This is a genomic window from Synechococcus sp. A10-1-5-1 (assembly GCF_023115425.1).
Lineage (GTDB): Bacteria > Cyanobacteriota > Cyanobacteriia > PCC-6307 > Cyanobiaceae > Vulcanococcus.
This window is the reverse complement of record NZ_CP096032.1, coordinates 2,052,628-2,266,850: the sequence shown is the minus strand read 5'-3', so window position 1 is coordinate 2,266,850 and position 214,223 is coordinate 2,052,628. Positions and strand designations below refer to the sequence as shown.

252 protein-coding genes, 5 tRNA genes, 1 pseudogene and 1 riboswitch (2 of these 259 only partly in view) are annotated in these 214,223 nt (G+C 62.8%); of the genes and pseudogenes, 143 read left to right on the top strand and 115 right to left on the bottom strand.

The window, feature by feature from the left end:
- The 3 genes from MY494_RS12250 to MY494_RS12240 form a co-directional block, all read left to right on the top strand.
- Positions 1 to 970 carry the 3' portion of a GTP-binding protein gene (locus MY494_RS12250; RefSeq protein WP_247910522.1) on the top strand. It extends 161 nt beyond the left edge of the window, so 970 of the gene's 1,131 nt are visible here — the last part of the coding sequence; the start codon falls outside the window, past its left edge; its stop codon occupies positions 968 to 970.
- Positions 971 to 1,114, top strand: a riboswitch (cobalamin riboswitch). It begins immediately after the preceding gene.
- A gap of 27 nt (positions 1,115 to 1,141) precedes the next feature.
- The gene (locus MY494_RS12245) at positions 1,142 to 1,717 is read left to right on the top strand and encodes a HupE/UreJ family protein (RefSeq protein WP_247910521.1); all 576 of its coding nucleotides are present in this window, start codon (positions 1,142 to 1,144) and stop codon (positions 1,715 to 1,717) included.
- A gap of 66 nt (positions 1,718 to 1,783) precedes the next feature.
- Positions 1,784 to 1,924, top strand: a complete 141-nt coding sequence (locus MY494_RS12240; protein ID WP_247910520.1) for a hypothetical protein — start codon at positions 1,784 to 1,786, stop codon at positions 1,922 to 1,924.
- On the opposite strand, the gene MY494_RS12235 is transcribed toward MY494_RS12240, so the two are convergent.
- Genes MY494_RS12235 through MY494_RS12215 form a run of 5 tightly spaced genes read right to left on the bottom strand, consistent with a single transcriptional unit; the run spans position 1,925 to position 5,843 of the window.
- Positions 1,925 to 2,398, bottom strand: a complete 474-nt coding sequence (locus tag MY494_RS12235) for a Fur family transcriptional regulator (RefSeq protein WP_247910519.1) — start codon at positions 2,396 to 2,398, stop codon at positions 1,925 to 1,927.
- 21 nt (positions 2,399 to 2,419) lie between these two features.
- Complete coding sequence (locus tag MY494_RS12230; protein ID WP_371820608.1) at positions 2,420 to 3,358, bottom strand: lysylphosphatidylglycerol synthase domain-containing protein; 939 nt, start codon at positions 3,356 to 3,358, stop codon at positions 2,420 to 2,422.
- Positions 3,355 to 4,554: a nickel pincer cofactor biosynthesis protein LarC gene (larC, locus tag MY494_RS12225; RefSeq protein ID WP_247910517.1), complete on the bottom strand. Its 1,200-nt coding sequence runs from the start codon at positions 4,552 to 4,554 to the stop codon at positions 3,355 to 3,357. Before larC ends, MY494_RS12230 begins: the two co-directional genes overlap by 4 nt.
- Positions 4,554 to 5,213: a hypothetical protein gene (locus MY494_RS12220; RefSeq protein WP_247910516.1), complete on the bottom strand. Its 660-nt coding sequence runs from the start codon at positions 5,211 to 5,213 to the stop codon at positions 4,554 to 4,556. Before MY494_RS12220 ends, larC begins: the two co-directional genes overlap by 1 nt.
- A 15-nt stretch (positions 5,214 to 5,228) precedes the next feature.
- Positions 5,229 to 5,843 carry a hypothetical protein gene (locus MY494_RS12215; protein WP_247910515.1) on the bottom strand — a complete coding sequence of 205 codons (615 nt, stop codon included), beginning with the start codon at positions 5,841 to 5,843 and terminating at the stop codon, positions 5,229 to 5,231.
- 103 nt (positions 5,844 to 5,946) lie between these two features.
- On the opposite strand from MY494_RS12215, the gene MY494_RS12210 reads away from it, so the two are divergent.
- Positions 5,947 to 6,792, top strand: coding sequence for a tetratricopeptide repeat protein (locus tag MY494_RS12210; RefSeq protein WP_247910514.1), 846 nt, complete (start codon positions 5,947 to 5,949; stop codon positions 6,790 to 6,792).
- On the opposite strand, the gene MY494_RS12205 is transcribed toward MY494_RS12210, so the two are convergent.
- Positions 6,752 to 7,081: a hypothetical protein gene (locus MY494_RS12205; RefSeq protein ID WP_247910513.1), complete on the bottom strand. Its 330-nt coding sequence runs from the start codon at positions 7,079 to 7,081 to the stop codon at positions 6,752 to 6,754. The two genes, MY494_RS12210 and MY494_RS12205, sit on opposite strands and share 41 nt — an antisense overlap.
- Before the next feature lie 61 nt (positions 7,082 to 7,142).
- Between MY494_RS12205 and xth the strand changes: the two genes are divergently transcribed.
- Positions 7,143 to 7,973, top strand: a complete 831-nt coding sequence (gene xth, locus MY494_RS12200; RefSeq protein WP_247912058.1) for an exodeoxyribonuclease III — start codon at positions 7,143 to 7,145, stop codon at positions 7,971 to 7,973.
- On the opposite strand, the gene MY494_RS12195 is transcribed toward xth, so the two are convergent.
- Positions 7,970 to 9,463 carry an FAD-linked oxidase C-terminal domain-containing protein gene (locus tag MY494_RS12195; RefSeq protein ID WP_247910512.1) on the bottom strand — a complete coding sequence of 498 codons (1,494 nt, stop codon included), beginning with the start codon at positions 9,461 to 9,463 and terminating at the stop codon, positions 7,970 to 7,972. The two genes, xth and MY494_RS12195, sit on opposite strands and share 4 nt — an antisense overlap.
- A gap of 192 nt (positions 9,464 to 9,655) precedes the next feature.
- On the opposite strand from MY494_RS12195, the gene hemL reads away from it, so the two are divergent.
- Genes hemL through MY494_RS12175 form a run of 4 tightly spaced genes read left to right on the top strand, consistent with a single transcriptional unit; the run spans position 9,656 to position 13,888 of the window.
- The gene (gene hemL / locus MY494_RS12190) at positions 9,656 to 10,894 is read left to right on the top strand and encodes a glutamate-1-semialdehyde 2,1-aminomutase (RefSeq protein WP_247912057.1); all 1,239 of its coding nucleotides are present in this window, start codon (positions 9,656 to 9,658) and stop codon (positions 10,892 to 10,894) included.
- A gap of 2 nt (positions 10,895 to 10,896) precedes the next feature.
- On the top strand, positions 10,897 to 12,012 hold the full coding sequence (locus MY494_RS12185; RefSeq protein ID WP_247912056.1) for a TRAP transporter substrate-binding protein: 1,116 nt from the start codon (positions 10,897 to 10,899) through the stop codon (positions 12,010 to 12,012).
- On the top strand, positions 12,012 to 12,518 hold the full coding sequence (locus MY494_RS12180; protein WP_247910511.1) for a TRAP transporter small permease subunit: 507 nt from the start codon (positions 12,012 to 12,014) through the stop codon (positions 12,516 to 12,518). The genes MY494_RS12185 and MY494_RS12180 overlap by 1 nt, the downstream gene beginning before the upstream one ends.
- Positions 12,518 to 13,888, top strand: a complete 1,371-nt coding sequence (locus MY494_RS12175) for a TRAP transporter large permease subunit (RefSeq protein ID WP_247910510.1) — start codon at positions 12,518 to 12,520, stop codon at positions 13,886 to 13,888. Before MY494_RS12180 ends, MY494_RS12175 begins: the two co-directional genes overlap by 1 nt.
- On the opposite strand, the gene ggt is transcribed toward MY494_RS12175, so the two are convergent.
- Both ggt and MY494_RS12165 read right to left on the bottom strand, forming a co-directional pair.
- Positions 13,885 to 15,708 carry a gamma-glutamyltransferase gene (ggt, locus tag MY494_RS12170; protein WP_247910509.1) on the bottom strand — a complete coding sequence of 608 codons (1,824 nt, stop codon included), beginning with the start codon at positions 15,706 to 15,708 and terminating at the stop codon, positions 13,885 to 13,887. The two genes, MY494_RS12175 and ggt, sit on opposite strands and share 4 nt — an antisense overlap.
- Positions 15,705 to 19,307 (bottom strand): hydantoinase B/oxoprolinase family protein, encoded by a 3,603-nt coding sequence (locus MY494_RS12165; RefSeq protein ID WP_247910508.1) that lies wholly within the window; start codon positions 19,305 to 19,307, stop codon positions 15,705 to 15,707. Before MY494_RS12165 ends, ggt begins: the two co-directional genes overlap by 4 nt.
- Positions 19,308 to 19,367: 60 nt before the next feature.
- On the opposite strand from MY494_RS12165, the gene MY494_RS12160 reads away from it, so the two are divergent.
- Complete coding sequence (locus MY494_RS12160) at positions 19,368 to 20,240, top strand: LysR substrate-binding domain-containing protein (RefSeq protein WP_247910507.1); 873 nt, start codon at positions 19,368 to 19,370, stop codon at positions 20,238 to 20,240.
- A 7-nt stretch (positions 20,241 to 20,247) separates the two neighbouring features.
- Here the strand turns inward: MY494_RS12160 and MY494_RS12155 are convergent, their stop codons facing one another.
- Positions 20,248 to 20,739, bottom strand: a complete 492-nt coding sequence (locus MY494_RS12155) for a YajQ family cyclic di-GMP-binding protein (protein WP_247910506.1) — start codon at positions 20,737 to 20,739, stop codon at positions 20,248 to 20,250.
- A 64-nt stretch (positions 20,740 to 20,803) separates the two neighbouring features.
- Between MY494_RS12155 and MY494_RS12150 the strand changes: the two genes are divergently transcribed.
- A complete protein-coding gene (locus MY494_RS12150; protein ID WP_247910505.1) occupies positions 20,804 to 21,220 on the top strand; it encodes an MAPEG family protein in 417 nt (138 codons plus the stop codon).
- A gap of 19 nt (positions 21,221 to 21,239) precedes the next feature.
- On the opposite strand, the gene MY494_RS12145 is transcribed toward MY494_RS12150, so the two are convergent.
- Genes MY494_RS12145 through ebsA form a run of 3 tightly spaced genes read right to left on the bottom strand, consistent with a single transcriptional unit; the run spans position 21,240 to position 23,356 of the window.
- Positions 21,240 to 21,752 carry a DNA-protecting protein DprA gene (locus MY494_RS12145; RefSeq protein WP_247910504.1) on the bottom strand — a complete coding sequence of 171 codons (513 nt, stop codon included), beginning with the start codon at positions 21,750 to 21,752 and terminating at the stop codon, positions 21,240 to 21,242.
- A 38-nt stretch (positions 21,753 to 21,790) separates the two neighbouring features.
- Positions 21,791 to 22,894, bottom strand: coding sequence for a phosphotransacetylase family protein (locus tag MY494_RS12140; protein WP_247910503.1), 1,104 nt, complete (start codon positions 22,892 to 22,894; stop codon positions 21,791 to 21,793).
- Positions 22,895 to 22,918: 24 nt separating this feature from the next.
- Positions 22,919 to 23,356 (bottom strand): type IV pilus biogenesis protein EbsA, encoded by a 438-nt coding sequence (gene ebsA / locus MY494_RS12135; protein ID WP_247910502.1) that lies wholly within the window; start codon positions 23,354 to 23,356, stop codon positions 22,919 to 22,921.
- Between ebsA and MY494_RS12130 the strand changes: the two genes are divergently transcribed.
- Positions 23,337 to 24,083 carry an SDR family NAD(P)-dependent oxidoreductase gene (locus MY494_RS12130; protein ID WP_247910501.1) on the top strand — a complete coding sequence of 249 codons (747 nt, stop codon included), beginning with the start codon at positions 23,337 to 23,339 and terminating at the stop codon, positions 24,081 to 24,083. The two genes, ebsA and MY494_RS12130, sit on opposite strands and share 20 nt — an antisense overlap.
- Here MY494_RS12130 and map read toward each other — a convergent pair.
- On the bottom strand, positions 24,080 to 24,946 hold the full coding sequence (map, locus tag MY494_RS12125; protein ID WP_247910500.1) for a type I methionyl aminopeptidase: 867 nt from the start codon (positions 24,944 to 24,946) through the stop codon (positions 24,080 to 24,082). The two genes, MY494_RS12130 and map, sit on opposite strands and share 4 nt — an antisense overlap.
- Before the next feature lie 82 nt (positions 24,947 to 25,028).
- Here map and MY494_RS12120 point away from each other — a divergent pair, with 82 nt between their 5' ends.
- From MY494_RS12120 to gltX, 6 genes are all read left to right on the top strand, one after another.
- Positions 25,029 to 25,334 (top strand): peptidase, encoded by a 306-nt coding sequence (locus tag MY494_RS12120; protein WP_247910499.1) that lies wholly within the window; start codon positions 25,029 to 25,031, stop codon positions 25,332 to 25,334.
- Positions 25,335 to 25,377: 43 nt separating this feature from the next.
- Complete coding sequence (rplS, locus tag MY494_RS12115) at positions 25,378 to 25,881, top strand: 50S ribosomal protein L19 (protein ID WP_247910498.1); 504 nt, start codon at positions 25,378 to 25,380, stop codon at positions 25,879 to 25,881.
- 92 nt (positions 25,882 to 25,973) lie between these two features.
- Positions 25,974 to 26,046: transfer RNA gene (locus MY494_RS12110), tRNA-Trp, on the top strand.
- Positions 26,047 to 26,083: 37 nt separating this feature from the next.
- A complete protein-coding gene (locus tag MY494_RS12105; RefSeq protein ID WP_006043540.1) occupies positions 26,084 to 26,272 on the top strand; it encodes a hyperconserved protein Hcp in 189 nt (62 codons plus the stop codon).
- 207 nt (positions 26,273 to 26,479) lie between these two features.
- Positions 26,480 to 26,553, top strand: a tRNA-Asp gene (locus MY494_RS12100).
- 23 nt (positions 26,554 to 26,576) lie between these two features.
- Positions 26,577 to 28,013 carry a glutamate--tRNA ligase gene (gene gltX / locus MY494_RS12095; protein WP_247910497.1) on the top strand — a complete coding sequence of 479 codons (1,437 nt, stop codon included), beginning with the start codon at positions 26,577 to 26,579 and terminating at the stop codon, positions 28,011 to 28,013.
- Here the strand turns inward: gltX and MY494_RS12090 are convergent.
- From MY494_RS12090 to MY494_RS12080, 3 genes are read right to left on the bottom strand one after another with little or no spacing between them, the layout of a single operon-like run.
- Positions 27,918 to 29,195 carry a cation:proton antiporter gene (locus tag MY494_RS12090; protein ID WP_247912054.1) on the bottom strand — a complete coding sequence of 426 codons (1,278 nt, stop codon included), beginning with the start codon at positions 29,193 to 29,195 and terminating at the stop codon, positions 27,918 to 27,920. The genes gltX and MY494_RS12090 overlap by 96 nt on opposite strands.
- Complete coding sequence (locus tag MY494_RS12085) at positions 29,185 to 29,436, bottom strand: hypothetical protein (protein WP_247910496.1); 252 nt, start codon at positions 29,434 to 29,436, stop codon at positions 29,185 to 29,187. The genes MY494_RS12090 and MY494_RS12085 overlap by 11 nt, the downstream gene beginning before the upstream one ends.
- Positions 29,433 to 30,047: a DUF1643 domain-containing protein gene (locus tag MY494_RS12080; protein WP_247910495.1), complete on the bottom strand. Its 615-nt coding sequence runs from the start codon at positions 30,045 to 30,047 to the stop codon at positions 29,433 to 29,435. The genes MY494_RS12085 and MY494_RS12080 overlap by 4 nt, the downstream gene beginning before the upstream one ends.
- Between MY494_RS12080 and polA the strand changes: the two genes are divergently transcribed.
- The 3 genes from polA to MY494_RS12065 are packed head-to-tail and all read left to right on the top strand — an operon-like array spanning position 29,997 to position 35,146.
- Positions 29,997 to 32,945, top strand: a complete 2,949-nt coding sequence (polA, locus tag MY494_RS12075) for a DNA polymerase I (protein ID WP_247910494.1) — start codon at positions 29,997 to 29,999, stop codon at positions 32,943 to 32,945. The two genes, MY494_RS12080 and polA, sit on opposite strands and share 51 nt — an antisense overlap.
- Positions 32,942 to 34,384 (top strand): cysteine--tRNA ligase, encoded by a 1,443-nt coding sequence (gene cysS / locus MY494_RS12070; RefSeq protein WP_247910493.1) that lies wholly within the window; start codon positions 32,942 to 32,944, stop codon positions 34,382 to 34,384. Before polA ends, cysS begins: the two co-directional genes overlap by 4 nt.
- Positions 34,385 to 34,423: 39 nt before the next feature.
- On the top strand, positions 34,424 to 35,146 hold the full coding sequence (locus MY494_RS12065) for a hypothetical protein (RefSeq protein ID WP_247910492.1): 723 nt from the start codon (positions 34,424 to 34,426) through the stop codon (positions 35,144 to 35,146).
- A 7-nt stretch (positions 35,147 to 35,153) separates the two neighbouring features.
- Here MY494_RS12065 and MY494_RS12060 read toward each other — a convergent pair whose 3' ends face one another.
- From MY494_RS12060 to MY494_RS12050, 3 genes are read right to left on the bottom strand one after another with little or no spacing between them, the layout of a single operon-like run.
- Positions 35,154 to 35,369, bottom strand: coding sequence for a hypothetical protein (locus MY494_RS12060; RefSeq protein WP_247910491.1), 216 nt, complete (start codon positions 35,367 to 35,369; stop codon positions 35,154 to 35,156).
- A gap of 23 nt (positions 35,370 to 35,392) precedes the next feature.
- Positions 35,393 to 36,751, bottom strand: coding sequence for a sodium-dependent transporter (locus MY494_RS12055; protein WP_247910490.1), 1,359 nt, complete (start codon positions 36,749 to 36,751; stop codon positions 35,393 to 35,395).
- A gap of 52 nt (positions 36,752 to 36,803) precedes the next feature.
- Positions 36,804 to 37,742: a DUF368 domain-containing protein gene (locus MY494_RS12050; protein WP_247910489.1), complete on the bottom strand. Its 939-nt coding sequence runs from the start codon at positions 37,740 to 37,742 to the stop codon at positions 36,804 to 36,806.
- Between the two features lie 75 nt (positions 37,743 to 37,817).
- Between MY494_RS12050 and MY494_RS12045 the strand changes: the two genes are divergently transcribed.
- Both MY494_RS12045 and MY494_RS12040 read left to right on the top strand, forming a co-directional pair.
- Complete coding sequence (locus tag MY494_RS12045; protein WP_247910488.1) at positions 37,818 to 39,041, top strand: 1-deoxy-D-xylulose-5-phosphate reductoisomerase; 1,224 nt, start codon at positions 37,818 to 37,820, stop codon at positions 39,039 to 39,041.
- Between the two features lie 8 nt (positions 39,042 to 39,049).
- Entirely contained in the window at positions 39,050 to 39,391 is a 342-nt protein-coding gene (locus tag MY494_RS12040) for a ferredoxin (protein ID WP_247910487.1), read from the top strand.
- Here the strand turns inward: MY494_RS12040 and MY494_RS12035 are convergent.
- The 6 genes from MY494_RS12035 to MY494_RS12010 are packed head-to-tail and all read right to left on the bottom strand — an operon-like array spanning position 39,373 to position 44,185.
- Entirely contained in the window at positions 39,373 to 40,380 is a 1,008-nt protein-coding gene (locus MY494_RS12035) for a YheT family hydrolase (protein ID WP_247910486.1), read from the bottom strand. The two genes, MY494_RS12040 and MY494_RS12035, sit on opposite strands and share 19 nt — an antisense overlap.
- Before the next feature lie 50 nt (positions 40,381 to 40,430).
- Positions 40,431 to 41,846, bottom strand: coding sequence for an NAD(P)(+) transhydrogenase (Re/Si-specific) subunit beta (locus tag MY494_RS12030; RefSeq protein ID WP_247910485.1), 1,416 nt, complete (start codon positions 41,844 to 41,846; stop codon positions 40,431 to 40,433).
- The gene (locus MY494_RS12025) at positions 41,843 to 42,142 is read right to left on the bottom strand and encodes an NAD(P) transhydrogenase subunit alpha (protein WP_010315729.1); all 300 of its coding nucleotides are present in this window, start codon (positions 42,140 to 42,142) and stop codon (positions 41,843 to 41,845) included. Before MY494_RS12025 ends, MY494_RS12030 begins: the two co-directional genes overlap by 4 nt.
- Complete coding sequence (locus tag MY494_RS12020; RefSeq protein ID WP_247910484.1) at positions 42,139 to 43,287, bottom strand: NAD(P) transhydrogenase subunit alpha; 1,149 nt, start codon at positions 43,285 to 43,287, stop codon at positions 42,139 to 42,141. The genes MY494_RS12025 and MY494_RS12020 overlap by 4 nt, the downstream gene beginning before the upstream one ends.
- Before the next feature lie 48 nt (positions 43,288 to 43,335).
- Complete coding sequence (locus MY494_RS12015; RefSeq protein ID WP_247910483.1) at positions 43,336 to 44,004, bottom strand: SDR family oxidoreductase; 669 nt, start codon at positions 44,002 to 44,004, stop codon at positions 43,336 to 43,338.
- A gap of 4 nt (positions 44,005 to 44,008) precedes the next feature.
- Positions 44,009 to 44,185 (bottom strand): hypothetical protein, encoded by a 177-nt coding sequence (locus MY494_RS12010; RefSeq protein WP_247910482.1) that lies wholly within the window; start codon positions 44,183 to 44,185, stop codon positions 44,009 to 44,011.
- A gap of 116 nt (positions 44,186 to 44,301) precedes the next feature.
- Between MY494_RS12010 and MY494_RS12005 the strand changes: the two genes are divergently transcribed.
- The 3 genes from MY494_RS12005 to trxB all read left to right on the top strand — a co-directional run bounded on the left by MY494_RS12005 (position 44,302) and on the right by trxB (position 47,628).
- Positions 44,302 to 45,786: a DEAD/DEAH box helicase gene (locus MY494_RS12005; RefSeq protein ID WP_247910481.1), complete on the top strand. Its 1,485-nt coding sequence runs from the start codon at positions 44,302 to 44,304 to the stop codon at positions 45,784 to 45,786.
- 97 nt (positions 45,787 to 45,883) lie between these two features.
- A complete protein-coding gene (locus tag MY494_RS12000; protein ID WP_247910480.1) occupies positions 45,884 to 46,129 on the top strand; it encodes a hypothetical protein in 246 nt (81 codons plus the stop codon).
- 128 nt (positions 46,130 to 46,257) lie between these two features.
- A complete protein-coding gene (gene trxB, locus MY494_RS11995) occupies positions 46,258 to 47,628 on the top strand; it encodes a thioredoxin-disulfide reductase (protein ID WP_247910479.1) in 1,371 nt (456 codons plus the stop codon).
- A 56-nt stretch (positions 47,629 to 47,684) separates the two neighbouring features.
- Here trxB and infA read toward each other — a convergent pair whose 3' ends face one another.
- The gene (infA, locus tag MY494_RS11990; RefSeq protein WP_010310444.1) at positions 47,685 to 47,951 is read right to left on the bottom strand and encodes a translation initiation factor IF-1; all 267 of its coding nucleotides are present in this window, start codon (positions 47,949 to 47,951) and stop codon (positions 47,685 to 47,687) included.
- A gap of 176 nt (positions 47,952 to 48,127) precedes the next feature.
- Between infA and MY494_RS11985 the strand changes: the two genes are divergently transcribed.
- The 4 genes from MY494_RS11985 to MY494_RS11970 are packed head-to-tail and all read left to right on the top strand — an operon-like array spanning position 48,128 to position 49,520.
- Complete coding sequence (locus tag MY494_RS11985) at positions 48,128 to 48,829, top strand: pseudouridine synthase (RefSeq protein WP_247912053.1); 702 nt, start codon at positions 48,128 to 48,130, stop codon at positions 48,827 to 48,829.
- A 26-nt stretch (positions 48,830 to 48,855) separates the two neighbouring features.
- The gene (locus MY494_RS11980) at positions 48,856 to 48,993 is read left to right on the top strand and encodes a hypothetical protein (RefSeq protein WP_247910478.1); all 138 of its coding nucleotides are present in this window, start codon (positions 48,856 to 48,858) and stop codon (positions 48,991 to 48,993) included.
- Positions 48,994 to 48,996: 3 nt separating this feature from the next.
- Positions 48,997 to 49,176, top strand: coding sequence for a hypothetical protein (locus MY494_RS11975; protein WP_247910477.1), 180 nt, complete (start codon positions 48,997 to 48,999; stop codon positions 49,174 to 49,176).
- 5 nt (positions 49,177 to 49,181) lie between these two features.
- Entirely contained in the window at positions 49,182 to 49,520 is a 339-nt protein-coding gene (locus tag MY494_RS11970; RefSeq protein ID WP_247910476.1) for a hypothetical protein, read from the top strand.
- Here MY494_RS11970 and MY494_RS11965 read toward each other — a convergent pair.
- Positions 49,517 to 49,765, bottom strand: coding sequence for a hypothetical protein (locus MY494_RS11965; protein ID WP_247910475.1), 249 nt, complete (start codon positions 49,763 to 49,765; stop codon positions 49,517 to 49,519). The genes MY494_RS11970 and MY494_RS11965 overlap by 4 nt on opposite strands.
- 89 nt (positions 49,766 to 49,854) lie before the next feature.
- Between MY494_RS11965 and MY494_RS11960 the strand changes: the two genes are divergently transcribed.
- The gene (locus MY494_RS11960) at positions 49,855 to 50,361 is read left to right on the top strand and encodes a hypothetical protein (protein ID WP_247910474.1); all 507 of its coding nucleotides are present in this window, start codon (positions 49,855 to 49,857) and stop codon (positions 50,359 to 50,361) included.
- On the opposite strand, the gene MY494_RS11955 is transcribed toward MY494_RS11960, so the two are convergent.
- Positions 50,358 to 50,543, bottom strand: coding sequence for a hypothetical protein (locus MY494_RS11955; RefSeq protein ID WP_247910473.1), 186 nt, complete (start codon positions 50,541 to 50,543; stop codon positions 50,358 to 50,360). The two genes, MY494_RS11960 and MY494_RS11955, sit on opposite strands and share 4 nt — an antisense overlap.
- A gap of 160 nt (positions 50,544 to 50,703) precedes the next feature.
- Between MY494_RS11955 and MY494_RS11950 the strand changes: the two genes are divergently transcribed.
- Entirely contained in the window at positions 50,704 to 50,868 is a 165-nt protein-coding gene (locus MY494_RS11950) for a hypothetical protein (protein WP_247910472.1), read from the top strand.
- 21 nt (positions 50,869 to 50,889) lie between these two features.
- On the opposite strand, the gene MY494_RS11945 is transcribed toward MY494_RS11950, so the two are convergent.
- A complete protein-coding gene (locus MY494_RS11945; protein ID WP_247910471.1) occupies positions 50,890 to 51,060 on the bottom strand; it encodes a hypothetical protein in 171 nt (56 codons plus the stop codon).
- Between the two features lie 147 nt (positions 51,061 to 51,207).
- Here MY494_RS11945 and MY494_RS11940 point away from each other — a divergent pair, with 147 nt between their 5' ends.
- Complete coding sequence (locus MY494_RS11940; protein ID WP_247910470.1) at positions 51,208 to 51,384, top strand: hypothetical protein; 177 nt, start codon at positions 51,208 to 51,210, stop codon at positions 51,382 to 51,384.
- Positions 51,385 to 51,682: 298 nt separating this feature from the next.
- Here MY494_RS11940 and MY494_RS11935 read toward each other — a convergent pair whose 3' ends face one another.
- Genes MY494_RS11935 through MY494_RS11925 form a run of 3 tightly spaced genes read right to left on the bottom strand, consistent with a single transcriptional unit; the run spans position 51,683 to position 52,760 of the window.
- Positions 51,683 to 51,940 carry a hypothetical protein gene (locus MY494_RS11935; protein ID WP_247910469.1) on the bottom strand — a complete coding sequence of 86 codons (258 nt, stop codon included), beginning with the start codon at positions 51,938 to 51,940 and terminating at the stop codon, positions 51,683 to 51,685.
- Positions 51,937 to 52,146: a DUF3721 domain-containing protein gene (locus MY494_RS11930; RefSeq protein ID WP_247910468.1), complete on the bottom strand. Its 210-nt coding sequence runs from the start codon at positions 52,144 to 52,146 to the stop codon at positions 51,937 to 51,939. The genes MY494_RS11935 and MY494_RS11930 overlap by 4 nt, the downstream gene beginning before the upstream one ends.
- A complete protein-coding gene (locus MY494_RS11925) occupies positions 52,146 to 52,760 on the bottom strand; it encodes a DUF305 domain-containing protein (RefSeq protein ID WP_371820724.1) in 615 nt (204 codons plus the stop codon). Before MY494_RS11925 ends, MY494_RS11930 begins: the two co-directional genes overlap by 1 nt.
- On the opposite strand from MY494_RS11925, the gene MY494_RS11920 reads away from it, so the two are divergent.
- From MY494_RS11920 to MY494_RS11910, 3 genes are all read left to right on the top strand, one after another.
- Positions 52,719 to 52,943, top strand: coding sequence for a hypothetical protein (locus MY494_RS11920; protein ID WP_247912098.1), 225 nt, complete (start codon positions 52,719 to 52,721; stop codon positions 52,941 to 52,943). The genes MY494_RS11925 and MY494_RS11920 overlap by 42 nt on opposite strands.
- Positions 52,915 to 53,415 (top strand): hypothetical protein, encoded by a 501-nt coding sequence (locus MY494_RS11915; protein ID WP_247910467.1) that lies wholly within the window; start codon positions 52,915 to 52,917, stop codon positions 53,413 to 53,415. Before MY494_RS11920 ends, MY494_RS11915 begins: the two co-directional genes overlap by 29 nt.
- A 702-nt stretch (positions 53,416 to 54,117) precedes the next feature.
- Positions 54,118 to 54,354 (top strand): hypothetical protein, encoded by a 237-nt coding sequence (locus tag MY494_RS11910; RefSeq protein ID WP_247910466.1) that lies wholly within the window; start codon positions 54,118 to 54,120, stop codon positions 54,352 to 54,354.
- 200 nt (positions 54,355 to 54,554) lie between these two features.
- Here the strand turns inward: MY494_RS11910 and MY494_RS11905 are convergent, their stop codons facing one another.
- The 3 genes from MY494_RS11905 to MY494_RS11895 form a co-directional block, all read right to left on the bottom strand.
- Positions 54,555 to 54,827: a DUF3303 domain-containing protein gene (locus tag MY494_RS11905; protein ID WP_247910465.1), complete on the bottom strand. Its 273-nt coding sequence runs from the start codon at positions 54,825 to 54,827 to the stop codon at positions 54,555 to 54,557.
- A gap of 515 nt (positions 54,828 to 55,342) precedes the next feature.
- Entirely contained in the window at positions 55,343 to 55,903 is a 561-nt protein-coding gene (locus MY494_RS11900; RefSeq protein WP_247910464.1) for a hypothetical protein, read from the bottom strand.
- Positions 55,904 to 56,104: 201 nt separating this feature from the next.
- Positions 56,105 to 56,269 (bottom strand): hypothetical protein, encoded by a 165-nt coding sequence (locus tag MY494_RS11895; protein WP_247910463.1) that lies wholly within the window; start codon positions 56,267 to 56,269, stop codon positions 56,105 to 56,107.
- Positions 56,270 to 57,755: 1,486 nt separating this feature from the next.
- Between MY494_RS11895 and MY494_RS11890 the strand changes: the two genes are divergently transcribed.
- A complete protein-coding gene (locus tag MY494_RS11890; protein ID WP_247910462.1) occupies positions 57,756 to 57,971 on the top strand; it encodes a Nif11-like leader peptide family natural product precursor in 216 nt (71 codons plus the stop codon).
- A 53-nt stretch (positions 57,972 to 58,024) separates the two neighbouring features.
- Positions 58,025 to 58,261 (top strand): Nif11 family protein, encoded by a 237-nt coding sequence (locus MY494_RS11885; protein ID WP_247910460.1) that lies wholly within the window; start codon positions 58,025 to 58,027, stop codon positions 58,259 to 58,261.
- Between the two features lie 785 nt (positions 58,262 to 59,046).
- Here MY494_RS11885 and MY494_RS11880 read toward each other — a convergent pair.
- Positions 59,047 to 61,719, bottom strand: a complete 2,673-nt coding sequence (locus tag MY494_RS11880) for an HAD-IC family P-type ATPase (protein ID WP_247910458.1) — start codon at positions 61,717 to 61,719, stop codon at positions 59,047 to 59,049.
- 2,138 nt (positions 61,720 to 63,857) lie between these two features.
- Here MY494_RS11880 and MY494_RS11875 point away from each other — a divergent pair.
- The gene (locus tag MY494_RS11875) at positions 63,858 to 64,052 is read left to right on the top strand and encodes a hypothetical protein (protein ID WP_247910457.1); all 195 of its coding nucleotides are present in this window, start codon (positions 63,858 to 63,860) and stop codon (positions 64,050 to 64,052) included.
- Between the two features lie 409 nt (positions 64,053 to 64,461).
- Here the strand turns inward: MY494_RS11875 and MY494_RS11870 are convergent, their stop codons facing one another.
- From MY494_RS11870 to MY494_RS11860, 3 genes are all read right to left on the bottom strand, one after another.
- Entirely contained in the window at positions 64,462 to 64,716 is a 255-nt protein-coding gene (locus tag MY494_RS11870) for a hypothetical protein (protein ID WP_247910456.1), read from the bottom strand.
- Between the two features lie 50 nt (positions 64,717 to 64,766).
- Positions 64,767 to 64,931: a hypothetical protein gene (locus MY494_RS11865; RefSeq protein ID WP_247910454.1), complete on the bottom strand. Its 165-nt coding sequence runs from the start codon at positions 64,929 to 64,931 to the stop codon at positions 64,767 to 64,769.
- A gap of 568 nt (positions 64,932 to 65,499) precedes the next feature.
- Positions 65,500 to 65,637: a hypothetical protein gene (locus MY494_RS11860; protein WP_247910453.1), complete on the bottom strand. Its 138-nt coding sequence runs from the start codon at positions 65,635 to 65,637 to the stop codon at positions 65,500 to 65,502.
- Positions 65,638 to 66,082: 445 nt separating this feature from the next.
- On the opposite strand from MY494_RS11860, the pseudogene MY494_RS13320 reads away from it, so the two are divergent.
- A pseudogene (locus MY494_RS13320) lies at positions 66,083 to 66,226 on the top strand (Nif11-like leader peptide family natural product precursor); the annotation flags it as partial.
- Between the two features lie 56 nt (positions 66,227 to 66,282).
- Positions 66,283 to 66,519, top strand: coding sequence for a hypothetical protein (locus MY494_RS11855; protein WP_247912097.1), 237 nt, complete (start codon positions 66,283 to 66,285; stop codon positions 66,517 to 66,519).
- A 237-nt stretch (positions 66,520 to 66,756) separates the two neighbouring features.
- Here MY494_RS11855 and MY494_RS11850 read toward each other — a convergent pair whose 3' ends face one another.
- Entirely contained in the window at positions 66,757 to 67,056 is a 300-nt protein-coding gene (locus tag MY494_RS11850; RefSeq protein WP_247910452.1) for a hypothetical protein, read from the bottom strand.
- Positions 67,057 to 67,300: 244 nt separating this feature from the next.
- Positions 67,301 to 67,471, bottom strand: a complete 171-nt coding sequence (locus MY494_RS11845) for a hypothetical protein (protein WP_247910450.1) — start codon at positions 67,469 to 67,471, stop codon at positions 67,301 to 67,303.
- 204 nt (positions 67,472 to 67,675) lie between these two features.
- Here MY494_RS11845 and MY494_RS11840 point away from each other — a divergent pair, with 204 nt between their 5' ends.
- The 3 genes from MY494_RS11840 to MY494_RS11830 all read left to right on the top strand — a co-directional run bounded on the left by MY494_RS11840 (position 67,676) and on the right by MY494_RS11830 (position 69,472).
- Positions 67,676 to 68,032, top strand: coding sequence for a DUF3104 domain-containing protein (locus MY494_RS11840; RefSeq protein ID WP_247910448.1), 357 nt, complete (start codon positions 67,676 to 67,678; stop codon positions 68,030 to 68,032).
- Between the two features lie 836 nt (positions 68,033 to 68,868).
- A complete protein-coding gene (locus MY494_RS11835) occupies positions 68,869 to 69,144 on the top strand; it encodes a hypothetical protein (protein WP_247910446.1) in 276 nt (91 codons plus the stop codon).
- A gap of 136 nt (positions 69,145 to 69,280) precedes the next feature.
- Positions 69,281 to 69,472: a hypothetical protein gene (locus tag MY494_RS11830; RefSeq protein WP_247910445.1), complete on the top strand. Its 192-nt coding sequence runs from the start codon at positions 69,281 to 69,283 to the stop codon at positions 69,470 to 69,472.
- 499 nt (positions 69,473 to 69,971) lie between these two features.
- On the opposite strand, the gene MY494_RS11825 is transcribed toward MY494_RS11830, so the two are convergent.
- On the bottom strand, positions 69,972 to 70,127 hold the full coding sequence (locus MY494_RS11825) for a hypothetical protein (RefSeq protein WP_247910444.1): 156 nt from the start codon (positions 70,125 to 70,127) through the stop codon (positions 69,972 to 69,974).
- Positions 70,128 to 70,405: 278 nt separating this feature from the next.
- Between MY494_RS11825 and MY494_RS11820 the strand changes: the two genes are divergently transcribed.
- A complete protein-coding gene (locus MY494_RS11820) occupies positions 70,406 to 71,284 on the top strand; it encodes a GNAT family N-acetyltransferase (RefSeq protein ID WP_247910442.1) in 879 nt (292 codons plus the stop codon).
- Between the two features lie 105 nt (positions 71,285 to 71,389).
- Here the strand turns inward: MY494_RS11820 and MY494_RS11815 are convergent, their stop codons facing one another.
- The 3 genes from MY494_RS11815 to MY494_RS11805 all read right to left on the bottom strand — a co-directional run bounded on the left by MY494_RS11815 (position 71,390) and on the right by MY494_RS11805 (position 74,188).
- Positions 71,390 to 71,881: a hemagglutinin gene (locus MY494_RS11815; protein ID WP_247910441.1), complete on the bottom strand. Its 492-nt coding sequence runs from the start codon at positions 71,879 to 71,881 to the stop codon at positions 71,390 to 71,392.
- An 860-nt stretch (positions 71,882 to 72,741) separates the two neighbouring features.
- Positions 72,742 to 73,104 (bottom strand): 4a-hydroxytetrahydrobiopterin dehydratase, encoded by a 363-nt coding sequence (locus MY494_RS11810; RefSeq protein ID WP_247910440.1) that lies wholly within the window; start codon positions 73,102 to 73,104, stop codon positions 72,742 to 72,744.
- A 910-nt stretch (positions 73,105 to 74,014) separates the two neighbouring features.
- Complete coding sequence (locus tag MY494_RS11805; protein ID WP_247910439.1) at positions 74,015 to 74,188, bottom strand: metallothionein; 174 nt, start codon at positions 74,186 to 74,188, stop codon at positions 74,015 to 74,017.
- Between the two features lie 238 nt (positions 74,189 to 74,426).
- Between MY494_RS11805 and MY494_RS11800 the strand changes: the two genes are divergently transcribed.
- The 3 genes from MY494_RS11800 to MY494_RS11790 all read left to right on the top strand — a co-directional run bounded on the left by MY494_RS11800 (position 74,427) and on the right by MY494_RS11790 (position 75,843).
- On the top strand, positions 74,427 to 74,621 hold the full coding sequence (locus MY494_RS11800) for a hypothetical protein (protein WP_247910437.1): 195 nt from the start codon (positions 74,427 to 74,429) through the stop codon (positions 74,619 to 74,621).
- 284 nt (positions 74,622 to 74,905) lie between these two features.
- The gene (locus MY494_RS11795) at positions 74,906 to 75,136 is read left to right on the top strand and encodes a hypothetical protein (protein WP_247910436.1); all 231 of its coding nucleotides are present in this window, start codon (positions 74,906 to 74,908) and stop codon (positions 75,134 to 75,136) included.
- A gap of 509 nt (positions 75,137 to 75,645) precedes the next feature.
- Positions 75,646 to 75,843, top strand: a complete 198-nt coding sequence (locus tag MY494_RS11790; RefSeq protein ID WP_247910435.1) for a hypothetical protein — start codon at positions 75,646 to 75,648, stop codon at positions 75,841 to 75,843.
- A 13-nt stretch (positions 75,844 to 75,856) separates the two neighbouring features.
- On the opposite strand, the gene MY494_RS11785 is transcribed toward MY494_RS11790, so the two are convergent.
- On the bottom strand, positions 75,857 to 76,642 hold the full coding sequence (locus tag MY494_RS11785; protein ID WP_247910433.1) for a hypothetical protein: 786 nt from the start codon (positions 76,640 to 76,642) through the stop codon (positions 75,857 to 75,859).
- 676 nt (positions 76,643 to 77,318) lie between these two features.
- Here MY494_RS11785 and MY494_RS11780 point away from each other — a divergent pair.
- The 5 genes from MY494_RS11780 (at position 77,319) to MY494_RS11760 (ending at position 83,128) form a co-directional block, all read left to right on the top strand.
- Complete coding sequence (locus tag MY494_RS11780; protein WP_247910431.1) at positions 77,319 to 78,551, top strand: site-specific integrase; 1,233 nt, start codon at positions 77,319 to 77,321, stop codon at positions 78,549 to 78,551.
- 136 nt (positions 78,552 to 78,687) lie between these two features.
- A complete protein-coding gene (locus MY494_RS11775; RefSeq protein ID WP_247910429.1) occupies positions 78,688 to 79,059 on the top strand; it encodes a hypothetical protein in 372 nt (123 codons plus the stop codon).
- A 235-nt stretch (positions 79,060 to 79,294) separates the two neighbouring features.
- The gene (locus MY494_RS11770) at positions 79,295 to 79,570 is read left to right on the top strand and encodes a hypothetical protein (protein WP_247910428.1); all 276 of its coding nucleotides are present in this window, start codon (positions 79,295 to 79,297) and stop codon (positions 79,568 to 79,570) included.
- A 255-nt stretch (positions 79,571 to 79,825) separates the two neighbouring features.
- On the top strand, positions 79,826 to 81,199 hold the full coding sequence (locus MY494_RS11765) for an AAA family ATPase (protein WP_247910427.1): 1,374 nt from the start codon (positions 79,826 to 79,828) through the stop codon (positions 81,197 to 81,199).
- A gap of 330 nt (positions 81,200 to 81,529) precedes the next feature.
- Positions 81,530 to 83,128 carry a phage major capsid protein gene (locus MY494_RS11760; RefSeq protein ID WP_247910426.1) on the top strand — a complete coding sequence of 533 codons (1,599 nt, stop codon included), beginning with the start codon at positions 81,530 to 81,532 and terminating at the stop codon, positions 83,126 to 83,128.
- Between the two features lie 30 nt (positions 83,129 to 83,158).
- Here MY494_RS11760 and MY494_RS11755 read toward each other — a convergent pair whose 3' ends face one another.
- Complete coding sequence (locus MY494_RS11755; protein ID WP_247910424.1) at positions 83,159 to 83,344, bottom strand: hypothetical protein; 186 nt, start codon at positions 83,342 to 83,344, stop codon at positions 83,159 to 83,161.
- A gap of 43 nt (positions 83,345 to 83,387) precedes the next feature.
- Here MY494_RS11755 and MY494_RS11750 point away from each other — a divergent pair, with 43 nt between their 5' ends.
- Together MY494_RS11750 and MY494_RS11745 are read left to right on the top strand one after the other, a co-directional pair.
- On the top strand, positions 83,388 to 84,437 hold the full coding sequence (locus MY494_RS11750) for a carbamoyl-phosphate synthase L chain (protein ID WP_247910423.1): 1,050 nt from the start codon (positions 83,388 to 83,390) through the stop codon (positions 84,435 to 84,437).
- An 896-nt stretch (positions 84,438 to 85,333) separates the two neighbouring features.
- On the top strand, positions 85,334 to 86,086 hold the full coding sequence (locus tag MY494_RS11745; RefSeq protein ID WP_247910421.1) for a hypothetical protein: 753 nt from the start codon (positions 85,334 to 85,336) through the stop codon (positions 86,084 to 86,086).
- 407 nt (positions 86,087 to 86,493) lie between these two features.
- Here the strand turns inward: MY494_RS11745 and MY494_RS11740 are convergent.
- From MY494_RS11740 to MY494_RS11715, 6 genes are all read right to left on the bottom strand, one after another.
- Positions 86,494 to 86,562: transfer RNA gene (locus MY494_RS11740), tRNA-Pro, on the bottom strand.
- 257 nt (positions 86,563 to 86,819) lie between these two features.
- The gene (locus MY494_RS11735) at positions 86,820 to 87,158 is read right to left on the bottom strand and encodes a thermonuclease family protein (protein WP_247910420.1); all 339 of its coding nucleotides are present in this window, start codon (positions 87,156 to 87,158) and stop codon (positions 86,820 to 86,822) included.
- Positions 87,159 to 87,436: 278 nt separating this feature from the next.
- Positions 87,437 to 87,652: a hypothetical protein gene (locus MY494_RS11730; RefSeq protein ID WP_247910419.1), complete on the bottom strand. Its 216-nt coding sequence runs from the start codon at positions 87,650 to 87,652 to the stop codon at positions 87,437 to 87,439.
- A 64-nt stretch (positions 87,653 to 87,716) separates the two neighbouring features.
- Positions 87,717 to 88,679 (bottom strand): NAD(P)H-binding protein, encoded by a 963-nt coding sequence (locus MY494_RS11725; RefSeq protein ID WP_247910418.1) that lies wholly within the window; start codon positions 88,677 to 88,679, stop codon positions 87,717 to 87,719.
- Positions 88,680 to 88,749: 70 nt separating this feature from the next.
- Entirely contained in the window at positions 88,750 to 88,851 is a 102-nt protein-coding gene (gene petM / locus MY494_RS11720) for a cytochrome b6-f complex subunit PetM (RefSeq protein WP_247910415.1), read from the bottom strand.
- An 18-nt stretch (positions 88,852 to 88,869) separates the two neighbouring features.
- Entirely contained in the window at positions 88,870 to 90,012 is a 1,143-nt protein-coding gene (locus MY494_RS11715) for a N2,N2-dimethylguanosine tRNA methyltransferase (protein WP_247910413.1), read from the bottom strand.
- 19 nt (positions 90,013 to 90,031) lie between these two features.
- Here MY494_RS11715 and MY494_RS11710 point away from each other — a divergent pair, with 19 nt between their 5' ends.
- Together MY494_RS11710 and ilvN are read left to right on the top strand one after the other, a co-directional pair.
- Positions 90,032 to 90,985, top strand: coding sequence for an alpha/beta fold hydrolase (locus MY494_RS11710; RefSeq protein ID WP_247910412.1), 954 nt, complete (start codon positions 90,032 to 90,034; stop codon positions 90,983 to 90,985).
- A complete protein-coding gene (ilvN, locus tag MY494_RS11705) occupies positions 90,982 to 91,512 on the top strand; it encodes an acetolactate synthase small subunit (RefSeq protein WP_247910411.1) in 531 nt (176 codons plus the stop codon). Before MY494_RS11710 ends, ilvN begins: the two co-directional genes overlap by 4 nt.
- Here the strand turns inward: ilvN and MY494_RS11700 are convergent.
- Both MY494_RS11700 and MY494_RS11695 read right to left on the bottom strand, forming a co-directional pair.
- On the bottom strand, positions 91,509 to 92,210 hold the full coding sequence (locus MY494_RS11700; protein ID WP_247910410.1) for a peptidylprolyl isomerase: 702 nt from the start codon (positions 92,208 to 92,210) through the stop codon (positions 91,509 to 91,511). The two genes, ilvN and MY494_RS11700, sit on opposite strands and share 4 nt — an antisense overlap.
- A 3-nt stretch (positions 92,211 to 92,213) precedes the next feature.
- Positions 92,214 to 92,780, bottom strand: coding sequence for a photosystem I assembly protein Ycf4 (locus MY494_RS11695; protein ID WP_247910408.1), 567 nt, complete (start codon positions 92,778 to 92,780; stop codon positions 92,214 to 92,216).
- 183 nt (positions 92,781 to 92,963) lie between these two features.
- Between MY494_RS11695 and psbD the strand changes: the two genes are divergently transcribed.
- The 4 genes from psbD (at position 92,964) to MY494_RS11675 (ending at position 96,995) form a co-directional block, all read left to right on the top strand.
- A complete protein-coding gene (psbD, locus tag MY494_RS11690) occupies positions 92,964 to 94,019 on the top strand; it encodes a photosystem II D2 protein (photosystem q(a) protein) (protein ID WP_185186856.1) in 1,056 nt (351 codons plus the stop codon).
- Positions 94,003 to 95,391, top strand: coding sequence for a photosystem II reaction center protein CP43 (psbC, locus tag MY494_RS11685; RefSeq protein ID WP_247910406.1), 1,389 nt, complete (start codon positions 94,003 to 94,005; stop codon positions 95,389 to 95,391). Before psbD ends, psbC begins: the two co-directional genes overlap by 17 nt.
- Positions 95,392 to 95,520: 129 nt before the next feature.
- Positions 95,521 to 96,180, top strand: coding sequence for a hypothetical protein (locus tag MY494_RS11680; RefSeq protein ID WP_247910405.1), 660 nt, complete (start codon positions 95,521 to 95,523; stop codon positions 96,178 to 96,180).
- A complete protein-coding gene (locus MY494_RS11675; protein WP_247910404.1) occupies positions 96,177 to 96,995 on the top strand; it encodes an MlaD family protein in 819 nt (272 codons plus the stop codon). Before MY494_RS11680 ends, MY494_RS11675 begins: the two co-directional genes overlap by 4 nt.
- On the opposite strand, the gene MY494_RS11670 is transcribed toward MY494_RS11675, so the two are convergent.
- From MY494_RS11670 to MY494_RS11660, 3 genes are all read right to left on the bottom strand, one after another.
- Positions 96,992 to 97,408, bottom strand: coding sequence for a lysozyme inhibitor LprI family protein (locus MY494_RS11670; RefSeq protein WP_247910403.1), 417 nt, complete (start codon positions 97,406 to 97,408; stop codon positions 96,992 to 96,994). The genes MY494_RS11675 and MY494_RS11670 overlap by 4 nt on opposite strands.
- Before the next feature lie 62 nt (positions 97,409 to 97,470).
- Complete coding sequence (locus MY494_RS11665) at positions 97,471 to 97,788, bottom strand: hypothetical protein (RefSeq protein WP_247910402.1); 318 nt, start codon at positions 97,786 to 97,788, stop codon at positions 97,471 to 97,473.
- Positions 97,789 to 97,808: 20 nt separating this feature from the next.
- A complete protein-coding gene (locus tag MY494_RS11660) occupies positions 97,809 to 98,369 on the bottom strand; it encodes a nucleoside triphosphate pyrophosphatase (protein ID WP_247912051.1) in 561 nt (186 codons plus the stop codon).
- Between the two features lie 94 nt (positions 98,370 to 98,463).
- Between MY494_RS11660 and MY494_RS11655 the strand changes: the two genes are divergently transcribed.
- The 9 genes from MY494_RS11655 (at position 98,464) to MY494_RS11615 (ending at position 102,594) form a co-directional block, all read left to right on the top strand.
- Complete coding sequence (locus MY494_RS11655; protein ID WP_247910401.1) at positions 98,464 to 98,841, top strand: Npun_F0494 family protein; 378 nt, start codon at positions 98,464 to 98,466, stop codon at positions 98,839 to 98,841.
- Positions 98,842 to 98,843: 2 nt separating this feature from the next.
- On the top strand, positions 98,844 to 99,056 hold the full coding sequence (locus tag MY494_RS11650; protein ID WP_247910400.1) for a type II toxin-antitoxin system HicB family antitoxin: 213 nt from the start codon (positions 98,844 to 98,846) through the stop codon (positions 99,054 to 99,056).
- Between the two features lie 24 nt (positions 99,057 to 99,080).
- Positions 99,081 to 99,218: a hypothetical protein gene (locus MY494_RS11645; protein ID WP_247910399.1), complete on the top strand. Its 138-nt coding sequence runs from the start codon at positions 99,081 to 99,083 to the stop codon at positions 99,216 to 99,218.
- Positions 99,219 to 99,563: 345 nt separating this feature from the next.
- On the top strand, positions 99,564 to 99,791 hold the full coding sequence (locus MY494_RS11640) for an AbrB/MazE/SpoVT family DNA-binding domain-containing protein (protein WP_247910398.1): 228 nt from the start codon (positions 99,564 to 99,566) through the stop codon (positions 99,789 to 99,791).
- Positions 99,788 to 100,189: a type II toxin-antitoxin system death-on-curing family toxin gene (locus MY494_RS11635; protein WP_247910396.1), complete on the top strand. Its 402-nt coding sequence runs from the start codon at positions 99,788 to 99,790 to the stop codon at positions 100,187 to 100,189. The genes MY494_RS11640 and MY494_RS11635 overlap by 4 nt, the downstream gene beginning before the upstream one ends.
- Before the next feature lie 23 nt (positions 100,190 to 100,212).
- Complete coding sequence (locus MY494_RS11630; protein ID WP_247912050.1) at positions 100,213 to 101,670, top strand: cobyric acid synthase; 1,458 nt, start codon at positions 100,213 to 100,215, stop codon at positions 101,668 to 101,670.
- Complete coding sequence (locus tag MY494_RS11625) at positions 101,667 to 101,906, top strand: 2Fe-2S iron-sulfur cluster binding domain-containing protein (protein WP_185187238.1); 240 nt, start codon at positions 101,667 to 101,669, stop codon at positions 101,904 to 101,906. The genes MY494_RS11630 and MY494_RS11625 overlap by 4 nt, the downstream gene beginning before the upstream one ends.
- Positions 101,907 to 101,965: 59 nt before the next feature.
- Positions 101,966 to 102,256, top strand: coding sequence for a nucleotidyltransferase family protein (locus tag MY494_RS11620; RefSeq protein ID WP_247910395.1), 291 nt, complete (start codon positions 101,966 to 101,968; stop codon positions 102,254 to 102,256).
- A 134-nt stretch (positions 102,257 to 102,390) separates the two neighbouring features.
- Positions 102,391 to 102,594 (top strand): DUF86 domain-containing protein, encoded by a 204-nt coding sequence (locus tag MY494_RS11615; protein ID WP_247910394.1) that lies wholly within the window; start codon positions 102,391 to 102,393, stop codon positions 102,592 to 102,594.
- Between the two features lie 5 nt (positions 102,595 to 102,599).
- On the opposite strand, the gene mnmA is transcribed toward MY494_RS11615, so the two are convergent.
- The gene (mnmA, locus tag MY494_RS11610; protein WP_247912049.1) at positions 102,600 to 103,751 is read right to left on the bottom strand and encodes a tRNA 2-thiouridine(34) synthase MnmA; all 1,152 of its coding nucleotides are present in this window, start codon (positions 103,749 to 103,751) and stop codon (positions 102,600 to 102,602) included.
- Between the two features lie 94 nt (positions 103,752 to 103,845).
- Between mnmA and MY494_RS11605 the strand changes: the two genes are divergently transcribed.
- Entirely contained in the window at positions 103,846 to 105,438 is a 1,593-nt protein-coding gene (locus tag MY494_RS11605) for an NAD(P)H-hydrate dehydratase (protein ID WP_247910393.1), read from the top strand.
- Positions 105,439 to 105,570: 132 nt separating this feature from the next.
- Complete coding sequence (locus tag MY494_RS11600) at positions 105,571 to 106,500, top strand: RNA polymerase sigma factor, RpoD/SigA family (protein ID WP_247910391.1); 930 nt, start codon at positions 105,571 to 105,573, stop codon at positions 106,498 to 106,500.
- Here the strand turns inward: MY494_RS11600 and MY494_RS11595 are convergent.
- Entirely contained in the window at positions 106,497 to 106,727 is a 231-nt protein-coding gene (locus MY494_RS11595) for a hypothetical protein (RefSeq protein WP_247910389.1), read from the bottom strand. The two genes, MY494_RS11600 and MY494_RS11595, sit on opposite strands and share 4 nt — an antisense overlap.
- Before the next feature lie 71 nt (positions 106,728 to 106,798).
- Here MY494_RS11595 and MY494_RS11590 point away from each other — a divergent pair, with 71 nt between their 5' ends.
- On the top strand, positions 106,799 to 106,972 hold the full coding sequence (locus MY494_RS11590) for a hypothetical protein (protein WP_247910387.1): 174 nt from the start codon (positions 106,799 to 106,801) through the stop codon (positions 106,970 to 106,972).
- A 6-nt stretch (positions 106,973 to 106,978) separates the two neighbouring features.
- The gene (locus MY494_RS11585) at positions 106,979 to 107,893 is read left to right on the top strand and encodes a histone deacetylase (protein ID WP_247910385.1); all 915 of its coding nucleotides are present in this window, start codon (positions 106,979 to 106,981) and stop codon (positions 107,891 to 107,893) included.
- Positions 107,894 to 107,904: 11 nt separating this feature from the next.
- On the opposite strand, the gene pdhA is transcribed toward MY494_RS11585, so the two are convergent.
- Positions 107,905 to 109,014 carry a pyruvate dehydrogenase (acetyl-transferring) E1 component subunit alpha gene (gene pdhA, locus MY494_RS11580; RefSeq protein WP_247910384.1) on the bottom strand — a complete coding sequence of 370 codons (1,110 nt, stop codon included), beginning with the start codon at positions 109,012 to 109,014 and terminating at the stop codon, positions 107,905 to 107,907.
- Between the two features lie 141 nt (positions 109,015 to 109,155).
- On the opposite strand from pdhA, the gene MY494_RS11575 reads away from it, so the two are divergent.
- The 5 genes from MY494_RS11575 to MY494_RS11555 all read left to right on the top strand — a co-directional run bounded on the left by MY494_RS11575 (position 109,156) and on the right by MY494_RS11555 (position 114,957).
- A complete protein-coding gene (locus MY494_RS11575; RefSeq protein ID WP_247910383.1) occupies positions 109,156 to 111,153 on the top strand; it encodes an IMS domain-containing protein in 1,998 nt (665 codons plus the stop codon).
- A gap of 60 nt (positions 111,154 to 111,213) precedes the next feature.
- A complete protein-coding gene (ffh, locus tag MY494_RS11570) occupies positions 111,214 to 112,671 on the top strand; it encodes a signal recognition particle protein (RefSeq protein WP_247910382.1) in 1,458 nt (485 codons plus the stop codon).
- 91 nt (positions 112,672 to 112,762) lie between these two features.
- Positions 112,763 to 113,152, top strand: coding sequence for a 30S ribosomal protein S16 (rpsP, locus tag MY494_RS11565; RefSeq protein ID WP_247910381.1), 390 nt, complete (start codon positions 112,763 to 112,765; stop codon positions 113,150 to 113,152).
- Between the two features lie 11 nt (positions 113,153 to 113,163).
- The gene (locus MY494_RS11560) at positions 113,164 to 114,147 is read left to right on the top strand and encodes a PhoH family protein (RefSeq protein WP_247910380.1); all 984 of its coding nucleotides are present in this window, start codon (positions 113,164 to 113,166) and stop codon (positions 114,145 to 114,147) included.
- A gap of 75 nt (positions 114,148 to 114,222) precedes the next feature.
- Positions 114,223 to 114,957, top strand: coding sequence for a Bax inhibitor-1 family protein (locus MY494_RS11555; protein WP_247910379.1), 735 nt, complete (start codon positions 114,223 to 114,225; stop codon positions 114,955 to 114,957).
- A 71-nt stretch (positions 114,958 to 115,028) separates the two neighbouring features.
- Here MY494_RS11555 and MY494_RS11550 read toward each other — a convergent pair whose 3' ends face one another.
- Positions 115,029 to 115,556 (bottom strand): hypothetical protein, encoded by a 528-nt coding sequence (locus MY494_RS11550; RefSeq protein WP_247910378.1) that lies wholly within the window; start codon positions 115,554 to 115,556, stop codon positions 115,029 to 115,031.
- Between the two features lie 29 nt (positions 115,557 to 115,585).
- Between MY494_RS11550 and era the strand changes: the two genes are divergently transcribed.
- From era to trmD, 3 genes are read left to right on the top strand one after another with little or no spacing between them, the layout of a single operon-like run.
- Positions 115,586 to 116,569 (top strand): GTPase Era, encoded by a 984-nt coding sequence (gene era, locus MY494_RS11545; RefSeq protein WP_247910377.1) that lies wholly within the window; start codon positions 115,586 to 115,588, stop codon positions 116,567 to 116,569.
- 12 nt (positions 116,570 to 116,581) lie between these two features.
- Positions 116,582 to 117,046, top strand: a complete 465-nt coding sequence (locus MY494_RS11540; protein ID WP_247910376.1) for a phycobiliprotein lyase — start codon at positions 116,582 to 116,584, stop codon at positions 117,044 to 117,046.
- A gap of 3 nt (positions 117,047 to 117,049) precedes the next feature.
- Positions 117,050 to 117,745, top strand: a complete 696-nt coding sequence (gene trmD, locus MY494_RS11535) for a tRNA (guanosine(37)-N1)-methyltransferase TrmD (RefSeq protein WP_247910375.1) — start codon at positions 117,050 to 117,052, stop codon at positions 117,743 to 117,745.
- Here the strand turns inward: trmD and MY494_RS11530 are convergent.
- Entirely contained in the window at positions 117,742 to 118,653 is a 912-nt protein-coding gene (locus tag MY494_RS11530) for an SPFH domain-containing protein (RefSeq protein WP_247910374.1), read from the bottom strand. The two genes, trmD and MY494_RS11530, sit on opposite strands and share 4 nt — an antisense overlap.
- Positions 118,654 to 118,691: 38 nt before the next feature.
- Here MY494_RS11530 and MY494_RS11525 point away from each other — a divergent pair, with 38 nt between their 5' ends.
- From MY494_RS11525 to larB, 4 genes are read left to right on the top strand one after another with little or no spacing between them, the layout of a single operon-like run.
- Entirely contained in the window at positions 118,692 to 119,135 is a 444-nt protein-coding gene (locus MY494_RS11525) for an NfeD family protein (protein WP_247910373.1), read from the top strand.
- A gap of 28 nt (positions 119,136 to 119,163) precedes the next feature.
- Complete coding sequence (ispF, locus tag MY494_RS11520; protein WP_247910372.1) at positions 119,164 to 119,649, top strand: 2-C-methyl-D-erythritol 2,4-cyclodiphosphate synthase; 486 nt, start codon at positions 119,164 to 119,166, stop codon at positions 119,647 to 119,649.
- Positions 119,646 to 120,077, top strand: a complete 432-nt coding sequence (locus tag MY494_RS11515) for a TIGR03792 family protein (RefSeq protein ID WP_247910371.1) — start codon at positions 119,646 to 119,648, stop codon at positions 120,075 to 120,077. The genes ispF and MY494_RS11515 overlap by 4 nt, the downstream gene beginning before the upstream one ends.
- Positions 120,074 to 120,754, top strand: a complete 681-nt coding sequence (gene larB, locus MY494_RS11510; RefSeq protein ID WP_247910370.1) for a nickel pincer cofactor biosynthesis protein LarB — start codon at positions 120,074 to 120,076, stop codon at positions 120,752 to 120,754. Before MY494_RS11515 ends, larB begins: the two co-directional genes overlap by 4 nt.
- Here the strand turns inward: larB and MY494_RS11505 are convergent.
- The 6 genes from MY494_RS11505 to MY494_RS11480 form a co-directional block, all read right to left on the bottom strand.
- Positions 120,726 to 120,884 carry a hypothetical protein gene (locus MY494_RS11505; RefSeq protein ID WP_247910369.1) on the bottom strand — a complete coding sequence of 53 codons (159 nt, stop codon included), beginning with the start codon at positions 120,882 to 120,884 and terminating at the stop codon, positions 120,726 to 120,728. The genes larB and MY494_RS11505 overlap by 29 nt on opposite strands.
- A 115-nt stretch (positions 120,885 to 120,999) precedes the next feature.
- The gene (locus MY494_RS11500; RefSeq protein WP_247910368.1) at positions 121,000 to 121,164 is read right to left on the bottom strand and encodes a hypothetical protein; all 165 of its coding nucleotides are present in this window, start codon (positions 121,162 to 121,164) and stop codon (positions 121,000 to 121,002) included.
- A gap of 124 nt (positions 121,165 to 121,288) precedes the next feature.
- The gene (locus tag MY494_RS11495) at positions 121,289 to 122,191 is read right to left on the bottom strand and encodes a DUF1517 domain-containing protein (RefSeq protein WP_247912047.1); all 903 of its coding nucleotides are present in this window, start codon (positions 122,189 to 122,191) and stop codon (positions 121,289 to 121,291) included.
- A gap of 75 nt (positions 122,192 to 122,266) precedes the next feature.
- On the bottom strand, positions 122,267 to 122,473 hold the full coding sequence (gene thiS, locus MY494_RS11490) for a sulfur carrier protein ThiS (protein WP_247910367.1): 207 nt from the start codon (positions 122,471 to 122,473) through the stop codon (positions 122,267 to 122,269).
- Positions 122,470 to 123,537 carry a thiamine phosphate synthase gene (locus MY494_RS11485; RefSeq protein WP_247910366.1) on the bottom strand — a complete coding sequence of 356 codons (1,068 nt, stop codon included), beginning with the start codon at positions 123,535 to 123,537 and terminating at the stop codon, positions 122,470 to 122,472. The genes thiS and MY494_RS11485 overlap by 4 nt, the downstream gene beginning before the upstream one ends.
- 150 nt (positions 123,538 to 123,687) lie before the next feature.
- Positions 123,688 to 124,626 carry a bifunctional riboflavin kinase/FAD synthetase gene (locus MY494_RS11480; RefSeq protein WP_247912046.1) on the bottom strand — a complete coding sequence of 313 codons (939 nt, stop codon included), beginning with the start codon at positions 124,624 to 124,626 and terminating at the stop codon, positions 123,688 to 123,690.
- A gap of 116 nt (positions 124,627 to 124,742) precedes the next feature.
- On the opposite strand from MY494_RS11480, the gene MY494_RS11475 reads away from it, so the two are divergent.
- Positions 124,743 to 125,318, top strand: a complete 576-nt coding sequence (locus MY494_RS11475) for a DUF3611 family protein (protein ID WP_247912044.1) — start codon at positions 124,743 to 124,745, stop codon at positions 125,316 to 125,318.
- On the opposite strand, the gene surE is transcribed toward MY494_RS11475, so the two are convergent.
- The gene (surE, locus tag MY494_RS11470) at positions 125,303 to 126,091 is read right to left on the bottom strand and encodes a 5'/3'-nucleotidase SurE (protein ID WP_247910365.1); all 789 of its coding nucleotides are present in this window, start codon (positions 126,089 to 126,091) and stop codon (positions 125,303 to 125,305) included. The two genes, MY494_RS11475 and surE, sit on opposite strands and share 16 nt — an antisense overlap.
- Before the next feature lie 79 nt (positions 126,092 to 126,170).
- Here surE and pheS point away from each other — a divergent pair, with 79 nt between their 5' ends.
- Genes pheS through MY494_RS11445 form a run of 5 tightly spaced genes read left to right on the top strand, consistent with a single transcriptional unit; the run spans position 126,171 to position 130,042 of the window.
- Positions 126,171 to 127,178: a phenylalanine--tRNA ligase subunit alpha gene (gene pheS / locus MY494_RS11465; protein ID WP_247910364.1), complete on the top strand. Its 1,008-nt coding sequence runs from the start codon at positions 126,171 to 126,173 to the stop codon at positions 127,176 to 127,178.
- 37 nt (positions 127,179 to 127,215) lie between these two features.
- Complete coding sequence (locus MY494_RS11460; protein WP_247910363.1) at positions 127,216 to 128,127, top strand: NAD(+) kinase; 912 nt, start codon at positions 127,216 to 127,218, stop codon at positions 128,125 to 128,127.
- Complete coding sequence (locus MY494_RS11455) at positions 128,127 to 128,795, top strand: response regulator transcription factor (protein WP_247910362.1); 669 nt, start codon at positions 128,127 to 128,129, stop codon at positions 128,793 to 128,795. The genes MY494_RS11460 and MY494_RS11455 overlap by 1 nt, the downstream gene beginning before the upstream one ends.
- A gap of 4 nt (positions 128,796 to 128,799) precedes the next feature.
- A complete protein-coding gene (locus MY494_RS11450) occupies positions 128,800 to 129,249 on the top strand; it encodes a DUF192 domain-containing protein (RefSeq protein WP_247910361.1) in 450 nt (149 codons plus the stop codon).
- Positions 129,250 to 129,277: 28 nt separating this feature from the next.
- Positions 129,278 to 130,042 carry an SDR family NAD(P)-dependent oxidoreductase gene (locus MY494_RS11445; RefSeq protein WP_247910360.1) on the top strand — a complete coding sequence of 255 codons (765 nt, stop codon included), beginning with the start codon at positions 129,278 to 129,280 and terminating at the stop codon, positions 130,040 to 130,042.
- Here the strand turns inward: MY494_RS11445 and cbiE are convergent.
- Positions 130,039 to 131,277 (bottom strand): precorrin-6y C5,15-methyltransferase (decarboxylating) subunit CbiE, encoded by a 1,239-nt coding sequence (gene cbiE, locus MY494_RS11440; RefSeq protein WP_247910359.1) that lies wholly within the window; start codon positions 131,275 to 131,277, stop codon positions 130,039 to 130,041. The genes MY494_RS11445 and cbiE overlap by 4 nt on opposite strands.
- 22 nt (positions 131,278 to 131,299) lie before the next feature.
- Between cbiE and MY494_RS11435 the strand changes: the two genes are divergently transcribed.
- From MY494_RS11435 to ribD, 4 genes are read left to right on the top strand one after another with little or no spacing between them, the layout of a single operon-like run.
- The gene (locus MY494_RS11435; RefSeq protein WP_247910358.1) at positions 131,300 to 131,551 is read left to right on the top strand and encodes a hypothetical protein; all 252 of its coding nucleotides are present in this window, start codon (positions 131,300 to 131,302) and stop codon (positions 131,549 to 131,551) included.
- 27 nt (positions 131,552 to 131,578) lie between these two features.
- On the top strand, positions 131,579 to 134,092 hold the full coding sequence (locus tag MY494_RS11430) for a GH116 family glycosyl hydrolase (RefSeq protein ID WP_247910357.1): 2,514 nt from the start codon (positions 131,579 to 131,581) through the stop codon (positions 134,090 to 134,092).
- 48 nt (positions 134,093 to 134,140) lie between these two features.
- A complete protein-coding gene (locus MY494_RS11425; RefSeq protein ID WP_247910356.1) occupies positions 134,141 to 134,647 on the top strand; it encodes a DUF3122 domain-containing protein in 507 nt (168 codons plus the stop codon).
- Positions 134,611 to 135,726 (top strand): bifunctional diaminohydroxyphosphoribosylaminopyrimidine deaminase/5-amino-6-(5-phosphoribosylamino)uracil reductase RibD, encoded by a 1,116-nt coding sequence (gene ribD, locus MY494_RS11420; protein WP_247910355.1) that lies wholly within the window; start codon positions 134,611 to 134,613, stop codon positions 135,724 to 135,726. The genes MY494_RS11425 and ribD overlap by 37 nt, the downstream gene beginning before the upstream one ends.
- On the opposite strand, the gene MY494_RS11415 is transcribed toward ribD, so the two are convergent.
- Positions 135,723 to 136,478: a potassium channel family protein gene (locus MY494_RS11415; RefSeq protein WP_247910354.1), complete on the bottom strand. Its 756-nt coding sequence runs from the start codon at positions 136,476 to 136,478 to the stop codon at positions 135,723 to 135,725. The two genes, ribD and MY494_RS11415, sit on opposite strands and share 4 nt — an antisense overlap.
- Positions 136,479 to 136,493: 15 nt before the next feature.
- Positions 136,494 to 137,141, bottom strand: coding sequence for an SOS response-associated peptidase (locus MY494_RS11410; RefSeq protein WP_247910353.1), 648 nt, complete (start codon positions 137,139 to 137,141; stop codon positions 136,494 to 136,496).
- 83 nt (positions 137,142 to 137,224) lie between these two features.
- Here MY494_RS11410 and ftsH point away from each other — a divergent pair, with 83 nt between their 5' ends.
- From ftsH to MY494_RS11365, 10 genes are all read left to right on the top strand, one after another.
- Positions 137,225 to 139,105 (top strand): ATP-dependent zinc metalloprotease FtsH, encoded by a 1,881-nt coding sequence (gene ftsH, locus MY494_RS11405; protein ID WP_247910352.1) that lies wholly within the window; start codon positions 137,225 to 137,227, stop codon positions 139,103 to 139,105.
- A 61-nt stretch (positions 139,106 to 139,166) separates the two neighbouring features.
- Positions 139,167 to 140,111, top strand: a complete 945-nt coding sequence (gene argF, locus MY494_RS11400; RefSeq protein WP_247910351.1) for an ornithine carbamoyltransferase — start codon at positions 139,167 to 139,169, stop codon at positions 140,109 to 140,111.
- 56 nt (positions 140,112 to 140,167) lie between these two features.
- Positions 140,168 to 140,794: a transcriptional repressor LexA gene (gene lexA, locus MY494_RS11395; protein ID WP_247910350.1), complete on the top strand. Its 627-nt coding sequence runs from the start codon at positions 140,168 to 140,170 to the stop codon at positions 140,792 to 140,794.
- Positions 140,795 to 140,884: 90 nt separating this feature from the next.
- Positions 140,885 to 140,957, top strand: a tRNA-Ala gene (locus MY494_RS11390).
- Positions 140,958 to 141,386: 429 nt separating this feature from the next.
- Positions 141,387 to 142,466 carry a photosystem II q(b) protein gene (gene psbA / locus MY494_RS11385; protein ID WP_247909500.1) on the top strand — a complete coding sequence of 360 codons (1,080 nt, stop codon included), beginning with the start codon at positions 141,387 to 141,389 and terminating at the stop codon, positions 142,464 to 142,466.
- A gap of 351 nt (positions 142,467 to 142,817) precedes the next feature.
- Entirely contained in the window at positions 142,818 to 143,774 is a 957-nt protein-coding gene (locus MY494_RS11380; protein WP_247910349.1) for an orange carotenoid-binding protein, read from the top strand.
- Positions 143,775 to 143,812: 38 nt separating this feature from the next.
- The gene (locus MY494_RS13315) at positions 143,813 to 144,481 is read left to right on the top strand and encodes a fatty acid desaturase (RefSeq protein WP_371820723.1); all 669 of its coding nucleotides are present in this window, start codon (positions 143,813 to 143,815) and stop codon (positions 144,479 to 144,481) included.
- Between the two features lie 55 nt (positions 144,482 to 144,536).
- On the top strand, positions 144,537 to 144,857 hold the full coding sequence (locus tag MY494_RS11375; RefSeq protein WP_247910348.1) for a hypothetical protein: 321 nt from the start codon (positions 144,537 to 144,539) through the stop codon (positions 144,855 to 144,857).
- Between the two features lie 36 nt (positions 144,858 to 144,893).
- Positions 144,894 to 145,076 carry a hypothetical protein gene (locus MY494_RS11370; protein ID WP_247910347.1) on the top strand — a complete coding sequence of 61 codons (183 nt, stop codon included), beginning with the start codon at positions 144,894 to 144,896 and terminating at the stop codon, positions 145,074 to 145,076.
- 221 nt (positions 145,077 to 145,297) lie between these two features.
- The gene (locus MY494_RS11365; protein WP_247910346.1) at positions 145,298 to 146,992 is read left to right on the top strand and encodes a protein adenylyltransferase SelO family protein; all 1,695 of its coding nucleotides are present in this window, start codon (positions 145,298 to 145,300) and stop codon (positions 146,990 to 146,992) included.
- Positions 146,993 to 146,999: 7 nt separating this feature from the next.
- Here MY494_RS11365 and MY494_RS11360 read toward each other — a convergent pair whose 3' ends face one another.
- The 3 genes from MY494_RS11360 to MY494_RS11350 all read right to left on the bottom strand — a co-directional run bounded on the left by MY494_RS11360 (position 147,000) and on the right by MY494_RS11350 (position 150,018).
- Positions 147,000 to 147,437, bottom strand: coding sequence for a hypothetical protein (locus MY494_RS11360; protein ID WP_371820722.1), 438 nt, complete (start codon positions 147,435 to 147,437; stop codon positions 147,000 to 147,002).
- Positions 147,438 to 148,007: 570 nt separating this feature from the next.
- On the bottom strand, positions 148,008 to 148,502 hold the full coding sequence (locus tag MY494_RS11355; protein WP_247910344.1) for a hypothetical protein: 495 nt from the start codon (positions 148,500 to 148,502) through the stop codon (positions 148,008 to 148,010).
- 55 nt (positions 148,503 to 148,557) lie between these two features.
- Positions 148,558 to 150,018: an apolipoprotein N-acyltransferase gene (locus MY494_RS11350; RefSeq protein ID WP_247910343.1), complete on the bottom strand. Its 1,461-nt coding sequence runs from the start codon at positions 150,016 to 150,018 to the stop codon at positions 148,558 to 148,560.
- A gap of 53 nt (positions 150,019 to 150,071) precedes the next feature.
- Between MY494_RS11350 and MY494_RS11345 the strand changes: the two genes are divergently transcribed.
- The 3 genes from MY494_RS11345 (at position 150,072) to MY494_RS11335 (ending at position 151,792) form a co-directional block, all read left to right on the top strand.
- Positions 150,072 to 150,413 (top strand): phasin family protein, encoded by a 342-nt coding sequence (locus MY494_RS11345; protein WP_247910342.1) that lies wholly within the window; start codon positions 150,072 to 150,074, stop codon positions 150,411 to 150,413.
- Between the two features lie 47 nt (positions 150,414 to 150,460).
- Positions 150,461 to 151,069, top strand: coding sequence for an FKBP-type peptidyl-prolyl cis-trans isomerase (locus MY494_RS11340; protein WP_247910341.1), 609 nt, complete (start codon positions 150,461 to 150,463; stop codon positions 151,067 to 151,069).
- 123 nt (positions 151,070 to 151,192) lie between these two features.
- Positions 151,193 to 151,792, top strand: a complete 600-nt coding sequence (locus tag MY494_RS11335; RefSeq protein WP_247910340.1) for a superoxide dismutase — start codon at positions 151,193 to 151,195, stop codon at positions 151,790 to 151,792.
- 44 nt (positions 151,793 to 151,836) lie between these two features.
- Here MY494_RS11335 and queA read toward each other — a convergent pair whose 3' ends face one another.
- The 5 genes from queA to lipB all read right to left on the bottom strand — a co-directional run bounded on the left by queA (position 151,837) and on the right by lipB (position 157,495).
- Positions 151,837 to 152,931 (bottom strand): tRNA preQ1(34) S-adenosylmethionine ribosyltransferase-isomerase QueA, encoded by a 1,095-nt coding sequence (gene queA, locus MY494_RS11330; RefSeq protein ID WP_247912042.1) that lies wholly within the window; start codon positions 152,929 to 152,931, stop codon positions 151,837 to 151,839.
- Positions 152,928 to 154,256, bottom strand: coding sequence for a dihydrolipoamide acetyltransferase family protein (locus MY494_RS11325; RefSeq protein WP_247910339.1), 1,329 nt, complete (start codon positions 154,254 to 154,256; stop codon positions 152,928 to 152,930). The genes queA and MY494_RS11325 overlap by 4 nt, the downstream gene beginning before the upstream one ends.
- A 66-nt stretch (positions 154,257 to 154,322) precedes the next feature.
- A complete protein-coding gene (locus tag MY494_RS11320; protein ID WP_247910338.1) occupies positions 154,323 to 154,766 on the bottom strand; it encodes a YlqD family protein in 444 nt (147 codons plus the stop codon).
- An 88-nt stretch (positions 154,767 to 154,854) separates the two neighbouring features.
- The gene (locus MY494_RS11315) at positions 154,855 to 156,771 is read right to left on the bottom strand and encodes an AMP-binding protein (protein ID WP_247910337.1); all 1,917 of its coding nucleotides are present in this window, start codon (positions 156,769 to 156,771) and stop codon (positions 154,855 to 154,857) included.
- Positions 156,772 to 156,799: 28 nt separating this feature from the next.
- Positions 156,800 to 157,495, bottom strand: a complete 696-nt coding sequence (gene lipB / locus MY494_RS11310; protein WP_371820603.1) for a lipoyl(octanoyl) transferase LipB — start codon at positions 157,493 to 157,495, stop codon at positions 156,800 to 156,802.
- 47 nt (positions 157,496 to 157,542) lie between these two features.
- Here lipB and hpf point away from each other — a divergent pair, with 47 nt between their 5' ends.
- The 5 genes from hpf to MY494_RS11285 are packed head-to-tail and all read left to right on the top strand — an operon-like array spanning position 157,543 to position 162,173.
- Positions 157,543 to 158,130: a ribosome hibernation-promoting factor, HPF/YfiA family gene (hpf, locus tag MY494_RS11305; RefSeq protein ID WP_247910336.1), complete on the top strand. Its 588-nt coding sequence runs from the start codon at positions 157,543 to 157,545 to the stop codon at positions 158,128 to 158,130.
- 39 nt (positions 158,131 to 158,169) lie between these two features.
- Positions 158,170 to 158,841, top strand: coding sequence for a deoxyribose-phosphate aldolase (gene deoC / locus MY494_RS11300; RefSeq protein ID WP_247910335.1), 672 nt, complete (start codon positions 158,170 to 158,172; stop codon positions 158,839 to 158,841).
- Positions 158,838 to 159,647, top strand: a complete 810-nt coding sequence (gene recO / locus MY494_RS11295) for a DNA repair protein RecO (protein ID WP_247910334.1) — start codon at positions 158,838 to 158,840, stop codon at positions 159,645 to 159,647. The genes deoC and recO overlap by 4 nt, the downstream gene beginning before the upstream one ends.
- Before the next feature lie 5 nt (positions 159,648 to 159,652).
- Positions 159,653 to 161,002: an MFS transporter gene (locus MY494_RS11290; protein ID WP_247912040.1), complete on the top strand. Its 1,350-nt coding sequence runs from the start codon at positions 159,653 to 159,655 to the stop codon at positions 161,000 to 161,002.
- 28 nt (positions 161,003 to 161,030) lie between these two features.
- Positions 161,031 to 162,173, top strand: coding sequence for a glycosyltransferase family 4 protein (locus tag MY494_RS11285; protein ID WP_247910333.1), 1,143 nt, complete (start codon positions 161,031 to 161,033; stop codon positions 162,171 to 162,173).
- On the opposite strand, the gene pyrF is transcribed toward MY494_RS11285, so the two are convergent.
- Positions 162,170 to 162,841 carry an orotidine-5'-phosphate decarboxylase gene (gene pyrF, locus MY494_RS11280; RefSeq protein WP_247912039.1) on the bottom strand — a complete coding sequence of 224 codons (672 nt, stop codon included), beginning with the start codon at positions 162,839 to 162,841 and terminating at the stop codon, positions 162,170 to 162,172. The genes MY494_RS11285 and pyrF overlap by 4 nt on opposite strands.
- A gap of 140 nt (positions 162,842 to 162,981) precedes the next feature.
- Here pyrF and MY494_RS11275 point away from each other — a divergent pair, with 140 nt between their 5' ends.
- Complete coding sequence (locus MY494_RS11275; RefSeq protein ID WP_247910332.1) at positions 162,982 to 163,395, top strand: cupin domain-containing protein; 414 nt, start codon at positions 162,982 to 162,984, stop codon at positions 163,393 to 163,395.
- Positions 163,396 to 163,459: 64 nt separating this feature from the next.
- Here MY494_RS11275 and tyrS read toward each other — a convergent pair whose 3' ends face one another.
- A complete protein-coding gene (tyrS, locus tag MY494_RS11270) occupies positions 163,460 to 164,722 on the bottom strand; it encodes a tyrosine--tRNA ligase (protein ID WP_247910331.1) in 1,263 nt (420 codons plus the stop codon).
- Between the two features lie 42 nt (positions 164,723 to 164,764).
- Complete coding sequence (locus MY494_RS11265) at positions 164,765 to 165,088, bottom strand: DUF1825 family protein (RefSeq protein WP_247910330.1); 324 nt, start codon at positions 165,086 to 165,088, stop codon at positions 164,765 to 164,767.
- Positions 165,089 to 165,180: 92 nt separating this feature from the next.
- Here MY494_RS11265 and MY494_RS11260 point away from each other — a divergent pair, with 92 nt between their 5' ends.
- The 5 genes from MY494_RS11260 to MY494_RS11240 are packed head-to-tail and all read left to right on the top strand — an operon-like array spanning position 165,181 to position 169,046.
- Positions 165,181 to 165,924 carry a response regulator transcription factor gene (locus MY494_RS11260; RefSeq protein ID WP_247910329.1) on the top strand — a complete coding sequence of 248 codons (744 nt, stop codon included), beginning with the start codon at positions 165,181 to 165,183 and terminating at the stop codon, positions 165,922 to 165,924.
- A gap of 32 nt (positions 165,925 to 165,956) precedes the next feature.
- Positions 165,957 to 166,631, top strand: a complete 675-nt coding sequence (locus tag MY494_RS11255; protein WP_247912038.1) for a type II secretion system protein GspK — start codon at positions 165,957 to 165,959, stop codon at positions 166,629 to 166,631.
- Between the two features lie 3 nt (positions 166,632 to 166,634).
- On the top strand, positions 166,635 to 167,237 hold the full coding sequence (locus MY494_RS11250; protein WP_247910328.1) for a GIY-YIG nuclease family protein: 603 nt from the start codon (positions 166,635 to 166,637) through the stop codon (positions 167,235 to 167,237).
- Positions 167,238 to 167,274: 37 nt separating this feature from the next.
- Entirely contained in the window at positions 167,275 to 168,771 is a 1,497-nt protein-coding gene (locus MY494_RS11245; protein WP_247912037.1) for a leucyl aminopeptidase, read from the top strand.
- A gap of 32 nt (positions 168,772 to 168,803) precedes the next feature.
- Entirely contained in the window at positions 168,804 to 169,046 is a 243-nt protein-coding gene (locus MY494_RS11240; protein ID WP_247910327.1) for a hypothetical protein, read from the top strand.
- Here MY494_RS11240 and MY494_RS11235 read toward each other — a convergent pair.
- The 9 genes from MY494_RS11235 to MY494_RS11195 form a co-directional block, all read right to left on the bottom strand.
- Positions 169,043 to 169,237, bottom strand: coding sequence for a hypothetical protein (locus MY494_RS11235; protein WP_247910326.1), 195 nt, complete (start codon positions 169,235 to 169,237; stop codon positions 169,043 to 169,045). The genes MY494_RS11240 and MY494_RS11235 overlap by 4 nt on opposite strands.
- Positions 169,238 to 169,379: 142 nt before the next feature.
- Entirely contained in the window at positions 169,380 to 170,015 is a 636-nt protein-coding gene (gene msrA, locus MY494_RS11230) for a peptide-methionine (S)-S-oxide reductase MsrA (RefSeq protein WP_247910325.1), read from the bottom strand.
- Positions 170,012 to 171,202, bottom strand: coding sequence for a lipid-A-disaccharide synthase (gene lpxB, locus MY494_RS11225; protein WP_247910324.1), 1,191 nt, complete (start codon positions 171,200 to 171,202; stop codon positions 170,012 to 170,014). Before lpxB ends, msrA begins: the two co-directional genes overlap by 4 nt.
- Positions 171,199 to 172,032 carry an acyl-ACP--UDP-N-acetylglucosamine O-acyltransferase gene (gene lpxA, locus MY494_RS11220; RefSeq protein ID WP_247910323.1) on the bottom strand — a complete coding sequence of 278 codons (834 nt, stop codon included), beginning with the start codon at positions 172,030 to 172,032 and terminating at the stop codon, positions 171,199 to 171,201. The genes lpxB and lpxA overlap by 4 nt, the downstream gene beginning before the upstream one ends.
- A gap of 9 nt (positions 172,033 to 172,041) precedes the next feature.
- Entirely contained in the window at positions 172,042 to 172,500 is a 459-nt protein-coding gene (gene fabZ / locus MY494_RS11215; protein WP_247910322.1) for a 3-hydroxyacyl-ACP dehydratase FabZ, read from the bottom strand.
- Positions 172,501 to 172,505: 5 nt separating this feature from the next.
- The gene (gene lpxC, locus MY494_RS11210) at positions 172,506 to 173,348 is read right to left on the bottom strand and encodes a UDP-3-O-acyl-N-acetylglucosamine deacetylase (RefSeq protein WP_247910321.1); all 843 of its coding nucleotides are present in this window, start codon (positions 173,346 to 173,348) and stop codon (positions 172,506 to 172,508) included.
- A gap of 10 nt (positions 173,349 to 173,358) precedes the next feature.
- Positions 173,359 to 175,620, bottom strand: coding sequence for a BamA/TamA family outer membrane protein (locus MY494_RS11205; RefSeq protein WP_247910320.1), 2,262 nt, complete (start codon positions 175,618 to 175,620; stop codon positions 173,359 to 173,361).
- A gap of 41 nt (positions 175,621 to 175,661) precedes the next feature.
- On the bottom strand, positions 175,662 to 176,420 hold the full coding sequence (purC, locus tag MY494_RS11200) for a phosphoribosylaminoimidazolesuccinocarboxamide synthase (RefSeq protein ID WP_247910319.1): 759 nt from the start codon (positions 176,418 to 176,420) through the stop codon (positions 175,662 to 175,664).
- Positions 176,417 to 177,466 (bottom strand): hypothetical protein, encoded by a 1,050-nt coding sequence (locus MY494_RS11195; RefSeq protein WP_247910318.1) that lies wholly within the window; start codon positions 177,464 to 177,466, stop codon positions 176,417 to 176,419. The genes purC and MY494_RS11195 overlap by 4 nt, the downstream gene beginning before the upstream one ends.
- A gap of 79 nt (positions 177,467 to 177,545) precedes the next feature.
- On the opposite strand from MY494_RS11195, the gene purD reads away from it, so the two are divergent.
- Both purD and nblS read left to right on the top strand, forming a co-directional pair.
- Positions 177,546 to 178,838, top strand: coding sequence for a phosphoribosylamine--glycine ligase (purD, locus tag MY494_RS11190; protein WP_247910317.1), 1,293 nt, complete (start codon positions 177,546 to 177,548; stop codon positions 178,836 to 178,838).
- Between the two features lie 24 nt (positions 178,839 to 178,862).
- Positions 178,863 to 180,875: a two-component system sensor histidine kinase NblS gene (gene nblS / locus MY494_RS11185; RefSeq protein ID WP_247910316.1), complete on the top strand. Its 2,013-nt coding sequence runs from the start codon at positions 178,863 to 178,865 to the stop codon at positions 180,873 to 180,875.
- Here nblS and kaiC read toward each other — a convergent pair.
- The 3 genes from kaiC to MY494_RS11170 all read right to left on the bottom strand — a co-directional run bounded on the left by kaiC (position 180,872) and on the right by MY494_RS11170 (position 183,724).
- Positions 180,872 to 182,413, bottom strand: a complete 1,542-nt coding sequence (gene kaiC, locus MY494_RS11180) for a circadian clock protein KaiC (protein ID WP_247910315.1) — start codon at positions 182,411 to 182,413, stop codon at positions 180,872 to 180,874. The two genes, nblS and kaiC, sit on opposite strands and share 4 nt — an antisense overlap.
- A gap of 78 nt (positions 182,414 to 182,491) precedes the next feature.
- Positions 182,492 to 182,839 carry a circadian clock protein KaiB gene (kaiB, locus tag MY494_RS11175; protein WP_247910314.1) on the bottom strand — a complete coding sequence of 116 codons (348 nt, stop codon included), beginning with the start codon at positions 182,837 to 182,839 and terminating at the stop codon, positions 182,492 to 182,494.
- 39 nt (positions 182,840 to 182,878) lie between these two features.
- Positions 182,879 to 183,724 carry a circadian clock protein KaiA gene (locus tag MY494_RS11170; protein ID WP_247910313.1) on the bottom strand — a complete coding sequence of 282 codons (846 nt, stop codon included), beginning with the start codon at positions 183,722 to 183,724 and terminating at the stop codon, positions 182,879 to 182,881.
- Between the two features lie 143 nt (positions 183,725 to 183,867).
- Between MY494_RS11170 and rplU the strand changes: the two genes are divergently transcribed.
- Together rplU and rpmA are read left to right on the top strand one after the other, a co-directional pair.
- Positions 183,868 to 184,221 carry a 50S ribosomal protein L21 gene (gene rplU, locus MY494_RS11165; protein ID WP_247910312.1) on the top strand — a complete coding sequence of 118 codons (354 nt, stop codon included), beginning with the start codon at positions 183,868 to 183,870 and terminating at the stop codon, positions 184,219 to 184,221.
- Between the two features lie 41 nt (positions 184,222 to 184,262).
- Positions 184,263 to 184,526 (top strand): 50S ribosomal protein L27, encoded by a 264-nt coding sequence (gene rpmA / locus MY494_RS11160; protein WP_247910311.1) that lies wholly within the window; start codon positions 184,263 to 184,265, stop codon positions 184,524 to 184,526.
- Between the two features lie 60 nt (positions 184,527 to 184,586).
- On the opposite strand, the gene MY494_RS11155 is transcribed toward rpmA, so the two are convergent.
- Together MY494_RS11155 and MY494_RS11150 are read right to left on the bottom strand one after the other, a co-directional pair.
- Entirely contained in the window at positions 184,587 to 185,333 is a 747-nt protein-coding gene (locus MY494_RS11155; protein WP_247910310.1) for a bifunctional 2-polyprenyl-6-hydroxyphenol methylase/3-demethylubiquinol 3-O-methyltransferase UbiG, read from the bottom strand.
- Positions 185,334 to 185,339: 6 nt separating this feature from the next.
- Entirely contained in the window at positions 185,340 to 186,074 is a 735-nt protein-coding gene (locus MY494_RS11150; RefSeq protein WP_247910309.1) for a queuosine precursor transporter, read from the bottom strand.
- A 100-nt stretch (positions 186,075 to 186,174) separates the two neighbouring features.
- Here MY494_RS11150 and truB point away from each other — a divergent pair, with 100 nt between their 5' ends.
- Together truB and MY494_RS11140 are read left to right on the top strand one after the other, a co-directional pair.
- On the top strand, positions 186,175 to 187,011 hold the full coding sequence (gene truB / locus MY494_RS11145; RefSeq protein ID WP_247912036.1) for a tRNA pseudouridine(55) synthase TruB: 837 nt from the start codon (positions 186,175 to 186,177) through the stop codon (positions 187,009 to 187,011).
- Between the two features lie 18 nt (positions 187,012 to 187,029).
- On the top strand, positions 187,030 to 187,791 hold the full coding sequence (locus tag MY494_RS11140; RefSeq protein WP_247910308.1) for a YebC/PmpR family DNA-binding transcriptional regulator: 762 nt from the start codon (positions 187,030 to 187,032) through the stop codon (positions 187,789 to 187,791).
- On the opposite strand, the gene MY494_RS11135 is transcribed toward MY494_RS11140, so the two are convergent.
- Complete coding sequence (locus MY494_RS11135; protein ID WP_247910307.1) at positions 187,784 to 188,563, bottom strand: glucosamine-6-phosphate deaminase; 780 nt, start codon at positions 188,561 to 188,563, stop codon at positions 187,784 to 187,786. The genes MY494_RS11140 and MY494_RS11135 overlap by 8 nt on opposite strands.
- Positions 188,536 to 189,840 (bottom strand): SpoIID/LytB domain-containing protein, encoded by a 1,305-nt coding sequence (locus tag MY494_RS11130; RefSeq protein ID WP_247910306.1) that lies wholly within the window; start codon positions 189,838 to 189,840, stop codon positions 188,536 to 188,538. Before MY494_RS11130 ends, MY494_RS11135 begins: the two co-directional genes overlap by 28 nt.
- A gap of 103 nt (positions 189,841 to 189,943) precedes the next feature.
- Between MY494_RS11130 and rnz the strand changes: the two genes are divergently transcribed.
- A complete protein-coding gene (gene rnz / locus MY494_RS11125) occupies positions 189,944 to 190,894 on the top strand; it encodes a ribonuclease Z (protein ID WP_247910305.1) in 951 nt (316 codons plus the stop codon).
- Positions 190,895 to 191,000: 106 nt separating this feature from the next.
- Positions 191,001 to 191,510, top strand: coding sequence for a photosystem II cytochrome c-550 (gene psbV, locus MY494_RS11120; RefSeq protein WP_247910304.1), 510 nt, complete (start codon positions 191,001 to 191,003; stop codon positions 191,508 to 191,510).
- 66 nt (positions 191,511 to 191,576) lie between these two features.
- Here the strand turns inward: psbV and MY494_RS11115 are convergent, their stop codons facing one another.
- The 4 genes from MY494_RS11115 to serA all read right to left on the bottom strand — a co-directional run bounded on the left by MY494_RS11115 (position 191,577) and on the right by serA (position 195,056).
- On the bottom strand, positions 191,577 to 191,939 hold the full coding sequence (locus MY494_RS11115; RefSeq protein WP_247910303.1) for a hypothetical protein: 363 nt from the start codon (positions 191,937 to 191,939) through the stop codon (positions 191,577 to 191,579).
- Between the two features lie 133 nt (positions 191,940 to 192,072).
- Positions 192,073 to 192,372: a ferredoxin gene (locus MY494_RS11110; protein ID WP_010310832.1), complete on the bottom strand. Its 300-nt coding sequence runs from the start codon at positions 192,370 to 192,372 to the stop codon at positions 192,073 to 192,075.
- A 180-nt stretch (positions 192,373 to 192,552) separates the two neighbouring features.
- Entirely contained in the window at positions 192,553 to 193,464 is a 912-nt protein-coding gene (gene prmA / locus MY494_RS11105; protein WP_247910302.1) for a 50S ribosomal protein L11 methyltransferase, read from the bottom strand.
- 5 nt (positions 193,465 to 193,469) lie between these two features.
- Positions 193,470 to 195,056 (bottom strand): phosphoglycerate dehydrogenase, encoded by a 1,587-nt coding sequence (serA, locus tag MY494_RS11100; protein ID WP_247910301.1) that lies wholly within the window; start codon positions 195,054 to 195,056, stop codon positions 193,470 to 193,472.
- A 107-nt stretch (positions 195,057 to 195,163) separates the two neighbouring features.
- On the opposite strand from serA, the gene MY494_RS11095 reads away from it, so the two are divergent.
- The 6 genes from MY494_RS11095 to MY494_RS11070 all read left to right on the top strand — a co-directional run bounded on the left by MY494_RS11095 (position 195,164) and on the right by MY494_RS11070 (position 199,246).
- A complete protein-coding gene (locus MY494_RS11095) occupies positions 195,164 to 195,667 on the top strand; it encodes a hypothetical protein (RefSeq protein WP_247910300.1) in 504 nt (167 codons plus the stop codon).
- A gap of 11 nt (positions 195,668 to 195,678) precedes the next feature.
- Positions 195,679 to 196,461, top strand: a complete 783-nt coding sequence (locus MY494_RS11090; RefSeq protein ID WP_247910299.1) for a photosystem II S4 domain protein — start codon at positions 195,679 to 195,681, stop codon at positions 196,459 to 196,461.
- Positions 196,462 to 196,501: 40 nt separating this feature from the next.
- Positions 196,502 to 196,573, top strand: a tRNA-Val gene (locus MY494_RS11085).
- A gap of 29 nt (positions 196,574 to 196,602) precedes the next feature.
- Positions 196,603 to 197,982, top strand: coding sequence for a UDP-N-acetylmuramoyl-L-alanine--D-glutamate ligase (murD, locus tag MY494_RS11080; RefSeq protein WP_247910298.1), 1,380 nt, complete (start codon positions 196,603 to 196,605; stop codon positions 197,980 to 197,982).
- A gap of 47 nt (positions 197,983 to 198,029) precedes the next feature.
- Positions 198,030 to 198,488 (top strand): EVE domain-containing protein, encoded by a 459-nt coding sequence (locus MY494_RS11075; protein ID WP_247910297.1) that lies wholly within the window; start codon positions 198,030 to 198,032, stop codon positions 198,486 to 198,488.
- 29 nt (positions 198,489 to 198,517) lie between these two features.
- Entirely contained in the window at positions 198,518 to 199,246 is a 729-nt protein-coding gene (locus MY494_RS11070; RefSeq protein WP_247910296.1) for a hypothetical protein, read from the top strand.
- Here the strand turns inward: MY494_RS11070 and MY494_RS11065 are convergent.
- Positions 199,227 to 199,454: a DUF2811 domain-containing protein gene (locus MY494_RS11065; protein WP_247910295.1), complete on the bottom strand. Its 228-nt coding sequence runs from the start codon at positions 199,452 to 199,454 to the stop codon at positions 199,227 to 199,229. The genes MY494_RS11070 and MY494_RS11065 overlap by 20 nt on opposite strands.
- Positions 199,455 to 199,813: 359 nt before the next feature.
- Between MY494_RS11065 and MY494_RS11060 the strand changes: the two genes are divergently transcribed.
- Entirely contained in the window at positions 199,814 to 200,692 is an 879-nt protein-coding gene (locus MY494_RS11060; protein WP_247910294.1) for an NAD(P)-dependent oxidoreductase, read from the top strand.
- Here the strand turns inward: MY494_RS11060 and MY494_RS11055 are convergent.
- Genes MY494_RS11055 through MY494_RS11045 form a run of 3 tightly spaced genes read right to left on the bottom strand, consistent with a single transcriptional unit; the run spans position 200,655 to position 201,604 of the window.
- Complete coding sequence (locus tag MY494_RS11055) at positions 200,655 to 201,032, bottom strand: DUF1818 family protein (RefSeq protein ID WP_371820601.1); 378 nt, start codon at positions 201,030 to 201,032, stop codon at positions 200,655 to 200,657. The two genes, MY494_RS11060 and MY494_RS11055, sit on opposite strands and share 38 nt — an antisense overlap.
- A 32-nt stretch (positions 201,033 to 201,064) precedes the next feature.
- Positions 201,065 to 201,295, bottom strand: a complete 231-nt coding sequence (locus MY494_RS11050) for a DNA-directed RNA polymerase subunit omega (protein WP_185187021.1) — start codon at positions 201,293 to 201,295, stop codon at positions 201,065 to 201,067.
- 3 nt (positions 201,296 to 201,298) lie between these two features.
- Positions 201,299 to 201,604 carry a hypothetical protein gene (locus MY494_RS11045; protein ID WP_247910293.1) on the bottom strand — a complete coding sequence of 102 codons (306 nt, stop codon included), beginning with the start codon at positions 201,602 to 201,604 and terminating at the stop codon, positions 201,299 to 201,301.
- A gap of 86 nt (positions 201,605 to 201,690) precedes the next feature.
- On the opposite strand from MY494_RS11045, the gene MY494_RS11040 reads away from it, so the two are divergent.
- The 3 genes from MY494_RS11040 (at position 201,691) to MY494_RS11030 (ending at position 204,420) form a co-directional block, all read left to right on the top strand.
- A complete protein-coding gene (locus MY494_RS11040) occupies positions 201,691 to 203,247 on the top strand; it encodes an Hsp70 family protein (RefSeq protein ID WP_247910292.1) in 1,557 nt (518 codons plus the stop codon).
- An 80-nt stretch (positions 203,248 to 203,327) separates the two neighbouring features.
- Positions 203,328 to 204,158: a hypothetical protein gene (locus MY494_RS11035; protein ID WP_247910291.1), complete on the top strand. Its 831-nt coding sequence runs from the start codon at positions 203,328 to 203,330 to the stop codon at positions 204,156 to 204,158.
- Between the two features lie 40 nt (positions 204,159 to 204,198).
- Positions 204,199 to 204,420 carry a ferredoxin-thioredoxin reductase variable chain gene (locus MY494_RS11030; RefSeq protein ID WP_010315371.1) on the top strand — a complete coding sequence of 74 codons (222 nt, stop codon included), beginning with the start codon at positions 204,199 to 204,201 and terminating at the stop codon, positions 204,418 to 204,420.
- 3 nt (positions 204,421 to 204,423) lie between these two features.
- Here MY494_RS11030 and pyrR read toward each other — a convergent pair whose 3' ends face one another.
- A complete protein-coding gene (pyrR, locus tag MY494_RS11025) occupies positions 204,424 to 204,972 on the bottom strand; it encodes a bifunctional pyr operon transcriptional regulator/uracil phosphoribosyltransferase PyrR (RefSeq protein WP_247910290.1) in 549 nt (182 codons plus the stop codon).
- A 242-nt stretch (positions 204,973 to 205,214) separates the two neighbouring features.
- On the opposite strand from pyrR, the gene gpmI reads away from it, so the two are divergent.
- The 3 genes from gpmI to msrB are packed head-to-tail and all read left to right on the top strand — an operon-like array spanning position 205,215 to position 207,518.
- A complete protein-coding gene (gpmI, locus tag MY494_RS11020; RefSeq protein ID WP_247910289.1) occupies positions 205,215 to 206,786 on the top strand; it encodes a 2,3-bisphosphoglycerate-independent phosphoglycerate mutase in 1,572 nt (523 codons plus the stop codon).
- 20 nt (positions 206,787 to 206,806) lie between these two features.
- Entirely contained in the window at positions 206,807 to 207,043 is a 237-nt protein-coding gene (gene secG, locus MY494_RS11015; protein WP_247910288.1) for a preprotein translocase subunit SecG, read from the top strand.
- 4 nt (positions 207,044 to 207,047) lie between these two features.
- Complete coding sequence (gene msrB / locus MY494_RS11010; protein WP_247910287.1) at positions 207,048 to 207,518, top strand: peptide-methionine (R)-S-oxide reductase MsrB; 471 nt, start codon at positions 207,048 to 207,050, stop codon at positions 207,516 to 207,518.
- A gap of 60 nt (positions 207,519 to 207,578) precedes the next feature.
- Here msrB and MY494_RS11005 read toward each other — a convergent pair whose 3' ends face one another.
- The 5 genes from MY494_RS11005 to groES form a co-directional block, all read right to left on the bottom strand.
- Positions 207,579 to 208,904: an ammonium transporter gene (locus MY494_RS11005; RefSeq protein WP_247910286.1), complete on the bottom strand. Its 1,326-nt coding sequence runs from the start codon at positions 208,902 to 208,904 to the stop codon at positions 207,579 to 207,581.
- Positions 208,905 to 209,038: 134 nt separating this feature from the next.
- Complete coding sequence (locus tag MY494_RS11000) at positions 209,039 to 209,404, bottom strand: MscL family protein (RefSeq protein WP_247910285.1); 366 nt, start codon at positions 209,402 to 209,404, stop codon at positions 209,039 to 209,041.
- 59 nt (positions 209,405 to 209,463) lie between these two features.
- Positions 209,464 to 209,823 carry a hypothetical protein gene (locus MY494_RS10995; protein WP_247910284.1) on the bottom strand — a complete coding sequence of 120 codons (360 nt, stop codon included), beginning with the start codon at positions 209,821 to 209,823 and terminating at the stop codon, positions 209,464 to 209,466.
- Positions 209,824 to 210,099: 276 nt separating this feature from the next.
- A complete protein-coding gene (gene groL / locus MY494_RS10990) occupies positions 210,100 to 211,734 on the bottom strand; it encodes a chaperonin GroEL (RefSeq protein WP_247910283.1) in 1,635 nt (544 codons plus the stop codon).
- Positions 211,735 to 211,781: 47 nt separating this feature from the next.
- Positions 211,782 to 212,093, bottom strand: coding sequence for a co-chaperone GroES (groES, locus tag MY494_RS10985; protein WP_247910282.1), 312 nt, complete (start codon positions 212,091 to 212,093; stop codon positions 211,782 to 211,784).
- A gap of 271 nt (positions 212,094 to 212,364) precedes the next feature.
- Here groES and atpD point away from each other — a divergent pair, with 271 nt between their 5' ends.
- Positions 212,365 to 213,825 (top strand): F0F1 ATP synthase subunit beta, encoded by a 1,461-nt coding sequence (gene atpD, locus MY494_RS10980; protein WP_247910281.1) that lies wholly within the window; start codon positions 212,365 to 212,367, stop codon positions 213,823 to 213,825.
- 16 nt (positions 213,826 to 213,841) lie between these two features.
- Positions 213,842 to 214,223, top strand: partial view of an ATP synthase F1 subunit epsilon gene (gene atpC / locus MY494_RS10975; protein WP_247910280.1) — the 5' portion only. Its footprint extends 29 nt past the window's final position; the window shows 382 of its 411 coding nt (coding positions 1–382); it begins with the start codon at positions 213,842 to 213,844; its stop codon lies beyond the right edge, outside the window.

Here is a 214,223-nt window from a genome sequence, read left to right as displayed (position 1 = left end):
CGACAACGACCTGATCATCGCCACCGGCGAGGACATGGTCGAACTGAGCAACGGCTGCATCTGCTGCTCCATCAATGGTGAGCTGCTCGAGGCCGTCTATCGCATCCTCGATCGTCCAGATCCCGTGGACTACCTGGTGGTGGAAACCACGGGGCTTGCGGATCCCCTGCCCGTAGCCATGACCTTCCTTGGCAGCGATCTACGGGATCAGACTCGGCTCGACTCGATCATCACGTTGATCGATGCCGAAAACTTCAGCGACGAGATCCTCGAGGGGGAGGTCGCCCGCGCCCAGGTCGTCTACGGCGACATCCTGCTGCTCAACAAATGCGACCTCGTCAGCGAAGCGCGGCTCAACGAGGTGGAAGCCCAGTTAAGGGAGATCAAAACCGATGCCCGGATCCTGCGCTCGGTGAAAGGCGAGGTCAACCTGCCGCTGCTGCTCAGCGTGGGCCTGTTCGAAAGCGACAAGGTCACTGCGGAGCAAAACCACGACGACTGCGACCACGACCACGGCCACTGCGTGCATGAGCACGACCATGACCATGCCCATGACCACAGCAACTGCGATCACGACCACGGTCACTGCGAGCACGATCACAGCCACGACCATTCCCACGACCATTCCCACGAGCACTCCCACGCGGATCACCTCGCCATCGAGGGATTCACATCCCTTTCCTTTGGCAGCGAAGGTCCCTTCTCGCTGCGTAAATTCCAAAACTTCCTCGATAACCAGCTCCCCGCCGGGGTGTTCCGCGCCAAGGGAATCCTCTGGTTCAACGAGAGCAGCAAGCGACACGTCTTTCACCTGGCCGGCAAGCGCTTCTCCATCGATGACAGCGAGTGGAGCAAGCCCAGCGACCGCAAAAACCAACTGGTGGTGATCGGCAAAAACCTCGACCACGCCAAGATCCGCAAGCAACTTCAGGCCTGCGTCGCGAAAGATGCCGGCAAGGGTTTCTCCTGAAGCGATAATCCGATCAGCGGTTTCCTGGACTCAGCCCAGGAAGGCAACGAGGAAAGTCCGGCGCGAATCCGGCACTGTCCCGCAGCTGTGATGGGAGCCTCGCGCTCTCCAGTCAGAACGCTCGCCGCGCCTCCTCCTTCAACCTCAGCACCGGCGCGGACCGGATCTGCCATGACCTCGAAACTGACCCGATCGCTGCTGACCAGCACCGCCGCCGGACTGGGCCTGAGCCTGCTGTCGGTGCTGCCAGCCGGAGCCCATGGAACCGCCGACCATCGAGTGTTGGGCGGCGCCCTGCATCCCCTGCTGGGCTTGGACCACCTGCTGATGCTGGTGGCCGTGGGCCTCTGCGCCGCCCAGGCAGGCCGCCAACTGCTGATCTATGCCCTGGCTGGGGCCCTGATCGGTTCGGTCTTCGGCAGCTTCGGCGGCCAACTGCCTGGAGCCGAAGTGCTGGCAGCCCTGGCGGTCTCCGCCGTGGCCGCCGTTTTGGTCCTGGTGCTGCGTGGCAGCTGCGGCCGCCAGGTGCTGGCGCTCACCGTTGCTGGCGGCCTTGGTCTCCACGCGATGCTCCACGGCCTGGAGTCCAGCGGCACCTCCCTCTGGTGGGCTGGTGCTCTGCTGAGCTCGGTGGCTGTGGTCGGTAGCAGCGCCTGGCTGAGCCAGCGGTTGGAACGCAGCCTGGCCAGCCTTGGGGCAGGCCTGCTGGCGCTGGCTGGCGGCCTGCTGGCGATCGCTCCCCTCTGAGCTGCAGCAACCGCGACAGCAGAAGCGAAAAACACCGTTATGGTGTGTCGAACCGCATCCCCCTGGATGGCCGAGTTCGCTGCACTCACGACCGTTCTGGGGCTCGTCGGTCTGATCTTTTGGCTCGCCACCGATTCCGACGATGACAACGGGGGCGGTGGCTTAATGCAGCCATCGCTCGTCCCGGTTCGCGTCAACCGGCGCTAGTCATCCCTCGGCTTCCTGCTGAGCGCAGCTAGGGCAGAGAGCGCGCACGTTCAACACACAATTCAGCAATTGAAAGCCGTGTAAAGCCGCGGCCTCTCCACCAGCCTGCAGCACCGCTTCGCTCTCGAATTCTTCGGTGTGGCCGCAGCGAGCGCAGACCAGGTGGTGATGGTCCCGGTGGGCCTCATCGCTGGCCAGTTCAAAGCGCCGACCCCCTTCCGGCAGCTCCAATTCGCACAACAGCTCCATGGAGCTCAGCAGCCGCAAGGTGCGATAGACCGTGGCCAGTGAGACCCGTTCATCCGCCTTGAGCAGGCGCTGATGGACCTCCTCAGCGCTGAGGTGACTGCCCTCACCAAGGCGCTCAAACAAAGTCAAGACCCGTTGGCGCTGGGGCGTCAGACGCTGCCCGCGATCATGCAGAGAGCTGCGCAATGCATCGGCCTGCACCTGGGAGACAGGACCAGCGGGCACGACGCTCTCTCAGGGCACTTCTCAACAATACCCACTGTTGCGAAGTGCTGCCAGGTCCCTGCGGGCGGCGGCGGCCACCAACAAATCCGCCAACGAGACGACCAGGCGATAGCTCAGGGCCACGGCCAACAGCGGCGCCTCAGGAACAGAAGCCGCCAAGCGAAGCACCAACACCGCTTCAAACACCCCCAATCCTCCGGGGGCAGCGGGAACCACCAGACCTGCGGTCCAAGCCAGGGCAAAGCCCGCCAACCAACCCGTCCAGTCCAGCTGGAAGGCCAAGTCGAAGGCTTGAACGCAGCAGGCGAAACCGCCAAAGCGGCAGAGAACAAAGACCAGCTCAGCCGCCAGGGGCCACCAGGGATAGCCCGGCAGGCGGAGGCTTCCTGGGGTGAGGCCAGAAGGATCCACTTCAAGCGCCTTGGCGCGGCGGCGCTCCAGACGCTCCAGCAGGGGATTGAGCCAACGGGGCATCAAAGCCAACAGCGGCAGCAAGGCCAACAGGGCCAGACCACCCCCCAAGGCCACCAAGGACAACGCCGCCACGGCCATCAGCAGCGGATCAAGCAGGACCGCCCCGAGGGCTTGACGCCCGCTCAGGGGTTGCCGGCAAGGGCCGCCAGAGCGCAGAGCCCGAAGCCGCTCCAGCAGATGCCAGACCCCGCCAGGCAGATACTTGCGCAGGTTGGACTCCAGAAACAGCAGCACCACCGGAGTCCAACGCGGAGCAGCCCCCAACCAACGCAGCACCACTCCCCAGGCCAAGCCATTGACCACCAGGCTCAAGGCGCTGATGCCCAAGCCCAAGGCCAGCCAAAGCCAAGACTGACGATCGAGGCTCAGCTGCAGCAACTGACGGCCATGGGAGACCACCGCAGAGGCCAGAAAGGCAACGCTTGCCGCGCTCACCCAAAGCCGTACGCCCCCGGGGAGGGAGAGAGTTCTCAGCCGCCGGATCACCGTTGCTCCTCCAGCCACTGGAGCAGGTTGGAGCGCAGCTGATCAAGGGGCAGCCGCCGCTGCTGAGCCAAGGGAATCAAGTCCTCCAACTCTGGCTTGCACAGCACACTTCCATCGGGGCGCATGGAGCTCTTAAAGCGCACCAGTCCCCAGGGCGTCTGCCGCTGTTCGATCTGCCGGGGCAGGGCCCAGCGCTGCTGAAGCTGCTCCCGTACCCCCAGGCTGCTTCCATAGCGCCACCAGATCGCTCGCAGGGCCTCGGCCTGCTCCGGCCAGGCCAGGGCCGTAATCAAGCTGCCCAAGCGCCCCTTCTTCATCGCAACCGACTGGGCGAAGACCTCGAACGCTCCGGCCTCCCGCAGGGCGTCCTGAAGGAAGGCCAAATCCTCTGCGGTTGCATCGTCGATCTGGGCCTGCTGCTGCACCACCATCTGCAACTCGGGCTGAACGCCAACGGAGTCAGCCGACTCGGCGAGGAGAAAGCGCAACTGATTAGGGCGATCCAACTCCCGAGAACCCAGACCGATCCCCAGCCGGGTGGGGCGCAAGGCAGGCGCAGGCGCAAAGCTGTCCGCCCAGGCCACCATCAAGGCCAAGCCAGTTGGGGTCGTCAATTCCGCCGGGGGAAACCCCGCGCTACTGGCCAGGGGAACCCCATGGCGCGTAGCCAGCTCCAAAACGGCGGGCACTGGGACCGGCAACAGACCATGGGCACTGTTCACCTGGCCGTGGCCCGCCGGAGGCGGACTGCAGATCAAGCGCTGAACACCGAAGTACTGCAACCCAGCACAGACACCGACCACATCCACCAGGGCATCCAGGGCTCCCACCTCGTGGAAATGCACTTGCTCCGGCGGATAGCCATGGACGGCACCTTCAGCCTCCGCCAACACACCAAACACCTTCAGCACCGCCTGCCGCAGTGCTGGGGCCAACTCGGCCGTTTGCACTTGCTCCCGCAGGCTGGCCCAGTGGCGATGGGGGGGCTGCTGCTCGAGCAGCTCCACCTCCAGATGCAAACCACGCATGCCAACGCTGCGGCGCTCCTCAAGCGTCAAGCGATAGAGCCCGCCCAACCCCAGAGCCACCAGGGGTTGATGGACCACGTCTTCTGGCAGCCCGCAGTCGAACAGGGACGCCAGCAGCATGTTCCCGGCCAATCCCGTCGGGCAATCGACCACCGCCAGGGATCCCATTAGGCCTCCTGGAGAAGTTGCTCCGCGCTGGCCTGCAGCTGCTCGCGGTGCTGCTCGAGCCACTGCTGCACCTCGCGGCGGGCGCGACGCTGCTCGTTTTGGGCCGTCATCACATCGTGGCCAGAGAGGCCCCAGAGGCGACCCAACAGCGCCCGGTCATCAGCGCCACCACGGGAGCCTCCGTACTCCACCACCTCCGCCACCATCCCAGCCAGCAGGACTCGGCTCCAACGCCGCAAGTCCTCCAACGGCATCTTCACCTGGGCGGGGGGCTCCAATTCGGTGCTGCCATTCACCCGCAAACCATGGCGCAAACAGGCGCGGCTGCCCACCAAGACCTGCTTCACCGGCAGCTGGTTCTCTGCCGCCAGCAGCAGGTGACCCGCCTCATGCACAGCAATGCGCCGCAGCCTGGAGCGGCCCAAGCCGAAGGGGAGGGACTCCGCAAGGAGATGCCCCCCCAGGCCACCAAAACGGGCCGCATCGACGGTGAGCGCCGTGAGTGCCCCGCCCGCGGCTCCAGCAATCAGCCAGGGCGAGAGGCCCAGCACTGGGCCCGCGACGGAGATCACGCTGACGCCAGCAACGGCGACACCGGCCCTGAGTGCGGCCGTTGAACCTTGATCGGAGCTAGCCAGATGCAGCGGCGGCGGGGTCATGGCCGCTCCTGGTCCCTAGCGGCGGCCACCACGGGCACCGCCGCGACCACGGCCAGCCCGTTGGGGCACCGGAGCGATCACTTCGTGGTTCTCAAGCTGCAGGGTTTGCCCCTCACGGCGCAGATCCAAAGAGACGAAATGGCGCAGATGGGCCGGATCCATTTGGCCCTTCAACTGCAGCTTGAAGGGTGTCGGGCGGCGACCGTCGGGCCTTGGCTGCTGGCGGATCTTGACGACCAAGTCGCCGTCTTCTGGACGGGTGTAGATCAGCTCACCGCGCACGGAGAAGTAACCATCGCCTTCGGGCAGATCATCGGCCTCCTCCTCTGCGCTCTCCTCAGGGGAGAGGGTGCTGGGCTCCCAGACACCCACCAACTGCAGATGCAGCTGATCGGGATCGCGGAAACGGGGATAGGCCACCCACAGGTGGGGCTTGCTCAAGTCCAAATGACGACGCATCAGCGTCAGCACGCGACCCAAGACCACCGCATCAATCTCGGAGCCGTCCTCGGTCTGAATCACTCCACGGGTGAGCTGATCTGCATCAGCGGGCATGTAGGTCCCCCGAACCACGCCGATGGCGCGGTACTGCATCGGCTCTGTGACCGGGGAAATGGGGTGTTGACGCATCGTGGCTGAAACCCTCTGGGCGCTCGTGAAATCCATCGCCCGTAGGCCAATGTACCGAGCTTGCAAAAAGGCCCCAGACTGAGCCCGACTTGCAGGTTCCTCGATGCCGGCACGAGGCCGCCCCAACCAGCGCGATGGCGTGCTGATCGCCCTGGTGGCATCGGGGTTGGTGACCGTTTCGATCACCGGCGGCTGGCTTCTGGGTCAGCACCAAGCCTTGAAAACCCAAGGCAGTCCAGAGGGCAGCAGCGAGAGGCAAATTGCCCTGCTTCAAGCCCGCCTCGGGGAGGGATCAGCGAGCGCCGCCGATCAACAGCGACTGGTGGACCTGCTGATCCAGCAAGGCCAGGCCCAAGAGGCCAGCCTGGTGTTGGAGCACCTCGCCGATCAGCAGCCTCAAAACTGGCAGCTGCGTCTGCTCTTGGCCGAGCTCCGCCGCAACAGCAACGACCGCCCTGGGGCCGAGCGGGAGTTACGCCAGATCCTGAACCTCAAGCCTGATCGGATTGAAGCCCTGCAATTGCTCACCCTTCTTCAACTGGAACAAGGGCGCGGAGCCGAGGCTGAAGCCCAACTCAAGACCCTGCTGGAGGCCAGCAGCAAACCCACTCCCCAACCGCAAAAGCTGGGGCTGGGACTGCTGTTGGGCGATCTCCGCCAGCGCCAAGGGAAAACTGCAGACGCCCTGGCCCTCTATGGACAGCTCGCCAAGGACTTCCCGCGTGATCCCAGGCCACTTCTGGCCATGGCCTTGCTGAAGCAAGACCAAGGAGACCTCCAAGGGGCTGGACAGGCACTGGCTCAAGCCCAAGCCAGGCAACCCGAAAAAAAGGATCCCCGCCTGGATCGGGTGGCGGCGAGCTGGGGACTTGAAAGTCTCCGAGACAGCAAGAAGGCAGCGACGACGACTAAGGAGCCGTCACCAACGGAGAAGAAGCCCCAGAGTTAGGGGTCACCGACTGGGCATCGAGCTGGCGGAGAGCCGCATCAATGGCATCTCCGGGATCGGTGGCGTCATCCATCGCCGTGCTGCGCCGCAGCTTGTTCATCAAATCGATCGGGTTTGTGCTGTCGAGCAGCGACCCGCCTTGGCGACTGGTCCCACCTGGTCCCTGGTCAAAGACGCTCGGCTCGGGAGCGAGGTTGGAGTTGCTGGACTGGGCTTGAGCCACTGGGGACAGCACTGCGGCTGCAGTGATTAAGGCCGAGGTGAGGCAGCTGGCGAGTCCCCGAGGCATGGCTGATCCGTCGAACGGCTTGGCGGGAATGCTAGGAGCAGCCCCAAGCCACATCCCTCCGATGCGCATCGCCAGCTGGAACGTCAATTCGGTGCGGACCCGCCTGGATCAGGTGCTGGCTTGGCTTCAGGCCAACGAACCGGATGTGCTCTGCCTGCAGGAAACCAAGGTCAGCGATGACCTCTTTCCGCTGCAGGCCTTCCAGGAGATCGGCTACCACTGCGCCATCAGCGGACAGAAGGCCTACAACGGCGTGGCCTTGATCAGCCGGGAACCGCTTGAGGATGTCCAAGTGGGCTTCGAGGCCCTCTTGCCGGAGGACCCTCAAGCACCCCAGCTCAGTGAGCAAAAAAGGGTCATCAGCGGCTTACTCGATGGGGTGCGGGTCCTGAACCTCTACGTCCCCAATGGCAGCTCCCTGAAGAGCGAGAAATACCCCTACAAGCTGGAGTGGCTTGCTTGCCTGCAGCGCTATCTGGCGGTGCAGGAGGAGCAGGGTGATCCCCTCTGCATGGTGGGGGACTTCAACATCGGCCTGGAAGATCGGGACCTGCCGGACCCCGAGCGCCTGAGCGGAACGATCATGGCCAGCAATCCGGAGCGGACGGCCCTGCGCACTGCCCTCGGTGATCGACTAACGGACGTCTTTCGGGTGTTCGAGCCGAGCAGCGGCCATTGGAGCTGGTGGGACTACCGCAGCGGTGCCTGGGACCGGGACCTGGGCTGGCGGATCGACCACATCTATTTGTCTGAGGAACTGCTGGGTTGCGCCACCGGCTGCGTCATCGACAAACAGCCGCGCGGCAACGTCCAACCCAGTGACCATGCCCCCGTCGTCGTCAACCTGGCCTGGCCGCCGGAAGAGGAGGACGACGACGAGAGCTGGCCCTAATAGAGCTCGACCCCATCGGGGAGCTTGCGGCCTTCCTCCTTCAGCTCGACCCAGCGGCGAGCCGACTCGCCGCAGGTCTTCGGGGTGGGGAAGATCTTCCCAGGATTCGCCAATCCATCGGGGTCAAAGGCGCGGCGCACCAGTTGCATCGTCTCGAGATCGTCCGGGCTGAACATCCAGTCCATGTAGCAGCGCTTGTCGCTGCCCACCCCGTGTTCGCCGCTGATGCTGCCGCCGGCATCGAGGCAGAGCTTCAAGATGGCCGCCCCTAAGGCGGTCACCCGCTCGTTCACCCCCGGCTCATCCGAGCGGTAAAGAATCAGGGGGTGGAGGTTGCCGTCACCGGCATGGAAGACGTTGGCCACCGCCAAGCCGTGCTCCTCACTGAGTCGTTCGATGGCCGCCAAGACCCGCGGCAGGGCCGTGCGCGGCACCACTCCGTCCTGGAGGTAGTAGTTGGGGAATTGACGGCCCAGGGCTGAGATCGCACTCTTGCGGCCCTTCCAAAGCCGATCCCGCTCCTCCTGGCTCCAGGCCTCGCGAACGCCGCCCGCCCCGGCCTCCCGGCAGAGATCAGCTGCCATCTGCACGGACTCTTTGACCTCGAGGGGATGACCATCCAGTTCCACCAACAGCACCGCAGCGGCATCGCGGGGGTACTCATCCACCCCAAAGAAATCGTTGACCGCGTGGATGCAGCGTCGATCCATGATTTCCATGCCTGCCGGTAGGACCCCAGCGGCGGTGACCAGCCGCACGGCCTCTCCTGCCGCCTCCATCGAGGCAAAATCCGCCAACAGCACGGCCACGCAGGCGGGTTGCCGCAGCAAGCGCAGGGTGATCGCCGTCGCAATGCCCAGGGTTCCTTCGCTACCGATAAACACGCCGCGAAGGTCGAGCTCTGGGGTCTCCGCCATCCCCGAGCCCAAGGTCGTGACGCTGCCATCAGGCAGAACCACCTCCATGGAGAGCACGTGGTTGCTCGTGACGCCGTACTTGAGGCAGTGCACACCACCGGAGTTCTCGGCGACGTTCCCACCGATGCTGCAGGCCACCTGGCTGGAGGGATCGGGGGCGTAATAGAAACCGTCACCCGCCACTGCACGGGTCACCCAACTGTTGATCACCCCGGGCTCCACCGTGATGCGCTCATTGGGCAGGTCGATGGCAATGACCCGGCGCATGCGGCTGGTGGCGATCACCAGGGCGGGCTGCTCCGCTACAGCCCCACCCGAGAGGCCTGTCCCACTACCTCGAGCAATGAAAGGAACCTGCAACTCATTGCAGAGCCGGACCACCGCAGCCACCTCAGCGGTGGTCTCCGGCAGAACCACCAAGGGCGGTTGGTGGCGGTGCAGCGTCAAACCATCGCAGTCGTAGGCCAGCAACTCCTGACGCTTGGCCACCACCGAGCGCGCGGGCAACAGGGCCCTCAATCGACGCTCAACCAAGCCCCAGTCTGGATTCACAGCGATTGTGGGGATGCCCATCGACCTTAACGAGCTGGCACGGTCTCGACCGCTGGGGCGGTGATTGCGTAAGGATGGGCGACGCTTAAGGCCCAATTGGGGTCTCGAGCCCCCATCCAGTCTGCGGATTCCGTTTTGACCTCGGCTCCTGTCTCGGCACCTGTGCACAACACCACCCTGTCCCAGGAACTCTTCAGTGCCGCTCAGAAGCTGATGCCAGGCGGCGTGAGTTCACCCGTGCGCGCGTTCCGCTCGGTGGGCGGTCAACCGATCGTCTTTGACCGCGTCAAAGGGGCCTACGCCTGGGACGTCGACGGCAACCGCTACATCGACTACATCGGCAGCTGGGGCCCTGCCATCTGCGGCCACGCTCACCCCGAGGTGATCGCCGCTCTGCACGACGCACTGGAGAAGGGCACCAGCTTTGGCGCCCCCTGTGCGCTGGAGAACCAGCTGGCGGAGATGGTGATCGACGCCGTCCCCTCAGTGGAGATGGTGCGCTTCGTCAACAGCGGCACGGAAGCCTGCATGTCGGTGCTGCGCCTGATGCGCGCCTTCACCGGCCGCGAAAAAATCATCAAGTTCGAAGGCTGCTATCACGGCCACGCGGACATGTTCCTGGTGAAGGCCGGCTCCGGTGTGGCCACCTTGGGTCTGCCCGATTCCCCTGGCGTGCCGCGCACCACCGCCGCCAGCACCCTCACCGCTCCTTACAACGACCTCGAAGCGGTCAAGCAGCTCTTTGCTGAGAACCCCGGCGAAATTGCCGGTGTGATCCTCGAGCCGATCGTCGGCAACGCCGGTTTCATCACCCCCGAGCCAGGCTTCCTCGAAGGCATCCGCGAGGTCACCAAAGAGAACGGCGCCCTGCTGGTCTTCGACGAAGTGATGACCGGCTTCCGCATCAGCTACGGCGGTGCCCAGGCCAAGTTCGGCGTCACCCCTGACCTGACCACCATGGGCAAGGTCATCGGCGGTGGCCTGCCCGTGGGTGCCTACGGCGGCCGCGCCGACATCATGAGCATGGTGGCTCCTGCTGGCCCGATGTATCAGGCCGGCACCCTCAGCGGAAACCCCCTGGCCATGACCGCCGGGATCAAAACCCTGGAACTGCTGAAGCAACCCGGCAGCTACGAGCGTCTCGAAGCCGTAACCAGCCGACTGATCAACGGAATCATGGACGGCGCCCGCGGCGCGGGCCTGCCCATCACCGGTGGCTCGGTGAGCGCCATGTTCGGCTTCTTCCTCTGTGAGGGCCCCGTGCGCAACTTCGAAGAGGCCAAAGCCGCTGATGCTGAGCGCTTCGGCAGGGTGCATCGCGCCATGCTCGAGCGCGGGATCTACCTGGCCCCGAGTGCCTTCGAGGCCGGCTTCACCTCGCTCGCCCACTCCGATGAGGACATCGACGTCACCATCGCGGCCTTCCGCGAGTGCTTCGCCGCGGTGGCCTGACGATGCAACGGCGGGGCCTGCTGCGCGCTGCGGCCACAGCAGCAGGCACCGCAGGCGCAGCCGGACTGCTGGGCGCCTGTCGCATCCGCAAAGCCGATAGCGCCTCGGGGATCGTGCGTCCCCAGGTGCGTTGGCGCATGGCCACCAGCTGGCCCCATTCCCTGGAGACGATTTTTGGTGGGGCTCAAACCATCAGCCGCCGCGTCGCGGAACTGAGCGAGGGGCACTTTCAAATCGAGCCCTATGCAGCCGGGGAACTGGTGCCTGGCTTGGAGGTCCTCGACGCCGTGCAAAACGGCTCCGTTGAGTGCGGCCACACCGCCAGTTACTACTACGTCGGTAAAAACCCAGCACTGGCCTTTGGCACCTCCATGCCCTTTGGCCTGACGGCACAGCAGCAGAACGCCTGGCTCTACGAAGGCGGCGGCAACGAGGCCCTCAACCGTCTCTACGCCGATTTCGGTGTGCTCAGCTTTCCGGCGGGGAACACCGGGGCCCAACTGGGTGGCTGGTTCAAACGACAACTGGAGGGACTCCAGTCGCTGCGCGGTCTGAAGATGCGCATCCCTGGGCTCGGAGGCAAGGTGATGGCCTCCCTCGGGGTGAATGTTCAAGTCCTCCCCGGCGGCGAGATCTATCTGGCCCTTGACCGCGGTGCCATCGATGCGGCGGAGTGGACCGGTCCCTACGACGACGAGAAACTCGGCCTACAGCGGGCTGCGCGTTTTTACTACTACCCGGGCTGGTGGGAGCCGGGACCAACCCTGGCGGCCCTGGTCAACCAACGGGCCTGGCGAGAGCTGCCTGCGGACTACCAGGCGATGTTCAGCACGGCCTGCTACGAGGCGAACCTCTCGATGCTGAGCCGCTACGACAGCCTGAACGGTCAAGCCCTGCAACGGCTGATCTCCGGAGGGACCCAACTGCGCGCCTACGACGAGTCGATCCTGAAGGCTGCACAAGAAGCGAGCGAGCAGCTCTACGCCGACACGGCGCGCACGAACCAGGATTTCAAAACCACCTACGCGGGCTGGCAAACCTTCCGTGACCAGGTCTGGGCCTGGAACCGGATCAATCAGCTCTCCTACGCCAATTTCATCTACCGGCAGCCCAACTGATGGCTCGCTTCGACTGGCCCGAGCAGATCGATCGCATCAACCAGGGAGCCGCCTGGATTGGCCGCTGGTCGATCCTGCTGATGTTGGTGGTCGGGGCCTGGAATGTGGTCGGGCGGTACCTCGGCCTAGCTCTGGGTCTGAGCCTGAGCTCCAACGCCTTAATCGAAGCCCAGTGGGCCCTCTTTTCCGTCGCCTTTCTGCTGGGGCTGGGCTACACGCTCCAACGCAATGGCCACGTCCGTGTGGATGTGCTGCACAGCCGCTGGTCCGCCCGCAAGCAACGGCGGGTTGAACTGGGCGGCACGTTGCTGCTGCTCCTGCCCTTTGCGGTCATGGTGCTGCTGGTCTCGCTGCTGCCCGCCGTGCAGTCCTGGCAGATCTGGGAACAGTCCCCCGATCCCAACGGTCTGCCGCGCTACTGGATCAAAAGCCTGATCCCCCTGGGCTTCGGCTTACTGACCCTGCAGGGCCTCGCCCAGGTGCTGCGCTTGAGGCGCGAGCGCTGATGGAAGTCGAGGCCTTCGGCTACGTCATCACGTTCTTCCCAGGGGAGGTGCTGGGGCCAGCGATGTTCATCGCGCTGGTGCTGGCGCTGTTGAGCGGCTATCCGGTGGCCTTCGGTCTGGGCGGCATCGCGGTGCTGTTCGCCCTGCTGGGAATGGCCTTTGGGGTGATTGATCCCCAGTTCCTCACGGCCCTGCCCCAGCGGATCTTCGGGATCATGAGCAATTTCACGTTGCTGGCGATTCCGGCCTTCGTCTTCATGGGGGCGATGCTCGAGCGCTCGGGCATCGCTGAACGCTTGCTTGTGGCCATGGGGCAATTGCTGCGGGGCGTCCGCGGCGGCCTCGCCTTGGCAGTGGTGCTGGTGGGGGCACTGCTTGCAGCCACGACCGGTGTCGTCGCTGCCACGGTGACGACGATGGGGCTGATCTCCCTCCCCGTGATGCTGCGAGCGGGCTACGACCGCTCCCTGGCCACCGGAGTGATTGCCGCCTCGGGCACCTTGGGCCAGATCATTCCACCGAGCATCGTCCTTGTGGTGCTCGGCGACCAGCTGGGCGTCTCCGTTGGCGACCTCTTTCTGGGCTCGCTGATCCCCGGGCTGCTGATGACCGCGGGCTTCGCCCTCTACGTGGTGATCATCAGCAGCCTGAAGCCCGAGCTGGCGCCGGCACTCAATCCTGACTCCAGCTCCGAGCAGCCGGGCGGCTGGCACCTGTTGCGGGTGCTGCTGCCGCCCCTGGGTTTGATCCTGCTGGTGTTGGGCAGCATCTTTTTTGGCCTGGCCACCCCGACCGAAGCCGGCGCCATTGGCGCCGTCGGGGCGATGGCCCTCGCCGCCCTGGAGGGGGGACTGAACCGCCGCGGCCTCAGTCAGGTCTGCGACGACACCCTGCGCACCACGTCCATGGTGATGGCGATCCTGCTGGGGTCGACCGCCTTCAGCCTGGTCTTCCGCGGCGTCGGCGGCGATCAACTGATCAGCGATCTGCTGCTCAACCTGCCGGGGGGCAAAGCCGGCTTTTTGCTGGTGAGCATGGCCGTGATCTTTGGCCTGGGCTTCTTCATCGACTTCTTTGAGATCGCCTTCATCGTCTTGCCATTGCTCCTCCCGAGCGCGCGGCAGTTGCTTGGCCCCGAGGCCCTGCTCTGGTTTGGGGTACTGATCGGAGCCAACCTGCAGACCTCATTCCTCTCGCCCCCCTTTGGTTTTGCCCTGTTCTTCTTGCGGGGGGTCGCCCCAAAGGAGGTCAGCACGCAATCGATTTATCGCGGGGCCTGGCCCTTCATCGGGGTTCAGCTGACCGTGTTGCTGCTGATTCTCTGCTTCCCGCCTCTGGTCAACTGGCTGCCCTCGATGCTGCGTACCTAAGGGCTCTCTGGCACGGCCGCCGCGTCGGGTCGACGCGGATCGGCCACGCCCCAGCTGCCGACGGGTTTGGCCTCGGAGTCGTCGGCATAGCGGACTTCCGCGGAGTTCGCTGACCCCATCGCCGGGCGCAGCTGAAGTTGATGGCCCCGCTGCTCCAGCAGCGACCAGGTGTCGGGACTGAGCCCCTGCTCTGTGCTGATCTGATCGGGCCAGAGTTGGCTATGGATCCGGGTCTCCGCTACGGCTGAAGCCAGGTTGAGGCCATGCACCAACCGGTTCAGCAGCACCTGCAGAACGGTGGTGATGATTCGACTGCCCCCTGGACTGCCCGTGGCCAAGAGCGGCCGGCCATCGGGGTGGAAAACCAGGGTGGGGGTCATCGAACTGAGCGGGCGGCGCTCCGGAGCGATGGCGTTCTGACTGCCCTGACGCAGGCCATAGGCATTGGGCGCCCCGGGCTTGGCCGTGAAGTCATCCATCTCGTTATTGAGCAAGAATCCGGCGCCGGGAACGGAGATGCCATTTCCATAGGCCGTGTTCAAGGTCGTGGTCGTGGTCACCAGCCCCCCATCACGGTCCACCACCGAGAGATGGGTCGTGTTGGTGCCGCCATAGACCGGCAGCGCTTCCGCTTCCAGTTCGGTAGCAGGGCGGTGACGGTCCAAGCGAATCCGTCGACGTTGAGCCGCCGCATAGCGATCGCTGAGGAGACGATCCAGGGGCATCGCCACCTGATCAGGATCACCCAGTAGTCGATTGCGATCCCGGTAGGCCAGGTTCATGGCCTCCACCATCCGATGGATCGTCGCAGCACTATTGAGTCCAGTGCTCTGCAGCTGCAGCGGCTCCAGGACCTTGAGCAGCTGCAGCAAGGTGGCACCTCCCCCACTCGGTGGGGGCATGGTCAACACGGGATGCCCCCGCAGCTCTCCCTGCAGGGGACGCATCCAGGGGGCTTGGTAGCGCTCGAGATCCTCAAGGCTGATCAGACCGCCCTGGGCCTGCATCAACGCGACCATGGCCTGGGCCAAGCGACCGCGGTAGAAGCAGCTGGCGCCCTGCTCGGCAATGCAGCGCAAACTCGCTGCCAGCAAAGGTTGCTTCAGTCGCTCGCCCGGGCGGTAGGGCGTGCCATCGGCCTTGAAGAACTGTGCGGCACTGCTGGGGTCGTTCTTCAGAAACGGCGCCGCCACCCGCAGGGAGGCACCTAACTCAGGCCCCACCACAAAGCCCTGGTCAGCCAGGCGAATCGCCGGCTGCATCACCTCTGCCAGGGAGAGACAGCCGTAGCGCCGCTGCACCTGTGACAAACCGGCCACGGTGCCTGGCACCCCCGTACTGAGGAGGCTGCGCAGGGCCAGGCGGCGATTGACCGTTCCATCGGCGTTCAAGAACAGGTCCGGCCTGGCCGCCAGCGGGGCCTTCTCCCGGAAGTTCAGAGCCACGGCCTCGCCGCGACCCAGGTTCATGGCTTCGGGAAGCTGGGGTCCTCTGGCCGCTGCCGCACAGGTCTCAATAGTCCCCCGCTTGGGCAACCAGAGCAGCAGAAACCCTCCTCCCCCCAGGTTTCCCGCCTGGGGCAAGGTCACCGCCAGGGCAAAGGAGGCGGCCACGGCCGCATCCACGGCGTTGCCGCCCTCCCGCAGGATCTGGGCCCCGACCGCCGCAGCCTGGGCCTCCTGGGCTGCCACGATCCCGGCGGAGGACTCCACCGGATGGAAGCGTTGACTGCGCTCCTGCAGCAGGTTCGCCTGGGCTGGGTTGGAAAGGGCCAAGGCGACCGAGGCCAGCCCAACCGCGACGCGAGATCGCTTTCTCATGAGTCGATCGCTCCGTAGGCCCCACCACCGGGGGTCGCCATCTGCAATTGATCACCAGGCTGCAACTCCACCAGCGTGGAGCCGGGCAGGGGTTCCATCTGCTGGGCACCCGCCCGCCGCAGGCTGTTTTGACCGCAAGCCCCATCTCCCCCCCCGGCCAAACCAAAGGGAGGGACCAGACGACTGCCGCACAACAGCGAAGCGGTGAGGGGCTCCAAGGCTGTCAAGGTCCGCAGAACGCCGTTGCCGCCAGGCCAGCGGCCCACTCCGGCACTACCAGCACGAATCGCAAATTGCTCCAGCCGCACCGGCAAGCGCTGCTCGAGGATTTCCGGATCCGTCAAGCGGGAATTGGTCATGTGGCTCTGCACCGCATCGGCTCCCGCAAACCCGTTACCAGCTCCAGTTCCGCCGCAAACCGTCTCGTAGTACTGGCAGTTGGCATTGCCAAAGCTCAGGTTATTCATCGTTCCCTGGGAAGCCGCCAGGACACCCACCGCTGCGAAAAGGGCATTGGCGACCGCTTGAGAGGTCTCAACATTCCCTGCCACCACGGCCGCTGGCGGGCTGGGGTTGAGCAGACAGCCCGGGGGCACCACCAACTCCAAGGGATCAAAGCAACCGGCATTGAGCGGAATGGACTCGCGCACCAAACAGCGGAAGACGTAGAGCACCACGGCCTTGGTGATCGCCAATGGAGCATTGAGATTGCCCTCGATCTGAGGGGAGGTCCCGCTGAAATCAATCCGGGCCCTGCGCTCCTGGCGATCCACCAGCAAGCGCACCACGATCTCAGGGCCCGCATCGAGCTGAACCCGCGCCTCCCCATCGGAGAGTCGGCTCAGGACCTGGCGCACCGCCGCGGCCGCTTGGTCCTGAACATGGCCCATGTAGGTCAGGACCCGCTCCCCTCCCGCTGAACCCATCAAGGCCAACAGGCGTTGCACACCCAGGTCGTTGGCGGCCAGTTGCGCCTGCAGGTCCACCAAGAGCTGATCGGGATTGCGAGCCGGCCACGGGCCCTGGCCGAGGCGATCACGCCAGGCCTGCTCCAGCAATCTCCCGCCCCGCACCAGCGGAACGTTGTCGAAGAGCAGACCCTCCTCATCAATGGAACGACTACTGGATGGCATCGATCCGGGTGTGATCCCTCCCACATCCGCGTGATGGCCGCGGGAGGCCACGAAGGCCACCGGTTGATCCCCACCGGAGGGGGCAAACAGCGGCGTGATCACCGTGAGATCGGGCAGATGGGTGCCGCCGTTGAACGGGTTATTGGAGACCACCGCATCACCCGGCTGCAGGGGCTCTAGATCCCCGTGCTCCACGGCCCGCATTAAGGCCAAGACGCTCTCGCCCATCGACCCGAGATGGACAGGGATGTGCGGGGCATTGGCCACCAGGCGTCCGCACCCGTCGAACAAGGCGCAGGAGAAATCGAGGCGCTCTTTGATGTTCACCGAGACGCTGGTCTGCTGCAGACGCGTCCCCATCTGCTCGGCAATCGCCATGAAGCGATGGCCAAACAGCTCCAGGGTGACGGGATCCGGATCCCTCACCTGCTCGGCGCTGCTGCTGGGGCGGGCATCTTGATCACAGCTCAACAGCAGTTCCCCACCAGGCAGGCAGCAGGCACTCCAGCCAGCAGGCAAAAGGTTGGTGCCTGTGGTCTCACAGATCAAAGCCGGACCCTGCAGAAGCTGACCAGGAGCGATCTGGGATCGCTGCCAGAGGGCGGCCGTCCTCCAGGCGCCATCGAGATAGACCGAAAGGCTTCCCGCCTCGGCACCTTGTGCAGCGGTGGAGCTGGGCTGAGACCTGACAGCTGCTCCGGGCCAGCTGAACTCGAGGCTGAGGCGATCCACCACGACCTCCAGTGGATCGCCGTTGGGGAGGTAGCCATAGCGCTGTTGGAACTGCGCGATGAAGTGCTGCCGCAGATGCTCAGCACCGGGGCAGGGTCTTGGCCAGGGCACCGGTAAGCACTGATCCCGGCCTGGCAAGCGCAACTGCAGGATCCGCTGCAGCTGGGCACCGGCTGGGACGCCGCTGATCCGCTCGGCCGTGACTCCCTCGAGCTCCGCCAGGCTGCTGGCATCGAGCAGACGCCCGAAAGACTGCTCCAACACCTGGCCCTCATCGGCCAGGCCAATCCCGTAGGCCGACAGCACTCCAGCGAAGGGGTGCAGGAGCACCTGCTGCATCCCTAACCGCTCCGCCAAGGCACAGGCGTGTTGACCGCCAGCCCCGCCAAAGCAGCAGAGCACCGCCTCGCGTACGTCATGGCCCTGCTGGATCGAGATGCGGCGGATCGCCTCCGCCATCCGCTCCAGGGCGAGCTCCAGGGCGCCCTCGGCCGCCGCCTCCGCCGAACAGCCCAAGCGCTCACCGAGGCGCTCGAACTGCTGGCGCACGACAGCACCATCCAAGGGTTGATCGCCCCTGGGACCAAACACCGCTGGGAACTGATCGCTCTGCAGGCGCCCCAGCAACAGGTTCGCGTCGGTCACGGTCAGGGGCCCGCCGCGGCGATAGCAAGCCGGCCCGGGATCAGCCCCAGCCGACTCGGGGCCCACCCGCAAGCGCACCCCATCGAACTGCAACTGGGAACCACCGCCTGCGGCCACGGTGTGAATCGCCAGCATCGGCGCCTGGATCGGCAACCCCTCAAGCTCCACCTGATCGAGGCGGGGCCACGGGCCATCGCAATAACAGACGTCGGTGGACGTCCCGCCCATGTCAAAACCAACAATGCGACCAAAGCCCGCCAGGGCCGCCGTGCGCACGGCCCCCACCAAGCCACCGGCTGGCCCCGAAAGGATCGTGTCCTTAGCGCGCAGTGCGCCGGGTGCGGCCAAGACGCCACTGGACTGCATCACCCGCAGCGGCACATCGGGCCCGAGGGCCTCCTGCACCTGTTTCAGGTAGCCCTGCAGGACCGGTCCCACTGATGCCTCAAGCACCGTGGTTTGCCCCCGCGGCACCAGACGGGGAAGGGGACTGACCTGATGGGAGAGCGCAATCTGCACAAAGCCGAAGGCCTCCAACCAGGAGCCAAGTTGCCGCTCATGGCTCCCATTGGTGGTGCTATGCAGTAAAGCCACGGCAACACTGCTGTAGCCATCAGCCTTCGCCTTCTGAACGGCAGCCTTGAGCGTCTCGTCCAAGAGCAGGGGCTGAAGCTCATGGCCGTCGGCGGCCAAACGGCCCTGGACCTCAATCACTCGCCCCTGAAGCGGCTGGGGCCGGCGAATGGCCAAGGCAAAGAGATCAGGTCGGTGCTGATCGCCAATCGCCAGCAAATCAGCGAAGCCCTTGTTGATCAGCAACAGGGTGCGGGCGCCGGCGCGCTCCAAAAAGGCATTGGTGGCCACGGTGGTCCCCAACCGCACCTCGGCCACCAGACCCGGAGGAATGACCTGGTCCGGAGAGCTCAGGCCAAGGCATTGACGAATCACCCGGACCGCCGGGTCACCGGGTTGATCGGGTTGTTCCGAGAGGACTTTGAACACCTCCAACGCCCCAACCGGAGAGCTGGCCACCACATCGGTGAAGGTGCCGCCTCGATCAATCCAAAAACGCCAGCCTGAGCGGGTCATCGGCTAGCTGAAAGCGCTCTGGGGTGCGAGTTTAGAAAGACTCCCCATGCGGCCTCACGCTTGGTTGATCTGGAAACCCTGGCGGCGCTCGATGGCCTGCTCTGGCTCAGGACCGGTGACGCGGCTGCCGAGAAGCTGTCCCTCAGTCAACCAAGCATCTCCCGCCGCGCCAAGCAGGCCCAGACCATTTTTGAGGTCTCCAGCAAAAAATGCGATGGGGAGTGGGATCTACTGAGTGATGCCCCCTTGCTCAATGCCGAGCGCAGGGTGCATCAACTGGCGCGCTGGAAGGGACTAGCCCCCCTGCGGCTCGAGGCCGCCTATTGGTGGCAACCGCTCATCACCCAACCCAGCCCGCCAGGGTGGATGGTCGGGCTGTGCGACATCGTTGGCGTCCCACGCAACCTGGAGTTGCTGCGCCTGGGGATCGTCGACGCCTGGATTGGTGCCAAGCCGGACGTCCCAGAGAACGACGACCCCGAGTTCTGCACCCTGCCCCTCAGTGCCATGCCGGTGCACTGCGTGGTGGCCCCCAACCATCCGCTTCTGCAACACAAGCAGCTGAGCTTTAACGATCTCGAGGGCTTCCCCAGCCTGGCGCTCCCCCGCGGGGCCTATCCCCAGGTGGAGGCTGCACTCAAAGCGGTCGGACTCTGGTCCTCGCCCGTGCGAATGCAGCGCTACGACATCAACAGGTGGGAGGGCCGCAACGAAGCCGAACTCACGATCGCCTACGCCACAGCCATGACCCTGGACCTGCTGGGTGGAAGCCTGGTGAAACTTCCGCTCACGCTGCCGCTGGAGTCCGGGGATGTTTTGGTGTGCAAGCGGGAGTTCGCCGAAAGACCTCAGGTCGAGCTGTTAACGGAACGATTGAGGGAACACGTGCAGGAGTTAAGGCAACGCTGGCCAGAAATCACACCCTGCGGCTGAATCCCTCCTAGCGGTAGTTCTGGAACTGCAGGGGCACTTCCACGTCCTGATCCTTGAGCAGCTGAATCACCGCCTGCAGATCATCTTTGCTTTTGCCCGTCACGCGCAGAGCATCACCCTGAATGGCGACGGTGACTTTTTTGAGCTCGTCGCGAATGGTTTTACTGAGCTTTTTCGCAAGATCCTGGCTCAGGCCTTTGCGCAATTTCACCACCTGCTTGACCTTGTTTCCGCCCACGGGCTCCGGGGTTTGGAAATCAAAAATCTTCAGGGAGAGATTGCGTTTGGTCGCCTTCTGACGCAGCACATCTTCAACCGCCTGCAGTGACATATCGCTCGCGGTGGTGATGGTGAAGCTGGTTTCCTCCAGGTCCACTTCAGTTCCGGAATCCTTGAGGTCGTAGCGGGTCGAAACGTCGCGGCGCACTTGGTCCAGGGTGTTCACCAATTCCTGCCAATCGAAATCGGAGACGACGTCGAAGGAGTAGCTGGAGGCCATGCGGTCGCGCGGGGTGAACCTCTACCAGCCTAGAAAAGGAGGCAACCCAAGCCCTGTGGCCCTGATGCATCCCGCCTTTGCCTGGTCGCTCTTCCTCAGCGCCGGTGTTGTGGTCTCCAGCCTGGTCCCCCTCGGCGCAGCCCGCTCCAAGGCCAACTTCCAACTGAGCGACCTCGCCGCGCCCAGGGCCATGGCGGAGCGCCTGCCGGACTGGGGCAAGCGGGCCAACTGGGCACACCTCAATAGCTTCGAGGCCTTCACCCTCTATGCACCGGCAGCGTTGATCTGCCTGATCGCTGGGGTCGGCTCGCCGGTGGCGATCGCCGCCGCCTGGATCTATCCCGCCCTGCGACTGGGGTACATCGCCGCCTATGTCGCCAACCTGCCACCCGTTCGATCCCTCTGCTGGGCCGGTGCCATGACCTGCGCAGGCCTGCTCTATTGGGAGGGACTGCAGGCCGTCATCGCAGCAGCCAACTGACACCTGCTGGAAGAAGGGGTCAGTCGAAGTACATCAGGCTGACCACCTTGCCCATGTCCTCAGCCGTACGGCAGCTCGTCAGAAGGGTTTCACTGTCGTGAAAGGCGAAACAGATCAGCTGATCGCAGCGGCGAATGATCTCCTGATTGCAAAGGCTGCTGGCCATTGGCAACGGCAACTCGTCGTTCTCAGGTTTCTCGACGAGATGCAGCACCCGATCGAGCTGATCGCGTGACTCCTTGGGTTGACGGTCAAGGCTTTGCGGCAGGAGCACCGTCAGGCGGGACGGGTCAATTTCAAGGACGCCGCGAATCACAGCCGCATTCACGCCCTGGGAGCCCGACGTAATCAAGTTGTGCCCTTCTTGGGCGAGGGAGCGGGCCACCAACTCCACCAAGTGAACCGAGACCACCGGAACATGGCGACTTCCGAGGATCGCGATGCGACGCTTGCTCCGGTCCTGAAGCATCGCCAGCTCTTGAGCCAGGGTGTCGATCCGGTCGAGGGCAGGCAAATCGAGAGACCGGGTCAACGCAAAAACACCAGCTGACGCTTCGAAATTAGCAGTGTTTATGCAGCAACAGGCAGTCGTAGACGACTAAAAAGTCGCTCAAAATCGCAATGCTCTTCCACCAGCCGGAAGGCATAGGTGGCCTTCACCGATTCATGCAGCCTGACTTGGCCGAAGGCATTTTCGATCACACCAACGGTGGTCAAGGTGTCGTGATCGACCTTGAGCAACGGAACCTCAAGTTCCTCCGCCCGGGAGATCAGCTGAGGAAGTGGGTCGCCAGCCCCCGTGAGAATCAAACACTGGGTTGAAGCCTCCAGTGCCGCCAATTGAATATCGGTGCGGTCCGCGCCGGTTACCACGGCCATGTTGCGGCGGCGGCGGAAAAACTCCATGGCGGAGTTCACGTTCATGGCACCAATGGACAGGGTCTCCACCAGCAGATCGTGCCGCTCCGGGCAGCAGAGGGTGCGGGCATCGAGCCGGCGGGCCAGCTCCTCAACGGTGACGCTGCGCAGGAGGGGCGAGCGGGGCATCACCCCCAGCACCGGCAACCCCAACCGCTCCAGCGCGGGGACCACATCGGAGCGCAGGGCTGTGACCTGAGCGGGGGGAACGCCATTCAGAACCACTCCAGCCAGGAGATCTCCCAACTGATCGCGGGCTGCCAACAGCGGCTCGACGCTGCTGCTGTCCTCCCATGCATGAACCAGGAGCACAGGGGCCTTGAGACCTTGCGCCACCTGGGCCAGGCTCAGCCCATAGAGCCGACCGTCATTGAGGCTGCCCGAGGCCTCCATCAGGGTCAGATCATCCGCAGAGGATTGCAGTTGCTGCTGCAGCTGCTGAAAACCCGCACCGGGCTGAAGGTCCCCATCCAACAGGCGCGCGCGGGCCGCCTCTGCGTCCTTGAGATGGACCGAAGGAACCAGCTGGTCCCCCTTCAAACCAAGAATCTGACCAACGAAGCGCACATCGTCGTCAATCAAGGGGGCCGACCCGTCTGCGCTGTCAGCCAGGGGTTTACCAAGCCGGACCTTGACCCCCCGCTGCAGCAGCTGGCGGGCCATGCCAAGCACCACCGCCGATTTGCCGCTAAAGGGCGCACAGGAACCGATCAGCAGGGCGGGGGAAGCGTGATTCGCCGCATTGCCCTGGACCATGTGACCCCAGTTGTTGTATTGAATCTAAGGGGTACCGGGACTTGGACTGGGTTCAAGACCCAGTAACAACCATTGCCAGAAACTGTCCGGCAGATCCCTCGCCCCCTCTGGTCCCGTGCGATCCATCAACCAGAGCACCAGCGCAGAGGTGGCCACAGAACAGGAATATGTCGCCCCCGGCAACGCTGGCGACGGGCGAGACGGATCAGCCTCCACCACCAGCTGCAGCTGCGCTGGCTCCAGTGGGGCCACCCCCGCTGTCCAGCTCAGGCGAAAGGGCCGCTGTCCGTCTGGCTTGAGTTGACGCACCCCCGAGCAGGAGCCGCGGGCCAAGGTCTCGAGCGCTTGCTCCAGCTCCTCCGGGCGCTCGCTCCCCTGGCAATAGGGAGCGAACAAGGCCACCAGCCCCGCCGACATGCCAGCAACGTCCTCTGCACCGAGGATGGCGCAAGCTGAGGCCATCGCCCACCGCTGCATGGGACTGACGCGCTTTCAAGGTCGCACCGTTGCCATCACTGGAGCTAGCGGCAGCCTGGGGCGCGCCCTACTGCTGCAGCTGGATGCAGCCGGTGCTCAGCTGATTGCTCTGACCAGCAGCGATCAACCGCTGCGCCTGGAGCGCAGCAATGGTGACCCCGTACCCCTCGAGCAGGTGCGCTGGAGCGTCGGCCAGGAGCAGGCCTTGAGCGGCGTTCTGGCACGCGTCGACATTCTTCTGATCAACCATGGCGTGAACTGCCATGGCGAGCGCAGCCCCGACGCCATCGAGCGCTCATTGGAGGTCAATGCCCTGAGCAGCTGGAGGTTGTTGGAGGTGTTTGCCCAGCAGGACGACGGCAAGACTCCCCGCGAGATCTGGATCAACACCTCGGAAGCCGAGATCCAAGCCGCGCTTAGCCCGATCTATGAGATCAGCAAGCGACTTCAGGGCCAACTTCTTAGTCTGCGCAGCCTGGACCTGGCCAGTGAAACCTTCCGCATCCGCCGCCTGGTCCTGGGACCATTCCGATCAGCTCTCAATCCGATTGGATTGATGTCAGCGGATTTTGTCGCCCGGGAAATCCTGCGGCAGGCCCACTGGGGGGTGGGGTTGGTGATCGTGACCCCCAACCCCCTGACCTATCTCTTGATGCCCTTGGCCACCTTGAGCCGCTGGGCCTATTTCCGCGTGGTCAGCAGCCGGTCTTAGAAGTCCCTGTCCGTCAGGATTTCGCAGCCGTCGCTGGTCACCACAATCGTGTGCTCCCACTGGGCCGAAAGGCTGCCGTCAACGGTCACGACGGTCCAACGATCCTTCAGGGTGCGGCAGATCTTGCTTCCTGCATTGAGGATCGGCTCCACCGCCAGGGTCATCCCGGGCCGCAACTTCATGTTCGGAAGCTCCCGGGTGCGGTAGTTGAAGACTGAGGGCTCCTCGTGCAGGTTGCGGCCTACGCCATGGCCGGTGTAGTCCTCCACCACGGCAAAGCCGTTGGCCTCGACATGGTCCTGAACGGCACCAGCCAGATCCATCAGGGTGCTTCCGGCCTTCACCGTGGCCAGGCCCTTCATCAAGGACTCCTGGGCGACTCGCGCCAGGTCCTGGGCCTCCTTTGAAGCCCCCTCGCCCACCAAGAGGCTGATGCAGCTGTCGCCGTGGTAGCCGTCGAAGTAGGCACCGGTGTCGACCTTGACCAAGTCTCCGGCCTTGATCACCCGCTTGTTGCTGGGGATGCCGTGGACGACCTCGTTGTTAATGGAGGCACAAATGCTGGCGGGAAAACCGTGGTAGCCCTTGAAGCTGGGCACCGCACCCATCTCGCGAATCCGCTTTTCCGCGTGGGCATCGAGATCGCCGGTGGTCATGCCCGGCTGGGCGAGCTCCATGATCTCGCGCAGGACCGTGGCCACGATCCGGCTGGCCTGGCGCATCGTCTCGATTTCGCGAGCGCTCTTCACTTCAACGCCCCGGCGGCTCTTCTGAATCCGAGGACCGGTCTGGGTCGCCACCGACTGGGGCACCTGACCCTGATCCTTCTGCGTGGCGGCCAGCAAATCAGCAAAGAGGTTCATCGCGCCAGAGCAGGCCTGCTCTCCGCAAGTTAGAACCTGAGGCCTGATCTGTGCTGCCACCAACAGCCCTGGCCGTGCCCCAATGAAAGCGACCCTGGCCTGGATGCGACGGCTGCATGCCGCGCTGGCGCCCGTGGTGGTGCTTCCACTCCTGCTGACGGTCTGCAGCGGCATGGCCTACCGGCTGCTCAAAGACTGGGGGGGCTTCGGTCGAGACCAGGTGCACTGGCTGATGGTCTTGCACGAAGGGGAATGGCTGGGCCCAGCTGCTGAGCCGATTTACGTCCTGCTGAATGGCCTCGGTCTGCTATGGATGCTCGTGACGGGCTCCACCCTGGCGATCCGCCGGCTGTGGCGCCTTCGCCCCCGAGATCCGGGGGCACCCTGAGCCAGTACACTGGTTGTTTGGCCAGGCGTTTCACGGAGCTGGGATGGCAGCGGATTCCAAGGACATGACTGACGAGATCAAGAACGAAGAGACCCAGGAAGCCGCCGGCAACGAGGCTGCAACTGACTCCGCCGTGGCTGTGGCCGAAAAGCCTGCTGCTGCAAAAGCAACCGTGGGCAAGCTCAGTGCCCACGCTCTGATGCAGGCCTTCGAGGCCGAGCAGATCGCTAAGAACCCCAAGGAACTCCCCGACATCTATGTCGGTGACACCGTCCGGATCGGCGTTCGCATCACCGAGGGCAACAAAGAGCGCGTTCAGCCCTTCGAGGGCGTGATCATCGCCAAGCGCCACGGCGGCCTCAACGAGACCATCACCGTTCGCCGCATCTTCCAAGGGATCGGCGTTGAGCGCGTCTTCATGATTCACAGCCCCCAGGTGGCTTCCATCAAGGTGGAGCGTCGCGGTAAAGTGCGCCGGGCGAAGCTCTTCTATCTGCGCGACCGGGTGGGCAAAGCCACTCGCGTTAAGCAGCGCTTCGATCGCTGAGGCCAATCGCCTTCAGCACCACGGCCACTTCGTTCTGTTGTGGCCACTAAAGACCTCTGAACTTCAGTGGTCTTCGAGGGGACATCGGCCCTGCGCCGTTAGTTCAGTTGGTAGAACGCAGGTCTCCAAAACCTGATGTCGGGGGTTCAAGTCCTCCACGGCGCGTTCGATGTCCCCTACCTGCAGTCTCTCGTTTCCGGACATGGAGTTGGATCTACAGCCCGGTGATGTCGTCAAGGTTCTGGAATCTGCCGCCCTCGGCTGGGTTCGTGCCCGGGTGATCCGCGTCAAATCCGGCGGTCGCGTGGTCGTCCAAAGCGATCAAGGCCGTGAGTTCACTGCCCGCGGCAATCAGGTCCGCCTGATCGAACCCGCCGGTTTCCGCCCCTGAACTTTGAGCACCGCTCATCACTGTTGAAAAGCCCGCCAATGGCGGGCTTTTTTATGGCTCAAACCCGGGGCCAGTTCATAAGGTTTGCCGTCTTCATCGCTGAGTGTGTTGACGGAGGGCAGGGCGACAACGGATACTTTTGTGGTCGCTGACGCGGCACGGCTGGGAACGCAAATCCCAGACGTAGAGAGCTCTCAGAGCACTCAAGGGACTGTAGTTCAACCGGTTAGAGCACCGCCCTGTCACGGCGGAAGTTGCGGGTTCGAATCCCGTCAGTCCCGTTTCCACCTTGAGGTCAACGCCAGTGACTGGAACTGGAGCGGCGGTCCGTGTGCGTCTCGCCCCCAGCCCGACTGGAACTCTCCACATCGGCACCGCCCGTACGGCAGTCTTCAACTGGCTCTTCGCCCGTCATCTCGGTGGCGATTTCCTGCTGCGGATCGAAGACACCGACAAGGAACGCAGCAGGCCCGAGTTCACCGCCAACATCCTTGAGGGCCTGCAGTGGCTCGGAATCGACTGGGACGCTGAGCCCGTGATTCAAAGCGAGCGAATCGATGCCCATCGGGCCGCCATTCAGCAACTGCTGGACTCCGGCAAGGCCTACCGCTGCTACGCCACCGAAGCTGAACTCACGGCGATGCGGGAGCAGCAGGCGGCAGCAAACCGCGCTCCCCGATACGACAACCGGCACCGCAACCTCAGCCCCGAGCAAGAGCAGGCCTTCATCGCCGAGGGGCGTGAAGCCACGATTCGCTTCCGCATTGATGACGATGCCGTCATCACCTGGAACGACCTGGTCCGTGGTGCCATGCGCTGGTCCGGCAGCGACCTGGGCGGAGACATGGTCATTGCCCGCCGGGCTCCGGCCGATCAAATCGGTGATCCCCTCTACAACCTCGTGGTGGTGGTCGATGACGCCGCCATGGCGATCAGCCACGTCATCCGCGGGGAAGATCACATCGCCAACACCGCCAAGCAGCTGCTGCTCTATGCGGCCCTTGGCGCGGCGGTCCCCGAATTTGCCCACACCCCTTTGATCCTCAACAAGGAGGGCAAAAAGCTCTCCAAACGGGACGGGGTCACCTCGGTCAATGACTTCCGCGAACAGGGCTACACCGCTGAAGCCCTAGCCAACTACATGACCCTGTTGGGCTGGTCCCCACCGGAGGGCATGGAGGAGCGCTTCAACCTCACCGACGCGGCCAAGGTCTTTGGTTTCGATCGGGTCAACAAGGCCGGAGCCCGCTTCGACTGGGACAAGCTGAACTGGCTCAACAGCCAGGTGCTGCACGAACGCAGCCCCGAGCAACTGCTGGCGGAACTGCAACCCCAGTGGAATGCCCTGGGCTGGGAGCACAGCGACGCCAACTGGCTGAAAGACCTTTGCGGCCTCCTGGGCCCATCGCTGGTCACCCTCAAGGACGGCATTGATCAGGCCCGGCCCTTCTTTGAGCGGCCCGAACTGAGTGAAGCCGCCCTGAAGCAACTCGAGGTTGAAGGGGCCCGTCCTGCCCTGAAGGCCCTGCTAGAGCACCTCCCCGAAGGCCCCCTAAGCACTGACGCCGCCCAAGCACTACTGGGTCAGGCCGTGGCTGATGCCGGAGTGAAGAAAGGGGTGCTGATGAAAACCCTGCGGGCCGCCCTACTCGGCAGCCTCCAGGGTCCCGATTTGCTCACCACCTGGCTGCTGCTCCAACCCAGCGGCGAGGCCAGAGCTCGCATCGAGCGCAGCCTCTAGGTCACTCTCAACAAGCCCCAGGCGACGGGCCAGTGGGGGAGCGGAGAGTCCCTGCACGGCGACGGTGATCAGGATGGTCAGGAACACCAGGCCCTTGAGCGCGCCACCGCCAGCGATGCCGGAGGCACTCAATTTCAGGGCAAACAGGCTGGCCACCGCTGCCGTCACGATCCCCCGCGGCGCGATCCAGCTGAGCATCAACTTGTCGCTCCAGTTCAGACCCTGCAGGCCCACCGAACCGGCCTGAACCACCAACCAACGGAACAGCATCAAGGCGGCCACACAACTCGCGCCGCCCCAGCCCAGGGGAGAGAGCTCACCCCAGGAGAGATCGGCCGCCAAGAGCGGGAACAGCACCGTGATCGCCAGCTGCGCCAGGTGGGCGATTAACGCATCGAGCGTGCTCGCTGCATCGTTCAGGAGCAGGCCCACCACGACCCCCGCTGACACCGCCGCCGGCAATCCCGCCTCCGGCAGGAGGGCCTGGGTGCCACTCACCAAGAGAAACAACACCCCCAGGCTCAGCTGCAACTTGAGCCCCTCGGCGTCGCTCGGCAGGCGCTCCAGCACCAGGACCAGTAGCCAGCCGCAGAGACTGCCGATCAACACCCCACCGCCCAAGCGCAGCAGCAACAGCGGCAGGACCTGATCCCACTGGGACAGATCACCCAGGGCTAACTGCAACAGCAGCAGGGCCAACACCGCCCCCACCGGCTCCAAGATCAACCCCTCAGCCTCCAAGACGTTGGCGAGCCGCGGCACCAGGCGCATCTGCTGCACCAGGGGAGTGATCACCGTGGGCCCCGTTCCCAGGGCGATGGCACCAAAGACCCAGGCCAAAGGCCAGGGCAGCCCCGCCAGTTCATGGGCCAAGAGCGCGCCACCCACCAGCCCGAGCAGGCCACGGGTCAGCACCAACTGCAACACCGTGCGCTGCAGGTCCCGGCCGGCCAAGCGCAGATTCAGGCCGCCATCGAAGAGCACCAAGCTGACCAGCAGCCCCACCAAGGACTCCAGCCCTCCCCCCAGGGTCTCGGGCTGCACCCAATCCAGCCCGGCATCACCGATGAACAGGCCCGCCGCCAGCAGCAACACCACCGATGGCCAGCCACTCAGACGGGCCAGCAGCTGAGCCAGGGCCCCAGCAAAGAAGGCAAAGCCCCAGATCAGCTCAGAAGTCATCGTCATCGAGGGCGCCAAACACTGGCTCCACTCGGATCCCCTTCACCGCACTGGGGCGCACCACCAGGTACTCACCGGGGAGCTCAGTGATCGGGACATTGATGAAGGCATCGGCCGGTCCGGCATTGAGCACCGTTCCGTACCACTGCTGAAAGGCGTCCAGGCTGGGGAAGTGCACCACCTGCTCATGGCCCCCGGACAGCAGCAGATGGATCGCGTAGCGGCTTGGGTTACGGGTCATCGGAGGGCGGAACCAGGCCGAAGCTCCTCCCCAGAATGGGTCAAACGCAGCGGCTGCGCAGCCTTGGCCGCATAGAGAGGATGCCGCGGCTGACCGCTGGCGGTCAGGCCCAGGGCCAGGAGCGGGACGTTCTGCTCGAGCAGAACGGGCAACACCGCTCGAGCCCGCCCCCGCCACTGTCCGCCATTCCCCCAGCCCAGCCAGACCGCAGACCCTGGAGCAGGCGTCAGGGCCCTCAGGCGCTGCTGCAACCACTGGTCGGTCTGCGAGCCGATCGGATCGGCGCTGCGCCGGAGCACCGCCGGAGTGGCGGAGATGCGTGAAAACAGGTTCAGGACCTCCAGTGCTCCATAGCCCCAGGCCTGAGCGAAGCCGATCAAGCGCCGCAGGGTGGGATCGTCCCGCTGACCATCGGCCCGGGAGGGATTCAGGCCGATGAACAGCAGGCGCGGGGCCCGCGGCTGCCACTGCCGCTCGAGCCACCAGCGATAACGGCCGCAGGGACTCAAGGCAGCACGGCCCGTTCTGCCAGGCTGGGTCCACTCGATTTCCAGGGCGTTTTGACCGGCGGCACCACCCTCAAACCCCTGCTGCTGCTGGTGGATGGCCACTCCCTGGCTTTTCGCAGCTTCTATGCCTTCAGCAAAGGAGGGGAAGGGGGACTGAGCACCAAAGAGGGCATCCCCACCTCGGTCACCTACGGCTTTCTCAAGGCCCTGCTGGACAACTGCAAAGGTCTGGCCCCCCAAGGGGTGGTCATTGCCTTTGACACGGCTGAACCCACCTTCCGCCATGAAGCTGACGAGGCCTACAAAGCCCATCGTGACGTAGCCCCAGAACACTTCTTCCAGGACCTGGGGAACCTGCAGCAGATCCTCGAGCAGTCCCTCGATATCCCCCTCTGCATGGCACCCGGCTACGAGGCCGACGATGTCCTGGGAACCCTGGCCAACCGTGCGGCCAACGACGGTTGGAGGGTGCGGATCCTCTCGGGGGATCGTGACCTCTTCCAGCTGGTGGATGACGAGCGCGACATCGCCGTCCTCTACATGGGTGGCGGTCCCTACGCCAAGAGCAGCGGCCCCCTGGAGATTCGCCGCGACGGCGTCGTGGCCAAGTTGGGAGTCACCCCTGAAGAGGTGGTGGACCTCAAGGCGCTCACGGGCGACAGCAGCGACAACATCCCCGGAGTCAAAGGGGTGGGCCCCAAGACCGCCATCAACCTGCTCAACGCCCATGGCGATCTCGATGGGATCTACACCGCGCTGGAGGAGCTCGAAGCCGCAGGCCCCAAGGCCAAAGATCCCAAGGGAGCGCTGAAAGGCGCCCTACTGGGCAAGCTCAGCAATGACCGGGAGAACGCCTACCGCTCGCGGATGCTGGCGGAAATCCTGGTAGACATCCCGCTCCCCAAAGACCCGCGTCTTCCCCTGGGGTCAGTCAAGAGTGACTCCCTGGCCGAAAGCCTGGAGGAGCTGGAACTGTTCAGCCTGCGGCGGCAGGTCAACAGCTTCGCCACGGTCTTCTCCAACGACCCCCCAGCGGCAACAACCACAACCACAGCCGACCCGGTAGCCGCGGCCGACGCCCAACCCGAGCCACTCCAGGAGAGCGGCCATCGCAGCAGCGAGCCCCCAGCCCTGGAGCCCCAACTGATCACCAGCACCGAAGCCCTCGAGGCCTTGGTGCAGCGGTTGCTGGGATCCAGCGACCGGCAGAGCCCGGTGGCCCTCGACACCGAAACCACCAGCCTCAATCCCTTCCAAGCCGAACTGGTGGGCCTCGGCCTGTGCTGGGGCGAGGGCCTCAGCGATCTGGCCTACATCCCGATCGGCCATCAGGCCGAACTCAGCGATCCACCCCAACTGCCCCTCGATCAGGTGCTGGGGGCCCTGGCCCCCTGGCTGAGCAGCGCCGAGCACCCCAAGACCCTGCAGAACGCCAAGTACGACCGGCTGATCCTTCTGCGCCATGGCCTGGCCTTGGCCGGAGTCGTCATGGACACCCTGCTGGCGGACTACCTGCGGGATGCGAACGCCAAGCATGGCCTGGAGCTCCTGGCCCAGCGCAATTTCGGCTTCTTGCCCACCAGCTACAGCGAACTGGTCCCCAAGGGCGCCAACTTCTCGGCGGTCCCCATGGCCCAGGCCGCCCTCTATTGCGGCATGGATGTCCATGTCACCTACCGCCTGACCCCACTGCTGCGGGGACAGCTGGAGGCGATGGGTCAACCTCTGGCGAAGCTGCTCGATCAGGTGGAGCTGCCCCTGGAGCCGGTGCTGGCCCAGATGGAAGCCACCGGAATTCGAATCGACACCGACTACCTCGGTGAACTCAGCCGGGAGCTCAAGGCAACCCTCGAGCGGTTGGAGACGGAAGCCAAGGACGCCGCCGGTACCGAGTTCAACCTGGCCTCACCCAAGCAACTGGGTGAGCTCCTGTTCGACACCCTCGGGCTCGATCGCAAGAAATCACGCAAAACCAAGACCGGCTGGAGTACCGACGCGACGGTGCTCGAGAAGCTGGAGGACGCCCATCCGGTGGTGCGCCTGGTGCTGGAGCACCGCACCTTGAGCAAGCTCAAGAGCACCTATGTCGATGCGCTCCCGGCCCTGATGGAGCCTGAGACAGGGCGAGTCCACACGGACTTCAACCAAGCGGTCACCGCCACTGGACGGCTCTCCAGCAGCAACCCCAACCTGCAGAACATCCCCGTTCGCACCGAGTTCTCCCGGCGGATCCGCAAAGCGTTTCTGCCCGAGGCCGGCTGGACCCTGATCAGCGCCGACTACTCCCAGATCGAGCTGCGGATCCTGGCCCACCTCTCTGGCGAGGAGGTGCTGGTAGAGGCCTACCAAAACGGGGACGACGTCCATGCCCTGACAGCCCGGCTTCTGTTTGAGAAGGAGGAGGTCAGCAGCGACGAGCGCCGCTTGGGCAAGACGATCAACTTCGGGGTGATCTACGGGATGGGCGTTCAGCGCTTTGCCCGTGAGACCGGTGTGAGCCAGGCCGAAGCCAAGGAGTTCCTGAGCAAATACAAGCAGCGCTACCCGAAGGTCTTTGCCTTCCTGGAACTGCAGGAGCGCCTGGCCCTCAGCCGGGGTTACGTGGAAACAATCCTGGGGCGCCGTCGCCCCTTTGCCTTTGACCCCAGCGGCCTGGGCCGACACCTCGGCAAGGACCCCCTGGAGATCGAACTCGACGTGGCACGCCGCGGAGGCATGGAAGCCCAGCAACTCCGAGCCGCCGCCAATGCCCCAATCCAGGGCTCCAGCGCCGACATCATCAAGCTGGCCATGGTGCAGCTACATCAACGGTTAGCGGAAAGCGCCCTGCCGGCGCGCCTACTGCTGCAGGTGCATGACGAACTGGTGCTGGAAGCGGCGCCGGAGGCCCTCGATCAGGTGGTGACCCTCACGCGTGAAACCATGGAGCGCGCGGTGACCTTGTCTGTGCCCCTGGTGGTGGAGACCGGTGTTGGCCCCAACTGGATGGAAGCGAAATGACCCTGCGGCTCACCAACACCCTCACCCGCCGCGTCGAGGAGTTCAAGCCGATCGAGACCGGCAAGGTCAGCATCTATTGCTGCGGCGTCACGGTTTATGACCTCTGCCACCTGGGCCACGCCCGCAGCTACATCGCCTGGGACGTTCTGCGCCGCTACCTGCGCTGGAGCGGCTATGCGGTGACCTTCGTGCAGAACTACACCGACATTGACGACAAGATCCTGAACCGTGCCAGCGAGGAGGGGACCTCGATGGAGGAAGTCAGCGAGCGCAATATCGACGCCTTTGTCGCCGACATGGGGCGCCTGAACATCCTCCCGGCCGACCGGATGCCGCGGGCCACCCGCAGCCTCGATGCAATTCGCACCTTGATCAGCGAACTGGAGGCCAAGGGCGCCGCCTACTCCGCCGATGGGGACGTCTACTTCGCCGTGATGAAGCATGCCGGCTACGGCAAGCTCAGCGGCCGCGATCTCGAGCAGCAGCAGGACAACGCCGCCGGTCGGGTTGCCAGCGCGGAAGAAGCCCGCAAACAACATCCCTTCGATTTCGCCCTCTGGAAGGGAGCCAAACCGGGGGAGCCCAGCTTCTCCTCCCCCTGGGGCCAGGGCCGTCCGGGCTGGCACATCGAGTGCTCAGCGATGGTGCGCGAGGAACTGGGGGAGACCATCGATATCCACCTCGGTGGCGCGGACCTGGTCTTCCCCCACCACGAGAACGAGATCGCCCAATCGGAAGCCGCCACCGGCAAGGAGCTAGCCCACTACTGGCTCCACAACGGCATGGTCAATGTGGGCGGCCAAAAGATGTCGAAATCCCTCGGCAACTTCACCACAATCCGGGCGCTACTGGATTCCGGGGTCTCGCCGATGACCCTGCGCTTGTTCACCCTCCAGGCCCACTACCGCAAACCGCTGGACTTCACCGCCGAGGCCCTTGAGGCCGCAGCCACCGGCTGGAAAGGTCTGAACGTCGCCCTGGGCCTGACCGTTGGAACCACTCGGTCGCAGTCCGAGCTACCCGTCCCATTGCAGGAGGCCCGAAAGCGCTTTGCTGCAGCCATGGACGACGACCTCAACACCTCCGCCGCCCTGGCGGTGCTGTTTGAGCTCGCCAAACCGCTGCGGGGTCTGGCCAACCGGATCGAGCGCGGTGACGCCAGCGCGAGCAGCGAACTCGAGCAGGCCAGCAGCCAGCAGCAACTGGCCTTGCTGCTAGAGCTCGCCGCGGTGGTTGGGCTCCAGCACGAACCGCAAGAGACCGCGGGAGCCACAGGGGGTCTCGAGGATCGGGCGATTGAAGCCCAGATCGAAGCGCGCAGAGCGGCCAAGGCCGCAAAGGACTTCGCCGCAGCCGACCAGATCCGCAATGACCTCAAGGCCCAGGGCATCGAGTTGATCGACAAACCCGGCGGCATCACCGAATGGCTGAGGAGCTGAACGCTCAGCAGACTTGGCCCAAGGTTGATTGGATCGCTCATGCGGCACCTCAGCACCGCCCTCGGTGGACTTGGCCTCTGCGCCGTCTTGGGTCTTCCGGGGCAGCCCCCTGCTTTTGCTGCAGAGCCAGCCGCAAGGGAAGCGCAAGCAATCAGCCGTTTCGTTGGGGTTTGGGCCCTCACTGACAGCCGCAACAACTTGTTCAATGTGCGGGTTTACGCCGATGGCAAGGCCGTCAGCACCGTCGGCACGGCAGGGGTCCCGAACGCCGGCTCGACGCAACTGAGGGATGCGGAATTCCGGGAGTTAGGCCAGTGGAGCAGCTGGGGGAATGGCATCCGCGTCGACTACAGCGATGGCTGGAGCGACTGGATCTACGTCAGCCCCAGCGGCTTGAGCCACTCGGCCTGGAGCCCGGGCCAATCCCGCAGCGAACAACCCTCCAACTTCGGAACCGCGGTCAAGCTCCAGGGGGCAGCGGCGGATGCTGTGGGGGTCTACAGCTTCCCGCCGGCACAGCCAGGGCTCCCTCCCTACACGGCAGCGCTGCTCTCCAATGGCCTGGCTTTCAACAGCATTGACTCCCAATCGGGTGGCGTCTGGCACCTCAACGGCGACACCGTTGTGATCCAGTGGATTAGCGGCTGGCGTACGGACATGAGTTTGGCGCCGTCCAACCGCCTGGAGTTACGGCACTGGGCACCTGGCGCAAACCGCCAAGGTCCGCCAACGGCGGTGCGGCAGGCGCAAGTGATCGAGTAGTGCGCCCTCAGCTCTTCGGAGCCTGCTGATCGCGCATCATTTTTTCGATCTTGCGGATCCGGGTGGCGGTGGTGCTCCAGACCTCCTTTTGAAAGCCCGGCTCACACTCCTCCACCAGCGTCTCGATCGGCTCGCCCCGCTCAAAGGCCTCCCACAGCTGACGCTCCAACTTTGCCCGCTCAATGAAGTTGAAGCGCTGGAGCCACTGGGGACCGATGGCCATAGGACGAGAAAAGCTGGGATCAGTTAAGCGCCAGAAGCGCTCCAGCTCTTGGCCAAGTCGATGATCGAGATCAGCAGACCCAAGCTGATGGCTGGCACGGAGATCCAACGCAGGGCCCAGCGCAGCAGCCGCACCAGCTCCGGCGACGACCCCGACTCGATCAGATCGCTGCGGAAGCGATCGGGCACCTGCCAGCCCAGCAGCAGGGCCATGAGCAGGCCACCGGCGATCAGGCAGACGCCACCGAAGAGGGCATCCATCCGCTCGAGCACCGCGACATCCAGGCAGGACGGCAAGCCGATGACGGCGATCAGCAACACCATCAGCCAGACCGCCCGGGAGCGGCTCCAGCCCAGGCGATCCATCAGCGAACTCACCGGGACCTCCAGCAGGGACACCGATGAGGTGATCGCGGCCACGTAGGCCAACAGGAAAAACACCGCGGCCACCACCCGGCCGCCGCCACCCAGGGAAGACAGCCCTGTCGGAAGGCTGATGAACAGGGTGCCCACGGTGCTGCCGCTCACCACATCCACCAGGCCAAAGCTGGCCACCAGCGGGAAGGTGATGCAGCCCGCCATCAGGCCGACGGCAGTGTCCATGCCCACCACCGCCACCGCTTCCCCAGGAATGGGGCTGCGGCGCTGGAGATAGGTCGAATAGGCCAAGATCGCTCCGATTCCGGTGCCGATCGAGAAGAAGGCCTGGGTGAAGGCGTTGCGAATCGTGGTCAGGTCCGTGAGCTTGCTTGTGTCCCAACGCAGCAAGAAGCCGCTGTAGCCCTGATGGGCCCCGGGCAAAAAGGCAGCCCAGATCACCAGGGCCAGCAGGAGGACGAACAGCAGCGGCATGGCCCAGCGGGTCAGGCGCTCAATGCCGGCCTTGATGCCAGCGGCCACCACCACCCCGGTGAGGGCCAGGCTGATCAGGTGCCCCAACACCGCGTCCCCTCCGCTGCTGATGCCGGCAAAAAACCGTTCAGCCGCGGGGATATCGGCCGGGAGCGGAGCACTCAGGGCATGGACCAGGCTGCGGCCGGTCCAGCCCATCAAGACGGCGTAGTAGCTGAGGATCCCCACCGCGGCAGCCATGAACAGCCATCCCAGCGGGGCCCAGCGGCGCCCGCCGGCGGTGATCGGCGCCAGTAGGGGGGCATGGCCCGTGCTGCGCCCCAGGACCATCTCGGCCACCAAGACCGGCAGACAGACCACCGAGACGATCAAGAGGTACAGGAGCACAAACGCCGCGCCGCCCCCCTGGGAGGCGCGGTAGGCAAATCCCCAGAGGTTGCCCAGGCCAACGGCACTCCCCGCCGCGGCCAGAACAAAACCAAGGGAGGACCCCCACTGCTCGGGGGGATGACCGCGATCACCGGGGGCCATTCAAGGGACTGCAAGCAGCCCCCAGTTTCCCCGGCACGGCAAGGGAGCGGCCTCAGCCCCCCATTTCCGCGGCTCCCATGCGCTGTTGAACCTGCTCAAGACCCAGCACCAGCAGCACCCCAAGGCCCATCAACAACAGGGCCATTGCGAAGGCCGAACCGCTGGGGGGCGCCGCCAGGGCGTCCCGCAACACGATCAACTTGCCCTTCGCGTTGGTGGTGCTCTCCAGCACGGTGCGGAAGGGCCAGATCTTCCAGAGGGAACCGGCCATGAAGCCCATCAGCAGGGCGACGGTCTGGCCATGCCAGCGCTTCAGCAGCCAGCTCAGCAGACGCACAAACAGCAGCAGTCCCGTCGCACAGCCCAGGGCGAAGGGCACCAAGGTCGCCAGATCCAAGGCCTTCACCCCCTCCATCACGTGCTGGTACTGCCCCAGCACCAGCAGCAGAAAGGAGCCCGACACACCGGGGAGGATCATCGCCATGATTGCCACCGCACCGCTCCAGAAGATGGTGAAGGGGTCATGGGGCATGGTCACCGGAGTCCGGGTCACGAGGACCAACGCCGCCACCACACCGATCACCATCGCCACCAGGCCGGCAGCCCCCCAATGGGCATGACGGGCGATCAGCACGATCGAGCCCAGGATCAAGCCAAAGAAGAAGGCAAAGAGCAGAACCGGCTGGTTCACATAGAGCCAGGTGATCGGGCGCACCAGCACCAGAACTGAGCCGAGCAGACCGGCCAGCAGGGGCACCAAAAACCCCAAGTGCACCCGCGCGGCCGCCTCTGCCCAAGCACCGCGGCGCAGCAGGGCAAGAAACTCGAAATCAAAGCCCGAGATGGCCTCCAGCAGGGTGCCGTAGATGCCCAGGATGAAGGCCATGGTGCCTCCGGAAACCCCCGGAACCACATCGGCAGCCCCCATGGCGAAGCCACATCCCAGGACGTAGGGCCAGCGCTGGGGCGCCGCCGGGTTCTGCTCGGCCATCGCGGATCAAAGGAGTGCCGGCAACGCTACGCGCCTGGAAATGGGAAACTGGCCGCAGACCCCTGGAGCTCCGCCGTGAAAGCCCTCTCCGTGCTCGGCTCCACTGGATCCATCGGCACCCAAACCCTGGAGATCGTCGAGGAGTTTCCCGATCGCTTCCGCGTGGTCGCCCTGACGGCCGGGAACAACCTCGATCTCCTGATCCGCCAGATCCAGAAGCACGCCCCTGAGGTGGTGGCCCTGGCGGATGAGGCCAAACTCCCCGCCCTACAAGAACGCCTCCAGGCCCTCGGCCCCGCTGAGCGGCCAGCCAAATTGCCGGAGTTGGTCGGTGGCTCCGACGGACTCTGCACGGCTGCGGCCTGGTCCAGCGCTGACCTCGTGGTCACCGGCATCGTCGGCTGCGCTGGCCTGCTGCCGACCTTGGCCGCGATCCGCGCCGGCAAGGACCTGGCCCTGGCCAACAAGGAGACCCTGATTGCGGCCGGTCCGGTGGTACTACCGGAACTGGCCAAGAGCGGCTCGCGCCTGCTGCCCGCCGACTCCGAGCACTCCGCCATCTTCCAGTGCCTGCAGGGCACGCCCTGGGCCGACACCGCACGCCTTTCCACGGGGGTTCCCACCCCAGGGCTGCGCCGGATTCAGCTGACCGCCAGCGGCGGTGCCTTCCGCGACTGGGACGCGGCTGATCTGCACAAGGCCACCGTGGCCGATGCCACCAGCCACCCCAACTGGAGCATGGGGCGCAAGATCACGGTCGATTCCGCCTCCTTGATGAACAAGGGCCTGGAGGTGATCGAGGCCCACTACCTCTTTGGCCTGGACTACGACCACATCGAGATCGTCATTCACCCGCAGTCGATCATCCACTCGATGGTGGAGCTGGCGGATTCCTCCGTGCTGGGGCAGCTGGGTTGGCCGGACATGAAGCTGCCGATCCTGTACTGCCTGAGCTGGCCGGAGCGCCTCGAGACCCCCTGGCGCCGCCTGGATCTGACGGAAGTGGGTCAACTGACCTTCCGCAAGCCCGATCCCGCCAAGTACCCCTGCATGGAGCTGGCCTATGCCGCCGGCAGAGCCGGTGGAACGATGCCCGCCGTGATGAACGCTGCCAATGAACAGGCCGTGGCGCTCTTCCTCGAGGAGCGGATTCACTTCCTGGACATTCCAAAATTGATCGACGCGGTCTGCGATCGCCACAAGACCGACCTCATGGCCCACCCCTCCCTGGAGGATGTGCTCGCAGTCGACGCCTGGTCCCGTCAGGCGGTGCGTGAGGCTGCAGCCGTCTCGGTTTGAGTCAGCCGTTGATTCAGCACCATCTGCTGCTGTGCGCGACCCCGGCCAAGGCGCTCTGCAGCCCTGATCCAGCCGTTGGCCTGGAAAGCTGGAACACCCTCAAGCGACTGGTGCGGGAGTGGGGACTTGAAGATCCGTCCCGCGCGGACGGGATCGTGCTGCGCAGCAAGGCGGACTGCCTGCGCATCTGCGCCGAGGGGCCGGTGCTGCTGATCTGGCCCGAAGGAATCGTCTACGGCGGGGTCACTGCCGAGCGCATCGAGCGGATCCTGAAGGAGCACGTCATCGGCGGTACTCCCATCGAGGACTGGATCGTCAAACGGATGCCGTTTCAGCCCAGCAAACGCTGAAACCATCGGGCCGTGAGCTGATCGGTCCAGCAGCCACCGCGGCCGTGGAAGCCGTTGTGTCCACCCTTGGCCGTCAGCAGCACCTGGAAGCGCTCGTCCTGGATCGCTTCGAGTGTGCGGGTGGGCTCCACGGGCACCCAGGGATCATCCTCGGCATGGATGAGCAAGGTGGGCGGCAGCTGGCTTCTGTAGCGGGCCTCCTGCAGGCGCCAGAGGGGACTGGCCTGGCGGTAGTAGTCATCCACCGAGGCATAGCTCCAACGGGGAGCCGTAATCGCCGCATCGAAGGCGCGGATGCTCGGCAGGGGTCCCTCGAGGGCTTGCCGTTCGGTGGCCGTGACCCCGAAGGGGTCGGCCAGGGTCTGGGCCACCAGCCGCTTCAAGAGCCAGTGCTGGTAGATGCGGTTGCGGGGCCGTTCGATCTGGCGCGAGCAGCTCTCGAGATCCACCGGAGAGCTGATGGTGACCAGCCCATCCAGGAGTGGCGCCTGGGGATCAAGGCCTGCCGTCCGGCGCTCCACTGACGTGGAGGTCAGGGCATTGAGCAGCTTGGTCCCGCCCAGCGAAATCCCCATCCCCAAGAGAGGGCGGCCGGCGGCCAAGGTCCGGGCCTGGCGCAAGACCGGCAGCAGATCGCGATTGCTATTGGCCGCATAGGTGCCACGGGCCAGGGTCCGTCCAGAGCCTGCCCCCCGCATGTTCAGGCGAAGCACGGCAAAGCCGGAGCGCTGGAGGGTGTCCCCCATTCGCCTGAGCCCGCCGCGCTCACTGGATCCGCCCAGGCCATGCATCAACAGCACCAACCCCAGGGGCTCCCCTGTCAGGGGGCCGTCCCATTTGGCCAGCAGTTGGTCGCCATTGCCCACATCAAAGGGCAGGGGGTGACCTCGATCCGCAGGTAGATCGATCGGGCGGAAGCTGTCCCTGAGGGTTTGCAGATCACCGTTCCACCAGGGAAAGCGAGGCTGAAAGGGAGGCTCACCGTCCATGAAAAAGGGGCCCGGAGGACCCCCGATGCTGATCGATTGTGAGGACCGGATCAAGCGGCCTTACCGACGCCCTGGCTACGCAGTTCAGCGCAGAGACCTTGCAGCACTGCCTTGGCATCGCCGAAGACCATGGCGGTTTGGGGCAGCTCGAAGAGGGCGTTCTTGATGCCGGCATAACCGGCGCCCATGCTGCGCTTGACCACGAACACCTGACGGGCCCCGTCCACCTCGAGAACGGGCATGCCGTAGAGGGGGCTATTGGGGTCGTTCTTGGCGTCGGGATTCACCACATCATTCGCGCCCAAGACGATGACCACGTCGGTGCGGGGGAACTCGGGGTTGATGGTGTCCATCTCGAGCAGCTGCTCGTAGGGGACATCGGCTTCCGCCAGGAGGACGTTCATGTGACCCGGCATGCGGCCGGCCACCGGGTGGATGGCGTAGCTGACTTCGGAGCCATTGGCTTCGAGCATCTTCGCCAGCTCACGCAGGGCGTGCTGGGCCTGGGCCACCGCGAGGCCGTAGCCAGGAACGAAGACCACGCGCTCAGCGCTCTCGAGGGCCATGGCGCATTCCTCGGGGCTGCAGCTGACGATCCGGCTGTAGCCAGCCTCATCGCCACCACCGCCGACGGGGGCGCTGCCACCGAGGGCACCACCAAAGAGGACGCTCACCAGGGAGCGGTTCATGCCGGTGCACATCACCTGGGTGAGGATCAGGCCAGCGGCACCGACCATGGCGCCGGCCACGATCAGCAGTTGGCTACCGACCACGAAACCAGCGGCAGCGGCAGCCACGCCGGAATAGGAGTTCAGCAGCGAGATCACGACGGGCATGTCGGCGCCGCCGATGGGCAGGGTCACGCCAATGCCCAGCAGGCTGGAGGCCACAACCAGCAGCCAGAGGGAGGAACCAGCGGGGTCACCGGGGAGGGCGAAGGCACCCACCAGGGCCGCAACGGCGATGGCGATATTCACGCCATGGCGCACCTGGCTTTGGGTCCAGCCGGGGGTATCGATCCAACCCTGCAGCTTGCCCATCGCCACGATGGAGCCGCTGAAGGTGATCGAACCGACGAAGACAGAGATCACGATGGACACCAGGGCCACCATGTCCGACTCAGCGGAGTTGTAGAGGGCCACGGCAATGGCCACCAGCAGGGAGGCCATGCCACCGCAGCCGTTGAAGAGGGCGACGGTCTCCGGCATGGAGGTCATCGGCACCCGGCGAGCGGTGAGCAGACCCAGCAGACCGCCGGCAGCCGTGCCGACTGCGATCCAAAGCCACGCCACCGGTGCGGGCTGCAGCTGAATCAACAGACCCACCACTGCCAAGCCCATGGCCAGGGCAGCCAGGCCGTTAGCGGAGCGGGCGGAACGAACCTTGGAGAGGCCCTTGAGGCCCAGGGCCAGCAGCAGGACTGCCAGCAGGTCAATCAGATAACCAAACAGCGCGAGGCCACTCATCGGCGTGCTCCTGACTTCTTGCGGCTGAACATGGCGAGCATGCGGTCGGTCACGAGGAAGCCCCCGATCACGTTGAACAGGGCAAAGCCCAGGGAGACCGCGCCGAGGATCAGCATCCCGGGATTGCCCTGGGCCTGAGCGATCAGGGTCAGGGAGGCCAGCACGGTGATGCCACTGATGGCGTTGGCACCGCTCATCAGGGGGGTGTGCAGGGTGGGGGGCACCTTGCCAATCAGTTCCAGACCCAGGAGGCTGCCGAGCAGCAGCACCCACAGGGCTTCATTCAGGCTGCTCATGCAGCACCTCCGGCAGATTCAGGGGCGTTGTGGCTGAACAGGCAGCCAGAGACGATCTCATCGTCGAGATCGAGATTCACCGAGGAAGCCCCCTCGGCGGTGGTGTTGAGCAACAGCTCCAACAGAGCGGCGATGTTGCGGGAATAGAGGGCGCTGGCGTGGTTGGCCACGCTGCAGGGCAGCCCGTCACCGGCGACCAGTTGAACGCCGTGACGGAAGACGGTCTGACCAGGCACCGTGCCTTCGCAGTTGCCGCCCTGAGCGACTGCCAGGTCAACCACAACACTGCCGGGGCGCATGTGTTGCAGCATCGCGTCGTCGATCAGGCGCGGGGCCTTCTTGCCCGGCACCTGGGCGGTACAGATCACCATGTCAGCCAGGGCCAGCTGCTCGGTGAGTTGACGGCGCTGCTCAGCCAAGAACGCCTCAGTGGCCTGCTTGGCGTAGCCACCCGATTCACCGGGCTTTTGATCCAATTCAGGGGGATCGATGAAGCGGCCACCCAGGGACTCCACCTGCTCCTTGGCGGCGGGGCGCACGTCACTGACGTAGGCCACAGCTCCGAGTCGACGGGCCGTCGCCAGGGCCTGGAGGCCGGCCACACCGGCGCCCAAGATCAGCGCCCGAGCCGGCTGAATCGTGCCGGCGGCGGTCATCAGCATCGGTACGTAGCGATCCAGCGCTGCCGAAGCGAGCAGAACCGCTTTGTAGCCAGCGATATTGGCCTGGGAGGAGAGCACATCCATGCTCTGGGCCCGGCTAATCCGAGGCAGCAGCTCCAGGGCCAGTGCGGTCACCCGACCGGCCTCAAAGCGCTGCTTCAGCGCGTCGTTGCCGTGGGGCTCCAGGAGGCCAAGGAGCAGAGCGCCGGGCTTCAGCGAAGCAAGTTCGGAGCGCTGCTGGGCCAGATCTGAGCCCTGGACAGCGAGGACCACGTCGGCTTGGGACCACTGCTCAGTACTGGGGTCCACCAGTGCAGCACCGGCGTCCGCATAGGACGCGTCGTCGTAACCACTGGCCTGACCAGCGCCGCGCTCGATGGCAAAGGTGCAGCCGCGTGCCGCCAGACGGCGCACGGTTTCGGGAGTGGCCGCAACCCTGGTTTCACCAGGTCGGCACTCCCTTGGCACTAAAACACGAATCAATGTCTCGACCCTGGGTTGAGGCAGATTCGCATACGGCCGGAAGCGTTCTCAAGCCAACCAGCTGGCAAGCGCAGGGGGTTCAGACGCGGGAGAGTCCGGGACCGCACTCGTGATCTCAACAATGCGTCCGACGCTGGCCGGAGCCTCCAAGGCATCCAGGCAAACCCGGGCCACCAAGCGGCGCGGAAGACTGCCGTCCTGCTGTTGATCCGCGCCGGAGAAACGCAGGTGCTGAGCGGCGAGGTCCTCCTCGGCTTCCTTCAGGCCACCGGGACGAACGATCGTGACGTCCAGCCCGCTCTGCTCGAGCCACTGCTCACCCAGACGCTTCCAGACCAGGATCAGCCCAAAAAGGTTGAGGGGGTGCAGCCATCGACCCGCACAGAGCGAACTGACGAGCACCACGCGCTTGAGCCCCACGCTGCGGCAAGCCTCAAGCTGCTGACGCACCCCTAGGGCGTCCACTTTGAGGGGACCCAGCAAATCGATGCTGGGACGGGCACCTGTAGCGATGACCAGGGCGTCGCAGCCGCGCAGGGCCTCCTGCAGGGCTGCGCCATCACTCAAGTGGAGGCGATGGATCTCGGCTCCCTCTAAACCCGGCGGAAGACTCGAGTCAGGTCGGACGATCGCTCGAACCTCGGAACCACGGGCCAGGGCTTCGGCGACGACTCTCCAACCGGTTTTGCCGGAGGCGCCAGTGACCGCCACACGCATGGGCTCAGAACAGAGGCAGGAGCTCCTGTTCTAAGCAGCGGGCGTGGGGACTTGAGCCCTGCCGGCGCAGCATGCGGGCCCGAAGGATCATGGGATCGAGATCGCACTCCAAACTCAGCGCCAGCTCGAAGCGCTGCCGGAGCTCATCGGTGCTCAGCGAAAACAAAGAACGCTCATCCATGGGCAACAGGGGCAAAGCCCGGGAGCGGGTGATGGCCGGAAGTTAGTGCCTCCAGCGCCGATGCGAATAGGTAGAAGTGCCCAACTTTTTTGGCCGAATCCCCACACAATGGCGGCATGCCATCGCTGTCGTTTGATCTGCGCGTCCCCAAGCGCGCTCCTGCCGCTGCGGAGGAGTCCGCAGCAGTGGAGCCGCGGCCGCTCAGCAACCTGCAGCCGCGGCAGTGGCAAATCCAGCTGATCCAACTGCTGCGGCGCCGACTGGAAACCCGTCAGGGCAGTGACGTCCTGATCAACGCCGGGCCTGGGGCCGGCAAAACCCTGGGGGCCCTGCTGAGCTTCGAGCGGCTGCTCCGGGAAGGCCGGCTTGCTCGCTTTTTGGTGTTCTGCCATCGGAGCTCCATCGCCGCCCAGTGGATCTCCTCGGCGGAGCGCCTCAACCTGAAGCTCAAGGACTGGCAACCAGGACTCAGCGCCAGCGATCTTGCGGACAGCGATGGCCTGCTGATCACCTATCAGGCTGCTGGGCGCAACCTGAAGTCCCTCGAGCAGGAACTCCAGCACTGGGACTGGGGTTCCTGGCTGGCCATTGCCGATGAGGTGCACCACCTGGGGGTTGACCCGGAGGAACCGGAGGCGACGGCCTGGGGCCACGCCTTTAGCCGCCTGAGCCAAAGCGCTCAGCTACGGCTGGGGCTCACCGGGACACCGTTTCGCGCCGACAACCTCGGCTTCTGCGCAGCCCGGCGGATTCAGGTCCATGACGGCCAGGAATGGGTCGAGCAGATTGCTCCCGACCTCAGCGTCGAGCCCCGGGAATTGATCCAAGCCGGTGATGTCCGCCCCCTGGAATTCCGCTTCCAGGACGGCTGGGTGGACCATGGCCGTCGGGGGGAAGTAGGGGACACCGAGCGCTCACCGCTCTCCCAGGAAGAGCGGGAAAGCTGGCGGGCGCGGAACCTACGGCGGGCCATCCGCCTGGGGGACAGCAGCAGCATTGCTTTACGCCTGCTGCTCAATGCCCGCAAACGGATCGAGGCGGTGCGGCGGGAGCACCCGGAAGCTGGCGGCCTGGTGGTGGCCCGTGACATCGCCCATGCCCGCAGAATTTGCGGGCTGCTGGAGGAGGAGGGGGACCGGGTTCAGCTGGTGCACTCCCAAGACCCTGAGGCGCCCGAGCGAATGGAGCGCTTCAAAGCCGGGGACTCCGACTGGCTGGTGAGCATTGACATGTGCGCCGAGGGGTTCGACGCCCCCAGGCTGCGGGTGGTGGCCTATCTGACCACCGTTGTGACCCGCACGCGCTTCGTGCAGGCCATCACGAGGGCTGTTCGAATGAACGGTGAGCGCGCCCTCGCCGAAACCGTCCCCAGGCACCCGTCCTACGTCTTCGCACCGGCTGATCCGCTGCTGATGCAGTACGCCCGCACCTGGTCCCTCAGCGAGCCCTACGTCCTTCGACCCAAGAACAACGAGACTGTTGAAGAAGCAAGTGGCCAAAGCCGAGGCGCCAGCCTGCCGCTGCAGGCCGTGGAGGATGGAGCCGGAGGGGTAATTCGCGTGCGTGGCCCACGCCTACCCGACTTCTTGATGCATCAATGACTACATCGAATATGCAGCAATTAATGCGACGTTGTGCGTACTAACCACTGGAGGCGGCACCTGAGCTGTCAACGTGGTCTCAACCGCAAGGGGAACCATGCACGGTTCAATCCAACGGCGGATCACCGTCGCAACAAATTGGGCGGTCACTCGCATTGCTTGCTTGGATGATCGCGAGCTCTACGAAGACAGCTACGCCCTGACAGAGGAGTTCCGGGAATGGATCCTCTGCTCTGACGACCAACCCGAACTCCTTCAGGACCAAGTTTTGATGGTCCCCAACTTCGAGAAGTTCCCAGAGAGCGAAACCAGCAGCGAATCCGACGGCCTGCTTGAAATCTAAAGAGAATCTTTAGAGCGATCTCTTTATTTGCTCTGCTCAATGGGTTCTGCGGGCAGCCACCCGGGCTGCAAACCCAACCCAGCCGCGATCGATCCCTAAACTAAAGCGAAGTCATTCCGCCTTAGGTCATGGCCGCTGGTGCACCCGGATCGGTTGAGAACCTTGTCATCGTGGGGTCAGGTCCGGCGGGATACACCGCGGCCATCTATGCCGCACGCGCCAATCTGAGCCCAGTGCTGATCACGGGTTTCCAGGATGGGGGCATCCCTGGCGGTCAGCTCATGACCACCACGCATGTCGAGAACTTTCCTGGCTTCCCCGACGGGATCCTCGGGCCAGAACTCATGGATCGGATCAAGGCCCAAGCCGTGCGCTGGGGCAGCCGACTGGTGGAGGCTGATGCCGATTCGATTGACCTCTCCCAGCGCCCTTTCCGGATTCAGGCGGACGGCCGGACGATCCAGACCCACGCCGTCATCCTGGCCACGGGTGCCAGTGCCAATCGTCTCGGCCTGCCCAGCGAGCAGCGCTTTTGGAACGCTGGCATCAGCGCCTGCGCCATCTGCGATGGCGCGACACCGCAATTCCGCGATGTGGAACTGGCAGTCGTCGGAGGCGGCGACTCCGCCTGCGAGGAAGCGGTCTATCTGACCAAATACGCCAGCCGCGTTCATCTGATCGTTCGCAGCGACAAGCTTCGGGCCAGCAAGGCCATGGCCGATCGCGTGCTGGCCAATACCAAGGTCCAGGTCCACTGGAACCGGCAACTGGCGAACTGCAGCGGTGGCGACTGGCTCGAATCCATCCAGCTCAAGGACACCAACGGCGGCCCGAGCGAGGACCTGCCCGTGCGCGGGTTGTTCTATGCCATCGGCCACACCCCCAACACCCGCCTGGTCCGCGAGCAGCTCAGCACCGACAGCAAGGGCTACCTGATCACCCAGCCTGGTCGTCCCGAAACCAGTCTTGAGGGGGTCTATGCCGCCGGGGACGTCGCTGATGCGGAATGGCGCCAGGGGATCACGGCCGCCGGAAGTGGCTGCCAGGCCGCTCTGGCGGCAGAGCGCTGGCTGACGGAGAAGGATCTCGCGGTCACCGTTAGCCATGACCCTGTCGATCCAGCCGAGGTCGGCGAAACCAAGCGCACCGCGGTCAGCGACGAAGCCAACTACAGCGCTGATGCCCTCTGGCAGAAGGGAAGTTTCGCCCTGAGGAAGCTTTACCACGACAGCACCAAGCCCCTGGTCGTCGTCTACACCTCACCCACCTGCGGCCCCTGCCACGTGCTCAAGCCTCAGCTCAAGCGGGTTCTCGATGAACTGGGGGGACAGGCCCAGGGCATCGAGATCGACATCGAGACGGAGCAGGAGATCGCCCAGCAGGCCGGCGTCAGCGGTACGCCCACCGTTCAGGTCTTCCTGAACAAGGAGCTCAAGCAGCAGTTCCGTGGGGTCAAGCAGCGCAGTGAATTCAAGGCGGCGATCGAAAGCCTGCTCTGAGTAACCCCAACAACAAAAAACCCTGGGCACAGGCCCAGGGTTTCGAGATTGATGGATTAACGACGGCGGGGACCACCAGGACGGTTGCCACCTGGACGGGGACCGGCGTTGGCGTTGCGTTCGCGGTAGGTGATGCGACCGCGGCTCAGGTCGTAGGGGCTGATCTCAACCAGCACCTTGTCGCCAGCCAGCAATTTGATGCGGAACTTGGTCAGCTTGCCGGCGGCGCGGCAGAGGCATTGGTGGCCAGCGGGCTGCTCGAGGGTGACCAGGTAGAACCCGTTGCCCTGTTCCTTCTCGATGACGCCGGAGGTCTCAATCATGCGCTGCTGCTAGTGGCCAACCCAGGTGCTCTCCGTAGCTTAGTTGTCGCTAGGGTCAGCCCTCACAATTGTTGTGGCAGCCGGCATGGTTCTCCCCCCTCTTTCGATGGATCTGGGATTGCTCCTGATCTCGATTGGGGTTGTGAACCTCTGGAAGGCTCGCCAGGCTTCCTGAGCTGAAAACAGCGCAGCTTCTGACCACACTCCTTTTTCACAAGCCCTTCGGCGTCCTCAGTCAGTTCACACCTGAGGACGGCAGCAGATGGGGATGCCTGGCGGATCACATCGAGGTCCCCGGGGTCTATGCGGCTGGGCGGCTGGATGCCGACAGCGAGGGGCTGCTGCTGCTCACCAGCAACGGGCGACTGCAACAGAGGCTCACCGATCCGGCCTGGGGTCACTGGCGCCGCTACTGGAGCCAAGTGGAGGGACTCCTCAGCGACGAAGCACTCGCAGCCCTGCGCTCAGGGCTGGTCATTCAGGGCAAACGCACCCTCCCGGCCCAAGCCCGAGCACTCCAGGACCCCGGCTGGCCCGAGCGGGACCCGCCCATACGCGTCCGTCAAAACATCCCCACGAGCTGGCTGGAGCTGGAGCTGCGGGAGGGGCGAAACCGCCAGGTGCGGCGGATGACCGCTGCGGTGGGGCTTCCCACCCTGCGGCTGCTGCGGGTGGCGATCGACCTGATGGATGGAGGCCCACCGCTCAGCCTGAAGGGGTTAGCCCCAGGCGAATGGAGATCCGTGAATGAGGGCGAGGAGCAACGCCTTCAATCCCTGCTGCAGTCAGGCCGGGGAGGCCGCGCCGGTGGCGGGAAGTCGGGCCGCGCTGGCGGAGGAGGAAAGGGAGGCGTCGCCAAAGCCAAATTCCGGAGATAAGACAGGGGAAACGCGCGCTATTCCCAATGGACTACGCCGTCCCCCTACTGGTTGCGGGCATTGTGATCGCCCTCGCTCTTTACGGAGTGCGAGAGTTGATCCGTGAGGTCGCTGTGGTTCTACAAGGCACAGCCCAGCACAAGGGCCATGCCGGGAGCAGCTAAGCATTGAGAAGCGCCGGAGATCTGCTTCGAACAGCAGCGGTCTTGAGTTTCTGGGCCCTGCTGATCGTCACCGCGATTCTCTCCTCACAACTGCGGCTCCAGCGCTCCCGGAACACCATCGATTTTTGCGACGAGGACAGCCTGGGTAAGGTCTGCGCCTTTCACGCGGTGCTCAAGGACTGAAAGCCGTGAAACAGCTACCTGGCCGCCAACGTCCTCGCTGGATCACCGTTCTGCTGCAGGGCCTTGCGGCGGTGGTCGCCACCATCTGGCTCGCAAGTCTGCTGCCCTATCTGCTGCTCATGGCCCTGGTGGTCAGCCTGATGCTGATCCCCACCCTCAGGCGGCTGCGCAAGGAAGCGGAGCGGACGGCAGCGTCCCAGCCAAGCAATCCCTTCCAGGGGACACCGCTTGAGCCCTTCTTCGCAAACCTCTACCGCCAGGCCGCCCCACGGCCAATGGTGGATGTCACCCCGCCCCACAGGAAATTGATTCGGGCCTTCTGGTTGTGGCGCCAGCAGCGCTAGATCCGTTCGCGGTGCTTGGTGCGTAGCCGCTCGGTAACCAGAACCCCCTTGGTCCCGAAATCAAGGCCATCCACCAAGGCCACCTCCGCCTCAATCCCCTCCGCCCTGAGCTGCTCAATCAACCCCTTCATCACCTGCTCCTCCACCAATTTCTGGTCGAGGCGGTCGGGCGTTAGAGCTTCAAAGAAGCGATTGGTTTTGGCCGCGACCACGTTGGAGGCGTTCGTGATTTTCAAAACCAGCATTCGCCGGAATCAGGGCGGAACCCGGTAGTCCTAGTCGCTTCATCCAGGCTCCGCAATCGCTACGGTCTGCCAAAGGGGGAGATTGGGCGATGGGGGACTCTGAGCAGTTCGTCAAAAACCTCATTGGCGATGTACGTCAGCTGCTGCGAGCCCCAGCCACCTTGGTCAAAGCTGAACGGGAATGGTCCCTCTCGACCATCTGCGCGGTGATTGATGCCCGCAACGCGGCCCCTCAAGTCGTCACCACCCATGTGGGCACGATCAATTCGGTGCTTGTCGCCAGTAGCGCCCTCGATAGCCCCTTGCTTCAGGCCTTTCTGAAGCGTGCCCGAGAGAGTGACCCCGAGCATGCGTTATCGGAGTTCCTCGATAGTTCGGATGCGGAGGCCTTCACCGAGATCTACGAGCGCTACAGAGAAGAGCGCGAAGAAAAAGGCCATGCAGTTTGGTCCGTGGGCGATTCTGCGGCCTTTGTGGCGAAATCTCGGGAAGCCTGGAACGACCGTGAATTGGCCTGTGTTGCCGTCACCCCAGGACCCACGGCTAAAACCCACGGAGTATTGACCTTCTCACTCCCCCTGGACTGGCTGTCCTAATCGGGCAGTCCGGTCTGTTGCTCAACAACCCACTTCGTCGCTGCTTTCTGGGTCTGCCAAGCCTGCATCAATTGCTTGGCCAAGCTGCGGAGCTGATCAGGATCCGTTGTGGCATCGAGAGCGCGATTGAACCGCTCAATCTCAAACTGTTGACCAACCGTGAGTTCAATCGAGTTGGACATTGCGCCTTCAACCGATCACTGATGGAAAGGTATCGGCTTGAACCAGGCACGACGTAACTAGAGCTACCAGGTGGCGCGATTGTCAGTGTTTCACGTTGTAATCAGAGCCACGCAGGCGCAGCAGCAGGATTGATAGTGAACGGGTTGCAGATTCACTCACATGCAGCTGAGTTGGAGCCAACACCTCGAAGCGGCCCGGCTGATTGAACGCTGCAGCACGAAAGATTGCGGCACGGCCCTCGCCCTAATGGGCATCGCCCTTCTCGTCCTCAGCGAAGACCTGGCTCGAGCCTGCGAGCAGGAACAGCGAGCCGTCCTGCTCTGACTTGCTCCAGGACGGCCTCCACTAGGCGCTCTGGAGATCGCAGTGATCATCGGCATGGAGCTCCTCGTCTGCCGCGAGCAGTAGCTCCATCAAGTTGGCGAAGTCATGCTCGGAGAGCTCACCTGTGGGCTGCCATTTCAAGCAGGTCCGGCGCTCGCAGCTTCCTGACTCTGGGTGCCTGTGATCAGCCATGGTCTCCTCCTCTGGCTGTGGCTCTTTTCCTACGACAGGTGAAAAGAAGCCGTCCAGAGCAGAAATACCCGGCCTTACACAAGCATTAAGACCCAGTCAAGGTTCCCGCGAGTAATGCTGGAGTGGTTGAAGCTGCAGAGCCAATCGATGGAACAACGCGTTCCCAGCAGCGCAGACCAGGGAGACGCCGCCGCCGCCGCCGATCGGGACTGGGAGGTCCACAACCCCCGTGTCTCAACAGAGCAACTCAACGCACTGCGCCAAAAGGAGAAGCTGGTGGCCCGTCGCCTGCGTCAGCAACAAGAGAAGGATCTTGCCGCCTAGGGAGCCTCCCAAGTCCCATTGCCCCCATTTGGGGAATAGCCACGGCAGTGACCAGAGCAAGAGCCTTGAGGGACCGTGAGGCGAATCACGATGCTCCGCTCTTCCTTTACAGACCCTCCGCGCAAGATGCACTACGGGGACATGCTCAGCAGTTGCCGTGGTTGCCGAGAATTTGTTCCCGAAGGACTGTTCTGTACTGCCTGGAACAGCGTGATTCTGCCGCAATCGACGCTCTGGCGTGGTTGCCCGCACAAACGCGCCGCCTAACTCGAGCCAGCGAGGCCGCACAGTGATGGCTTCAACCCTTTGCTTTCGCCCGGGGCAGCATCAGACAAACCCCGGAGATGATCAGCACCAGCGTGAGCAAGCCGAGGAGCACGGAGTAATAGGGCTGGAGGTTGAGCGGGCCGAAGCGCCCGGAATGAATCTTGAGTAGCCAGAACGCATCGACCCCCTGCTCCAACAAGCCGCTATAGATCGACCCGGACAACGCCGTCAGCAACAGGGGAAAGGCCGCGATGGGCACCAGCAGCCGGTGAATCTTGCGAGCCTTCATTGCCTGCGCTGGGCACGATGCAGATCAGCCTCATCCAGGCAAGGCATCCAAGCCCCATTGTTCTGATGCGCACCTTGGCAACGCAATTGGGAGGCTTGCTCCAATGCAGCCTGTTTCGTGGCGTAGATCCCTTTGCTATGCGCCCATACCAGAGCTGGGGCAATCACCACAGAGACCGCGATAGACAGGCATGCTTGGGGCAGCATCAACCTTGAGCCTTGAGCGAGAACAACGGGTCGAACTGACGATATTCAGGCTTATTCAAGCCTTCATGCTTGAGCATCTGACGCAGACGATTGATCTCGTGTCTTTGGCTAAGAATGATCTGCTGGGACAGCCGCTGAATTGCCGTTGTTTTTGATTTTTTCAGGGCGTCATGGGCCATCTGTAAGGCCCCACCGTGATGCATCAACATTCCTTCGAGGAACCAGACCACTCTGTTGGCCTCAGTGGGCTTGGTGCCCATCATCTGCATCCCTTGAATTTGTTCAGCTGTCATGCGCGGCAGCTCAGCGACATCATCTGGATTGACACCAGAGCGCCAGGCCACCGGATAAATCGGCGCCTCGGGATACCACTCTTTGCGCCATTGCCGCATGGCTTTGATCTCCCGCGCCTGCTCATACCAAATGTCATTGGCCAACGCACCAATGCCCGGCTCGCCCACATTGAAGAGCTCTTCACTCATGCGCAATGCACCGGTGTGGTGCTGAACCATGGCGTCCAGCCAGCGCAGGTCATAGGTCGCACCAGCGGGACCCAAGTCATCACCGTGGGCATGAGCAGCGCCTGGCTTAGGAGCTGCACCACCAGCTGGCATCTCGTGGTGATGGTGATGGTGATGGTGATGGTGATGGTGATGCTCCTGGGCCAATGCGGGAGCCAGGCACAACACAGACGACGCGGCAGCGGCAATCAAACGGCGCATGGGAAGCGGGTGGAGCTCCGCATCGTTCTAACCCTCGGCAGCCCCGATGCGAGACACTGCTGCCATGGGGAGTGACGGCGGCATCCAGGCTCTTGTGGAGAGCGTGCGCGACGAGCTGGCGGACATCGCGCGCAAAGCCGAAGCTCACGCGAGCTGGTCCCTAGCGCTGCCCGTAGCGGTTATTGATGCCCGCAAGCTGCCCACCCGGGTGCACGAGACGGCAATCGGCACGATCGGATCGGTACTGCGCATCTCCCGGACCGTGGACCACCCCCTCATCCAACAGCTCTTTGTGCTCCATGAAGAGGTCGGACCAGAGAACGCGCTTCAGCTCCTCCTCAATGGAGAGGACGGAGAGGAATTCGCCGAGCTCTGGGTCGAATACCGGGAAGAGGCGAAAGGTGAACTGGTCTGGGGGGCAAACGACGCAGCGGCCTTTGTGACCAAGAGCAAGGCCTGCCATGACGACGGAGAACTCGCTCTGGTGGCCCTGGTGCCAGGACACCTTTATTCCTGCGGCGTGCCGATCAGAGCTCTGACGATCTAGCCCAGAGCGTCCTTCAGCTCACGCACCACCTGCCGCAACTGCATGGCTCCCTAGCTGGTGGCTATTCCGGTGGGCACAAGGATCAACAAATTGGAAGTGGTTGGTCCCTGCCGCAAGGCTCTAGATCGAAATACCGGTCGCAGCAGCAAGAGGGAGATCCAATGCATGTGCGTCGTCTGCGGCACCGTTGGGTGGTGGCAGAAAAGCAACTTTGGAGCTGGCCAAGCCAACTGCAACTGTCACCGTGAGGTTCAGCGAGGTCTGTCCAATACCCGTGTTGGAATCCTCTGGACCAGGGCCCGCAAACGTGCGCGGGAGCAGCAGATTCCTTTCGACATTGACCACTCAGACATCGAGATTCCTGAGGTCTGTCCGGTCCTAGGGATCAAGTTGGAACACGCCACGGCGGAGAGCCAACAGGTTGAAAGCTGATGCCAAGACAGAGGAGATCGAGCTGCTTCTGAATTGGATGAAGTCACACTCGGAATTTGGAGCAAAGTGATGGCCCCCACACCTGAAGGGACTGCCAAGAGAGAACAGACCTTCCGTCGCCAGTCGATGGAGGCCAGAGCTGCTGCTGCGGGTCTCAGGCAAGAAATTCGATCAGGTCACCGTCCATAAGAACGAGATGCCTGGCGCATACAACTGAGCCGAAACCAGTCAGTCGCTCCTAGTCTGGACTCATCTCAAGAAGGAGGCCCCGTGGCCACCTGTCATCTGCCGGCACCCGGGGTTGAGAATCCCTCGGCGTTGGCGTTTCATCAGCTCAAAGAGATGTTGCAGGCCGATTCCGCCTTTGCCCAGGCCCTGCGAGCCACAGAGTCAACGGAAGCGGCGGCAAGGTTGGCGGCAGAGCACGGCGTTCAGGTGTCGCCCGAGGCGCTTTGGCGTCATCGCGGCACCCTGGAGGCTGGCGGCCTGCCCACCTGGCGCGGCTGAGGAGTTTGAACTGAAGCAAATTCTCCCGATTCGGGTGGATCGCTCAAGCTCATGGAGGCAATGCGGAGATGTCCTGTGCGATCTCTATTTCTCGCTGTGCACAGCGGATTGCCTATGGAGTGACAGACCCGCTGACCACTGCTAGGTGGCGGGGAGTGTTGAGACCGTGGCGACTGCGTCAGGCATCGCCCCTACAAGGACTACGAGTAGACCTTGGCGATTAGCGGACCAGCTTCTTCGTCAGACAGAAGTGGAGTCACCTCCCAATCCAGGCACTCAGCCCACTCAGCCGCATGCTCGTAGCAGGCAGATGCGTCGTCCGCCTCAACAAGAATCCAACCTTCTACCGAGCCAGGTGCGTGGAAGCGTTTCCAGGACTTGCACTCGGGGAAAGGGGCACATGTCGCAATGAACTTTTTGGCGGCAATTTCGTGATAGCCGGTCTTGAAAGACCAGTGCATCAAAAAGGTCATGGAGAAGTTCCTGACGCATGCACACTGACCGCAACGAAGCAAATACGTGCGTATCAACCGAAACTAACCAGCGTTTGGCATGGGCCAAGACAGCTTTCCAGCTCAGATCTCGCAGCAGGGAGCTGTTGAAGTGAAGGACCTCCGTCACGGAGATGGAGCAGTCACTCCTCAGCAATGTCGGCACATTGGCGAGGGCGAACTAACCGCAGAAATCTTTTGCGTTGCCCACTGTCCTGCGGACTCGGCTCTAGTTCATCTCGATCAACATGCCAGCCAGCGACGAGTCGCTCATCTACTTCTTCGATGTCCATGGTCAGGATGGACTCCTCAGAAACTCCTGGTCTTGAGCCAGCTGCATCATGCGCAGGGTCTCGTAATCAGTGGTGCACTCAGCACAGGTGCATGGAACACCGTGCAGATCCCAGCGGTCCAGCATGTAGCCAGTCAGCTCGGCTTGGTCTCTGTGGAACTTGGTCACAGCGAGGTGACGAAGGTCAGGTAAACGCTCTCGTGGATCAGATCGAGAAGCAGTAGTGAAAACCGCCCATGTCCTGGAGAACACACTTTTTTTGGTAGCCATTGCTCCCCGATCGCTTTATTTCTGCCAGTTTCAAGCTGAAGGAGAAGTTTTTCGGAAACTTGTTGTTGTGACGCAGGAAAGTGCTTAAGAAGAGAACTGATTCAACTTGCCAGAGGCCATGCACGGGTTTGACATAACCGCCCATACCCCTAGCGGCGAGAAGCGCATTCATTTTGTGGCTATCAACGAAGCGGTTGCCTTGGGCCTTGCGAAGCGATCCTTCGGCGATTATCCCCTCACGATTCGCAAGTACTACGGACCGACCCGCAGACAGCGGGAAGCAATATTTGTCCAGGACTAGCGTAACGCCCAGCGGACGGAGAAGAGGCTGCTGCAATCCTGCTCCAGTACAAAAAAGTGCCCCGGTAAGCGATGGCTTGACGGCGAGAAACGCCTCAATCTCGGCATGCCACTTAAATTTGCGGGAATGTACGTGTTTATGCGAACTGAACGCATCTCGTGTCGCATCAACCTGCCGGGGATTGCCTCTCTTCATCAAAAGCGAAGGTTTTTCATAGGAAGCCGACCTGCCCAGGCGCAAAAAGCATCTATTTTTAGTGCCAGATCACTTGGCACGAGTGCAAGTGGGGCTCCGGCCTCCGGATCCACAGGCAGCTCATAACGCCGGCAGCGTGGTTCCGATAACTGTTCCTACAGCAATCGTCCCCATCACAAGCAACAGCAGCCAGTTCACAGCTCAGGCCGCTTTGTCATTTGCATGCTGCTGCTCTGTTTTGAGTTTTAGCCACATCGCTTTCTCAAGCACTGTGAGCTTTGGGGACTTTTCATTGAGTACTGCTCTGGCACGCTCCTTGGCAGCCTGAATAACCCGAAGCGTTGGATCTGTTCGATCGAATGCCATGTCCTCGTGATTGACGAGAAACGCAAGGTAATGACGTCATAAATTCCTGCAACCAATGACAGGAACTGCTCACCCAGCTCGCACCAGCAATAGCGCTTTGACGCCAATGACACCGTTTTGACCTCCATTGGTGGTGTGATCCCAAGGAGATTCAGTTGTTTTTACCCAAGTCAGCCGCGTTGATCGACCTTGTGCATCCCTTCCACAGGCACGAACGTGTTCTCCATCGAAAGACTGACCTGCAAAGGCTGGAGGCAAACCGAAGAACATCCAGACCACGACCTTGCCCACTTGCACGCACGGCTGAAGAATTTCGCGGATGGCTCTACCTACAGAGTCATCGACCCTGACCAGACCATGGTTTGCCTGTTCTCAGGCGGCGCCACGGAGTGCTGGACAATGGATCACGTGAAGGTTGGGTGAGTCCAGGGCTGCTTAATCGCTACAGCTCCCCCGGCTTCAAAGGCGCCGCATCGGAAGGATGTGGAAGTGGCTAGGGGGTTATGACCACCGTTCGGTTCGAGACAGTTCACATCTCGTCCATTGGATTAATGGCAACGCCCGTGCAATCAGGCAATGGCTCCCTGGCTCATAGCGGTCGACGGCGCGATCGCCGATCTATGTGCAAGCTTCGAGAATGGAAACGAGTTTCAGCACCCGTCCTAGCGACGAGGATTTAGCCCTTTTGTGGCCGAAAACCCCCTACAACTGCTGGATGGGGGGCGACTTTGTATTGCCGTGCAGGTGTGAGCTGTGCGCTGCTCACCGACGCTCACGCTGGGAAGAAGAAGAGGAGTAGCGCCCAAGAGCTCCCCAACCCACTGCTCAGTAGCGGGGAGTGCGAGGTGGGGGAGCTATGGCACTCCCCCATTTCGGGTCACGGTGCTTGCACCTGCCTTTCCCTGAGCGGTTATGGCCTAGGTCTGCTCAGACGCGAAAACAGGAGCTTTCGCCCACGTTTTGCCCAAGCTTTAGAAAAAGCAATAGCTACTGAAGCCTGAGCCATGTCAATAGTGCTGTTCTTCCAAAGAACACGCATCCATGACCGAGAGATTGGCATCGACAACGGCCAGCCTTTCCATGATCAACGTCAGGTCGACATCGGACAACTCACCGTTGCATGTCCACTTCATACACGTAGATCCAATGCAATCAGGTCGGTTTTGATGTGCTTCTAACCGTTGTGGCGTGAGGCAGGTCATCTCTGCACCCTCGACTTTGGTTGAGACCACTCTTCTGGTAAACCCATAGGTACCGATACCCCCTAATGGGGACATCGGGATTGGCCAAGATCGAGGAGAATCAGCCAATAGACAACACCTTGCTCCACCTTCTCTGACGCCTACTTCGGCCTGGTAAGCAGCTGTCCGGAGTGGATTGCTGATTGCCGAGTGATTTCTTTGAATCTGCCAATACCTCTGGCTCACGTGATGCAGATTGATCAGGAGTTCACACGACTGCGCAACGACAACTCTGCCAACTAGACATGTCGCTCGATCAACTCAAGGCCTTTCTGGCACGCCTGCAGGCCGATGAAGCCCTGAAGCAGCAGGTGCTGGCCGCTGCGACCGCCGATGACGTCGCCCAGATCGGCCTGAAGCTGGGCTTTGAGTTCTCCGGTGATGAACTGCTGCGGGTCTCAGGCAAGAAATTCGATCGGGTCACCGTCCATAAGAACGAGATCCCTGGCGAATACAACTGAGCCGAAACCAGTCAGTCGTTCCTAGGCTGGACTCATCCCAAGAAGGAGGTCCCATGGCCACCTGTCATCTGCCGGCACCCGGGGTTGAGAATCCCTCGGCGTTGGCGTTGCATCAGCTCAAGGAGATGCTGCAGGCCGATTCCGGCTTTGCCCAGGCCCTGCGAGCCACAGAGTCAACGGAAGCGGCGGCAAGGTTGGCGGCGGAGCACGGCGTTCAGGTGTCGCCGGAGGCGCTTTGGCGTCATCGCGGCACCCTGGTGGCTGGCGGCCTGCCCACCTGGCGCGGCTGAGGAGTTTGAACTGGAGCAAATTTGCCCGATTCGGGGGGATCGCTCCAGCTCATGGAGATGTCACGGGAGCAGACATAAGCCGTATCTGCTCTCTTCCATTCCCGTGCCTGCATTTGAGCCAACCGGGCAAGCAGGTCTCTCCGACCAGGTGGCCGTTGAGAGAGCCGACACTTGGCTGGCCATCTGGCCGTAACCCCTGTCTGCCTGCCTGATTTCGCTAGATCAACTGCGGTGTAGGCGAGCGGAGCAGACAGTATCTGTGACCGCTCCTGTCTGAGTTGACCTGCCGAGGGCAACGGCTATTGGTGCAGTTGCAATTGATGCGTTCGTGACATGACTTGGGGACTTCAGGCTGGGGGTGGCACCCCAGCTTTTTATGTGATCCCACGGGGATCGCTTTTGTCAGCAGGACCAAGCGCGGTAATGCCCATGGCCGCCCACGCTGGACAGAGCGATAACAAGATCGAGAGCGACATTTGTGTCCGTCGCACTCACTCAGGGAGTTCGTGTTCACTCCCGCAACGGTGTCCCGGCTCCCTACCCCATCTATGCCTGGATGCTTGTTGTGCCCTGAGATATGAGCAGCAGTACCCATTGCTCCTTCCGTGGGATCCGCTTCTATCTGTGTAGAACATGGTTTACGGGCCACCTTCACCGGGTGGCTTCTTTCTTGCCGTGACCAGATCACTCCGGGCGCCATTCCGGCACTGATCTCACTGTCATGGACGACGCCTGCGTATCCCTGCCGATCACGCTTCCGTTGAGCCTCGCTGAGAAGCGAATCTTCAGGCCGGGCGGGAAGATGGGTGAATGAGATCAGTGGGGTCCAACCCCTCAGCAAGACGGCAGACCGGGATCATGAACAGCATCGGCAACGCACAGACCAGCAAGAGGGAAGCATTGAGTGGTCGCGTTCCAAAGAACGCATTCATCCAAGCCGTCTGACTGAAGAGCCACTGCAGAGCAAGCGTGGCCATCACTCCGAGAGGCACCGCCGGCGAGGTTCTCACTTTCGACCAGGGGATCGGCCAGAGGCTGCGCCAGTGACTGATTTTCCACAGATAGACCAAATGCGCCAGGACCAAACCTTGGACGGCCATGGTGCGGGCCAACGGCAGATCACCAAACTGCTGCTCGCCCCAAAAGAACAACCCGAAGATCACAGACCAATTGAAAAGGGAGACCAGAAGCACACGGCGAATTAATCCCGGACTTAAGAGGGGTTCCTCCGGCCGGCGTGGGGGTTGGCTCATCAAGGCGGGGTTGTGAGGCTCGAAAGCCAAGGCGATCGACATCGTGAGTGAACAAATCATGTTCAGCCACAACACCTGTAAGGCACTCACAGGCAGAGCTGTTCCAAGCAGCGCTCCCATCAAGATGGTCATCGAAGCGCCACCGTTCACAGGGAGAACGAAGGCCAGGGTCTTGCGCAAATTGAGATAGACGCCGCGTCCTTCCTCAACGGCCGCCTCAATCGTCGCGAAGTTGTCGTCAATCAAGAGCATGTCAGCCGCCTGACGCGCGACCTCGGTCCCACTTCGGCCCATGGCGATACCGATGTCAGCTTGCTTGAGGGCAGGGGCATCGTTCACCCCATCGCCGGTCATCGCCACCACCTCGCCATTGGCCTGAAGCGCCTCAACCAGATGCAGCTTCTGTGCTGGGGTGATCCGCGCGAAGACATCCACCGACTCGACCACCTCAGCAAGTGCATCGGGCGATAAAGGATCAAGAGCCGTTCCACCGATGGCCTTGATCTCCGAGGACGCGCCGATGCCCATCAACCGAGCAATCGCCACGGCTGTTTCCAGGTGATCTCCAGTGATCAGCTTCACCCTGATCCCAGCCGACCGGCAGGCAGCTACCGCTTGGATCGCCTCAGGGCGTGGGGGGTCCTGCATCCCTTGCAAACCCAAGAAGGTCAGGTCGCCATTGAGGTGGTGATGCTCCAGTTGCTCCTGTCTAGGCCCCCCCTGGCCGATAGCGAACGCCAACACGCGCTCGCCTTGGCCGGCCATCGCCGAAACCGCCTCCTGAATGGCTGATGCGTTGAGCTCCCTGTGCTCCCCGTGCTGATCCAACTCATCCGAGCAGCGCTGAAGAACGGCCTCCACAGATCCCTTCAACAAGATGCGCTGCTGGCCATGCAAGGTGGCCATGTATTGCTGCTCTGATTCGAAGGGAATGACATCCCTACGGGGGTAGTCATCGTGGGCTGAACCATGACTAATCCCCACCCGTTGCGCCGCCTCCAACAGGGCCGTCTCGGTGGGATCGCCAACCCATCCACAGGCTCCACTCGCGCGGGCGTCGTTGCACAGGAGGCCAGCCAGAAGTGTTTCGTGCAGGGCAACGTTTAGCCCCCCAGCCGGCTGATCAGCGGGCCAAAGCTCATGCAGCGCTTGCAACACTCCGGCCGCATACACATGCTGGACGGTCATCCGGTTCTGGGTGAGAGTCCCGGTTTTGTCGGAGCAGATCACCGTGGTGCTGCCCAGGGTCTCAACCGCGGGCAACTTGCGGATGATGGCCTGGCGTTTAGCCATGCGATGAACGCCAATCGCCAAAATAATGGTGATGATGGCGGGCAGTTCTTCAGGAATCGCGCCAACGGCTAACGCCACCGCCCCGTCAAACATTTCCGCAAGATCTCTGCCTCGGGCCAGGCCAACCGCAAAGGTCAGAGCAGCCAGCAGCACAATCAGTCTCAACAACGTTCGACTGAAACCCGACAACTTGCGGGTTAACGGCGTGGAGAGATTGACAGGGCGATTCAAGGACGCGGAAATCTGGCCCACTTCAGTGGCATCCCCCGTCGTGACCACCACTCCAGTTCCCTGGCCTGCGGTCACAAAACTCCCCGCATAAGCCATACAGCTGCGCTCAGCGAGGGGCACAGCAGGATTCAACGGTTCCGTCCCTTTCTGTACAGGCAAAGACTCGCCGGTGAGGGCTGACTCATCGGTTGCCAGCGACCGGGCCGTGAGGAGCCGCAGATCCGCTGGGACCTTCGAACCAGCCTCGAGCTGAACCAGATCCCCCGGCACCAGCAGCTCTGAATCCAAGCGCTGGATAGACCGGTCTCGAAGCACCACAACATCCGTTCGGACGCTCTCAGCAAGGGCCGCGATGGCACTCTCGGCTTTGCCTTCCTGCACCGTGCCAATGACGGCGTTGATGCAGGTGACGCTGATGATCACCAGCGCATCCTGGGGGTCGCCAATCGCCAGCTTGATGGCTCCAACCATGAGCAGTGTGATCAGCAGCGGGTTGTCGAACTGCTGAAGCAAGCGCAGCCATAACGGCTTCTGCGGAGCTGGACTGAGCCTATTGGGTCCCTCCTTTTGAAGGCGTGCCTCCGCCTCCTCTTGGGCTAGACCACAAACGAAATCAGTCTCCAGTGCAGCGATCACCTCCTCCGCACTCAATACATGCACAGAAGCGAGAGATCCCGGCATCGCGGCAAGGCTGAGGTGCCCTAGCCATAGCTAGAGCAGCTGAAAAGGTCTAGACCGCGAACTCGGCGATGACCTTGCCCCCTTACGGCCCTAACGAACGAACAGCATCTCTTGGTAGTAGGAGATGGCCTTAAAGGGCAAATAACGAGATGGGCAGGTACTTACCACCACCGCATCAGAGTTGGTGCAAGATCGACGCAAATCTGGGAGTTCCGCCCCCCTAACGACCTTCTCTGCTTAGCCCAGCGGATTTCATCCCACGAGGCCAGGATCCGCCGAATTCATGGTGCTGAACTCAGCATCTAGGAGAAGGAGCAAATCCAGTTCATGTTCTTTGATCGACTGATAGGCGCGGCGGAGTCGACCTACTGCCTCACAAAGCCGCTGATGATCTCAACACGATAGTTAGGCTCGATGCTCAGTGAGTGGCATAAACGTTGCCTAACAGACGAATTGCGGACTCTGTTGACAGTTTCGAAGCTATATTGACCTTTTCAGCCAACGATCAAGGAGCAAGACCTCTGCTGCAAAGAGACAGATAAGCGTAGTGGCAGCAAGGCAAATGGCGAATACAAGCATGATGCCCCATCTGGGCTACTTTTATCTTCAATTGAATAAAGCCTCTTGGCAAGAGGTAAAAGCCGTACCCCCAGCAGATGGCTGCATGGCCTAAGTGATGAGCCGTGTCAACGCTTAGGCCACGGGAGGGCGAAAGGAAGGCCGCCCCTCCTCGGGGGAAGAGACGGCCTAGCTCTGGTTGTGTGGGCCGGAGTTTCTGAGGGAGATCACCTGGGGCCAGAGGTTCAGGTGTCGGGCGGTTGTCTCCAGAGGGCACCTAGGGCGGTGCAAGTTGGAGTGTCATGGCAAAGCCTGCGTCATCGCTGGAGGCTGTAAGACCCACCCACGTCTTCTAAAGACTGTTGGAGCAGGGCTCTCCGTCAGAGTACTCAGATTGGGTGAGTGGGTGGAGTGTCGTCTTGCATGAAACCCTCCGAGTTCGATACGTACAGCTTGCCCATGACTTAGCTGGTGGACATCGGACGAAATGCCCATTGCTCTATTGGCGAATCTGTCCGAGGGTCAGTGGTTGGCGAACACAACAAACCCCCAGCGGCAGCAGCAGAACGCACGCTGAGGGATGTTGTTGGGGCGCTGGATGGGGCGGAATGTGTGCACCGTGCGGACGACAGTGGAATGTTCTCGACCGTCTCCACAGTCGCTATGGCCACCTGAAAGGCCGAGGGACATGAGTGCATGTGCTCAACCACTTTTGTATCAGGTCGAGTAATAACAGACCGGCATCATGGAGGAACCTTGGAGGAAGGAAGCCCCTTGGCGGCCGGCTTTTTTTCATGCCTCCGGCTTGGAGGTTTTCTTGCGAATGACTGCCACTGTGGCCCACAGGAACAGGACGATCAGGACTGCCTCGGTGAAGGGTTCCAAGAGAATTGGCTGAGCTATTACTGGTTTAGCCCTTCTGCCCGTCGTACGCGGAAGCGGTGGCTTTTTCAGGTGCGAAAGGACCAGCTGCACTCGCTGATGCAGGCTCAGAGAGATCAGCGCTAAAGCAAGTCTTCGAGCCAATAACCATGAGGTGTCACCACCAAAAGATCGATTTTATTTTCTGAGTATTTATTCCTCCCCCGACGCTCTGGTATCAACCGATACTTTCCAGGAGTCGTGTTCGCTTGATGCTTGTGACACATAAGTCCAATACCTGAAGTCTAGGAATATTTACCCACGCCTTGAAATGTCATGGCTCATCTTATGCATGTCACCGCAAAAGGTTCGACCATCCACTCGGTCGGGGGTAGTCGTTCTCCGGCTAGCTACTACGCGTGTGTCCCCGATGGCACCTGTGCTTACTGCGAAGATTACGCGTATGCGCTGGACTTCGTGTCTCTCTGGGAACGAGATCCAGTTCAAACAGAACGAAGTCGAAAAGGTCTTCTCCAGTGTGGACAGTGCGTTTTAAGAACTTGATTAAAGACGGCCCCGCTCAACTCTGAGAAATTCACCCTTCTACTTCTTCCTGCTTGCTGGGTATTCCTCCTTAGGCAAACATGCTGGGTGGTTTTCACTAATGACTGAATGATCGAGTTGATGGAAGCTGGTAGTGGCCTACGGGCTGCCTTGTCATGAAGACCTTCCACAACGAACAGCGCGAGCTAACTGGTTACCTCCTCGATCGCTGGGACAGGCATGGCGTCCCTTGCAAATGCGATATGTGTCAGCACGAGTATGAGTTACTTGAGCTGGAACAACTGAAGAAGGAGCGTCGTCATTTGCGTGTTGCAGAAGAGGTGGCTGCTTATGACTGGCATAACCGCTGAGATCAATAGCCTTGCAATGCTTTAGGTCACCAGTCTCGAAACCCGTAAAGATTGGGACCTGAACAGCTTTGCCACTGCGCGAGCACGTTGATGGCGGGACTCACCAGCTACCAGATTCATTTGGCTCAGCGAACCATGGCCTCGGCAACGGCGCCTTCATCGCAACAGAGCCATAACAATATCGAGCACGTCGTTTGTGTCCGTCGCACTCACTCAGGGAGGTAGTGTTTACTCCCGCAACGGTGTCCCGGCTCTCTACCCCATCTATGCCGGGATGCTTGTTGTGACTTGAGATATGAGCAGCAGTGCCGATGGTAACCACTACCACCAGCGCTTCCACTCGCTCAGCACCTGAGCTGCGCTTACTTGCACAGGAAGTTAGTTTTCTCCAGCTGAGCTTGTGTCGGCCTCAAGAGATCTGCAGAAGCTCGATCAAATCTGAAAACTCATCGATCTGGGCAGGAGTTTTTTCAGGCGCATCCACGAATGTCACCTCATACCCCTCGTAGTTCTTGATCAGATCTAACTCAACGGTCTGGTCGTTAAGGAACATCCGAACGTTAATACCCCAGTCTGCGCACTGAACCAGTAACGAGCGGACCTTGTCCTGCTTCAGGTCAGCAAAGAGGGCACGGATGGTCGATTCGATTTCGGTTTCTTCCATGACTCATAAGGTAATCATCCTGTACCTGCCCCAAGAAAATAATTTTGCGCTTATTCGGGCAGGCTCTCAACGGCACGGTGCATGAAACGCCTGACGAGGCTCATGGGCCAGCCTTCCCGTTGTAGGTCCTCGGCGATCTGCTCGATCTGCAGAGCAATCTCTTCGGCCACCAGCGCCTCCAGCAGCTCTGACGAGTGTTCTGTGCTTGCTGTCATGGCGGAAGAGCCTCTTGCAATGGTCTAGGCATCGCGGTGTAGGTGTGCATCCCTTGTGACTCAGTCGGTAATGCGGCAAGCCGCAACCGAGCACTTGCAAATCGGACGCTCACTTCAGGAAGCCGCCCATGAATAAGGGGGCGGTTATCGCCCCCTTTGCCTCAGACCCGGATGGGGCGTTGCGACTCCACTCATCCACCTGGTCTGTATGGGTCTGTATTTGTTCTATGACTGGCGTCTTGCCTTGTCTATGGGGCAAACCACCAAGCATTCATACCCATGTGAAAGGGGGCGATTCGACGCCCCCTGCCCACGAGACCTGACTTCTGGCGGAACGGTCTCTTCGGGTCTGTACCTGTTCTATCTAGGGGTGCAGAGGCAGGTCCTGAGCACTTATTCCCGTTCAGTTTTCAGCGTCACGGGTGACTAGGCGTCATGAAGAAGGGCGGGGATTAACCCGCCCTTGACACCTGACCCGTCGAAAGAGAGGCGAGGTCTGTTGGTGTCTGACTCCTTGATAGTTCGTCCATCAAGCAGGCGAGACTAGTAGAAGCACTCAAATTGCGAACTAGTCCCACACATCTGGGACGGCAATGCCAAAGGGCATGTCCTCGCCGGGGTCATCGTTATCCATGATGTAGGCAGCGAGGTCCTCATCGATCCCAAAGAACAGAAGACCTTCTTCTTCTGGGTCAACTCCCTTCATCTCAGGATGCTCTCCCAAGATCCGTCTGGCTTGCTGGAAAGTATGCCATCTCATCTTTGCTTCACGAAAGATGTAATCAACGAGAATGATCGAAACCAACAGAAGGACGAATGTTATCAGATACAGCATTTACGAACCTCTTGCTAATGACAGGATAAGAATCCGATTGCCTTTCGGAAGGAGGTAAACACCCAGGCACATTTACCTATCTTCAAATCCTCTTGCCTTGTTGATTGCACAAAAAGGCGGTGCTTTCCCACACCGCCTAGTCGCCCTCTCGGACCCTTCATCGGGTCGTCTGAACCTGTTTTAGTTCCGATGAAGAGAAACCCGCATCGGCAAAAGCACCTGTTCAGGAGGGACTGGATCCCTGCTCCCAGTTCCAGCACTTCACTGATGACACCTTCGGTTGGGGGACAGAACCCTCATGAAGGTGGCAGTAAGTCTGGCCGCCGAGACCGCCGATGACTTTGACCAAATCGGGCTGAATCTGGGCTTTGAGTTCTCCGGCAATCAACTGCTGCGTACCTCTGGCAAGAAACTCGATCGTGTCACCGTCCATAAGAGCGAGATCCCTGGCGAATACAACCGAGCCGAAACCAGTCAGCCGGTCCTAGGCTGGACTCATCCCAAGAAGGAGGTCTCATGGCCACCTGTCATCTGCCGGCACCCGGGGTTGAGAATCCCTCGGCTGCGGCGTTGCATCAGCTCAAAGAGATGCTGCAGGCCGATTCCGTCTTTGCCCAGGCCCTGCGAGCCACCGAGTCAACCGAAGAGGCGGCGAGGTTGGCGGCAGAGCGCGGCGTTCAGGTGTCGCCCGAGGCGCTTTGGCGTCATCGAGGCACCCTAGTTGCCGGCGGGCAGCCCACCTGGCGCGGCTGAGGAACTTGAACTAGAGCACATCCTCCCCATTCGGTGGGATCTCTCAGGCTCATGGAGATGTCACAGGAGCCCACAGCTCGCTAAATCAGGCTGAGCGTCGGTGCCAACCGCTCCCCGACCCACTGCACTGGATCGAGGAGTGTTGTTGGGGGCGCTATGGCTCTCCCCCGTTCGGACGGCGCTGTCTTCAGTGCGCCTCCAGCTCGGTTATGGCTTAGGTGGGGCTGGGGGTGCAATTCAATAGTCGTCGCCGTATTTGGTATCAGAAGCGGCATCCATCAGTTCCACAGTTGTCTGATAGCCGCTTTGAACGATGAACTCGTGCTGGATCGCAACGTCCTGTAGAGCCTCAACGTCCAACTTGGGTGCTGTGATCCAGCTGAAGCCCTTCCCAAACGTGTGGTCTGGGTTGACCACGTACCAGTGACAAGCCGTGTCGGGAACAGCAACGGAACACTTCGTCCAGTCGTTGTCCCACTGGGGAACTTGAACAAAGGACAGTGCGGCAAAAACAACGCTTAAGAAACCGGACAGCATTCTCATATCTCCCAGAGGCGAGAGCCTAGCGGCTCTTTGGGGATGCAATCGCTCCCCAGATCACTCTCCAGTCAAGGGAAGGTGTGGGGTGGGGGCTCCGCGGCATGTGGTCCCCCCCGTCTCGGATCACGGGGTTCTCTCGGACCGTGTCCACAGCGGATATGGCCTTGGTGCTGGCGTCAGTGCAAGTCCATCACAAAGCCCCGCCTAGGCGGGGCCGGAAGCGCAACGTGAGCGATCAGGCTCAGGCAGCCAGTGTTTCGTCGGTTGCAGCCTTACGAGCTGTGAAATCGACGACCTTGCTTGCGACATCGAAGGTGCGGACATAAGAGACGCCGCGATAGACACATTCCTTCTGTGCAACGGAGATGGTCTTGATGTTGGGGTGCTGGACGCCGCGGTATTGGAACTGCACGGGAAGTGCTGCTGTCGATTGGCAGTCTTTGATACCGATTCTCAGTGCCCGCTGTCTGTCCGTGCTGGCACACCATGCAGGCACTGCATAAGCGCTTGCCAAAGGTCGGGGCGGCATGTGTTGCCCGCACTCTCAGGATGAGCCAATTTTCCTATTGCCATAGGCACGACTCCCGGTAGAACCTGCGTACTACTCAGTACGTCTATGGCGGCAATCACCGGCAGCTCTTCTCTTGAACCGGTCTTCCTGCAGGTCGGTGTTGGCGATGCAGTGCTGGTGGAGCCGCATGAAGGTGGCTGGTGGGTCGGTCAGGTCATCCACTGCGAAGGCGGGGCTAGGTGCAGCGCCAACTCGTTCTTCCAGATCACGGACGTCGATAGCGGAGCCGTCCGCACCGTTAACCCCAATCTCGTGACAGGAATCGTCCGCAAGGGGCATGGCGAGCTGCCGCTGGCTGCATCCGAGGCCCACCGACCACGCAAGGCGCCAATCAGGGCCTCAGATGCTCGACCACAGGCTCATCAAGAGGTTGAGCTGGGTTTTCTCGGGAGGGCTTGCTGAAGCGGTGAAACTCAGCAGTCCGCCACGGGCTTGTCGTCGCCTTGATGGATGTACACGTGGCAAGACGGTTCTGGTTTCTTCCAGGACCCTTTCTTGATCACCGCGACCGTTGCCCAAAGGAACAGCGCGATGAGGATCCCGTCGGTGAGTGGTTCCATCAACCTCTCCAGTCCTGCTTCTGTTCTAACCGTGTTGGGTGCCTAGGGCCGGGATCGTTGAGCGGTCGGATCAGGAGTGAAAAGGGTGGCGTATCCACTAGGACGCCCTTGGCGGTAAGGACCAACCAGATTCGTGGGACGCACGAATTCAGTGTTTCCAGGGCTGGCTAATCGTGCAACAGCTCCCCTACCCACTGCTCAGTAGCGGGGAGTGTTTTGCTGGGGGGAGCGAGGGGGCTTGTCTTAGTCTTGGGTTGCTCTGTAGTTGGTTACGGCTCGCCTCGGGGACTTGTAAGGGCAGCCTTTCCAGATCTGGGATTGCTGCGTGATAGTCCTATGCCAGGCCTTGCAGTACATGCGCTCTTGAGCAAACTTTGCGCAATCGCCGCAAGTGTTCATCATGTCCCCGTAGCTGTTGCGGTTGGGGTTTTTATCGTTGTGGCTTGGGACGGCGGAGGGGTTGTTGATGAACACGATCGACCTCGGTGATGGGTCTCTCCTTCTCTTTCAGTTCTCCCTCGCGGTGACGGTATGAGGCATCTGATTTTGTACTCATCTTGCGTACTTCAAGACGCCCCCCCAGCGGCAGGAGCAGAACGCTTGATGAGGGCGACGGATGCCGTCTTGCTGAAGTGCTCGGCGTGAAGCTTTGGTTTGATGTGGCCTGACCAGGCATCCATGGCCACAGTGCCAGTAGTCAGTCTTGATCTCATGGGCAAAGTCAGGGACCAGATCAACGCGCACCTTTATCCCGTGCTTGCAACTGTTGCCACTGTTTTCCTGGGGATAGGGATGATTAGTACCCTCAAGGCGAACCACAAACTGGGTGTCATCGCAGAGCAGGCTGCTCTCTTCAACAGCTGTGTCGCGGTTCATCTGGAGGAGAACAGCAATTACGTTCCAGATGAGGTCGTGAGCCACTGCAATGGTGGCCCGGAACCTACAGCTCGCTAATCGAGAACTAGTTCCCAAGCGTTTTGTAAGAGCGGCGAGTATCTCTTCCTATTGCTTCAAGCCTGAGCCTCGCTTTGATTGCCTCGAACATGGTTACGAAGCCACCGAGAAGCCACGGTGGCTTTTTTATGGATCGATGGAGACACGACTCCTGGTGCTGGCATTGCTGACCGTTGCCATCCGCCTTTGGGGGAACGCCAGCGTGGTGGTCTTGACCGGCATCGACCCCAGGCCCGTAGCGGTCAAAAAGCGCTTGCTGCATTGGGGCCTCTCGCTGGTTGCCGCTGCTTTTGCGATGACCCTCGCCCCACTGGTGGCCAACCTCTAGGTAGGAATTTCCTAAAAGTGAAGGCCGCTCCTCCTGAATGGAAGAACGGCCTTGCTGATTGGGTTGTGTGGGCCGGAGTTTCTGAGGGAGATCACCTGGGGCCAGAATTTCAGGTGTCGGGCGGTTGTCTCCAGGGGGCACCTAGGGCGGTGCAAGTCGGAGTGTCACGGCAAAGCCTGCGTCATCGCTGGAGGCTGCAAGACCCACCCACGTCTTCTAAAGACTGTTGGAGCAGGGCTCTCCGTCAGAGCACTCAGATTGGGTGAGTGGGTGGAGTGTCGTCTTGCATGAAACCCTCCGAGATCCATGCCCACAGCTTGGCCATGGCCTGGCCGGTGGACATCGGATGAAATGCTCATCGCTCTATTCGCGTATCTGTCCGAGGATGGCGAAGACAACAAAAACCAAGCTCCAGGAGCAGAAAGCGCGCTGAGGGCTGTTGTTGGGGGAGCTATGGCACTCCCCCGCTCGGACAGCGCTGTCTTCAGTGCGCCTCCAGCTATAAGACTTCGGATCGGGGAGTGGGCTGGCGGCGGCTCACCCCCCACTCCCATAACGCATGAGTGACGCAGGCGGAGTTGGACGAACCCTCCAACAGCATCCTCTGCAGGGTGTCGATCCGCTCGGCGATGGCGGCGGTCTTGGCTCTAGCCATCGGTTTCCTCCCGCCAGAGAGCCATGACCAGCTTGCGCTGAGCCAGGAGAATGCCAACTGCAAGAAACGGGACAAGCTCAGGGAGAGAGCTTGGACTCAGCTCAAGAGATAGACGAAGCGCTTGGGTACATTGATTGAAATCTGCCGAAATCAAGAAAAGCGAACTTTTGATCTACAAGCTAACGACAGCCAGATTGAGATTCACAACAGAAGGGAGTTGATTCAATTTTTTTGGCAAAGCTGAATCAGGCGATTGATTTCACCCACGGAGTCTGTGCATGGAGTCATTCTTGCGGATCAAAGCTTTGGAAAGATCCGATATACCAATAATAATCAACTGGGCCCGCAACGAAGGATTCGCTCCTGGCCGGGGTGATTTTGAGATCTACAGAAATACAGACAAGCAAGGAATGTGGATGGGATGGCTCGGCAATACCCCTGTAGGCTGCATTTCAGCGATTAGGTACAACGAAGAATACGGATTCATTGGTCTCTACCTTGTTGCAGAGAAGTGGCGGAGGCAGGGTTACGGGAGGGCGCTATGGAATAAAGCAATGGATCATATGGATGGCCTTCCATGCATTGGCCTGGAGGCCGCTGAAAGCATGAGAGATGTCTACCAGAGGCACGGATTTCGGCCATCCTCCACTACGACTAGATGGCAGCTGATTAGCGATGGTTCCACCACAGAACAAAGAAAGAGCGTTGAAGGCTTCAATCTGGTTCCAGGCAGTGGGATCTCGGAGGCTGAGGTCCAAACGTATGACGCTCATCGCGAGCCCAGTCCCAGACCGCATTTTATGCATCTTTGGTTAACACATAAAGCCGGATCTGTCTTCGCACTGGCCGATCAGGCTGGAAAATGCCATGGTTTCGGCCGAATAAGGCCAAGTCTTCTGCGCAAAGGGGAGGGATGGAGAATTGGACCACTCATGGCAGATACTCCTGAGGGAGCATCGCATCTCTTGTCGGGCTTAATGGCGAAGCATGAGGGTGTGATATGGATTGACTCGCCCGGACTAAATCAACAAGCAGATCAGATACTCCAACATTCAGGATTTTCGCCTATTGGCAAGACTATTCGGATGTACAGAGGATTGCCACCTGCAGGCAACATCGACGAGGTCTACGGATTGGCATGCTTAGAGCTTGGCTAGCCGAACGGCTAAAAATGATGGCTTATTTGAAGACTCACAGCGTCTAATCGTTGTCTCGATAAGACATGATCATGAACCCTCTAGTAAAACTTGCACATCCCTCGTTCAGGGCTTGTGACTTCGTTGGATATGGCCGTCTTTCCAGCTCCAGATCCAAGGCCGGACTTTTCGTAACAGCTGAAGATCAGCACGAGCCCGAAGGGACACAGGAATAAATTCGGCGGAATAGTCGAAGTCGTCATCACGGAAGGACTGGTTCAGGACAAGACTTCCCTCCTCCCCAGAGATGGAACGGTGATAAGTCCCAATCGGGATCTGAAGGGCCCCCATCACCCGTTGAAGGTGGATGACGTGATGGGGTTGGGGCCAATCGGGATTAAGCAGGGTATAAGTCCTACCACCCTGAAGAACCAGGTTGTGATCGACCTGGTGCTGATGTACGTAATACTGCTCAAAATCTTCGTCATTGGGCGGGGATATTGCTGAGCCACGATGGGCAACCACGTCAACGCCATTTGCCCCAGCGATACCCGCGTCAAAAAATGCCACTGAAGGTGTTTCTCGGAAGATATGAATCGGAACAAAATGCAATCGCATTGCCGAGCAACCACTCACTCTTGTTCTAGCTAGATCACAGCATTCTGGCGAACTAATCTGACTAATCTGTTCCTGGATCTTGACATTCAAGCCAAATCGACTGAATTCACTTTGAGGGTCAACACAAGTTAGGGCTGCAGACAAAGAGTGGATCACAGAGAATGACTTCTAAGAAAGTGAAGAAATCAATTGATCAACATGCAAAACCTCGCAGCGAAGAGAGCACTTCTCCACATTTGACGCATAGTTTCTTTCCCTCCTGACCTTCCACCGAAACACTCTAACCAAGGCCAAGCTAGTCACCTCGCCAGCCTGGCTTGTCTTTATAAGCATGAATCGCCATAAACAATGTTGCACTCAGAGCCAGAAACCAGGCAACATACATCAACTGATTGGACCCGGCTAGCACGAGGAGGAAGGCGCCAATTGCTACGCATGCAAGCTTCCTCCATATACCGCCACGGTAAAAGACACGATAAAAGCCATAAACAATTAGGGCGGCTCCGAGAAAACCCGCTAGACCCATCATTTGGCTACTCTCTCTAACTCTGCTTGCGATGCGCAGTTTATTACCACGCAGAATTAATCGTTCCGCAATCCGGAACACCTTCAGGGGTCCGCCTATGCATTGCGTCATAGGCGCGCCATAGCCCGTCTACCACTACGCACCTTTGCCGAGGATCACAAACGCGATAGCGACAACTACCGACAGACTCGATTGATGTCCCATCGCCAAAGCGCAGGATTCCCTCTTGGCTATTCATACTCTCTTCAGCAACTTCCATTATAGCCCTCTTCAATTGCGGTATGCAACCACAGCTGGAGCAACTTAAATGTAAGAATGACACTCAATACGGCTCTCAGGGGCTTTGATGGGCGTATTCCTCGTAAGGCGCCTTGGCGCCGATTCGATCAAATTTAGCGGCCAGGACAAAGTCGGATCGAGTCAAGCCTGATGCCTTATGTGTAAAAAGCTCAATGTCGACATAGCCCCATCCAACTGAAAAATCTGCATGATGACCCTGTTGCTCGCATAAGGCTCCGGCAGCATTCACCCAATCCAATGCCGACTGAAAATCGGCAAAGCTCAAGTGTTTCTGGAGATGATGACTGTCTGTGACTCTCCAATTCTTTAGGCCACCCAAAAGCTCTGAAGTTTGACGATCATCAAGAGTTGGACCACCATCGCGACAAGGGATGCAGTTCTCTTGAGCAAGTCCCATAGCCCTAGGTCCTCCAAGAACTCATATCTGGTGAAGAGCATCAATATGGGCTGCAACAGACTGTCTGCACTTTGGCGGGAGAGAAGACCACCTCCGCTCGTTCTCTCATTCCTCAAGTGCGTGAAAAACCTTTGGGTGGAGAGGCCAGCCCACCTACGACTGGAGTGAGGTGACCTCTCTTATTCCTCGCTTCCGACACCCCTTTCAGGGCCAAGTCGCATGCCATTCAAGGCGAGGGCGAAGTATCGGGCCTCTCAAGCAGATGGGGCCATGGTTCCATGTGGCGGGCCTTCTGACTCCAAATAGAGCGCCCCCCAGCTTGATAGTGCTGGGACTTAGGGCAAACCCGTGGGTGGTTGAGAGAACCTGTGGAGCAGGTGCTTGAAAAGGTCAGGCTGCTTCTGCTGTCTTCTCCGGTGGAGTGTCGTTCATTCACGCCTCCGAGATCGATGACCCCACCATCGGCCTGAATTGAGCAGAGGGCAATCAGGCTTTATACGCATTGCCTTTCGAGGGCGAACCTCCGATAGTGAGGGCAGCATGCCTTGAGGGGCAGGCCGTTCCGAGGTTCCGATGTTCCGATGAGCATTCCCCTCGTCAGGCACTCCCAAACTCAAGAGCGTGCCGGATCTCAGTTGAACCCATTCGGGGCTATCCCCAATCCACTGGGTTGCTGTTGAGTGGCAACAACTCCGAAAGGAGGGGCCAGATGATCATTCCCTCTGAAACTTTCCTGTGGGCAAAGGGATTTTTATTGGCGGCCAAAACACCACCCCGCTCCACGGCTCAGTAGCGGGGGGGTTGTTGGGGGCGTATGGCCACACCACTGACTTGGATCACGGGGGTCTCTCGGCCGTGTTCTTGATGGTTATGGCCTTGATTGCCTCATTGGTCCAAGGTTCCAAGACGTCTAGGTAGCGCAATCGCATCCGCAAGCGCCGGTCGGATGACAAGGCTCATAGTTGGGATGCCCAGAAGCACATGCTTCAGAGCAGTAGCTGAGGCCGTTGCTTACAACAGCTCCAACCTGAGGCACCTCGCATTTGCACTTGGGGCAGGCGCACTTCGTCAGAACGGCAGGCATACCAATTAAGTGACTAACCCTGGCCTAGCTCTCTTGCAGATGGAAGGCAAGAGTGTGAGGTGGGTCGTGGAGCCGCATCCCGCTCGGACTGCGCTGTCTTCAGTGCGCCTCCAGCTCGGTTATGGCCTAGTTGGGGCTGGAGGTGTACCCCATCCAATGAGTGAGCCTGATCCCAAAAGGGGATATCGGGATTAGAAGTTGGAGCGATTGGATAGGTACCGGCTCCACGAGGTAAGGGATGTCTATCCTTGTTGACCCCCTGCTCTGGCTCATTGAGCTGATCGCTGTCTTCATCGCCTTGAGCATCTATGGGGCGATGTGGAAGGGGGCTCAAGACCAAGCCCAAAAGGGCTGGTTCATTGCCCTGATCTGGGCCGTGGCACTGGTTGCGGCGCTCAATGGCCTGCGGGCGGGCTACATCCTCATGAGCTGATAGCCCTGAGCCGCCAAACCTGGGAATCCCCCACAGACATAAGGCAGTTACACCTGAGTCTCATGAGACAGCTGTTGCGGTAAGTCCGCGGCGGCGTGCAGCACTTTCGGTGATGCGCTTTTTGCAAGCTTCTGGATATGACTACAGTTTCGCTACAGGCTTAACGGCGGCGCGATAGCAATTGCAGTGTCTCATTGGCTTTTCGGTTATGTCTCCGCTTCGAAAAAGGGTTGATCAAAGGACTTGTAGCCCTTAAGAATTTCCTCATATTCCATTCACTCGGCATGCCCCAGGACCCTCGTCTCGCCATCTCCTCCACCGCAGTGCAGGCCCCTCGTCGCTATGAGCTGGCCATCCGCAAGCCGCAGCGCATGACCATCACCGTGCCTTGGGCGCTCTATGAGCGGATGCTCAAGCAGAGCGATGTTCAGGGTCGTTCGCTCTCGAACTTGGCTTGCCACTGGCTTGAGCTTCATGGGGACCAGTTGGATCGAGCTGGGATGTTGAGTCACTAGGGGCACCAAGCCTTTGCTTAGGGCCAAAGGCTTGGGTCGGCTGCCGGGGCCGTGTGATCGCTGGCGCTCAGGCTCCGTTTTCCGTGCCCATTCGGCTCAATGATGGGCTGAGGCGGAAGAGGTTGTGGAGGTGTAGCAGCCCCCTGAGCGGTTTGCGTGCGATTTGCGTGCCCTGCTTGAGGGCATCCCCTGAAATCTCAATCGGGGCGACAGGATTCGAATCTGCGACCTAGTGCTCCCAAAGCACCCGATGTAGTCGGTGGCTGATTGACTTCTTCAGTCATAGCAAGCCTTATGGCCGAATTTGGCTTGCCTTGCCCGGTCGGGTTTGGCTATACATGCGCGCAACTTGCGCACACTCTGTGCCAGCCATTCGATTTGCCGAAAAATGGGCAGAGGGGCTACGTACGAGCGTTCGCTCCTCTACGGCTGAAGGCTGGAGTGTCCGCGAGCATCGCGGCGCAATCCGATTGGAGGTGAGAGCTAAAGGGGTCTCCCGTTAGTCAGTCGTGCTCCCATTCGATTGGGCTGAGGGCAGCGTCGGCGACGCTCTTACCCGCGTTCGCAACATCTACAAGCTCGTCGCCTCGGAGGGCTACTCCCTCAAGCAGGCCGCAGAGGTCGCTGCAGGCAAGGCGCCAAAGCTGATTGATCAGCTCGACTGGGCATCCAGGATGTGGGAGAAGGCTATGCATGGGGCGACGTGAAGGGTTAGCAGAATCAGCTCAGTCTGCTGAGATCAGGAGTGATTGGATCGAATCCCTTGTAGGGGTGAATGTACAGCTTAATCATGGAAAAGACTAGTGCTGTGCATAGGCACCAGAGCACGATTGCGGTGATGGCTGTTTGTCGATAAGCACGATGTACGGCCCCAATCGTGATATTGGATACCAGGGTTAGTAGATAGATAATGGCCCACTTTTTCCCATGGCTCAAGTTCGACTGCCTGCCGATCGAGAGGCGTTGCTCCCGAGCTGCTTCGAGCTGCTTGATTTCTGTCAGGATCTCAGCCGCCATGGCTTTGGTGGTGCACTGGGATCCGGCCTCCTGCGCGGTGCAGGCGCCAGCGTCGATCATCCAGGCGCGCTTGTAGAGGTTGGATAGGATTTGGTCAACCTCTTGCTGACGCCTCATGTTGTAAGCATTGCCCCATTCACCTCGCTCCAACAGGTGGATGTAGGAGGAAAGATCTCCCTTCAGCTCGCGCGCCAGGGCAGGGGAAGTGGCCGCGATGATGCCCAACCGGTTGAGCGCTATCGCTTCGCTTTGCAAAGCTGATATTGCTGTTGTCCTGTTCTGCCAAGCGGATGACGCCATGAACGCCAACAGCAGCGCCAGGACGCTGATGGGTATAACGATGAAGGGAGGAACCAGTGGCTTATTGATCAGGTGATCGAACAGCCTGATCTTGAAGACAATTATGTAGGCGGCGACTCCCAGGGTCGTGCTGACGAACACCGCCAGGAGGATGGGTCCAAGAGCGAAGTTCGGTAGGGAATACAGCATTATTCGGGTCTGATGGATCCGGCCTCAGGCCCGATATTTGGTGCAGGTCTGAGTTGTCAAGTCCATCGGCTCAGCCGCATCAGCTCCAACGATGGCGAGCTTGAGGCCGCTGGTCATCAACTCCCTTTTCATCCGTTGCATTCGAGGGTGTTCTGCGCCCGTGGCACTCACAACAAACCCCCAGCGGGCAGGAGCAGAGCGCGCGATGGGGGAGTTATTGGGGAAGCTTGGAACTACCCCGTCACGGATCACGGGGTTCTCTCGGACCGTGTCCTCAGCGGTTATGGCCTTGGTGCTGCCATCAGTGCAAGGGGGTGGCGCATCCACTAGGACGAGCCTGGAGGCAAGGACCAGCCAGATTCGTGAGATGCACGAAGTTCAGTGTGTCCGTGGCCGTTCAAGCGCGCAACGGCGCATTAGGGGTTGGTTGCGATCCAGCTGCTCGCCTTCGAGCGCGTCTTGACCACTTGCGCGCATCTTGCGCACAAGCGAACCGGGCACTAGCTCTCAAATCAATCGGGGCGACAGGAGCCGAACCTGCGACCTAGTGCTCCCAAAGCACTCGAGACATGTGGCTTCTAAGCGGGAACCCAGGTCATAGCAGGGACTCTGACCTGCTCTGCCTTGTCTTGTCGTGCCCATTTCAGTAGGTTTTGCCCACGTCTTGCCCACGCTTGTGCCCGAGGTTGTCCATTCCGAGGCTTGGGCTACTTCCCTGCGCCAGCAGGCGAGAGCGCTTGCCCGTGGTTGGACAGTGGAGGAAGCCCGTGGTCGAGTGCGTCTCAAGGTCCGCTCCGACAGCACTCCAAGTCAGTCAGTAACCCTGCCGTTTGCCTGGTCGGCAAACGACGCGGGAGATGCTTATGTAAGAGTTCGCAACATCTACAAGCTCGTCGCCTCGGAGGGCTACTCCCTCAAGCAGGCCGCACAGGTCGCTGCAGGCAAGGCGCCAAAGCTGATTGAGCAGCTCGATTGGAGCGGGGCTGTAGAGCGCTTCAAGGATCAGAAGCTCCTGCATGGCACGGTCATCAAGCCAGCTACCTGGGAAGCCAAGTACGTCCCGGTGCTTGGTGATGCAGTGGCGCTCCTAACGGGGAATGATCAGCCCACCAGCCCTGCAGAGCTGATTGATCGCTGCATTCGCTCATGGGCTTCCGGTAGCCGCACCAGGCAGGAGCGGGCGCGAAACCTCTGCCAGTTCCTCCGCTACTGCGTCGCCAGAGAGCAGTTCCCCGCGATCTGGCAGCCCCCTATCGACCTCAAGGACCACATCGGCCGTAAGCCAGCCGACGCCCAAAGCCAAAAGGTTGATCCGATCACTGATCAGCAGATCATCGATTTGCTGGCCTCATTTCCTGATGACGCACCGGGGCGTCGCTGGGCTGATGCCATTCGTCTTCTCGCTGAGCTGGGACTGCGCCCGATTGAGTTGCTCCACCTCAGCGTCAAAACCGATCGCAAGACCGGTGAGCCGTATTGGTGGTGCAGCTACGAGAAGCGAGCTGGAGGTGGGGTCACCAAGCCTCGCCGTTTGGAACCGCTACCTCTTCGAGCTGATTCAGGTGAGGTGCAGCAATGGGATCTGATGCAGCGCTGGAAAGCAGGCGAGATTGATCTGCCGCCGCTTTCGTCAAGCAATGGTGTAGCCGAAGCAATCAAGACCTATTTGAGCCGCAGGGATGGCTGGAAAGATATACGTAGACAGGTCGAGGTGAATAACGAACGGGTCAGTGTCTACAGCTTTAGGCATAGCTTTTCAGTGCGTGGTCATCAGCTTGGAATCGACAGCGGTGCAATGGCTCTTGCTATGGGACACAGCCTTGAAACGCATTGCCGCAGTTACCCCTGGGCGACTGAGAGTGGAGCTGCGTCGGCCTTTGAAAAAGCCAGAAGTCGCGCCAGGAACTAGCAGGTCACGCCATTCCTTGTATGCTTTTAGTAAGTTGCGAGTGGCTAGTCCTTGTGGCACCACTCCTGCCTTAGGCAGTACCGATTCCACCTCGGCGGTCTAACGGGAGATTCAACGGTTCAATTGCCTTTCCCTGATGACGCGAAAGAAGAACCGCTTCGCTCAACCATCAAAGATCACCATCAACGGTCGACATGTTTTTGTCTCGGCGCACCGTGCTCCTCAGGACCTACCCCTGGAGGTTCTTGAGGAACTCATGGACATTGATGGAGGTATTGACCGCAGCAAGATCTGCGATCGTCTTTGGTCTAACTGGGTGGAACGAGGTGGTTTTTCTGGTCGATGGATTCGTACGAACACGGCTGTGCGAAACCTCCCAAATGGAGTCACCGTTTACGAAGGCGGCGAGTTGCAGTGGGGAGTTGAGCCAAACCCGTTTCGTAACACCACCGAGCCACATTTACGCGCGGCATTGAGGGCAAAAGGCTTTCTACCGTTTGAAAAATGACTAATTCGACACCCATTTGGGTGCCGCAGCGTGCTGCGGCAGATCATCTCGGCGTCAGTGAACGCACGCTCTTGCGTTGGCGTTCAGCTGGCTTGCTCAAGCCTGGCATTCATTTCCGCAGGAAGTTCCCTGCCGCCAATTCGTCGCTGCTTTATCACCTACAGCGATGTGACCAAACCATCAGCGAGGCCTTTGCTCGCGATCACCGCACCCTTGAGCTTGCGGAGGCGGCTCGATGAACACCAACGTCTTTTGGACTGCTGAACGCGTCCAAGCGCAATCGGAGGTGTGGCGGGATGAGTTGATGCCTCTGGCTTCCACGGAGCTAGAGCATCACCTCATCGAAAGCACGACAGCACTGCTTGCCGCGGTAAGCCAGCTCCAAGAGGCGGCTGGCTGCAATCGCGCTGCAAGCGAGCGTGCGGCCGACTTGGCGCGCGAGGTGTCCGCTCACCTCAAGACCGGAATTTCAGCCCTTACACAACGCCTGGAGCACCTCGAAAATGCATAAAAAACCCCCAGTTGATGCTGGGGGTCGGGAAGAAATCTGTACCGACAATTTAATCGCAGCTCAGCGTTATCGCTGGCGGCATTACGCAGATTTTTCGCGGCCCTTGGAGTCCCATGGCGTGACCCGCGCCTTGATTCACCTCACCCCCAATCAAACTTGGACGAAGGCTGATTACGACGAGGCTGCACGCCTTCTTGAACACCACAATCCCATTGGTTGCCTGCGCATGGTTCAGCTAGCGAGGAGGTCATTCCGATGACAAACAACCTCGACTGGCTAGACACCCAGGAGGACTTTGACCGCCTGGAAAACTCAGCCAAGGTTCAAAGCAGCCTCAAACGCGTTGCTCGACAACCACACCGCAAACCATCCATCGCCGATGAGCTGAGAAGCCTGCAATGCAAGGCGCGTGATCTACTGACCGATGAGGCCATTCCCAGCTATCAGCGGATCATTCACCTCCGTCGAGCAGCCTCTGAACTCACAACATGCCTACGAGATGACGAGCTACGGCGTCTTCTCTGGCAAGAACGTCAAAAGCTGAGAGGCGTTGTTGAGCCGATTCCGCAAGGCGGGAGGCTCTCGCTTGTGGAAGCCCCATGGCTGTGGGAGGGAGTGCTTCTACGCGGCACCTCCAATCTCTTCGTGGGCCCACCAAAGGTGGGCAAGTCAAGGCTGATGTGCGCCGTTCTCGGTGCTCTGGTGCACGGCGAAAGGTCCTTTTTGGGCCAGCCGCTTTATCCAAGCCATGACCCCAAAATCCTGATCATTGGTACAGACCAACCGCAACGCGATTGGGCGAAATGCCTCCAGCTCGCTGGGCTATTGCAGCCCGACGGGACCATGCACCGGTCGATCGTCGGTCTATTCCACAAAGGAGCACCGCTCTGTCTCGACGATGAGGGCATCGAGCGCATCGTTGACGACTACTGCCGCCACTACCCAGGCTTGATTCTGTTGACCGACAGTTATCACGCCTGCCTCAACAAGCTCGGGATCCAAGAAAGAGATGCCTCTTTCGCTGAACCGTGCATGGATCTGACGGAAGCGATCGACTCCTATCAGGCGACGCTGATCCTGATCCACCACTCGTTGAAGCGATCAGGTGGGATGAGGGCGTCAGAGGCAAGCCGAGGCAACAACGCCTTGCCTAGCTGCGTGAGCCAAACCGTGGTGATCAACTCGCTGAGTGATGGGAATGACAATCCCCTTGCTCCTCGAGACAAGCGCATCAAGGTGATGGCTGAAGGGCGCGAGTCAGCTCCGATTGATTTGCTGATCGAGCAAACCGACAACGGCTGGATCTTTCACGGCTCGGGCGAGGAGGTTGCACGCCAAGCAGCTCTGCAAGGCGTGATCGAGGACCTCACTGATCGTCAGTACAAGGCGCTCAAGGACCTTTGCCTGCATTACCAATCCACTCACAAAGGGATGGATGCTCCACACCTCGGCAACGCCCTAGGCATTGAGGTCAATGCGGCTCAAAAAGCCAGAGAGACACTCCTGGCCTTAGAGCGCAAACACCTGATCGTGGAAGATGGCCACCGAGAGCCCAATGGCAAGCGAGGAGGTGCACCAGCTGCTCTCTTTCGGCCAGTGGATGAGGTGATCAGAGCCATGCTCAGCTGACCATTTGAAGGTTTTAAAGGTTTTTAAGGCTCTCTCCTCAGACGGTCACTGCTCTTTTTGAGTCACGCCCCTTTGGCAGTTGCAGCCTTTTAAACCTTTAAAACCTTTTTTAGTCTCCACCAAGGGCGCACAAGAGCGTCGCAGGTATTGACTACCTTCAATTAGTCGTATTCAGCAGAACGACTATTTTCAGGGTTGTAATATCTCTAGCATTGAAGATGAAAGTGCTCGTTGATGACGACATGCCAAGGGTTCCAAATCCCTTGGAAGATTGCCTCGCAAGCGCTCAACAGCGTCGTTATCTACGAGACCTCTACTTGGAGGGAATCAATGACCACTACCGCTGTCGAGATTCAGCGGCGTTATCTCACGATCAATGAAACCAGGTCTGACAGTGATCAGCTTGAGTTCTCGTTCAGCTCGGAAACACCCGTTACGCGTTACTTCGGTGATGAGGTGTTGGATCACAACCGAGACGCAGTTGACCTCACGCGGCTGAACGGTGGAGCAGCACCGCTGCTGTTGAACCACGACCCGGATCGAATCCTCGGGATTGTCGAGCGGGCATGGATCGATGAGAGACGCCGCGGCATGGCCCGCATTACTTGGGCCACAAACGACCTTGCTGTTCAAGTCCGCAAGGACGTGGAAGCAGGCGTGATGCCCAACATCTCTGTTGGCTACTCCGTGCTGGATGCCGAGCAGGACGCAGGCGTTATGCGCGTCACTCGCTGGCAACCGATTGAGCTGAGCGTCGTGAGCATTCCGGCCGACGCATCGATTGGCGTGAACCGCGCCCTAGCAACTACCACTCACACACCCATGACCTACGAACCGATCGGCCCTGCAGGCCTTGACCCTGAGGCTGAGTACAAGCGAGAAGCCGAACAATTCAGCATTGTTCGCGCCGCCCAAGGCATCGCCTCAGGACGCGGACTGCGGGGGCGAGAAGCGGAGATCAATCAGGAGCTTGAGCACCGCAACGGCCGCCGAACCCAGGGCTTCTTTGTTCCGGATAACGGCTGGACAACAAGGACCTATGTGGCCGGTACAGCGACGGCAGGCGGCAACTTGATCGCCACCGATCACCTAGCCACCAATTTCATCGAGGCGCTGCGTGATCGCTTAGCGGTTGCAGAGCTTGGCGCGACCTTCCTTGGCGGCTTGGTGGGTGACGTAAGCATCCCTAAGAGAACAGGCACGGCTACGGCGTACTGGTTTGGCGCTGATGACAGCGACAGCGTCACCGCGAGCACCGGGACTATCGGCACCGTGACGATGAGCCCAAAAACCGTTGGTGCACTGAGCAAGTTCTCTCACCTGATGAACCTGCAGAGCACTCCGGACATCGAGCGGCTCATCCGTGATGACTTCGTTGCTCTGCTCGCAGAGGCAATCGACACCGCTGCGATCAATGGCTCCGGCTCCAGCAGTCAGCCCACTGGAATCCTGAACACCTCAGGGATCGGATCTGTCGCTGGCGGAACCAATGGTTTGGCTCCGACCCTCGATCATTTGATGGACCTCAAAAAAGAGGTCGCTGTCGACAACGCCGATGTGGCGAGCTGCGGCTTCCTCACCAACGCCAAGGTGGAAGCAGTCCTCAGCAAGCTCAAGGACAGCCAAAGCCAGTACCTGCTCTCGCCCTATGGCACTGAGCTAAGTCGTTCGCAGATTGCGGGGCGTCGCTTTGAGGTCAGCAACAACGTGCCAAGCAATCTCAGCAAGGGCACTGGCACCAACCTGAGTGCGATCGTCTACGGGAACTTCAGCGACCTGCTGATCGGCCTGTACGGCACCTTGGAAATCCTGGTGGACCCCTACACCGACTTCGCCAAGGGCACGACTGGCATCCGGGCGCTGCAGTCGATTGATATCGCTGTCAGACACCCGGAGTCGTTTGCTGCGATGAAGGATGCAATCGCCTGACTTTCTAGACTGCGACTGGGATTAGGTGTATCAGGCGGCCTTGTGGTCGCCTTTTTCTTGCCATTTCTGGAACTGCTCCCACTTCTCTTGCAACGGAACTTTCTGCGGCATAGTGCCGCGAAAAATACGGGTTATGCAGCAGTCCGCACGGGTCTCTCTAGCCGCACTGGGCACCGCTGCCCTCTCTATCGCTTCATTGCCTGCGGTCAGCGCCAAGCCCGCTCAAGTCGCTCAAGGCACAGCTAGTCACCTGGGCGTAATGAGCATCAGCCTCAAGGACGTCGTCAAGCCTCGGGTCGGCATCCAAGGTCAAACCCAAGCGGCTGGCACGCCCAACCAAGCAGGTCTGGGTGGCTTCCTTCCACTGGTGGTCGGCAGGAACAGCGTCTTCTTTGCTGATGTCCTAGCGAATGCCAACTTCGCCGATCTCGACACTCTCAGTAGCATCGTCAATACATATGTTGATGGAACTACTATTTCAACCTCATCTCGAATTGGATATCGCTACTTTAACAAGAGCAGGGCTGTTGTGCTTGGACTGAATGGAGGATTTGAGTCAAGGCCAGTAAAGAGCGGTTCAATAGTAGGCTTTGCTAATAAATATGGACTCTCGCTAGACGAGCGAACCCCTCTATTTACGCAAGTTAGCGCCGAAGCAGAGGTTGTTGCCAAAGACTGGCAACTTAAGCCTTATGCGCTCATCCCCGTGGGAGACAAAGAGCAAAGACTCAACAACTTGGCATACGCTGGAGCATTGTCTACATACGGAATTGATGCAGGCTACAACATAAACAACCAAGTCAATGTTGGAGTGGGATACTATTATCAAAATGGTGACTATAGCGTAAGCAACTCAGGGATAAAGCTGCGACTCGGATATGAGTTGTCTCGAGGCTTGGAGATCTACGGCAAGGCTTCATATGACCCTGCATTTGAGTCACGTGCGAGCATTGGGTTTTCGTATTTATTTGGCCAATCACCAAATGGTCCAATTGCTGCAAATAATCTTTTAAAGGCCCTTACAGCATCTCCAGGAAACCGCGATATCCGAATTCATGACTGTGCATTCTGGGACAAGTGTTTTTGGACGCATGTTGCACATGATGTAGAATCTTACGGCGTTAAACTAGTGGCTGGCCTAACAATCGACAAGATAGTTTCAATCCTGAAAAAAATATATAGCAAGCTGCCCGCCTCGGAGCAAGAGCTTGCTGATCAGATTATCGACAACCCTTCGGAAGCTTCCGCAATTCTTGAAGCGAATCCTGGTCTTGATGCTGAAGTCTTGGCTGAAGCTGCTGCTGAATAGTTGAGGCCTGACCCATGGGCTGACAGCATTAATGCTCATGGGTCCTTTTGCCTTTTATGCCTACGGGTCATCCGAAGGCTCGCAGCTTGTCTAGCGTTAGAGCCGAAGTTCCTAGGCTGGTTTAGACGCAGGATTCAGTCAAATAGTGGTGATTAAGAGCATTGCAGCGGCAGCAAGAGAGCTTGGGTATCGGAGCCGCTCAAGCCTTCAGAACTTGATGGATGACGGCTACTTAGATGACTTCATCTCACTGAATGAGAGGGGTCATCGGCAGCTGGAGATGAATGGACTGCGGGAGCGTGTCGCTCAGGTAGTGAATTGGAGCGACCGGAACGTGGTCGCCAAGGAACGGCTTAGCCGCGTTGACCTGGAGACGATCCTCAGGATTGGGGACTACTGCAATGCTCTGTGCGAACGGTACGGGTGGAAGACGCGCCATACGGCAGCTGAGTGGCGACTTCTTGAGGAGGCTATGCATAAGGCAAGAAGGAGATAGTTGTGGACTAAAACCCCACACCAACTTGCCCTTCTTGCGAGTAAGCTTATTGGAATGTATCAGTACTGCTCGCTGTACTTTACACACCACTTGCTGTCGCCAGCATTGAGGCGGGTGTAGGTGGGTTTACAGGATTCCCTTGTATTCTCTCCAAGATAGATTATGTCTACATATTCAGGCGCTGCTTGGCAATTCTTACCTCTCCCTGCTTTCACGTAGATTCCAGGGCAGTTGACGCCGCTCTTCACCAAGACAGAAGGGGCCGCGCTCACCGGCAATTCAGCGCTCAACAGTGCTATCCCAAATAGCGCTGACACGACAAACCCAGAGGCGATCATTGGCTTTCGCCCGCGAATGACTACAGAAATCATGCTAGCCTAAGTATAGGCAATAGAAGCTTATGCGTTCCTCCATCCCGCTAGCTCTCGCTGGCGCGACATTTCTTGTCTCTTCATTGCCGGCATTGGCATACGAAATATCACCCAAGAAATACGGTGACGTACTGAAGGAGGAGCTTCATCTTTGTTCGCCCACTAGGACTGAAGAATATATTCAATACGGGACTGAGAAGCTTCCCAGGGTCTTTCCTGGTGTCGAAGTCTTCACTATCACCGAAGATTGGAGGTCTCAAGACCTTGAGAGTACTAAGTTTCCTCTTTCAAAGCCAGTGATACTGAAAAATCCAATCACTGGGACGACAATTGGTGTATTTGATCGCAATTACAATAAGTCTTTCAGGGTTGCTTCGTTCTTTGGCCGGAACACAATCAGGGTCAGGCAGGAAACTGTTGCCAATAAATCGTTCGGTCGACGGGTGACTACTGGTAGCGAATCAATTCAGTCTTTTGGAATCAAGAATGGTGATGGGTATCTGGTCGTCAATGGTTGCGATGGTGTCTTCAGGGTCAATAAAGAAATCGCGGACGCTTTGGCTAACTACGACATGGTAGACGGCAAGGCTTTTGTATTGCTTTCGAATGACGGATCAACTGGTCTTCGGATCAATGAAATCGGTCCGGAAACCGTTAAGGCTTGGAAGGTTGTTTATTCGGATTGGCAGCCCTCCTCCGACGGAAGAAAGAAAAAGTCGCTGCATGTAGCTCCTCCGCGGGTTTCGTCGTCAAACGACCTTCCAGGAGAATCCCAGCTCTGAAATGTGGTCTGTGAGCGCCTGAGTACCGCTCACGCACTTCTCCCTCGGCACTAAAGGATTCAATCCTCCGATTGAGAGTGAGCCAAACAGCTCCCCGACCCACTGCTCAGTAGCAGGGAGTGTTGAGGTGGGGGAGCTTGGCACTACCCCGTCACGGATCACGGGGTTCTCTCGGACCGTGTCCTCAGCGGTTGTGGCCTTGGTGCTGTCGTCAGTGCAAGGGGGTGGCGCATCCACTAGGACGAGCCTGGCGGTAAGGACCGACCAGATTCGTGGGACGCACGAGCTTCAGTGTGTCCACGGCAGCTCAAGCGTGCAACAGCGCATGAGGTGTTGCTGCCGACCTAGAGGATGGGCTTTGCGTGCCTTTTGCGTGCCCAGCGTGATGACTTTCGCTGAGAAATCAATCGGGGCGACAGGATTCGAACCTGCGACCTAGTGCTCCCAAAGCACCCGCGCTACCAAGCTGCGCCCCGTTCAAATTACGAGCAGTCACTCATCGGGTGCTCGTCGGCTTCTCTAAAGAAGACGTGGCAGAAAGGGTCTGGCTCCTTTGCCGTCTTCTTGCGGATGACCGCCGCTACTGCCCAGAGGAACAGAACGATGAGGACGCCATCGGTGAGTGGTTCCACAGCCTTTCCGTGTCTGCTTTTGGTCTAGCCCTCATTGGTGAGGCGCAGGCCAATGCAAGTCCTTCTCTTCATCCGGGATCGGCTTACTCAAGTCCTCGGACCTACCTGGTCCAAGACCACTGGTCTGCGTACTTCCAGCAGATCGCTGCGTAGCCACTCCTGACCATCTGCTGCTGGACGTTGGTTCCACCCACGAAGAGCTCTCCAACGGTGCCCCCGTACCGATCGGTCGTTATCCGGCGCAGGTTGTCGGTCCTGCCGAGCACCAGCGATCGCAAGTAGTCCCTTGAGGCTTTGGCAGGTATTGGGTTGGCCCTCCGTCCTTCGAGCTCTGGGGCATCGATGCAGGCCAGCCGGATCCGCTCACCGATAAGGGGGCGGCAGGTATTCCCGTCGTAACAGGAGGCGATCACGACGCTGGCTAGGGCTGCAAGGAGCATCTATGCGCTCTTGCTGAGGACAGGACGTGTCATGAAGCTCCCTGTCTCAGCAGGTCGGGGGATTTTTCCTCGGATTTTTGAGCACTTGTTCTCTTAAGGCCCAAGGCAACTACCCCCTGAGGGGTAATGGAGAGCCTCAATAAGGGAAAAGCACCCCTGCAAGCAAAGAAAAGCGACTATCAAGAAACCTGATCAAGGCTTCCTTGCGCCCTCAGACGGGTAACAACTAGAGATAACAAGTCGGCAGCTTGGGCCGACCGCCGGAATCGCCAAGATCTCTAGCCCAAAGCGTCCTTCAGCTCACGCACCACCTGCAGCTGGCCGTAGTAGTAGTTCGCGCGGGCACGGCGGTCAGCATCCTCCATGCTGTCGACCACGTCAAAACCGACGGTCTGCCAGAGATCACTGCCGCAGGCGCGGCTCACCTCATCAACGGCCTCTTGCTCAAGCAAACCAAGACGGCGCTGCAGGTTCTTGATCTGAGCAATGGCCACCGCAAAACCTCAATCGTCAATCAATAGTACAAGCGAACCAGTCAGGTCGCCAGTGCTTACTGGATCAGAAGGGCAGTTTCTTCTTGGCGTCCTTGTCCAGGTCAGCCTCCATGTCCCGAAGACGCTTCAGGATCGTGTCGTAGTACTCCTTGAGATAGGCCTCCATCTCGGTGGTCTCCGCGGGATCCAGACCGAAGGCGGCGTAGCTCTCCTCCATCGGTGCAGACAGGGCTTCGCCACCACCCATCACCTTGTCGAAGGCCAGGCGCTCGGCCACGTTCACCGACGGCTCGAAGAACGAACTGATGCCCTGCATCAAGCGCAGCAGGAACGGCTGAACCCGAATCACCCGGGCGCTCTTGGCGGAGTACTTCTCACACATCTGGGTGATCTCACCGGTGCTCCAAGCGCGGTTCCCCACCACTGGGAAAGCCTTGCGGCTGGTCTCAGCACGGCTCAGGGCCGCCACCGCAAAACGCGCCAGGTCCTGGGTATTCATGTAGGCAACCGGAGTTGGCGTGCCGCTCACCCAGACGGTCTGATTTTCCAAAACAGGGATCGCGATCTGACTGATCAGTCCCTGCATAAAGGCCACACCCCGGAGGATCGTGTAATCGAAATCGGAATCAATCAGCGCCTGCTCGGTGCAGTACTTGATGTCCATCAAAGGGACGTCCCGGTGCTTCTCAGCACCAAGGAGTGACAGAAAGACGAAGCGCTTCACCCCAGCCCGCTCACAGGCATTCAAGAGGTTGAGCTTTCCTGTCCAGTCGGTGTCGTAGACGCTTCCAGGGTCCGTGGCTCGAGCCGTCGCGGCGTCAATGACAGCTTCTTGACCCTCGAGGGCGTAGTCCAGGCTGTCAGGCTCGAGCAGATCTCCGCGGGTGAGCTCACAGCCCCACTCCTGCAAAAACGCTGCTTTGCGCGGGGAGCGCACCATGCAACGAACCTGATGTCCGGCATCCAGGGCCTGACGCGCGATCTGGCGACCCAGGGTTCCTGTTCCACCGATCACCAGGACCTGCATCGAGCTGACTCAAGAGACGCTCGAGCCTAAAGGCGAGCCGAACCGGCCGGCGATTCAGACGCGTCCCTGGTCAGCTGTCGCCTTGGAGCTTCAGCAGCAGGGCACCACCGACCAGACCCAGGGGGATCAGAATCCAGAACAGCGCTGCGGTGCCAAAGATTTCCGAGGCCATGAACCCAAGCCGTAACGCCTACCTGTTTAGCGCAGAAGCCAGCTCCACGACGCGCGAGAAGGGCGCATTGGAGCGGAACTGAGCAGACATCACCCCTGAGCGCTTGGCCTCAAAGCCCTCACCCCGAAGGCAGCCGATGAGCGCATCCAACCGAGGCGGACCACTCCCCAGGCGTTTGGCCAGGGCATCCACCGGCCAACAGGTCACCGGTAGGCCGTCATCGGCCTGCAGTCCCTCCAGCAGGCGCCGGCTCGCTGGGACCAGGCTTTCCTTGGGCAGTGACTGGGCTTCCTGAAGCAATTCACCCAGGACCTGAGGATCCTGCAGGGGGCCCAACCAGAGGGGACCCGAAATCGCCAGGGGCGCCGCCGGGTCATCGCCGCAGCCACAGCCAGGCCAGCGGCGCAGCCGCAGCAGACTTTGCTGAGACTGCTCGGCGCAGCGGTGGCAATAGGCCCAAAGCCCCAGCTGCTCCTCCTCCCGGGGCGCCGGGCGTCGCAGCAGCTGAATCGCCGTGCGAAACGTCCGGCCCTCACTAAACGAAAAGAGGGGCCGAATCCCTCTGCCCATGGCCCACGCCGCCTTCGCCACCACCGCCAGCTGCAGGCGCAGGGCCAACTCCCAGCTGGAGGGATGGGCACGGGCTGCGGCACCCAAGGAGCGAATGGCCGCGGGTCGGTCGTGGCCCGTGGGGGAGCGACCGTCGGTGCTCGCCAGGTAAAGGACCCCACCAAATTCCAGGGCCTCTAGAGCCAAGGGGACCAGGGCTGTGGGGCAGCCAAAGGCGTCGAGATCGAGCAGATCAAAGCGGCGCTGCTGCATCAGGCAATCGGCCAACAGGTGCTGGGCCGTGCGGGCACTGATCTCCAGGCGACCGTTTTGCAGGGGCTGCAGGTTGCCCTTCAGCAAGGGCAAGCGATCGAGATCGGCGTCGTTGGCCCAAACCTCCTGGGCCCGTCCCTCCAGCCCGTAGCGCAGGGCCCGGATCCCGCAACCGGCCATCACATCAAGCACCCGCCCGGGCCGATCCCGGGTCAGCCAACGGCTGAGCAGCACCCCGGCATCCCGGGACGGGCGCGATTGCGGCCGAAAAAAGCCAGGCCCCAGCAGCAGTTGCGCCGCTCCTTCGCAATAGTGAGTTGGGCTAGCCGTGTCGGCCACTGTGACTGCGCCACCGCGATTGAATCTCCAGCCTGCCTCTGCGGGAGTGCATTGGGGCGAGCACGGGAGCTGGCACTGGCAGGGCCACACCTGTCATTGGCGGGTCATCGGAGAGCGGAATGCCCCCGCCCTGGTCCTGATCCATGGCTTTGGTGCTGCCAGCGGTCACTGGCGCCACAACGCCGCGACGCTCGCCGAGGCCGGCTGGTGCGTCTATGCCATTGACCTGGTGGGCTTTGGCGACTCCAGCCAGCCACGACATCGCCGCCACAGGCCTCTTGACAACCGGCTTTGGGCACGGCAGCTCCAGGGGTTCCTCGAGCAGGTCGTCCAAGGACCGGCCGTGCTCGTGGGCAATTCCTTGGGGAGCCTGGTGGCCGTGACCTGTGCTGTGTTTTTCCCCACTTGGGTGCAGGGGGTGGTGGCCGCTCCCTTACCCGACCCCACGCTGCTCCTGCCCCTGAGGCGGCGGCGGGCCCCCTGGCGCCGTCTCTGGAAGCGCCGGGTGGTGGTCGTCCTCTGCCGGATCCTGCCGCTGGAGCTCCTAGTGCCTCTGATCGCCCGGACACCGCTGCTGGATCTGGGGCTACGCAGCGCTTACCAGGACCAAGGCGCGGTGGATAGCGAACTCAGGCGACTGATCGCCCGTCCAGCCCTGCGCCCCCAGGCGGCCCAGGCCCTGAGAGCCATGAGCATCGGCATGGCCCTCAGGCCCCGGGAAGCCACCGCCGCTCCGCTGCTCCAGCGCATGCAGCAGCCGCTGCTGGTGCTCTGGGGAAGCCAGGACCGCCTGGTCCCGCCGCAAATCAGCAGACAACTGCAGCCCCACAAAAGTGATTTGCAGCTGCAGTTGCTTCAGGAGCTGGGCCACTGCCCCCATGACGAGCGGCCTGACCTGTTCAACACCGTGGTGATCACCTGGCTGGCACGTAACTTGGGTACCGGTCAGCCACGCGAACAGCCCTGGGCATGAAGCACACCCTCTCGGTGCTGGTGGAAGACGAATCCGGTGCGCTCAGCCGCATCGCTGGTCTGTTCGCCCGTCGCGGCTTCAACATCGAAAGCCTGGCCGTTGGCCCGGCGGAGAACCGCGGCAAATCCCGTCTCACCATGGTGGTGGATGGTGACGCACAAACCCTGGAGCAACTCACCAAGCAACTCGACAAGCTGGTGAATGTGCTGGCGGTCACCGACCTCACCCCGATCCCTTCAGTGGAGCGGGAACTGATGCTGATCAAAGTCTCGGCACCGCCTGAGAACCGTGCGGCAATCCTTGATCTGGTCCAGGTCTTCCGCGCCAAGGTCGTGGACGTGGCCGACAGCGCCCTGGTGATTGAAGTGGTGGGCGACCCCGGCAAGCTCGTCGCGATTACGAACGTCCTCGAGAGCTACGGGATCCTGGAAATTGCCCGCACCGGCCGCATCGCTCTGGAGCGTGCCTCCGGAGTGAATACGGCCTATCTGAAGGTCACCAGCTTGGATAAGCGGGTTCCGGCCTAGTCGGCATCGCGTACCAGCGTTCCCCCTTCGAGGACGCTGGCGCTGATCAACTTGTCGCCCTGGTTGATCTGATCGACGACATCCATCCCTTTGCTCACCCGGCCAAACACGGCGTAGCGACCATCCAATTCAGGCAACGCCCGAAGCGAGATGTAGAACTGCGCACTCGCCGAGTTGGGGTCGCTGGAGCGAGCCATGGCTAGAGAGCCGCGTTCGTGGGGCAGCTTCAGGCGCTGCTGCTGGGTGGGGCTCGTCACAATCTCGCCGTAACGGGGGCTGGACTCGCCCTCGAACAACAGCTCCAGCGGGATGAACCGCGGTTGACCGCTGGAGGGGTCGATGAAACTGCCGGTGCCTAGGGCTGAGACAGGGGTATCGGGCTTCGAGCTCTGGGGATCGCCGCCTTGGACGACAAAGGGAATCGGCTCTTTGACCACCCGGTGAAAGATGGTTCCGTTGTAGGCGCCGCGGCGAACCAGATCAACGAAGTTGCCCGCTGTCAGAGGGGCCTCAGCGCCATCCAGGCTCAGCTCAACAACGCCCTTGCTGGTTTTGAGTTCCACCAGGGCTTTGCCTTTCAGGCAAGGCACACCGGATGTACCGCAGCCATAGTTCGCAGTCGGCGAGGGGGCCGCGCAGGCCACCAAGCCAAAGGGACTGAGGGCTAGCAGCAGAGCCAGAACAATCGAGCGGACCATCGCTTAGACGCCCTCCAGGGGAACACCGAGGAAGCGGGCCAGTTCAGCACCGCCGCGCTCCAGTTCAACCAGGGGCATTGGCTCACCCACGGTCGTCAGGGGCAGATCGCGGCGACCCTGGATCCGAAGTGCGAGACGACGGCGGGGATTCAAGCCATCGCGGACATCGATCTTGACGGCCTGGATCTCTTTGAGGGGTGTGGTGACGCTGATCAACTCCCGGAAGCCACGGCGGGTGACGGTCAGGTTTCCACTCTTTTTATTGAAGCTGTTGCTGCCGGCGCCGACATCGATGGCGATCACGGCCCAGAGGTAGGTCGAGAGCAAAGCCGCGGCAATGCCGTAAAGGCCCATCACCAAACCCTGGGGCACCCAGGCGAGGGCCGCTGGGTTTCCAATGGGCAGCAGATCCTTACCCAGATAGCTCGAAGCGCTGGTGAGGAGAAAGCCAAGGCCACCGGTACTGACCACAGCAGCCACCAAGACATTGGAGAGACGGCGAGAGCCGACCACCGCCTGCTCGAGCAGATCAGAGGACGGGGCAGCCTTGGCGGCGGAGGCCGATGCCATGGAGGGCAGGATCCGAGGGCCTGCCATCTTCGCTCCCTCGCGCACCGCTCCGGGAGGGAGCTAGGCACATATACCCAAAATGCAATGGTGACGTGCCGTGTCAGCCCGTCAAAACCCCTCTCGCAGCACCAATGAACGTTGTTACCATCGCCCGGTAACCCACAGCTCGCGGTTTTCCCACCCATGACGATCGCTGTAGGGCGCGCGCCGCAGCGGGGATGGTTTGACGTCCTCGATGACTGGCTCAAGCGCGACCGCTTCGTTTTTGTCGGGTGGTCGGGTCTGCTCCTGTTCCCCACTGCCTATCTGGCACTGGGTGGCTGGCTGACCGGCACCACCTTTGTCACTTCCTGGTACACCCACGGCATTGCCAGCTCCTATCTGGAGGGCTGCAATTTCCTCACCGCTGCGGTGAGCAGCCCGGCTGATGCCATGGGCCACTCCCTTCTTCTTCTCTGGGGCCCAGAAGCCCAGGGCGACTTCGTGCGCTGGTGCCAGCTCGGCGGCCTGTGGACCTTCGTAGCCCTGCACGGCGCCTTCTCCCTGATCGGCTTCATGCTGCGTCAGTTCGAGATTGCTCGCCTGGTCGGCATCCGTCCTTACAACGCCATCGCCTTCTCCGGCCCGATTGCGGTGTTCGTCAGTGTTTTCCTGATGTACCCCCTCGGCCAGAGCAGCTGGTTCTTCGCTCCGAGCTTCGGCGTGGCAGCGATCTTCCGCTTCCTGCTGTTCCTCCAGGGCTTCCACAACTGGACCCTGAACCCCTTCCACATGATGGGCGTGGCCGGCATCCTCGGCGGCGCACTGCTGTGTGCCATCCACGGCGCCACCGTGGAGAACACCCTGTTTGAGGACAGCGAGCAGGCCAACACCTTTAAGGCGTTCGAGCCCACTCAGGAAGAAGAGACCTATTCGATGGTCACCGCCAACCGCTTCTGGAGCCAGATCTTCGGGATCGCTTTCTCCAACAAGCGTTGGCTGCACTTCTTCATGCTGTTCGTGCCCGTCATGGGCCTCTGGACCAGCTCCATCGGCATCATTGGCCTGGCCCTCAACCTGCGTGCCTACGACTTCGTGTCGCAGGAAATCCGCGCTGCTGAGGACCCCGAGTTCGAGACCTTCTACACGAAGAACATTCTTCTGAACGAAGGCCTGCGCGCCTGGATGGCCCCCGCGGACCAACCGCACGAAAACTTCGTCTTCCCTGAAGAGGTTCTGCCCCGTGGTAACGCTCTCTAATCCTTCTCTCTCCGGGATCGGCGGGAAGGACCTCGACTCCACCGGCTATGCCTGGTGGTCGGGTAACGCCCGTCTGATCAACCTCTCCGGTCGCCTTCTTGGCGCCCACGTCGCTCACGCAGGCCTGATGGTCTTCTGGGCTGGCGCCATGATGCTGTTCGAGGTGAGCCACTTCACCTTCGACAAGCCCATGTACGAACAGGGCCTGATCCTGTTCCCCCACGTCGCCACCCTCGGCTACGGCGTGGGCCCTGGCGGTGAAGTTGTGGACATCTATCCCTTCTTCGTCGTTGGTGTTCTGCACCTGATCAGCTCAGCCGTGCTCGGCCTCGGCGGCCTGTACCACGCCCTGCGTGGTCCCGAAATTCTGGAGAACTACTCCTCGTTCTTCTCCCAGGATTGGCGGGATAAGAACCAGATGACCAACATCATTGGTTATCACCTGATTCTTCTTGGCGTTGGCGCCCTGCTGCTGGTCTTCAAGGCCATGTTCTTCGGCGGCGTCTATGACACCTGGGCCCCTGGTGGTGGCGATGTTCGCCTGATCACCAACCCCACCCTCGATCCGGGTGTGGTCTTTGGCTACCTCTTCCGCGCTCCCTTCGGCGGTGAGGGCTGGATCATCGGTGTGAACTCCATGGAGGACATCATCGGCGGCCACATCTGGCTGGGTCTGACCCTGATCTTCGGTGGCATCTGGCACGTGGTCACCAAGCCCTTCGGCTGGGTGCGTCGCGCCTTCATCTGGAACGGTGAGGCCTACCTGAGCTACAGCCTGGGCGCTCTGAGCTTCATGAGCTTCATCGCTTCGGCCTACATCTGGTTCAACAACACCGCTTATCCCTCGGAGTTCTACGGCCCCACCAACGCCGAAGCCTCCCAGGCCCAGAGCTTCACCTTCCTGGTGCGTGACCAACGCCTCGGCGCCAACATCGGCTCTGCCATGGGTCCCACCGGTCTGGGTAAGTACCTGATGCGCTCCCCCACCGGCGAGATCATCTTCGGTGGTGAAACCATGCGCTTCTGGGACTTCCGTGGTCCTTGGCTGGAGCCCCTCCGTGGCCCCAACGGCCTGAGCCTCGACAAGCTCCAGAACGACATTCAGCCCTGGCAGGTGCGCCGCGCGGCTGAATACATGACCCACGCCCCCAACGCGTCTCTGAACTCCGTGGGCGGCATCATCACCGAGCCCAACTCGGTGAACTTCGTGAACCTCCGTCAGTGGTTGGCTGCGACTCAGTTCGTTCTCGCCTTCTTCTTCCTGGTGGGTCACCTCTGGCACGCCGGCCGCGCTCGCGCTGCTGCTGCTGGCTTTGAGAAGGGTATCGACCGTAAGGCTGAGCCCACCCTGGCCATGCCTGACCTCGACTGATCCTTTCAGCGATCGTCCCTCAGCCCTCGCCGTTTGGCGGGGGCTTTTTTTATGCCTTTTGTGGCACTGTTTATCGGCTGAGGACACAGCGGTAGACGTTGCCATGGCCGTCGCCAATCATGGGGAGCCATGGGGTCCGGTCTGGTGCTGAGCCAGGTCCGACGCGATCAGATCTGGCGTGTGCTGAACACCGCCGAGCGCAACGGTCAGCGCTGCGGTGGCCCCGTCCTGCTGTCAGGGATGGTGGTGGGTGCGGGCTTGGTCGAACTCAGCGCCGGCCCCCTGGGGCAAAGCAGTCGCTTCAGCCTGGAACTGCTGACCATGCTGGTGCTGCAGTTGGTCGGACCGCTGGTGGTCTCGCTGCTGGGGATGGCCCTGATGATGCCGAACTGGCTGGATCGGGTGGAGCGCCGCGGATCCAGGGCCTGGCTGGTGAGCGTCCCGGCCTCAGCACTCCTGGCGGCCGTGCTGCTGTTGCTGTTTTTGATCTCCTCGTTCTGCGCGGGAGCCCTGACCACCCCCCGCAATGATCTGATTGGCGAAGCGCGGGCCCTGCTCAGCGGCGTGGCCTTCAAGGATGTGCTGCGGGCGATGCTGCGCTGCTCCTTTTTCTTGGCCTGCATTTGCGCTTGGAGCCAATGGCGGGGGTATCAGGAACTGAAACGCGATCGGCATCCGGCCCTGATGGTCAGCAACCTCCTGATGGAAGGACTGATGGTTCTCTTTGCCCTGAAGCTGCTCTGGATCTCGATTTTGGATCCCATCAATTTGCAGGCGGCCTCCTTATGACAACCCCCAGTCCGCCAACTCGCAGCCACGAGAAACTGCTCTTTCTCGGCTCCGGATTGCTGTTGCTTGGAGCCGTTCTCGTTGGATTGGCGCGCGAGCAGCACTGGGGTCAGCGCTTTTTGAATCTGCGACTGGTGGCGGCCAATGCCAATGGCATCAAGCCTGGCCAGGAGGTTCAGATCTCAGGAATGCAGGTGGGACAGGTGCGCTCGCTGGAAATGCTCCCCAACGCCAAGGTGCAGGTCAAATTTCAAATCGCCGAAAAATTTGCGCCGTTGGTGGGGCCCCGCAGCACAGCAAGCCAAGGACAGCAGGGATTGGTTGGAGAGCACTTCCTGGTGGTCAGCCCAGACCCGCAGCCTTGGCCGGTGAGCCTGGAGAAGCATGGGATGCGCGACACGACGCTGCCCTATGAGCAACCGCCGGCCATCAGCAGCCTGATGGTGGATCTCCATCAAACCCAGAAGGCCCTGCAGGCCACCTTGAACAACACCACCAAACTCACGGCCAAGGATGTTCCCGACACACTCGCCGAGGTCCGCAAGGCCGTATCAGGCATGCACGATCTGAGCCTCACCATTCACGAGGAGACCAAAGCAACAGCACCCTCACTGCGCGACACCTTGAGACAGGTCACTGCCACCGGAGCAAGCGCCAAGGCGACATCCGATCAGGCCAATCAGGTGCTCGCAGAAACACGCCCACTCGTGCTGAGCACCCTGAAGGAATTGCAGGAGCTCAGCACAATCAGCAGCAAGCTGCTGCAGCTGTTGTTGGGAATGAATGGTCTAGAGGAGGAACCGAAGAGCCGTTAGTTCAGCGACTCCATCAAGGCATCGGTCATGCGGATCTCGCAGTTGCTGACGAAGATGCCAAAACCCGTGCCTTGGAAGGCAATGGAGTTCATGTAGACACAGGCATTGCGTCGCGCCTGCTGAAAGGCCGCGAGCTGGTCCTCGGGATCAGCACTGGTCTTAAAAAAGCCGGTCAGGTTGTCCTTCCAGAGGGTGGGGAACTGACCGCCAGGCATCTCACTGGCGTCGCTCGCGACCTTCTGCATGGCCACCGCGAGCTCACGGTCTTTCTGCTCAAGCACCTTGGCGATGCAGAGCGACATCTCCACGGTGCTGTTGGCGTTCGCGCAGGGTTGGCTCTGGGCCTGGGCCGTCCCCGCGGCCAGGGACGCCGCGGCGAGCAGAGCCAGGCTCAGGCTTAAACGTCGAGCCATCAGCCGGGGGCAAGGTCCCTGAATTCTGCTGAGGTCTCGCGGAACTGCCAGCCCTCAGCACCTCAGAAGCTGAGGTTCAGGACGTTGTAGCCCTTGGGCCCTGCGGGCTTCTTGAACTCCAGGGGCAGCAGCTCATCGTCCGCTACTTCCACGCTGTAGCGGGCCGAGGCGTCCTCCATGTAGGCCTGCTCGTCCAGGAGTCCATGGTCGGCGTTCTGGAGAGCGGTGGAGAGCTGGATTGGCTCCATGGCGTTGGCATTCAGCGTGAATCCGCTACCAACCAGGAGGCTGCATGCAGCTGCAAGCGCGAAGGTCTTCATGGCCAGGTGTGTGAGGAGGGCCTTGTCTTCGCAATAGCTACGGCGAAAGAAAAATGGCAACAGTGGGTTTCGGCAAGGCTTCAGCCCGCCCGCATCCACTGCCGCAGCAGGGGCAGGCTCAAGCCAATGACGTTTGAGAAACAGCCATCCAGTCGCTCCACCAAGCAGCCGCCCCGGCCCTCCAGCGCAAAGCCGCCCGCGCACTGCAGCGGTTCACCCGTCGCCACATAGGCCTCGATCTCCGCGTCGCTTAGATCGGCAAACAGCACCCTGGTGGTCACCGTTGCCAGCCGCTCCCCCCCGGCTGGATTCAGCAGGGCATGGCCGGTGTGCAGCTCGCCCCAGGCCCCCCGCATCCGCTGCCAGCGGGCGATGGCCTCCTGCGGATCGGCCGGTTTGCCGAAGACCTCCCCCTCAAAGGCCAAGACCGAATCGCAGCCCAGAACCGCTGAGATGCCTGGAGCAATCCCGCCCTGGAGCACCGCCCCCGCCTTGGCCTGGGCCAAGAGCTGCACCAACTGCGCCGGGTCGGGATGACGGATGGCCTCCTCATCGACTCCGCTGACCTGGACGCGGTGGGGAATCGCGGCCTGCTCCAGCAATCGCCGGCGGGCGGGGGAGGCAGAGGCCAACAGCAGCACAACCAGTCCTTGAGCTCGGACCACTCTGGCAAGGGTGTGCGGCGGCCCGGCCTGGCTGATGACCACAATGATCAGACCCCCAGCGCCCCCGTTGATGCAGCCGCGCCTTAGCCAGCAGGAGCAACGGGCCTTGGTCCGGGCCAAGCGGGCCGTGCGCTGTCTCCCCTTTCGGCGCCGCTTCTACGAAGAACTCGAACAGGAGGCCCTGAGCAGCACCCAGCTGGCCGCCCGCGCGGATTGGTCGGTTCTCAGCCAGCAGCGCCTCTCCGCCAACCACTGCGAAGACCTGCTCATCTGGCTCATCCAGCTCGGCGTGCTCCGCCGTGAGGTCGATGGCCAGGGACTGACCGAACGGGTCCGCCTCACCCCCCTGGGACGGGTCGTCCTCTCGGAATGGCCCGGGGAGATCCCCCGTGCCAGCCTCCCCTCCCGCCTGCGCCACTGGGTCAAGCAGCACTGGCCGAGGCTTTAGCCATGAAGCAATCGTTTGCCGTCGTCATTGAGCCCGCCGGGGAGACTTTCTCGGCCTACGTGCCCGACCTACCAGGGTGTGTGGCCACAGGTTCAACGCGCCAAGCCGTTGTGCAAGAGATCCGCTCAGCCATTCGCTTCCATCTCGACGGGCTTGCAAAGGATGCAGCGCCTGTCCCCGAAGCCCATGTGTCTGTCGCAACGGTTGTGATCTAGATCCGTCTTTCCGTGATTTCACGGATGCCACGGTTTGGCAATGGCAGTGAGCATCAAGCAACGGGGCCAGAGAGCGCCGTTAGCGTGATTAAACCTTTCGCCCTTCTGGATCAACAAGCCCTAGCCACCCTGGTTGCGGGTGGTCTGTTGATCGCCAACTAACTACGGCCATGGAGCCTTCTTCCACGACTCAACCCTTCCTCTGGATGAGCAGGTCGGAGTATCGCTCCATGCTGCCGCTCTGGCGGCACTGTTTGGCGATGCTGAACTGGCGGCCCGTTTTCGAAATCGAACAAGAGACCAGGTGGCTCGAGCACGTCAACACGAGATTCGACGCCATATCGCAGCCATACGGTTCCAGCTCGCAGATACCCCCAGAAGCCGGAACCAACTGAATGAAGCCCTAGCCGTTTTGCTGGAAGAACAAGGCCGAGGGAACAGAGGTAACCCCTGAAAGAGAAGCTTTGCACCCCCAGTAGCATTTCTGTGCTACTTGCAGCAATCGCCATGGCCTCGGAAGTCACCCTTCGGCAGTCCGGCGGCTCCGTCAGCGCCACGATCCCCAAAGAACTGGCCCGGCGATTCCACCTGGAGCCAGGGGATCGCGTGCAAGCCATCGAGACCGCAGACGGCATCCTGCTGACCCCGTTTGACCCGACGGTTCAACAGGCACTAGCCCTCGCCTCGGAAGCAGCCAAGCAATTTCAGCCCGCCTTGCGTGAGTTAGCCCAATGAGCAAAGGCCCTGAGCCCACCTGGGTTCCAGCCACTGCCGTTCGGGCCATGCATCACCAGCAGATCCTCGAGCACGGCGGCCTGCAAGGGATTCGCAGCGCCCCGGCACTGGAGGCAGCCTTGGCCCGCCCGCAGCAACGCTGGAGTTACGGCGAGCTCACAACGATTCCTCAACTCGCAGCGGCCTATGCCGAAGCGCTGACCCGAGCCCATCCGTTTGCCGATGGGAACAAACGCAGCGGATTTCTGGTTGGAGTTGTGTTCTTGGGACTCAACGGATTCCGCTTCACCGCCTCCAACGAAGATGTCGTTCTGATGATTCGTCGTCTGGCCGCCGCAGAACTGCCCTGGGCTGATCTGCTCGCCTGGTTTGACGCCAACAGCAGCAAGGTGCCTTGAACGCCCCGAACCCCAACCCCTTGATGGTGCTCGGCACCAGCAGCGGTGCCGGCAAGTCCCTGATGACGGCCGCCGTCTGCAGGGTGTTGCGGCGCCGGGGTGAGACCCCCCTGCCCTTCAAGGGGCAGAACATGAGCAACAACGCCTGGGTGGACCAGGCCGGCGGCGAGATGGCCTACTCCCAGGCGCTGCAGTCCTGGGCGGCGGGGCTGGAGCCCGCCTGCGCGATGAACCCGGTGTTGCTCAAACCCCAGGGGGACAGCACCAGTGAAGTCATCCACCTCGGGCAGTCCGTCGGCAACTGCCGCGCCGAGCACTACTACCGCGATTGGTTCCGGCCGGGCTGGGCCGCCATCCGTCAGGGCCTCAGTGAACTGCAGACCAGCCATCCCGGCGGGCGGCTCGTTCTGGAGGGGGCTGGCAGTCCAGTCGAGGTCAACCTGCAACCCCGGGACCTCACCAACCTGAGGCTCGCGCAGTACCTGCGAGCCCGCTGCATCCTTGTAGCGGACATCGAGCGAGGCGGCGTCTTTGCCCAGTTGGTCGGCACCCTGGCCCTGCTGCGTCCCGTGGAGCGCCCCCTCATCCGCGGCCTGCTGATCAACCGCTTCCGCGGCCGCCGCGAGCTCTTCGATGAGGGGCGCCGCTGGCTCGAGGCCAACACCGGCATCCCCGTTCTCGGGGTGATGCCCTGGCTGGATGAACTCTTTCCGCCGGAGGACTCCCTTGATCTACTGGAGCGCCGTGGCCGCAAACGCGGCGCCGAGCTGGAGATTGCCGTGCTCAAGCTCCCCTCCCTGAGCAACTTCTCCGACCTCGATCCCCTCGAGGCCGAGCCCACGGTCCAGCTCAACTGGATCGCCCCAGGTCAGGAGCTGGGGAACCCCGATGCGGTGGTGGTGCCGGGCAGCAAGCAAACCCTGCGGGACCTCGGCGCGCTGCAGAGCAGCGGACTGGGGGAGCAACTCACGGCCTACGCCTCCCAAGGGGGAGCGGTCCTTGGCATCTGCGGCGGCATGCAACTGCTGGGGCGCGAACTCCTGGATCCCCAGGGGCTGGAAGGGGGCGCCGGCTCCAGCCACGCCGGGCTCAACCTGCTACCGCTACGAACCACCTTTGGTGAGGCCAAGGCCCTGCGCCAATGCAGCAGCCCCGCTCTCTGGCCGGACGCTGCAGAGGCCGCCCTGCTGGAGGGCTTTGAGCTACACCGCGGTGCGACCTCAGCGCTCGAGCCCTGCCAAGGCCTGGCGGAGGATCCATCGCTGGGATGGGTCCTAGACCGGGTGGCCGGCACCTATCTCCATGGCGTCTTCGAGAGCGGCCCCTGGCGGCGGCGCTGGCTCAACCAGCTCAGGGCACGCAAAGAGTTGCCATTGCTTAGTGAACGGCAACCCCACCACAGTCGTCAGCGGGAGGCCCTATTGGATCGCCTCGCCGATGCCTTCGAGCAGCACGTCAATCTGGAGCCCCTGCTGCGATGAAACAGGTGCAGATCCAATGGCCGAACGGCTCCAGCACCCAAGCGGTCGTGGGATCCGACTGGCTGGAGGCCGCGCGGCAGGCCGGCTTCTCGATTCCCACCGGCTGCCTCGGCGGGAGTTGCGGTGCCTGCGAGATCGAGGTCAACGGCAACACCGTGCGTGCCTGCATCGCCACCGTGCCCGCCAGCAAGAGCGGAGCGATCGAGGTGGAACTCTCCAGCGACCCCTACTGGTAACCACCAACAGGACGGGTTTAGAGGTGCCCCGTAGGCTTAAACCGCGCTCAGCAGAGCAGATGCGGCTTTCAGAACTCCAGGCCCTCACTCCAAAACTGCAGCTGATCGCAGCGCGTTATGGCGCTTCCAACATGGCTGTGTTCGGGTCTGTGGCCCGCGATGAGGCGACAGAAACCAGTGACATCGATCTCTTGGTTGATCTACCGCAGGGCACCAGCCTGTTTCAGCACGCGGAGTTCAAACAGGACTTGGAAAGCCTGCTCCAGCACAACGTCGATCTGATCCGCCGGCGCAACCTCAAGCCGAGCCTGCGTGATCGCGTCGAAGCCGATGCCATTCCACTGGCATGAAGCCATCGGATCAAGACGCTCTCAACGACATCCTTGTGGTGATCGAGCGCGCCCTGGGATTTCCGATTGAGGATTTCGATGCCTAAGAGCGAACCGACTACTTACAGGACGCCCTGATCCGATGCTTGGAGGTGATGGGTGAAGCCGTGAAACGGATCAGCTCAGAACTGCGCGAACAGAACCGCGATCTGCATTGGCGCGGCATGGCCGGGATGCGTGATCTCCTGATCCATGCCTACGACAAGGTGGACCTCGACGAGGTCTGGCAGGCCTATCGCCAATTCCCCAGGATCCGAGACCGAGTTCTCGAGATCCTCAGCAACGCGGAAGCGAACTGAGACCCCTACTGGTGATCGCGCTGAATTAAGCCACCCCCCAGCACCATCTCACCGGCGTAGAACACCGCCGCCTGGCCCGGGGTGATCGAGAACTGCTCCTCGGCGAATTCCAGGCGGCAGCGATGCGGGCGATCCGCTGCCCGATCGACCTCGGTCTCCGGCAGGGGAATCAGCCGGGCCTGCTGGGGACCGCTGCGGTAGCGCACCTGCACCTCCACCTCGAGCGGCTCGGTGGGTGGCGCGATGGAAACCCAATTCACCGCCCCCACCACCGCCTCACCGCGGGCCGCATCCCGGCGGGGGGCCACCACCACCTGGTTCATCGCCCCATCCAGCCGCACCACATGCAGCGGCTCACTCCAGGCCACCCCCAGACCCTTGCGCTGGCCAATCGTGAAGTGCTCGATGCCGTCGTGCTCGCCCACCACCTGGCCATCGGCCAGCACGATCTGCCCGGGGCGCGGCGGCAGGTAGGCATCCAAGAAGGCCTTCATCGTGCCGTGGTGATCCGCCAGACAGAGGTCCTGGCTCTCGGGTTTCTGCGCCGTCCGCAGCCCATGGCGGTCTGCCTCCAGCCGGGTGTCGGGTTTGGTCAGCTCCCCCAGGGGAAAGATCAGGCGACCCAGGGCCTGCTGGGGCAGGTCATAGAGGAAATAGCTCTGATCTTTCCGTTGATCGAGGCCGCGCAGCAACTGGTGGCGGCCGTTCTCGCTCTGGTCCCCATGGCGCACCCGGGCGTAGTGGCCCGTGGCGATCCGCTCAATACCGCGCTCCTCTTTGGCCCACTGGAGCATCGGCCCGAACTTCACCTCGCGGTTGCAGCGGGAGCAGGGAAGCGGTGTGACGCCGGCCTCGTAGCCCTGCACCAAGAAATCAACGATCTGTTCCTTGAAGTGCTCTCGGAAATCCACCACGTGGTGCGGCACCTCGAGCTGCTCGCAGACCCCAGCGGCATCGACCAGGCCTTCGGCGCAGCAGGCCCCCTTGCCGCTCATCAGCCAGAGGGTCAGGCCCTCCACCTCCCAACCAGCCTCCACCAACAGGGCCGCGGTCAAGGAGCTATCCACACCACCGGAGAGACCCACAGCCACTCGGTGCTCACCGGGCCACTGGCGCAGCCGCTCAATCGCCAGGGCGCCCGCCTCCGTTGCCGCCACGGAGGCCTCAGATGCAACGGGAACAGCGGAGAAGCGCGCCAATGCCAACGGTGGCTGTTCTCTCCATCATGGAACTGCCGCCGCCAGTGCTGTTTTGGCCCCGCTCTGTTGGCCCCCCCGCGACGCCGCTCACCTGATGGTGAGCGGCCCGCAGATGGCCGAACTCGAGCAGGTGCTCTTCGCCAACGGCATGCCCGTGGAGGCGCTGATGGAGAAGGCCGCTCTGGCCATCAGCAGGCGGCTGCAGCAACCCGATGTCTGGCCGGACCTGCAATCGTGGGGCGCGCTGGTGCTGGTGGGTCCCGGCCACAACGGCGGCGATGGCCTGGTGATCGCCCGTGAGCTTCACCTGGCCGGCATCGCTGTGCGGATCTGGTGTCCCTTTGAGCGGCGCAAGCCCCTGACCGAAAGCCACCTGCGCCAGGCCCTCTGGCTGGGGATCCCCAAGCTGGAGGGCACGCCCGAGCCCAGCGATCCAGCCCTCTGGATCGATGCCCTCTTTGGCATCGGCCAAAGCCGGCCCCCTGGGGCTGAGCTCGAGCAACTGCTGCTGGAGCGCCAACGGCAGCTGGCCGATCGACTGATCGCCATCGACGGTCCGACGGGACTCTGCTCCGATCGAGGGGTACCGCTGGGGCAAGCCGCCGCCACCGCCCAGCTGACCTTGAGCATTGGCCTGATCAAACAGGGCTTTGTGCAAGACAGCGCCCTGGCCTGGGTGGGGGATCTGGAGCGCATCGAGCTGGGGCTTCCAAGGGCCCTGCTGGAGGCGTTGCCCCCAAATCAAACCCGGAGCCTGGGCGCAGCGGACCTCAGCAGTGCCCCCTGGCCCACACCAGCTGCTGCGGCAGCGAAATACAAGCGGGGGCGGCTGCTGCTGATCGCCGGCAGCGACGCCTACCGAGGAGCAGCCCTGCTCTCCCTGGAAGGGGCCAGCGCCAGTGGTGCCGGCAGCCTTCGGGCCGCGGTGCCAGAGGCTGTGGCCGATCAGCTCTGGTGCCAACTCCCCCATGCCGTCCTCTCGGCGCGGCTTCCCAGCCACAGCAATGGGTCCCTGGATCTCCGTGCGCTGCCGCCCTCAGCCCTGGAGCGGCTCGATGCGGTGGTCCTCGGACCGGGCATCGGCAATCACCCTGGAGACGACGGGATCTGGGAGCAGCTCCAAACCTTCCCTGGCCTGCTGGTGCTCGATGCCGATGGCCTCAATCGCCTGGCCCAGCGCCCTGCTGTCCCTTGGCTACTGGGCCGTCGCGGCCCCACCTGGCTCACCCCCCATGGCGGTGAGTTCCAGCGGATCTTCCCTGATCTCTCTGGGCAGCCCGCCCTGGAGGCCTGCGCGGCAGCGGCCCAACGCAGCGGCTGCTCGGTGCTGCTCAAGGGCGCCCGCAGTGTCATTGCTGATCCCACTGGTGAGCGCTGGCAACTCAGCAGCGCCTGCTCCCATGCCGCCAGGGCGGGGCTTGGGGATGTCTTGGCGGGCTATGCCGGAGGATTGGGTGCCCTGGCCCTGGCGAGCGGGGCCACCGCAGGTGGTTCGTTGCTGGCACTCGCCGCCCTCGCCCATGCCGCGGCCGGTCAGCGAGCCAGTGAGCAGCATGGAATCGGAGGGGCAACGCCAAGTCGTATTGCCGAAATCTTGGCCGCGATGGAGAGAAAAACGAAATCCACAATTGTGAACAGAATCTGAACAGGCCAGTGGTGCAAGCGAGTCTCAAAAGTGGTGTGATTTTTCGTATCTCAAAGCTGAAGCGTTACTGAAATCCCAACAGTTTCAAAAAAATCCGTAGGAGATTTTCCAAACGTTTCGGGAGGAGCCCCAATGGCAACCGCCACCAGCTCCAACACCAACAGCAGTCGCCGTCGCAGTAGCGATCCCATTAGTTGGTACCTCTCGACCATTGGCCGTGTCCCCCTGCTGACCCCGGCGGAAGAGATTGAATTAGGCAATCAAGTGCAAGCGATGATGCGACTTGCAGAAGAAGACAAAGGAGAGAGCTATACAACCCACGAGAAAAAGATCATGCGGGTGGGCCGGCGCTCCAAAGAGCGCATGATGAAGGCAAATCTGCGGCTTGTTGTCAGCGTCGCCAAGAAATATCAAGGCAAAGGCCTCGAGCTCCTCGATCTCATTCAAGAGGGATCGCTGGGCCTTGAGCGCGCGGTGGAGAAATTCGATCCCACCCGCGGCTACAAGTTCTCGACCTATGCCTTCTGGTGGATCCGCCAGAGCATGACCCGGGCCATCGCCTGCCAATCGCGGACCATCCGCTTACCGGTTCATCTCTCTGAACGCCTCACCGCCATTCGCAAAGTCAGCCTTGAGCTGGCCCACAAGCTCGGTGCGATGCCCAGCCGCAAGGAAATTGCGGAAGAGATGGACATGCCGCTCGATGAGCTCGACTCCCTGCTGCGCCAAGCCCTGACGACCTCCAGCCTGGATGCCCCGGTGAACGGCGAAGAGGGCCGGAGTTTCCTCGGTGACCTGATTGCCGATCAAACCAACAGCGAGCCCCTGGATCAGGTGGAGCGCGGCATCCACCAAGAGCAACTGGGCCGCTGGCTGACCCACCTGACCGACCAGGAGCGTCAGGTGCTTGAACTGCGCTTTGGCCTCGAAGGAGAAGAGCGCCACACCCTCGCTGAAATCGGCCGCATGCTCGAGGTCTCCCGCGAGCGGGTACGCCAGGTGGAGCTCAAAGCGCTGCGCAAGCTGCGTCACCTCACTCGGCGCATGCCGACGGCGATCTAGGACTCCGGGGTCTGGCCCACCGGAGCGGCCGGCGGCAGTTCTGAGCCGGAAATACAGAAGCTATTGAGCGCCTTGCTCTTGCTGACCGGGCTCGTCTTGAGCTGGGCCATCAGCATGTCGCGGGACTTCTGACAGTCGGCAAAGGTTTTCATCGGCAGCGATTGCATCGCCGTGCCGCCATGAACAGACCCGGACCAGAACAAGATCACCAGCCAGACTGGAGCCATCGCGATCCCTTGATTGCACTCCTTTGTAGCCCGGTTTCCGCCAGACTTCGCACTGCCATCGCCCACCCGCAATGCTCGGCGGAGAAGACAGCCTTCCAATCACCCTGCGTCTCTCTGAGCCGGTGATCAAAGAACTGGAGCTGTTGATGCAGCAACTCCAGCTCGATGACATGGGGCTGCTGGTGGATCGCCTGCTGCGAGACTCGCTCTTCGACGAAGAGTTCGACGCCGACGACGACTGTTAACGCCCGGTGCGACTACCGCTCGTCTATCACCCGGCCTATTCAGCCCCCTTGCCCAGTAGCCATCGCTTCCCGATGGCGAAGTTCAAACTCCTGCGCTCCTTGCTTGAGGAGCAGGGAATTGCGCGGGAGGAGCAGATCCATCGGCCCCTACCGGTGCCGCGGCGCTGGCTTGAGCTCACCCACAGCCGCCGCTACCACCAGGCCTTCGCCCGCGGGGAACTGCTCCCGGCCGAGCAGCGCCGCATCGGCCTGCCAGCCACGACCCCATTGGTGCAGCGCACCTGGCTGGCGGTGGGGGGATCCCTCCTGACGGCCCGATTGGCCCTCGAACACGGCGTTGCCTGCCACCTGGCCGGGGGGACCCACCACGCCTACCCCGACCACGGCAGCGGGTTCTGCATCTTCAACGACTGCGCCGTCACCGCCCAGGTTCTGCTGGCTGAAGGGCAGGTCCAGCGCTTGATGGTGATCGACCTGGATGTGCATCAAGGGGATGCCACCGCCGCCATCTTTGCCCAGGAGCCACGGGTCTTCACCCTCTCGGTGCACTGCGGCAGCAACTTCCCGCTGCGCAAACAACAGAGCGACGTCGACCTGGCCTTAGACGATGGAATTGGAGATGACGCCTATCTCGAGGCAATTGGCGATCTAATCCCGACCCTGCTGGATCAACAGCAACCAGATCTCGTGCTCTACAACGCTGGGGTCGACCCCCACCTTGAGGACCGGCTCGGTCGGCTTCGCCTCAGTGATCAGGGCCTACTGAACCGTGACCGCCTGGTGATGGACAGTTGCCTGCGGCGAAACATTCCAATCGCCACAGTGATCGGAGGCGGCTACGACGACTTAAAGCCCCTGGTGGTGCGCCACAGCCTGGTTTTCCGCGCTGCAAACGAGCAAGCCCGTTTGCACGGGCTCTAACGAAGGGGAGATCAGTCCTCCGCCCAGATGTAGCGGGTGAGCTCTTCCGGCTTGGGCTCAGGAGCCGCCAGGGCGAACTCCACACAATCGGCCACTTCGGCGTCGATCTCCTTCTCGATCGCCTTGAGCTCCTCGGCCTTCACCAGGTTGTGCTGAATCAGGTGAGCGGCCAGACGCTTGATCGGATCGCGCTGGGCCCAGAACTCTTTCTCGGCCTCAGCCCGCAGCTCGTCGGGGTCCGCCAGGGAGTGACCGCGGAAGCGATAGGTCAGGCACTCCAACACGGTGGGGCCTTCACCGGCACGGGCCCGCTCGATCGCCCGCTGGGCAGCGCCGCGGACGGCCAAGACATCCATGCCATCGACTTCTTCACCGGCCATCCCAAAGGCTGCGGCTTTACGCCAAATCTCGGGGTCGCTGGTGGCGCGGTTGTGGTCCATGCCGATGGCCCACTTGTTGTTCTCGACCACAAAGATGATCGGCAGCTTCCAGAGCGCCGCCATGTTCAAGCACTCGTAGAACTGGCCGATGTTGCAAGTGCCATCGCCGAAGAAGGCGGCGGTCACTGCGTCGCTTGTGGAATCGCCCAGCGCATCACGCTTGTAGCGGCTGGTGAAGGCGGCGCCCAGGGCAACGGGAATGCCCTCACCAATAAAGGCATAACCACCCAGCAGGTGATGCTCCTTGGAGAACAGGTGCATCGAGCCCCCACGGCCCTTGCTGCAACCGGTCTCCTTGCCGAACAGTTCGCTCATGACCTCGCGGGCCGGTACGCCGCAGCTGAGGGCGTGGACGTGGTCGCGGTAGGTGCTGCAGAACCAGTCGTGCTGCATCTTCATCGCCTTGATCACCCCCGTGCTCACGGCCTCTTGGCCGTTGTAGAGGTGAACAAAGCCGAACATCTTTCCGCGGTAGTACATCTCGGCGCACTTGTCTTCGAAGCGCCGGCCGAGGGTCATGTCGCGGTAAAGCATCAGGCCCTCATCCCGCGTCACCGTTGCCGGCGTGGAGGGGTAGAGGTTCATCAGCCGCTCGGCATGCAAGCCGACCTGGTTGACATCGGCTGAGCAGGAGGGAGCACCACTGGTGGCGACGCCCTGTCCAAGATCGGCCTGTGTCATGGCTGAGGTCCTGCTCTCCGGGGACTCTGATGCTGGCCTGACTGTACGGGGTCCATCTCCAAAAGGTGCACGAAGGACGGCCAAAACCGAAGACTCTGCCTACAGTCACGTCCGATTAGCGCCCGCCAATCCGAGCTCAATTTGGAACTGCCGATCGACCACTTCCGCCTGCTCGGCGTGAATGCCAGCTCCGACCGGCAGAGCGTGCTGCGCACCCTGCAGCAGCGTCTTGATCGCATTCCAGACCAGGGTTTTACCCAAGACACACTCCAGGCCAGGGCCGAACTGCTGGAAGCCAGCGCCGACCTGCTGAGCGACGAAACCCGGCGCCAGGCCTACGAGCGGGAACTCACGGCCATCGCCGACAACGCCAACGGCTCCATCGCCGCCCTGGAGATTCCCCCCTCCCGTGAAGTGGGCGGCCTTCTCCTCTTAATGGAGGCCGGCCAATCCCAGGAGGCCTTCGACAGCGCCTCCCGCGGACTGCAGCCGCCCCAAGCCCCCGCCCTGGGCAGCAGCCGCGAAGCGGACCTGACCCTTTTGGCCGGCCTGGCCTGCCAGGGCACCGCTCGGGATTACCGCGATCAACGCCGCTATGAGGCGGCCGCGCTCACCCTGCAGCAGGGTCTGCAGCTGCTCCAACGCATGGGTCAGCAGGCCGAACAACGCCGCAAGCTCGAGCAGGACCTCAAGGAGCTTCTCCCCTATCGCGTCCTCGACCTGATCAGCCGCGACCTCTCCGCCAGCACCTCCCGCTTACAGGGCATCGCCCTGCTGGAGCAACTCGTGCAGCAGCGAGGAGGCCTCGAGGGCCATACCGATCTGACCTTCCCCCAAAGCGAGTTCCAGCCGTTCTTCAAACAGATCCGTCAATTCCTGACGGCCCAAGAACAGGTGGAGCTCTTCAGCCGTTGGGGCGATTCAGGCTCCGCCACGGCCGACTTCCTGGCCAGTTTTGCCCTCACCGCTTCGGGGTTCTCCCAGCGCAAACCGGAGCGGATCCTGGAGGCCTACGAGCGTCTAAAAAACAGCGGCCAACCCGGCATTGAGGTCTTCCTCTCCTGCCAGCAACTGCTGCTCGGTCAGGTGGATGAAGCGGAGCGTCTCTTCGAGTTGGGAGCGGATGCCGCCCTGAAGCAGTGGGCCATGGAGCAGGGAGACGACCCCCTGGCACGCCTCTGCGCCTACTGCCGCGACTGGCTGACACGAGAAGTGCTGGAAGGGTTCCGGGACATCGACGTCGACGCCAACCTCGATGCCTGGTTCGCGGACCGGGATGTGCAGGCCTACATCGACCAACAGGACCGCATCCGCGGCCGCCAGTTCAACGCCAAACCAAGTTTCGAGGTGCCGGCTGCGACAGAGACCAGCACCGCCTTTGGGGACTGGCCGAGCTTCGACCTCGGCGGCAGCAGCGAAACCCCGACAAACCTCGAGACCCTCGACGAGGAGGAGGAGGGCGACGATGAGCTCTGGGATGGCCCCCGCTGGAGGCTCCCGGCTCTACCCGAACTCCAATGGCCCCAACTCGGCAGCCTCAATGAGCGGCTGCAGGAACTCCCCAGCTGGGGGCGGCCCGTTGGTGTGGCCGTGGTTGTCATGGCCCTTGGTTTTGGCGGCTGGGTGGCGCTGAAGCCCCGCGAAGCCGAGGTGGAGACCGCAACCAGCGGCAGCAATGCGGCCCTTGTTCAGCCTGAATCGACCGCCCCCGCAGCTCCGGCCCAGGCCAACCCCTTCCCCCTGAGCGATCCCGATCCCAGCGCCAGCCAACTGCAGGGCCTGCTCGAGGCTTGGCTGAGCGAAAAAGCCGCGGTCCTCGCCGGTGAAGCACCGAGCGAGACCCTGGCCGACCTGGCCCGCCCCGATCAGATCCAGCGGCTTCAACGCCAGGCCCAAGCCAACCGCCAGCGCGGCGCCACCGAAACGGTGAACACCACCATCACCGGCTTCAAGATCAGCGAGCGCTCCGGTGTGCGCATCGCGGCCCAGGTGGCTCTGACCTACAGCGATGAACTCCGGACCAAGGCCGGCAAAATTCTGAGCCGAACCCCAGAGATGACCCTGCGCAACACCTACATCTTTGGCCGCAAAAACGGCAGCTGGCAGCTGGTCGCCTACAAGCCCACCGCCAAGAACTGAGTCTCCTGACCCGCTCTCGAGACGGTCGCTTTTTACGATCAGTCGATCACAGGCCCCCCCATGTTCGACGAGCTCTCCCAACGGTTTGAAGATGCCGTCAAGAACCTGCGCGGTCAGGGGGCGATCAATGAGGGAAATATCGACGGTGCGCTCAAGGATGTGCGCCGGGCCCTGCTGGAGGCCGATGTCAGCCTTCCGGTGGTCAAGGACTTCGTCGAGGAGGTCCGCAAAAAGGCCCTAGGGGCTGAGGTGGTGCGAGGCGTCAGCCCCGACCAGAAATTCATTCAGGTGGTGCACGAGCAACTCGTGGACACCATGGGCGGCGAGAACGCTCCCCTGGCCGCCGCGGGAACAGAAGGCGCCCCAGCTGTGGTGCTGATGGCCGGCCTCCAGGGCGCCGGCAAGACGACCGCCACCGCCAAGCTCGGCCTCCACCTCAAAGAGAAAGGACGCAAGGCGCTGTTGGTGGGCGCCGACGTCTACCGCCCCGCGGCCATCGAGCAGCTCAAAACCCTGGGCGGACAGATCGGCGTTGAGGTCTTCAGCCTGGGCACCGATGCCAAGCCAGAAGCCATCGCCGCCGCTGGCCTTGAAAAGGCCAAAGCGGAGGGCTTCGACACCGTCCTGGTGGACACCGCCGGCCGCCTCCAGATCGACATCTCGATGATGGAGGAGATGGTCCGCATCCGCGAGGCCGTGCAGCCCGATGAGGTGCTGCTGGTCGTGGATTCGATGATCGGCCAGGAGGCCGCCGAACTGACCCGGGCCTTCCACGATCAGGTGGGCATCACCGGTGCAGTCCTCACCAAGCTCGACGGCGACTCCCGCGGCGGTGCGGCCCTCTCGATCCGCAAGGTCAGCGGCGCCCCAATCAAATTCATCGGTACCGGGGAAAAGGTTGAGGCGCTTCAGCCCTTCCACCCGGAGCGGATGGCCAGCCGCATCCTCGGCATGGGCGACGTCCTCACCCTGGTGGAGAAGGCCCAGAAGGAGGTCGAGCTGGCCGATGTGGCCAAGATGCAGCAGAAGCTCCAGGAAGCCACTTTCGACTTCTCGGACTTCGTTAAGCAGATGCGCCTGATCAAGCGCATGGGCTCCCTGGGCGGCCTCATGAAAATGATCCCGGGGATGAACAAGATCGACGACGGGATGCTCAAGCAGGGCGAAGAGCAGCTCAAAAAGATCGAAGCGATGATCAGCTCCATGACGGAGGCCGAACGCAGCGACCCCGACCTGCTGGCCGCCAATCCCTCCCGCCGGCGCCGGATCGCCAGCGGCAGTGGCCACACCGCCGCGGATGTGGACAAGGTGCTGCAGAACTTCCAGCAGATGCGGGGCTTCATGCAACAGATGACCCGCGGTGGCGGCATGCCTGGAATGCCCGGCATGGGCGGCTTCCCCGGTATGGGTGGCATGCCTGGCATGGGCGGCGCTCCCGCCGGCCGCGGTGGCCGTGGCGGTGGGATGCCGAAAGCCCCGAAACCCGCCAAGAAGCGCAAGGGCTTCGGCCAGCTCTAAGGGACGTCACCCCAGAGAGTATTGTTGTCGTTTGCGCGCGGTTCCCTGGGGAATCACCGCACCTTTATCCAGTCAGTAAGGCAAGGCCACAATGATCAAGCTCCGCCTGAAGCGGTTCGGTAAAAAGCGGGAAGCGAGCTTCCGCCTGGTGGCCTGCAACAGCACCTCACGCCGTGACGGTCGTCCCCTCGAGGAGCTGGGCTTCTACAACCCCCGCACCAAGGAGACCCGTCTCGACACTGAGGCCATCCGTGCCCGTCTCGCCCAGGGCGCCCAGCCCACCGAGGTCGTTCAAACCCTGCTCGAGCGCGGCGGTCTGATCGAGAAGAAGGTGCGCTCCTCTGTGGTCGTCGGCCAGAAGAAGCAGGCTGCCATCCGCGAGGCTGCTGCCAAGCAGGCCGCTAAGGAAGCAGCTGAAGCCAAGGCCGCCGAAGCCGCTGCCGCTGCAGAGGCTCCCGCTGAAGAAGCAACCGAAGCCTGAGGCATCCCCCAATGCCCGAGGCTGAAAGCCTCACGGCCTTCACCATCGACCTTCCCGACCAGGACGCCGCCATGGCCCTGGCTGGTGAAGCTGAATCAACCCTGCATCGCCTGGAAGCCCTGACTGGTGCTTCCTTGGTGCTGCGGGGTCTTTCCTTGCAGATGCGAGGCCGCCCCAATCAATTGGAGCGGGCCGCAGGCCTGGTTGAACTGCTGCGTCCCCTCTGGCAGGAAGGACAAAGCATCACCCAGGTGGATGTGCAAACAGCCCTCTCTGCCCTGGACACCGGCCGAGGGGAAGAGCACCAACAGCTCGGGAAACAGGTCCTAGCCCGCAGCCAGAGCGGCAAGCTGCTGCGGCCACGCACCCTTAAACAGAAGACCTACGTCGAGGCGATCGAGCGCCACGACCTCACCTTCGCCCTCGGTCCCGCTGGCACCGGCAAGACCTTCCTGGCTGCAGTCCAGGCGGTTCGGGCCCTGCAGGAACGAAAGGTGGAGCGGCTGATCTTGACCCGCCCCGCCGTGGAAGCCGGCGAGCGACTGGGCTTTTTGCCAGGGGATCTCCAACAGAAGGTCGACCCCTACCTGCGTCCCCTCTACGACGCCTTACACAGCCTGCTGGGTCAGGAGCGAACCGCGGCGCTGATCGAGAAGAACGTCATCGAGGTCGCCCCGTTGGCCTACATGCGCGGAAGGACCCTGGCAGAAGCCTTCGTGATCCTCGATGAGGCGCAGAACACCACCCCCGCTCAGATGCGAATGGTGCTGACCCGTCTGGGCGAAGGCTCGAAGATGGTGGTCACGGGTGACCCCACCCAGATCGATCTTCCCCAAGGTCAATTGAGCGGCTTAATCGAGGCGGCTCAGGTTCTCGACGGCGTGGAGGGAATCGCGGTCTGCCGGCTCAGTGCCGCCGATGTGGTGCGCCATCCCCTGGTGCAGCGCCTGGTGACCGCCTACGCCGCCCGGGACGCAGCCCGCGCCCGGCGTTAGTCGGGGGATCCACACCCCTTCAAGGCACACAACCTTGAGATCGCTGGCAGGATGAGGCCAGTCATCCTCTGTGCCATGCCGGCCAGCAGCAATTTCCAGGAGGCCATCCGCGACGCGCAATCCAGCGCTCTCGTGGGGCCCAACGTGGTCAATAAGGCGCTGCCCTACGTGGGTGGCGGCATGGTGCTCACCGCCGGTGGCGTGATGGGCGGCCTGGCCCTGTTGGCCAGCAACCCCGCCAGCTTCATGCCCCTGTTCTGGGTGGCCCTGATTGGCAACTTCGTTCTGTTCTTCGTGGCTCAGAACGTGGCCCTGAAGGCCAACAACAGCACGGCCCTGCCGCTGATGGCGGCCTACAGCCTGATCACCGGCTTCACCCTGAGCGGCATCGTGGCCCTGGCCATTGGGACCGCTGGCATCGGTGCGATCGGCACCGCCGCCCTGGCCACCGGCGTCACCTTTATGGCGGCCTCGGTGATGGGTCGCCGCATGAGCGACAGCGTCGGTCAGGCCCTGAGCGGTGTCGTCGGCCTGGGCATCCTCGGCCTGGTCATCGCCATGGTCGTCCAGATCATCGGCGGCATCTTCGTGCCCGGCTTCGGCATGGGCGGCATGGAGCTGCTGATCGCCGGCTTTGGCACCGTGATCTTCGTGGGCGCGGCCTTCGTGGACTTCTACACGATGCCCCGCACCTACAGCGACGACCAGTACCTGGCCGGTGCGCTGAGCATGTACCTGACCTACATCAACCTGTTCATCTTCATCCTGCGTCTGGTGATCGCCCTCAACGGTGGCGGTCGCCGCGACTGATCCAGATCAACGCCTTCAAGCCAAGCGCCCCAGACGGGGCGCTTTTTTTGTGGCTCCGTGAAAGCAAAGACTTAGCCCTCGGCCACAGCCAAGATCGCCTCAGCAATCGCCGCGGTCTGCCCGGCGTCGTAGCCCCAGCGCTTGAGAAAGGCCACGTCCTCACCACGGCCATCGGTGGCCTCCAGCAAGATTTCCAGCCGCGCCTTCACCGCTTCAGGATCCAGCAGCCGCAGCAACTCGGTGCAGCGCGATTGCACCCGCTCCGATCCCGCCTGCTGAGCCGCGTCAGCATTGCGCTCGTGATGCAGCGCCATCGCCGTGCTCATGGCCAGGTTGCGGGCACTGAGGTCCACCACCCCATCGCCGGCCTGGCGCAGGGCGAACACCACGGCGTCCGGCAAGCGATCCATCAGCGGGCAATCCCCCGCCAGGGACACCACAAAGAAGCCCCGGGCACCATCACGGCTGGCCACCAGCTCAGAGACCCGATCGCCGATCACCTCATCGCTGAGTTCGCCGTTCTCCCACAGCCCGAGCCACTGGGCCGTGATCTCCATCGCCTGTTGAAACGTGGGCTCCAGCGGGGCGGCTTCAGTCATGGGGGAGGTTGAACTGCCAAGGTGAGGCTATGGAGTCACACGACCAGCTGCCGCCTTTCCCAGATCTCAGTGATCTGCCGGCCGAGGCCGTGGCCGAGGGCTTCACCCTGGGGCAGAGCCCCGAAGGATTCCGCTCAGGCTTTGTCGCCCTGGTGGGACGGCCCAACGTGGGCAAGTCCACCTTGATGAATCAGTTGGTCGGGGAGAAGGTGGCCATCACCTCTCCAGTAGCCCAGACCACTCGGAACCGGCTGCGGGCGATCCTCACAACCCCCACGGCGCAGCTGGTCCTGGTGGACACCCCTGGGATCCACAAACCCCATCACCTCCTCGGGGAGCGCCTGGTGCAAACCGCCCGCGGCGCCATCGGTGAAGTCGATCAGGTGCTGCTGCTGGTGGATGGCAGCCAGGCCGCCGGCCGCGGGGATGGCTTCATCGTTGAGCTGCTCGAGCGCACCAAGGTGCCCGTCCAGGTCGCCCTGAACAAATGCGATCTGGTGGATCCGGCCCAGGCCGCCGAGCTGGAGGCCAGCTACCGCGAACTCGTTCCCGGCTGGCCCCTGCACCCCGTCAGCGCCCTGAATGGCGATGGGACCGAGGCCCTGGTCAATGCCCTGGCGGCCGAACTGCCGGAAGGGCCGCACCTCTACCCACCCGATGCGGTCAGTGACCAACCGGAGCAGCTGCTGCTAGCGGAACTCATCCGCGAGCAGGTCCTCCAGCACACCCGTGAAGAGATCCCCCACTCGGTCGCCGTTCAAATCGAGCGGGTCGTGGATGACAAGGAACGCACCGCGGTCCTGGCCACGGTCCTCGTGGAGCGCACCAGCCAGAAGGGCATCCTGATCGGCAAGGGCGGGCGGATGCTGCGCCAAATCGGCACCGGCGCCCGGCAGCAGATGCAGAAGCTGATTTCTGGACCGGTCTACCTGGAGCTCTTTGTCAAAGTCGTTCCCAACTGGCGCCGGAGCTCATCACGCCTGGCGGAATTGGGGTACCGCGGCGACAGCTGAGAGAATCGCCCAATGAGCGACAACGCCTCCTTCCCTCCGGACTCAATCGAAGCCTTCCTGCACCTCTGTGAAGGCGAGTGGATGTGCCTGCGATCCCGTTTCGTCCTCGGTGATGACAGCGACGCCGGAGAAGGCGACGAGTGGCACAGCAGCGAGCGCGGGGAGCTGGTGGTCCGCCACCTCGAGGGCAACCCCGGGGGGCTGAGCGTGGGGCCCAAGGACCAGACACCCAAGCAGCTTCAGTTCCAAGCCGATGGCCAGTTCCAAGCGGGGGAGCAGCAGGGCCGCTGGACCCTCTGGCCCGACTGCAGCCTGGAGCTGATCCTGGAGCAGGGCGACAGCGAGATCCGCGAGCGGATCTGGTTCAACAAGCCCAACCTGCGCCTGCGCTCCACCATCGAGCAGCCGGCCGATGGCACCCCTGGACGCGCCAGCTTCAGCTCTGAAATCCGCCGGGTCAGCCGGCCCGCCGCCTGAGCGATGCGTCTCGATGTGGTCAGCCTGACCCCGGAAGCCTTTGCGCCACTGCAGGGTCTTGGGGTGATCGGCCGCGCCTTCGCTGCCGGCCGCGCTGAGCTCCACGTGCACAACCCGCGGGATTTCGCCACGGATCGCTACCGCAAGGTGGACGACGAGCCCTATGGCGGCGGTGCCGGCATGGTGCTCAAGCCGGAGCCGGTCTTTGCCGCCTTCGAGTCGATCCCGGTGCAACCGCGCCGGCGCACCCTGTTGATGTCACCCCAGGGGCAACCCCTGCGCCAGGTGGACCTACGCCGCTGGTCTGCGGACTACGACCAGCTGGTCTTCCTCTGCGGCCACTACGAGGGATTTGATGAGCGGATTCGCTCCCTGGCCGACGAGGAAGTCTCGATCGGAGACTTCGTGCTGACCGGCGGCGAACTGCCGGCGATGACGATCATCAACGGCGTGGTTCGCCTGTTGCCGGGCACCGTCGGCACCGAGGCCTGCCTGGAGGAGGAGAGCCACAGCGCGCTGCTGCTGGAGCACCCCCACTACACCCGCCCGGCGGACTTCCGCGGCATGACCGTTCCGGATGTCCTGCGCAGCGGCGACCATGGCGCCATTGCCCGCTGGCGCGCTCAGCAGCAGCAAGAGCGCACCCGCGAGCGAAGACCTGATCTCTACGCCCGCTGGCAAGCGGAGCAGCAGACCTAACCCTGCTGCTGGAAACCCTTGAGGGCGGAGATCAAGGCTGCCGGGCTTTGGGGGTCCACCATCAAGACGCTGCCCCCAGGGGCCTGGGCCATCTGCTCGCCCATCGCCATCCAATCGCCAGCCAGCAGCAGGCGCATCGCTTCCGCCGCCTCAGGATCGGCCTGAATCGCCTTGGCTAAACGGGTGGATGCATCGGCGCGGGCCTGAGCCAAGAGAGCCTGTTGCTTGGCCTGGGCTTCCGCTTCCAGCAGCAGGGCTTCCTGCTTGGCCTTGGCATCGAGCACCAGCGCTTCAGCCCGCCCCCGGGCCGCATTCAGCTGGGACTCCTTCTCGCCTTCCGAGCGCAGGATCGCGGCGCGCTTCTCCCGCTCCGCGGTCATCTGCTGCTCCATCGCCTGCTGCACGCCGCGGGAGGGTTGGATGTCCCGCAGCTCCACACGGGTGACCTTCACCCCCCAGGGGTCGGTGGCGGAATCCAACTCCCGCAGCAGCGCCTCATTCACCTCCTGGCGCGTCGTGAAGGTCTGATCCAGATCGAGCTTGCCCATCTCAGCACGGATCTGGGTCAACACCAGGTTGACCATCGCCGCCTGAAGGTTGTCGACGGAGTAGTAGGCCCGCTCGTGCTCCAGCAGTTGCCAATAGACGACCGCATCCACCTCAATGGCGACGTTGTCGCGGGTGATGCACTGCTGCGGCGGGATGTCGAGCACCCGCTCCTTCAGCGACTCATGGCTCACCACCCGCTCGACCACAGGAAGCACCAAGGAGAGCCCCGGCTGCAGCTGCCGGTCGTACTTCCCCAGCCGCTCCACCAGACGGGATTGCCCGCCGCTGGTGACCTTGATGCTGTTGAGCCCCAAAAAGGCCATGACCACCAGGGCCGGCAAGCCAAACAGCGCTTCCATTGGCCCAATCGCTCAGTCAGCTTCAAGCTAGGCAGCAGGTGCCTGATCGCAACCCCGTGACTGCGCTGCTCTGGTTTCTGGTTGCCTTGGCCCTCTTGGCCCTGGAGTGGCTCGGGGTGGAGTTCGACGGACTGCTCGCCGCGGCCCTGGCCGCCCTGTTCGTCTCGCTGCTCTGCGCCTGGTTGCCCCTGAACCTGGGGCTGCAGCTGCTGCTCTTTGCCTCTGGCTCGCTCGCCCTGCTTCTGCTGCTGCAGCGCTGGTCCGCGCGCAAGCGGGAGCGGGCCATCCGCCAGAGCGACGCGGCCCAGTACGCCGAGGTCATCAGTGGCTTTGATGCAGGAAGTGACCAGGGTCGGGTGCTCTGGCACGGCCAAAGCTGGGCAGCGGAGAACCTGGAGCCTGGGCAAGCGCTTCAGCCCGGCAGCCAGGTGCTGGTGATGGGCCGGGACGGCACCAACCTGCAGGTGCTGCCGAGCGCCTAGGTTCCAAAACCAAGCGCAACCGGCACCCATGCCACTCCGCATCGGCAACGGCTACGACATCCACCGGCTGGTGCCGGGTCGGCCGCTGATCCTGGGCGGCCAACGGCTGGACCATCCCGCAGGCCTGGGACTCGATGGCCACAGCGATGCCGACGTGCTGGTGCACGCGATCATGGATGCCCTGCTGGGGGCCCTGTCCCTTGGGGACATCGGCAAGTACTTCCCCCCCGACGACCCGAAGTGGAAGGGTGCCGACAGCCTGGTGCTGTTGGAGCAGGTCGTGGCCTTGGTGCGTGAGCGGGGCTGGAGTGTCGTGAACGTCGATTCCGTCGTGGTTGCCGAGCGCCCGAAGCTCAAGCCGCATATCGAAGCCATGCGCTGTGCCATCGCCGCGCGCATGGGTGTGGAGCCCGATCAGGTGGGCGTCAAAGCCACGACCAATGAAAAGCTCGGCGCCGAGGGCCGTGAGGAGGGCATCTCCTGCCAGGCCGTGGCCCTGCTGCAGAAACCATGAGCCTGCTCGCTAGGGTCGCCGCACTCGCGCTCTGCCTGGCGATGCTGCTGGCTGGCCATCCCGACGTGGCGATTGCCACCAACGACCAGCCCGGCGGTCAACTGGAGGTGGTCGTCGTTGAGCACCTACGGATCAAGGTGCCGGCGGAGGGTCGCGCCGCCTGGATGCAAGCCGAGCAGGGCAGTTGGGAACCGTGGCTGCAACAGCAAGCCGGTTTCCTGGGCCGCGAATTGCTCTGGGACAGCGAACGGGAGGAAGGCACGCTGCTCATCCGCTGGGCCAGCAAAGAGCAATGGAAAGCGATCCCCGAAGCCGAGGTGGAGGCCGTGCAAGAGCGTTTTGAGCAACTCGCCCGCGAAGCCACGGGCCAACGGCAAGGCAATCCCTTCCCTCTGGTCTTTGAAGGGGAACTGATCCCGGCTGCATGAGCGAGCAGGCCCGCCTGGATCTACAGCGCCGCCAACGCCTCGGGATGGCGGAGGCCATTTGGGGAGAGCACAAGAGCGCCGAGCAGATCGCCGCGATCCTGGTGCGGCAGCAGCGAAGCGGCGAGCTGGCCCTGGCCACCCGAGTGGATGCCGCCAAGGCCCAGGCCGTCGCCGCGTTGCTCGCGAATGACCCGCAGCTGCAGTTCCACACGGACGCGCGTTGCCTGAGCCTCGGTTCAGCTGCAGCCGCCAGGCCCGCGCTGGGGGACGTGGTGGTCCTGAGCGGCGGCACCAGTGATCTCCCAGTCGCCGCCGAAGCGCAGCTCGCTCTGCAGTGGCACGGGATTGCCTGCGAGCTGGTGCTGGATGTGGGCGTGGCGGGTTTGCACCGCCTGCTGGACCAACTCGATCGACTGCGCCAGGCCCGGGTGCTGATCGCCTGTGCCGGCATGGAAGGAGCACTGCCCACGGTCCTCGCTGGCCTGCTGCCCCAACCGGTGATCGGGGTTCCCGTCAGCGTCGGCTACGGCGTCAGCGCCGGCGGCCAGGCAGCCCTCCACGGAATGCTGGCCAGCTGCGCTCCAGGCCTCAGCGTGGTGAATATCGACAACGGCTATGGCGCCGCGATGGCAGCCCTGCGGATCCTGCTCAGCAGTGGGGCCGCAGCGGAGCGGTAAGCGGGCGCTCCAACTCCAGCACCGCTTCCACCCAAAGACGCATAGAGCGGGGCAGGCGCCCCTGTTCATAGCGGTCCAAGGCCTCCATCAACACGGGGGTGTTGACCCACTGCATCGATCGCCGAGCCATGCACGCAACGCCGGTGCTCCGCAGTGTGGTGAGCAGCCCTGAACCGTGCAACCGGGCTGAGACGAATCTGCGGCCGACCTTCAGGATTGGCTCTCAAAGAGCGCCGGACCAGCGCTCAGACCTCGTCGCGGCGGCTGAGCCACTCCAGCTCCCGTGCACACTCTTCGCTCTCCACCTTGTTCAAACGGCTGAGGAGCGCCTGCAGATCCACGCCAGCCAACTCACCATTGGCATGCCACTTCATGGCAGAGGTCTCCGTGGAGTGGCGCGGGGTGGACACGTATGAAAAAAGAAGTTCTCAGACCTTAGAGATTCCGCCCGACGAAGAACAACCGCTTCAGCCGATCAGGAGCCGAAGAGTTTCTTTAATTCCTCAAATCTTGAGGAAATCAAAAGAGGCAAGATCAAAGATGTTTGAGCTGCGGATAGGCCGTAATCAGCTCATCGGCACTGAGGACATCGCCGGCCCCATCGGGCTGCCAGATCACCTCCAGGGCCAAGAGCTGACTGGAGGGAACCGAGCCCAGGATGCGTAGGGTCTCGCGCAACTCCTCGGACCCATTCACTGGCTTGAGGGTGAGGCGACTGCGGCTGGCCACCAGAAGGGTGACGGCGATGTAATCGCTGACAGCATCAGCGTCACCAGCCTGGCTGCCGGTGTTGGCGCTGACTGTCCCGGAAACATTGCTGGTGACCTCGCTGCGCAGCTTGCTGCGCTCGGTCATCGAGAGGCGGTTAAACGTGGATTCCGCCGCTTGGAAGGGAACCTGCCCCACCTCAGCGTTGGCATAGACCCAGAGATCAGGCTGACGCAGCAGGGCCAAGGTGCTGTCCTGCAAGACCCGCTGCAGGCCGCTGCTGGTGCTGGTGTCAGCACTGCCCGCGAGCTCCCGCAGATCGCGCTGCAATTCCCGAGCCGAGGCCAGCAGCCCCACCTGCAGTTGGGCGATCGAGACCGGTCCATCGCTCTGAGCACGATCGATCGAACCGCCTCGCATGCCAGCCGGCAGGGAGGCGCCACCACCACCGCCGCCACCGCGGACCGCATTCACCAGCAAGCCCACCACGGCCATCAGGATCAAGAAGCCAAAAAGGCCGCCCCCACCAAAGAAGAAGGGCACCACAAAGGGGAAGCCAAAGCCGCCCCCATAGCCCCGCTGATAACCGCCGCCGCGGTAGCCGCCACCGCCGTAGCTGCGGGGCATCGGGGCGGAACGGAAGCTGCCGCCGCCAATCCGACCACCGCTCGCCGCCTGGCTGGCCTGCGGCAACGCCAGCAGAAGTGTGAGCACCAGGGCCGGAACCATCAAGCCACTGAGCAGCCGGCGCACGAGCGAGGAGGGACGTGAAGCGGCCACGGCAGAGCTCTAGCTCGATGGAATCTAAGAACCCCCGCCGACGATGGTGACCACCTCCAGACCATCGGCTTCCCGAACCGGCTGTTCAGCCCAGCGGGCCCGCGGCAGGATCTCGCCGTTGAACTCCACCACCACCAGTTGGGGTCTATAGCCGAGGTGCTCGAGCATCTGCACCAGGTTCAGACCCTCCGGGCAGCTGGTGGCTTCGCCATTGACGCGAACCTGAATCATCCCTGCAGCGCCTCCAGCAGTTCACGGGCGGCCTGGGCCGGATCAGGAGCCTCGGTGATCGCACGCACCACAGCCACCCGGGTGGCACCGGTGGCCAACACCGCCGGCAGATTCCCCTTCTCAATCCCACCGATGGCAAAGAAAGGAATGGCGCTCTCTGCTGCCGCCTGCCGGACGTAATCCAATCCCACTGGCTCACGGCCAGGCTTGGTGGGTGTGGCGTTGACCGGTCCGACACCGACGTAGTCACAGCCATCGCGCATGGCCTGCTGCAACTGCTCCAGGGCGTGGGTGCTGCGGCCGATCAACTTCTCAGGGCCGAGCAGCTGCCGTGCCAAGGCCGGCGGGAGATCCCCCTGGCCGAGATGCACGCCGTCGGCATCCACCGCCAGGGCGATGTCGATGCGGTCGTTGACCAGAAACAAAGCGCCGTGGCGACTGCAGAGCTGCCGCAGCGCCTGGGCCTGCTGAAGGCGCACCGCATCGGTCATCGGTTGGCCATCGGGAGCCAGGCTTCCGTCCTTGGCGCGGTACTGCACCAAACGCACACCCCCCTCAAGAGCGGCCTCCACTACGGCCTCCAGCCGGGGCGAAGGACTGGTCACCAGATACAAACGCGCAGCCCGAAGGCGCTCACGCCGCTCCTGCCCGCTTGCACTCGCTCGGATCACATCCACCTCCAGGTCGTAGAGGGCGTAGCGAACCGCCGCGGCCTCCTCAGCCAGGCGATCATCCACGCCACGGCCGAATTCCTCCAAGACCCGCAGGGCCTCCTGGACGCGGCCGCAGTTCGCCGCCACCACCGCCTGCGGCTGCTCCCGCTCCCGCTGGGCGGGATGCGCCATACCCGTGGCCACATCGCCAGCGGCGTCGCGGGCCTGCTTGTAGCGCTCGTCATGCAGCCGACCCAAGCGTTGGCGCATGTCCTTGCTGCGGGCCACCAGATCCGCTCGATCGAGGCCAAAGCGGCACCAGTCCTCGATCACCCGCAGCCCCTCACGGGCGCGGTCGAGGTTGGCATCGAGCAACCGCAACACCGCCGCCGGCTGTTCAGGTGTGGTCATGGCGTCTGCACGGGCAGGGCTCTCTGCTTAGGTTTGAGGCGCAATCCAACAGGAATGGCGATGGCCCAGGGCGAATCCGACAGCCCGATGGTGGTGCTGATCTCAGGGATTCTGCTGCTGGGGGCGATCGTCGCCTTCATCAGCTGGGGCCTAACCAACGCTTACCCCGCCAGCTGAGTCCAAGAGCCCAGCCGCGCACTCGGCGTCGCGCTGGATTTGCTGCACCAGGGCCTCGAGGTTCTCAAAGCGCTGCTGCGTTCGCAGCAACCGCACCGGCTCCACCATCAGGGTTTTACCGTTGAGCTCCAGGGTTCGGCCGAGCAGATGGACCTCAACCGCCGAGGGAGCCGTGGGATCCACCGTGGGCTGGGGCCCGAGGTTCATCACCGCCGCCAGCCGCTCCTCACCGAGCCAGGCCCAAGCGGCATAGACCCCCTCAAGGGGCAGAAACTTGCGGCCGTCCACCTGCAGGTTGGCGGTGGGCCAACCCAGCTGACGGCCCAAGCCGCGGCCACTGACCACGGTCCCGCCAAAGCGGTAGGGACGGCCCAGCAGCCGAGTGGCCTCCAGCAGATCCCCCACCGCTAGCGCGCGGCGGATGCGACTGCTGCTGAATTGCTCCTCCCCTTCCGCCAGCAGGGGTTGGATTTGGACCTCGATACCCCGTTCCGCGGCCAGCTGCTGCAGGGTCTTGGTGTTGCCGCTGCGGCCCGCCCCAAAACGGAAGTTCTCGCCGACCACCACGAAGCCGGCCTGCAGCTGCTCGTGCAGCACCTGCTGCACAAAGGCCTCGGGGGAAAGCGACGCCAGCTCCTTGGTGAAGGGGACCAGGACCAACTGCTCGATCCCCAGGGGCTCCAGCAGGCCCAATTTCTCGGCGGGCAGGTCCAGCCGCAGGCGGGCCTCACCAAAGAGAACCTCCCGGGGGTGGGGCCAGAAGCTGACCACCGTTGGCACAAGATCCAGCTGTGCGGCTCGTTCAGTGACGGCCGCGATCACGCTGCGATGGCCCGGGTGCAAGCCGTCAAAACTGCCCAGAGCCACCGCCGTGGGGCGCTTGGCCTGCCCTGGATCGAGCAGCGGTATCACTGGCCTGCGCAAGCAGAAATCGAGAGGAGCTGGAGCGCTGCAATCACAACCAAAAGCGCTTGAAGCCTCGCCAGGAGCATCCTCCCATGGCAGGTTTGGGCATCCCCCCACGTCCCATGGCCGATCGCCTCGACTTTCAGCTGCTCTCCCTAGGGCTGAGGCGAATGGCCTGGATCCGGTTTTGGACGCAAACCGCCCTGGGGATTGTGGTTGTGGGGGTCCTGCTCTTCAACAACATCGGCGGCAGCCTGGCCCGCAACTCCGAGCGTGCCCTGGGACTGGGACCGGGCCTCTCCCTAACCACCATCTCGTTCTTTGTGCTGCTTTACAGCCTCTGGCAGGGCTGGCTGACGGTGCGCCTTGGCCGGGCCCTGGGCAGCACCGCTAAACCCAGCCGCAGCGAAGCCGGCAAGCTCATCAAACGAGGACTGCTGGCGGATGTGCTCGGGCTGGTCTTCGCCTCGGTGGGCTACCAGTCCTTAGCGGGCAGCTTGTTTGTTCAGGCTTCGCTGCAGGCCCCGGGCTTCTTTGGCTCTCCGGTGGGGGGCACCAGCGCCCGCAGTCTGGTGGGCTATCCGATCACCTCGATCGAGATGCTCTCAGTGCTGAGCAACACCCAGGTGCTCTTTGCCCACACCATCGGCTTGATCTTCTCGCTCTGGTTCCTGCAGCGGATTTACCGGACGAAGTGAGGCTGCTTCAAGGCTGAGAGGTCGCCGCGCCAGAACAGCTCGGGCTGCAGCGGCGTGAGTGAGACACCGCCATGGGCCACATGGGCCACATCGATGGGCCACTCCTTGGGACCTGCCACCTCGGCCTCCAGGTCATTGGCCACCTCTCCGGCCAGCCAGAAATACGTGCGCCCCCGCGGGTCGGTGCGTTTGACGAATTGATCGGTGTAGCGGCGCACCGCCTTGCGGCACCAACGCAGTTGCCCGATGGACTCCATCGGCAGGGCCGGGACGTTGAGGTTCAGCAGCATCCCCTTGTCCCAGTCCTCGCGGCGGCTCTGCTCGGCCACGTCCAGGGCAATGCGGGCGGAGGCCTCAAACTCCCGCCACTTGTAATCCGCGCAGCTCACCGCCAGGGCAGGGAGACCTTCGATCGTCCCCTCCATCGCCGCACTGACCGTGCCGGAATACAGGGTGTCGGTGCCCAGGTTGGGGCCGTGGTTGATCCCCGAGAGGACCATCTCGGGCCACTCCTCCAACAGAGCAAAGAGAGCCAACTTGACGCAATCGCTTGGGGTGCCGCTGCAGGCCCAGGCGGTGACGCCATCGGCAAAGAGCTCATCGGCGCGCTCAGCCCGCAAAGGGGACTGCAGAGTCAGACCGTGGCCCGTGGCGGAACGCTCCTGATCGGGGCAGACCACCGTGACCTGGTGACCTCGCCGAAGAGCTTCAGCTGCCAAGGCACGGATGCCATCAGCGAAGACACCATCGTCATTACTGATCAGGATCCGCACGGTGCCGTCTCGCCTGGCCCGAGGCTAAGGGCCTTGAAACAGGCGTCTACCTAAAGTCGGCGCTCGTTGAAGCCGATCCTTGAGCGCCACCGTCAGCCTGCAGCAGCTCACCGATCAACTCGATCAGCTGGAGGCCGAAGCAGCCCAAGAGATCGCTGCCGCCGCTGATGCCGCTGCCCTCGAGGACCTGCGGGTGGGTCTCCTTGGCAAGAAGGGCCGCCTCTCCGGGGTGCTGGGGGCGATGGGCAAGCTGCCCGGCGATGAACGGCCAGTGGTGGGTCAGCGGGCCAACGTGCTCAAAGAGCAGGTCCAAACCCTGCTGAGCGACCGCCTGCAGGCCGTGAAGAGTGCGGCGATGGCCGAGCGGATCGCCAGCGAGACCCTGGACGTGACCATGCCGGCGAGCTTCACGCCGGTGGGCTACCGCCACCCCCTGATCAGCACGATCGAAGAAATCGTCGATATCTTTTCTGGCCTCGGTTATCAGGTGGAGGAAGGGCCTGAGATCGAGAGCGACTTCTATAACTTCACGGCCCTGAACATCCCTGAGCACCACCCAGCTCGGGACATGCAGGACACCTTTTATCTGGGTGATCACCAACTGCTGCGAACCCACACCTCCCCGGTACAGATCCGCCACCTGGAGAACAACGCCCCGCCGATTCGCATCATTGCCCCTGGCCGCGTCTATCGCCGCGATGCCGTCGATGCCACCCATTCCCCGGTGTTCCACCAGGTCGAGGTGCTGGCCATTGATGAAGGTCTGGACTTCAGCCACCTGCGCGGCACGGTGACCTCCTTCCTTCAGCAGTTCTTCGGCGATCTGCCGGTGCGCTTCCGCGCCAGCTACTTCCCCTTCACCGAACCCTCCGCCGAGGTGGATGTGCAGTGGCGTGGTCGCTGGCTGGAAGTGATGGGCTGCGGCATGGTCGATCCGGCAGTCCTCCAGGGCATGGGAATCGACCCCGAGCGCTACAGCGGCTTCGCAGCGGGCCTCGGTGTGGAGCGCTTCTGCATGGTGCGCCACGGCATCGATGACATCCGTCGCCTGTTCACCAGCGACCTGCGTTTCCTCGAACAGTTCTGATCCCCATAAACTCTGGGGGGACCACCTGAGCCGCTCTTTGCCCTGCGTCGGACTGATCATTAACGACGGCAAGGACCTGGCCCTGTCCACTGCCGACACCATTGAGGCCCGCCTGAGGCAGGCGGGCTACGACGTCCTGCGCGCCAGCAGCGCCGCTGGAATGGTGGGGTTCGCCAATCCAGAGCAACATCTGCGCAGCAAAGGCCATACCGCCTGCGTCCCTTCCCACTTCCAAGCCGGAATGGATCTGGCGATGGTGCTGGGGGGCGATGGCACGGTGCTCTCCGCCACCCGGATGACGGCACCGATCGACGTGCCGATCCTGACCATCAACACCGGCCACCTCGGCTTCCTGGCCGAGACCTACCTGCCCAAGCTGGAGGAAGCCCTCGAGCAGGTCATCGCCGGAGACTGGACCGTGGAGGAGCGGACCACCTTGGTGGTGACCGTGATGCGCGGGGACCAGCGCCGCTGGGAGCTGCTCTGTCTCAACGAGATGGCGTTGCACCGCGAACCGATCACCTCGATGTGCCACTTCGAGATCGCCGTTGGCCGCCACGCTCCCGTGGACATCGCCGCAGATGGCGTGATCCTCTCCACCCCGACGGGCTCCACGGCTTATGCCCTGAGTGCCGGCGGACCGGTGATCAGTCCCGACTGCCCGGTGCTCCAGCTCACCCCAATTGCCCCCCACTCCCTGGCCTCCCGGGCCCTGGTCTTCAGCGATCACGAACCGGTGACGGTCTTCCCCGCCACACCCGAGCGCTTGATGATGGTCGTGGACGGCAACGCCGGCTGCTACGTCTGGCCGGAAGACCGGGTCCTAATTCGCCGCAGCGAACACCCCGTGCGCTTTGTGCGCCTGGCGGACCACGAGTTTTTCCAGGTGCTGCGCAACAAGCTCGGCTGGGGCCTGCCCCACGTGGCGAAACCCGGCAGCGCCGCTTGATGAACGACGCCGCCGTCCTGCTGCTGGGGGAGACGCCAGAAGCCCTCGCCGAGCGACTGAGTGCATCGGGCTATCGCCCTCTGATCGGCGAGGCCGGCCGGCAGCAGGCCGCCCAAGACAGTTGTGAACTGGTGGTGCTCTCCGCCGAGTGGGGAGCACGCATCCCGGAGCTACGCCAAAGCCTGGGATCCATTCCGATGCTGCTGGACATCGTGGAAGACAGCGTCGCGGCCCGCTCCCAGGTGCTGCTCCAGGGCGGCGACGACTTCTGGCTGTCTGCTGCGGGCGCCAGTGACCTACTTACCCGGCTGCGGGTGCACCTGAAATTGCAGGACAAGCAGCGGCCACCTCGGGATCTGCTGCAACTGGGGGACCTGACGATCGTCCCGAGCCGCCACGAGGTGCGCCGCAGCGGCCAGAGCATCGCCCTAACCGCGCGGGAGTACGCGCTGCTGGAGCTGCTGATGCAGCACGCCCGCGAGGTGGTCAGCCGCGAGCGGATCCTGGCAACGGTCTGGAGAGATCAGCAGGGCACCGCGAGCAATGTGATTGAGGTTTATGTCCGCTACCTGCGTCAAAAGCTGGAGACCGGCGGCGGCAAGCGCCTGATCCACACCGTCCGCGGCCGGGGCTACTGCCTCAGCGACGGTCCGCCCCAGCTGGGCTGAAGCGATGCCAACCCCAGCCCTCCCTCCGCAACAGTTGCCGATTGAGGCGCAGTGGTGCCTGCAAGACAAACAGCCCTGCATTGCCCTGGAGGTGGCCCGCAGCCAAGAGCAGCAGCGACTGGGCCTGCAGGGCCGACCGCCCTTGGCTCCGCTTCGGGGGATGTGGTTTCCCTTCCCCAAGCCGCAACCCCTGCGCTTTTGGATGCACAAAACCCCGGCCTCCCTCGACATGGTCTTCCTTAATGGCAACCGGGTCATTGCCATTGAGGCCAACACGACTCCCTGCCCGAACCTGCCCTGCCGCAGCTACGGCCCCCAAGGCCCTGGAGATGGGGTGGTGGAGCTCGGAGCCGGAGAAGCCAAGCGGCTGGGGATCAGCGTGGGCAGCCCCGTCCGGATCAGACCGCTGATGGATCACCCCCGCGCGATTGAGCAACCAACTCCAAGGAACTGATTCTGTGAACCCTGCACGCTTATTTGACTTGAACCATCAGCTGGCCATCGTGACCGGAGCAGGTGGCGGTCTCGGCTCTGAATTAGCCCGGATCCTGGCCGCTGCTCAAGCTCATGTTGTTCTCGTTGATTGCAATCTGAAGGCGATGGATGCCCTCGTTGCAGATCTTCAAGACCAAGGGCAGTCCTGTTCAGCCTATGGGTGTGATCTCACCGACTCCGCGGCGATCGAAGACTTAATCGGAAGGATTGAGGATGAGCACAGTCAGATCGATGTTCTGGTGAATTGCGCGGGCATTCTTGGGGCCGACGCCCCGATGTTTGCCATTGAATCGGATGACTGGGACGCCGTGATGGCGGTCAATCTCAAAGCGACTTGGCAACTCTCAACCCGTGTTGCCAAGGCAATGCTGGAGCGTGATGTCCCGGGGCGGATCATCAACATCTCCTCATCGCTGGGGGGGCGAGCCCAACTCAATCAAATCCACTACGCCACTTCCAAAGCAGCCGTAGAACATCTCACTCGCAACATGGCCATGGAGCTTGTGACCCACAACATTCGGGTGAACTGCCTCGCACCGGGCTGGATTGCAACACCGATGGTTTCCGCCATCCTCGATGGCCCGGATGGTGAGCGCTGGCGCCGCTCCATCCCGATGAGACGGGCAGCCCAACCGCATGAGTTGGCCGGGTCGCTGCTCCTGCTTGCATCTCAGGCCTCGAGCTACATGACAGGAAGCGTGCTACGCGTTGATGGCGGTTACGCCTATCGCGGCATCGAGTGCAGCGATTAAGCAGCGACTTTTTTACCCCTCAACACCAGGACAGGATTAAGCGGGGCCAGCCGAGTCCCATCCGCCAGCGGGGCACCGCGCCAAGCCTGGTGTTGACTGATGCTCACCTGCAGGCCGGCCTGCTCGAGCACGGGGCGCAGTTCCGCCAGGGCCTCGATGGTGGCCAGGGGAATCACGACCACACCACCGGGCCTAAGCCGCTCCAGGACCGCAGCCAGCACCGCCGCACGCTCGCGGCCGCCACCACCAATCAGCACGCGATCCGGATCCGGCAGGTCCGCCAGCGCCTCCGGAGCACGGCCCTCCACCACTGCGGCTGGCCGCACCCCCAACCGCTCCGCATTGGAGGCAATCAACGCAGCCGACCCTCCCCGTTGCTCTAAGGCCCAGAGCTGCAGGGCGGGTCTGAGCCGCAGTGCCTCCAGGCCAACCGAGCCCACCCCGGCCCCCAGATCCCAGAGGACCCCTGCAGCAGGGAGATCTAGATCCGCCAACAGCTGAATGCGCACCTCCCGCTTGGTCATTAGACCAGGGCGATCGGGATGCTGCAGGTAGAGCCCATCGGCAATCCCGATCAAGGGCAACTGCTCGGGATCCGGCTGCTCTGGGGGCTCCGCCAGCAGGACCACTAGATGCAACGGATCGAGATCCCGGGGCAGCTCCGCTGCAGGGGCCAGCCGTTGCACCCGCTCTTCCGGGTGCCCGAGGCGTTCACACAACCACAGCCCGTAGGCCTGCTCCAGCCCGGAGGCCCGCAGTAGCTCCCGCACTTCCGCCACCCCACCGCGGCTGGGGTCGGTCAGCACCGCCAGGGCTTCAGGGCGCTGCTGCAAGCGCGCAGCCAAGGCAGCTGGGTCACGCCCGTGCAAGCTGATCCAGCTGGCGTTCTGCCAGGGACGAGCCAGCCGGGAGAAGGCGAGCTGGAGGGAGCAGGGGGAGGGATGGAAACGCAGCCGCTCTGCCCCCAGACCCTGGATCAACAGGCGCCCAATGCCAAACCAAAGGGGATCACCACTGGCCAGCACCACGGCCTGCTGCTGTCCTTGGAGCTGATCGATCAGGGCAGCGGGCTGATCACTCGCGATGAGTGGGGCGCCACTCCAACCCTCCCAACGCTGCAGCGATTCATACAGGCGATGGGGGGCCGCCACCAGGGTGGCCTGGCGCAACAGCTGTTGCTTGTCGAGGGGCAGTGATGCCGGAGCGCCCGCGTCGGTGCCGATCACCTCAATCATGGATGCATTCTGCTGCTGAGCGATGAACCCCTCTGATCGCCGTCAACGCCTGCATGAGTTGGTCGTCGCGCTGATCGCGCAACAGAGCGACCTCGACCTGCTCGATGACGACAACAGCGGCAGCCTGGCGGTGGCCCAAGGCAACCCCGCTGGCTGGCTGGAGCGCAACCGCCGCGTAGTGCAGCGCTACCAGTCCCTGGTGCGTTCAGCCGCCACCCTCGATGCCCTGGTGGAACAGGAGGCCAACGAACGGGCCAACCCCTCTCAACTCTGACAAGCTGGCGGCACTGTTAGCTGCCCCATGGCGCGCCTCGGCCTGTCCGCCCTGAAGTCTCTGCTGCGCCGCGCCGGCCTCAGTCGCTCCAAGCGCCCCCCGACCTGGCAGCCCCCAGCCGCGAGCTGGAGCCGCCCCTTTGGCCAGGGCTGGGAGACGCCCTACACCGTCCGCTACGCCAGCAACCTCGACGACGGCCCCAACCATGGGATGCCCTTAGGCGGCTTCGGCGCCGGCTGCATCGGCCGCGCCCCCGACGGCAACTTCAACCTCTGGCATCTCGATGGCGGCGAGCATTGGTTCGGGGTGTTGCCCGATTGCCAGTTCTCGTTGTTTGAGGACAACGGCAGCAGCAGCCGGGCCCATGCCCTGGCGGTCAAGCCCAGTCGTGATGACTCCCGGCCCGAGTCCAGCGCACCGCTGCAGAGCTGGGATTGGTATCCAGCCAGCACCGAGACAACCCACACCGGCACCTACTCCGCCCGTTACCCCCTGAGCTGGACCCAGTACCAAGGGGTCTTTGACGCCGAGGTCAGCTGCGAAGCCTTCAGCCCGATCCTGCCGGGCAACTACCAGCAGACCAGCTACCCGCTGGCGGTCTTTGTCTGGACCCTGCGCAACCCCAGCAGCCAGCCGCTGGATCTCTCCTTGATGCTCAGCTGGCGCAACATCTGCGGCTGGTTCACCAACACCGACTCCTCAGCGGAGGTGCACTTCCGCGATGACGGGAGCCCCGAGCACAACTACGCCCCGGCCATCGGCCACAGCGAGGGGCAGCGGAATGATTGGGTCGAGGACGGCAACCTCAAGGGAGTCGTCCTGGGCGGAGACGTCTCCAGCCCAGTGCGGGAAGGCGAGGGCCAGTGGTGCATCGCCACCAGCAAGCAGCCGGGGGTCAGCATCCAGCGCTGCAGCCGCTGGAATCCAAGCAAGGACGGCTCGGAGCTCTGGGGCAGTTTCAGCCGTGATGGCTCCATCCCTGAGAGCAACAACAACCGCCGCAGCGGAGCCGCTGAACCGGTCAGTGCGGCCCTGGCGGTGCGCTGCCGGCTGGAGCCCGGCCAGAGCCTTGAGATCCCCGTGGTGATCAGCTGGGATCTGCCGGTGACGGCCTTTGCCACCGGCACCAGCGCCCTGCGCCGCTACACCGATTTCTTCGGCACAAGCGGCAAAAATGCTGCCGCCATCGCCGCTGAAGGCCTGAACAACTGGCGCCAATGGAAAGCGCAGATCGAGACCTGGCAGCAGCCGGTGCTGGAGCGCAGTGATCTGCCCGAGCCGCTGCGGATGGCGCTGTTCAACGAGCTCTACGACCTCTGCAGCGGCGGCAGCCTCTGGAGTGCCGCGAGCAGTGAAGACCCCGTGGGGCGCTTCGGGGTGCTCGAGTGCCTCGACTACGCCTGGTACGAGAGCCTGGACGTGCGGCTCTACGGCTCCCTGGCGCTGCTACAGCTCTGGCCGGAACTCGATAAGGCGGTGCTTCGCAGTTTTGCCCGGGCCATCCCCGCGGCCGATGCCACCCCGCGGCCGATCGGTTGGTACTTCACCCAGGGCAAGGGCCGCGTCGAAGCCGCCCGCAAGGTCAAGGGAGCCACTCCCCATGACCTGGGGGCCCCAAATGAGCGCCCCTGGGATGCCACCAACTACACGGCCTACCAAGACTGCAACCTCTGGAAGGACCTGGCCAGCGACTACGTCCTGCAGGTCTGGCGCACCTTCAAGCTCGCCCCCAACGGAGAGGACGTGCGCTTCCTGGCGGAGTGCTGGCCGGCGGCGGTGGAAGCACTGCGCTACCTCAAGACCTTTGATATCAATGGCGACGGCCTACCCGACAACGGCGGCGCTCCCGATCAGACCTTTGATGACTGGCCGCTCAAGGGCGTCAGCGCCTACTGCGGCGCGCTCTGGATTGCTGCCCTGGAAGCGGCCCTGGCGATCGCCCAACAGCTGCAACTGAGCACGGGACTCGACACCTCGGCTGAACAACAGGAGTTCAGCGGTTGGCTGGCGCAAGCGCGAGGGAATTTCGACACGCTCCTCTGGAACGGCGAGTACTACGACATCGATGCCGAGAGCGGGACGCCGGTGGTGATGGCCGATCAGCTTTGCGGTGATTTCTATGCCCGCCTGCTGGGCCTGGAACCGGTGGTGAGCGAGGCCAACAGCCGCAGCACCTTGAACGCCGTCCGCGAGTCCTGCTTCGAAAAGTTCGAAGGCGGCAGCCTTGGGGTCGCCAATGGCCTGCGCCGCGATGGCACCCCCCTGGACCCCAACGGCACCCACCCCCTGGAGGTCTGGACCGGGATCAACTTCGGCATCGCCAGTTACTTCCGGCTGATGGGCGAGACCGAAACCGCCCTGGCCATCACCTCAGCGGTGGTCAACCAGGTCTATTCGGGGGGCCTGCAGTTCCGCACCCCCGAAGCGATCACGGCGGTGAACACCTTCCGCGCCTGCCACTACCTGCGGGCGATGGCGATCTGGGGGGTCTGGGCGACCCACACCGATTGGCAGCGGATCCCGGGAGCGGAGGCGAGCTAAGCGGAACCACAACTCGGTTCCATACGCTGGCTTCAGAGCAATGGTGTTATGGCGTTCGGCTCCCTTCTTCGTGTTGCGCTCTCGCTGCTGATCGGCGGCGTTCTCGCCTTGGGCCTGGGCCAACCCGCCAACGCCCAGGTGCACCTGCACCCCGATGAGAACGGCACCGAGATCGTCCGCAGCCTTGAGAGCCTGCGGGATCTCGACTACCAGAGCTGGCAAGCCGTGGCCTACAGGTCCGGCCCCCCCGGCGGCCCCGTGACCCTGCGGATCGTTGGTTACCCCGGCCGGGTCCGCCTGGATCACCCCACCTCCTTGATCGTGCACTCCGGCAGGGGCACCTGGGAGCTCGAGGACATCACCACCGCCAATCCCAAGCTGGCCGTCGATGGCCGTGATGCCGCGGCCGAGTTTGACCTCAATCCGCTGCTGGCCGACCTGCACCAGAACCGGCCCCTGCGTTTGGAGCTCCCCGGGGTGTTTGTGGAGCTTCCCGTCCCTCCCTTTGTGGTCGGTGAATGGCGCAGCCTGCCGAGCTGGCGCGACGCCGGATGAGTAGCAGCCCCTGGCGGCTCTGGATGCAGCGGGCCCTGCAACTGGCCTCCCTTGGGGCTGGTCGCACCAGCCCCAACCCGCTCGTGGGTTGCGTTGTGCTCGATGCCGCGGGGGCCTTGGTCGGTGAGGGCTTTCATCGCCAGGCGGGCACGCCCCACGCGGAAGTGCATGCACTGCGCCAAGCGGGCGAGCGCGCCCAGGGCGGCACCGCCATCGTCACGCTGGAGCCCTGCTGCCACCGCGGCCGCACGCCTCCCTGCAGTGAAGCCCTCATCGCCGCTGGCGTCAGCCGCGTTGTCGTGGCCATGCCTGATCCCGATCCAAGGGTCGCCGGTGGCGGCATCGCCCAGCTCCAGGCCGCCGGCATCAAGGTCATCAGCGGGGTCTGCGAGGACCAGGCCCAAACCCTCAACCGCAGCTTCATCCAGCGGGTGCAGACCGGACGCCCCTGGGGAATTCTCAAGTGGGCCATGAGCCTCGATGGCCGCACCGCCCTGCCCAATGGCTCAAGCCAATGGATCTCGGGTTCGCCGGCCCGCGCCTGGGTGCACCAGCTCCGGGGCCAATGCGATGCGGTCCTCGTGGGCGGGGGGACCGTGCGCGCCGACAACCCCCTACTCACCAGCCGCGGTCAACACAGCCCCGAACCGCTGCGGGTCGTCCTCAGCCGCAGCCTGGATCTGCCCAGCACTGCCCAGCTCTGGGATCAAAACAGCGCCAGCACTCTGGTGCTCCATGGCATTGATGCCCCCGCGGACCAGCAACACCACCTGGATCGTCTGGGGGTGGAGCATCTGGCCTTGCCGGATTGCGGGCCCAAGGCGGCCATGGAGCTCTTGGCCGAGCGGGGCTGCAATCAAGTCCTCTGGGAATGCGGACCTGAGCTGGCAGCCGCAGCCCTAAGGGACGACTGCGTTCAGCAACTGGCGGGGGTGATCGCTCCGAAACTGCTCGGAGGGCTGGCAGCTCGCACTCCTCTGGGCGACCTGGGCTTGGTCGATGTCAACCAGGCCGAGCCCTGGGGCCAGCAACGACTCCGGCCGCTCGGCGATGACTGGTTGATCGAGCTGCAGCGCTAGGACTCGTCCAGCTCTTCGGCGATCTCCTCCTCCGCGTCTTGAACTGTGTAGCGGCTGATTAACAGACCCATCACCAGGGCCAGATAAATGGTCCCAGAGACCGCCACCATCGCGCTCAGCATCTGGCTCTGGGACGTCACTGGGCTGATGTCGCCATACCCCGTCGTGGTGAGGGTGATGAAGGCGTAGTAATTCAGCTCAGCGAAATCAAGCGAAAAAATTTTGGCTGCAGGCCCCGCTGCACCGTGGTGGCCGTGCAGCAGCGAGACGTCCGAGGCGACGGTGTTCACAAAACTGCCGGGCGCGAGTGATTCCAGCACCGCAAATAGCAGTCCCGCCGCCAGGCCCACCAGCAGGTAGCCCGCCAAAGCTCCCATCAGGACATCACGGCTGATGGAGCGTTCCTTCGCGAGGTTGCGGATCAAGCGCTCGCAACTCCAGGCCACCAGCAGCGTCCAGACAAAAAGCAGCGGGAAGCCCGCCTGGGAGGCATTTGCACTGGTGAAGTACCAGCCCATCGATGAGACAAAGGTCAGAACGGCGAGCAGGCGATAGGCCCGGGTGCGTTGCCGTGACCAACGGCCGGGCTCCACCCGCGAACCGAGGCTGAACAGCAGCACCCATGGGAACGCCAGATAACCGAGGGCCGCCAACTGCCGCATGCCCTCGGGCAGCATCAAGCAGCCGATCACCGTCAGGCAGTTCGCCAGCAATAGGCGGTAGCCGAGATGCCGTTGATTCCTGCGGGCCATGGCCCAGTCTGGCGATCAACCAAACAAGGGCAACTGATCAGAACTCACCTTGGGTTTGGGTTTCACCGGCCCCTCGGCCACCCAACCCTCCGGGGACCAGCCCTGCATCAAGGGCTCCAGGGCCCGCAGGCCAGGAGCATCCACCGGCTCCATCCAGGCTTCTTCCAAGCCCTCTGGAACGATCACCGGCATGCGGTCATGCAGCGGCGCCACCAAGGCGTTGGGCGTGGTGGTCAGCACGCAGCAGGTCTCCACTTCGCTGCCATCGGGGCCGATCCAGCGATCCCAGATCCCCGCCAGCCAAAACGGACTTCCATCGATGGGGGCAAGCCGGTGCCCCTTCTCGTAGAAACCGTCGGCCGGCAACAGGCAACGCCGGTGCCGCCAGGCCCCACGAAAGCTGGCCTTCTCCGCCACGGTCTCTGAGCGGGCGTTAAAGGGCCGTGGCCCATTCAATGGATCCTTGCTCCACTCCGGCAGCAGGCCCCAAAGCATCAGGGCGGGGCTGATCTGACCGTGTTCTTGCCGCAGGGCCAGCACGGGTTCCCCCGGGCGAATCAGGGGGCGTGGGGCGTAGTACGCCAGCAAACCATCGGGCAGGGTGCCGCCCAGCTTGGGGAGCAGTTGATCGAGCCGGGAGGTCAGGGAGTAACGACCGCACATGGCCTGGAGCGCTCCCGTTCGGTTCTCACCCCCCACTGGGGCCTGTCAGCAAGCCTAGTTTGGGGCAAACGCGCACCCGTCGCATGCCTATCCGCAAGGACGACACGCCCCCGAACCGGCGCTTCGGCCTCGTCAATCTGCTGCTGATCGGCTTTGGCGTGCTGCTGCTTGTGAGCAGCTTCCTGCCCAACCAGGGCATGCAGCAGGTGCCCCGAGTTCCCTATTCACTCTTCGTCAGCCAGGTGGACGACGGCAACGTCAGCCGCGCCTACATCACCCAAGAGCAGATCCGCTACGAGCTGAAGTCACCTCCAGAGGACGACGCACCCTCGGTGCTCGCCACCACGCCGATCTTCGACATGGATCTGCCGAAGCGGCTCGAGGAGCATGGCGTTGAGTTTGCTGCCGCCCCCCCTCAGAAGCCCAGCTTCATCACGACGGCCCTGAGCTGGATCGTGCCGCCCCTGATCTTCATCTTGGTTCTGCAGTTCTTCGCCCGCCGTTCCATGGGCGGAGCCCAGGGCGCCCTGAGCTTCACCAAGAGCAAAGCCAAGGTCTACGTCCCCGACGAGGAATCCCGGGTGACCTTTGCCGATGTGGCTGGTGTGGATGAGGCCAAGGAGGAACTGACCGAGATCGTCGACTTTTTGAAGTCCTCCGACCGCTACACGGCGATCGGCGCACGCATTCCCAAAGGGGTGCTGCTGGTGGGCCCCCCTGGCACCGGTAAAACCCTGCTCTCCAAAGCGGTCGCCGGTGAGGCCGGGGTTCCCTTCTTCATCATCAGCGGCTCAGAGTTCGTCGAACTCTTCGTCGGCGCCGGCGCAGCCCGCGTGCGCGATCTCTTTGAAGAGGCCAAGAAAAAAGCGCCCTGCATCATCTTTATTGACGAACTCGATGCCATCGGCAAGAGCCGTGCGGGCTCGATGGGCGTCGTCGGAGGCAACGACGAGCGCGAGCAGACCCTCAACCAGCTGCTCACCGAGATGGATGGCTTCGCCGCCAAGGACAAGCCCGTCATCGTCCTGGCAGCCACCAACCAACCGGAAACCTTGGACGCCGCCCTGCTGCGCCCCGGTCGTTTCGACCGCCAGGTGCTGGTGGACCGCCCCGACCTCTCCGGCCGCAAGACCATCCTCGACATCTATGCCCGCAAGGTGAAGCTCGCCCCAGGCGTTGATCTCGACAAGATCGCCCAGGCCACCAGCGGCTTTGCCGGTGCGGACCTGGCCAACCTGGTGAACGAAGGCGCCCTGCTGGCCGCCCGCGCCATGCGGACCTCCGTTGAACAGGGTGACCTCAACGAGGCGATCGAGCGGGTCGTGGCCGGTCTCGAGAAGAAGAGCCGTGTCCTCCAGCCCGACGAGAAGAAGGTGGTGGCGTATCACGAGGTCGGCCACGCCATCGTTGGCCACCTGATGCCCGGCGGCAGCAAGGTCGCCAAGATCTCCATCGTTCCCCGCGGCATGGCCGCATTGGGGTACACCCTGCAGCTGCCCACCGAAGAGCGCTTCCTCAATTCCAAGGAAGACCTCGAAGGGCAAATTGCCACCCTGCTCGGGGGCCGCAGCGCTGAAGAGATCGTCTTTGGTGAGGTCACCACCGGTGCAGCCAACGACCTGCAACGGGCCACCGACATCGCCGAACAGATGGTCGGGACCTATGGCATGAGCGACATCCTTGGCCCCCTGGCCTACGACAAGCAGGGCGGCAGCCGCTTCCTGGGCGGGGCCAACAACCCCCGCCGCTCGGTGAGTGATGCCACCGCCCAGGCGATCGACAAGGAGGTGCGCACCCTGGTGGACCGGGCCCACGACCGGGCACTCTCCATCCTTCGCCAAAACCGTGAGCTGATGGAGAGCATCTCCCAACAGATCCTCGAAAAAGAGGTGATCGAAGGGGACGACCTCAAGGATCTGCTCGCCAGCAGCGTCATGCCCGAGGACGCTCAAGCGATTGCTTGAGCCCCAAGGGGTTGACGCGGGGGCCCGTCATCTCAGATAAGGGTTCTTTGAAGACGGGCCCATGGCTGCACTGAGCGGCTATCCCTCCCTCTCCGAACTCAGCGGACGAGACTTCCTCTCGTCAGCCGATGTCAGTGCGGAGCAAACCCAAGCCCTGCTCGAGCTGGCGGCGGATCTGAAGGCTGGCCGCACCCGAGTCGATCTCAGCGGGAAAGTTCTGGGCCTGATCTTCAGCAAAGCCTCCACTCGCACCCGGGTCAGCTTCAGCGTGGCCATGGCCCGCCTGGGCGGCCAGACCATCGATCTCAATCCCCAGGTGAGTCAGGTGGGCCGCGGTGAGCCCGTCGCTGACACCGCCAGGGTGCTGAGCCGCTACGTCGACGCCCTCTCGATCCGCACCTTTGCCCAAGAGGAGCTGGCGGAATATGCCCACTGGGCCTCAGTTCCGGTCATCAATGCCCTGACCGACCTGGAGCACCCCTGCCAAGCCCTGGCAGATTTCCTGACCCTGCAGGAAGCCTTCTGCTCAATCGAAGGACTGACCCTCTCGTACGTAGGAGATGGCAACAACGTTGCCCACTCCTTGATGCTCTGCGGCGCCCTGCTGGGGGTGAACATCCGCGTGGGCTGCCCCCAGGGCTACGAGCCCGACGCTGCTGTGCTGCAGCAATCCCGCGACCTGGCTGGAGGTCGCTGCAGCATCGAGGTGATCCAAGAACCGGTGGCCGCCGTCCGCGGCGCCCACGCGCTCTACACCGATGTCTGGGCCTCCATGGGCCAGGAAGAGGAGAAGGGCGAGCGCGAGCAAGCCTTCAGCGGCTGGTGCCTGAATGAAGAACTCGTGGCCGAGGCCGATCCCAAGGCCATCGTTCTCCACTGCCTGCCCGCCTATCGGGGCCTGGAAATCAGCGCCGGGGCGATGGAGGGAAGCAGCAGCCGGATCTTCGATCAAGCAGAAAATCGCCTGCACGCACAACAAGCCCTATTGGCGGCCCTGCTCTCCTGAGCGCCGGTTGCCAAAGCCAGTCTCCAGCGGTACAAATGTATTGACAAACAAATGCATTGCCGGTGCCCGCTGGATCGCCTGAGCCCCTGACCACTGCCCAGCAAGAGCTCTACGACTGGCTCTCCCACTACATCGGCGAACACCGCCACAGCCCCTCAATCCGCCAGATGATGGAGGCCATGGGGCTCCGTTCCCCGGCACCGATCCAGAGTCGTCTTCGCCACCTTCAGCAAAAAGGCTGGATCACCTGGAAGGAAGGCCAGGCCCGAACCCTGCAACTCCTGGGCGATGCCCTGGGCGGTGGCATCCCAGTGCTCGGCGCCGTAGCCGCCGGAGGCCTGGTGGAAACCTTTGATGACGTCGAGGAACGACTCGAGCTCGAACCAGTTCTGGCCACCCGCGGGCTGTTTGCCCTGACCGTCAACGGCGACTCCATGGTGGATGCCCACATCGCCGATGGCGACGTGGTGCTGATGGAGCCGGTCTCAGAGCCCAGCCGCCTGCGCGAGGGCACGATCGTCAGCGCCCTGGTACCCGGCAGCGGAACAACCCTGAAACACTTCCACCGCGATGGTCGCCAGGTGCGCCTGGAGGCCGCCAATCCCGCCTACGAACCGATCCTGGTGGATGCCGACCAAGTGGCGATCCAAGGCAAGCTCGTTGCCGTCTGGCGCCAGGTTTAAACCCTCTGCGGTGTAAGCTCTCTGCATCGAAGACGCGGCCTTTCGGCCATCCCTGACGACCAGCGTCAGGCGAGTCCATCGACATCCAAAGGGGCCATAGCTCAGCTGGTAGAGCACCTGCATGGCATGCAGGGGGTCAGGAGTTCGAGTCTCCTTGGCTCCACTTTTCAAAACCCGGTCTTGGACCGGGTTTTTTAGTGCCGAGGTGTCTGGCCTAAGAAGCCAAAACAGCCAGAAATCTGGCGCATGACTGACGACGACCCTGATCGGCAGAAGCAAAAGAAAAGCCCCCGTCGTTGAACGGGGGCCGTCTGCTCTTCGGTGCCCCTCCCGGGGGCTGCAGACACTCTCCGGCCCTACTTGACGATCGCCATAGCCCCATTTGGGGGCAATTCAGTCCCAGGCGACCTCAAGACTCCAGTGACACTGAGGCTGATCAGCTCTGGTTATTGATGTGATCGCTAGAGGCGATCACCAAAAGGGTTCCCTTCTGATGGGCACCACTCATAGCTTCAGGTGCAACAGCCCGCATGGGCCGTTCTGCATCCCCGCTCCAACGGCTAGTCCGTTGAGGCCTTTCTTTCCCGTACTCATGACGACCACCATCCAGCAGCGCCAAGGCGCTTCTGCGTGGAACCAGTTCTGCGAGTGGGTCACCAGCACCGACAACCGCCTCTATGTGGGTTGGTTCGGCGTTCTGATGATTCCCTGCCTGCTGGCCGCCACCATCTGCTTCATCGTTGCCTTCGTGGCAGCACCCCCCGTCGACATCGACGGCATCCGTGAGCCTGTTGCCGGCTCCCTGATCTACGGCAACAACATCATCTCTGGCGCTGTGATCCCCAGCAGCAACGCCATTGGTCTGCACTTCTATCCCATCTGGGAAGCTGCCAGCCTCGACGAGTGGCTGTACAACGGCGGTCCTTTCCAGCTGGTTGTTTTCCACTTCCTCATCGGCATCTACGCCTACATGGGTCGTGAGTGGGAACTCTCCTACCGCCTCGGCATGCGCCCCTGGATCTGCGTTGCTTACAGCGCACCCGTGGCTGCTGCTTCCGCTGTGTTCCTGGTGTATCCCTTCGGTCAGGGCTCCTTCTCGGACGCCATGCCCCTCGGCATCTCCGGCACCTTCAACTACATGTTGGTGTTCCAGGCTGAGCACAACATCCTGATGCACCCCTTCCACATGCTTGGTGTGGCTGGTGTCTTCGGTGGTTCCCTGTTCTCCGCCATGCACGGCTCCCTGGTGACCTCCTCCCTGGTGCGTGAAACCACCGAGAGCGAGTCCCAGAACTACGGCTACAAGTTCGGCCAAGAGGAAGAGACCTACAACATCGTGGCTGCCCACGGTTACTTCGGTCGCCTGATCTTCCAATACGCCTCCTTCAACAACAGCCGCAGCCTGCACTTCTTCCTGGCTGCCTGGCCTGTGGTTGGCATCTGGTTCACCGCCCTGGGCGTGAGCACCATGGCGTTCAACCTGAACGGCTTCAACTTCAACCAGTCGATCCTGGATTCCCAGGGTCGTGTGCTGAACACCTGGGCTGACGTGCTGAACCGCGCCAACCTCGGTATGGAAGTGATGCACGAGCGCAACGCTCACAACTTCCCCCTCGACCTGGCTGCTGCTGAGTCCACTCCTGTGGCTCTGCAAGCTCCCGCCATCGGCTGAGGCTGAACCCAACCAACGATTCAGCTTCTTCTCGAACCTCGAGGACGGTTGAATCAGAAGCCCCCACCGCAAGGTGGGGGCTTTTTGTTGGCTTGGTGCTCATCAAAGGCCCTAGCCATGATCACTGAGGAGAAGGCCTAGAACGATCTAAGAAAGAGGGACTTCAGTTCAACCCCAGAGATCAACACCATTGCTGGACAGTGAACTGATACGCAAATCCACGGATGCGGGTGATCATCAAATTGAGAACCTGATCAGGCCATGGGCGAACAGAAGCAGGATCGCCGCCGATTTACAGCCGATAGAACCGCGAGCGTGTGTTATACTGTTACAAAGTTGTAACACGACTAGATGTTCACGATTGATAAAGCCGCCAAGATATTCCCCGATACCAAAACGGCCGATGTCATTCCGGCTATTACTGCCCGTTATCAGCTGCTGAGCGCAGAAGATCAGTTGGCACTGATCTGGTTTGCTTACACAGAAATGGGTAAAACCATCACCGTGGCGGCACCCGGAGCTGCACGTATGCAGTTTTGCCAGCTCGCGCTGAAAGAGATCTCAGAGATGTCTGCCGATCAGCAAAGCAAAGTGATGTGCGACCTGGCGACAAAGGTCGACATGCCCATAGGAAGGCAATATGCCAACTGGTCGATCAACGTAAAGCTGGGCTTCTGGTACGAGCTGGGCGAATTAATGAGGAAAGGAACAGTTGCGGCGATACCCCAGGGCTACAAACTCTCTGCAAACGCAAACTCCGTTCTCGAATCTCTCAAGAAGGTTGAGCAAGGACAGCAGATCAGCATCCTTCGCAACTTTGTTGTTGACATGGGCTTCGATCCTGCAAAGGATGACGAGAACCTTGCCAGCGAACCTGAGGTCATTCCCACACCCCAATCAGAGCGCCAGCAAATCTTTATCCCCGGTGTACTCAATCAGACTGTATTGAGCTACATGGAGTTGCTAAACTCGAATGATTTTGATGCACTCATTGAGCTTTTCCTGCCTGACGGTGCACTGCAACCTCCCTTCCAACGTCCAATCATTGGCAAAGAAGCAATCCTGAAGTTCTTCAAGAGAGATTGTCAAAATCTTCAACTGATGCCACAGGGGGGATTCGGTGAACCTGCTGAATCTGGCTTTAACCAAATCAAGGTCACTGGCAAAGTCCAGACACCATGGTTCGGTAGCGAAGTTGGGATGAACGTCGCATGGCGATTCCTACTGGACGAAAACGACAAGATTTACTTTGTAGCCATTGATCTCCTTGCCAACCCTGCAGAACTGTTAAAGCTCGGCAATCGTTGACATCGCTGCGCAAGAAGTCACTTGGCCTCGCCCATGCCATGGCAATCCTATTGCCATGGCTAGCAGTGGCATTCATCTCGACTGGTGCAGAGATAGGAAAGATCAGCGTTGAAATCGCTCTGCTGCTCATTAGCATCAGATCTTTTTTGAATACTGGCCTTTTTATCATTGCCCACGACAGCATGCACAACACACTCTCTCCGGAGTGGCCACGCCTGAACAAAGCCGTCGGGACTGTGGCCTTGTTTTTGTATGCAGGACTGAACTATTCCTCTTGCAAGCACAAACATCTTCTTCACCACAGTTCACCAGAAACTCCCGAAGACCCGGACTATCGACTGGAGACTGAAGCTGGCTTCCTCAGCTGGTTTTTCAGATTTCTTCGGTCATATGTCAATAGGCGTTCACTCTTTTGGCTCATTTCAAGTTGGGCCTTAACGTATGCGCTATCGGGCTACTCTATTAAAAATGTAATAGCCTTCAGTGTAATCCCGCTAATCATCAGCTCCGTACAGCTTTTCACTTTTGGCATATGGTTGCCACACCGGCCAGCCCTGGAAAGTGACTCAACAACGCCCAGAAGCAGCAACTTGCCTCCGCTACTTTCCCTCATAACTTGTTATAATTTCGGATATCATCGGGAGCATCACGAGAATCCATTCATTCCGTGGTACCAGCTTCCAAGGCTTGCGGCAATGAAGCCATAACCCATAGTCTATGCGCACTCAGACCACATTCCTCCCTTGAGTCTCACCAGCCAGCATGAACAACTCAGAATGGACTTCAACTGAAATCGAAATAGCGAAATCAGCTTTCGCAAGCGGCAACAAAAAAGCCGAGTCAGAGCTCATCAAACAGATTCAAGACAAGTCCTCCAATTTGTCTGACATCGAATCTCTGTACGCTCTCCATGACTTTCTCAGCATCGAGCGCCACGGGCTAGAAGGGCGGTCTCAGTTCGACCCAGATACGGCACTCTTCGCATTCGCCGAGATGGTCAAACGAGGATTGGTCACAGTGGCGGAGCTTGACGGACTTGAACCCAAGAAGATCGCAAAGATCAAGGCCATGTCGATGTTCTAATCGCTAGTATCAATCTGAGCACAAAACAATCTTGACGTGACCAACTCAACGCCAACGCTCGCGCTCCTCATACCTCAATATATCAAGTACCTTCATCATCTTGATTCTGCACATATGCTTGAACAAGAAATCAAGTTGTCGCTCAATGCTTCAGGGCTGACCTGGAATGACCTCGAAGAAGCTGCGGCTAATGCTGAGCAGTCAAAGGAAATACTCTGAACGGATAGGTCCGGGTGAAGATCGAAACGTTCGAAAAATTGGCAGCCTTAATCACTACCGCCGGATTAGTTGCTGGCAATTTACTTTTATTTTCGCCAATGCGTGTTGATAATCGACAACTCAATACATCCTCGATTCAACAAACTGGCTTCCAAAGTGCAAAATAATTTCTCGTCCAATACTTACTTAACCCGTAATTCAGTTGCTCACGGACCAGATCAATGAGCATCACCGCGGACGCCGGGCAATGCCGGGCCATCGACAGCTTTGAGGCCTTCGCCGATCAGGTCGACTACTCCCTGCTGGAGTCCCTCCAAGTCGATCCCGAGGCCAGCAGCGACGGCGATGACCACCGGCCCAGGCAGGTCTTTTCCGGGCACTACGTCCCCGTCACCCCCACGCCACTGCCATCGCCGGAATACGTCGCGCACAGCTCCAGTCTCTTCGCAGAACTGGGCCTGAGCGAGGGCCTGGCCAACGACCAGGACTTCCGCCGGCTCTTCTCCGGTGACAGCCGCGTCACCAGGGGAGCCATGCGGCCCTATGGCTGGGCCACGGGCTATGCCCTCTCGATCTACGGCACGGAATACATCCAGCAGTGCCCCTTCGGCACTGGCAATGGCTACGGCGACGGCCGGGCGATCTCGATCTTTGAAGGCCTATTTGAGGGCAAGCGCTGGGAAATGCAGCTCAAGGGGGGCGGCCCCACGCCCTACTGCCGCGGCGCCGATGGTCGGGCGGTGCTGCGTTCCAGCGTTCGCGAGTTTCTCGGCCAGGAATTGATGCACGCCCTGGGGGTGCCCACCACCCGCTCCCTCAGCCTCTACATGTCCCGCGCCGAAGGCGTGCGGCGGCCCTGGTACTCCCAGCAATCGCGCTCCTTTGAGCCGGACGTGATGGTCGACAACCCGGCCGCAATCACGACCCGGGTGGCACCGTCCTTCCTTCGAGTCGGCCAGCTGGAGCTCTTTGCCCGCCGGGTCCGCAGCAAGGCCCACCCCGGAGCCCTACGGGAACTGCAACAGATCACCACGCACCTGATCGAGCGCAACTACCGCACAGAGATCAACGCGGCTCTGCCCTTCCAGCAGCAGGTGCTGGAGCTGGCCAGGCTCTTCCGCGGACGGCTGACGGCCCTGGTGGCGAACTGGATTCGCGTGGGCTACTGCCAGGGCAACTTCAATAGCGACAACTGCGCCGCCGGGGGTTACACCCTCGACTACGGCCCCTTCGGCTTCTGCGAGCTGTTTGATCCCCGCTTCCAGCCCTGGACCGGCGGCGGTGAGCACTTCTGTTTCTTCAACCAACCGGCAGCCGCAGAGGCCAACTACCAAATGTTCTGGTCTGCCCTACGGCCACTGCTGGAGGACGACGCGGGGGCGCTGGCTGAGCTCGATGAGCTGCGCGATGGCTTCTCGGAGGCGATGCGCGGTGAACTTGAGGCGATGTGGAACCGAAAGCTGGGACTGGCCAACTACGACGACGACCTCCTCAAGGATCTGCTGCAACTGCTGGCCAGCTCCAGGGCCGATTACACCCTGGCCTTCCGCCAACTCTCCAGCCTCCCGGAGCAGGTGGATGCGCTTAAACCCGCCTTCTATGTGCCAATCGACGCGGAACTGGAGAAACGCTGGGCTGAGTGGCTGCAGCGCTGGCATGGGCAGATCAGCGCCCCCGATGACGCCAGGACGACGATGCAGCGGGCCAATCCCCAGATCACCTGGCGCGAATGGTTAGTGGCGCCGGCCTACGAGCGCGCAGCCGAAGGCGACCTGGGTTTGATCCAAGAGCTACAGGCGGTCTTCCGTGATCCCTACGTCACCCCTCCAGCGGAACTCGCCGCGACCTACGACCGGCTCAAACCCCGCGAGTTCTTTAACGCCGGGGGGCTCTCGCACTACAGCTGCTCATCTTGAGTCGGCGCTAAAGCAAGCGATCCGCGCAGGCGCGGCGGAAGAGATTCATCACCTCCTCTGCCGGCAAGCCTTGAACAATCCGCGCCTCGATTTCGCTGCGGTGCTGACTCGGGTGGTACTGACCAACGGCCTTGAACAAATCCGGTGAGCGGCGATGGGCCACCAGAAAATCCAGGCCCAAGCGATCGCTTTCAAAGATGGGTTCACGCCGGCAGTGCTGCATCACATGGGCGGATTCATGGGCCAAGGTCTCCCAGACACGCTCCGGGTCGTCCTTGAGGTTATTGGCACACAACACCACCGCATTGCGAGCAAAGACAAAGGCGCCCATCAATTGCTGAGGACAATCTCTCGCCACCAAGGTCTCCGTTCCAGCCCGGAGCAAGAGCCCCCGGAGCAGGAAAATCGACTTCAGCCGCTCAGCCCAGACCGGCGAAGCCTGCATGCCAAGCCCCAGCAGCACAACCGCGAAGGCCAACCAACGACTCGACCCGAAAAACCGCAAACCCCGCCACTCTCATCTCCGGTCTCATTGGACCCAGACCGAGGAACAGGGGCGTTCTTCCAGCCAAATCTCTCCGGTTTTCAGCCCTGAGCCAGCAAGCGCTGTCTCAGGTGCAGGCCGGCGACCCCAGGGTGGAGGGCAGCACTCAATCCAAGGCCTCGTACGGATCTTCCACCGCCACGGCTCGCACCCAATACGGACAGCTCACCTGCACTTCGGCTTCTTTCAAGCTCATCGTCATCCGCCAACAGCGGCAGACCCCCATGCCGCCAGCGATGATGAAGTTCTTACAGGCTGCGCAACAGGGATAAGCGGTCACAGCAACAGCGGTAACTCCATTCGTCCTAGCCCTGGTCACCCCTTTTCTTCCAGGTATAAATGCCACACTTTTCGCGAATTAGGCACAACAACCTGCGGCTGAATACCTAGAACAGGAGCATCACAATCCAACACATTGCCGCAGCAAAGGCGATGAGAAGGTCTCTCTAAAACCCTTCGCAGCGCAACGTATTAGAGCCTGCAGGTCGCTTTTAATAAATGCGCCACCATCGGCGGATCGGCCTGTAGCGCGTAGGCCTCAAACTCACGCTGCCGACTCTCGAAGGGGAGCTGGGCCGTTGAGGCCACCACATGGTCCAAGTTGCCCTGCTTGCGCAGGTGGTGCAGAAAAAAGCCATTGACCTGCTCGCCACTCAGCTGCCCACTGGAGCGCAGCCCCTCCGCCAAGGTCAGCGAGGTCGGGGTCTCCAGCCCATCGAGGCAGTCCTGCACCACATGCACTAATTCGTGCTGAATCACCTTGGCCCGTTTCAGTGGGTCACGGTCGAGGGAGTGGGACAGGCAGAGAACGTTGGCTCCCATGTTGTAAGTCGCGAGCTGACGCGGCCCACCGCACTCAGCCCGGCGAATCACGACCACCCCAAGTGCAACGACGGCCTCCAGCGCCGCATCCCCCTGATCAGTGGCCCGCACAGGCAGAGACGGCAGCACGGAGGCGGCCGCCAAGCCCAGACCAAGAAGACCAGAGCGGAAGGAAACCAAAAGGCGCCTTAAGCAAGTCTCAAGATTGTCTCACGCGAGACCGACTTGCGGCGAGCCCGGCGCCGACCGTCAGTAGCAGTGGCCATTCCCCCCAGCGGCCATAGGGAGTCTGGTTTGACCTGACCTGAAACCGCACCAACAGCATCCCTGCATGCATTGGCGGCAGGGCCTGTCCTAGGGCTCCATCAGGCCGCACCACCAGGCTCGGCCCCGTGTTGGCGGAACTCACGAGCCAGCGACTGGCCTCGATGGCCCGCAATTGCGATAGGGCCTGAAACTGCTGCTGCAACAGCAGGGGATAGGGGTCGAGATTGGCGCTGGCCAAGATCCAGCCAGCCCCAGCCCGACTGGCACCGATCAAGCCCGCACCATCAGCAATCTCGTAGCAAATGGCGACAGCCACATCACCCTGAGGGCGCTGCAGCAGGCGCGAGGCCGGCCCCGGCTCCACCCCACCGACCGCCGACAACCCAGCCCAACGCCACAGGGCACCGCCGGGAACCCATTCCCCAAGCGGAACCAAGCGATGCTTGTCGATGGCTCCCTCGGCTTCCTGCGCCTGAGGGGGAAAGAGCAGAACACTGCTGCGCAGCTCGATCTCCTCCTGGCGGAAGCCGCCGCTCAGCACCTCCACAGCCCCTGGAGCAGGAAGGCCTTGCCCCAAGGCCAAAGCCCCCTCCGGCAGCACCAAAAGGTCGGCGCCCTGGGCTTCCGCTTCCGCCTGGGCCTCCCGCAGCCGCCGCTCCAGGGCTCGCTGCTGAGTCCAACTGAACTTCTCCCGGGTGGGGATATCGGGCTGAAGCACCAACGCCGACAGCCACGGGGCCTCAGGGTCTGGAAGGGAGCTGCGCTGCAGCAACTGCCAGCCCAGGCCATGCAGCAGGGCGACCGCCAACAGCCAGGTCAACCCGCCGCGCCAGAGACCGCGGCGCCCATCCCACCAAGCCAGCAATAAGCGCCAAAGCCCCCAGGCGAGAAGCAACTGCAACGCCGCCAATCCCCCGGCCCCAACCCACTGGGCCAAGCCCGCCAGGGCGCGATCACCAGGCAGGACCACCGACCCCAGCCCCAGCCAAAACAGGGGTCCTTTGGCCATCCAGACCTCGCCCAACCCCCACAGAGCCGAGGCCAGGAGGGCCACTGACCAACGGCCGGGCCCCAACCGTCCCACCAGGGCTCGCCAGAGCGCCACCAGCCCCGCACCAAGCAAACCCAGAAGCAGCCAGAGCAGGACACAGAGCGGCAGGCTCAAGGGCAGGGGCACCCCGACCCAATCCAGCGGGTGCAGCCAAAGCAGCCAGCGATGGCTCAGCAATACAGCGGTTCCGGCCCAGAGGGCCGCCGGCCCGGGACCAAAACCCCACTGCGGCAGCAGGGCAATCCAAAGCAGAGGAGGACAACCCAGTGGCGGCAGAGCCACACCTGCGAGCAGGCCGCCCAGCAGGGCACCAATCCAGACCAGTCGCCGGTTCTCTGCCATGGCCACTGACCCTAAAGAGCGTCATGGTGCAATCAGCGCACCCCTGCGGGTTCATGGATCCCAGCCGAACCCTTCAGCAACTGCTCTTCCGAGGCCTTGGCACCACCTCCCTTGTGGCCGAGCGCCTGCGGGGCGTCACCCAGGCCTGGGTCAGCAGTGGGCGACTCGATCCAAACCAGGCCAGCGCCTTGGTCGATGACGTTCTCGCCAGCCTGCGCGGGGAGAACCCCGAGCTGGAAAAACAGACCGAACGCCAGGTGGAGCGAAACCTCGATCACCTGTTGCAGGACCTGGGCCTCGCCCGGCAACGGGAAGTGGATGAACTGCGGGGGCGCATCGATCGGCTGGAACAACAGCTTCGGCAGAAGCAATCCCAACTGGAGATCCCGGACTGAGGAGCGACTAGGCGAGAATCGCCAACTGATGCCTCTTTGATCCAGCCATGCGGGACATCCTGATCAGCTCAGCCGTCTGCGTGGGCTGCCTCTTGCTGGCACTGGTCAGCCAGATCGTGGCGCCCTCCACCGTCAACGCAGCCCCCAGCCAGCCAGCCATGCAACAGGCGGTGGCGAGCGCCCCAGCCCCAGCCAGCTTCAGCGGCCAGATCGAGCTCGATCCCGAGGACCCCAACCCCAGCCTCTTCACCATGGCCAGCGACGTCATCGCCGACAGTGGGGCGTCTGCCCTCGGAGGAGAAATGGTTGCGGCCAAAGAACGGATGACCCCCAGCGGTCTGCGCATCACCGACCTGGTCATCGGTGACGGCCCTGAGGCCACCTCAGGTCAGCTCGTGGTGGTGAACTACCGCGGCACCCTCGAGAGCGGCAAGGAGTTCGACAGCAGCTACGGCCGCGGCCCCTTCAGCTTCCCCCTGGGCGCCGGTCGCGTCATCAAGGGCTGGGATGAAGGCGTCGCCGGAATGCAGGTGGGCGGCAAGCGCAAGCTCGTCATCCCCCCCGATCTGGCCTATGGCGAGCGGGGTGCCGGTGGCGTGATCCCCCCAAACGCCACCTTGATCTTTGAGGTGGAACTGCTCGAGATCAAGGGCTGATCGCGCTTGCGGGAACCACGCCAGCAGTGCGGTTCCCGCGACTTACGAAACTTCAAACGATCGTTAGGATGCCGCCGCCGTCCGGCATTTGGCCGGGCATCCAACAGCACGATCCCTCGTTTCATGGCTCATACGCTGCCCGCGCTGCCCTACGGCCTCGACGCCCTCGAGCCCCATATCTCCCGCCAAACCCTTGAGTTCCACCACGGCAAGCACCACAACGCTTACGTGACCAACCTCAACAACCTGGTGGCTGGGACCGATCTGGAGAGCAAGAGCCTCGAGGACACCATCGTCGCCGTGGCCGGCGACGCCAGCAAGGCCGGTGTGTTCAACAACGCTGCCCAGGTCTGGAACCACAGCTTCTACTGGCAGTGCATCAAGCCCAATGGCGGTGGCACCCCCAGCGGCGCTCTGCTGGACAAGATCAATGCTGACTTCGGCAGCTTTGAGAAGTTCGTCGAAGCCTTCAAGGCTGCCGGCGCCACCCAGTTCGGTAGCGGCTGGGCCTGGCTCGTCCTCGACAACGGCACCCTGAAAGTCACCAAGACCGGCAATGCCGATCTGCCCCTGGCCCATGGCCAGAAGGCCCTCTTGACCATGGATGTCTGGGAGCACGCCTACTACCTGGACTACCAGAACCGCCGCCCCGACTACATCAGCACCTACCTCGACAAGCTGGTGAACTGGGACTTTGTGGCCGCCAACCTGGCCGCCGCCTGATCGCAGCGATGCATCGCCAGCCCCCGCTCAGGCGGGGGCTTTTTTTATGGCCGGGCGCTCTCCAGGACTGCCTCCGGAGCAATCCACATCGCGTCGCCATAGGAGAAGAAGCGATAGCCCTCGGCCTTGGCCTCCTCGTAGAGGGCCAGCAACCGCAGCCGTCCCACCAGGGCACTAACCAGCAGCAGCAGCGAACTTTTCGGCAGGTGGAAATTGGTGAGCAGCCCCTGAACCACCGCGAAGCGATAGCCGGGCTGAATCACCAGGTTCACCGGTCCAGCGTGGGGCTGCAGCTGACCCGCATGGAGCTGGGCCACCGCCTCCAGGCTGCGAACCGAGGTGGTTCCAACCGCAATCACCCGTCCGCCGCGGGCACGGCACTGGGCCACCGCCTCCACACAAGCCTCCGACACCTCCACCCACTCGCTGTGGAGCTCCAGCTGGGTCAAGTCTTCCGTCTCCACCGGACGGAACGTGCCCAGGCCCACGTGCAAGGTCACGGTCGTGCGCTGCACCCCCCGCGCCTCCAGGGCTTCGAGCAGTTCATCACTCAGGTGCAAGCCCGCCGTGGGGGCCGCCACTGCTCCAGGCCGGGAGGCAAAGCGGGTCTGGTAGCGGCTGTCGTCGTCGCTGGAGTGCTGGTGGATGTAGGGCGGCAGGGGAATTTCGCCATAGCGCGCCAGCAGCGCCTCAATCGCTTCAGGGGTGGTGCACTCCGCCGGGAAGCGCACCACCCGGCCTCCGGTCTCGGGATCGACCGCCACGATCGCCAGAGGCACTGGCTCTTGACCGGGGTGCTCCATCTGCAGGATCTCCCCCGGCTTGAGCCGTTTGGCCGGCTTGGCCAGGCAGAGCCAATCGCTGCCCCCCACGGGCTCGAGCACCAGCAACTCCACCGCCCCGCCCGTGGGCCGGCGGGCTTGGAGGCGTGCCTTCAGGACCCGCGTGTTGTTAACCACCAGCAGATCACCGGGCTTCAGCAGCTGCTGGAGATCCCAGACCGTCTGATGGCTGCAGCCCTCTGCGCTTTCGAGCGCCAGCAAACGCGCCGCATGGCGGGGCTCCACGGGGCGCTGGGCGATGAACGTCTCCGGTAGGTCGAAGACGTAACTCGAGAGCAGCTGATCGTCGCTGATCAGAAGGCCAGGCTCTCGGGGTTGGTCTCGATCAGCTGAGCCAGATCCTTCAGGAAGGCAGCCGCATCGGCGCCGTAGATCACGCGGTGATCGCAGGTGAGGTTCACCTGCATCTGATTGGCCACCCGGATCGAGCCGTCCTTACCGCCGACCACCGTGGGGCGAGAGGCAGCCACCGCCAGGATTGCACCAGTGCCTGGGGGCAGGATTGCGTCGAAGCGATCCACACCGAACATCCCCAGGTTCGAGAGGGTGAAGGTGCCGGTGCTGTACTCCTCAGGCTGCAGCTGCTTGCTACGGGCCCGGCTCACCAGGTCCGCCCAGTTGCGGGCCAGGGAGTGGATATCGGTCTTGTCGGCGTTGGCCAGCACTGGCGTGATCAAGCCACCGTCTTCCATCGCGACAGCCACGGCGACATTCACCGAAGCCGGGTAGACCATGGCGGTGCCATCGGCGCTAGTGGCGGCATTGACCTGGGGGTGACGGGCCAGCACCACGCCCACGGCCTTGGCCAACAGGGCGGTCATGGTCACGCCCTTGCTCTTGACCTGCTTGTAGAAGGCGTCCAGCTTGGTGGTGGTGATGGTGTAGCCGACGCGGAAGGTCGGCACCGCCAGGCTGGCCACCATGTTGCGGTTGACCGCGCCCTGGAGCGTGTTGAAGGCCACGCTCTCGCCGGGGCGGCCGAAGGTGTTACCCGCAGGGGCGGCGGCGGGAGCAGTGGCGCCATTGCTGCTGCCGCTCGCGGCAGGTGCTGAACCCTCGGCCACGCGGGGGACCGCCACGGTCAGCCCCAGGGCCCGCTCGACGTCCTCGGCCTGGATGCGGCCGTGGGGGCCGCTGCCGCGCAGGGTCTCCAGGGCCACGCCGTGTTGGCTGGCCAGTTTCTTGGCCCGAGGGCTCGCCACCACGCGGCCATTGCTCACGGGAGCTGGGGCCGGTGCAGCGGCAACGGGGGCTGGGGCCGCAGGAACCGCTACGGGGGCCGCAGCAGGGGCGGGGGCAGCGGCTGCGGCGGGGGCGGCAGCGGCGGCAGCGGCGGCAGGGGCACTGGGGGCCTTGGCCTGAGCCTCGGCGATTTCAGCCTCGGTTTCCACCACCAGACCGATGGTTTCACCAACGGGTGCGGTGCTGCCTGCGGGCATCAACACCGCAGCCAAGTAGCCCTCGTTGAAGGACTCCACGTCCATGTCGGCCTTATCAGACTCGACAACCAGGACGGACTCACCGCGGCCGACCTTGTCACCTGGCTTCTTGAGCCATTCCACGATCTTGCCCTCCGTCATGGTGGAGGAGAGGGCGGGCATGAAGATTTCGTGGGTGGCCAACGGAGGTCTGCCGCTCAATTGAGGGGGATTTTACGCGGCTCAGCGGCAGCGACTTCCGGGGGCGCCTCAGAGGGCTCCTTCGATCGACTCGATCACCCCATCGCGCACGACCACAGCCACCTGGAGCTTCTCCACCAGGTTGTCGCCCACCTTCACGTCCGTGAAACTGTCGAGCTGGCCCTGCTCGACGATCTGCTCCATCTCCAGATCGCGAACTTGACGCTGCTGCTCCAGCAGCTGACGCTTCTGCTCTTCCAGCTCGGCGCGCTTGGCCGCGACCTGCTCCTGCACAGAACCCACCTGCTCCTGAACCCGGGGATCGAGGGGGTTAGCGCTCTGGCTGCGGATCGCCTCCACCAGCTGCTGCCCTTCTTGCTCAAGCTGCCCCAGCTGGGCGTCGCTGTTGGCGATGGCTGCGCTGATCTCCCGCTCGGCGTCCTCCTTCCAGCGGGGGGTGACCACCGCGCGGACAGTGATGGAGCGCTTAACGGAGAGGGAACCCTCGGCCATGGGAGATGAATCGTGGCGCCCAGCCTGTCAGGAGCAGCCAAGACCGACAACGGTTGGGGCGGGCGGGTTCCCGGCCCCGCCCTCAGCGCTATCGGCCATAGATCGCCTCAATCGCCCGGGCGTCGCGATCGGCGATGCGGTCGCGCTTCTGCTTGAGGGTTTGGGTCAGAAGGCCGTTGTCAATGCTGAAGGGCTCCACCAGGGCGACCCCCGCCAACCGTTCATCCGGGCGGGCTCCAACCCGAGCCTGCAGGCGGCGATTCAGCCGGCTGGTCAAGGCCTTCAGCAGGGCGGGGTCCGTTGCAGGCAATCCCTGCTCACTGGCGAAGGCCTCCAGGGTTTCCGGCTTCGGCACCACCAAGGCCCCCAGGGCCTTGCGGTCCTGGCCCACCAGCATCACCTGCTCCACCAGGGAACAGGCCACCAGGCACTCCTCCAGGGGACCCGGCTCGATGTTCTCGCCACTGCTGAGCACGATCGTGTCCTTGGCGCGGCCGGTTAGTACCAGCGTGCCGTCGGCCAGGAGATGGCCCAGGTCACCGGTGTCAAACCACCCCGCGGCATCAAGCACCTTCGCGGTGGCCTCCGGCTTACCCAGGTAGCCCCCCATGACCTGGGTGCCCTTGGCCAGCACCTTGCCCCGCTCACCAATCGCCAGAACCGCCCCGGTTTCAGGATCAGTGATCTTGATGGCGGTGCCAGGCAACGGCTGCCCGGAGCTGCCGCGGCGGTTATTCCAGCGACGACGGCAGGTCAGCACTGGGCTGGTTTCGGTCAGCCCGTAGCCCACCAGCAGCTCAATCCCGATGGCTTCAAAGAAACCATCGACATGGATGGCCAAGGCACCACCGCCACTAATGGCCGTCCGCAGGCGACCCCCGATCAGCTGGCTGCGGACCTTCGGCCAGAACAGCTTCTCGGCCACCCCATGCAGGGGCCAACTCAGCAGGGCCCCGGCGGCGGCGGCCACCCGGCGGCGCTTGCCCTCAGGCACCAGGGTGCGATCGGCCGCCACACGCCTGGAGAGGCAGTGGAATCGGCTGACGCTCAGGGCCGAGCGCAGCAACTTGGCGCGGCTTGCCGGCATTGCCGCGAGCGCATCTTCGAAGCCACTGAGCAGAGCTTCCCAAAGCCGGGGAACACTGATGAGGTAGTGGGGCCGGACCCGCTGAAGGTCCGGGCGTAGTTGCTTCAGGGTGGTGTAGGTCTGCTGGCAGCCGCAGGCGAGCAGGAAGTACTCCGCGCTGCGCTCATAGGCGTGCCAGATCGGCAGAACGCTCAACACCCGATCACCGGGGCGCGGCGCCACCGCCACCCCGAGGGTGCGGAGCTGTTGCAGCAAATTGGCGTGACTGAGGGGAACGCCCTTGGGACGGCCCGTCGTGCCTGAGGTGTAGAGCACGGTGGCCAGGCGCTCTTCGCCGCCTTCGGGCCAGGCCGGAGCGGGGCTTGCGCCCCCCTTGGCCATCAGTTCGTCCCAGGTGAAGCAGGGAATCACCGGCACCACCGAGCCGCGCTCTCCCTGCAGGAGGACCACAAAGCGCAGTTGCCCGAGGAGCTCGCTGCTGAGTTGCAGGCGCTGCAGCAGATCCGCGGACTCCAGCACCAGGGCCACCGCACCGCAGTCGGCGGCGATGTAGCGCAGCTCATCCACCGGTGCGCCGCTACCGCGGACCGCATCCGCGGCCCCAAGACGCATCAGGCCCTGGTCCGCCACCAGCCAGCGGGGGCTGTTTTCCGAGAACAAACCCACGACCTCGCCAGGCCGGACGCCAAGGGCAGCGAAGCCGGCGGCGGCCTGTTCGATCTGTTGATGCAAGCGGCGGAAGCTCAGCTGCTCCGGCGGCTTGGCGTGGGGGGCCTCCAGGGCCGGGGCTTCGCCATGGAGCTCAGCCAGCTGACCCCAGAGCTGGTCGAGGCCGCGGAGCGCACTCCAGTCGTGCCTCTCGGCCAAGGCGCGCTGATCGTGGCGGCTGCCAGTCCAGCTGATCTCGGCGAGGGGCATGGGGGACACCAGTCAGTTGGCCCCGGTCTTACCACCCCTGGAGCTGCTCCTGCAGGGTTGGAGGGCGCAACTGCAAACCAAAGCGACGCGAAAAGCTCTCCAGGAGCCGCGACCGCAGGACAGCCGCCGAGAGCTCGGGGCGCCAATCCACCAGCCGACCCACCTCCTTGTTAGCGATCCCGCAGGGCACCACCTCGGCAAAACCCGAGAGATCCGCCTCGACATTCAGGGCCAGGCCGTGCTGACTGATCCAACGGCGGGCACCCACGCCAATGGCGGCCACCTTGCGGCCCTCCAGCCAGACCCCCGTCAGCCCATCCATGCGGCCGCCCCTCAGGCCGAGCTCCGCCAACAGGTCGATCACCACCCCCTCCAGCTCCCGCAGGTAGAGGTGCAGATCAGCGCCATGCCGCTGCAGGTTGAGCACCGGATAGAGCACCAACTGCCCCGGACAGTGGTGGGTCACCTCACCGCCCCGATCAATCCGAAATAGCGGTGCGGGGGGATCCTCTGGATCAAAGCCCAGGAAGGCCGGGTCCGCACCGCGACCCAGGGTGTAACAGGGCTCGTGCTCCAGCAGCAGCACCGCCTCAGGCCCATCGGGGTTCTCCAGTAGGCGCCGTTGCAACTGCTGCTGCCAAGTCCAGCCCAGTGCGAACGGGACGCAGCCAGGGGGCTCGAAACAGATTGCGTCGTGAGCGGGCGAGGCCGTGGTTGAAATCACTGACCGTTCCTAGCGTTTAAACGGGTCCATCGCCCAGGAGGCAAGGGATGAAGCTCGTGATTCACGGCCGCAATCTGGAGATCACTCCAGCCATCCGCGAGTACACAGAAGAAAAACTCAAGCGCGCGACCAGTCATTTCGACGGGATGGTGAAAGAGGCGGACGTGCATCTCTCCGTGGCCCGCAATCCCCGGGTTCCGCAACAAACCGCAGAGGTCACGGTCTTTGCCAACGGCACCGTGATCCGCGCCCAAGAACGCAGCGAAAACCTCTACGCCAGCATCGATCTGGTGGCCGGGAAATTGACCCGGCAGCTGCGTCGCTACAAAGACCGCCACGGCGACCACCACCACAGCCATGGCCACCACGCCAGCGAGACCCCCAGCGTGGTGGAGATGGCCGGCGATGACAGTGTCAGCGGCTCGCTGCTGGAAGGCAAAGAAGCCGGTCTCCCAAGCCGGGGGGTCCGCCGCAAGTACTTCCCGATGCCAGCGATGAGCCTCGAGGATGCCCTGCACCAACTGGAATTAATCGACCACGACTTCTATTTGTTCCGCGATGCCAGCAGTGGCGAGCTGCAGGTGGTCTACCGGCGCAACCACGGGGGCTTCGGCGTGATTCAGGCCAAGGCCTGATCGCAGACACTGGAGACCAACACCCGGCGCCAGCTGACCGTGCGCGACCTGCCCGATCTCGCTCCCCTGATCGATCACGCCCTGTTGGATCCCCATCAGGGCCGCGAGTCGATCCTGCGCTGCTGCGATGAGGCCAAGCACTTCGGCTTTGCCGGGGTCTGCCTGGCCTCCCGCTGGTTGGATCTGGCCCGCGAACGGCTGGGCCCCAGCGGCGGACGGGGCCCCAAGTTGATCAGCGTGATTGGCTTCCCCTTCGGCGCAATCCCAACGGAGATCAAGCGCCAGGAAGCGGAATGGGCGGCTGCAGCGGGTGCAGATGAACTCGACGTGGTGCCGGACTTCGGTGCCCTGGCCGATGGCAACAGCAGCCTGTTTTGCGATGACCTCGCCCCCATCGCGGAATTGGGCTTGCCCTTCAAGGTGATCCTGGAGGTGGGACGCCTCTCCCCAGAGGTCCTGGAGTGGGCGGTCGAAGCCAGCATCGACGTTGGCACGAACATGCTCAAAACCGGCAGCGGCTTTGGCCCTGGAGCCAGCGTTGAGCAGGTCAAACAGCTCCAGCATTTGGCCCGAGGCAGAGCCGCGATCAAGGCCTCCGGCGGAATCAACGGACTCGAGCAGGCCTATGCACTGGTGGAAGCCGGGGCCAGTCGACTGGGCACCAGCCGTGGCGTGGCCTTGATGGAGGCCCTGCGGGCGAAGGCAGCGTGAGCCCAGAGCAGCGGCTTGAGGGCTTGGTCCTGCGCAGCAGCCCCCTGGGGGAAAGCGACCGGCTGATCACACTCTTGAGCAACGAAGAGGGCCTGGTCCGGCTTGCGGCCCCCGGTGCCCGCAAGCCCAAGAGTTCCCTCGCTGCCGCCGTGCCCCTGGCAGTCCTGAGCCTGCAGGTGGGGGGACGCAGCGGCCTCAAGCGCGTGCGCCAATTGCGGGTCCTGCGCAACTTCTCCAACCTGGCGGAGCGGCTGGAGACCTTGGCCGCCGCCCAAGGCTTGGCGGAGGTGGCTCTCCTCCTGGTCCCCAGCGGCGATGCGATCGATGGGGTGCTGGAGGACCTGCTGGTGCAACTCGCCCGCCTGGAGTTGGTGGTGAAGGAGAAACAAGACAGCCTCGAGGCCTTGGCCATCAGCGTCCAAGGGCTAACCCACCTGCTGGCCCTGGGGGGCTATGCCCTTCCCCTGGCGGAGTGTTGCCGTAGCGGGGCCCCCCTGGATCCACCCCTGGGGAACTGGGAGTGGCGCTGCAGCCTGCTGCCCAGTGAGGGCTTTGTCCTTGGCGCCGTCCCTGGCGCCCAGATGGTGCTGAATGCCTCCGAGCTAGCTCTCTTGCAACGGCTGCTCCGGCCCGCCTTGCCCCGTAGGCGCGATGGAAAGCTGATGGGACCGGAATGGGTCTGGCTGCGGCTGCTGCAACTGCTGGAGCTCTGGTGCCGAGAACACCTCAGCCGCAGCGCCCGGTCCTGGCGAATGCTGAGACAGTGCTTCAGCGATGGGGCATCATCGTTAGCCGACAGGTCCTGAAGAACGTGAGCGAAGACCCGCGGTCTCCAGGAGAAAACACGGGACTCCAAGGGGTTTTAGCCCTGCCCGAATTCCGCAAGCTCTGGCTTGGGCAGATCTTCAGCCAGCTCGCGGACAAGTTCTACATCGTGTTGATGGTGTTCCTCATCGCCCAGTACTGGGCCGGGGCAACACCGCCAGAGGGCGGGGCACTGGTGGAAGCCGCAGGGGCCTTCAACCTCAGCATCGAGGGCCGGGCCCAGTGGATCACCCTGCTGGCCACAGGGATCTACGTCGCCAACACCATCCCGGCGATGGTGCTTGGTTTGGTGGCGGGGGTCTGGGCCGATCGCTGGCGCAAACGCGAAGTGATGGTCGCCAGCAATGGCATCCGCGCCGGCCTCGCCCTGCTGACTCCCTTCTGCCTGCTGGATGGTCCCCACTGGCTGGGACTGAGCTGGGGCTATTGGGCGCTGCTGGTCATCACCTTTTTGGAGTCGGTGCTGACCCAATTCTTTGCACCGGCGGAACAGGCCGCAATCCCGATGCTGGTGCCAACGCGCCAGCTCCTGGCCGCCAACTCGCTCTACCAAGCGACCAGCATGGCGGCCACGATCGTCGGCTTTGCCCTCGGTGATCCGATCCTGCGGGCCCTGAAATACGGCCTGGGCGCCCTGGGCATCGCCAACGGCGAGTTCGCCCTCTTACCCCTCTGCTACGGCCTGGCCGCCCTCTCGATCGCCTGGATCCGCGTCGAGGAAACCCCGCGGCGTAGCCACGACGAGAACATCTGGCGAGAGATCTCCGATGGCCTGGAGGTACTCAAGCAGCGTCCCAGCGTGCGCAGCGCCATGCTCCAGCTGGTGCTGCTCTACAGCCTGCTGGCGGCGCTCTACGTCCTGGCCATCAGCCTGGCCTCGGCCATCCGTCAGTTGGGGCCCACCCAATTCGGCACCCTGCTGGCCATGAGCGGCATCGGCTTGGCCCTAGGGGCCGTTGCGGTGGCGCAGGTCGGGCATCGCTTCAATCGCCGCCGTCTGGCCTCCGCCGGCCTGGGCACGATCGCCTGGAGCCTGGTGCTGCTCGGTCAGCTCCGCGGCAACCTGGGCTTCACCCTGACCCTCTGCACGGTGCTCGGCGTGGGGGCCGCCCTGCTGGCCATCCCCGCCCAAACCACCATCCAAGAGGACACCCCGGAATCCATGCGGGGCAAAGTCTTTGGCCTCCAGAACAACCTGATCAACATCGCCTTGAGCCTGCCTCTGGTGCTGGCTGGAGCGATCGTCAGCCGCTATGGATTGCTGCCGGTGCTCTGGGCCTTGGCGGGCCTGGCCGTGGCCGCTGCGCTGCTCGAGCAGCCATGGAAACGCTGCTAGTTTCGGCTCTTGGTCGAGTAGCCGCTGCGTGGCCCATATCGCCTGGCTGGGCAAAAAGTCACCCTTCTGCGGCAACGTCACCTACGGCCTGACCACCACCGAGGCCCTACGGGATCGGGGCCACGAGATCAGCTTTATTCACTTCGACAGCTCAGGAACGGCCAGCCCTGACGTGGCCCTGCCCTACCTGGTCAAGTCGCAGGTCTACACCATTCCTTCGCCGGGGGCGCAGCGGGAACTGCGGGAGTCCCTTGAGCGGCTCAGGCCGGATCTGGTGCACGCCAGCTTGACCCTCTCTCCCCTGGATTTCAGGCTGCCGGACCTCTGCCAACAGCTCGGGCTGCCGCTGGTGGCAACCTTCCACCCACCCTTTGACGCGAGCCTGCGCAACCTGAGCGCCGGCACCCAGCAGCTCACCTATCAGCTCTACGCCCCGTCCCTCGCCAAGTACGACCGGGTGGTGGTCTTCTCGGAGCTGCAGGCCGATGTGTTGATGAGGCTGGGGGTCCCCAGTGATCGCCTGGCGGTGATCCCCAACGGGGTCGATCCCCAGCGCTGGAGCCCCAGCAACCCTGCAGCCCCCTCGGAAACCCTCGAGGAGCTGCGCCAGCGGTTCGCCAGTCAACGGGTCTTCCTCTACATGGGGCGGATCGCCACGGAGAAAAACGTCGAAGCTCTACTGCGGGCCTGGAAATTGGTCCAGCCCAGGGGCTGCAGGCTCGTGGTGGTGGGCGATGGCCCGATGCGCCAATCCCTGATGCAGAACTACGGCGAGGACGCCGGGATCCTCTGGTGGGGCCATGAACCGGACCAGAAGGTCCGCTTGGCACTGCTGCAGCTGGCGGAGGTCTTCCTCTTGCCCTCCCTGGTGGAGGGTCTCTCCTTGGCCCTGTTGGAGGCCATGGCCAGTGGCACCGCCTGCGTCGCCACCGATGCGGGGGCCGATGGGGAGGTGCTCGAGGGCGGCGCCGGCATTGTGATCAGCACCCAGGGGGTAACGACGCAGCTGCGGACCCTCCTGCCAGTGCTGCGGGACCAGCCGGTCCTCACCGCAGAACTGGGAAGGCGCGCCCGCCAGCGGGCCCTTGAGCGCTACACCCTCACCCAAAACATCGACCAATTGGAGCGGCTCTACGGCGAGCTCAGTCCCACCGGTTCAGTCCTGGCCTAGCCCAGCTCGGCGCAGCAGCCTGCGAAGGCCGCCGAGGGGTCCTCGGCCTTGGTGATCGGCCGGCCGATGACGAGCTGAGAGGCGCCTGCAGCGATGGCCTCTGCAGGGCCGAGCACCCGGGCTTGATCCCCCACGGCACTGCCCTTGGGGCGAATCCCTGGGGTGACCAAGGCAAACGGTTCCGGGTGTTGGGCCCGCAGGCTGGAGGCCTCCAGCGGCGAGCAGACACAACCACCAATGCCGGCGCTTGCCGCCAGCTGCGCCAGGGACGGCACCCGCTCGGCGATGGTCTGATCAATGGCCAATTCCCGCTGCAGCCGCTGCTCCTCCCAACTGGTCAGCACCGTGACCGCCAGCAGGGTGGGGGAGGCCAAACCCGACGCTTGCGCGCCCTCGCTGGCCGCGGCTTGCGCCGCCTGCAGGGCTTCACGACCGGCGCAGGCATGCACCGTGATCAGCTCCGCGCCCAGGGCAGCGGCCCGCCGGCAGGCGCCGGCCATGGTGGCGGGGATGTCGTGGAACTTCAGGTCGAGGAAAACCCGCAGGCCCTGATCCCGCAGTTGGGCCACCACCTCAGGTCCCGCCTGGACAAAGAGCTCCAGGCCCACCTTCACCCAGCGCAAGCCCTGCACCCCTCGGCTGAAGGCCAGGGCCTGATCCGGGGCCATCCCGTCGAGGGCAACGATGATCCGCTCGGCAGCAGGCCTGGTCACGGGAGATCTGCTCTCGATGGAGATCTCAGGCTACGAAGTGTCCTGGCGCGTTCCAGGCAGGAGACCCAGCATGGGGGCACTGGCTTGCCTCGCCCATGGGTCCAAGGGTCCTGCATCCCGAGCAGCTCCAGGGCTACCGGCTGGGCAGCGATGACCATTGCCGCCTCGCCCTGCTCAGCAAGCCGGAAGCGGGTGGCTGCACGCAGTTCCTGGAGGTGCATGACCCCTGCGACCGGGTCCCGGCCCACAGCCATCACCAGGCGGCGGAGCTGTTCTTTGTCCTGCGGGGGAACGTGGTGTTTCACTTGGGGGACTCCTCCATCACCGCCAGCGGTGGGGACTTTGTCAGCGTCCCCGGCGACGCCGTTCACGACCTGGAGAATCCGGGACCGGGGCGGGTGTATCTGATCACGGTTCTCAGCCGGGATGGTGGTTTCGCAGAACTGCTCGAGCACGGCATTCCCACACCGCTGGACGCGGAGGATCTAGAGGTCCTGCGGAACCTCTAGGTCACAAAACCCAACCAAACGCAGCCAAGGGCGGCCGGGCTGCACAGGGTGTGAGGAGCGCGGTCTAACCCGCCACCAGCCGCCGGAAGGTCTTTTTGCCCAGCTGCAGCACCTTGCCCTCGAGCTCGGCTGCAGCGGCAAATTCCTGGTTGGGATCCGCCAATTTCTTGCCGTCGAGCTTGACCCCACCGCCCTGGATTTGGCGGCGCGCTTCGCTGCTGCTGGCGCAGATGCCAACGGCGCTGAGCAGGTAGAAGGCCTTCGCCGGGAAGTTCACCTCGGCGAGTGAGGCCTCGGGGACCTCGGCATCGGCCGCACCGCTGCCCTTGGCACCACCCACCAACTTGCCCGCATCAGCCTGGGCCTGCTGGGCCGCAGCCTCACCGTGACGCTGGCGGGTCACCTCCAGGGCCATCGCCTTCTGACGCTCCCGCGGGTTCTCGGGCAGGGCCGCCAGATCCAGGTTGGTGAGCAGGGTGAGGTACTCCTCCACCGCCGCATCGGGAACCTTCTCGAGCTTGGAATACATCGAGAGCGGATCCTCCGCCAGGCCAACGGTGTTCCCGAGGCTCTTGCTCATCTTCTGGACGCCATCGAGGCCCGCCAGGATCGGCAGGAGCATCCCGAACTGGGTGCGTTGGCCGAAATGGCGCTGCAGGTCGCGGCCCATGGCCACGTTGAACTTCTGATCTGTGCCCCCCAGTTCCAGATCGGCCTGAACCGCCACGGAGTCGTAGCCCTGCAGGAGCGGATAGAGGAATTCATGCAGGGAGATCGGGGTGCCGGAGCCGTAGCGATTGGCGAAGTCTTCCTTGGCGAGCATCTGGCCAACGGTGGAGATCCCCAGCAGCTCGATCACCTTGGGCAGATCGAGGGAGGCGAGCCATTCGCTGTTGCGGCGCACCTCCAGGCGACCCGGGGTCTCGAAATCCAGCAGGGCGCGGGCGGGATCCTGGCCCTGACCCAGCTGTTGGAGATAGGTGCGGGCGTTGGCCTCGACCTGCTCGGCCGTCAACTGGACGCGCGTGGCACTTTTGCCCGTGGGATCACCGATGCGGGCGGTGAAGTCTCCAATAATCAGGACCGCCGTGTGGCCCGCATCCTGGAAGGCCCGCAACTTGCGGAACAGGATCGAGTGACCGAGGTGGATATCACTTCCAGTCGGGTCAATGCCGAGCTTGATCCGTAGGGGCCGCCCCTGCTTCTCGGCTTCGGCGAGGCGAGCCGCCAGTTGCTGGTCGGCATCGCTGGCTTCCGTACCAATGGGGAACAGGTCGGCGACACCACGCTCCAACCACTGGGGCAGTCCCCACTCGCCCTTGGCCATGTCCGCCCTGCTGTCTGGGGTCGGATCGTACGCAGACGGGGCTCAGGCTTCGGCTTCCAGCTCCCCCTTCATCCGATCCAGGGTGCGCTGCATCTGCTCGAACATCTGATCGGGGGTCATCCCGAATTGGCTCAGCTGGGTGCGCAGCTGCTCCACCGTGAGCTTGGCCTGGAAGTCATCGGAGAGCTCAAAGCGCTTCATGAACACGCGGTAGCGGTCCATCAGCTCCTCCATCCGATCGATGAACAGCTTTTTGCCTTCGCGATCGAACTTGCCGTACTCCCCGCCCAGCTGCATCAGTTGCTGGTAGTCGCCGAACAGGCGCTTGGCTTCTTCCTGAACGATCTCGGATTCAAAGAACGCCATCACGCTGGGCCGGGTGGGCTCAACGATTGTGCTGAGCGCAGCCCGCCCTGACGAGTGCGGATAGGCGTAATGGGCTGCCAAGTCCGCCGCCCATGCACACAGTGAACAGTGCGCCCTCCTTCGCGATGGACTACACCCCCTCCCTTGAGGCCGTGCGGGGCAACCTGGCCGCTAGCAACGCACTGCTCAGCCAATCCCGTGTCGTGGTCTGCAGCGGGTCCCGACTCGCCCTAACCCTGTTGATTGCGGCCCTGCAACCGGGTCCCCAGATCGTCGGGGCCGTGACCACCCAAAGCGAAGGGCTGGAGAAGCTGGCAGAGGAGCAGGCGGATCTGCTGATTTGCACCGACCGGCTCGAGCAGGGCAACGGCGGCAGCCTGGTGGCCCAGGCCAAAGCCCTGCCGCAGCCGCCCGCAACCTTGATGGTGGTGACTCAGCCCCGGCGACTGATGGCCATTCACCAGGCCCTCCAGGCGAACTGCGATGGGCTCTGCCTCGAGAGCAACCTGGGCTCCGGCAGCTTCCTGGCGGCCATTCGTTCGATGCAGACCGGAGGGCTTTACCTCGACCGCAACCTGAGCAAGAGCTATTTCGAAGCCTTTGCTGATGGACCAGGCAATCCTCTGGCTCAGCTGACCCCAAGGGAAGTGGACATCCTGCAACTCATGGCCGATGGAACCGAGAACCAGGGCATCGGCCAACGCCTGCACCTCTCCGTCGAGACGGTGAAAGACCACATCCGGCACATCTTCCAAAAACTGAATGCCAAGAGCCGTATCCAGGCCGCAGTGCAGGGAATTCGACTGGGCTTGGTCGAGTGGCCAGACCCTCGTTAAGGTCGGGCGGTTCCGCCGCACCCGACACCGCCATGGGCCGAGGCCACTGGTTGGATCCTCTGGCCCGGAGCCTGCTGGAAGCGGCCGGACAACTGCCCCGGCGCGAGAAACCGGCCAGCACCGCAGCGCCGGAACCACTCCCCCTGGAGGATCGCGTTGAGCAAGACCTGCTCGCCCTGAAACTCGAGCACAACCCCAACCTGCGGCTGGCTAACGCCCAGGAGGTCCAGCACGCCGCCGCCCTGGGGTGGCGCTTGGATGTGAATCGCGCCAGTGCAAGCGACTGGTTGCGCCTACCCCAGATCCAGCGGGATCAGGTCGACCTGTTGCTGCGGCTGCAGCAGGGGGGCGTGCAACTCAGCGGCCCGGAGGATCTGCAGCGCCTGCTGGATCTCCCCGCCGCCGTGGTCGCGATTTGGGAGCCCCTGCTGCAATTCCGCTGGTATGGCGATGGGGCACCAACCACCCTGAGGCCCCTGCTGATCGACCTGAACCGCGCTCCGGCCCAGGCCCTGGAGCGGCAACTGCCCCAACTGGGGCCCGAGCGGCGTCAACGGCTGCTGCGGGAGCGCCAACGCGCCCCCTTCCAGGACCTGGCGGATCTGCAACAACGCTTGCAACTACCCGCCGCCGTGGTGGAGGAGCTGATCGGCAAGGTCCGCTTTGGCCAAGGCAGCGCTGGCCCAGAACTCCCCCGCTCGGCCTAGGGCATGGGACGGCAAGGCGAACTCTTTGGTGCTTCCCCTGCCAGCGTCGGCAGCAGCGGCGGGGCCCTCCCCCTGCAGGAGCACCAGCTGATCGCTTGGCAGCAGCGCCTGTTGGAGTACCAACGCCCCCGCTTTGAGGCGGTGGCCAGCGGCCGTCAGCTCGCCCCAGGCCAGATGGATCTCTTTGGCGGCAGCAGCATTGGCGCCGCCGCGGTGCAACGACTCGACCCGCTGCAATTGGCCCCACAACACCTGCAATTCTGGCGCTGGCCCGAACGCCAACTCGATGGAGCAGCCCTCTATTTCGTCGTGGACCGGCCGCCCCATCTCGAGGGAGCCCTACTGCTCTACGTCGGGGAGACCAAGCAAGCCGATCGACGCTGGAAAGGTGAGCACGACTGCAAGGGCTACCTGGCGGCCTACGGCGAGGCCCTGCAGCAGGCCAACCTGCAAAGCCAACCCAGCATCCGTTTTTGGTACGACGCCCCCAGCGAGCGAAGGGCACGTCAAGCACTCGAGCAAGCCCTGATTCGCCACTGGCTGCCTCCCTTCAACAAAGAAACCCGCGGCCGGTGGGCGACCCCCTTCACAGCTGAGCCAGGCTGATCGAACTACCATCGCGCCCATTGAGCTTGAGATGGCCATGGAGATCCGCTGCAGCAGCGCCACCGCCCGCGATTGGACGGGGGAGGCCCTGGTGGTGGGTCTGTTCAGCGATGCTCCTGGAGACAGCAGCCGGGACCTGCTGAAAGCTCGCTTTGGCGACGTCCTGCTGGAGCGCATGGAGCGTCGCCGCTTCAAGGCCAAACCCGGCGAAAGCCTGGTGCTTGAGCTGCTCAATCAACAGCCCAGCACCCTGGTGCTCGTGGGCCTGGGTTTTGCGGCGGAGTTCAACCTGGAGCAGCTGCGCAAAGCAGCCGCCCTCGGCGCCAAAGCGGCCCATGGCAGCGGAGCAAGCAGCGTGGGTCTGGCCCTCCCGCTCGAGGGGTTGCCCCCGGTTGCGGCCGCCTCAGCCATGGCCGAAGCGGTCCGGCTCATCCTCTTCCAAGACCAGCGTTTCAAAGGCGAAGCAGAACCCACCCAACAACCCACCCAGGTGGAGCTGCTCGGCCTGCCTGCCGACCAGCTGAGCCCCTGCCAAGGCGCTGCCACGAGCAGCCAGGCCATCTGCAGCGGCGTCGAACTGGCCCGTGAACTGGTGGCCGCCCCGCCGAACGTGGTGACCCCGGCGGCCCTGGCGGAGACCGCCGCCGGCATCGCCCGCGACTTTGGTCTGCAGCTCAAGGTGCTCGAGCGGGCGGACTGCGAAGCCCTGGGGATGGGCTCCTATCTGTCCGTGGCCCAGGGGTCAGATCTTCCCCCGAAGTTCATTCACCTGACCTATGTCCCCCAAGGGGAGGTCAAGCGGCGACTGGTGCTGGTGGGCAAGGGCCTGACCTTTGACTCCGGCGGGTACAACCTCAAAACCGCCGGCTCCCAGATCGAGATGATGAAGTTCGACATGGGGGGCAGCGGCGCGGTGCTCGGCGCCATGCGGGCGATCGCTGAACTGAAACCCGCCGGCATCGAGGTCCACATGCTGGTGGCCGCCTGCGAAAACATGATCAGCGGCGGGGCGATCCACCCTGGAGCGATCGTCACCGCGTCCAACGGCAAAACGATCGAGATCAACAACACCGACGCCGAAGGGCGGCTGACCCTGGCCGATGCCCTGGTGTACGCCTGCAAGTTGGAGCCCGACGCGGTAGTGGATCTGGCCACCTTGACCGGGGCCTGTGTGATCGCTCTGGGTGATGAAATCGCCGGCCTCTGGTCCCCCAGCGACAGCCTGGCCCAGGCCCTGGTTCAGGCCGGAGAGGAGGGCGGAGAAAACCTTTGGCGGATGCCCCTGCGCGCCTCCTACCGCGCTGGCCTCAAGAGCGGCCTGGCCGACATGAAAAACACCGGGCCCCGTCCTGGCGGCTCCATCACGGCGGCCCTATTCCTGCAGGACTTCGTCAACAAGGAGATTCCCTGGGCCCACATGGACATCGCTGGGACCGTTTGGAGCGATAAGGGCCGCGGCCTGGATCCCGCTGGTGCAACCGGCTTTGGCGTTCGCACCCTGGTCAACTGGGTCCTAGCCGGGGGCGCCGCCTAGGCTGCTGCCCTGCGAGCGACCTAACCTGCAGCATGGCAGTGCCCAAACTTCGGTGGTACGTCAAAGCACAGCTGAGCGTCCTGCTGCTGCCGGCGGGCCTCTGCTTGTTCGGTGAAGCGGTGCAGCGACGCACGCTCCAAGCCCTGGGACAGCCCCACGGGCCCTGGTTCTGGTACGGCACACTCAGCCTGGTGGCCATCGTGGCCGCCGTGGGGCTGATGGTGGAAAGCGGCCTGCTGCGGGGCTACCCAGGACAGAACCAACCGCGCAGTTAGGCGGCCGTCGCCACCGAAGCGCTGGCATCGCCACGGAGGGACGCGGGCTCCTCCAGGGCGTGGATTTGCCAACGGGCCCGATCACCAAAGAGCTTCAACAGGCGATCGAGATCGTCCGAAGCCTGCTTCGGAGTGGCATAGGGGCCGATATGACGTGTCACGAGACCATCGCGAATCGTCAGCAGATACATACAAAACCTGCATTCGAGACTGATCCAGAGTAATTCCAGTCGCCAAGAGGAAAAAGTCGCAAAAGCCGTATCAGCACTCGCAAAAACCGAATTTCCCTCGATCGGCTCTTTAGCTTTTCCTCAGCATTGAGCCCTGCCTCGGTCAGCGCCTAACCACCCAGGGAGCATCGCTGCGGGCCTGTGATCCCCAAACCTGATCCAAGCGCCTGTCGCGGCCGCAGGCCCAGCGGTAATAGTTGTATTTGACCGTGTTGTTCACTGCATAGTTCTGGTGATAACCCTCAGCGGGCCAGAAGCGCTTCAGGGGTTTGATCTGCACCTTGATCGCTGAAGCGGGCTTGCCCAGTTCGTTGGCTGCGGACTGGAGGCTGGCTTTCGCCTCGCTGAGTTGCTGGTCCCCCTCGGTAAAGATCACAGGCTTATAGGAACCGCCTCGATCGCAGAACTGACCGCCGCCATCCAGGGGGTCAATGTTGCGCCAGTAGGCCCGAAGCAGGGTGGGATAAGCAATGACCTGTGGATCAAAACGGACGCGCACCACCTCCTGGTGACCGGTTCCACCGGAACTGACCTGCCCGTAGCTGGGGTTCTCAAGCTGACCGCCGCTATAGCCGCTCTCGGCATCGATCACCCCCGGCAGGTCCTCCAGATCGTGCTCGAGGCACCAGAAGCAGCCGCCGGCCAAGACCGCCTCTTCCGTAGCCGCCAAGGCTGATGCACAGGGGCCAAACAGCAGCAGGCTGACGGCCAAACAGGCGGACAACAGGCGCTGAATCATGACTCGCGTCCCCCGGGAAGAGCATCCAGGATCGCCGCGGCCGCCCGGCGTGTGACACCGGGTTCTCCCAGGAGCGCGCGCATGCGGCCATAGCCCTCAGCGACCCGTTCGCGGGCGGCGGGGTCCTCCAGTAAGGGAAGGGCCGCCTCCACCACCGACTCTGGGGTCAGCTCGTCCTGAAGCAACTCCGGCACGAGGCGCTCGCCCACCACCAGGTTGACCGGCGAGATGTGATCCACCTTGAAGCGCAGGATCTGCTTGGCCACCCAGGCCGTGGGCCGGCTCACGCGATAAACCACCACCTGGGGCACGCCCCGCAAGGCCAACTCCAGGTTGACCGTGCCGGATTTGTTCAGGGCTAGATCCGCCGCAGCACAGAGTGCGGGACGCAGGGCATCGGCTTCAGCCGCCGGAATCACGCGAGCCTTGACCCCAGCTTGCTCGAGCGTGTCCCGCAGAACAGGCTCGAAACTCGCCTGGCCGGCAGGAACCACCACCTGCAGTCCCGGACAGCGACGCTGCAACTCAGCTGCCGCTTGGGCCAAGTTCGGCAGCAGATAGCGCAATTCCTGCTGACGCGAGGCGGGGAACAGCAGGAGCAGGCGCTGACCCGGCTGCAGCCCCAACTGAGCGCGGGCCTCATCGCGGCTGGGCAGGTGGGTCAAGGTATCGATCAGGGGGTGCCCCACCCAGGTGACATCAGCGCCACGGGAGGCATAGAAGCGCGCCTCCTCCGGAAAGATCGCCAGGATCCGGTCGGTGAAGCCGATCAACCGAGTGGTGCCCCCTTCTCCAACGCGAAAGGCCCACTCCTGGGGGGCGATGTAATACAGGATCGGCGTGCCGGGCAGACGACGCTTGACCTTCAGGCCCAGGTTGACGTTGGCCCCCATGTAATCGATGAGCACCAGGCCATCGGGGGGGGACTGCCGCAACCACTGATCAACCCTGCGCTGGATCTGCAGGGTTGGCCAGACCAAGGGCAGGGCCTCCCAGAGACCAATGGCTCCCATCGCCATGGTGTTCGCCAGGAGTGTGGCTCCAGCCCGGCGCATCCGTTCACCGCCGAGGGCGACGACCTCCAGCTCCAGACCACGGGAATCCGCTTCCTCCCTCAGGGCCTTGACCAGCAGGCCACCCTGCAAATCACCGGACACTTCCCCGGTGCTGATCAGCAGTCGCCTCATGAACGCCCGGCGGGCAGGGGGCCTCGGCGACCGGGGCCAATCGAGGCCTCCAGGAAGCTCACCAGGGTTTCAGCAGGGGGCAACAGGGTCTGCTCACGCACCCCCTTGATGGCCTCAGCCAGCACCACATCGCCGCGGTAGAGCTGAGCCCAAACCTGCTGGAGTTGCTTGGCTTGAGCGCCGCCATCGAGTTCGGTCAGGCCACTGCGCTTCAAACCAATCCGGTTCAAGCCCCGCAGCCGACCGGGGTGACCCTCGACGATGGCGTAGGGCGGAACATCGCGATCAATGCGGCTCATGCCCCCCACCATCGCCATCGTGCCGATGTGGACGAATTGGTGAATGCCCAGCACGCCACCGATCACGGCACGGTCACCGATCACCACATGCCCAGCCACAGCGACACCGTTGGCAATCACGATCCGACTGCCCAGATCGCAGTTATGGCCAAGGTGGCTGTAGGCCATCAGCAAATTGCTGTTGCCGATGCGGGTCTGCTCTCCCTCATGGGTGGCGCGGTTGATGGTCACGCATTCGCGGATGGCGTTGTCATCACCAATCACCACCTCGGTGGGCGCACCGTTGTACTTGAGGTCCTGAGGTTCAGCGCCAATGGATGCCCCTGGGAAGATGCGGTTGGCTTTGCCGATGCTGACGCGACCATCGAGCACCACGTGCGGACCGATCCGCGTGCCTGAGCCGATCGACACCTCGGGGCCCACCACCGCATAGGGGCCAATCTCGACGCCCACATCGATTTGGGCCTTGGCATCCACCACGGCGGTGGGATGGATTCGGGTGCTGTCCCCGTTCATAACGGCCTGAGTCATGGGGGGAATTCAGTCGACCAAGGAGAACATCAATTCACCGGAGCAGACCAACTGTCCGTCGACCGTGGCCTCCGCCTTGACCTTCCCGAACCGTTGTCGCTTGAGCGAGATCAGTTCGCAAGTCATCACCAGCTGATCACCGGGAACCACTGGGCGCCGGAAACGCACACCATCGATCCCAGCGAAGACAAACAACCCCTTGGGCAGGTCCGGCATTTGGGTGACGATCAAGCCACCCACCTGAGCCATGGCCTCAACGATCAAGACCCCGGGCATCAACGGGCGACCGGGGAAATGCCCCTGGAATTGCGGCTCGTTGAAGGTGATGTTCTTGATCGCCACCGCCCGCTTACCAGGCTCGTGCTCAATCACCCGATCCACCAGGGCGAAGGGATAGCGATGGGGCAGCAGCCCCTGGATCTGCTCGCTGGTCAGAACAGGGGCGGATGGGGTGACGGGTGAAGACAAGAGACTCAGCGAGAAGAAACCAGAGCGGCAGCCAAGGAGGTATGCAGTCCGTGGGACCCACGGAAAGCGAACACTTGGGCCAAAGGCAGTCCCGCTAAGGCGAGATCGCCCAATAGGTCAAGCAGCTTATGGCGCACCGGCTCGTCGGCAAAACGCAGTGGGGGATTCAGCCAACCCTCCCCGTCGCAGACCAGGGCGTTATCCAACGCACCGCCCTGAATCAAGCCGGCGGCTCTAAGCTGGTCCACCTGATCTTTGAAGCCAAAGGTGCGGGCGGGGGCAATGTCCTCCACGAACGCCTGGGGGGTGAGTTCAAGGCTGAAGAGCTGCCGGCCGATGGCGGGATGGGGGAACTCGATCGCCGCACCCAAGAGCAGCCGATCGCTGGGGAGAGCCGTGGCAAAGCTCTGGCCCTGCTGCAGGGTGATCGGCGCCGCCAAGGGAGCGGTCTCGGGGCGAGGACCCAGGCAACGCAGGCCGGCCTCGGCTAGGGCCTCAACCCAAGGCTGGGCCGAACCATCCAGCAGGGGGATCTCCTCACCATCCACCAGGATCAAGGCCGAGGTCACCCCAACGCCGGCCAGTGCGGCCAAGAGGTGCTCAACCGTGGCCAGACGCTGCTCGCCCAGCTGCAAGGCGGTACAGAGCTGGGTTTCGCAGACCTGCGAAGGCTGCAGACGCACGTGGGGACGCTCAGGGGCGTTCAGCCAACCCACATAAAAACCAGGCTGCTCGGCGGGCTCGAGCCGCACCTTGGCCTGCACTCCACTGTGAAGCCCCACACCGGAGCGCTCCACGGGCTGAGCCAGGGTCCATGACTGGCTGTAATCGCTGGGCCAAGTGGTCACAGGATCAGCCTCAGAATTTCCAACCCACACCGAGGTTGAAGCGCCACTCATCGGTGAAGTCCTGGCTGGCCACTTCCAAACGCAGGGGGCCAACTGGGGTGGTGACGATCACACCGACACCCGGGGAGACGCCATCGCCTGGCTTGTCCAGCAGGGTCCCAGGGTTCCCGGGAACATTGGCTTGGCTACCGAAGGTGCTGCCGGCGTCAATGAAGACCTCGCCGCTGATGATGCTGAAGATCGGGAAGCGGTATTCCACCGTCGCCTCACCAAAACTCTTACCAACGCCCAGATCGCAGTCGTAGTAACCGCGAACGGAGTTCGAGCCACCCAAGCAGAAGGCCTCGTAGACGGGCATGTTGCCGAGGTTGGTGCCCACCGAGGCCTGGAAGGCGAGGGCCTGTTTGCAGTCTTCCTTTTGACCGGGTTTCGGACGGCAGCCCTTGTAGAACTTCAGCCAATTCACCGGGATGTAGTGGGTGGCACTCGCCCGAAGACGGTTGAAGGTCGGGGAGTCCTGGCCGACGGAGACAAACTGCTCGGTGCCGACACTCAGGAAATTGCCCTTGGTGGGGTTCCGCGGATCATTGAGGGTGTTCATCGAGGCCGCCAGGCGCAGACCCACTAACTGGTTGGTGGTGGCGCCGTTTTCGCAGTTGTAGGCCACACAAATCACATTGCTGGCGGTGGTGGTGCCGTTGCCCGTGAAGTTGTTGGAGGCCGCGGCGTAGGGCATCGCATCCCCCGCAAAGTTGATGGGCTTGACCTGCTGCGCGTTCAAGCCGACCACCACATTCCAAGGGGCCTTCTTGTAAGGATCTCCACCATTCAGAGGACGGGCCAAGGAGGCCGTACCGCCAATCCGCTGGATCGCAACGGCGTTGCCATCAAGCTGGAACCAGTTGTTGTTGTCGCCCAGCTGGGGATTCGCCGCTTTGGCTGCCGTGGGCGAGGCATAGGGCCCCGCAAAAACCGTGGAATTGCTCTGGTATGCCAGGGCCGTGCTGGGGGCATCGAAGAACCCTTGGGAGACATCAGAAACGGTGTAGAAGTTGCCGTTCTGCTGGCTCTGGAACACCTGGGGGACTTCCCGGCTGAGGAAGACCTTGGTGCGGAAGGCCGTGCGGTACTTATCGCCCTTGATCCAAGGATCGGTGAAGGACAGGTCCGCCAAGCCCCCGAATTGGCCGTAGGTGATGTTTAAGGCCAGGTCCCAAGCGCGACCAAAGAGGTTGCTGTCCTGAAGCTGAATCTGGCCAAAGATGCCCTGGCTTTGGCTGTAACCAATACCGCCGGAGAGGGAGCCCGTGGACTGCTCCACGACACCCAGGACGATGGTGACGGCACCCGGCTCACCCGCCACCGGGCGCAGGGTGACCTTCACATCACCGAACAGGCCGGTGCCATAGAGGCGCTTGATGTCCTCTTCAAGTTGGCGGCGGTTGAAGGTGTCGCCGGCCTTGATCGATATTTCCCGGGTCACCACCCAGGTTTTGGTTTTGCCGCGGATCGGCTGGCCCTTGTCGTTGGTGCTGTCGCCCTCCTTGTTGAGGAACTGCACTTCAACGCCGGCCACGGTGCCCTCACGCACCAGCAACTGCACCACACCACCAGGACTGACCCGGGTCGGGCCGGTGACCCGAGCGAGGGAATAGCCCTGATCGGCGTACCACTTCTGCAGCTCGGCAATGCGGGCCTGCAGGGCATTGAGGTTCAGGGTCTTGCCGTAGTCCGCGGCAAAGATCTCGGGCAAGAGGTTCTCGGGAAGCTTGGTCGTCTCGCTCACACCCTCGAGCTCAACCTTGCTCAGCACCGGGTTCGGCACCACGGTGACGACCAGCCGCACTCCCAGGGGGCTGTCCACCGGCTGAATGCGGACATCGGAGAACCAACCGCTGGCATAGATCGCAGACAAATCGGTCTGCAGTTCAGCGCGGGTCACACGGCTACCGGGGCGTGTGGCCATCGCGTCGTAAACCGCGATCTCCATCCGCTCCTGCTCAGGGTGGCCCTCAGCCCCCTGCACCACCACCTCACTAATCAGAACCTGAGGCTCAGCGGGAGCCGCTGGGGCCAGCGAATCACTGGCACTGGGTGCAAGCGATGGTCGTGGAGTCGGCGTCTCAGACGCAGGCTGATCGACCGGAGCAGGATCCTCAGGTTCGGGGCTCTTGTCCTGCGACCACACCGGGCCAACACCAGCCACCAGTGGCAACGTCAGTGCCAGCCCCAGGCTCCATGCGTGCTTGTTGCCGTTGCGGGGTGCAGCCATGGAACGGGGACTGGTGCGGCGAACCGCAAATTCCGCCGAACTTACTTGCCTAGACGGGGTGGTGGGCAGGCAGCTTGGACCCGTTTGAGAACCTCCCCGTAGGCCTCGACCACACCGCCAAGATCCTGGCGGAAACGGTCTTTGTCCAAAATTCGCTCTTGGGCGTCGCCGCTGACATTGCGATCCCAGAGCCGGCAGGTGTCGGGACTGATCTCATCGGCCACCACCAGTTGACCGTCTGTGGTGAAGCCCAGCTCGATCTTGAAGTCCACCAGCTCCAGGGCGATCTCCGCGAAGAAACGACGCAGGGACGTATTGACCGCCATCGCCAGATGCTCAAGCTCCTGGCGTTGAGAAGCGCTCAGCACACCGAGGCGCTCCAAGCGCGCGTCGGTCAGCAGCGGATCGCCATAGGCGTCGTCCTTGTAATAGAGATCCAGCAGCGGGGGGTCCAAGGGAGTGCCCGGCTCGATCGGCATCTGCTTGCAGAGAGAACCAAAGGCAATGTTGCGCACCACCACTTCCACCGGAACGATCTGAACCGGCTTGACCAGCATCCAGTTGGGTTCCTGCAAGGAGAGGTAGTGGGTCACGATCCCCTCCCGCTCCAGCAACTCAAACAGCCGCGCTGAGATCTGGCAGTTCATCAAGCCCTTGCCCGCCAACTGGGCCTTTTTGAGGGCGTTGAAGGCGGTGGCGTCGTCCTTGTACTCGACCGCTACCAAGTCAGTTTGATCGGTCTGGTAAACGCGCTTGGCTTTGCCTTCGTAGAGCAGAGATCCGAGGGTGTAAGCGGTCATGGTTGCGGTGCGGCGTGGCCTCCGGGGTCGCGGGGGGAACGCAGTTGCTGCTGCAACGCGTCGGCCCTGGCGCTTTGTCCAGAATCTTCCCGCGTGATAGCCCACGCGCTGTAGGCGTCATCCAGACGCTGGCTGAGGCGGCTCAGGCGTGCGCGCGAGCGCTCAGCCACCACACCAGGGGACTCCGATTCGATCAGCTTGCGCTGCTGCTCCAACAGCGCAATGGCCATTCCCCAGGCCTGTGCGGCGGCCGCCTGATCCAGGGCCCGCTCCATCAGCTGATCGCGTTCCGCCAGGGGCAGTTGCGACAGCAAAGCGACCGCTTGGCTGAGGCGCTCGGCCGCGAGCTGCCCCGGACGACGTCCGGCCAGCAGCAGGGCTGCCGCCTCTTGGCGGCGATCCAGGGCAAGCAGGTGGTCCACGTACAGATCGAGAGCCGGCCGCGTGACAACCGTGCCGTCCTCGTTCACCCGAATGGGCAAGGCCAGAGTTTCCAGACGCTCGGGGTCGGCCGCCGTCAGTTGCTCGAGTAGGCGTGCCGCCAGACCATGATGCAAGCCGGCTTGGGCAGCACGCCAACGCTGCACCAACCACTGTTCACGCTCCTGACCGGGGGCAGGGCCAAAGCGGTTGAGAACATCCAGCGCCCCATCAGGGGCCCTGCAACTGAGCAGGGCATTGGCATTCATCAACACCACAGGGAAGGGCTGGGGCGGCGGCGCCACCGTCAGCAACCGCTCCTGAAGCAACCGCAGGCGGGTCACAAAGTCAAAGCTGGCGGCTTCCTGGCAGGCCAGGTTCAAAGCCCGCACGTCTCCGGTCTTGAGCAACGCCTGAAACTCGGCCTCTGGGGTGCTCCCCTCAATCTCCGGAGCCGACGGTCCCTCAACCTTCGGCTTGGGTTGGGCGCGAAAGAGATCGCCAATGAAGGGCAACTTCGCCTCGGCGGGCCCAGCTGCAGCCAACAACAGCGGGAAGAGCGCCAAGCCCAAGGTCAAAGGCCACCGGCGACGCGCCCCCACCGGCGAGTAAAGAAGGAAAGGCACCGGCAGCGGTCTTCTGGGGGACAACCTAGGGGAGCTCACCGCTGTGATTACCGAACTGACCACTCGCTTCCAGCCCTCCATGACCGCGACCGCTGCCCCGCAACACGTGCTGGTCGTCGGAGGGGGTGGACGGGAGAACGCCCTGGCCTGGGCGCTCGCCCGCAGCGCGGGGGTGAAGCAGGTCTGGGTTACGCCCGGGAACGGTGGAACCCCTGAACTCGAGGGCTGCATCCAACTGGCCATCAGCGAGGGGGATCAGGACGCCCTGCTGAAGACCTGCCAGGAGCAAAGGATTGATTTGGTCGTGGTGGGGCCCGAAGCCCCCCTGGCCGCTGGGTTGGCGGATCGGTTGCGCCAAGCCGGGCATGCCGTGTTTGGCCCAGGAGCGGACGGCGCCCAGCTCGAGGCCAGCAAGCAATGGGCCAAAGCGCTGATGGTGGAGGCCGGAATCCCCACGGCGGGCTACTGGAAAGCCAACAGTCGAGAGGAAGCCCTCAGCGCCCTGGAGAGCCAAGGCAAGCCGCTGGTGGTGAAGGCCGATGGACTGGCCGCCGGCAAGGGGGTGACCGTGGCCGAGAGCGTGGAGGAAGCCCGCGCAGCCATCGAGGAGATTTTTGCTGGACGCTTCGGTGCCGAAGCCTCCTTGGTCTTGGAGGAGCGCACCCATGGCCCCGAGGTCTCGGTCTTTGCCCTCAGTGATGGGGAACGCATGGTGCTGCTGCCCCCGGCCCAGGACCACAAACGCATTGGCGAGGGTGACGTTGGACCCAATACCGGAGGAATGGGTGCCTATGCACCGGCACCGCTCCTGGATCAAGCCGGTTTAGAGGAGGTCAAGCGACGGGTCCTCGAACCCACCCTGGCAGCCCTTCAGGCCCGTGGCATCAGCTACCGCGGGGTGATCTACGCCGGCCTGATGCTCACCGAGAACGGGCCCAGCGTGATCGAGTTCAACTGTCGCTTCGGCGATCCGGAGTGCGAGACCTTGATGCCGCTGATGGGGCCGGAGTTTGCTGCGGTCCTGCTGGCCTGCGCCACCGGGCAGCTTGAGAAGGCACCGACCTTGACGATCGCCGACCAGTGCAGCGCCTGCGTGATTGCCGCCGCCCAGGGCTATCCAGGGGAAATCCGCAGGGGTGACACCATCTCCAGCGCAGTGAAGAACGGCGCCGATCGACAGCTGTTCCATGCCGGAACTCGCCTGGACGACGCTGGGGTCTGCCACACCAATGGGGGCCGGGTGCTGGCGATGGTGGCACAAGCGAGTGATTTCGATGCCGCCTTTGCCAAGGCCTACGCCGGGCTCGAGCAGGTGCACTTTGAGGGCATCACCTACCGCCGCGACATTGGCCACCAGGTCCGCAACCACTAAGCTGCCGCCGCCGATCTCAGCACCTTGACCAGCAGCCCCACCACGCCTGCCCCTCGCCGTTGGTGGCAGAGCCTGGTGCGCTGGTGGGCGGAATTCAGCCTCCAGACCAAGCTGCTGGCAGCCGCCACCCTGGTGGTCAGCCTGGTGATGACGGCCATCACCTTTTTCGCGCTCAACGGCATCCAGGCGGATGTACGCATGAGCGACACCCGCTATGCCCGAGATCTCGGGCTACTGCTGTCTGCCAATGTCACGCCGCTGGTCGCCCAGGGCAACGACCGGGAGCTGGCGGCGGTTGCCGAACGGTTTTGGAAATCCAGCCGGAGCCTTCGCTACATCTTCTTCGCCGACCCCGATGGGGTCATCTACCTGGGGATCCCGATCAGTGGCACCACCGGCAGCAGTGAACTGCTGCTGAGCCGCAAATTGGAGCTACCCGGCGAACTCTCCCGGCGTCCGCAGAACCCGCTCATTCGTCAACATCTGACCCCGGATGGGCAGGTCACCGATGTCTTCGTGCCCCTGGTCGCCGGTGGGCGTTATCTCGGCGTGCTGGCCCTGGGCATCAACCCCAACGAAGCGGCCCTGGCCAGCGCAGCGCTGAGCCGAGAGGTGACGGTGGCGGTCTTCATCTCGATCTGGATCCTGGTGATCTTGGGGGCGGTGTTCAACGCCCTGACCATCACCCAACCGGTGAAGGAGCTACTGCGGGGGGTTCGCTCCATCGCCGGGGGGGATTTTGAAGCGCGGATTGCTCTGCCCGTTGGCGGGGAATTGGGAGAACTACTGGACGGCTTCAACGACATGGCCTCCCAGCTCGAGGCCTACAACGAAGCGAACATCGAGGAACTCACCGCCGCCCAGGTCAAGCAGCAGTCCCTGATCGCCACCATGGCCGACGGGGCCTTGCTGCTGGATTCAGAAGGGCGCGTGGTGTTGGTCAACCCCACCGCCCGGCGACTCTTCCGCTGGGAGGGCCGCAATCTTGAAGGCACCCTCCTGATGGATGAACTGCCAGAGGGGCTCAATGTCGAGCTTCAGTCTCCGCTCGAGAGCCTGCTGGAGAACGACAAAGAGAGCAGTGATGTGCGCTGCAGCTTTGGCGAGCCGCCGCGCACCCTGCGCATCGTTCTGCAATCCGTGCGCGATGCCAGTGGTGAAACCCTCAAGGGCATCGCCGTCACGATCCAGGACCTCACCCGGGAAGTGGAGCTCAACGCAGCCCAGAGTCGTTTCATCAGCAACGTCTCCCATGAACTGCGGACACCGCTGTTCAACATCAAGAGCTACGTCGAAACGCTCCATGACATGGGCGAGCAGCTCAGCGAGGAGGACCGGCGCGACTTCCTCGCCATTGCCAACGCCGAGACCGATCGACTGACCCGTCTGGTCAATGACGTTCTCGATCTCTCCCGTCTGGAAAGCGATCGCGCCTGGTCCATGGAAGCGGTGGAGCTGGCCCCGACCATGGAGCAGACCCTTCGCAACTACAAATTAAATGCCAAGGAAAAGGGCGTCGAGCTCGAACTGCACGTCAGCGACGATCTGCCCAGGGTGCGGGGCAACTGGGATCTGCTCCTCCAGGTCTTCGACAACTTGGTGGGCAACGGCCTGAAGTTCACGGCCGCCGGAGGAAGCCTCAGTCTCCGGGCCTACCTCTGGCCGGACGTCTGCACCATCGACCCGAGCACCGCCGCCAACCCGGATAACCCCGCCTGCGAGCTGACCGCACCACTGCCAAAGCTGCGGGTGGAGATCTCCGATACGGGCTCTGGCATCTCCCGCGAAGATCAAGCGAAAATCTTTGATCGCTTTTATCGGGTCGAAAACGCCGTTCACACGGAAATCGGAACGGGGCTGGGCCTTTCGATCGTGCGGGGCATCCTCGAAAAACACGGGACCATGATCCGCATGGTCAGCGAGCTCAATGTCGGCACGACCTTCTGGTTCGACCTTCCCCTTGAGGACGCAGACGATACAGAACTCCAACTTCAAGCTGAAAGGAGGAGTTCGAGCGATTTAGGCGTTGGGATCTAGAACTGATCCTCTCCAACCCCTTTCACAATTCGCGAGAGCTCGCTGCGCTCATCGTGGTTAATTCGGTGCGGGACGCCGCTAATAATCCGCTCAAAGTTGGAGAAAGAATCTTTGATCTCGGGGCCATTGCTGGTGATCACAAATTCACGAATCCCCTTGTCGTGCCAGGAGCCACGCATCTTGAAGACGTTCAGAGCACGGGCCATTTCACCGCGGATCTCAACGTACTGAAGTAGCAGGATCGTGTCGGTGATTGTCGAGATGTGGGAATCTGTGATGGAGTGGCTTCCCATGAACTCCTCGGAGGTATTGGTAAAGAAGCCGGCGATCTCTTCCTGCTTCGCATAGCCGGTCACACCGATCACAAACTGACGGAAGGCGTTGTGACTAACACCCCGCGCCAAGGCCGAGAGGGAGTCAATCGCCATGCGCGAGGGCTTGAACTGACTGATTTCCGTTTTAATGATCTGCAGATGATCCTCCAGACCCGTTGACTCCGGATAGGCACAAATAATTTTCAGGAGCCCCTGTCGCTCCATCTCTTCAAAATCAATGCCCCAACTGGTGGCATTGCGCAGCAGTTGGGCCCGCGACTCCTCGTAGGCAAACAGGATGGCCCTCTCCTTATTGGCGCAGGCGTTTTCAACAAACTTGCTGACCAGCAGGGTCTTGCCGGTACCGGTAGCACCGGTCGCCAGGATGATCGAATCCTTGAAGAAGCCCCCTCCGCACATCTCGTCGAGGCGCGGGACTCCAGAGCTGACCCGCACATTGGAGCTGCGTTGGGTCAGTCGCATCGCCCCCAGCGGGAAGATGCTGATGCCATGGGAGCCCATGGTGAAGGGGAACTCTCCCTTCATATGGGTGGTTCCGCGCAGCTTGAGGATTTCCACCGTGCGCCGGCGCCGCTCACCCTCCAGGACATTGCGGAGGATCACGACGTTATCGCTGACGAATTCCTCTACCCCGTAGCGGGCAATCGGACCGTACTCATCGATCCGCTCAGTGGTCATCACCGTCGTCACCCCGATCTCTTTAAGTCGGGCAATCAGCCGGAATATCTCGCGACGCACGACCGAGACCGCATCGTATTGCTGAAAAACGGCCGTAATCGAATCGATCGCGACGCGCCTGGCTTTGTACTTGCGGATCGCATAGTTAATCCGCTCAATCAGACCCGAGAGATCGAAGCTACCGGCGACATCCTGTCCCTCAGGATCAGGGGAGGCATCCAACAGGAATAACTTATCCTGCTCGACCATTTCCTGAAGATTCCAGCCGAAACTGGCGGCATTACGGAGGATATCGAGCGGCGACTCTTCAAACGTGACAAAAATTCCAGGCTCGTCGAACTGACGAATGCCGTTGTAGAGGAAGTTGAGCGAGAAGACCGTTTTACCCGTACCCGAGGTTCCACTGATCAGCGTCGAGCGACCAATCGGCAACCCCCCCTGGCAAATATCATCAAAACCCTCAATCCCCGTGGGGAGCTTCTGAACCGTCGATAGGTTGTTGGGTTGTGGGATGGGGTCCTGCATGGGGTGGGTAGGCCTACTGGCAATTTAGGGATAATTGATGGCGATGGCAGCCATTCTTTGTCAGTTCAACGTTGGTTTTCACACAAGATCCCCCGTCGCATCCCCATCAATCAAGGACTCGGACAAAGCCTCGTCACTGAGCTCCTCAAACAAAAGGTCCAAACCAATCAAAACCCGTTCTCGATCTGACAGATCACCAATAATCCGGCGCACCGGAGGCGGCAGAATCTTCGACAGGGTGGGTGTGGCCAAGATCTTGTCCTCTTCGGCCAGTTGCGGATTCTTGAGCACATCAATGACTTTCAAAGCGTAAACACCTTGGAACTCCGTATCCAGAATGTTGCGCAGGGTTTTGAGCGCACGCATGGAGTTGGGCGTGTTCCCCGCCACGTACAGCTTCAAGATGTAGGTCTTGCGCGGACTCATTGAAATCACCTCCTCAGGTCAAATGGAATGGGGAAAGAACTAACCAACAGCCTCATCAGGCGGCGGCTCTGCTAACGGGATATCGGGAGGGATCGAACGCCGGTACATCTCACACAAATGGGCCATGACATCCAAGAGCGCAAGCCTGTAATCCTGAAGAAAGTCGTTTTTATGGCCCTCCAGCCGTAGCTGCTTCCAAAAGGACTCCATCAGGTCCACATGGATTTCAACAACGCTGTTGACCGGCAGATCACAAAAGAAGGCGCTGTGGACAAAGCTTTCAATCGCCTGGTTGGCCGCCGCAGGGTCCTTGAAGTAACTGATCAGGACGTCGCGATAGCCCCGCTGCAACGACTGGCGCAACTCTCTGTGGTCCTCCTGGGGCAGATTGCGTAAAAAGAGAGACGGGTCGCGCTTATAGAAGACCCCTAAGTAGCCCAATCGGCCCTGAAGGCGATTGGGAAGCCGCCAAGACAATGGAGTCGAGGCCGACTCACCACCGGGCTCATGCCCAGCGGACATCCCCTTGCGCAGGAAGCGCGAGACCGCCGCATCCAGGCTGTAGACGATCTGCTCGAGCTGGTCCTGGGGCAGATGCACCTCCGCCTCGTGATAGTCCACGCGACCGCTGACCTCCCCCACGACGACCGCCGGCAGCAGTACGCCTTGCTGCCGCAAGCCCTCGAGGGCATCCGGAGCCGTGACCCCCTGCTGCAAGAGCACGACATCAAAGGCATCCCGCCGCTGCATCAGTTCGGCGATGGGGTCAGAAAGGGAGCCCAGATCCTCCAGTCGATAACGCTCGCCCTTCAGCCAGGTGGTGGCGGCCTTGACCAACCGCGGGTCCGACAGCAGCGATGCAATGGTGAGCGCCGGCTGAGTCATCGGCCGTAGTCAGAGCCCTCGCACGTGACCACAGTGTTGACGGGAGTCGCCTCGAGCGGCGAAACTCGTTGTTTGTCTTCCGATTGCCGTGGCAGGCCGAATTGGCGGTGTCCTTCCGCCAGCCTGACCGCGCCCCTTTCGTCATGAGCACTGATTCGCAAACCGGCCCTTACGCCATCGTTGAAACGTCGGGCACCCAGGTCTGGGTCCAGCCCAATCGTTACTACGACCTCAACCGCATCCACGCCGAGGTCGACAGCACCCTCACCCTTGAGAACGTGCTGCTCGTCAACGACGGCAAGGCCGCCAGCGTTGGTCAGCCCTACGTCAAAGGGGCCACCGTTGAGCTTCAGGTGATGGCTCACCGCCGCGGCCAGAAGATCATCGTTTACAAGATGCGCCCCAAGAAGAAGACCCGCCGTAAGAACGGACACCGTCAGGAGCTCACCCGCGTGATGGTCAAGTCCATCAGCGTCGGCGGCAAAGCACTGGCCTGATCCTCCAGACCCTTTTCCTGAACCCCTGAGCTTCCTCCCCCATGGCCCACAAGAAAGGCACCGGCTCCACCCGTAACGGCCGCGACTCCAACTCCAAGCGTCTTGGCGTCAAGCGCTACGGCGGTGAATCCGTCAGCGCCGGTTCGATCCTCATTCGCCAGCGCGGCACCTCCGTCCTCCCCGGCAGCAATGTCGGCCGCGGCGCTGATGACACCCTCTTCTCCCTCGTCGATGGCGTGGTCAGCTTCGACACCATCAAGCGTGGCCTGCGCACCCGCAAGCGCATCAACGTGGCCGTCGGCTGAAGCCAACTCCTAGGCGCTCCTGAGCCGGCACCTTGGTGCCGGCTTTTTTATGGGCTGGCTTCAGGCCAAGCGGTAGGCGCGGGTGGTGATCAAGTACGGGTGAAACACCTCGAGGAAGCGGGCCTGCAGGGTGCGGAAGAACCGCTCCACCAGTGCCGGATCATCAAAGTGGAAGGGGTACTCGCCGTTGAAGCCCTGAAAGAAATACCAATTGAGTAGGGCAATGGCCTCGGGGCCCATCCGCTGAGCGAACTGCTCGAGTTGCGCCGATGGATCCTTGAGGTGCTCGAGCACATCCAGGCAGACCACCGTGTCGAACTGGGCCGGGAGGGCGGCATCCCCCAGGTCCCGGAAACAGCGCAGCTTGTGCGCCAAGCCAAAGCGCTCAGCCCGGTCCGTGACAAAGGCTCGATTGGCGGGATTGAGGTCGACGAACCAGACCGCCTCCACCTCGGGGAGAGCCGCAGCCGCCAGGGCATGGGTGCCAATCCCACCGCCGAAATCGAGAACCTGACCCTTGGCAAACATCGCCTGCAAACGCAAGGTGTCCGCGATGTAGTCCGCACTGCTGAGGTGCCAAGCCGCGAGTTCCAGCAGGTGGGCATGGCCCACCTCGTTTTCGTAGAAGCTCCCCGCCTGGTCAGGATCAAAGGCCCCAGGATGCGCTGCCGCCAGGGCCTCGGTGGCCAAGGGCAGTTGCCGCTCAAGCTCAGCCGGCGAGAGCGAGAGATGGGCCGCCAGATGCTGGCGAAGATCAAAGCCTCCGGCGAGGAAATGATCGAGGGAGAGAGCGGCGGTGACGGTCATGGCTGATCACCGTAGAGGTCGCTGCTCAGGGCCCAACTCCGCCCCGGCCCCCGGGACCATCAACCAACGGCGCAACCAGGCCGTCAGCCAATAGAAGGGCAGGGTGTCGATCAAAGCGGCCAAGGCCTTGAACAGGTAACCGCTGGCAATGAAGCTCACCAGCTGCGGAGCGACCGGCAGGTCGGAACGCACGGGCAGGACATGGGCGGCGTAGTGGCTAATCAGCACCACCGCAGTCGTATCCACCAGCTGGCTGACCAAGGTCGAGCCGTTGTTGCGCAACCAGAGCGCCCGGCCGCCGGTGAAGCGTTTCCAGAAATGGAACAGGCGCACATCCGTGAACTGGGCCGCCATGTAGGCCGCCATGGAGGCCCCGACCGCGCCAAAGGCCAACCCCTGCACTGCAAAAAACGTGTCATCCGGCGCCCCCGGCAGGCCCGGCAATACGCCGCCCAGCCAGAGCACCAGGACGATCCAACCGTTCAGAAGCAGCCCGACCCAGACCAACTGATTGGCCCGTTGCTCGCCCCAGATTTCACTGATCAAGTCGGTGCAGAGAAAGGTCACCGGATAGGGGAGGGCTCCAACCGCCACCACCACGGGCCACGAGCCAATCTGACCGAGCTGAAGAAAGCGCGTCAGACCAAGGATGTTCAACATCCCCATCGTTCCAAGGAACAGACCGGACAAGACCAGAAAGGCCAGCTCCCGGCGCTGTTGCAGAGCCTCGTCCACGGGCATTGAGCGCCATCAGCTGCGCCACACGGTGGCACCATTGCGACGTGCTCGCCTCAATCCAGCGTTGACCTGCGGCTTTCTCGTACTCGACAAGCCGGCGGGGATGAGCTCCCACAGCTGTGTCTCCCGAATCCGCCGGGCCTATGGGCTCAAACGGGTGGGCCATGGCGGAACCCTGGATCCGGCGGTGACAGGGGTGCTGCCCATTGCCCTGGGCCCCGCCACCCGGCTGCTTCCCTACCTCGAGAGCGACAAGACCTATCGGGGAATCGTCCAACTGGGGGTCAGAACCGACAGCGATGACCTGGAGGGTCAGGTCCTGGAGGAGCGTTCTGTGCCAGGCCTCAGCCGCGACGCCATTGACCACGCCCTAGGCCCGTTCCGCGGCGCCATCCAACAGCGCCCTCCAGCGGTCTCAGCGGTCCACGTCAATGGAGAACGGGCCTACAAACTGGCCCGCGCCGGCCAGTGCCCCGATCTTCCCCCCCGACCGGTGATCATTCACCGCTTGGACCTGTTGGGTTGGGATCCAAAGCAGGCCCAGATTGAACTGGAGGTGCACTGCAGCTCTGGCACCTACATCCGCTCCTTAGCCCGCGACCTCGGGGAGGCCCTGGGCTGTGGCGGCAGCCTGGCGCGACTGCGGCGGACCCGAGCCCTCGGATTTGGACTGGAGCAAAGCGTGACCCTGGAGCAACTAGAGGGGGAGCCACCCGCGCTGCTCAGCCCGCTGGAGGTGCTCGGCCATCTGCCCCAACACCAGCTGGACGACAACGGGCTGGCGGGCTGGCGCTGCGGGCGGCTCCAGACCTGTGACCCCGGCTGGGCGCTCGAGAGCCCCGTCGTGGTGGTGGATCCAGATGGCAACCTGGCGGGTATGGCCCGGGTCGCCTCCCCCGGACAACTGCAACCCAAGCTCGTGCTCGACGCTGCGGGCTAGCTCACTCCGAACTCACGCATGGCCGGCCACAGCCGATGGGCCCAAATCAAGCGCACCAAGGCCGTGGTGGATGCCAAGCGCGGGGCAGTCTTCACCCGGCTGGGCCGGGAAATCATGGTGGCGGCCCGCGCCGGAGCGGACCCGGCCGGCAATTTCCAGCTGCGCACCGCCATTGAAAAGGCCAAGGCAGCCCGGGTGCCCAACGCCAACATTGAGCGCGCCATCGCCAAAGGCTCCGGCCAGGGGGGGAGCGGTGCCGATCAATTTGAGGAGGTTCGCTACGAGGGCTACGGGCCGGGGGGCGTGGCCGTCCTGATCGAATCCCTGACCGACAACCGCAATCGGGCGGCCGCTGAGATTCGCCTGGCCTTCAACAAAAACGGCGGAAACCTCGGGGAGACCGGCTGCGTTGGCTACCTCTTCGAGCACCGCAGCGTCGTCCGCCTCAGCCAAGCCGACCTGCAGGAAGACAGCCTGCTCGAGCACCTGCTCAGCCTCGAGGACCAGGTCCTCAGCTACGAGATCGATGCCGACGGGGCCGAAATCATCGGCCCGTTCGAGCAGCTGGAGGCCCTCCAGGACAGCCTCCGCAGCGCAGGACTACCCGTGACCAGCTGGGAGCACCGATGGGTGGCCCAGACGCCTTGCCACCTGGAGGATCCAGAAGCCCTCGCGAGCTGCCTCAAGCTGCTCGATGCCCTCGAAGAGTTGGACGACGTGCGGAGCGTCACCTCCAACCTCGAGGCGGACGAGGCCCTGATGGAGGCCGCCCTCAGCTGAGGGCGGCAGCAGCCTCAGGGTCAGCCACGACCTCCAACTGGGGATGCCGCTGCACCCAACTGGCGGGGACCTGATCGCAGGGCGGATCCTGCAGGGTCCGCCGCAGGATCTCAGCCTTCGCGCCTCCTGTGACCACCAGCAGCAGGGAGCGGGCCCCCAGGATCTCCGCGGTCCCCAGGGTGATCGCCTGATCCGGGACGGAGGCCGGATCTCCCCCGAAGGCTCCGGCGTTCTGCTCCCGGGTCGCCGGGCTCAGGGCCAGAGCGCGGCAGGGCATCTCGGGTCCGCAGGGGGGCTCATTGAATCCCACATGGCCATTGCCCCCTAAGCCCAGCAGTTGCAAGCCGATGCCCCCTGCCCGCTGGAGCGCCTGGCGGTAGCGGAGCGCCTCCAACTGGGGGTCCGGCGCCCGGCCATCAGGGATCCGGAGGGCGCCGGGGGCAAGCTGAAGAGGGACCCCCAGCTGGGCGTCCATGAAGGCGGCAAAGGAACGCGGATCCTCAGCCCCTAAACCGACATATTCATCCAGGTTGAAGCTGCTCCACCCGGCCAACAGCGCTTGGCGCTCCTGGGCTGGCAGCTGCTGCAACTGCCGCACCAAGGCCCCATAGACCGGCAGCATCGTGCGTCCGGTGGCCAGGCCAAGGTTGCCCCTGGAGCGCAGAGCCTCCAGCAGACGGCCAGCCACAAGCTCCGCCACGGCGGCGGCATCGGCGACCAGCGTCAGGGTCATCAGCTGGCTGGTCACAAACGGGGGGCCATCGCCTGCCATGCCTCCGGCTTTGAGCCTGGCTGAGGTCGGGCCCGTCGCGCCAGGGCTCCATAGGACTCGAGCTGAACGCCTCGGTAGTAATGGCGAAGGATCGCGTCAAAACTCTCGCCCCGCTGGGCCATCGCCATTGCCCCCCACTGGCTCATGCCGATGCCATGGCCATAGCCCCGGCCGACGGCCACCAGTTGCACGGCCGCCCCTGGGAGCGGGCGGGCCTGGGGCAAGGAGAACGCCGGTAACGGCGGGGGCGGGGAAGGCCAGCCCAGGGGGGCATGGCTGGCTGTCAAACCCAAGGGTTCAACGCGGGATGGACGCGTAGGAGCCAACTCAAAGCGGACCCAGGTACTGCGCAGGCCCAGACGACTGCGGAGCTGGGCACCGCTGAGCAGGAGCTGCCCGCCGCGGCCGACCACGCGAGCCTGCTTGACCCGGCCGGTGCGCGTCGTGGAGAGAACCTCGATGGCCAGGACCTGATCGAGCTCGGGGAAAGCCCGCTTCAGCAGCGGCCCATCGAGGGCTTTGCTCCACTGATGCACCGGTGAGGCCTGGTCAAAGTCGGGGACACTGACCAGATAAGGCATCTGGCGGATCCAGAGATCCCCGCTGCTCTCGGTCGAACCACCACTACTGCTGTGGAAGACCGCATCAATCAGAGCGTTGTTGAACGTCAGGACGAGCCCCCGGGTTTGGTTCACCGCCCCCCAGGTGCTGGCGGTTTCCGCCTGAACCCCTTTGTAGACCTGGCTGGCCACGGTCGCCTTGAGGTCGAAGGCCGAGGCCGGCTTGCGGGCCTTCAGGGCATAGGTGCGGGCTGCCACCGCCTGGGCCTTCAGGGCCGCGACCGGCCAACTCGCTGGCATCTCGCTGCCAACCACGCTGGGGAGGTAGGTCTCCACAGGGACGTGATTCACCACCTGCAGCTGCGGGCCCTGGCGCCGCAGCTGCAGACGACCGCGGTAGTGGCGCTGGCCCAGCCACAGACCTGGGTCGCGATTGGATCCCTGGGCCTGGGGCACCGCCTCAAACCACAACTCCTTGTCTTGCCGCCGGGCCTCGAAGCGCAATTCGGCCCCTGGTGGCTCCAGCCCCAACTGCTGACCACGCCCATCAAGAACCCGTAGTCCACCCGAGGGCTCAGCCGCCCTCACGCGCAAGCTGGGGGCCTCCAGCACCAACACCCGCAACCAGGGCTCAGCCGCCCGCAAGGGCGCCACAGCTACGGCAGCACAGATCCCCGCCACCAAGGCGATGACTCGGGGATGGGCGCGATGCGGCATCGACCCCAAGGGGAAAGGGCAGGCCATTGTGACGAGCCCAGGCGGGCCGTGCCAGCCCCGCCATGGCACGATCAACCCAGAGAGACCGGGGAGAACACCGGCCGTGCAGGTCACCTTCCTCGGCACCAGCTCGGGAGTACCAACGCGAGCCCGCAATGTGTCGGCAGTGGCCCTGCGCTTACCGCAGCGGGCTGAGCTCTGGCTCTTTGATTGCGGCGAGGGAACCCAGCACCAATTCCTGCGCAGTGAGCTGCGGGTCAGCCAGCTGCGCCGGGTGTTCATCACCCACATGCACGGTGACCACACCTTTGGCCTGCCCGGCCTGCTGGCCAGCCTGGGGCTGGCCGGCACCTGCAGCGGCATTGACCTCTACGGACCGGATCCCTTGCGCGACTACCTCGAGGGGGTGATGCGGACCTCCTCGATGCGCATTGGCTATCCCCTGCGCAGCCATCGGGTGAAAGACGCGGCCCGCAGCGGTGCCCTGCTTCTGGATGACGACGACATCACCGTGCGCTGCACCGCGCTCATCCACCGGGTGCCGGCCTTTGCCTACCGGGTGGACCAGAAGCCCCGGCCCGGACGCTTCGATGTGGAACAAGCCAAAGCCCTAGGAATCCCACCCGGGCCGATCTACGCCGAGCTCAAGGCGGGGCGCAACGTCACCCTGGAAGACGGCCGGATCATCAACGGGGAATCCCTTTGCGGCCCCGACCGCCCCGGCTGCAGCGTCGTCTACTGCACCGACACGGTCTTCAGTGAGGCAGCGGTGGAGCTGGCTGCCGGCGCTGACCTGCTGATCCACGAGAGCACCTTCGCCCATGCCGAGGCCGAGATGGCCTTTGCCAAGCAGCACTCCACCAGCACGATGGCGGCCCAAACCGCCCTGGCCGCGGGCGTCAAGCAGCTGGCCCTGACCCATCTGAGCCCGCGCTATGTGCCGGGTAACGCGGTCACCCCGGATGACCTCTTGGCCGAAGCCCAGGCGATCTTCCCCAACACGCTCCTCGCGAAGGATTTTCTGACCCTTGAGGTCGCCCCCCAAGAGGCCTAGGCCTGCAACAGTTCGTGAGTGCCTTGGGCTCGGCCAAGCGGCGGGTCCGCCGGCCGTGATACAAGAGCTCAGGCGCGTTCTATACGCCACGTTGCCAGCTTTTTCGATGGCCTCTGTTTTCTCTTCTGCTCTCCGGTCTCTGGCCCGGCTGATGCTTCTGCCCCTAGCTCTGCTGGTGGGTCTTGCCGGCCCTGCCCAGGCCGCCCAGTGGACCGCTGAGCAGCTCACCGTTCCCGCTGATGCCGCTGGCACCTCGGTGAGCTTCAGCGAGCAGGAAGTCAACGCGGGTCGCAAGATCTTCAACGACAGCTGCGGCATCTGCCACGCCGGTGGCATCACCAAGACCAACCACAACGTGGGCCTGGATCCCGAGACCCTGGCCAACGCCACTCCGGCCCGGGACAACGTTGATGCCCTGGTGGAGTTCATGAAGGACCCCACCAGCTACGACGGCGAATACAGCATTGCTGACGTGCACCCCAGCATCCGCAGCAGCGACGTCTTCGTGAAAATGCGCGATCTCAACGATGAAGACCTGCGCCTGATGGCCGGTTTCATCCTGACGGCACCCAAAGTGCTGGGCCCCCAGTGGGGCGGCGGCAAGATCTACTTCTGATCCCGCTTCCATCCCTCTGACAGCAAAGCCCCGCCGGTTTCGGCGGGGCTTTTTTGTGGCCAGATCTCAGGAGACTGCCGGCGGGGTGAGGTTGCTGGGATCACAGGAGGTCGGCTGCTTGCTGTACCACCATTCCTGCAGGGGACTACTTAAGCGCTGGGAGAAGAGCGTGAGAACTGTCTGGGTGGGTCTTGAGCCTGGCTGGAGCAGTTCAACCGCATAGGAAGGGCAACGGCGTGCCGCCAGGTCAGGAACGAAGCGCTTACCCACCCGTCGCCAACTGGGCTCCTTGCTGCGCCAGGAGAGCCGGCAACAGGGCCAAGGCAGCTCTTCTCGATCAAACAGACGGCAGCAGGGGCCAATCACCCGAAAGCTGTACTGCGCACCAGGGCTGGTGTGCTCGCTGCCCGGCGCATAAACCTCTTGCACCTGAGGAGGGGTCGAACCCGAGGCTGAGGCAGTCACAACGGCAGGCAGGGACTAAAGACAAAAAAACCACCCCGAAGGGTGGTTCTGAGAACACAAAGAGACGGGGCGTGAACGGGCACGCCCCGAGTCGAGCTCAGTACAGCTCTTCTTCGGCGTGGGTCTTGATGGTGCAGTCGCTGGTGGGGTAAGCCACGCAGGTCAGGACGAAACCAGCTTCGATCTGGTCGTCGTCGAGGAAGCTCTGATCAGACTGGTCGACGGTGCCAGCGGTGATCTTGCCGGCGCAGGTGCTGCAAGCACCAGCACGGCAGGAGTAGGGGAGATCGATGCCCTGCTCTTCAGCGGCGTCGAGGATGTACTGATCGTCAGGAACCTCGATGGTCTTGTTGAGGCCCTCTGCCTCGCTGATGAGGGTGACCTTGTAGGAAGCCATGAAAAGGATTGGGGCTCACAGGCTCCTGGAGAAAAAATCCAGGCCCTGTAGGACGGACCCTTCCTACATCCGACAAGGGCAGTTCCTGGGGTTTCGAGGGGATCTCAAGGCGAAGCCCAATGGGAACCAAGGGCACACATCAGCGTGACTTATGCGACAAGCCCCGGTTTTGGATTTTCGTCAGGAGCGCCTGATGGTCATCAGACCCCACTGGCTCTGCTGGGCGGTGAGCTCTGCACTCCACCCCTGCTCCGCCAAAACCTCCTGCAACCTGGGGGCCTGACTCACAAGCAGCCCACTGAGGAAGCCCAGCCCCTCGGGGGACAGGACGGTGTCAAACGCTGGGCAGAGGGCTTCGATCACCGGGGCCAGGATGTTGCAGAGCAGCAGGTCGGCAGGACGCCCCTCAAGCATCTCGGCCAAGCGCTCAATGGAGCCCAGGTCCACCTGGAGCTGCTCAGCGAAACCGCTGACCACAGCGTTGTCGCGGGTGGCCCGGACCGCCAGGGGGTCCGTGTCAGCCGCAGCGACAGACGAGGTGCCCTCAAGCAGGGCGGCGATGCCCAGAATGCCGCTACCGCAGCCCAGGTCAGCCACGCGCATGGGGCTCAGGGTTCCACCTCGCTCATCGGCCAGCTGCTCGATCGCTTCCAAACAGAGCCGGGTGGTGGGATGACTGCCGGTACCAAAGGCGCTGCCGGGATCCATCCGGATGACCTGCCGATCGGCGTACTCGGGGGGAAGCTCTAGCCAGGCCGGAAGGATCAAGAGGCGCTGGCCGACCGGATCGGGTTCCCAGTGCTGCTTCCAGCTCAGGCTCCAGTCCTCGTCATCCTGTTCAAACCAGTGGATGGGCGGGAGGGTCAACCCAAAGGTGTCCGCCAGGGGCTGGAGGGCCTGCTCGAGCTGCTGGCGTTCGCTCTCCGGCCAATCGGAGGCCGGCAACCAGGCCACCAACTGCCGTTCCTGGGGGTGCTCAGGGCGGTGACGCACGGCCACCCGGGGAATCCCAAGGGTGTTGAGCTTCCAGATCAGCGATTCCTCGAGTTCTGGAAGCGCAAGCAGCTCAAGCCGCCACCAAGGCAAGGCCATCGGGGTTACAGGGTGACGGGGTGTGCCTGCTGAATGCCCTCAATGGCGTGGATCCCAGCCAGCAGATCGGCAGGCAGGGGGTCATCCAGGCTGAGCACCATCACGGCATCACCACGGACGATCCGTCGGCCCACCTGCATCGAAGCGATGTTGACGTTGTGCTCGCCCAGAACTGAGCCGATGTGGCCAATGATCCCCGGCATGTCGCGGTGACGGGTGAAGAGCATGTGCTTGCTCGGGGTCACGCTCACCGGGAACTCGTCGATGGTGGTCACCCGAAGCTCGCCATCGGCGAAGACCGCTCCGGTCACGACGTGGGTGCCGTTGGCGCCCTTGGCGCTGAGCTGCAGCGAACCACCGGCGAAGTCGCGGGCGGCGTCATCTTTGACCTCCACCACGTGAATCCCACGCTCCTTGGCCTCCAGCCCAGCGTTCACGAAGTTGATCGAATCGCCCAGGGCGGTGGAGAGCAGACCCTTCTGGGAAGCAATGACCAGAGGCTGGGCCGGGTGGTTGGCGAATTCGCCCTGCAGGCGAACCTCCAGCTCGCTGATCTGACCACCGGCCAACTGGCTCACCAGTTGACCAAGGATCTCAGCCAGCTGCAGATGGGGCTTCAGGCGCTCCATCACCTCAGCATTCAAGCCAGGGATGTTGACGGCGCTGCGGGCCGGGAGACCAAGCAGGACGTCGCGGATCTGCTCAGCCACATCAACCGCCACGTTCTCCTGGGCTTCTTCGGTGGAGGCGCCCAGGTGGGGGGTGAGGATCAGGCGCTCACTCACCTTGCGCAGGGGGCTGTCGGCGGCGAGGGGCTCCTTGGCGTAGACGTCCAGTGCGGCGCCGGCGATGACGCCGTTCTCGACCGCCTCAGCCAGGGCGGCTTCATCAATAATTCCGCCGCGGGCGCAGTTCACGATGCGGGCGGTGGGCTTCATCGTCCGCAGCAACTCCGCATTCACCAGGTTTTCGGTGTCTGGGGTGCGGGGGAGGTGGAGGCTGACGTAGTCGGCCTCAGCGAACAGCGCAGGAAGCTCCTGCAAACGCACCTGCATCTGCTGTGCCCGCTCGGCCGAGACGAAGGGGTCATAGGCCATCACGTCCATGCCCATCGCTTTGGCGACCCGGGCCACGTGGGAGCCGATCTTGCCAAGACCGACCACGCCCAACTTCTTCTTGTAGAGCTCGTTGCCGACGTATTTCTTGCGGTCCCAGCCGCCAGCCATGGTGCTGCCATGGGCGTGGGGGACGTGCCGGGAGAGCGAAAGCATGAGGGCCAAGGCATGCTCGGCCGCCGCGATGGTGTTGCCCTCGGGCGAATTCACGACCATCACGCCGCGCTTGGTGGCTGCTGGGACATCGACGTTGTCGACCCCGACGCCAGCGCGACCAATGATCCGCAGCTTGGAGGCCGCCTCAATGATGTCGGCGGTCACCGTGGTTCCTGAGCGGATCATCAAGGCGTCGTAGTCGCCAATGATCGACTTCAACTCCTCGGGCGGCAGGCCCGTTCGCACATCCACCTGAGCCACCTGGGACAGGATGTCGATCCCTGTTTGATCGATGGGATCGGATACCAGAACCTTCGTCATGACCCGGCGGGGTGGAGCGGCCGGAGGTGAAGTGTAGAGAGGGACCTTGAAGCCGCCACAACGGCGGGCCGGAGCGTGGAGAATCGGCTGGTCTGAAGCGTGACCCCGTGGGCAGCAGCGTGGTGGTGGTGCTCTCGTCGCGAAAGCGATTGCACCAGCTCAAAGAACAGTTGGCCTCCCTCAGCCCTGCCCCGGCGCGCCTGGTCGCTGTGGGTGCGGGTGAGACCGCGATGGCGGAGGTGGACGAGCTGAACCCCTCCATTGCCCGCAAACGGCGTCAAAAGGGAATGGCCACCTGGCTGATGCCCTTTGGATTCTTCGCAGGGGTGACCTTCACCTTCATCACCGACCTGGACACCTTCTCCTTTGCCGGCGAGGTGGGATCCCACCTGATTGGCGGACTGCTGGGTCTGGGTTCAGGCCTGATGGGTAGCTATGCCGCAGCAGCCAGCGTCAGCTCGGACAGCGACGACCGCATCCGCGCTCTGCGCAACCGCCTGGAGGAGGGCAACTGGCTGCTGCTTCTCGAGACCGCAACCGGCGTTGAGGTGCCCTGGACGAGGTTGCAGGAGGCCAAGCCTCAAAGCGTGGTGCGACTCAGTGACAACTAGGAGCCACGCTGATGCTGCCGCGCGATCAGTTGCTGCAAGGCTGCCGCAACCCCGAGGCCATGGGGAAGCTCATCGACCTGGCGGAGCAGGCCCTACGCACCTGGGAACCGCTGTGGAGTGACTTCCTTGCAGCCGACCTCTTGGAAGAGGCGCTTCAGCGGCTCGGAAGCCTGACCGAACTCACCCTCGCCAGCGACGGCGGCTGGCCGCAGGCGGAGCGCCGTCGGCTGCTCTTGCGTCGCGTGGAGATCAGCGATGGTGAACTCCCGGCGGCCCCACTGCAGGGGCTGGTCATCAGCGGGAACTTCCTGTTTGACCCGGCCGAACCCGCCGATGTGCGTCAAGGCCTGATCACTGCCGGAGCACAACCCGGGGACCTGGGGGACATCTGGATGCGGGGCGACCGCGGAGCCCAGCTGATCCTGCGGGGGGAGGTGGCTGAAGCCTGGCAGGGCCGAACCGCCCAGGTCCGCAGCGTTGAGGTCAGCGCTGAACCCAAGGGAATCAGCGACCTGCAGCTCCCCGCCACCCGCACCCCCAAACAGCTCAGCAGTGTGGAGGCCTCGCTTCGATTGGACGCCGTCGCGTCCGCGGGCCTTGGGGTCTCCCGCAGCAAGATGGCCGATTGGATTCGCGCTGGGGCGGTTCGGGTGAACTGGGCTGTTGTGACCAGCCCGAGCCGAGAGCTCAAACAGGGCGACAGGATCCGACTCGATGGTCGCGGTGAGCTGGAGATCCTGGACATTCAGCCCACCAAGCGGGAACGCTGGCGCCTGGCCATGCAAAGACGCTGATCCACCGACTGCTAGGTTCCTCAAGCCGAAAGGCTTCTGAGGGCGATTAGCTCAGAGGTAGAGCACTACCTTGACACGGTAGGAGTCACTGGTTCGATTCCAGTATCGCCCACTTTTCAATCGGTGCTCGAGCATCAGGCCATGCCAGTGACCGTGGTTCTCGGGCTGGGCCGATCGGGTCTCGGTGCGGCCCGTTTGCTGGCACGCCGAGGGGCCAGCGTTTTGGTGCTGGAGAGCGGCGATGGGCCCGAACATCAGCGCAAAGCCGAGGACCTGCGCGCCGAAGGGATCGTGGTCGAACTAGGCAAGGCCCTGGCACCAGAGAGCTTTGAACCGCTCGTGGCGGACTGCGCGCGGGTGATTGTCAGTCCAGGCATCCGCTGGGATCACCCCACCCTGAACTGGCTTCGGGAGCAGGGGATCCCCACGAACGGCGAGATCAGCACCGCCTGGGAGGCCAGCCGACCAATCCCCTGGATCGGCATCACCGGAACCAATGGCAAGACCACGGTCACCCACCTGGTGGCCCACCTGCTGGAGCGGGGGGGCATCGATGCACCGATGTGCGGCAACGTCGGGCACTCCGCCGCGGAGTTAGCGCTGGAGCGCTTCCAAGACGGTCAAACCACCCCCCAAGCCCTGGTGGTGGAGCTCAGCAGCTATCAGATCGAATCGGCACCGGAGCTGGCACCGGCCATCGGCCTCTGGACCACCCTGACCCCCGATCACCTTGAGCGCCACGGCACCCTCGAGAACTACCGGGCCATCAAACGGGGGCTGTTGGAGCGCTCGGCGATCCAGGTGCTGAATGCCGATGACCCCGACCTCTGCGCCCATGCCGCCTCCTGGTCGAGTGCCCGCTGGATCACGGCGGAGTCGAGGGATGCGGCCCTCAACAAAGGCATCGATCCCTGGCTCTGGGTTGAGGGGGATCAGGTCATGCAGAGCAGCGGCGCCCTGCTGGATGCAACTGCCCTGGCCATGCCTGGGGCCCATAACCGCCAGAACATGCTGATGGCTGTGGCCGTGGGCCTGGAGTTGGGCCTGAGCGGCCCATCGATGGAAGCGGCCCTGCGGGCTTTCCCCGGTGTCCCCCACCGCCTGGAGCTGATCCGCCGCCTGAATGGGGTCCAGTGGATCAACGACAGCAAAGCGACCAATTACGACGCCGCCGAAGTCGCCCTGCGGGCGGTCGAGGGTCCCCTGGTCGCTCTGGCCGGCGGGGAGGCCAAACAAGGGGATGCGAGCGCCTGGATTGCTGCACTCCAACGCAAGGCCACAGCCGTGGTGCTCTTTGGCGCCGCCCAGTCCCACTTCCAAGACCTCCTGCTCTCCGGCGAATACACAGGAGTTGTCCAATGCTGCGACGATCTAGCAGCAGCTGTTGCAGCCGCTCAGCAGCTCAGCCAAGGGGAAGACTGCCGCGCCGTGCTGCTCTCACCGGCCTGCGCCAGCTTTGATCAGTACCGCGACTTTGAAGCGCGCGGCGAGCATTTCCGCTCCCTGACCAACAGTCTCTAGGGGCCTGAACAACAGCCCTACACTCGCGGCCAACGGGACGAGCAGCCTTGGCCTACTGGCTGATGAAGAGCGAACCGGATGTCTACGGCATCCAGCATCTCCAGGCGGAGGTCACAACGCTCTGGGATGGCATTCGCAACTATCAAGCGCGCAATTTCATGCGCTCGATGTCCATCGGTGATCGTGCTTTCTTCTATCACTCCAATGCCAAACCGCCGGGCATTGTCGGAATGATGGAAGTGATTGAGACCGGGATCACTGACCCCTCTCAATTCGATCCAGAGAACAAATACTTCGACCCCAAATCCAAACCGGAAGCACCCCGCTGGGACTGTGTTCGCCTGAAGTACGTCGGCACATTTGGCTCCCTGTTGAGCCTGGATGACCTGCGGGAGCAGTTCAGTGTTGAGGAGCTGCCGGTGGTGCGGCAAGGCAATCGCCTCTCGATCCTGCCGGTTCCCGAGCCCAGCGCAGAGCGACTCTTGGCCCTCCTCGGTCCCCTTTGAAGCAACCCCAGATCCAACCGGGGCGAGCCTTGCTCGACAGCCTCAGCCAGCTGAGGGCTCACCCGCGGGTTGTTCTGGGATTTACGGCCAGCCTATTTGGCCTGCACCTGCTCGGCTGGACCGTGTTTGGTCTGGGGGATGGCGTCGGCAACGCCGTCTTCGCGGTGTTCCTGTACTTGATCGGGATCGTCCTCTATGCCATCAGCCTGATCTGGCTGATCGATGGCCTCACCAGAGCGGGGCTGGACCTCAGTCGCGGCCTGGCACCCCAGGCCAGCTCCCTCTTCCGTTGGCACGGAGCCTGCAGCTGGCACATCACCCGAGGGGTCCTGCGCCTCACCGCAGCCCTCAGCCTGATCGTGCTGATCAGCTTTTTGGGTTGGTCCTTCCTGCTGCTGGTGGCGCAGCCCCTGGCTCCGCTCCCCCTCGTGATTGGTGTTGTCCTGGGGGGTGGACTGGCCCTCAGCCAACTGTTCAATGCCTGTCTGGTGGTGGCTGAAGGGCTTGGGGCCACCAAGGCCTTTCGAGCCGGCTTCGTGCTGCTCGAGCACCAGGGGCCTGGATTGATCGCCCTAGCGGGGGTTCTGCTCGCCATCACCGGGCTTCCCTTCGCCTTGGGCCTGTTGGGCGAACTGCTCTGGGATGGCTCAGGCCTGCTGATCACCTGCGTGGTGGTCGTGCCCTCCCTCTGTCTGATGGCCACGACCGTGACCAACAGCTACGTCCAGTGGCGCCGGATCAGGCGAGGGGCTCGGTGAAGCGCGATTGCTGCGGGAAGAGGTTGGCCAGATAGCAACGGGTGATCTCGCGGGTCTGCACCCCGTTCTGCACCAGGAAACCCGCCAGAGCGGCCTGGAAGAGGCGGTACTGGTCCCAATTGGGGTGGGCCTCAATGAAGCCCTGCATGGACTGAAGCAGGGGCTCGGGAACCTCAGCGCACATGCTCACCGTGCCAGTTGCTTCCATGCCGTTCCTGCGGTCGATGAGCACTAGTTCCCCACAACACGAGGGAACGGTCAACAGCGCCCTGACGGGGGTATTCCCAGGCGTTCTCAGGCCTAGATCCCTGCCGCCAGAGGGGGTTCAGCCCCGTCCATGGACGCCTGGGGGACGTCGCTGCGGGGGCCCCCAGGGCTTGTCAACAGGCCTTGCCGATTCCACTCCCGTTCTCCCCAGGCCACCGCGGTCACTGCCCGCTCTCGTGCTTGGGCTGTGGAAAAACCGTGCAAAACCCTGGGGAAGACGCGCGCGCGCCTGGGAGAAAAACGCTGATCAGCAGTCCTGATCAGAGCGATGATCTCATTAGCAATCTCACCCCAAACGCCATGGCCATCGCCCTGTTTGGAACCGGCCTCCTGGGGGGAGCCATCGCCAGTCGCCTACTGGAGGGTGATCAGGAGCTCTGGGTCTGGAACCGAACACCAGAGCGCTGCCAACCCTTGATTCAGGCCGGGGCCCGGAGTGCCTCCACACCCCAGGAGGTCGCCGGGCAGGCGGACTGGTTGATCACGGTGCTCAGCGATGGACCCAGCACCCAGGCGCTGCTCCTGGAAGAGCTGGACCAGCAGCTGGCCGGGCGTTGCGTGATTCAGATGGCCACGATCGCTCCCGAACAGAGCCAGGCCTTGGCCGCCGAAGTGGAAGCACGGGGCGGTCGCTACCTGGAAGCCCCAGTCCTGGGGAGCAAACCGGAGGCCCTTGTCGGTCGCCTGCAGCTGATGGCGGGTGGCCAGCCAGAGGTCTTTGCCGCGGCCGCACCGATCCTGAACCAGCTCAGCGAAGCCCCTCGGCGACTCGGGGCGGTCGGCAGTGCCATGGCCTGCAAGTTGGCTCTCAACCAGCTGATCGCCAGCCTCACCCATGCGTTCAGCCTCTCGCTGCATCTGGTGCAGAACAGAGGAGTTGAGGTGGAGAGCTTCATGGAGATCCTCAGGGGGAGCGCCCTCTATGCACCGACCTTCGACAAGAAATTGGAGCGGGAACTCCAGGGCGACTACGGCAACCCCAATTTCCCCACGGCCCACCTGCGCAAGGATCTGGCGCTTTTCCTGGAGACCTCCCAAGCCACGGGGCTCAACAGCGAAGGGCTTGAGGGACTACTGCGCCTGCTGCAACGGGCCACTGGAGCCGGACTGGATGGACTGGATTACTGCGCCCTGCACGCCCTCACGGCTGGCCATGGAGCTGCGCCAGAGCCGCAGTAAAGCCGGCGGCGGCCTCACGGCTCCAGCTGCCCTCGATCGCCCGCTGCCCGGACTCCGGGCTGAGCATCACCCGCAGGGTCCAGCCCTGGCGATCGCCATCGAGGCAGATCCACCAGCCCTCCCGCTCGAGTTCCAGTTCGATCGCCTCTTCGGGCATCAACTGATCGATCAACTGACGGTGCTGGGCGATCAGATCGCTGAGGCCATCCCGGAGGCTGAAGGCTTCAGCTTCATTGAGCTCGGCCGCCCAGCCTTCACCACCAATCAGCACTGAAAAAGGGTGACGGCCGGCATCCCAAGCCAACCGCCACCCTTCTCCTTCACGCTGAATCAAGGTCACCCTCCAACAGGGGTGGGAACCAAGGCTGGGGCCTAGCCGGGCAGCAGGTCAGGCTGATCCTGCTCGTCGCTCAGCTCGATGATGGCCCGCTGCACGGGCTTGACCATCGAATCCTCCAGCAGTCCGTCGAAATCATCGAATCGGCGCTGCTTGGCGCGGAAAGCAATGCGAACGGTGGTCAGGTAGCGGTTGCTGGAATGCCGGACGAGATTCTCAGCGCGCTGCGCGAGCTCTTTGGGGCTGACGTTGACGCCGAGATACATGCACTATTCGCCGATGTACTCATCGTAGGTCAGCAGACTGCTGGGCAAGGGAACGCTGACGGGAAAGACCATTGGCTCCTCACCTGCCACCACCAAACGAATCTCCCGAGCCAACTGCAGCGCCTCAAGCGGCGGCCTGAGCAGATCGATGACGCCGCACACCATGGCGCGGTGGGCAAGATCCCTGCACTCGATCCGCAAGGAACCCCAACCACGGGACAGCCGCGCGGCCAGCAAGGGATCCAAGCGACGCGCCTGCTCGGGGTCCTCCCGATAGAACGACCACAGGGCAACAGCAACCCGCTCCATGATCCAAGACAAGTCCCGCTTGTCTCACCATGAAGTCTGGTTTTGCGTCACCCTCATAGACGGCAGTTTCCCTTCAGCTTTGGCCAATGGCCGGCACCCTTGCCATTGACCTCGGCAGCACCACCACGGTGGTGGCCCATCAAGGCGCCAGCGATCAGGCCGCCCGCCTTCTGCCCCTGCCGCCCTTCAGCAGCGCGGATCCCGTGGCCATCCCCAGCCTGATCTGGCTGACCGAGCGGGACGCCAGTCAGCCCCTGATTGGTCGGCAAGTCGTTGAAGGGGGCTTCCTGGAATGCGAAGGGCCCCAACTGCAGCGGGATTTCAAACGCCTCATTGCCCAACCCAGCAGCGAGGCCAATCACAGTTGGCTCACGCCGGAACAAAGCGGACGCTTGCTGCTCGAGCAGATCTGGTCCCATCTGCCGGAGGATCTCGCACCGGATCGCCTGGTGCTGACCGCCCCGATTGATGGCTATCGGGGCTACCGCCAATGGCTGCTGGAGGCCGTCGAGGCCATGGACGTCCCGGATGTGGCCTTGGTCGATGAACCCACCGCTGCGGCCATCGGCGCGGGCCTTGCCCCAGGCAGCCGCGTCCTGGTGGTCGATGTCGGAGGGGGGACCACCGATCTATCGCTGGTGGCGCTTCCCGGGGGCGAAGGACGGGCCGCCCCCATCGCCCAATTGCTGCGCTTTGGCGGGCGCAACCTCAACAGCAGCCAGCAAACGCTGCGGACCGCAGAGGTCCTGGGAAAAGCCGGGCTGGCGATCGGTGGACGCGATCTGGACCACTGGATCGCCGCTCACCTCTGCCCTGACCTGCCCCATCCGCCACGGGGACTGCTGCAGGTCTGCGAACGGCTCAAATGCGAGCTCAGCGCTCAGGAGGAAGCCCTCGCCCTTTGGACCCCCGCGGGAGTATCCAACGCGATCCCCCTGCGCCTGCAGCGAGCGGACCTCGAACAATTGCTGGAGGACCAAGGGCTCTTGAGCCTGCTGGATGAACTGCTGGAGACCGTCCTGGCCGCCGCCCGGGCCGCGGGCGTCCAAAGCGAGGACATCGACGCGATCCTGCCGGTTGGTGGCAGTGCCCAGATCCCTCTGATTCGCCAGTGGCTCCAGCAGCGACTCCCGGGCACGCCCCTGCGGGGGAGTCGTCCCGTTGAAGCCGTCGCCCTGGGGGCCTTGAGCCTGACCCCCGGAGTTCGCATCAAAGACGTCCTCAGCCAAGGGGTCTCCCTGCGCTGCTGGGATCAGCGCAGCGCGGAACACCGCTGGCACCCCCTCTTTATGGCTGGTCAGAGCTGGCCGATCGAGCAACCTCTCGTGATACGCCTCTCCTGCAGCGAAGCGGAACAGAACGCCTTGGAGTTGGTGCTCGGAGAGCCCCAGGCGGAAGAGCGCAGCGAGGTGGTCTTTGTCGATGGCCTCCCGGTTCTGCGCCGCAAAAGCGCAGGAGCCGCCAGGGTCAAAGCCTGGGCGCAAACACCGATCCAGATCCCCCTGACCCCCTGCGGCACCCCGGGGGAGGACCGCATGGAGCTGCGGTTCTGGATTGATTCGGCCTGTCACTTGCAAGTCGAAAGCCTGGATCTGCAAACCCAGACCCGCCAGAGCGCCATGGATTTGGGGGCCATCCGCTAGGCCGGCTCGAGCTCTGCCCCTGGCCGCGTGATCACTGGGAGGCAGCTCCATAGAACGGAGCTGGATTCCTGACGCGCCTCTTGGCCATCCGCCGACACCGGCTTCCGCGTTTTTGGCTGGTGCTCACCTTGGGCTTGGTGGCATCTGGGGTCGGCGCGGCCTACTGGTGGGAGAAACAACTCCCGGCACGCCTCGAGCAAGCCTCCAAGGCGGGGCGTTTGGATGACTGCCTGCTCTATGGCGAGCAGCTCTTGGCCCTGCGCTGGCTCGGAGGCCAGGCACCGTTGGAACTCAGCCACTGCCGGCGGCTCAAAGCCGAGCAGCTCTGGCAATCACAACGCCAAGCCCAGGCGCTTCAACTGCAGCGCCTACTGGTCAATTCCGGCAACAGCACCCCAGAGGACCAACAGCGCCTACTGGCTTGGCAGAAGCAACTCGAAAACGAAGCCCTTGGCCTCTATCGCCGCGGTCAACTGGATCAGGCCTTAGAGGTCCTGAAGAGCCTGAATGCCGACCAGAACCCCCAAGGCACAGCAGTTGGCGATCAACTGCGGGAGGACTGGAGCCGCAACCGTTTCCAAAAGGACCGAGCCGCCCGGCTCATCCCTCAAGAGCGCTGGTGGGAAGCGCTTGACGCCCTCAATCGCATCGAGCACCCCTGGTGGCGCGAACGCACCCAAGGGCTGCGGAAACAGGTCGAAGCAGGGATCGAGGGGCTCCGCAAGCGTGACCATGGTGACCACGACTCCCATCGCGGCCTGGGCTCCAACGTTCCCGAGGCGCAGCTCAACCGCCTGGTGAGTCAAAAGCTGAAGCAGGGACTGGATGACTGGCAAGCCTTCAGCCAGGCCTGCTCGGAATTAGGGGGAGAGGTCGTTGAAGACGGTCCCGAAACGGCCTGCAGGCGTTAATCACGCGTGACAGGATGGCCCCACTTCAGCGGCCCTCTTCATGCAGGCAGGAGATCAAGTCACGGTCAGCCAGAGCGTTGTGGTCTTCCACCACCCTCAGCACCGCGGCCAGGCCTTCGATCTCAAGGGCCAGCAGGGCGAAGTCTTCCAGGTGCTGAACGATTACAAGGGCCGCACCATCAGCCCGACCATGCCCGTGATCGTGGCCTTCGGGAAGTTCCGCGCCCACTTCCGCGCCGACGAACTCGAGGCGGTGGCCTGAGGGTCAGTCCTCGGGCTCCCCTTTCAACAGGAACACCCCTTCCTCCCCATCGATGCCCTTGAGGCAAAGAGCAATGAGCTCCTGCCGATTCGTGGGAACCACCCGACCGCAGAAGTCGGGCTGAATCGGTAACTCCCTGTGACCGCGATCCACCATCGCCAGCAGTGAGACGCGGCGGGGACGCCCCCAGGCCTGCAGCGCCTCCAGGGCGGCCCGCACGGTGCGCCCCGTGAAGACCACGTCGTCGACCAGCAGCACCTCTTTGCCATCGAGGCTGGAGGGCAAAGAGGTGGGTGCCACCAGGCGGGTGCCCACCCGATCCAGGTCATCCCGGTGAAAGGTGGGATCGACACTGCCGCAGTCCACAGGATGGCCCGCGAGCTGCTCGAGCAATTGGGCCAGGACCTCAGCCAAGGCCACCCCCCGGGTGGGAATCCCCAACAGCACCAGATCGCGGCTGTCATCGACGCTCTCCAATACCTGGGAGGCCAGACGATTCAGGGTCCTTCCCAACTCAACCGCGGACAAGATTTCAACGCGATCGACTGCCATGGGATTGAGAGGGGCGAGCGACGGTATGGACAACCCCTGGTGTAGCCAAAAGCTGACGCAACCATGCTGGGGACTGGCTCAGCGCAAGGCAAGAGGTAGGTTGGATCTATCTGGTCGTGCAGGGAAAGGCGGGGTTTTATCGGGTGACAGTCATACCGTCCACCGAATCGGGCTCGCACAAAGCGGCGTCACCAGGCGCCGGTCCTTCAGGTTCCTCCCAGAAGGGTGCGATTGCCCCGGTTGTGCTGTGCATCCTGGACGGATGGGGCTACCGCCACGACGACATCCATAACGCTATCCGGGCTGCGCAAACGCCGGTCATGGATGCCCTCTGGCATGCCTATCCCCACACCCTGATCGAAGCCAGCGGCGCCGAAGTCGGCCTGCCGGACGAGCAGATGGGGAATTCGGAAGTCGGACACCTGACCATTGGGGCCGGACGGATTATTCGCCAGGAGTTGGTCCGCATTAGCCAGGCCGTTCGCGACGGCAGCATCGCTGAGAATGCTGAACTCAATGCCCTGGCCTATCAGCTACGGAGCAGCGGCAAGACACTGCACCTGATCGGACTGTGTTCCGACGGCGGGGTCCACAGCCACATCGATCACCTGGGCGGCCTGCTGCAATGGGCCAAAGCCCGCGGCCTCAAGGAGGTCTGCATTCACGCCATCACCGATGGCCGCGACACGCCTCCCCAGAGCGCTGAGCCGTTCCTCAACACGATCGAAGCCCAGATCGAAAAAGCGGGTATTGGCCGGATCAGCACCCTCTGCGGGCGTTATTGGGCCATGGACCGTGACAGCCGTTGGGAGCGAACTGAAAAGGCCTACCGCCTGCTCACCGAAGACACTGAGATCACCGAGCAATCGCCCCAGGAGGTGCTCCGCGCGTCCTACGGCGATGAGATCTACGACGAATTCCTCGAACCCACCCGCCTAGCCCAGGGAGCGATCCAGTCCGGGGACGGCCTGGTGGTGTTCAATTTTCGCCCCGACCGGGTCCGCCAGTTGGTCAAAGCCCTGGTGCTCGATGACTTCGATGGGTTTGAGCGGACCTTCATTCCCGACCTCAACGTCGTCACCTTCACCCAGTACGAAGCGGGACTACCGGTGAGCGTGGCCTTCCCACCCGAGTCCCTTGATGGACTGCTGGGTCAGGTGGTCTCGGAGGCCGGCCTGCGTCAGTTCCGGACCGCCGAAACCGAGAAATATCCCCACGTCACCTATTTCATGAACGGTGGCATCGAGCAGCCCTACCCCGGAGAAGACCGCCACCTGGTCCCCTCGCCGCGGGTCGCCACCTACGACCAGGCCCCGGCGATGTCAGCGGAACAGCTGACCGACAACTGCATCTCCGCCATCAACAAGGGGATCTATTCCCTGGTGGTGATCAACTATGCCAACCCCGACATGGTCGGCCACACCGGCGCGATGGAGGCCACCGTGGAAGCCATCGGTGCCGTCGACCAGAGCGTCGGCCGCCTGCTGGAGGCCACCAACCGCATGGGCGGCACCCTGATCGTCACCGCGGACCACGGCAATGCCGAGCTGATGGAAGGCCCCGATGGCCTGCCCTGGACCGCCCACACCACCAACCCCGTGCCGGTGATCTTGGTGGAGGGTGAAAAGCGCAAGATCCCTGGCCATGGCACCGCCGTGGAACTGCGCAGTGGCGGTGGACTGGCCGATGTGGCCCCGACCCTGTTGGAGATCCTGGGGTTGGAGCAGCCAAGCCGGATGACTGGCACCTCCTTGATCACACCCCTGGGTAGCCCATCTCAGCCCAGCCGCATCCCTCAGACCCTCGGCGTCTAGTCACTGCCTAGGCTGCATCGATGATTCAAACCTCCCTCACCTGGATCTGGCTCAGCAGTGGTGCACTGCTGGTCATCACCGTGCTCCTTCACAGCCCCAAGGGTGATGGCATGGGGGGACTGGCCTCGAGCGGCAGTTCCATGTTCAGCAGCGCGCGCAGCGCTGAGGCAACCCTGAATCGCATCACCTGGACCCTGCTGGCGATCTTCATGGGACTGGCCACGGCCCTCAGTGCCGGCTGGTTCAAAGGCCTCTAAATCCATGACACGACGGGGACTGCTCGCCTCCTTGGCCCTTCTGGTGGGCGGCAAACCAGCGGAAGCGGCCGCCAAAGCCGGTGATCCGCAGTGGCAACTCAGCGACGCCCAGTGGAAACAACGCCTGTCGCCAGCGGCCTATCAGGTCTTGCGACAAGAGGGCACCGAGCGCCCTTTCTCCAGCCCCCTGAACGATGAAAAACGCGCCGGCGTGTTCCACTGCGCCGGCTGCGATCTTCCGCTGTTCAGCTCCAAGGCGAAATACGACAGCGGCACCGGCTGGCCCAGCTTCTGGGAGCCGCTGGCCAATGCCATCGGCACCAGCGTCGATTTCAAGTTGATCGTGCCCCGCACGGAATACCACTGCCAGCGCTGCGGCGGCCATCAAGGCCACGTCTTCAATGACGGCCCTCGCCCCACCGGCAAGCGCTACTGCAACAACGGCGTGGCACTGAGCTTTAAGGCCAACGCCTAAACCCAGACAGCAAGAAGCCCGGGCTGCACTGCACCCCGGGCTTGCTTGTTGGTTCTTCGTTCAGAACAGCTGAGGGGAACCAACCCGCTCGGCGTAGGCCTCTTCGCCGTGTTCAGCGACGTCAACGCCGAGGTTCTCGGCGGTTTCGCTCACCCGGAATTGAACACCGAGGCCACGCAGAACTCCAGCAATGAGCAGGGTGCCGATGGCCGCCAGGCCATAGGCCACCAGCACCGCCTGGAGCTGGCCAAGCACCAGGGCTCCACGGCCCTGTTCGGCCAAGACCTGCCCGGCAGGATGGGAAGAGATCAGCTCCGCGTTGGCGAAGACACCCGTGAGCAGAGCACCGGCGGTGCCGCCCACGCCGTGGACCGCGTAGGTGTCGAGAGAATCGTCAAAGCGCAGCTTCACCTTGAGCTGCACCGAGGCCGCGCAGAGGACCGCGGTGATCGCACCGATCGCCATGGCCGAGCCAATGGTCACAAAACCAGCGGCGGGGGTCACACCCACCAGACCAGCCACAGCACCGGTGGCCAGTCCCACGGCGGTGGGCTTGCCATCGCGCCAGGTTTCCACCAGGGACCAGGCCACCAAACCAGCAGCGGCGGCCACATGGGTCGTGGTGAATGGAATCTCCGCACCGCCGACAGCCAGCTGGCTGCCGCCGTTGAAGCCGAACCAACCAAACCAGAGAAGTCCGGTGCCCAGCAGGATCTGGGTCACGTCATGGGGAGGGCGAATCGCTTTGGGCCACTGGCGGCGAGCACCGATCAACCCCGCCAGCACCAAAGCCGAGACACCGGAGCTGATGTGCACGACCGTGCCACCCGCGAAGTCCAGGTCTTTGCCCAGGAAGCCGCCGCCCCAGACCATGTGGGCCAGAGGGGAATACACCAGCAGCAGCCAGATCGGCGTGAAGAGACACCAGAAGCGGAAGCTGATGCGCTCCACCAGGGCGCCGGAGATCAGGGCCGGCGTGATGATCGCGAACATCCCCTGGAACAGGGCAAAGGTCAGACCGGGAACAGCCAAACCGTCCCAGACCTCAGGAAGACGCTCCAGAAGAGCAAAGGTGAAGGGGTTACCCACCACTGCCTGGGCCACCCCACCATCGGCGAAAGCCAGGCTGAAGCCAAAGCTGGCCCAGACCAAGGTGGCGATGCCCATCATCACGAAGCTCATCGCCATCGTGTTGAGGACATTGCGCCCCTTGACAAAGCCGCCATAAAAGAAGGCCAGGCCAGGGGTCATCAACAGGACCATCGCCGCTGAGATCAGCAGCAGGGTGTTATCGGAACTAGAGAGCGCCGCCTCCGCAGCCTGAGCCGGAAGAAAGGCACCCGCCAGCAACTGAAGCGCAGGGACAGTGAGGGCAGCGATCAGCAATCTGCGCTGTCGCGAAAGAAACGGCACGCGAACTCATTCGGTGATGACCGATACCGTTTCAGACAGGCCGGGACACAAACTATTCACCATGAACATTGTCAGAGGATCCCAAAGCGGCCGCCGCCGCCCTCTGCTCAGACCTCCTTCCCATCGCCTTGCTGAGCGCGCAGGCGATCCACTCCTGCCGTAGCGACGCGCTGGGAGCGGTTGATCGCTTTGACAATGAAGAACAGGACCCATCCCACAATCAGGGAATTGAGCAGAACATTCAGCGCCTGACCAATCAGGAGCTGTCCCCCCGCATAGGGGATGACCCATTTCTCCCAGCCGCCATTGCGAATCAATGGATTCACCAAGGGCATCAAGAGATCTTTCGTGAGCGCATCGACGATCTGCTGAAACTGCGTGCCCACAACCACCGCGATGGCCAGATTCAGGGCATTGCCCTTCTGAAAGAAGAACTCCGTGAATTCACGCAACCAGCGACGAAAAGCGAGCATGAAGGACCAGGGAACTCAGACTTTCATTCGAACACGAGGCACAACGAGTCCTTAACCGTTCAGCCCTTGGAACCAGGTTCTTGAAGACCGGAGCGCAGAAACGCAACGCTCTTTTGAACACGCTCAATCTCATAGTCGGTTTTCACCTTCTGCTTCTCCAGGACCTCCACACGCTTCAAGAGATCTTCCAGAAGCTTGTTCTGGAGTGATTCCACTTGGACCAGCCGCTTCTTCTTGTCGGGATCCGCCAGCCCAGCAGAGGCCGCTCCATCCAGCACGGCACCTTCGGTCTCCAGATACACCTGAGCAAGACGCTCGAGAACCTTCGTGTACTGCTTGCCCTGACGCCGGCAGAGATCCCTAAAGCGATCCAAGACGTCAGGCCTGAAGTTCGCAGCGAAGGCACCAGGACGCGACACAACCAAGATTCATATAGCAAGAACAATACGCCTCTCCTCTTGGATCTATTTCCCGGTTCAGCGGCGGAGTGTTCCACCTTCGACGCGTCGCCCCCCCCGCAAACAGAAAACAGCCCTCCTGCATAGATCTGCATTGCAGTATCTATACAGAAGAGCTGGGTTGCCTCGGATCAGCACCGCTCGACCGGCACAAAAAAGGGGCACGGATGTGCCCCACATGCGTTGCGATAACTGAAGAGTTGGAGGGGAGAAGGTCAGTCTCTCCCCGACAGGCGATCAGTAGTCGAAGTCGCCGCCGCCCATGCCGCCGCCGGCAGGAGCTGCTTCCTTCTTCTCGGGCATGTCAGCCACGATGCACTCGGTGGTCAGAACCATGCCTGCGATCGAGGCAGCGTTCTGAAGACCGGAGCGGGTCACCTTGGCGGGATCGACAATGCCGGCAGCCAGCATGTCCACGTACTCGCCGGTGGCGGCGTTGTAGCCCTCATTGAAGGGCTTGTTCTTGACGTGCTCGGCCACCACGGAGCCGTTCACACCAGCGTTCTCAGCGATGCGCTTGAGGGGAGCCGTGAGAGCGGAAGCCACGATGGTGGCGCCGATCAGCTCTTCGCCGGAGAGGTTGGAGGCAGCCCACTGATCGAGGGCAGGAGCCAGGTGGGCCAGGGTGGTGCCACCGCCAGGAACGATGCCCTCTTCAACGGCCGCCTTGGTGGCGTTGATGGCGTCTTCCAGGCGCAGCTTCTTGTCCTTCATCTCGGTCTCGGTGGCGGCACCCACCTTGACCACGGCCACACCGCCGCTGAGCTTGGCCAGACGCTCCTGCAGCTTCTCCTTGTCGTAGGTGGAGTCCGTTTCGTCCATCTGCTTGCGGATCTGCTCGCAGCGGGCCTTCACGGCCACCTCGTTGCCTTCGGCGACGATGGTGGTGGTGTCCTTGTTGATGGTGATGCGGCGGGCGGTGCCCAGCATCTCCAGCTTGGTGTTCTCCAGCTTGAGGCCGGCGTCCTCGGTGATCAGCTGACCGTTGGTCAGGACAGCGATGTCCTCGAGCATGGCCTTACGGCGATCGCCGAAGCCAGGGGCCTTCACAGCGGCCACGTTCAGGACGCCACGCAGACGGTTCACCACGAGGGTGGCCAGGGCTTCCTTCTCGATGTCCTCAGCAATGATCAGCAGAGGCTTGCCGGTGCGGGCGATCTGCTCGAGCACGGGCACCAGATCCTGGACCAGACCGATCTTCTTGTCGGTCAGCAGGATGTAGGGCTCTTCCAGAACCGCTTCCATCCGCTCGGTGTCGGTGGCGAAGTAAGGGGAGATGTAGCCCTTGTCAAAGCGCATGCCCTCGGTGACCTCCAGCTCGGTGGTCATCGACTTGCCTTCCTCGAGGGAGATCACACCCTCTTTGCCAACCTTGTCCATGGCATCGGCGATCATCCGGCCGACTTCCTCGTCGTTGCCAGCGGAGATGGTGCCGACCTGGGCGATGGCGTTGGAGTCGCTGATGGGCTTGGCGTTCTCCTTGATCTTCTCGACCAGGAATTCAGCGGCCTTGTCGATGCCCTTCTTCAGGGTGATGGCGTTGGCGCCAGCAGCGACGTTGCGCAGACCGGACTTGACCATGGCGTGGGCCAGGACGGTCGCGGTGGTGGTGCCGTCACCGGCGGCATCGTTGGTCTTGGAGGCGGCCTGACGAATCAGGGCAACACCGGTGTTCTCGATGTGGTCCTCGAGCTCGATCTCTTTGGCGATGGTGACACCGTCATTGATGATCTGAGGAGCGCCGAACTTCTTCTCGAGGACGACGTTGCGGCCCTTGGGGCCCAGGGTCACGGCAACGGACTCAGCCAGGATGTCGATGCCTTTTTCCAGAGCGCGGCGAGCCTGCTCGTTGTAAATAATGCGCTTAGCCATGGGAGGCGGTTCTCGCGGAAAGTGGGGTTAGGGAAAAGTGTTCGGACTCAGCTGACGACAGCCAGGATGTCCTTCTCAGACAGGAGCACGTACTCGTCGCTGCCGAGCTTGATGTCGGTGCCGGCGTACTTGCTGTAGAGGACCTTGTCGCCAATGCTCACTTCAGGAGCCTGACGGGAACCATCGTCGTTGCGCTTGCCGGGGCCCACCTGCACCACTTCGCCCACCTGGGGCTTTTCTTTGGCGGAGTCAGGCAGAAGGATGCCGCCGGCGGTCTTCTCTTCGGACTCGGAGACCTTGATAAAGATGCGGTCGCCGAGGGGCTTGACGGTGGAAACGCTGAGGGAAACAGCAGCCATGGATGGAATTCGAGTTGGGTGGCGAAACCATTGGCATGGCGCCAGAGACGCTGCCAGGGTCGCGGCGTGTTCACGCCTGGGAACGCGAGTTAGCACTCACATCCCTTGAGTGCCAAGTTATGGGCTCGCTTCACGAGTTCACAACCATCTCGTGGGGCGGGTGACCGAACAGCGCGACGGGGGGGGTGACGGGGCCCGGGGTCGCGGTGGTATGTTTGCGCCGCTTCAGGCGGGAATGATCCCGCTGCGCGTCCTGCGACTTCTCCTTTAAATGGCTGCTGCTACTGCCACCGGCACCAAAGGCATCGTCCGGCAGGTGATCGGACCGGTGATCGACGTTGAATTTCCGGCCGGCAAGCTGCCAAAGATCTACAACGCTCTCCGCATTGAGGGCAAAAATTCTGCTGGTCAAGACGTTGCTCTGACCGCAGAGGTTCAACAGCTGCTCGGCGACCACCGCGTGCGTGCCGTGGCCATGAGCGGCACCGACGGTCTGGTGCGTGGCATGGACGCCATCGACACCGGCGCCTCCATCTCCGTGCCTGTGGGTGAAGCCACCCTGGGCCGCATCTTCAACGTGCTCGGCGAGCCCGTTGACGAACAGGGTCCGGTGAACACCACCGCCACCGCCCCCATCCACCGCGAAGCTCCCAAGCTGACCGACCTCGAAACCAAGCCCCAGGTGTTCGAGACCGGCATCAAGGTGATCGACCTGCTGGCTCCCTATCGCCAGGGCGGCAAGATCGGCCTGTTCGGTGGTGCCGGCGTGGGCAAAACCGTGCTGATCCAGGAGCTGATCAACAACATCGCCAAAGAGCACGGCGGTGTCTCGGTGTTCGCTGGCGTGGGCGAGCGCACCCGTGAAGGCAACGACCTCTACGAGGAATTCAAGGAATCGGGCGTGATCAACCCCGATGACCTGTCCAAGTCGAAGGTGGCCCTTTGCTACGGCCAGATGAACGAGCCCCCCGGCGCCCGCATGCGCGTGGGTCTCTCGGCTCTGACCATGGCTGAGCACTTCCGCGATGTGAACAAGCAGGACGTGCTGCTGTTCGTCGACAACATTTTCCGCTTCGTGCAGGCCGGTTCTGAGGTCTCAGCTCTGCTGGGCCGCATGCCTTCGGCTGTGGGCTACCAGCCCACCCTCGGTACCGACGTGGGTGCTCTCCAGGAGCGCATCACCTCGACCCTGGAAGGCTCGATCACCTCGATTCAGGCTGTGTACGTCCCTGCGGACGACCTGACCGACCCCGCACCGGCAACCACCTTCGCCCACCTGGACGCCACCACCGTGCTCAGCCGCGGTCTGGCCTCCAAGGGCATTTACCCCGCTGTGGATCCCCTTGATTCCACCAGCACCATGCTCCAGCCCGCCGTTGTGGGCGATGAGCACTACCGCACCGCCCGCGCTGTGCAGTCCACCCTGCAGCGCTACAAGGAGCTCCAGGACATCATCGCGATTCTCGGTCTGGACGAACTGTCCGAAGACGACCGTCGCACCGTGGACCGCGCCCGCAAGATCGAGAAGTTCCTCTCCCAGCCCTTCTTCGTGGCTGAGATCTTCACCGGCATGCCCGGCAAGTACGTGAAGCTTGAGGACACCATCAAGGGCTTCAACATGGTGCTCTCTGGTGAACTGGACCACCTCCCCGAGGCTGCCTTCTATCTGGTGGGCAACATCGACGAAGTGAAGGCAAAGGCTGCCAAGATCCAAGCCGACGCCAAAGGTTGATCCGGAGCGTTAGCTGATGTCTCTCACCCTCCGCGTTCTGGCCCCAGACCAGAGCGTCTTCGACGGCCCCGCCGACGAAGTCATCCTTCCTTCCACCACAGGCCAACTGGGCATTCTTCCCGGTCACGTCTCCCTGCTCACCGCCCTCGACTACGGGGTGCTTCGGGTTCGCGAGAACAACGACTGGAAAGCCATTGCTCTCCAAGGTGGTTTTGCTGAGATCGAAGCGGATGAAGTCACCGTTCTGGTGAACACCGCTGAACTCGGCAGCTCCATCAATGCTGATGAAGCCAACAAAGAACTGGAAGCGGCCACCGCCGCCGCGACCAAGTTCGAAGGTCAAGCCGCAAGCACTGAAAAGCTGAAGGCCCAACAGGCCCTCTCCCGAGCCCGCGCTC

What these genes read in the sequence shown, in the direction of transcription:
- MY494_RS12245 (WP_247910521.1), top strand. Translation starts at nt 1,142, where the DNA reads ATGACCTCGAAACTGACCCGATCGCTGCTGACCAGCACCGCCGCCGGA.
- MY494_RS12240 (WP_247910520.1), top strand. Translation starts at nt 1,784, where the DNA reads ATGGCCGAGTTCGCTGCACTCACGACCGTTCTGGGGCTCGTCGGTCTG.
- larC (WP_247910517.1), bottom strand. Translation starts at nt 4,554, where the DNA reads ATGGGATCCCTGGCGGTGGTCGATTGCCCGACGGGATTGGCCGGGAAC.
- MY494_RS12220 (WP_247910516.1), bottom strand. Translation starts at nt 5,213, where the DNA reads ATGACCCCGCCGCCGCTGCATCTGGCTAGCTCCGATCAAGGTTCAACG.
- MY494_RS12215 (WP_247910515.1), bottom strand. Translation starts at nt 5,843, where the DNA reads ATGCGTCAACACCCCATTTCCCCGGTCACAGAGCCGATGCAGTACCGC.
- MY494_RS12210 (WP_247910514.1), top strand. Translation starts at nt 5,947, where the DNA reads ATGCCGGCACGAGGCCGCCCCAACCAGCGCGATGGCGTGCTGATCGCC.
- MY494_RS12205 (WP_247910513.1), bottom strand. Translation starts at nt 7,081, where the DNA reads ATGCCTCGGGGACTCGCCAGCTGCCTCACCTCGGCCTTAATCACTGCA.
- xth (WP_247912058.1), top strand. Translation starts at nt 7,143, where the DNA reads ATGCGCATCGCCAGCTGGAACGTCAATTCGGTGCGGACCCGCCTGGAT.
- MY494_RS12195 (WP_247910512.1), bottom strand. Translation starts at nt 9,463, where the DNA reads ATGGGCATCCCCACAATCGCTGTGAATCCAGACTGGGGCTTGGTTGAG.
- hemL (WP_247912057.1), top strand. Translation starts at nt 9,656, where the DNA reads ATGCCAGGCGGCGTGAGTTCACCCGTGCGCGCGTTCCGCTCGGTGGGC.
- MY494_RS12185 (WP_247912056.1), top strand. Translation starts at nt 10,897, where the DNA reads ATGCAACGGCGGGGCCTGCTGCGCGCTGCGGCCACAGCAGCAGGCACC.
- MY494_RS12180 (WP_247910511.1), top strand. Translation starts at nt 12,012, where the DNA reads ATGGCTCGCTTCGACTGGCCCGAGCAGATCGATCGCATCAACCAGGGA.
- MY494_RS12175 (WP_247910510.1), top strand. Translation starts at nt 12,518, where the DNA reads ATGGAAGTCGAGGCCTTCGGCTACGTCATCACGTTCTTCCCAGGGGAG.
- ggt (WP_247910509.1), bottom strand. Translation starts at nt 15,708, where the DNA reads ATGAGAAAGCGATCTCGCGTCGCGGTTGGGCTGGCCTCGGTCGCCTTG.
- MY494_RS12165 (WP_247910508.1), bottom strand. Translation starts at nt 19,307, where the DNA reads ATGACCCGCTCAGGCTGGCGTTTTTGGATTGATCGAGGCGGCACCTTC.
- MY494_RS12155 (WP_247910506.1), bottom strand. Translation starts at nt 20,739, where the DNA reads ATGGCCTCCAGCTACTCCTTCGACGTCGTCTCCGATTTCGATTGGCAG.
- MY494_RS12150 (WP_247910505.1), top strand. Translation starts at nt 20,804, where the DNA reads ATGCATCCCGCCTTTGCCTGGTCGCTCTTCCTCAGCGCCGGTGTTGTG.
- MY494_RS12140 (WP_247910503.1), bottom strand. Translation starts at nt 22,894, where the DNA reads ATGGTCCAGGGCAATGCGGCGAATCACGCTTCCCCCGCCCTGCTGATC.
- MY494_RS12130 (WP_247910501.1), top strand. Translation starts at nt 23,337, where the DNA reads ATGGCGCAAGCTGAGGCCATCGCCCACCGCTGCATGGGACTGACGCGC.
- ebsA (WP_247910502.1), bottom strand. Translation starts at nt 23,356, where the DNA reads ATGGCCTCAGCTTGCGCCATCCTCGGTGCAGAGGACGTTGCTGGCATG.
- map (WP_247910500.1), bottom strand. Translation starts at nt 24,946, where the DNA reads ATGAACCTCTTTGCTGATTTGCTGGCCGCCACGCAGAAGGATCAGGGT.
- MY494_RS12120 (WP_247910499.1), top strand. Translation starts at nt 25,029, where the DNA reads ATGAAAGCGACCCTGGCCTGGATGCGACGGCTGCATGCCGCGCTGGCG.
- rplS (WP_247910498.1), top strand. Translation starts at nt 25,378, where the DNA reads ATGGCAGCGGATTCCAAGGACATGACTGACGAGATCAAGAACGAAGAG.
- MY494_RS12105 (WP_006043540.1), top strand. Translation starts at nt 26,084, where the DNA reads ATGGAGTTGGATCTACAGCCCGGTGATGTCGTCAAGGTTCTGGAATCT.
- MY494_RS12090 (WP_247912054.1), bottom strand. Translation starts at nt 29,195, where the DNA reads ATGACTTCTGAGCTGATCTGGGGCTTTGCCTTCTTTGCTGGGGCCCTG.
- MY494_RS12085 (WP_247910496.1), bottom strand. Translation starts at nt 29,436, where the DNA reads ATGACCCGTAACCCAAGCCGCTACGCGATCCATCTGCTGCTGTCCGGG.
- cysS (WP_247910493.1), top strand. Translation starts at nt 32,942, where the DNA reads ATGACCCTGCGGCTCACCAACACCCTCACCCGCCGCGTCGAGGAGTTC.
- MY494_RS12065 (WP_247910492.1), top strand. Translation starts at nt 34,424, where the DNA reads ATGCGGCACCTCAGCACCGCCCTCGGTGGACTTGGCCTCTGCGCCGTC.
- MY494_RS12060 (WP_247910491.1), bottom strand. Translation starts at nt 35,369, where the DNA reads ATGGCCATCGGTCCCCAGTGGCTCCAGCGCTTCAACTTCATTGAGCGG.
- MY494_RS12055 (WP_247910490.1), bottom strand. Translation starts at nt 36,751, where the DNA reads ATGGCCCCCGGTGATCGCGGTCATCCCCCCGAGCAGTGGGGGTCCTCC.
- MY494_RS12050 (WP_247910489.1), bottom strand. Translation starts at nt 37,742, where the DNA reads ATGGCCGAGCAGAACCCGGCGGCGCCCCAGCGCTGGCCCTACGTCCTG.
- MY494_RS12035 (WP_247910486.1), bottom strand. Translation starts at nt 40,380, where the DNA reads ATGGACGGTGAGCCTCCCTTTCAGCCTCGCTTTCCCTGGTGGAACGGT.
- MY494_RS12030 (WP_247910485.1), bottom strand. Translation starts at nt 41,846, where the DNA reads ATGAGTGGCCTCGCGCTGTTTGGTTATCTGATTGACCTGCTGGCAGTC.
- MY494_RS12025 (WP_010315729.1), bottom strand. Translation starts at nt 42,142, where the DNA reads ATGAGCAGCCTGAATGAAGCCCTGTGGGTGCTGCTGCTCGGCAGCCTC.
- MY494_RS12015 (WP_247910483.1), bottom strand. Translation starts at nt 44,004, where the DNA reads ATGCGTGTGGCGGTCACTGGCGCCTCCGGCAAAACCGGTTGGAGAGTC.
- MY494_RS12010 (WP_247910482.1), bottom strand. Translation starts at nt 44,185, where the DNA reads ATGGATGAGCGTTCTTTGTTTTCGCTGAGCACCGATGAGCTCCGGCAG.
- MY494_RS12005 (WP_247910481.1), top strand. Translation starts at nt 44,302, where the DNA reads ATGCCATCGCTGTCGTTTGATCTGCGCGTCCCCAAGCGCGCTCCTGCC.
- MY494_RS12000 (WP_247910480.1), top strand. Translation starts at nt 45,884, where the DNA reads ATGCACGGTTCAATCCAACGGCGGATCACCGTCGCAACAAATTGGGCG.
- trxB (WP_247910479.1), top strand. Translation starts at nt 46,258, where the DNA reads ATGGCCGCTGGTGCACCCGGATCGGTTGAGAACCTTGTCATCGTGGGG.
- infA (WP_010310444.1), bottom strand. Translation starts at nt 47,951, where the DNA reads ATGATTGAGACCTCCGGCGTCATCGAGAAGGAACAGGGCAACGGGTTC.
- MY494_RS11980 (WP_247910478.1), top strand. Translation starts at nt 48,856, where the DNA reads ATGGACTACGCCGTCCCCCTACTGGTTGCGGGCATTGTGATCGCCCTC.
- MY494_RS11965 (WP_247910475.1), bottom strand. Translation starts at nt 49,765, where the DNA reads ATGCTGGTTTTGAAAATCACGAACGCCTCCAACGTGGTCGCGGCCAAA.
- MY494_RS11960 (WP_247910474.1), top strand. Translation starts at nt 49,855, where the DNA reads ATGGGGGACTCTGAGCAGTTCGTCAAAAACCTCATTGGCGATGTACGT.
- MY494_RS11955 (WP_247910473.1), bottom strand. Translation starts at nt 50,543, where the DNA reads ATGTCCAACTCGATTGAACTCACGGTTGGTCAACAGTTTGAGATTGAG.
- MY494_RS11950 (WP_247910472.1), top strand. Translation starts at nt 50,704, where the DNA reads ATGCAGCTGAGTTGGAGCCAACACCTCGAAGCGGCCCGGCTGATTGAA.
- MY494_RS11945 (WP_247910471.1), bottom strand. Translation starts at nt 51,060, where the DNA reads ATGGCTGATCACAGGCACCCAGAGTCAGGAAGCTGCGAGCGCCGGACC.
- MY494_RS11940 (WP_247910470.1), top strand. Translation starts at nt 51,208, where the DNA reads ATGGAACAACGCGTTCCCAGCAGCGCAGACCAGGGAGACGCCGCCGCC.
- MY494_RS11935 (WP_247910469.1), bottom strand. Translation starts at nt 51,940, where the DNA reads ATGAAGGCTCGCAAGATTCACCGGCTGCTGGTGCCCATCGCGGCCTTT.
- MY494_RS11930 (WP_247910468.1), bottom strand. Translation starts at nt 52,146, where the DNA reads ATGCTGCCCCAAGCATGCCTGTCTATCGCGGTCTCTGTGGTGATTGCC.
- MY494_RS11920 (WP_247912098.1), top strand. Translation starts at nt 52,719, where the DNA reads ATGAGCAGCGCCTGGCTTAGGAGCTGCACCACCAGCTGGCATCTCGTG.
- MY494_RS11925 (WP_371820724.1), bottom strand. Translation starts at nt 52,760, where the DNA reads ATGCCAGCTGGTGGTGCAGCTCCTAAGCCAGGCGCTGCTCATGCCCAC.
- MY494_RS11915 (WP_247910467.1), top strand. Translation starts at nt 52,915, where the DNA reads ATGCGAGACACTGCTGCCATGGGGAGTGACGGCGGCATCCAGGCTCTT.
- MY494_RS11905 (WP_247910465.1), bottom strand. Translation starts at nt 54,827, where the DNA reads ATGACCTTTTTGATGCACTGGTCTTTCAAGACCGGCTATCACGAAATT.
- MY494_RS11900 (WP_247910464.1), bottom strand. Translation starts at nt 55,903, where the DNA reads ATGAAGAGAGGCAATCCCCGGCAGGTTGATGCGACACGAGATGCGTTC.
- MY494_RS11895 (WP_247910463.1), bottom strand. Translation starts at nt 56,269, where the DNA reads ATGGCATTCGATCGAACAGATCCAACGCTTCGGGTTATTCAGGCTGCC.
- MY494_RS11890 (WP_247910462.1), top strand. Translation starts at nt 57,756, where the DNA reads ATGTCGCTCGATCAACTCAAGGCCTTTCTGGCACGCCTGCAGGCCGAT.
- MY494_RS11885 (WP_247910460.1), top strand. Translation starts at nt 58,025, where the DNA reads ATGGCCACCTGTCATCTGCCGGCACCCGGGGTTGAGAATCCCTCGGCG.
- MY494_RS11880 (WP_247910458.1), bottom strand. Translation starts at nt 61,719, where the DNA reads ATGCCGGGATCTCTCGCTTCTGTGCATGTATTGAGTGCGGAGGAGGTG.
- MY494_RS11875 (WP_247910457.1), top strand. Translation starts at nt 63,858, where the DNA reads ATGAAGACCTTCCACAACGAACAGCGCGAGCTAACTGGTTACCTCCTC.
- MY494_RS11870 (WP_247910456.1), bottom strand. Translation starts at nt 64,716, where the DNA reads ATGGAAGAAACCGAAATCGAATCGACCATCCGTGCCCTCTTTGCTGAC.
- MY494_RS11865 (WP_247910454.1), bottom strand. Translation starts at nt 64,931, where the DNA reads ATGACAGCAAGCACAGAACACTCGTCAGAGCTGCTGGAGGCGCTGGTG.
- MY494_RS11860 (WP_247910453.1), bottom strand. Translation starts at nt 65,637, where the DNA reads ATGAAGGGAGTTGACCCAGAAGAAGAAGGTCTTCTGTTCTTTGGGATC.
- MY494_RS11855 (WP_247912097.1), top strand. Translation starts at nt 66,283, where the DNA reads ATGGCCACCTGTCATCTGCCGGCACCCGGGGTTGAGAATCCCTCGGCT.
- MY494_RS11850 (WP_247910452.1), bottom strand. Translation starts at nt 67,056, where the DNA reads ATGCTGTCCGGTTTCTTAAGCGTTGTTTTTGCCGCACTGTCCTTTGTT.
- MY494_RS11840 (WP_247910448.1), top strand. Translation starts at nt 67,676, where the DNA reads ATGGCGGCAATCACCGGCAGCTCTTCTCTTGAACCGGTCTTCCTGCAG.
- MY494_RS11835 (WP_247910446.1), top strand. Translation starts at nt 68,869, where the DNA reads ATGGCCACAGTGCCAGTAGTCAGTCTTGATCTCATGGGCAAAGTCAGG.
- MY494_RS11830 (WP_247910445.1), top strand. Translation starts at nt 69,281, where the DNA reads ATGGAGACACGACTCCTGGTGCTGGCATTGCTGACCGTTGCCATCCGC.
- MY494_RS11825 (WP_247910444.1), bottom strand. Translation starts at nt 70,127, where the DNA reads ATGGCTAGAGCCAAGACCGCCGCCATCGCCGAGCGGATCGACACCCTG.
- MY494_RS11820 (WP_247910442.1), top strand. Translation starts at nt 70,406, where the DNA reads ATGGAGTCATTCTTGCGGATCAAAGCTTTGGAAAGATCCGATATACCA.
- MY494_RS11815 (WP_247910441.1), bottom strand. Translation starts at nt 71,881, where the DNA reads ATGCGATTGCATTTTGTTCCGATTCATATCTTCCGAGAAACACCTTCA.
- MY494_RS11810 (WP_247910440.1), bottom strand. Translation starts at nt 73,104, where the DNA reads ATGGGACTTGCTCAAGAGAACTGCATCCCTTGTCGCGATGGTGGTCCA.
- MY494_RS11805 (WP_247910439.1), bottom strand. Translation starts at nt 74,188, where the DNA reads ATGCCTGCCGTTCTGACGAAGTGCGCCTGCCCCAAGTGCAAATGCGAG.
- MY494_RS11800 (WP_247910437.1), top strand. Translation starts at nt 74,427, where the DNA reads ATGTCTATCCTTGTTGACCCCCTGCTCTGGCTCATTGAGCTGATCGCT.
- MY494_RS11795 (WP_247910436.1), top strand. Translation starts at nt 74,906, where the DNA reads ATGCCCCAGGACCCTCGTCTCGCCATCTCCTCCACCGCAGTGCAGGCC.
- MY494_RS11785 (WP_247910433.1), bottom strand. Translation starts at nt 76,642, where the DNA reads ATGCTGTATTCCCTACCGAACTTCGCTCTTGGACCCATCCTCCTGGCG.
- MY494_RS11775 (WP_247910429.1), top strand. Translation starts at nt 78,688, where the DNA reads ATGACGCGAAAGAAGAACCGCTTCGCTCAACCATCAAAGATCACCATC.
- MY494_RS11770 (WP_247910428.1), top strand. Translation starts at nt 79,295, where the DNA reads ATGAACACCAACGTCTTTTGGACTGCTGAACGCGTCCAAGCGCAATCG.
- MY494_RS11765 (WP_247910427.1), top strand. Translation starts at nt 79,826, where the DNA reads ATGACAAACAACCTCGACTGGCTAGACACCCAGGAGGACTTTGACCGC.
- MY494_RS11760 (WP_247910426.1), top strand. Translation starts at nt 81,530, where the DNA reads ATGACCACTACCGCTGTCGAGATTCAGCGGCGTTATCTCACGATCAAT.
- MY494_RS11750 (WP_247910423.1), top strand. Translation starts at nt 83,388, where the DNA reads ATGAGCATCAGCCTCAAGGACGTCGTCAAGCCTCGGGTCGGCATCCAA.
- MY494_RS11745 (WP_247910421.1), top strand. Translation starts at nt 85,334, where the DNA reads ATGCGTTCCTCCATCCCGCTAGCTCTCGCTGGCGCGACATTTCTTGTC.
- MY494_RS11735 (WP_247910420.1), bottom strand. Translation starts at nt 87,158, where the DNA reads ATGCTCCTTGCAGCCCTAGCCAGCGTCGTGATCGCCTCCTGTTACGAC.
- MY494_RS11725 (WP_247910418.1), bottom strand. Translation starts at nt 88,679, where the DNA reads ATGCAGGTCCTGGTGATCGGTGGAACAGGAACCCTGGGTCGCCAGATC.
- petM (WP_247910415.1), bottom strand. Translation starts at nt 88,851, where the DNA reads ATGGCCTCGGAAATCTTTGGCACCGCAGCGCTGTTCTGGATTCTGATC.
- ilvN (WP_247910411.1), top strand. Translation starts at nt 90,982, where the DNA reads ATGAAGCACACCCTCTCGGTGCTGGTGGAAGACGAATCCGGTGCGCTC.
- MY494_RS11700 (WP_247910410.1), bottom strand. Translation starts at nt 92,210, where the DNA reads ATGGTCCGCTCGATTGTTCTGGCTCTGCTGCTAGCCCTCAGTCCCTTT.
- MY494_RS11695 (WP_247910408.1), bottom strand. Translation starts at nt 92,780, where the DNA reads ATGGCATCGGCCTCCGCCGCCAAGGCTGCCCCGTCCTCTGATCTGCTC.
- psbD (WP_185186856.1), top strand. Translation starts at nt 92,964, where the DNA reads ATGACGATCGCTGTAGGGCGCGCGCCGCAGCGGGGATGGTTTGACGTC.
- MY494_RS11680 (WP_247910405.1), top strand. Translation starts at nt 95,521, where the DNA reads ATGGGGTCCGGTCTGGTGCTGAGCCAGGTCCGACGCGATCAGATCTGG.
- MY494_RS11675 (WP_247910404.1), top strand. Translation starts at nt 96,177, where the DNA reads ATGACAACCCCCAGTCCGCCAACTCGCAGCCACGAGAAACTGCTCTTT.
- MY494_RS11670 (WP_247910403.1), bottom strand. Translation starts at nt 97,408, where the DNA reads ATGGCTCGACGTTTAAGCCTGAGCCTGGCTCTGCTCGCCGCGGCGTCC.
- MY494_RS11655 (WP_247910401.1), top strand. Translation starts at nt 98,464, where the DNA reads ATGCAGCCGCGCCTTAGCCAGCAGGAGCAACGGGCCTTGGTCCGGGCC.
- MY494_RS11650 (WP_247910400.1), top strand. Translation starts at nt 98,844, where the DNA reads ATGAAGCAATCGTTTGCCGTCGTCATTGAGCCCGCCGGGGAGACTTTC.
- MY494_RS11645 (WP_247910399.1), top strand. Translation starts at nt 99,081, where the DNA reads ATGCCACGGTTTGGCAATGGCAGTGAGCATCAAGCAACGGGGCCAGAG.
- MY494_RS11640 (WP_247910398.1), top strand. Translation starts at nt 99,564, where the DNA reads ATGGCCTCGGAAGTCACCCTTCGGCAGTCCGGCGGCTCCGTCAGCGCC.
- MY494_RS11635 (WP_247910396.1), top strand. Translation starts at nt 99,788, where the DNA reads ATGAGCAAAGGCCCTGAGCCCACCTGGGTTCCAGCCACTGCCGTTCGG.
- MY494_RS11630 (WP_247912050.1), top strand. Translation starts at nt 100,213, where the DNA reads ATGGTGCTCGGCACCAGCAGCGGTGCCGGCAAGTCCCTGATGACGGCC.
- MY494_RS11625 (WP_185187238.1), top strand. Translation starts at nt 101,667, where the DNA reads ATGAAACAGGTGCAGATCCAATGGCCGAACGGCTCCAGCACCCAAGCG.
- MY494_RS11620 (WP_247910395.1), top strand. Translation starts at nt 101,966, where the DNA reads ATGCGGCTTTCAGAACTCCAGGCCCTCACTCCAAAACTGCAGCTGATC.
- MY494_RS11615 (WP_247910394.1), top strand. Translation starts at nt 102,391, where the DNA reads ATGGGTGAAGCCGTGAAACGGATCAGCTCAGAACTGCGCGAACAGAAC.
- MY494_RS11600 (WP_247910391.1), top strand. Translation starts at nt 105,571, where the DNA reads ATGGCAACCGCCACCAGCTCCAACACCAACAGCAGTCGCCGTCGCAGT.
- MY494_RS11595 (WP_247910389.1), bottom strand. Translation starts at nt 106,727, where the DNA reads ATGGCTCCAGTCTGGCTGGTGATCTTGTTCTGGTCCGGGTCTGTTCAT.
- MY494_RS11590 (WP_247910387.1), top strand. Translation starts at nt 106,799, where the DNA reads ATGCTCGGCGGAGAAGACAGCCTTCCAATCACCCTGCGTCTCTCTGAG.
- pdhA (WP_247910384.1), bottom strand. Translation starts at nt 109,014, where the DNA reads ATGACACAGGCCGATCTTGGACAGGGCGTCGCCACCAGTGGTGCTCCC.
- ffh (WP_247910382.1), top strand. Translation starts at nt 111,214, where the DNA reads ATGTTCGACGAGCTCTCCCAACGGTTTGAAGATGCCGTCAAGAACCTG.
- rpsP (WP_247910381.1), top strand. Translation starts at nt 112,763, where the DNA reads ATGATCAAGCTCCGCCTGAAGCGGTTCGGTAAAAAGCGGGAAGCGAGC.
- MY494_RS11560 (WP_247910380.1), top strand. Translation starts at nt 113,164, where the DNA reads ATGCCCGAGGCTGAAAGCCTCACGGCCTTCACCATCGACCTTCCCGAC.
- MY494_RS11555 (WP_247910379.1), top strand. Translation starts at nt 114,223, where the DNA reads ATGCCGGCCAGCAGCAATTTCCAGGAGGCCATCCGCGACGCGCAATCC.
- MY494_RS11550 (WP_247910378.1), bottom strand. Translation starts at nt 115,556, where the DNA reads ATGACTGAAGCCGCCCCGCTGGAGCCCACGTTTCAACAGGCGATGGAG.
- era (WP_247910377.1), top strand. Translation starts at nt 115,586, where the DNA reads ATGGAGTCACACGACCAGCTGCCGCCTTTCCCAGATCTCAGTGATCTG.
- MY494_RS11540 (WP_247910376.1), top strand. Translation starts at nt 116,582, where the DNA reads ATGAGCGACAACGCCTCCTTCCCTCCGGACTCAATCGAAGCCTTCCTG.
- trmD (WP_247910375.1), top strand. Translation starts at nt 117,050, where the DNA reads ATGCGTCTCGATGTGGTCAGCCTGACCCCGGAAGCCTTTGCGCCACTG.
- MY494_RS11530 (WP_247910374.1), bottom strand. Translation starts at nt 118,653, where the DNA reads ATGGAAGCGCTGTTTGGCTTGCCGGCCCTGGTGGTCATGGCCTTTTTG.
- ispF (WP_247910372.1), top strand. Translation starts at nt 119,164, where the DNA reads ATGCCACTCCGCATCGGCAACGGCTACGACATCCACCGGCTGGTGCCG.
- MY494_RS11515 (WP_247910371.1), top strand. Translation starts at nt 119,646, where the DNA reads ATGAGCCTGCTCGCTAGGGTCGCCGCACTCGCGCTCTGCCTGGCGATG.
- larB (WP_247910370.1), top strand. Translation starts at nt 120,074, where the DNA reads ATGAGCGAGCAGGCCCGCCTGGATCTACAGCGCCGCCAACGCCTCGGG.
- MY494_RS11505 (WP_247910369.1), bottom strand. Translation starts at nt 120,884, where the DNA reads ATGGCTCGGCGATCGATGCAGTGGGTCAACACCCCCGTGTTGATGGAG.
- MY494_RS11495 (WP_247912047.1), bottom strand. Translation starts at nt 122,191, where the DNA reads ATGGTTCCGGCCCTGGTGCTCACACTTCTGCTGGCGTTGCCGCAGGCC.
- thiS (WP_247910367.1), bottom strand. Translation starts at nt 122,473, where the DNA reads ATGATTCAGGTTCGCGTCAATGGCGAAGCCACCAGCTGCCCGGAGGGT.
- MY494_RS11485 (WP_247910366.1), bottom strand. Translation starts at nt 123,537, where the DNA reads ATGACCACACCTGAACAGCCGGCGGCGGTGTTGCGGTTGCTCGATGCC.
- MY494_RS11475 (WP_247912044.1), top strand. Translation starts at nt 124,743, where the DNA reads ATGGCCGATCGCCTCGACTTTCAGCTGCTCTCCCTAGGGCTGAGGCGA.
- MY494_RS11455 (WP_247910362.1), top strand. Translation starts at nt 128,127, where the DNA reads ATGAACGACGCCGCCGTCCTGCTGCTGGGGGAGACGCCAGAAGCCCTC.
- MY494_RS11450 (WP_247910361.1), top strand. Translation starts at nt 128,800, where the DNA reads ATGCCAACCCCAGCCCTCCCTCCGCAACAGTTGCCGATTGAGGCGCAG.
- cbiE (WP_247910359.1), bottom strand. Translation starts at nt 131,277, where the DNA reads ATGATTGAGGTGATCGGCACCGACGCGGGCGCTCCGGCATCACTGCCC.
- MY494_RS11435 (WP_247910358.1), top strand. Translation starts at nt 131,300, where the DNA reads ATGAACCCCTCTGATCGCCGTCAACGCCTGCATGAGTTGGTCGTCGCG.
- MY494_RS11430 (WP_247910357.1), top strand. Translation starts at nt 131,579, where the DNA reads ATGGCGCGCCTCGGCCTGTCCGCCCTGAAGTCTCTGCTGCGCCGCGCC.
- MY494_RS11425 (WP_247910356.1), top strand. Translation starts at nt 134,141, where the DNA reads ATGGCGTTCGGCTCCCTTCTTCGTGTTGCGCTCTCGCTGCTGATCGGC.
- ribD (WP_247910355.1), top strand. Translation starts at nt 134,611, where the DNA reads ATGGCGCAGCCTGCCGAGCTGGCGCGACGCCGGATGAGTAGCAGCCCC.
- MY494_RS11415 (WP_247910354.1), bottom strand. Translation starts at nt 136,478, where the DNA reads ATGGCCCGCAGGAATCAACGGCATCTCGGCTACCGCCTATTGCTGGCG.
- MY494_RS11410 (WP_247910353.1), bottom strand. Translation starts at nt 137,141, where the DNA reads ATGTGCGGTCGTTACTCCCTGACCTCCCGGCTCGATCAACTGCTCCCC.
- ftsH (WP_247910352.1), top strand. Translation starts at nt 137,225, where the DNA reads ATGCCTATCCGCAAGGACGACACGCCCCCGAACCGGCGCTTCGGCCTC.
- argF (WP_247910351.1), top strand. Translation starts at nt 139,167, where the DNA reads ATGGCTGCACTGAGCGGCTATCCCTCCCTCTCCGAACTCAGCGGACGA.
- psbA (WP_247909500.1), top strand. Translation starts at nt 141,387, where the DNA reads ATGACGACCACCATCCAGCAGCGCCAAGGCGCTTCTGCGTGGAACCAG.
- MY494_RS11380 (WP_247910349.1), top strand. Translation starts at nt 142,818, where the DNA reads ATGTTCACGATTGATAAAGCCGCCAAGATATTCCCCGATACCAAAACG.
- MY494_RS13315 (WP_371820723.1), top strand. Translation starts at nt 143,813, where the DNA reads ATGGCAATCCTATTGCCATGGCTAGCAGTGGCATTCATCTCGACTGGT.
- MY494_RS11375 (WP_247910348.1), top strand. Translation starts at nt 144,537, where the DNA reads ATGAACAACTCAGAATGGACTTCAACTGAAATCGAAATAGCGAAATCA.
- MY494_RS11365 (WP_247910346.1), top strand. Translation starts at nt 145,298, where the DNA reads ATGAGCATCACCGCGGACGCCGGGCAATGCCGGGCCATCGACAGCTTT.
- MY494_RS11360 (WP_371820722.1), bottom strand. Translation starts at nt 147,437, where the DNA reads ATGCAGGCTTCGCCGGTCTGGGCTGAGCGGCTGAAGTCGATTTTCCTG.
- MY494_RS11350 (WP_247910343.1), bottom strand. Translation starts at nt 150,018, where the DNA reads ATGGCAGAGAACCGGCGACTGGTCTGGATTGGTGCCCTGCTGGGCGGC.
- MY494_RS11345 (WP_247910342.1), top strand. Translation starts at nt 150,072, where the DNA reads ATGGATCCCAGCCGAACCCTTCAGCAACTGCTCTTCCGAGGCCTTGGC.
- MY494_RS11340 (WP_247910341.1), top strand. Translation starts at nt 150,461, where the DNA reads ATGCGGGACATCCTGATCAGCTCAGCCGTCTGCGTGGGCTGCCTCTTG.
- MY494_RS11335 (WP_247910340.1), top strand. Translation starts at nt 151,193, where the DNA reads ATGGCTCATACGCTGCCCGCGCTGCCCTACGGCCTCGACGCCCTCGAG.
- MY494_RS11320 (WP_247910338.1), bottom strand. Translation starts at nt 154,766, where the DNA reads ATGGCCGAGGGTTCCCTCTCCGTTAAGCGCTCCATCACTGTCCGCGCG.
- MY494_RS11315 (WP_247910337.1), bottom strand. Translation starts at nt 156,771, where the DNA reads ATGCCCCTCGCCGAGATCAGCTGGACTGGCAGCCGCCACGATCAGCGC.
- hpf (WP_247910336.1), top strand. Translation starts at nt 157,543, where the DNA reads ATGAAGCTCGTGATTCACGGCCGCAATCTGGAGATCACTCCAGCCATC.
- pyrF (WP_247912039.1), bottom strand. Translation starts at nt 162,841, where the DNA reads ATGGCCCCGGATCAGGCCCTGGCCTTCAGCCGAGGGGTGCAGGGCTTG.
- MY494_RS11275 (WP_247910332.1), top strand. Translation starts at nt 162,982, where the DNA reads ATGGGTCCAAGGGTCCTGCATCCCGAGCAGCTCCAGGGCTACCGGCTG.
- tyrS (WP_247910331.1), bottom strand. Translation starts at nt 164,722, where the DNA reads ATGGCCAAGGGCGAGTGGGGACTGCCCCAGTGGTTGGAGCGTGGTGTC.
- MY494_RS11265 (WP_247910330.1), bottom strand. Translation starts at nt 165,088, where the DNA reads ATGGCGTTCTTTGAATCCGAGATCGTTCAGGAAGAAGCCAAGCGCCTG.
- MY494_RS11260 (WP_247910329.1), top strand. Translation starts at nt 165,181, where the DNA reads ATGCACACAGTGAACAGTGCGCCCTCCTTCGCGATGGACTACACCCCC.
- MY494_RS11255 (WP_247912038.1), top strand. Translation starts at nt 165,957, where the DNA reads ATGGGCCGAGGCCACTGGTTGGATCCTCTGGCCCGGAGCCTGCTGGAA.
- MY494_RS11250 (WP_247910328.1), top strand. Translation starts at nt 166,635, where the DNA reads ATGGGACGGCAAGGCGAACTCTTTGGTGCTTCCCCTGCCAGCGTCGGC.
- MY494_RS11245 (WP_247912037.1), top strand. Translation starts at nt 167,275, where the DNA reads ATGGAGATCCGCTGCAGCAGCGCCACCGCCCGCGATTGGACGGGGGAG.
- MY494_RS11240 (WP_247910327.1), top strand. Translation starts at nt 168,804, where the DNA reads ATGGCAGTGCCCAAACTTCGGTGGTACGTCAAAGCACAGCTGAGCGTC.
- MY494_RS11235 (WP_247910326.1), bottom strand. Translation starts at nt 169,237, where the DNA reads ATGTATCTGCTGACGATTCGCGATGGTCTCGTGACACGTCATATCGGC.
- msrA (WP_247910325.1), bottom strand. Translation starts at nt 170,015, where the DNA reads ATGATTCAGCGCCTGTTGTCCGCCTGTTTGGCCGTCAGCCTGCTGCTG.
- lpxB (WP_247910324.1), bottom strand. Translation starts at nt 171,202, where the DNA reads ATGAGGCGACTGCTGATCAGCACCGGGGAAGTGTCCGGTGATTTGCAG.
- lpxA (WP_247910323.1), bottom strand. Translation starts at nt 172,032, where the DNA reads ATGACTCAGGCCGTTATGAACGGGGACAGCACCCGAATCCATCCCACC.
- MY494_RS11205 (WP_247910320.1), bottom strand. Translation starts at nt 175,620, where the DNA reads ATGGCTGCACCCCGCAACGGCAACAAGCACGCATGGAGCCTGGGGCTG.
- purC (WP_247910319.1), bottom strand. Translation starts at nt 176,420, where the DNA reads ATGACCGCTTACACCCTCGGATCTCTGCTCTACGAAGGCAAAGCCAAG.
- purD (WP_247910317.1), top strand. Translation starts at nt 177,546, where the DNA reads ATGACCGCGACCGCTGCCCCGCAACACGTGCTGGTCGTCGGAGGGGGT.
- kaiC (WP_247910315.1), bottom strand. Translation starts at nt 182,413, where the DNA reads ATGCAGGACCCCATCCCACAACCCAACAACCTATCGACGGTTCAGAAG.
- kaiB (WP_247910314.1), bottom strand. Translation starts at nt 182,839, where the DNA reads ATGAGTCCGCGCAAGACCTACATCTTGAAGCTGTACGTGGCGGGGAAC.
- MY494_RS11170 (WP_247910313.1), bottom strand. Translation starts at nt 183,724, where the DNA reads ATGACTCAGCCGGCGCTCACCATTGCATCGCTGCTGTCGGACCCGCGG.
- rplU (WP_247910312.1), top strand. Translation starts at nt 183,868, where the DNA reads ATGAGCACTGATTCGCAAACCGGCCCTTACGCCATCGTTGAAACGTCG.
- rpmA (WP_247910311.1), top strand. Translation starts at nt 184,263, where the DNA reads ATGGCCCACAAGAAAGGCACCGGCTCCACCCGTAACGGCCGCGACTCC.
- MY494_RS11155 (WP_247910310.1), bottom strand. Translation starts at nt 185,333, where the DNA reads ATGACCGTCACCGCCGCTCTCTCCCTCGATCATTTCCTCGCCGGAGGC.
- MY494_RS11150 (WP_247910309.1), bottom strand. Translation starts at nt 186,074, where the DNA reads ATGCCCGTGGACGAGGCTCTGCAACAGCGCCGGGAGCTGGCCTTTCTG.
- truB (WP_247912036.1), top strand. Translation starts at nt 186,175, where the DNA reads ATGAGCTCCCACAGCTGTGTCTCCCGAATCCGCCGGGCCTATGGGCTC.
- MY494_RS11140 (WP_247910308.1), top strand. Translation starts at nt 187,030, where the DNA reads ATGGCCGGCCACAGCCGATGGGCCCAAATCAAGCGCACCAAGGCCGTG.
- MY494_RS11135 (WP_247910307.1), bottom strand. Translation starts at nt 188,563, where the DNA reads ATGGCAGGCGATGGCCCCCCGTTTGTGACCAGCCAGCTGATGACCCTG.
- MY494_RS11130 (WP_247910306.1), bottom strand. Translation starts at nt 189,840, where the DNA reads ATGCCGCATCGCGCCCATCCCCGAGTCATCGCCTTGGTGGCGGGGATC.
- psbV (WP_247910304.1), top strand. Translation starts at nt 191,001, where the DNA reads ATGGCCTCTGTTTTCTCTTCTGCTCTCCGGTCTCTGGCCCGGCTGATG.
- MY494_RS11110 (WP_010310832.1), bottom strand. Translation starts at nt 192,372, where the DNA reads ATGGCTTCCTACAAGGTCACCCTCATCAGCGAGGCAGAGGGCCTCAAC.
- prmA (WP_247910302.1), bottom strand. Translation starts at nt 193,464, where the DNA reads ATGGCCTTGCCTTGGTGGCGGCTTGAGCTGCTTGCGCTTCCAGAACTC.
- serA (WP_247910301.1), bottom strand. Translation starts at nt 195,056, where the DNA reads ATGACGAAGGTTCTGGTATCCGATCCCATCGATCAAACAGGGATCGAC.
- MY494_RS11090 (WP_247910299.1), top strand. Translation starts at nt 195,679, where the DNA reads ATGCTGCCGCGCGATCAGTTGCTGCAAGGCTGCCGCAACCCCGAGGCC.
- murD (WP_247910298.1), top strand. Translation starts at nt 196,603, where the DNA reads ATGCCAGTGACCGTGGTTCTCGGGCTGGGCCGATCGGGTCTCGGTGCG.
- MY494_RS11065 (WP_247910295.1), bottom strand. Translation starts at nt 199,454, where the DNA reads ATGGAAGCAACTGGCACGGTGAGCATGTGCGCTGAGGTTCCCGAGCCC.
- MY494_RS11060 (WP_247910294.1), top strand. Translation starts at nt 199,814, where the DNA reads ATGGCCATCGCCCTGTTTGGAACCGGCCTCCTGGGGGGAGCCATCGCC.
- MY494_RS11050 (WP_185187021.1), bottom strand. Translation starts at nt 201,295, where the DNA reads ATGTATCTCGGCGTCAACGTCAGCCCCAAAGAGCTCGCGCAGCGCGCT.
- MY494_RS11045 (WP_247910293.1), bottom strand. Translation starts at nt 201,604, where the DNA reads ATGGAGCGGGTTGCTGTTGCCCTGTGGTCGTTCTATCGGGAGGACCCC.
- MY494_RS11040 (WP_247910292.1), top strand. Translation starts at nt 201,691, where the DNA reads ATGGCCGGCACCCTTGCCATTGACCTCGGCAGCACCACCACGGTGGTG.
- MY494_RS11030 (WP_010315371.1), top strand. Translation starts at nt 204,199, where the DNA reads ATGCAGGCAGGAGATCAAGTCACGGTCAGCCAGAGCGTTGTGGTCTTC.
- pyrR (WP_247910290.1), bottom strand. Translation starts at nt 204,972, where the DNA reads ATGGCAGTCGATCGCGTTGAAATCTTGTCCGCGGTTGAGTTGGGAAGG.
- secG (WP_247910288.1), top strand. Translation starts at nt 206,807, where the DNA reads ATGATTCAAACCTCCCTCACCTGGATCTGGCTCAGCAGTGGTGCACTG.
- msrB (WP_247910287.1), top strand. Translation starts at nt 207,048, where the DNA reads ATGACACGACGGGGACTGCTCGCCTCCTTGGCCCTTCTGGTGGGCGGC.
- MY494_RS11000 (WP_247910285.1), bottom strand. Translation starts at nt 209,404, where the DNA reads ATGCTCGCTTTTCGTCGCTGGTTGCGTGAATTCACGGAGTTCTTCTTT.
- groL (WP_247910283.1), bottom strand. Translation starts at nt 211,734, where the DNA reads ATGGCTAAGCGCATTATTTACAACGAGCAGGCTCGCCGCGCTCTGGAA.
- groES (WP_247910282.1), bottom strand. Translation starts at nt 212,093, where the DNA reads ATGGCTGCTGTTTCCCTCAGCGTTTCCACCGTCAAGCCCCTCGGCGAC.
- atpD (WP_247910281.1), top strand. Translation starts at nt 212,365, where the DNA reads ATGGCTGCTGCTACTGCCACCGGCACCAAAGGCATCGTCCGGCAGGTG.